Raw genomic sequence first — 230686 nt, 5'->3', positions numbered from 1 at the left:
TCAGAGAAGTAGAGGTCGGCGGCGTCCGTGTCATGGCACGGCAACATGCTCGCGGAAGCGTCCGCGGGGTTCAGGAAAGTGGTCAGAAGAGTAGTCATCGTCTCGCTGCTTCGAAGTCCGTCGGGAGGGACGTGCCCGTAAGGGGCGGGGGTGCGGCGGCGGTGCCGCACCGGCAGCGAGGGAAGGCCTCGTCAGCTCAGGCTGGACACCGCGGGGGCATTGCCCCGTTCGCGCTGCAGAAGGGAGGGCGCGCCTGTGGGGCGCTGGCCTTCTCCTGCGAGATTCCAAGTGCTGAACATTGAGGCCACCCCCTTTCGTAAGCGCGCGTCCCGGTGTCCCGGACCACGACGTGGACGATTGACGTTGATGACTCTACACGTCCCTACGGAAGTGCAAAAGTATTTTTGACCTGCGGTTTCAGCTCTTCCCGTGCTGACCGCCGAGTAGCTCGAGCAGCTCCGCACCAAAGCTTGCGACCTTGCCGGGGCCGATGCCCGGAACCTCGAGCAGCTCCTGCTCGGTGCGAGGGCCGCGTTCAGCGACAGCTTCGAGGGCGGCGTCGGTGAGGATCGCGTAGGGCGGGGCGCCGCGGCGGCGGGCCTCGTCGCGGCGCCAGCTGCGCAGGGCGGCGAGGAGCCCTTCCCCAGCGGGCGAAGGACAGCCATCATGCCGGCCGCGGCGCTGCTCCTTCGGGGTGACGAGGCCCTGCCCGCACACCCGGCACTCCGCGAAGACTGTGGCGGTGCGACGTCCGGTGCGGCGCGCCTCGGCGCCGGCGCCGGATCTGGGTGCATCAGGGTGCTCGAGTGCGCCGTCGAGGAATCGTGAGGCCCTGCGCGAGCCTCGAGCCCCGGGGGTGCGTGCGGAGGACCAGCTCACCGTGAGCAGGTCCCGTGCACGGGTGAGCGCGACGTAGAACAGCCGCCGCTCCTCCTCGACCTCGGCGGGGGTCTTCGCCATCGAGATGGGGAGCAGCCCGTCGCTGGCCCCGACCACGAACACCACCGGCCATTCCAGGCCCTTGGCGGCGTGCACGGACGCCAGGGTCACGCCATCGACGACAGGTGCCGCCTGCGACTCCGCCCGTTCTTCGAGCTCCCTCACCACGTCCGCCATGGTCGCGCCGGGACGGGTGGTGACGGTGTCCGTGAGGCCCACCAGGGCGTTCAGCGAGTCCCAGCGTTCCCGGACGGCGCCGGTGGTCTCCGGCGCCCTGCGGCGACCATCCCTGCTGGGAGAGCACGTCGCGCACAGCACGCGCCGGGTCGATCTGGTCGACGCGGGTGGCGGCGCGCAGGGAGACCATCGCGCGGCGCACCTCCTGGCGTTCGAAGAAGCGGTCCCCTCCGCGCACCAGATACCCGATGCCGCGGTAGGTCAGCGCCTGCTCGAAGGCCTCGGACTGGCTGTTGGTGCGGAACAGGATCGCGATGTCCGATGCGGGCCGGCCCTCCGCGACCAGGGCGTCGATGCGCTCGGCGATGCCGTCGGCCTCGGCGGGGTCGTCTGGGAAGGATTCGACGGGGGCGGCGGCCCGGTCTCGCGCTGGGAGATAAGGGTGAGGCGCGAGTCCCGGGTGCGGCCCTGAGCACCGTCCAGGACGGTGTTGGCCAGCCTCACGATCTCGGGGGTGGAGCGGTAGTTCCGTTCGAGGCGAATGGTGCGGGCGCGCTTGAACTCCTTGCGGAAGTCGAGCAGGTAGGAGGCTCGGGCGCCGGCGAAGGTGTAGATGGTCTGGGCAGCGTCGCCGACGACGCAGAGGTCGTCCGAGGTGCCCAGCCACAGCCGCAGCAGGGCGTGCTGGAGCGCGGAGACGTCCTGGTACTCGTCGACGACGAAGTGCTTGTACTGGCCGCGCACCTCGCGGGCGACGTCGGCCCGCTCGGTGAGGAAGCCGACCAGGTGCAGCAGCACGTCCTCGAAGTCGATCACGCCGCGCTCCTTCTTCACCTCCTCATACTGGGTGAGGATGCGCGAGATGGAGCGGGCGTCGAAGCCCGCCACTCCCGGCCGCCGGGTCTGCTGGGCGGCCTCCGGATAGGACTCAGGGGTGAGCATCGAGACCCGCGACCACTCGACCTCGGCGACGATGTCCCGCAGCGCGGCGCGATCCACGCTCAGGTGCAGGCGCTGACAGGCCTCGCCGACGCCGGCGAACTTGTTCGGCAGCAGATCGGGCATCGCGCCTCCCACCACGCGCGGCCAGAAATGGCGCAGCTGCCGCAGGGCGGCGGAGTGGAAGGTGCGGGCCTGCACCGCGGGCACGCCGAGATCCCGCAGCCGCGAGCGCATCTCGGCGGCGGCCTTCGCGGTGAAGGTCACGGCGAGCACGTGGCGCGGGTTCAGCTGCCCGGTGGCGACGCCGTAGGCGATGCGGTGGGTGATCGCACGCGTTTTGCCCGTGCCGGCGCCGGCGAGCACGCAGATCGGGCTGCCGAAGCTGCTGGCCACCTCGCGTTGCTCGGGATCGAGCGCTGCGAGCAGGGCCTCTGCATCGGTGGGTGCGGAGGCGGCGGCCTCGGCTGCGGGATCAGTGGAGTGAGCGGTCATCACTGTTCATCCTGCCAGGACGGTGTGACGTCCCGCAGGGTGCTGTGGACGGCGGGTGCCTCACACCTCAACACTCCGCCCCCGCCTCCTCACCGCTCGGCGGAGCGCCCGTACCAGTCGTCGATGAGCGCACGGCCCATCGAGGCTGCTCCGGGCAGCTCGATCTCTTCCGCCTCGAGAGCGGCGCCGAGCTCCTCACGGGTGAACCAGCGCGCTTCGGCGATCTCCTCGTCCTGGAGGGTGAGCTCATCCGCTCCAGGTGCCCAGGCCCGGTATCCGAGCATGAGCGAGCGGGGGAAGGGCCAGGGCTGGCTGCCCACGTACTCGACCTCTTCCACGGTGATGCCGACCTCCTCGCCGACCTCACGCGCCACCGCGTTCTCGAGGCTCTCCCCGGTTCCACGAACCCGGCCAGCACCGAGTGGAACCCGGCGGGGAAGTGGGCGTTGCGGGCCAGCAGCAGCCGGTCCTTCCCATCGCGCACCGCCATGATCACCGCGGCATCGGTGCGGGGGAACTGCTCGATGCCGTCCTCGGGGCAGCGCAGCACCCAGCCCGCCATCTCCGCCTCCAGCACCGCTCCGCACTGGGGGCAGTGGCGCATCGACCGGTGCCAGAAGCCCATCGCGACGGCCGCGGCCGCGAGGTCGGCGTCGCGCTCGTGCAGGCGATCGGCGACCCGCCGCAGATCCCGCAGATCCCGCCCGGGATCGTCGAGCTCGGCGCTCGGCTCGGGCACCTCGACCGCCAGCACCCGGTACCCCTCGCGCCTGCCCAGCAGCACCAGCGGCTGCAGGGTCCCGCCGCGCGGATCCTCCGTCTCCAGCACGGCGTGCAGGGTGCCGTCCTCGTCCTCGCGCAGGGCGACCGCTCCTGCTCTGCTGACCAGGTAGCGGGCATCGTCCCCCGGGGCGAGGATCCCCTCGTCGCCGCGCAGCAGGGCGTCACGGTCGGAGCCGAGGAGAGTCAGAGGGGTGCTGAGGTGGGGACCACGGAGTTTCGCCATGCTCCGAGCCTACGTGGAGCGAGCCCCTCGGCCGGGTACGGTGGACGCGTGCATCGCAACTCCTATTCCCTGGCTGCCCTCGCCGCGGCGGCGGTCCCCGGGCTGATCCCGGTGAGGACCATGCCGATCGCCACCCCGTCGAGGATCTCGACGTCGCCGGCATCGTGAGCGAGGATGGCCGGCGGGTGATGGTCCTCTCCCCGCCACGACCGCCTCCGGGATCCGTCTCGAGCGTGATCTCAAGGTGGCTGATGCTCTCGCAGGCACCCCGCTGCGCAGCGTGATCCCGCCGGTGCTCGGGTTCGTGAAGCTCTCCGAGGGCGGGCGCTGCGCGGTCACCGAGGCCCCCGCCGGCAGCCCGCTGATGCTGGACGCGCTGAACGGGAGCGCAGATCTCGCCCGGTCGCTGGGCCAGGCGCTGGCGCGCATCCACACCGTCCCCCGTTATGCCGCCGAGGCGGCCGGGGTCGAGTCCTTCACCCCGAGGTGCTGCACGCCGAGCATCGTGCACGGATCGACACGGCCAAGGCGGGCGGGCATCTCCCGGCCGCCGTCGCCCAGCGCTGGGACGCGCTGCTCGACGACGCGGAGCTGTGGGACTTCACGCCCCAGTTCGTGCACGGCGACCTCTCGGAGGAGAGCCTGTTCATGTCCGGCCACCGGGTCAGCGCGCTGCGTGACTGGTCATCGTCGAAGGTCGCTGATCCCGCTTCGGACCTGGCCTGGCTGATCTCCTCGCTGGACCCGGAGCAGTTCGATGAGCTCTACGGCGCGTACCGCGAGGAGCTGCCCACCTCGACACATCCCCGGCTGATGGAGCGTGCCCAGGCGCTGGGCGAGTTCGCGGTCGCCGAGTGGCTCGCCCACGGCCTGGCGACCCAGGATGAGGAGATCGTCGCCGACGCCCGCGGGATGATCGCCGATCTCGATGCAGACCTCGCCCAGCTCGCCCGCGACGAGGCCGAACGGGCCTACGAGGAGATGAACCCCCGCGAGGACGGCTGAGTCCCTGCCGGTCTCACTCCCCGAGAGCATCTGCGCGATCTTCTCGCGTGAGGGGTGACGGCGCACCTCGTGGGTGACCCCGTCGGCCACGAAGTGGAAGGCGGTGCGGATCCGCGCGAGTGGCAGCCCTGTCAGCTCGTGCCAGGCCAGGCGGTAGAGCGAGAGCTGGAGCGCGCGTTCGCGCAGCTGGGCGGGGCGCGGGACCCGGCCGGTCTTCCAGTCCACGATCATCACGCCCTGGGTGCCGTCAGTCCCCTCGGGGTCGGCGAAGACGGCGTCGATGATGCCCCGCACCGCGATCTCCCCGATCCGGGTGTGGACCGGCTGCTCGACGGCGAGCGGTGAACGGTCAGCCCATTCAGACGCCGTGAAGGCATCTCGCAGGCTCCGATCGTCGGCCCCCGGGCCCTCCTCCTGATCCTCCGCGTCCTCCAGGTCCAGGAGGTCCTCGAGGTCCAGCAGCGTCGCGCTGTCGTAGCGGGACTCGAGCCAGGCGTGGAATGCGGTGCCCCGGGCGGCGGCCGGTGAGGGGCGGCGCGGCAGCGGGCGCAGGAGATCGATCGCAGCGGCCTGGGGGTCCTTGGCCTGGTGCACCACCTGGGATGCGGAGAGCCTGGGCGGTGAGTGGACGAGCGGCGGGGCCGCCTGCTGCTCGAGGTCGGCCACGGCTCTGCGCACCAGCTCGGCGAGCTGCGGATCGGCGGGCTCCTCGCCCTCCTGCTCTGCGGCTGCGGCGAGGAGAGCGGCGGCGCGAGCGCGGGTCTGCTCCTGCTCCCCGGGGGCCGGTGGCCACTGCGCCTGGGGCCGTTCGCTCTCCAGGGGTTGCGCTCCGGGACGTCCTGCACGGTGCGGAAACGTTCGGGCACCAGGTCCCCCACCTCGGTGAGGTACCGCGAGCGGGGGCGGGCGGAGCTCAGCCCGCTGCGCCAGGCGGCGGAGGTGAGCAGCAGGCGCCGCCGTGCGCGCGTCACCGCGACGTACATCAGTCGGCGGTCCTCCCGCAGCGACTCCTCGCCCTGTGCGAAGCGGAAGTCCTCGATCAGGCCTTCGGCGTCGACCTGGGTGTCGGCCTCGGCCCAGGCGAGCTCCGGGAGGGTGTCCGCATCGCCGCGGAGCGCGGTGGGCACGGAGGCGGAGGCGAGCTTGCCCAGCCAGCCATCCCCGGGCACCCGCACCCGGCCCGCCTCATCGGTCTTCGCCCGCCGCAGGTCGTAGGAGGGGACGGTGCCCTCGGTGAGACCGGCGACCGCGACCAGATCCCATTCCAGGCCCTTGGCCGAGTGCATGGTGACGATGGTGACCGCAGCCGGGTCGTGGGCGGTCTCGGGGGCGGCGGTGACGGCGAGCCCGGCCTCCTCGTCCTCGCTGATCTCGAGCAGGTCCAGGTATGCGCCGAGCCCGCCGCGGCGGGCGGTGCGGTCGAAGGAGGCGGCGTGGTCGCGGAAGGCCTCGAGATCGGCCAGTGCGCGGGAGCCGGGCTCGGACTCCAGCAGTGTGAGGTCGACGTCGAGCAGCCGTGTCGCGGCGGTCACGAGATCGGGCAGCGGCAGCGGCAGCAGGCGGCGCATCTCGCGCAGGATCTGCTGGATCTGGAGCAGTCTGTCCCGGCCGACGGCGGACAGCGATCGGCCGGAGGGGTCGGTCCAGTCCGCGGGTGGGAGATCGTCGACCGCATCCACCAGGGAGACGGACTCCGCTTCGTCCTGGCCGCCCGGTGCCTCGCCCTGGCGGCGCAGCCGGGAGCCCATCCGGTCTCGCCAGCGGCCGAGCACTGCGAGGTCCCGGGCACCGATCCGGAAGCGGGGACCGGTCAGCAGACGCATCAGTGCGTCTCCGCGCCCGGGGTCGTGGGCGCATTCCAGCACCGCTCGGACATCAGCGACCTCGGGACGGTGCAGGAGCCCGCCCAGTCCCACCACCTCGGCCGTGAGCCCCTGCTGTTCGAGACCCTCCACCAGTGCGGGGATCTGCCGGCGGGCGCGCACCAGCACCGCGGCGGAGGCGGGAGGCTCGTCCTCGGCGCCTTCGGCGCGCCGGTCCAGGATCCAGCGGCCGATCGCCTGGGCCTCGGCACGCTCATCGGCTGCCTCGACGATCTCGCAGGCTCCTTCCCCTGCCCCGGGCCTGGCGTGCAGCTCGGGGATGGTCAGGCCCGCATCGGCGTGGCGCAGCGGGGCGGCCAGTCGGTTCGCGACCGCGAGGACCGCTTCATCATTGCGCCAGGAGGTGGACAGGCTGCATTCCAGGACAGGCTGCTCGCGGGTGGCGAAGGATGCCGCGAACCCGGCCAGGGAGGCGGCCGAGGCGCCGCGCCAGCCGTAGATCGCCTGCTGTGGATCGCCGACGGCGCACGCGGCATGGCCGGGCCCGAAGAGGTCCGTGAGCATCTGCAGCTGCGCCACGGAGGTGTCCTGGAACTCGTCGAGCAGGACCACCTTGTGCATCCGGCGGGCCAGGGCGCCCGCGGCCGGCACCTCCGAGGCCACTCGGGCGGCGAGAGAGACCTGATCCGCGAAGTCGAGGGCGGAGGCCTCGGTGCGGATCTGCGCGAACTGCTCCAGCAACGGGATCAGCGCCAGCCGCGATTCGAGGGCCCCGAGCACGGAGGCCACGGCCTTCGGCGTGGTGCGGCGACGTCCCTCGACCTGCAGCAGGGATTCCGGAGAGGTGGGCGTGGATCTGCTGCAGGTGCGCGGTGAGCTGCGCGGGCGTGGCCAGGTGGTCGGCGAGCGAGGAGGTCAGCGAGAGCAGCGCGGCGGTGAGAGTCGCCGGGGAGGCCTCGAGGTCCAGGGAGTCGTCCCATCCCTCGATGATCTCGTGGGCGAGCTGCCAGGAGGCGGAGGTGGACATCATCGTCAGCTCGGGATCGATGCCGACGGCGAGCGCGTGCTCGCGCACCAGGTCGAGGGCGAAGCCGTTGTAGGTGTGGACGACGGGTCGCTGACCCACCAGGTCATCACCGCCGCGCTCGAGCCCGGCGGGCAGCGGGAGCCCCTCGGCGCGCAGCGCTCCGGCGAGGAGGCCAGGCGTGCGGAGATCCGCTCGGCGAGCTCGTGCGCCGCCTTGCGGGTGAAGGTCAGGCCCAGCACCTGCCGGGGCTCGACGATCCCGTTGGCGATCAGCCACACCACGCGCGAGGCCATGGTCTCGGTCTTGCCGGAGCCTGCCCCGGCGACCACCAGCATCGGCGCGAGCGGCGCCTCGATGACGCGGGTCTGTTCGGTGGTGGGCGGGGGCTGCTCGAGCAAGGCCGCGAGATGCGCGGCGGAATGGAGGTGGCGATCGGCGGGCTGGGGCGTGGTCACAGCTGCTCTCCTTCGGGCTGCAGAGGGCAGCTGCTGCGCACGGCGCAATGGGTGCAATGGGTGTTCACGCGAGCTGTGACCTGGTCACCGGCCACGTCGCGGGAGACCTGCTGGACGAGGTCGTCGAACCAGCCAGGGTCCTCGGCGCGCGGCAGGGCGGTCTGGGTGCGCACGGCGGCCTTCTTCCCGCCGGTGCCGACGTAGACCAGCTGGGCGCCGTTGAGGCGTTCCGGGGCATCTTCGCCGAGCACCTCTGCGAGGGCCCCCTCGCGCACGGCGGCCTGGTAGGCGGCCAGCTGCAGGTCCTCCTCGGCCTTGGCCGCCGTCTTCGCCGCGCGGCCGGATTTGAGATCAACCACCCGCAGACCGGTCGTATCCCCCTCGATGCGGTCGATGCTGCCGCGCAGCTGCACCCGGCCGAGCTCCACCTCGAAGGGCGCCTCGATCGCGAGCGGTTCTCCCGCGGTGCGCAGGTGCTCGGCGAGGAGGCGAGCGGCGTCCTCCGCGCGACGCACCCGGCGACGGCCGGACCAGGTCTCGGTCCCGGGCACGGTGCGCAGCAGGGTGTGCAGCTCGTCGAGCAGATCCGTCCCTTCTTCGGGGCCGCGGGGATGGACCTGGGCGAGATGGTGGAGGGCGGTGCCGATCAGCTGGGCCGGTCCGCCGGAGCGGGTGCCACCGGCGCGCTCCATCAGCCAGGACTGCGGGCAGTCCACGGCCCGCTCGAGGGCCGAGGGGGACAGCTGGATCGGTGCCCCGTCCTCGTGGAGCGGCTCCGTGGAGCTCGGTTCCTGGTGGTACCAGCGCCTGGGATCGGTGCCGGGGGCCCCGGCACGGCCGAGCGCCGTGAGGGCGAGAGCGGCGTCGCGCACGTCCTCCGGACCCTCCTCCTGCAGCCGGCGGCGCAGGGCTGCGACCAGGCGGCGCGCGTCGGGCGCGGGCCCGGGGTCGCGACGCAGGATCTCGGCGTCGATCCACGGATCTGCGACCAGCACCTCGAGGGCGTCGAAGAGCGCGGAGGGCTCGTTCTGATCATCCTCCACCGCGGTGACCAGCACCCGGGAGCGAGCGCGGGCGAGAGCGCTGACGGCCAGGCGCAGCTCGTCGGCGACCACCTGTTCTCTCTGCATCGCGCGCAGCGCCTCGGGCTCCACCGGGAACTCGGCACCGCGGCGAGCCCCGGCCCACAGCGACAGCTCCGCGGCGCCGAAGAGGGTCGAACGCAGGCGCAGATCCGGCCAGGCGCCCTCCTGCAGGCGCGCGAGCACCACGGTGTCGCGATGCTCCCCGGCGAGCTGGGCGGGGGTCAGCACGGCGATGCGGCCACGGGCAGCGGCGGCCGGGGCGAGGGTGTCCTCGACCACGGCCTGACCTCGGACCTGCTCGATGAGGTCCTCCGCGCCGGCGCCGGGGCGGCGGTCGGTGAGCCGCTCGGCGGCGGCGAACAGCTCGAGCAGGGCGTCGAGCCGGGAGGAGGCGAGGCGTGAGCGCGCCCCGTCGACATCCCCGACGTCGCCGAGTGCTGCGCGCCGCCATCCGCCGGCGAGGCCGGCGGCGTCCCAGGCGTGCCACAGCACCTGCTGGGCGTCGGTCTCCCGGTGCTGGCGCACCGCGCGGATCATCTCCCGGAGGCGATGCACGGGGGCGGCGGCGCGATCCCTGGCCTCGGGCGCCGGCAGCCCCGGCACCTCGGCATCGACCAGGGCCCGGGCGAGCAGCTGCTCGCTGGTGGTCTCGCTGTCCGGCTCGGCGGCACGGTGCGCGGCCAGCAGCAGGCGCCGGATGCGGCGCAGGCGGAGCGTGTCGGCGTCACCGAAGGGACCGCGCAGCAGGTCACCGGCCACCCTCGCCTCGAGCGGCGACTCCTCGGGGGCGAGGCCGATCTCGAGGATGGTCATCAGGTCAGCGACCGCGGGGACCTCGCGCAGCGGCTGGGGACGGCGCGGCGCACGCACCGGCAGGCCGGTGCGGGAGAGCAGATCGGCGACGTCGGCCACGGCCGCCCCGGAGCGGCACACCACCGCCATCTCGTCGTAGGGGATGTCCTCGCGATGGTGGAGGTCCCGCAGCGCGGAGCCGATCAGGCGCGCCTCGTCCAACGGGTCACGCGCCCGCAGCGCGACCAGTCCTCCGCGCTCGATGCTGCGCGGGCGCCTCGACCGCGCTGGAGCGCCCGCCAGCGGGAGCCTGCCCCGCAGCGCGTCGACCGCGGCGGTCAGCCCCGCCCCCTGTGCATGCGTGCCCTCCAACACGATCTCGCTCAGCGGCCGGGAGAGCACCTCCCGCAGGCGGTCGCCGGAATCCGGGAGAGCTCCGCGGAAGGTGTCCACCGCGGCGTCCGGGCAGCTGCATATCAGCACCTTCGCCCCGGCCGAGGCGAGGGCTGCGACCAGGTCGATACCGGCGGCGGTGAGGTCCTGGGCGTCGTCGACCACGACCGCGCGGAAGGGCAGCGGGGTCAGCGGATCCGCGAGCAGCCTTGAGGCGCGGCGCACGAGCGCGCCGGAGTCGAGGCGGGGGCCGGCATCGAGTGCGGCAGAGGCCTCGAGGTCGAGCACGCCGAGGTAGTCCCGCAGCAGGGCGGCGGCATCCTGCCAGGCCGGCCGACCCCGTCGGCGCCCGAGGGCGTCGAGCTCGGTGGGGGTCAGACCGAGCTCGGTCGCCCGGGTGATGAGGTCTCGCAGCTCGGTGCGGAACCCGGGCAGGGTGCGGGCCCCCGGATCGACATCCAGGTGCCAGGTCTCGCGCATCGCGATCAGCTCGGCCAGCAGTGCGTCCTGCTCGGCGCCGGTGACCAGGGTCGGCTCGCCCTGCCCTCGGCGGAGCGCCTCGGCGCGGATGATCGCGTGACCGAGGGCCGGCGGGGTCATCGCGCGGGCCTGACCCTCGCCGTGCACGGCGAGCGCATCGCGCAGCCGGCCGGCAGAGGTGCGCCGGGGCGCCAGCAGCAGGGCCCCCTCGCCGCTCAGCTCGGCCGCGGCCAGCGCGAGGGCGGTGCGCCCGGTGCCCGGGCCGCCGTGCACGAGGACGTCGCCCCCGCCCAGGAAGATCTCCATCGCGCGCCGCTGCTCCGGATCCAGCGCCTGCTCCTCGAGGACAGCGGGCAGGGCCGCCAGATCGGGTCCGAGCAGTCGGATCCCCTCACCCGTGATCCTGCCCGTCCGTCGCATGCCCCCATTCCACCTCACCGGCCTGACAGACGTCCTCGCCGTCGCGGCGCCGGGACGGCGGTAGAGTGGCCGGGATCACGAGGAACCGGAAAGATTCCCCCGCGGTGCTCTCCTCCCGCTGTCGTCCTATTCGGAGGCTCACGCCATGACCACGTCCCCCACGGCCAGGATGCCGCGCGCAGCGGCGGCGCACCCAGCTGCTCGAACTCGCCACGCGAGTGTTCACCGACAAGGGGTTCCAGTCCACCTCGATGGATGACATCGCCGCTGCGGCCGGTGTCACCAAGCCCGTCCTCTATCAGCACTTCGACTCCAAAGAGTCGCTGTACGTCGAGGTGCTCGACATCATCGCGGAATCGATGCTCGCCGAGGTGCGGGCCCTGGGCGATCACGAGGGCGACACCACCTCCCGTGTCCGCAGCGGTCTGCATCGCTTCTACCAGTTCGTGGCGCTGGACAACTCGCTGCGTCTGTTCACCGGCCACGAGGTGATCTCGGAGGCCGTCCAGGAGCGCGTCGGCGAGGTGCTGGACCGGCTGGCCATCGAGCTGGCGGGGTGCTGACCGCCTCCCGGCAGGTCAGCACCGAGCAGTCCCGGGCGCTGGGGCGGGCGTTCATCGCCGTCACCCAGACCACGGCGCAGCTGCTGCACGGTGCGGCGGACGAGGCCGAGCGCGAGTCGACCCTCGACACGATGACCACCACGATGGTGCACGGGCTGACGGGTTTCGCGCCGTTGGAGAACCCGCGGATCTCCGGTGTTGTGCTCGGGGCGGACACCGAGCCCTCGTCCTCCGCTGACGCGTAGACTTCCAGCGGCACAGCAACGAGCGTTCCCGCCCTCCGGGCGGACGGAAGGACAGGTCATGGAGATCCGTATCGGCATCCAGCACTCCCCTCGCGAGATCGTGATCGAGTCCGAGGAGAAGTCCGACGTCCTGCTCGAGCGGCTCAGCAGCGCCATCGCCGACGGCTCCCCGGTCACCCTCGTGGACGACAAGGGCCGCACCGTGCTGATCCCGGGCGCGAAGGTCGCCTATGCCGAGGTCTCCACCGAGGAGCCCCGCCGCGTCGGCTTCCTCGGCTGATCTCCTATGACCCCTGGCGAGGTCGAGCCCCCACCCGGACTGACCCGGTCGAGGACGACTCGACCGGTCCCGAGCCCGACACGGAGGCGGCTGCCGCCTCCCCGTCCGGCGCAGGCGGCTGCGGCAGCGACGTGCACGCCTGCTGCACGTCACCACCACGGCGGTGGTGGCGGTGCTGGGCGCGATCCTCGGTCTGCTGCTCGTCCCCGCCACCAAGGTCGAGGTCGGGCCCCTGACCGCGAGCGTGCATCTTCGGCCCTCGTTCTCCTCGGAGACCGTGCTCCTGCTGCCTCCTGTGGGCGAGGTGGCGTTCGATTCGCACATCGCCCCGGTGCGGATCGAGGCCAGGGTGAAGGGGGTGGACGTCGAGAAGGCGGAGGCCCTCTTCTACGCCGATTCGGGTTTCGCCGAGCTCCAGCAGACCGCTCCGGAGGCGATCACCGCCGCCGCAGCCAAGAACGCTGCGTTGAACGCACTGTTCGCGGCCGCGGGAGCCGGGCTCGCCGTCGGCCTCACCTTCCGCCGTGTGCGGCGCGCGCTGGCCGCCGGTGGCAGCGCGGTCGCCGTGGTCGGCGCGTCGGTGGGCGCGACCTCGCTGACGTTCTCCCCGAGTCGCTCAACCAGCCGAAGTTCGAAGGGCTGCTCTCCCAGGCCGCCTACATCGCCGACCTCGGTCACGGCACGGTGATCGACTACCAGAGCTATCGCGACACCCTCGCCGAGTTCGTGGGGCAGGTCTCGGCGCTGTACATCGCTGCGGATTCGCTGCCGGTGGGTCTGAACCAGGAGAACCTGATCACCGTCCTGCACGTCTCGGACATCCACGACAATCCGCAGGCCTACGACGTCATCGATCAGCTGCATTCGCAGTTCGCGATCGACGTGGTCATCGACACCGGCGACATCGTCTCCTGGGGCACGCCGCTGGAGAACGAGCTGCTGCGCACGATCGGCTCCCTCGATGTCCCGTACGTCTACATCAGCGGCAACCATGACGGCGCCGCAGCCGCTGCGATGATCGACGCGCAGCCGAACGCGACCGTGGTCGACAACGAGGTGGTCGAGGTGGCCGGGCTGCGCATCGCCGGCATCGGGGACCCGCGCTTCGCGGCCGACGACGACTCCGATGCGGGTGGCTGGCGCGAGGGCGACGAGGCCGTGATCGCCAGCACCTTCCAGCTCGGCGACACGATCCAGGAGTACGACGGGGAGCATCCCGAGGCCCCTGTGGACCTCGCCCTGCTCCATGATCCGACCAAGCCCGAGGGTCTGCTGGGGCGTGTGCCGATGGTGCTGTCCGGGCACATGCACACCTCGAACGTCGAGCTGGACCGCGAGGATTCCGGCACGGACTGGTTGACCGTGGGGTCGACCGGTGGCGCGCTCGCCTCGGGCGGGGTCTCCCCGGTGCTGCAGGGCGATGATCCTCTCGAGCTGACGGCTCGGATGCTGTACTTCGATCAGGACACCCGCCGCCTGGTGGCCTATGACGACATCGTCATGGGCGGGCTGGGACTGGTCTCTGTCTCCATCCAGCGTTCCCAGATGCCGGAGGAGGTCCCGGAGCTCGAGGTGCCCGAGGGCGCCGAGACCCCGGAGGGCACGGTCCCGCCGGAGCAGGAGGTCGAGCCGGGTGAAGGCCTTCCCGACGAGGACCGCGTCACCCCGACCGATCCGGTCAGCCCCCTGCCCGAGCCCAGTGATGGTGGACAGGGTTGAGCACATCGGCGGGCTGATCGAGGGGTAGGCACGGTCATGGGGGCTACGATGGCCGTGCATATCCATGATCAGAGAGTTGAACGGTGCCTGAAACAATCCCGCACACCGATGAGGCCGTGTCGGCCTCCCCGCCGTCGAGCAGAGCTCCGGCACCTCCGCACAGCCCGAGCCGGAGCAGACCTTCGCTGACTTCGACGTCCGTACGGACATCGTCGAGGCGCTGGCTGCGAAGGGCATCACCACCCCTTCCCGATCCAGTCCCTGACCCTGCCTGTCGCCTTGCGCGGCCGCGACATCATCGGCCAGGCCAAGACCGGCACCGGCAAGACGCTCGGCTTCGGCATCCCGCTGCTGCAGAACGCAGTGGCACCGGCGAGCCCAACCCGAAGAACCGTCAGATCGGGAAGCCGCAGGCCCTCGTGGTGCTGCCCACCCGTGAGCTCGCGGTGCAGGTCGCCAAGGATCTGGAGACAGCCTCGGCGAAGCGTCCGATCCGGATCCTCACCGTCTACGGCGGCCGCGCCTACGAGCCGCAGATCGAGGCGCTCGAGAAGGGCGTCGAGGTCGTGGTCGGCACCCCGGTCGCCTGATCGACCTGATGCGCCAGAAGTACCTGGATCTGTCCCACGTGCGCAACGCGGTGCTCGACGAGGCGGACGAGATGCTCGATCTCGGCTTCCTCGAGGACATCGAGAAGCTGCTGCAGGCAGTGCCGGGCGATCGGCAGACGATGCTGTTCTCCGCCACCATGCCCGGCCCGATCATGGCACTGGCTCGCCGGTTCATGAAGCAGCCCACGCACATCCGTGCACAGGATCCGGGCGACGAAGCCCGCACCAAGGCGGACATCAAGCAGGTCGTCTACCGGGCGCACCAGCTCGACAAGATCGAGGTGATGGCCCGCATCCTGCAGGCCCGCGGCCGCGGTCTGACGATCATCTTCATGCGCACCAAGCGCCAGGCGGACCGGGTCGCCGGCGATCTCGCCGATCGCGGCTTCGCGGCTGCGCCGCTGCACGGCGACCTCGGCCAGGGTGCCCGCGAGCAGGCGCTGCGTGCCTTCCGCAACGGCAAGATCGACGTGCTGGTCGCGACCGACGTCGCCGCCCGCGGCATCGACGTCACCGACGTCACCCATGTCGTGAACTGGAACTGCCCGGACGACGACAAGACCTACCTCCACCGCACCGGACGCACCGGCCGCGCGGGCAAGAAGGGCACCGCGGTCACGTTCGTGGACTGGGAGGACCTGGCACGCTGGGCCCTCATCGCCCGTCAGCTGGGCCTGGAGTCCACCGAGGCCGAGGAGACGTACTCCACCTCGGAGCACCTGTTCGCCCAGCTCGACATCCCCGCCGAGGCGAAGGGCACGCTCCCCAAGGGCGCACGCACGCGTGAGGGCCTGGAGGCAGAGGAGCTCGAGGACCTCGGCGGCCCTGATTCCTCCGCACGCGGCTCGCGCAGCGGGCGTGACAGCGGCCGTGGTCGCGAGGGCGGACGCAGTCGTGAAGGCGGCCGTGGTGGCGAGGGCGGCCGCAGTCGTGAAAGCGGCCGCGAGGGCGGTCGTGGTGGCCGCAGCGGCGGCCGCGCCCGGAGTGACGAGGGCCGGGGCCGCAGCACCTCTGCGGACAGCGGAGAGCGCCAGCAGAGCACCGACGCGGCGGCGACCACTGACGCACCGGTGAGCTCCGTGCCCGCAGCAGAGCGTCCGCGCCGTTCCCGCTCGCGCACCCGCCGGGTCAACGGCGAGGTGGTCGCCGAGGCCCCGGTCGCCGAGTCCCGCGGCTCAGAGGCCGCAGAGTCCGCCTCCGGCGAGGGCGAGGGCCGTACGCGTCGTCGCCGCTCCCGCGGTGGTCGCGGTCGCTCCGGCGGCGGCCAGAGCTCGGGCCCGCAGGAGGGCTGAGACCCTCAGCATCACGGCGGCCCATGACCACGACGGTCCTGGGCCGCCGTTCTGCGTCAGGGGCGGATGACCCGGGTGCCGCTGGTGGCCCGCGCCTCGATCTCCTCGAGGACCTCGGGGGCGGTGAGGTTCTCCCCCAGCCGGTTGGGTTTGCCCGTCCCGTGGAAGTCGCTGCCGCCGGTGATCAGCAGATCGTGCCGTCGGGCGAACTCCCGCAGCCGGGCGGTCTCGGTGTCGTCGTGCTCGCGATGGTCGACCTCGATGCCGTCCAGGCCAGCCTCGACCATCGCCTCGAGCAGGCCGAGCGGGAGATCGTCGTCCCGCGTCACCGAGCCGGGGTGGGCGATGATCGAGACCCCTCCCGCCTCCCGGATCGCGCGGACCGCGTCCAGCGGCGACGGAGCGTAGTAGGGCACGTAGTAGGGGCCGGAGGGCTTCAGCACCTCGGTGAAGGCGGCGGAGCGGTCCGGCACCACCCCGGCGACCACCAGCGCATCGGCGATGTGGGGGCGGCCGAGCACGGTGGTGTCCCCGGCCACCTGCGCCGTGACGTCCTCCCAGCTGATCGGATGGTCCGCCGAGATCAGCTCCACCATCCGCTGTGCCCGCTCGACCCTCGAGGCGCGGGCGCTGGCCATCTCGGCCGCCAGCTCGGAGTGCTCGGAGGGATCCACCAGGAGCGCGAGGATGTGCACGCTGCGGCTGTCGTCCTCGCCCGAGACCTCGATGCCCGGCACCGCGGCGACCCCGCTGTCGGCGACTGCCTGCGGCAGCTCGGGCCAGCCGGCCACGGTGTCGTGGTCGGTCAGGGCGAGCACGTCCAGACCCGCCGTGCGTGCCTGGGCGAACAGCTCCTCGACACTCGTGGTCCCATCGGACCACGAGGTGTGGGAGTGCAGGTCGATGCGCTGCGTGCTTCCGGAGTCGGACCTCTCACTCATACGACCAGGGTAGACCGCAACGTGAGAACATCGTGGTGTGAACACCGAGAACGTCAACACCACCGAGAGCACCGACCACAGCGAACGGATGAAGGAGCTCGCCTCGCGCGGCGACTCCCGCTCGCAGCGCCCCAGCAACGAGGCCTTCCGCGAGTTCATCTCCTCCGGCTGGGACGAGACCGTCCCCGATGCCGCGCGCCTCGACTCGGCAGATTTCACCCCACCCCGCCGCGACGCGCTGGTGCGGCGCCTGCCCGCCACCCGGCTGGTGCTGCCCGCCGGAGTGCTGAAGGTGCGCTCGAACGACACCGACTACCCGTTCCGCCCCGATACCGCCTTCGCGTACTACTCAGGGCTGGGCACCGATGAGGAGCCCGACAGCGTGCTCGTGGTCGAGCCGACCGCGGAGGATCCGCAGACTGCGCAGGCGACGTACTTCTTCCGTCCCCGTGCCGGGTTCGACACCAGCGAGTTCTACGCTGACGCCCGCTACGGCGAGATGTGGGTGGGCCGCCGCCCCACCCTCACCGAGGCCTCCCAGCGCCTCGGCATCGAGGTGCGGCACATCGACGAGCTGCGCGACCATCTCGCCAAGGACGTCGGCGCCCAGCTGTCGCTGAGCGTGATGCCCAGCACCGATGCGGCCGTCGAGGCGATGGTCGAGGAGATCCGTGCCCAGAACGGTCTGCCCGGCGGGGACGAGGCGGCGGCGGAGAATGCCGCCCTCAAGGAGGCTGCCAGCGAGCAGCGTCTGATCAAGGACGAGTACGAGGTCGGGCAGATGCGGGAGGCCGTCGATGCCACCATCCGCGGCTTCGAGGACGTCATCCGCCACCTGCCGCGGGCCGTGGGTCATCCCCGCGGGGAGCGCGTCATCGAGGGAGTGTTCGCGGCGGCCGCCCGCGCAGATGGCAACGGGGTCGGGTACGACACCATCGCCGCCGCCGGCGATCACGCCTGCACCCTGCACTGGATCCGCAACGACGGCGTGGTGCGGGGCGACGAGCTGGTCCTGATCGATGCCGGTGTCGAGGTCGATTCCCTCTACACCGCCGATGTCACGCGCACCCTGCCGGTCTCGGGCACCTTCTCCCCGTCCAGCGCAAGGTCTACGAGGCCGTGCTCGAAGCGGCGGACGCCGCCTTCGCGGTGGCGCGCCCCGGTCTGCGCTTCCGCGAGCTGCACGCCGCGGCGATGGAGGTCCTCGCGCACACGCTCGCGGAGTGGGGCCTGCTCCCCGGCACCGCCGAGGAGTCCCTCTCCCCGAGGGCCAGTGGCACCGGCGCTGGATGCCGCACGGCACCAGCCACCATCTCGGGATGGACGTCCACGACTGCGCCCAGGCCCGCCGCGAGATGTACCTCGACGCCGAGCTGGAGCCGGGGATGGTCTTCACCATCGAGCCGGGGCTGTACTTCAAGGAGAACGATCTCCTGGTGCCCGAGGAGCTGCGGGGCATCGGGGTGCGCATCGAGGATGACGTGCTGGTGACCGCCGACGGCGTCGAGAACCTCTCGGCCGCCGCCCTCGCCGTGCGGACGACATCGAGCGCTGGATCGCCGGGCTCCGCCAGTGAGCACCACCGCGTCTCCGCGCTTCTACGCGGCCCGGCTCGCCGGCACCAGCGTCTTCGATCCGATCGGGGACGTGGTGGCGACGGTCCGCGACGTGGTGGTGGTGCCGCAGACGCGCACGAGCGCGCGGGCCGTGGGCCTCGTGGTCGAGGTGTCGGTGAAGCGGCGGGTGTTCCTGCCCATCACCCGGGTCACCGCGATCTCCGCCGGCCAGGTGATCTCCACCGGGGTGCTCAACGTGCGGCGCTTCGAGAAGCGCACCGGCGAGCTGCTGGTGATCGGCGACCTGCTGGACCGTGCGGTGACGCTGAACGACGGCTCGGGTGAGGCGACCGTGCTCGACATCGCCCTGGATCAGAACCGGCACCGCGACTGGGACGTCTCGCGGCTCCACCTGCGCAGGCGCCCCAAGGGCAGCTCGCTCAGCCGGCTGGTCTCCCGAGGTCAGACGCTCACCGTCGAGCTGAGCGAGGTCTCGGGCCTCTACGGGTCCCAGGCGGAGCAGTCCGCGCATCTGCTGGCCGCCTCCTACCAGGACCTCAACCCGGCCGACCTCGCAGAGATCCTCCAGGAGCTCGAGCCCAAGCGGCGCATCGAGCTGGCCGGCGAGCTGGCCGATGAGCGCCTCGCCGACGTGCTCGAGGAGCTGCCCGAGGACGTCCGCGTCGAGGTGGTCACCGGGATGGACGCCAAGCGCGCCGCGGACGTGCTGGATGCGATGGACCCCGACGACGCCGCCGACCTGGTCCAGGAGCTGCCGGAGTCGGTCGCCTCCCATCTGCTGAGCCTGATGGAGCCGGAGGAGGCCGAGGACGTCCGTCGTCTGCTCGCCTACGACGAGTACACCGCCGGCGGCATGATGACCACCGAGCCTCTGATCGTGGCGCCGGAGACCACGGTCGCGCACTGCCTGGCGATGATCAGCCGCGAGGCGGTGCACGCGGCGCTCGCCTCGACGGTGCACGTGTGCCGCTCCCCGCTCGAGACCCCCACCGGGAAGCTGCTGGGCATCGTCCATTTCCAGCAGCTGCTGCGAGAGCGTCCGGACCGTGCCGTCGGCGAGATCATCGACCCGGACCGGGTAGCCGTCGAGCCCACCGTCTCGCTGTCCGTCGTGACGCGCGAGATGGCCACCTACAACCTGGTCTCGATCCCGGTGATCGATGAGGAAGGCCGGCTGCTGGGCGCGGTCACCGTTGATGACGTGCTCGACCATGTCCTGCCCGATGACTGGCGCGAGCAGGACGAGCCCCCGCCCACCACCGGCCAGATCGACCTCTCCCAGATCGCTCGGGCCACGGCCCGAAGCGCCGAGGATGACGCTGCCGCGGATCGTATGAAGGGGGTGTGAGCATGGCTGAGCGCAATCCCGCCCCGCTCGACGATCCGGCACCGCGCCGACGGCCGCTGCTGCGCAATCCCTTCCGCGGGGATGCCTTCGGACGTGGTGCGGAGGGGTTCGCCCGAATGATGGGCACCCCGGCGTTCCTGGTCGGCATGACCATCTTCTGCGCCGTATGGCTGACCTGGAACTCGATCATGCCGGAGTCGGCACAGTTCGATCCCCGTGCCCTGAACTTCACCCTGTTGACGCTGATCCTCTCGCTGCAGGCCTCCTACGCCGCTCCCCTGCTGCTGCTCGCGCAGAACCGGCAGGACGACCGCGACCGCGTGCAGGTCGAGCAGGACCGTCAGTCCAACGACCGCAACCACGCCACCACCGACTACATCACGCGGGAGATCGCCTCACTGCGGCTCGCCCTGAACGACGTCGCGACCCGCGACTTCGTGCGCGGAGAGCTGCGCGACCTCCTCGAGGATCTCGAGGGTCCCCCGCACCCGCCCCCTCCGCCGATGACCTGCGCACGATCCTCCGTGAGGAGGTCGAAGCCGCGCTGGACCGGCGCGAGACAGGCGACGGCACCAACTCGTCGAAGGAGCAGCACACCCAGTGAGCACATCCGAGCAGCACTCCCCGAGCAGACCGGAGGCGACGATCGCGTCGCCCAGATCCATGAGGCGCTGAACGGGGTGATGGATCCCGAGATCCATCGCCCGATCACAGAGCTGGGCATGGTCGATTCCGTGACGATCGATGCGGACGGCACGGCGAAGGTCCACGTGCTGGTGACGATCGAAGGCTGCCCGATGCGGGATCGCATCGAGCGCGACACCGCCGAGGCGACCGCGACCGTCCCCGGGCTCGCCCGGGTCGAGGTGTCCACCAGCGCGATGACCGAGGAGCAGCGCACCACGCTCACCACGCGACTGCGGCAGGGACGTCGCCAGATCCCCTTCAACCAGCCGGGCTCCCTGACCCGCATCTTCGCGATCTCCTCCGGCAAGGGCGGGGTCGGCAAGTCCACCGTGACCGCGAATCTCGCCGCAGCGATGGCGGCCGACGGGCTGCGCGTCGGGGTGATCGACGCCGACATCCACGGCTTCTCGATGCCCGGGATGTTCGGGATCTCCGATCAGCCCACGAAGGTCGCGGACCTGCTGATGCCCCCGGAGGCCCACGGCGTGGCGGTGATGAGCATCGGCATGTTCGTGCCCGAGGGGCAGGCCGTCGTCTGGCGCGGTCCGAAGATGCACCGGGCCATCGAGCAGTTCGCCTCGGACGTGTTCTGGGGCGACCTCGACGTGCTCCTGCTGGATCTCCCGCCCGGCACCGGGGACGTGGCGATCTCTGTGGCGCAGCTGCTGCCCAGTGCGCAGATGGTCGTGGTGACCACCCCGCAGCAGTCGGCCTCCACCGTGGCCGAGCGGGTGGGTTCGCTGTCCACCTCGACGGATCAGGAGATCGCCGGGGTGGTCGAGAACATGTCCGGGCTGACCCTGCCCGACGGCACCGTGATGGACGTGTTCGGCAGCGGAGGCGGAGACCGCGTCGCCGCGACGCTCGCCCGGGCCGTGGGCCACGACGTGCCGGTTCTGGGACGGGTGGGGCTGGACCCCGCACTGCGCGAGGGCGCGGATGAGGGGCTGCCGCTGGTGCTCTCCGACCCGGACTCGCCGACGTCGATGGCGCTCAAGGGCGTGGCCCGTGCGCTCGTGCGCAAGCCTCGAGGACTGGGTGGGATGAAGCTGCCGCTGTCGGTCGCCTGACCCTGCCGGCGGGGGCGCGCCGGGCTCGACTCAGGTGGCTTCGTCGTCGAATGGGGCCCGCTTGGGCCCGTCGTCCTTCTTCGACTTGGAGCCCGCCTTCGAGCCCTTCTTGGCGGCCACGCCTGCGGCGGCGGCCCCGCCGGCGGCGATGGACAGCGAGTCCTTGCTGGGCAGCAGCTCGGACGGATCGGTGTCGCCCCAGGCTTCGCGGATGATCCGACGGGGATCGTACTGGCGCGGGTCGTACTTCTTGAGGTCCTCGATGGCGATGCCCATCTCGTCCTCGACCGTGGTGCGGGAGTCCTCGACCCAACGCCGGGCCTGACGCACCCACTGGATCAGCTGGCGGGTGACGTCGGGGAGCCGCTGAGGCCCGACGAACACCAGGAACACGATGAGCAGGACGACGATCTCCCACCCGCCGAGGCCGATGAATCCGGTGCCGCCCATTGTCCACCTGTATGTGTCGAAGTTCGCTGATGCAGTGCCATTATTGCATCGCGAGCCGCTCTGGGCTCACAGGAGCGACGGCTGTCGTAGGATCGGCCAGGTCTCACGGGCGAAGGGAGAGGATGCGCTGATGTCGTCGGGAAAGGTGGCCAGCTGGGCCCATGGTGAGGAGTTCGTCGACGAGACGACCCTCTTCTCCGACGACGGCGTCCTCGCGCGCGCCAGGGAACGCGGCAACGAGCTCGGTGCCACGCCGGTGCTCCCGGGTGCCGGGGCGCTGATGCGGGTGCTCGCCGCCGCTGTGCACGCGCGCTCCGCGGTCGAGATCGGCACCGGCAGCGGTGTCGGCTCGCTCTATCTGCTCTCCGGGATGCACCCGGACGGCGTGCTCACCACGATCGACCTCGAGCTCGAGAACCAGCGCGCGGCCCGAGAGGCCTTCGCCGAGGCGGGCATCCGCTCCCCCGGGTGCGGACCATCGCCGGGCGTCCCCGCGACGTGGTCGGGCGCCTCACCGACCATGCCTACGATCTCGTCAGCTTCCCCGCCCATGCCCCGCATGCGCTGGATCTGCTCGAGCACGCCCGCCGCCTGCTCCGCCCGGGCGGAGTGCTGGTGATCCCCCACGCCCTGTATCACGACCGGGTCGCCGATCCGACGGCGCGGGATGCGACCACCCAGGCGGTGCGGGCGCTGCTGAGGGCAATCAGCGAGTCCGAGGACCTGGTCGCCGTGCTCACCGGCAGCGGCGACGGGGTGCTGGCAGCGGTGCTGCGCACCTGAGCCCCGCAGGTGCGGGCTGAAGCGTCCCAGGACGACCTCGGCCCCGCACCGAGCGGTGCGGGGCCGAGGTTCGGGGCGTTGAGTGCTACTCGATGACGCCCTCGAGGGCGTCCCGCAGCTCCACGGCTTCCGACGCGGCGATCTCGACGACCAGCCGGCCGCCCCCTCGAGCGGGACGCGCATGATGATGCTGCGTCCCTCCTTCACGACTTCGAGCGGACCGTCCCCGGTGCGCGGCTTCATAGCAGCCATCGCGTGCCTCCTTGGTGTGTCACTTCCCTTGCGTGGCCCCCGGACGGGGCCTCGGGAAATGCGCGTACGGTGGCCATTATCTCAGGTCTTGGGACCTTTTCGCACGCCGAGCCCGATGAGGCCTCGCCGGGAGGTCGATCCCGTCCCCGATCCGGCCCCTCGCGACCCCCACCATGAGCACTGCGACCAGCACTGCGACCAGCAGCAGGAGCAGCACGATCGGACCGACTGTGGTCATAGTCCGCGCTCCGCCTGTTGCGCGGCGGCCTCCCTCTCAGCGGCCTCGCGCAGCACCTCGAGCGCCTCCTCGGGAGTGTCCACCACCCGCATCAGGTCGACGTCCAGCGGGTTGATCATCCCGCCTTCCACCACTGCGGTGCGCAGCCAGTCCAGCAGGCCCTGCCAGTAGGCGCGCCCCACCAGGACCACGGGGAACAGATCGATCTTGTGGGTCTGCATCAGGCACAGCGCCTCGAACAGCTCGTCGAAGGTGCCGAAGCCGCCCGGCATCACCACGTAACCGCTGGAGTACTTCACGAACATCGTCTTGCGGACGAAGAAGTACCGGAAATCGACACCGAGGTCGACGTAGTCGTTCAGGCCCGTCTCGTACGGCAGCTCGATGCCCAGTCCCACCGAGACGCCGCCGGCCTCCTTCGCACCGCGGTTTCCGGCCTCCATGATGCCGGGGCCGCCACCGGTGATGACCGCGTAGCCCAGCTCGACGATGCCCTTGGCGATCTCGACCGTGGACTGGTAGTGGGGATCGTCCTCGTCCAGTCGGGCAGAGCCGAAGATGGAGATGGCGGGGCCGAGCTCGGCGAGCGCGCCGAACCCTTCGACGAACTCGGACTGGATCCGCATCACCCGCCACGGATCGGAATGCACCCACTGGCCGGAGCCGTCCTCCTCCAGGAGACGCTGGTCGGTGGTGCGGTCCGGGCGCTGGGAGCCGCTCAGCGTGATCGGTCCCTTGCGGTGGTGCTGTCGTTCCTCTGGGGTCATGGAACGAGCGTAGCGGTCAGGCGGCGAGGAATCGGCGCAGTCCCGCCAGAGCGGCCTCGAGGTCCGCGAGCGGCACGTGCTCGTCGTCGGTGTGGGCGAGCAGCGGGTCGCCGGGGCCGAAGTTCACCGCGGGGGTGCCCAGCGCGGAGAAGCGTGCCACGTCGGTCCATCCCTGCTTGGCGGCGAGCGGCACGTCCTGCCCGAGCGCGGCGAGGAAACCACGGGCAGCGTCGTTGTCCAGCCCCGGCAGCGCACCGCCGGCGGCATCGGTCACCTCGATCTCCAGGTCCAGCCCGGCGAGGACTTCCCGGACGTGCGCTTCGGCCTGCTCGAGGGAGGTGTCCGGAGCGAAGCGGTAGTTCAGCACGGCGCTGACCCGATCGGGGATCACGTTGCCGGCAATGCCGCCGCAGATCGAGACCGCGTTGAGGCACTCGCGGTACTCGAGCCCGTCGATCACCGCGCGGCGCGCCTCATAGGCGGCCAGTCGCTCCAGGACGGGTGCGAGGTGATGGATGGCGTTGTCACCCACCCAGTCGCGGGCAGAGTGCGCGGCGATGCCGCGGGCGGTGACCTCGAGCTTCATGGTGCCCTTGCAGCCCCCTTCGACCCCCGCCGAGGTGGGCTCGCCGAGGATCGCGAAGTCCGCCTCGAGGTACTCGGGGTGCTCGTCGGCGATCCGCGTGAGAGCGTTGTCCGCCGCGGCGACCTCCTCGTGGTCGTAGAAGATCCAGGTGAGGTCCGACGGCGCGGAATCGGCTTCGACGGCGAGCTTGAGGAACACCGCCACTCCGCCCTTCATGTCGCAGGTTCCCCGGCCCACGAGCTCCTCGCGGCCGTCTCGGGTGCGACGGGTGGAGGGCAGGTTGTCCGCCAGCGGCACGGTGTCCAGGTGCCCGGCCAGAAGCACCCGCTGGGGCAGCCCGCGGTGGGTGCGGGCGATGACGGTGTCCCTGTCGCGCAGCACCTCCAGGTGCGGGGCATGCTCGCGCAGCGCCGCCTCGACGGCGTCCGCGAGCGCCTTCTCGTTGCCGGAGACGGATTCGATGTCCACGATCGCGGCGGTGAGGTCGGCGATGTCGGAGCGGGGGTCGAGGACGGGTGCTGCCTGGTTGCTCATGGGCGTCATCGTGGCACGTCGTCGGCGAGCGCTCCCCCGACCCTGGCCAGGCGCAGCGCGACCGCCTCGGCGTGGCGCAGCAGCTGCGCCCCGGTGCCGGGCTCGGCGGTGATCGAGGAGCCCGGCTGGGCGGTGCTCACCGGCACCCCCACCATGAGCCTGCGCTCGTACACCGTGCCGTCCACGCCGATCGGCGCGTAGAGGCCGTCCACCGCGATCGAGCCGGTGAGCATCCGGCGCCTGGTGCCGCGTGAGGCCCAGGAGTCTTTCTGGACCTCTCCGCGTTCGCGCCAGGCACCGAGCAGGGCGCTGCGGTAGGCAGGCAGGTCCACCGGCGGCAGATGCGCCTCGAGCACCCCGTCGCACATCGTCACCGTCCCCTCCGCTCCGTGGACGGCGTAGCGGCCGGCCCCCTCGTCGATGTCCAGGTGCATGCGCGGACCGGTGAACTCCAACAGCCCCGCCTCCTCGAGGGCGAGCACCTGACGGGCTCGCAGAACGGGCGGGCCCGAGGCCCAGGAGGCGAAGGCGTTGCGCAGGTGGCCGTCGATGTCCTGCCGCACGGAATCGGTGGTGTAGGCACCGAGGTCGGTGAGACGGTTGACCTGGATGCGCAACGCGATCAGCACCCGGTAGATCAGCACCCAGGCGGGATCGGGCTCGGAGGCGGCGCGCAGTGCCTGCCGCAGGACGTCCCGGGTGCGCCGGTGCGGCTCGGTTCCCATTCCCGGCGCGGCGGCACCGCGGCGTCCGAAGGGGAACAGCAGGTCGATCAGCGCCGCATCGTTCGCCAGCGCGTGATGTCCCGCCTCGTCCAGGGCACGGCGCAGCTCTGCCAGCAGCAGCGGCATCACCTCGCGCTCATGATCGACGCCGGGCGGACGCACGGCCAGCTCGAGCACGCGCTCCCCGGTGAGCACCTGCGGGATCCAGGGCTCGGGCATCTGCGCGCCGAGATCGGGCTTGGGACGGTAGACCATGCCGGAGCGGGAACCGACCACCAGGCGCGGCTCGCCACCCCCGGGGAGGTAGCGCAGGCCCGAGGGAGCGGAGTCATCGGGCTCGAAGCGGCCGCCGGCGACATCCGTGAGCATGCCGATGGCGTCATAGAAGTTCAACCCCATGCCCTGGACGGCGACAGCCTCCCTCCCCAGCAGGGAGGCGTAGTCCACCTCGAGCGGGTTCGCGGGGCCGATATGGACCAGGCCGTGGTGCTCGGCGGCGTCGGCCAGCTGCTGCGAGCGGGGGCTGAGCGCGGTGGGCAGGTGCCCGAGCGCGAGCGCCACCGCATCGGCGCGCAGCACCCGCCCGTCGGACAGCCGCACCCGCTGGGGGCCGTCGGCCGGGCCGGTCACGTCGACTGCTTCGGCGGCGTGCTCGACGATGCGCAGGCGGGCGGGGTCGGCGTCGGCGTGCGCCGTGGCCAGCACGTGGGCGAGGTAGCGGCCATGGGCCGCGCGCGAGGCGAAGTCGGTGGGTGCCACGCCCTCCGCGGCGAGATGGTCCGCGAGGGTCTCGGCGCGCTGGGCGGGCAGCACGGCGTGGCAGGACTCATCGGGGTACATCGTGGTCTGGCAGGTGGTGGTGTTCATCAGCAGCACTTCGGACTGGTCATGGCTCCAGATCGCACCGCCGCGCCCCACCTGGGGGTCGACCAGGTGCACCGTGAGCCCGCCCTGCCAGTGCGGACCGTTCGACGCGGCGACCAGGCGTTCGACGATGGCGGTCCCCCGCGCCCCGCACCGATGACGGCGAGGGTGCGGACGGGATCGGTGGCTGCGGTCATCCCTCAAGTATGGCGCGGGGATCCATCGCCTCTGCACGATCTCGCGCTGTGGCGTCCCCCGCGGCGGCGTCCATCTGGGAGCATGTCGCCATGTCGACTCCTGCACCGCCGCCGAGACATCTGCCGCCCAGCGGGCCGGCGACGCCCACGGGCTTTCTTGGGGGTCGTCAGGCGGCCCGGCTCCGCGCTGCGGTGAACGCCGACCTGCTGCCTGAGGAGCGGGCTTCGGCCGACGCCCTGGTGATGACGGCCTGGCTCACCGCTGCGCAGCGAGCGCAGTACGCGCCGTCCCTGCGCGCCGGCCACCACGCCGAGGAGTTCGTCCAGCGCCTGGCCGATGAGCGTCGCGTGGTGCTCGAGGAGGGCGCCGATCCGGTGGCCGACGAGCTCGAGTCCGCTGCGGAGGCCGAGCAGCGGGCGCGTCAGCTTCCGCTGCGGATCGTCGAAGGGCTGCTGCTCGTCGTCGCAGCGGGCTGCGTGGTGCCGATCGTGCTGCAAGGCGTGCGCGAGGGAGGCCCTTCCGCGGATCTCGCGCAGCAGGCCATGCCGTGGGGCATCGCGGTGCTGCTCGTCGCCATCGCGGCAGCGGTGGTGGGTTCCGTGGCGACCCGTCGCCGGGACCGCCATCTGCTGAACTGGGCGGTCTCGCGGCCCGGTCAGCTCGGCCGTGGCCTGCCGCTGCGTCGGCCGTTGCAGGGCGTATCGGCCGGCCCCGCAGTGCTGCAGTCGCTCGGGCCAGCGCTGCTGGTGGGCGCCGGGGTGCTCGCGATCGTGGCCGGGGCGGCGCTGCTGCTGATCACCCTGATGCTCGGGAACAACTCCGAGAACGGGGCGCTCGCCCCGTGGCTGCTGGGAGGCGGGGCCGCCGCGCTCGTGGTCTCGGTGCTCGCCGTGTATGTGCGCTCCCGCCGCCTGCTGCGGGTGACCCGCCGGGCACGGGCTGCCGCGTGGATCGGGCCGACGGCGGTGCAGGAGGAGCCACGCACGATCTGAGAGTCGTGGCCTGGCGGTGCGCGGAGTGCGACGTCCGCGGCTTCATCCCTCGTCGGGGCGGTCGTCCTCTGCTGCCAGGCCCTGCTCTCGGGCGTAGCTCTCCCACCGGGCGGCGACCGGGATCCGGCGCAGGTCCGGCCCCAGCAGTGCGATCAGTGCGCCCATCAGCGTGATGGCTGCGAACAGCAGCATCGTCGGCAGGGGCCCGACCAGTTCCAGGCCCCATCCGGCAAGCACGGGCCCCAGCGGCATCAGCCCCATCGAGACCAGACCCAGCAGCGCGCCGAGGCGCCCCTGCATCGCCACCGGGGTGATGTGCATGAAGAATCCCTGGGTCGCAGCGTTCAACGGTGCCAGGCCGAGCCCCATCAGGGCGTAGGCCGCGGCGATCCACAGCATCCCGGGTGCGAAGGGGATGAACGCTCCGGCCGCGGCCATCAGCAGCAGCGGCGCGATGGCGACCGCTCCGGTGGGAGCCCGGTCCACCAGGCGCGGCGCGGCGATCGCACCGGCCAGGATCGATGCTGCGAGCACAGTGTTCAGCAGGCCGATCCGCGCCGCGGGGACGCCCTCGGAGGCGAGGTTCAGGATCACTGCGAGGATCAGACCGTTGACGCCGAGGTTCACGGTGATCGCAACCCCCATCAGCTGCAGCCGGATGCGCTGGGAGAGAGTCCAGGCGAGAGCCTCCCGCAGATCGTCCCGCACCCGGGTGGGCGGCGCGCCCTCGAGGTGGGGCCGATACCTGCCGCGCATCGAGAGGGTGGCGAGCACGGAACCGGCGTTGCCCAGCAGCTGCGCCAGCGGCGGGAAGAGGATCGAGATCCCCAGCAGCGCCCCGCCCAACGGCCCAGACCCCATCTCGACTGCGGCCTCGCGGCCCTCGTTGATCGCGAAGGCCCTCGGCAGCAGTGCGGGAGGCACGATCTGTTTGAGCATGGCATTGGACGCCGTACCGAGCAGGGCTCCGCGCAGCCGGTCAACGAAAGCCAGGACGGCGAGCGCGACCAGACTCCCCCAACCCGCGGCGAGGACCGCGATGAGCACGGTCTGCACCAGCATCCCGGTCACTCCCGCGAACAGTCGTAGCCGGCGCCGCTCGCACCTGTCGGCGAGCAGCCCGCCCGGGATCATCCCGGCTAGCGATCCCAGCCCCTGCACCAGGCCCACCAGCCCGGTAGCGCCGAGCGAGCCGGTGACCATGAAGGTGATCAGCGGGAAGGCGAACATCCCGATCCCGGTGCCGATGTCGAGGCAGAGATCACCGATGAGCCAGCGGCGGTATTCGGGCAGCGAGCGGAGCGTCGGCGGTGCGGCGAGATCAGCGGTCGTCATGGGCACACAGTAGTCCCGCACGTTATCTTGCGCAATAATTCTTGCGCACCAAATGTCGCCCGTTGCGGCCGATCTTCGTAGACTCTCGCCATGAGCAGCACCGAGGACAGCAACGGGTCACAGAGATCGACCGATCGGCATGCGAGCCGCGAGCAGCTGCGGGCCCTCGCCCACCCGCTGCGGCTCGACCTCATGGACCACATCGGCCGGCGAGGCACCGCGCGCGCCGCGGACCTCGCGGCCGATCTCGGCATCCCAGCCAACTCCGTGAGCTACCACCTGCGAATCCTCGCCCGCGGAGGCGTGATCGTGGACGCACCGGAAGCAGCGCGCGACCGCCGGGACCGGGTCTGGAAGCTCGGGCAGGGAACCTTCGGCGACATCAGCGCCGGCTCGGTCAACGATCCGCGCGAGCGCGATCCCGAGTATCGCGCCGCGAGCGGGGCGATGTCGATCGCGGTCCTCGACTGGATGCGCTCAGCATGGGCGGCGGAGATCGCCCGCAGCACCGCAGCGGGGACGGAGCCCGAGGAAGGGCTCGGCCAGCTAGTCGCGACAACGATGCGGCTCTCGACGCAGCAGGCGCAGGAGATGAACCGGCGGATCGGAGAGATCATCAGCGAGTACAACCGCCTGAACCGGGACGAGGACCTCGCCTTCGCTCCCGAGGATCCCGATTTGCCTCAGAAGGCTCATGCTCTGCGCGTGCTCTGGGCCGTCGTGGGCGAGCAGGGCCTCGAGCCCGACGGCGCAGAGGGCGCTGCTGTCAGCGCCCGCGAACAGAGCTGACCGAACTGCGGGCACCCCTCAGCACCGATGTGCGGTTCGCCCCGCCCGGCGGGCAGGACGAGCGTTCCCCCGCACTTGCTTCGTAGACTCGCCCCATGACTACGACGGCGACGGACTCCCCGGCACCCACGCCTGGGGGATCGGCCTCAGCACCGTCGCCGCCGACGGATCGACCCTCGATGCCTGGTACCCCGCCCCGCAGCTGGGTGAGGCGCCGTCGGCTCCCGAGAGCCACCCATTGCATGCCCAGCTGAGCTCCGCCGCGCGCGCCGACGAGGTGCGCGGCACCAGCCAGGAGGTCGTGGTGCGCGCGATCGATCTGGCCGCCGCCGCCGGCCGACGCCGCTGATGCCTACCTGCGCCTGCACCTGCTCTCCCACCGCCTGGTCCAGCCCAACGCCCAGAACCTCGAGGGCCTGTTCGACACGCTCACCAACGTGGTGTGGACCTCCGAGGGTCCCTGCGCCGTGGCGGGATTCGAGGAGACCCGCCTGCGCCTGATCTCCGCGGGGCGCGCCCCCACCGTGCTCAGCGTCGACAAGTTCCCTCGCATGGTCGACTACGTGATGCCCAGCGGCGTCCGCATCGGCGATGCGGACCGGGTGCGCCTGGGCGCACATCTGGCCGACGGCACCACCGTGATGCATGAGGGCTTCGTGAACTTCAACGCCGGCACTCTGGGCACCTCGATGGTCGAGGGTCGCATCTCCCAGGGCGTCACCGTGGGCGACGGCTCCGATATCGGCGGCGGCGCCTCCACCATGGGCACCCTCTCCGGCGGCGGCGCCGAGCGCGTGAGCATCGGCCGCCGCTCCCTGCTGGGTGCCGAGTCCGGCGTGGGCATCGCGCTCGGCGACGACTGCGTGGTCGAGGCGGGGCTGTACATCACCGCGGGCACCAAGGTGAAAGTCATCGGAGAGCCGAGCGCAGTGCCCGACGTGGCCCACGTGGTCAAGGCCCGTGACCTCTCCGGTGTGCCGAACCTGCTGTTCCGTCGCGATTCGCTGACCGGGGCGGTGCAGGCGGTGGCCCGGGAGGGCCAGACCGTCGAGCTCAACGCCGCTCTGCACTCGAACTGACGCAGGCACAGGGAGGATCCGAGATGGCGGCACGTGCTGGCCGGAACACGCAGGGACGATCCCGTTCCCTCGCCCGCCATCTCGCAGTCCCCCTGATCATGGTGCTGCTGTTCACGGGGATCGCGGGCGGCAGCTATGTGGCGCTGCAACGCTACGGCTCCCCCGCCCATGAGGGCACCTGCGTGGCCTCTGGGCTCGGCACCAGTCACCGCTACAGCACCGACAGGGTCGCCAACGCGGCGCTGATCAGCGCGACCGCGGTGGACCGCGGCATGCCGCCCCGCGCGGCATCGATCGCGCTCGCGACCGCCTATCAGGAGTCGCAGCTGCAGAACATCGACTACGGGGACAGGGACTCGCTGGGCCTGTTCCAGCAGCGTCCCTCGCAGGACTGGGGCACCGAGGCGGAGATCATGGATCCGGTCTACTCCACCAACGCCTTCTACGACGTGCTGGAGGCGATCCCCGACTATCAGAGCGCGGACATCAACGACGTCGCGCAGGAGGTCCAGCGCTCCGGTCATCCCGAGGCCTACCGCGATCACGAGACCGAGGGGCGGCTGTACGCCTCGGCGCTGACGGGGCAGAGCGGCGCGAACCTGGTGTGCACCCTGGGCGCCGTCGGCTCCACCGTCTCTCCCGAGCAGCTCCGCAGCGAGCTGGCGCGCCAGTTCCCGCGCGCCACCGAGTCCGGGCGACTCACCTCGAGCCTCTCCTCCGCCTCGGGCTCTGCACCGCAGCTGCCCGCCGATGCGGGAGCGACCGCGCTGGTGATCGACACCGGAGGCGATGAGACGCTCGGCTGGGCGCTCGCGAACTGGGCCGTCGCCCGCGCGGCAGACGATGGCGTGGTGCAGGTGTCCTATCAGGGACGCGTCTGGGACCGTTCGCTGCGCGGCGAGGAGTCCGAGCGCTGGGGCGAGGCCGACGGCGGCGCGGCGGACCGCGTGGTGGTGCTGGTCAGCGGGCGGTGACCCGCTGGCCCAGTCCCGTCCAGAACCCCCGTGACAAGCGAGGCAGGGCGCCCAGGATGCTCCTGAACGCCCTGCCTCGTCGAGTCTCTGCTCAGCCGCGCTTGTCGATATCGGCCTTCAGCTCGGCCAGACGCAGCTCGCTGGTGCCGGTGCGATCCTCCATCGCCTTGTAGGAGCGCTGGGCGTGACCGGTGTAGATCTGACGCGGGCGACCGATCTTGGTCTCCGGGTCGTGGATCATCTCCTGCCACTGGGCGATCCATCCGGGCAGGCGGCCGATCGCGAACAGGACGGTGAACATCTCCGTCGGGAAGCCGATCGCCTTGTAGATCAGGCCGGTGTAGAAGTCGACGTTCGGGTAGAGCTTGCGCTCGACGAAGTAGTCGTCCTGGAGGGCGATCTCCTCGAGCTTCATCGCCAGCTCGAGCTTCTCGTCGTTGACGCCGAGGCGCTCGAGGACGTCGTCGGCGATCTTCTTGACGAGGCGGGCGCGGGGATCGTAGTTCTTGTACACCCGGTGGCCGAAGCCCATCAGGCGGATCCCGTCCTCCTTGCGCTTGACCTTCTCCATGAAGTCGCGCGGATCGATGTTCTCGGCCTGGATCTGGTCGAGCATCTCCATCACGGCCGCGTTGGCCCCGCCGTGGGCGGGCCCGGAGAGCGCGCCGATGCCGGCGGAGACCGAGGTGAACAGGTTCGCCTGCGCGGAGCCCACCAGGCGGACCGCGGAGGTCGAGCAGTTCTGCTCGTGGTCGGCGTGGAGGATGAGCAGCTGCTCCATGGCCCGCACGATCACCGGATCGGCGATGTAGTCCTCGACTGGGAACCCGAAGGTCAGGCGCAAGAAGTTCTCGATCAGCGAGAGCCGGTTGTCCGGGTACAGCAGCGCGTGGCCCTGGGCGATGCGGTGGGCGTAGGCGGCCATCGTCGGCAGCTTCGCCAGCAGGCGCACCGAGGAGATCCGCACCTGCTCCTCATCGAAGGGGTCCAGGGAGTCCTGGTAGAAGGTTGACAGGCCTGAGACGCCGGCCTGCAGCACCGCCATCGGGTGGGCGTCGCGGGGGTAGCCGTCGAAGAGGTGCTTGAAGCGCTCGTCGAGCAGGGTGCGGCGCTCGACCTGTGCCTCGAAGTTGTCGAGCTGGCCCTTCGTGGGGAGCTCGCCGTTGACCAGGAGGTACGCGACCTCGAGGTAGGTGGACTTCTCGGCGAGCTGCTCGATGGGGTACCCGCGGTAGCGCAGGATGCCCTCGTCACCGTCGATGTAGGTGATCGAGGACTTGGCGTTCGCGGTGTTCATGAAGCCGGGGTCGTAGGTGACGTCACCGGTCTCCTTGCGCAGGGGTCCGATCGCGATGCCGGAGTTGCCCTCCACCGCGGGGACGTGGGCGAGGTCGAGAGACTTCTCCCCCAGGGTCAGCTGAGCAGAGGTCGTCGAGTGATCCATGGGCTCTCCGTTGTGCGTGGTCGGATCGGCAGCGGCGCGGGGCACCGGGGTTCAGAGGCGCTCGAGGCGCCGGGCGGCGGAGGCGATGCGCTCATCGGTCGCAGTGAGTGCGACCCGCACGAAAGTCCCGCCACCGACACCATAGAACATCCCGGGAGCCACCAGCACGCCGCTCTCTGCGAGGCGTTCGACACTGGTCATCGCGTCCTCGCCGAAGGTGGTCCAGAGATACAGGCCAGCCTGGGAACCGTGGATCGTCCCGCCCGCGGCGACCAGTGCCGGCTCGAGCAGCTCGCGTCGAGCGCGATAGATCTCACGCTGCGCGGCGGCAGGGGCCAGATCGTCGCCGAGCGCTGCGGTCATCGCTGCCTGGAGCGGTCCGGGAAGCATCATCCCGGCCTGCTTGCGCACAGCCGTCAGTTCGCCGACGAGCGACGGGTCGCCGGCCACGAAGGCCGCCCGGTAGCCGGCGAGGTTGGACTGCTTGGACAGCGAGTACACGCACAGCAGGCCCTCGAGGGAGCCGCCGTTGACGCGCGGGTCGAGGACGGAGGGGGCTTCGTCCACGGTCCAGGGAAGCAATGCGTAGCACTCGTCGGAGGCGACGATGATCCCGCGTTCGCGCGCCCAGCCCACGATCGCGGCCAGCTGCTCGACGTCCAGCACCTCACCGGTGGGGTTCGAGGGCGAGTTCAGCCACAGCAGGCGGATCCGATCGAGGGCGGAGGGGTCCGGCAGCGCGGCGTCGCCGTGGGCGGCCAGCGCCACCATGTCCAGCGGCATCGACTCCGCGCCGACGAAGCGGGCGCCCATGTCGTAGGTCGGGTAGGCGATGTGCGGGAACGCGACGGCCTCCCCGGCCCGATGCCGAGCTGGAAGGGAAGGTGCGCCACCAGCTCCTTGGAGCCGACGGTCGGCAGCACGCCGTCGACCCCGAGCGAGTCCGGAGCGCCTCGATGACGGCGCACGAAGTCCACGAGCGCCTCGCGCAGTGCGGGGGTGCCGATCGTGGTCGGATAGCCGGGGCTGTCCGCGGCGGCGGCGAGTGCCTCCTGCACGGAGCGTGGGGTGGGATCCACGGGCGTACCCACGGAGAGGTCTGCGATGCCGTCTGGGTGAGCGGCGGCACGCTGCTTCGCGGGGATGAGCGCGTCCCAGGGGAACTCGGGCAGGCGCTGGGCGAGCCCTCGGCGGGAGGCGACGGGGACGGCCACAGCTCAGCCCAGGGGTTGGGCTGCGCGGGCAGCGCCTCGATGATCGGGTGGTCCTTGTCGATCACGCCCATCTTCGCCGCACCGCCCGGGGCACCGAGGTCATCGAAGAACTCGACGTTGGCCTTGTAGTACTCGGCCCACACATCCGGGGTGTCGTCCTCGTAGTAGATGGCCTCGACGGGGCAGACGGGCTCGCAGGCTCCGCAGTCCACGCACTCGTCGGGCTGGATGTACAGCATCCGGTTGCCCTCGTAGATGCAGTCCACAGGGCACTCGTCGACGCAGGCTCGGTCCTTGACGTCGACACAGGGCAGGGCGATGACGTACGTCATGAGCGGCTTCCTTCCGTCGGAGACGGGCCCATCATCTCATCCCGCCTGCGTCGTGAACTGCGCGGCAGGGCGCGGAGCGACGGAGGTGACGGGATGCACAGACCGCGCGGGCGCCGCGCCCAGGAGGGGTGGATAGCCTCGGGTGATGGCTGAGCACGATGGTGACCGGGTCCGCGCCGGCTGGGCGCCCTTCCTCCTCGAAGGTCGCAGGGTGGTGCTGCGTTACGCAATCGATCGCGAGTCCGCCCCGCACGGGGAATCGATGTCCGATGCGCTGGGGACGATCTTCGGCACCGATGAGACCGCGGTGCGGGTGATGACGCGGCGCGGTGAGGTGAGCGTGCCGCGGGCGCTCGTCATCGCGGCGAAAGAGGTTCCTCCGCCGCCGGTGCGTCGGCGGGGGCCCGCCGCGCCCTGATGATGTAGTCGGCCCCTGAGACCACCTGCAGCACCACCCCGACCCAGAACAGCACCTGCGCCGCAGGGACCAGCGAGGGCACCCAGGCCGCGGCCGCGACCAGCAGGAACACGGAACTCATCAGCACGAAGGTGCGAATCTTGCCGAGCCAGGAGACCGAGATCCGGCCGCCCAGCGCCGCCTGGGTGGCGAGTGCGACCATCGCCACGTCGACGGCCAGGATGATCGCCAGCGCAGCCCAGGGCAGCAGGTCCGCGACCGCCAGGGAGAGCACGATCGCCACGAGCCCCACCCGGTCGGCGATCGGATCGATGATCGCACCGGTCCGGCTGGTCTGGTCCAGCGCACGGGCCAGCATCCCGTCGACCCAGTCGGTCGAAGCCCACACCAGCAGCAGCACCACGGCGAGCGTGTCGGGGCCGTCCAGGAGCAGCAGGCACACCGGCGCCAGGAGCACGAAGCGCACCAGGGTGACGAGGTTGGGGATCGTCGCCCAGTCCGGACGGTTCGCGGCTGTCATCGGCTCAGCGCGCCCGGGCGCGGCGCCGACGCGCCACGGTGAGCAGGCCGACGACGAGGAAGGGGATCAGCAGCCCGACACCCTGCACGATCCAGCCCGAGTACTGGGGCACCGTGCCCAGCATCGCGGGCATCATCACCCCACCGCCGACGCTCTCGCCGAGGAAGGGCATCGCCAGCACGGGCCAGAGGCAGCCGACCACCAGCAGCGGGAACCTCGTCCCGGTCGCAGCCCACAGGAAGACACAGGTGACCGCCTGGAACGCCGCGCCGAACAGCAGCCCTGCAGGAATATCGAGCCCGAGCACTGCGAGCTCAAGCCGGTGGGTGGTGACCAGCAGCAGCACCGAGATGATCGTGAGCACGATCGCCATCGCGGCCTGGGCGAGCCGGGCCGCGAGGGAGTCGGTGTCGACCCTGCGGGCCGACCCCGTCGCGCGCTGCTGCGTGGTCACCGACTCACTTACCCGACTTGGCCTTCGAGGTGGCCCGGCGGCGCTCGTTGGCGTCCAGGACGACCTTGCGGATGCGGATGACCTCAGGGGTGACCTCGACGCACTCGTCCTCCGCCGAGAACTCGAGGGACTCCTCGAGGGTCAGGCGGCGCGGCGGCACCAGGTTCTCGAAGGAGTCCGACGATGCGGCGCGCATGTTCGTCAGCTTCTTCTCCTTGGTGATGTTCACGTCCATGTCCTCGTTGCGGGAGTTCTCCCCACGATCTGACCGGCGTACACCTCGGAGGTGGGCTCGACGAAGAAGGAGCCTCGCTCCTGGAGGTTGATCATCGCGAACGGGGTCACGGCCCCGGCGCGGTCGGCGACCAGGGAGCCGGTGGAACGGAACACGATCTCGCCCATCCACGGCTCGTGGCCGTCGGAGTAGGAGGAGGCGATGCCGTTGCCGCGGGTCTCGGTCATGAACCGGGTGCGGAAGCCGATCAGGCCGCGGGCGGGCACCACGAACTCCATGCGCACCCAGCCGGAGCCGTGGTTGCTCATGGTCTCCATGCGGCCCTTGCGGGACGCCATCAGCTGGGTGACGGTGCCGAGGTACTCCTCGGGGACGTCGATGCTCATCCGCTCGACGGGCTCGTGGATCTTGCCGTCGATCTCGCGGGTGAGCACCTTGGGCTTGCCGACGGTCAGCTCGAAGCCCTCACGGCGCATCTGCTCGACCAGGATCGACAGCGCCAGCTCGCCGCGGCCCTGCACCTCCCAGGCGTCGGGACGCTCGGTGGGCAGCACCTTCAGCGACACGTTGCCGACCAGCTCGGACTCCAGACGGTCCTTGACCTGGCGGGCGGTGAGCTTGTGGCCCTTGCCGTTCTTGCCGGCCAGCGGGGAGGTGTTGATGCCGATGGTCATCGAGATCGCCGGGTCGTCGATGGCGATCAGCGGCAGTGGGCGGGGGTCCGTGGCGTCGGCGAGGGTCTCACCGATCATGATCTCGGGGATCCCGGCGACGGCGACGATGTCGCCGGGCAGCGCGGCCCGGGTCATCGGCTCACGGGTGAGGCCCTTGGTCTCCAGCAGCTCGGTGATCTTGACCTGCTTGGTGGTGCCGTCCTGAGTGCACCAGGCGACGTGCTGGCCCTTGCTGAGCTCGCCGTTCTTGATCCGCAGCAGCGCGAGGCGGCCCAGGAACGGGGAGGCGTCGAGGTTGGTGACGTGCGCCTGCAGCGGCACCTCATCGTCGTAGACAGGGGCCGGGATCGACTCGAGGATGGTCTTGAACAGCGCCTCGACGTCCTCCTCCTCGGGGAGGGTGCCGTCGGCGGGCTGAGTGGTGGTGGCTCGCCCGGCCTTGCCGGAGGCGTAGACGACCGGCACGTCGAGCACGGCGTCCAGGTCGATGTCGTCCATCTCCTCGGAGAGATCCGAGGCCAGGCCCAGCAGCAGGTCGGTGGCCTCGCCGACGACCGCCTCGATACGGGCGTCGGGACGATCCACCTTGTTGACCACGAGGATCACCGGAAGCTTCGCGGCGAGCGCCTTGCGCAGCACGAAGCGGGTCTGCGGGAGCGGGCCCTCGGAGGAGTCCACCAGCAGCACGACGCCGTCGACCATCGACAGGCCGCGCTCGACCTCTCCGCCGAAGTCGGCGTGGCCGGGGTGTCGATGACGTTGATGGTGATGCCGTCCGGCTCCCCGATCGCGGCGGCCGAGGGGCCGACGTACCGGATCGCCGTGTTCTTGGCGAGGATGGTGATGCCCTTCTCGCGCTCCAGCTCACCCGAGTCCATCGCCCGATCGCCATGGTTGTCGCGGTCGCCGAAGGCACCGCCCTGCGTGAGCATGGCGTCCACCAGGGTGGTCTTGCCATGATCGACGTGGGCGACGATGGCGACGTTTCGCAGATCGGTGCGGTGCTGGATGGTCATACGCAGGTGCTCGTTTCAGGTTGCGCGGCGGGCGGGGACCGAGCAGCGCCCGGTCGCACAGCGAGTGCGACCCGCTCCAGGGCCCAGACGAGTCTATCCGCCAGCGGCCCGCCTGCCACCGGGTCGAAGGTGAGACCTTCGACGCGCTGCGGCGCGAAACACTCGCGGCCCCTGTCGTCCTCTCGATGTCGGCTCAGACGTGTTCGGCACTCGCGAACGGATCGATCGGCTCGTCGTCCTCCGGTCCGGCGTCGTATCCGTGGGGCTGGTCCTCATCCGTCAGGCCTTCGGGCGCCGTGATGTCGATGGTCTCCGAACCTGCGAGAGGGATGGAGCCGCCGGGGATCGCGGCGAGCAGGCGCTTGGTGTAGTCCTGCTGCGGGGAGTGGAACACCTCGTCGGTGGTGCCCTGCTCGACGACCTTCCCCTTCTCCATGACCAATGTGTTGTCCGCGATCTGGCGGACCACGGCGAGGTCGTGGCTGATGAAGAGGTAGGACAGCCCCAGCTCCGCCTGCAGATCGTTGAGCAGCTCGAGCACCTGGGCCTGGACCAGCACGTCGAGTGCGGAGACGGCCTCGTCGCAGATCACGACCTCGGGGTCCAGCGCGAGGGCGCGGGCGATGGCCACGCGCTGGCGCTGCCCGCCCGAGAGCTCGTTGGGGTAGCGGCGCATCATGGCCGAGGGCAGTGCGACCTTGTCGAGCAGGTCGCAGACCCTCGCCTCCCGACTCTTCGCGTCACCGATGCCGTGCAGGCGCAGAGGCTCCTCGATCGTGCGGTAGATCGAGTACATCGGGTCCAGCGTGCCGTAGGGGTTCTGGAAGATCGGCTGCACCTTGCGGCGCAGGGTCTTCAGCTCGCGTCCCTTGTAGGTGGTGACGTCCTTGCCCTTGAACAGCACCCGGCCCTCAGTGGGCTCGAGGAGCTTGAGCACCATCTGGGCGACGGTCGACTTGCCCGACCCGGATTCCCCACGATCGCCGTGGTGGTGCCGCGTGCGATCTGGAAGGAGACGTCGTCCACCGCGAGGAACGGGGTGGAGCGCCACGGGACCTTGCTGCGAATCGGGAAGGACTTGGTGAGCTTCTGCACCTGGATCACGGCGCCGGGGTCGACCTCCCCGTAGCCGAGCTCCGGGCTGATGGCGGACGTCGCGGGTGCATCGGCGGCGGTGTGCGCAGCCTCCTGCGCCTGCTCGCGGATCTCGGCGCGCTGCGTCCCGGAGACCAGTCGCCGGGAGGCGAGTGAGGGGCCGCGCCGATGAGGCGCTTGGTGTACGGGTGCTGCGGGTTCTGCAGCAGCTGGAGCGCGGGCCCGGATTCGACGACCCTCCCCTTGTACATGACCACCAGATGCTGCGCCCGCTCGGCGGCGAGGCCGAGGTCGTGAGTGATCAGCAGCACCGCGACCCCGAGCTCCTCGGTGAGGGTGTCGAGATGGTCGAGGATCTGCTGCTGGACGGTGACGTCGAGGGCACTGGTGGGTTCGTCGGCGACCAGCAGCTTCGGCCGCGCGGCGAGACCCATCGCGATCAGGGCCCGCTGCTTCATGCCGCCGGAGAACTCGTGCGGGTACTGCTGCGCACGGCGCTCGGCGTCGCCGAGCCCTGCCTCCTCGAGCAGTTGGACGGTGCGGGTCTTGGCCGCGGAACCCTTGGCGACTCCGTTGGCCTGGAGCGTCTCCTGGATCTGGGAGCCCACCCGCCACATGGGGTTGAGGTTGCTCATCGGATCCTGCGGAACGAGTCCCACCTGGTCGCCGCGCAGTACCCGGATCTCCTTCTCGGGGAGGTGGGTGATCTCGCGGCCTTCGAAGAGGATCTGCCCACCGGTGATCGTCCCGTTCTTGGCCAGCAGGTGGGCGATCGCCATCGCGGTCGTCGACTTGCCGGAGCCGGATTCGCCGACGATCGCGACGGTCTCGCCGGGGTACACCTCGAGGCTGGCGCTGCGCACGCCCTTCACCGGCCCGTTCGAGGTGGTGAAGGTGATCTCGAGGTCGCGGATCTCCAGCAGCGGCTGGTCGCGGTTCGCGGGGGCGCCTGCGGAGCCGGGGGTCACAGAGGTGGTGGTCATCGCTTCCTCGCCTTCGGGTCCAGGGCGTCGCGCACGGCGTCGCCGAGCATGATGAAGCTCAGCACGGTCACCGCAAGCGCCACGGACGGGTAGAACAGCATCGACGGCTGCGTGCGCAGCGCGTCCCGAGCGGCGGAGATGTCGCCGCCCCAGGAGACCGCGTTCGCCGGCAGGCCCACGCCGAGGAACGACAGCGTCGCCTCGGCGACGATGAACACGCCCAGGTTCACGGTCGCGGTGACGATCACCGGCGCGATCGCGTTGGGGATCACGTGCCGCAACAGCACGGAGGGGCTCGAGGCGCCCAGCGCGATGGAGGAGGTGACGTAGTCCTGGCTCTTGGTCGAGATCACTGCGCCGCGCATGATGCGGGCGACGTTGGTCCAGCCGAACACGCTCAGCACGGCGATCACGGTCCACAGGCTCATCTCGCCCAGGCGGGTCGCCACGACGATCGCGCCGAGGACCAGGGGGACCGCGAAGAAGACGTCGGTGATGCGCGAGAGGACCTCGTCGAACCAGCCGCCGACGTAGCCGGCGAGCGCGCCGATCATCCCGCCGATCAGGGTCGAGCCGAGCATCGCGAAGAACCCGATGATCACCGAGGTGCGGGCACCCCAGAAGGTGCGGGCCATGATGTCGTACCCCTGGCGCGAGGTGCCGAAGGGATGCTCGGACCCCGGGGGCTGGTTCGCGATCGAGAGGTTCCCGTAGCGAGGATCCTGCGAGGTGAATACCTGCGGGAAGGCGGCGACGAACAGCACGAACAGGATCAGCAGCGCGGAGATGACGAAGACGGGGTTGCGCACCAGGCTGTGCCCGGCCTCTGCCCACAGGGAGCGGGGCGTGGAGGTCGTGTCGGCCGCGTCGACCGCCTGCAGCGGGGTCTCGTCCAGCGGTGCGACCCAGTGCTCCGACCGGGGGCGGCGGGTGGGGAGGGCGTCACTTGGCATAGCGGATCCTCGGGTCGAGCAGGCCGTAGAGCAGGTCCACGACGAGGTTGGAGAGCAGGAAGATGATCACCAGCAGCGTCACCAGGGACACGATCATCGGAGCCTCGCCGCTGGTGATCGAGCTGAACAGCAGCGTGCCGATGCCGGGGATGTTGAAGACGCGCTCGGTGACGATCGCGCCGCCCATCAGGGCGCCGAGGTCGGCGCCGATGAAGGTGACCACGGGGATCAGGGAGTTGCGCAGGATGTGCCTGCTCACCACTCCCCCGCGCGTGAGGCCCTTGGCGGTCGCGGTGCGCACGTGGTCGGCGGTCGCGGTCTCGGCGATCGAGGTGCGGGTCAGGCGCAGCACGTAGGCGAAGGAGACGCCGCCGAGCACGAAGCCGGGCAGCAACAGGTTCACCCAGGACGGGTCGCGGCCCACGTTGATCGGGGAGATGCCGAGCTGCAGACCGAACACGAACTGGGCCAGGAAGCCGAGCACAAAGGTCGGCGTGGCGATCAGCAGCAGGGAGAGCATCAGCAGCGTGGTGTCGATCAGCTTCCCCTTGCGGAGACCGGAGATCACGCCGGCGATGATCCCGAAGATCGATTCGACCACGACCGCGATGATCGCGAGCCTCATGGTGGTGGGGAACGCCGCGGCGATCTGGTCCCAGATCGGCCGCCCGTTGAATCCGACGCCGAGGTCGAAGGTGAGCACGCTCTTGAGGTAGAGCAACCACTGGACGAGGACATGCTGGTCCAGGTTGTACTGCTCGCGCAGCTGCTGCTCGACGGCCGGGGAGATCGGCTTGTCGCCGGCCAGGGCGAGGATCGGGTCACCCGAGGTGTAGAACGCCATCAGGTAGACGATCAGGGTGGCGCCGAGGAAGACGGGGATCATCTGCAGCAGTCGCCGCCCGATGTACCAGATCACGTCGATCCCTTTCGGTATGTGGATGGGCCCGCCAGGCCTGCGGGACGGCCCGGCGGTGCCGGGCGTGCGACAGCGGGAACCGGACGGAGCCGGTTCCCGCTGTCGCCGAGGGGGTCAGCCGATCACTTGGTGATCTGGTGGTACAGCGGCACGGTGTCCCAGCCGTACTCCACGTCGGAGACGAGGGTGGAGAAGCCGCCGATGGTGTTCTGGTACCAGAGCGGAAGGACGGGCAGGTCGCGGATGAGCAGCGCCTCCGCCTCCTGCCACAGGGCGATCGCCTCGTCCTCGGACTCGGCCGCGAGGCCGTCGGCGAGCAGCTGGTCGAACTCGGGGTTCTTGTAGTCGCCGTCGTTTGAGCCCTTGCCGTCCGCCGCGGCGGAGCCGTAGAGCGGGCCCAGGAAGTTGTAGGCCGAGGGGTAGTCGGCCTGCCAACCCGAGCGCCAGGTGCCCATCAGCTCGCGCTTGCGGATCTGCTCGCGCATCTCGCCGAAGGCCGGGAACGGGGTGGGCTTCGCCTCGATGCCGAGCACGTTGGTCAGCGAGTTGCAGACAGCCTCGACCCAGTCCGAGTGCGGGCCGTCGGCGTTGTAGGCGAGAGTCAGGGGACCCTCGAAGGGCTTGATCGCCTCGGCCTCCTCCCACAGCTTCTTCGCCTCGGCCTCGTCGAACTCGAGCACCTCCGCGCCGGGGAGGTCGGTCGCGCCACCGCCGGGGATCACCGGGGAGACGAAATCGGTGGCCGGGGTGCGGGTGCCGAAGAAGAGGTTGTCGCAGATCGACTGGCGATCGATCGCCCGGGAGAGCGCCTGGCGGCGCAGCGGACCGGCCTCGCCCTCGAAGTTCGGGTCGTACCCCGGCAGCGTGATCGACTGGAACACGGCGCCGGGTGCGTTGACGGCCCGGTCGCCGAGGTCGTCCTCGAAGGTGGCCAGTGCCGAGCCAGGGAGCTGATCGACCACGTCGACGTTGTCCGACTGCAGATCGAGGTACATCGTCTCCGGGTCCTGGTACACCGTGAAGGTGATCCCGGCGTTCTGCGGGGCGCGCGGGCCGTCGTAGGACTCGTTGGGCACGAGCACTAGCGACTGGTCGTGCGTCCAGGACTCGAGCTTGTACGGGCCGTTGGCCAGCGGGGCCTCGCCGTAGGCGTCGATGTCGTCGAAGGCGGTCGGCGGCAGGGGCATGTAGGCGGAGTAGCCCAGGCGGGTCGGGAAGTCCGACTGCGCGGAGACCAGACGCGCGGTGAAGGTGGTGTCGTCCACGACCTCCAGGCCGGAGAGCGTGGCGTCGGCGGCGACGCCCTCGGCCGAGAGCTCGTCATAGCCCTCGAAGGGCTCGAAGAAGTACTGGCCGAGCTGGGCGTTGGCAGCGTTGGCGCCGAAGCTCCAGGCGTTGACGAAGTCCTGCGCGGTGATCGGGGTGGAGCCGTCGGAGTAGGTCAGGCCCTCACGGATCTTGATGGTCCAGTTCTGGTTGTCCTCGGACTCGATGGACTCCGCGAGATCGTTCTCGGCGGTGCCGTCCGCCGTGTAGTAGACCAGCCCGGCGAAGAGCATCACGATGATGCGACCGCCGCCGACCTCGCCGGTGTTGGTGGGGATCAGCGGGTTCTCGGGCTCGGTGGTGTTCGCGAAGATCGGCTCTCCGGTGCCACCGCCGTCACCACCGTTGCCGGCGCCGCCGCCGTCATCGCCGCCGCCGCAGGCCGCAAGGGTGAGCGGCACCGCCGGCAGCGGTGCCCAGCATCATTGATCGACGTGAGAAGGCCATGGAGACTCCTGGGATGACTCGGGTTCGTGAGCCGCACGATCATTGTGCGGCACCGATCCAGTGTGCACCCTTAAAAGTCAACTGCAATCCACCTGGTGGTAACGCTTAGGTCTCGGCGGGGTTCCGTCGCACGTCACCGGGCAGAGGGAACTGACTGGACGACTCCCCTTGTCCCGTCCCGCAGTGTTCAATGGCTGTATGACTGCTCCTTCTTCACCCTCCGCCCCCATCGACCCGACCTCCACCGACGCCTGGGCCGAGCTCGAGGCTCACAACCTCGCCCTCGACGGTTCCCTGCGTGAGTGGTTCGACGCCGATCCGCAGCGTGCGGAGCGCTTCACGCACACCGCGGCCGATCTGCACGTCGATCTGTCCAAGAACCTGATCACGCCCGAAACCTCGGAGCTGCTGCTGCGGCTGGCACGCGAGGTGGGTGTCGAGGAGCGGCGCGACGCGATGTTCGCCGGTGCCCACATCAACACCACCGAGGACCGCGCCGTGCTCCACACCGCGCTGCGCCGCCCGGCGGGCTCCTCCCCTTCCCTCGTGGTGGATGGCCAGAACATCGATGAGGACGTGCGAGGCACGCTGCACCGCGTCTACGACTTCGCGGACAAGGTCCGCTCCGGTGAGTGGACCGGCGTGACCGGCAAGCGGATCCAGACCGTGCTGAACATCGGCATCGGCGGCAGCGATCTCGGGCCGGTGATGGTCTACGAGGCGCTGAAGCCCCTGGCCCAGGACGGTCTCGAGGCCCGCTTCATCTCCAACATCGACCCCACCGACGCCTACGCCACCACGAAGGATCTCGATCCCGAGACCACCCTGGTGATCGTCGCGTCGAAGACCTTCACCACGCAGGAGACCCTCACCAACGCCCGCCTGGTGCGGCAGTGGCTGCTGGGCGCCCTGCGGGAGAACGCGGGCCTCACCGCAGAGCAGGAGAAGGAGGCCGTAGCCAAGCACTTCGTCGCCGTCTCCACGGCGCTGGACAAGGTCGAGGCCTTCGGCATCGATCCCGACAACGCCTTCGGGTTCTGGGACTGGGTGGGCGGCCGCTACTCGGTGGACTCCGCGATCGGTACGGTGCTGGCGACCGTGCTGGGGCCGGACGCCTTCGAGGAGCTGCTGGATGGCTTCCACGCGATGGATGAGCACTTCCGCACCGCCCCGGCGGCCCAGAACGTGCCGCTGCTGATGGGCATGCTGAACATCTGGAACGTGAACTTCCTGGAGGCGGAGACGCACGCGGTGCTCCCCTACTCCCAGTACCTGCACCGCTTCCCCGCCTACCTCCAGCAGCTCACGATGGAGTCCAACGGCAAGGCCGTGCGCTGGGACGGCTCGCTCGCCACCACCGAGACCGGCGAGGTCTTCTGGGGTGAGCCCGGCACCAACGGCCAGCACGCCTTCTACCAGCTGATCCATCAGGGCACCCGAGTGGTCCCGGCGGACTTCATCGCCTTCGCGACCCCGAACCACGCGCTCAAGGACGGCGAGCAGGACGTCCACGAGCTGTTCCTGGCGAACTTCTTCGCCCAGACCAAGGCGCTCGCCTTCGGCAAGAGCGCCGACGAGGTCCGCGCCGAGGGCACCGAGGGCCCGTTGGTCGCGGCCCGGGAGTTCTCCGGCGACCGCCCCACCACCTCGATCATGGCCCCGCAGCTGACCCCGTCGGTGCTGGGCCAGCTGATCGCGCTGTATGAGCACATCACCTTCGTGCAGGGTGTGGTGTGGGGGATCAACTCCTTCGACCAGTGGGGGTGGAGCTCGGCAAGCAGCTCGCGAAGGATCTCGCCGGCGCCGTCGCCGGCGATGAGGCCGCGATCGCGGGCGAGGACTCCTCGACCGAGGGCCTGATCCGCTACTACCTCGCCCACCGCGAGCGCTGAGCCGCCGCGAGCGCGCACAGCACTTGAAGGAGGGCGGTCCCGTACGGGGCCGCCCTCCTTCATGTCGCGTTCTCGATCAGGCCAGGTAGTCCACCTCGCGGGTCTCCTTGCCGACCAGCAGCGCCACCAGCGTGATGATCGCGGCAAGGGTGAGATAGCCGCCCACCAGCCACAGCGACCCGTCCATCGTCTGCCACAGGGCGATCATCACGTACGGAGCGGGGGCCGCCCCGATCACCGAGGCCATGTTGTAGCTGACGGCACTGCCGGTGTAGCGCACATCGGCGCGGAACATCTCGGGCAGGAACGCGGCCATCGGCCCGAAGGTGAGGCCCATCAGCGTGAAGCCGAGGATCAGCGCGGCCATCACACCGACGGTCCCGCCCTGCATCAGAGGCTCCAGGGCGAATCCGAAGGCCCCGATCGCGACGGTGACAGCCAGCAGCAGCTTCCGACGTCCCAATCGATCCGCGAGCGGCCCGGAGACCAGTGTGAAGACGCCGAAGAAGACGACGCCGATGATCAGCATGGTCAGGAACTGCGGGCGGTCGTAGCCGAGCCCGGGCGCGAATCCTGCCGCGTCGAAGGGCTTGCCGGCGGCCTCGGCCGCGGCGCGAGCCGTCTCCTCATTCGCGGCAGTGGTGCCAACGACCATGAGGAACGCGGTCATCAGGTAGAACAGCACGTAGGTCGCGACCATCGCGATGGTCGCCAGGATCAGAGGCTTCCAAGCGGTGCGGAACACGCGTGCGATCGGGATGGAGGCGACACGCTCCTCGTCGATCACCTTCTGGAACGCAGGGCTCTCCATGAGCTTCAGCCGCACCCACAGGCCGACGACCACCAGGAAAGCAGAGAGCAGGAAGGGCAGTCGCCAGCCCCAGGACATGAACTGCTCATCGGTCAGCTGCAGGCTGAGCACCACGAACAGCAGGTTCGAGAGGATGAAGCCGATCGGAGCGCCGAGCTGCGGGAAGGTACCGAAGAGGGCCCGCTTGCCCGGTGGGGCGTTCTCCGTGGCCAGCAGCGCCGCGCCGGACCACTCGCCGCCCAGTCCCACGCCCTGACAGAACCGCAGCAGCACCAGGATCGCGGGGGCGATGATGGTGAAGCCGGGTGTCGACGCGGTGGGCAGGACCCCGATGAGGAAGGTCGCGATGCCCATCACCAGCAGGCTCGCCACGAGGGTGTTCTTGCGTCCGATCCTGTCGCCGAAGTGCCCGAAGAGCAGCGATCCCAGGGGTCGCGCGACGAACGCGACGCCGAAGACGGCGAAAGAGCTCAGCAGCTGGTTCGCCGGGGTCTGCGTGGGGAAGAACAGGGCCGGGAAGACCAACGAGGCGGCCGTTGCGTACGCGTAGAAGTCGAAGAACTCGATCGTGGTGCCGACCATCGACGCGGTGATGACGCGGGCGGGGGTGTTGGCGGGCGCGCCGGCGGGCGCGGAGCCAGGAACCGGGGCGTCGGGAGGAGAGGGGTGCTGCACGGTGTTCACGACGGGCGACCCTAGACCCCGAGTTCCGCCATTCGGACCCTGCGGTCGCATCTTGAGACGGCAAATGGGCGCGACGCTGGCGATCCTCCGCTTTCCAGAGCGCCATCCCGCCCCGGCAAGAGGTCACAACTGGATATCCGGTCCCGGGACGACCGGGCGGGGCAGTCCATTCGATGCGAGGATGCCCTCGGCATGCCTGTACTCAATGAGGGGAACCCATGGAACTGCTGATACCCACCGTGGTGGTGGTCGCGGCGCTCGCGGTCGTCATCCTGATCGGACTGATCGTCCTGATGCGCAGCTACCGCATCGCGGCGCCGAACGAAGCGCTGATCATCACCGGCCGCAACGCGAAGACCAGCCCCACCGGTGACATCGACCTCGAGTCCGGCAGCGCCCGGGTCATCATTGGGGGCCGAGCGATCGTGCGTCCGATCTTCGACCGCGCCTTCGTGCTGAGCCTGAGCTCGCGCCAGATCCCGGTCGAGGTCGAGGGTTACTCGATGAACGGCATCTTCCTGCGGCTGCGTGGGGTGGCGCAGGTCAAGGTCGGCGGCAACATCGACGACGTCCGCAAGGCCTCTCAGCGATTCCTCGACCAGCAGCAGCAGATCGATCACTACACGCAGGAGATCCTCTCGGGCACCCTGCGCGCGGTGGTGGGCACACTGAGCGTCGAGCAGATCATCCGCGACCGTGCGTCGTTCGCGAGCCAGGTGCAGGCCGAGGCCGAGCACTCGATGAACAACCAGGGTCTCGTGATCGACACCTTCCAGATCTCCGCCATCGAGGACGACGGCTCCTACCTGCGGGACTGGGGACGCCCCGAGGCGGCACTGGTGGCCAAGCGCGCCGCGATCGCCGAGTCCGATGCGAACCGTGAATCCACGCAGGCCAGCAACCTCAACCTCCAGCAGGAGGCGGAGTCCAAGCAGACCTTCGATCTCCGCAATGCGGAGATCAAGGAGGAGACGGATGCTCGGGAGGCCATCGCCGATGCCTCCGGCCCCCTGGCCCGTGCCGCCCAGCAGCAGCGGATCATCGAGCAGGAAGAGCTCATCGCGGTCCGCAACAACGACCTGCGCGAGAAGCAGCTGGTCGCCGAGGTCCACAAGCCGGCCGAGGCGAAGCGCTACGCCGAGCAGCAGGATGCGGATTCCAAGAAGTACACGCACATCGCCGAGTCGGAAGCTCAGCTGACCGACGAGCGCAACCGTGCCGAGTCCCGCAAGGTCACCGCGGACGCCGAGGCCCACGCCATCGAAGCCCGTGGTCGGGCCGAGGCCGAGGTCGAGCTGCAGCGCCGCTCGAAGGACGCCGAGGCGGTCCGTCTCGAGGGTCAGGCCGAGGCCGACCCTGCGTGCCAAGGGTGAAGCCGAAGCGGCGGCGATCCTCGCCAAGGGCGACGCCGAGGCGGAGACCACCCGTGCCCGTGCCGAGGCGTACAAGCAGTTCAACGACGCCGCGGTGCTCGCCCAGGTGCTCGAGGTCCTGCCCGAGGTCGCCGGCGAGCTGGCCGCCCCGTACTCGAACATCTCCAACCTCTCGGTGTTCTCCACCGATGGCGAGGCGAAGATCGGCCAGAACATCTCGGTGGGTCTGGCCCAGGTGCTCGACATGGTCAAGTCCACCACCGGTGTGGACTTCCAGGACACGCTCCAGCGCGCTGCCGACGGCGGCCGCGAGGTGCGCGCCCAGGCGGAGCAGGCGGACAGTGCATCGCGCCCGTCCCCGTCCCCGTCCGACGATGCCGCGGACGAGGCTGCCGACGACGCCTGAGTCTTCGCAGCCGCATTCCTCGAGCGCCCCGGTGCCTCCTCACGGAGGGGCCGGGGCGCTCTGCTGCGCAAGCCATGGCTCATCGGCGCTCCCAGACAGCACGTTCACGTCCCGAGCAGAGAAACTGCTCCTGCGAGCTCCCTCCGGCTCTAGAGTGGACAGTGCCCCTGCCTGTGCCCTGCTCCCGTGCTCGATGAGAGAAGAGAACCCTCCCCCATGAAGATCGGAATCCTGACCTCCGGCGGCGACTGCCCCGGTCTCAACGCGGTCATCCGCGGCGCGGTGATCAAGGGCGACAAGCTCTTCGAGGACGAATTCATCGGTTTCAAGGACGGATGGCGGGGCGTCATCGACGATGACTGGATGACGCTGCCGCGCCGACGGGTCCGCGGCATCGGCCGGATCGGCGGCACCATCCTGGGCACGTCCCGCTCGAACCCCTTCGCCGACGGTGAGGACGGCGCACAGATCGTGCGCCGTCATCTGGACGAGAACGACATGGACGCGATCATCGCGATCGGCGGGGACGGCACCCTGTTCACTGCGAATCGGCTCTCCGAGGCGGGAATCCCGGTGGTCGGCGTGCCGAAGACGGTGGACAACGACCTCGACGCCACCGACTACACCTTCGGATTCAACACCGCGGTGGAGATCGCGACCGAGGCACTGGACCGTCTGCGCATGACCGGGGACTCCCATCACCGCTGCATGGTGGCCGAGGTGATGGGCCGCAGCGTGGGCTGGATCGCCCTGCACTCCGGAATGGCGGCGGGTGCCCATGTGATCTGCCTGCCGGAGTTCCCGCTGACCATCGGGGAGATCTGCCAGTACGTGAAGTCCGCCTTCGACCGCGGCCGCGCCCCGCTTGTCGTGGTGGCCGAGGGCTTCGTGCCCTCCGATGCGCCGGAGGGGTTCATGGATTACGACCTGGACGAGTTCGGCCGGCCCCGGTTCGGCGGCGTGGCCCAGGTGCTCGCGCCGCTGATCGAGGAGCGGCTGGGCATCGAGTCGCGGGCGACGGTGCTGGGCCATATCCAGCGCGGCGGGGAGCCGACCGGTTACGACCGGGTGCTGGCCACTCGGCTCGGCACCGCGGCGGTGGATCTGGTCCATGAGGGCCGCTTCGGGCACATGGTCGCCCTCCGCGGCACCGAAATCGTGGACGTGCCGCTGACCGAGGCCATCGACAGCGTCAAGCGGGTGCCGGAGTCACGCTGGCGCGAGGCTGAGGTGTTGTTCGGCTGACTGCATCTCGGCGTGCATCTAGCTCACCGAGGCTGCCGGACCTTCGCACGATGACGATCCGCATTGCGTCGCTCATCAGGGCAGCGCCGGGAGGGTCGCACCGATGTCGCCGAGCAGGGCCTTGGCGTAGGAGGCGTGCACGGATTCCTCATCCGAGGGGTGGTACATGCCGGCACGCACGTCACGGGAGAGGCGCTCGAGCTCGCTGCGTCGGAAGTACTGGGCGCCTCCGCTGGCGCGCAGCACCTGGTCCACGGCGGAGATCGCCGTTTCGGTGGCACGGGACTTCACGCCGGAGAAGTGCAGGAACCAGCGAGGGCCGTGATCGGTTAGGCCGGTGCCCTGCTCTCCCGTGCCCAAGGCGTCGAGATCGGCCATGATCTTCTCGATCTGGAGGATGATGCCGTCGACGGCGATCGCCGCGTTCGCCAGGCGCCAGCGGATGTCCGGATCGTCGGCGTGGACGATGCCCTTGGTGGCGTTGCGGCGGGTGGTGGCGTTCCGGGTGCCGACGGCGATCGCGCGCTCGGCGATGCCGGTGTACACCGAGGCGATCAGCAGCTCGAAAGCCCCGAAGATCCCCATCACGAAGGCGTCCGGGTTGGGGCCGACGGGTGTGCTGGTCAGCACGCGGTCTGCGGCGACCGGCGCCGAGTGCAGCTTGGTGGTGCGGGACTGGGAGGGGCGCATGCCGTGGGTGTCCCAGTCATCGAGCACCTCGATGGCTTCGGTGCGCTCGAGCACCCCGAACAGCAGGCGGGGATCCGCCTCGCTCGCCTCGGCGACACGGCCGTGCGCCACCAGGCGGTCCCAGACGGGGGCCAGGGAGGTGAAGATCTTGGTGCCGGTGAGCTGGAAGCCACCGTCGGGCTGCTCGTCGGCACGGGTGGAGGAGTCGAAGAGCATCGCGTCGTTGCCGGCCTCGGAGATCCCGAAGGCGAACAGCTGGTCCGCGGCGGCGTCCTCGAGGATGGTGCGCACGCTGTCCATGCCGAGACGGTGGGCGTGCAGTGCGGCGCCGGTGACCACGAGGTGCATGTTCATCGACAGCGCCGTGGCGGGCGCGGCCTGGGCGAGCCGGCGCTGGATCCGTGTGGCCTCGAGCAGGGAGCGCCGAGCCCGCCGAGCTCGGTGGGCACCAGCAGCCGCAGGTACCCGCGCTCGCGCAGATCGGCGAGATCAGCCTCAGGGAAGGTGTTCTCCCTGTCATGGATCACCGCGCGTTCGCGGAAGGTGTCCAGCAGGGAGTCGGGAAGCAGGTTCTCGGAGATGGTGCTCATGGGGCAACGCTAGTCCAGCCCGCCCTCCGCAGTCCTCACCGGTTGTTCAGCGGACGCTCCGAACGAGGGTCGCGACCACCGGTCGGTGGTCCGAGGACCCTCTCGACCCCACTGCCATCGCGGTCACCGTGAGCGGCCCGCGGGTCCAGAGCGAGTCGATCCGGCGGATCGGGAAGCGCGCGGGATGCGTGGCGCCTCGTGCAGGTCGCAGGCGGGCCAGGGCCGCGCTGAGCATCTGGCGCAGCGGCGACCTGCGGGCTTCCCCAACCGACGATGACGCTGCGTCCATGGCCTCGCGCCAGCCCGTCGCCGCGAGCGCGGCCAGCTCCGGAGCGGAGGGTTCTGCGTTCATGTCCCCCATCAGCAGCGCCGGTCCCGTGAGGTCCTGGGAGAGCCGGACGATGCCCTGCACCTGTGCGGTGCGGTGCGCGGGATCGGAGTTGTCGAGGTGCGTCACCAGCACGTCGAGCTCCTCCCCGGCCGGGCTGCGCACCCGCGCGTGGAGCACGCCGCGCGGCTCCCGCAGCGGCTCACGGCCGGGGTGAGCGGGCAGCAGGTGCAGGGTGTGGGCGAGGATCTCGTGCCGAGTCAGCAGCGCGAGTCCGTAACGGCGCCGCGGAGCCCCGTCCCGCACCGGCGGGAGATCGAGCGCGGCGCCGAAGCACACCTGCATCCCCAGCAGCTCGGCGAGCCGGGAGGGCTGGTCCGCATGACCGGAGCGGGGCCCGAACCCGTCATCGACCTCCTGCAGGCCGATCACGTCGGCTCCGAGTGCGGCGATCTCCTGCGCCGTGCGGGCGAGGTCGACCCGGCCATCGGGCCCGAGCCCGTGGCGGATGTTGAAGGTCGCGACCCGCCACGTGGTCATCGGTTCACTGCAGGCAGCTCGGGCCCAGCAGCGCCTTCAAGGACGCGTACAGGGCAGCGGAGGGGTTCACCGAGAGCCGCTTGTCCAGCTGCATCAGGGTGGTGCGCCCGGGCTCCTGCAGGCGCAGCCGCACCTCGCTGGCCCCGGGGTTGTCCTCCAGCACCCCGCGCAGGTCGCTGACCACCCGTTCGGTGGCGCGCATCGCGGGCAGGGCGATGGTGACGGGGCCGTCGGCCCCGCCCCCGGTCTCGGGGACGGTCATCTCCATCACGCGCAGCTCCGGCATGCCCTTGGAGGTGTCCACCCGGCCCTTCATCGAGACGATGAGATCCTCGGCGAGCTCTCCGGCGACGGTCATGTAGGTCGAGGGGAACATCAGGCAGTCGATCGAGCCCTCGAGGTCCTCGACGGTGACGATCGCCCACATGTCGCCCTTCTTCGTGGTCTTCCGCTGCAGGCTCGTGATCAGGCCGGCGATGGTCACCATGGCGCCGTCCTCGACGGCGCCGTCATCGGCGAGGGCGCTGATCGAGGTCGAGGAGTTCTGGGAGATGACGTGCTCGAGCCCGTAGAGAGGATGGTCGGAGACGTACAGGCCCAGCATGTTCCGCTCGAAGGCGAGCTTCTCCTTGCGGTCCCACTCCGGCAGATCGGGGATGACGATGGTCGCGGCAGAGCCGGACGCCATCTCGCCGTCTCCCCACCGCCGCCGAACACGTCGGCGAACAGGTCGTACTGACCCTGAGCCTCCTTGCGCTTCAGATCCACGACGGAGTCGACCGCGTCCTCGTGGATCAGCACCAGGGAGCGCCGGTTCGCGCCCAGCTCGTCGAAGGCGCCGCCCTTGATCAGGGACTCGATGGTGCGCTTGTTGCACACCGACAGCGGGACCTTGTCGAGGAAGTCGGTGAAGGAGGTGAAGGCGCCCTTCTCCTCGCGGGTCTTGATGATCTCCTCGACCACGTGGGCGCCGACGTTGCGGATCGCCGAGAGCCCGAAACGGATGTCCTCGCCGACGGCGGAGAAGTACAGATCGGATTCGTTCACATCCGGGGGCAGCACCGTGATGCCGCGGTGACGGCAGTCCCCCAGGTACAGGCCCAGCCGGTCGCGATTCTCCTGCGTGGAGGTCAGCAGCGCGGCCATGTACTCGGTGGGATGGTTCGCCTTGAGGTAACCGGTCCAGTACGAGACCACCCCGTAGGCCGCGGAGTGGGACTTGTTGAAGGCGTAGTCCGCGAACGGCATCAAGGTCTCCCACAGCGCCGTCACCGCGGCGGTGGAGTAGCCGTTCTCCTTCATTCCGGCCTCGAAGGAGGCGAACTGCTTGTCCAGCTCCGACTTCTTCTTCTTGCCCATGGCGCGGCGGAGGATGTCGGCCTGACCGAGGCTGTACCCGGCGACCTTCTGGGCCGTCTGCATGACCTGCTCCTGGTAGACGAGCACGCCATAGGTCTCGTCGAGGATCTCGGCCAGCGGCTCCTCGAGCTCCGGGTGGATCGGGGTGATCTCCTGGAGCCCGTTCTTGCGCAGCGCATAGTTGGTGTGCGACCCCATGCCCATCGGGCCCGGTCGATACAGCGCCGAGACGGCGGTGATGTCTCCGAACTGGTCAGGCTTCATCTGCCGCAGCAGGGTGCGCATGCCCGAGCCGTCCAGCTGGAACACACCCAGCGTGTCACCCTTCTGCAGCAGCTCGTAGGTCTTCTTGTCATCGAACGGCAGGGTCTCGAGGTCCGGCGGCGTCTTGCCGTTGCGCTCCATGTTCGCCACCGCGTCGGAGAGCACGGTGAGGTTGCGCAGCCCGAGGAAGTCCATCTTCAGCAGGCCGAGGGTCTCGAGCGTGGGGTACTCGAACTGGGTGATGATCTGGCCGTCCGAGGGGCGGCGCATCATCGGCACGATGTCGATCAGCGGGTGGCTGGACATGATCACCGCGCAGGCGTGCACGCCCCAGCCGCGGGTCAGGCCCTCGACGCCCTTGGCGATCTCGACGACCTTCTGGACGTCGGGGTCCTCATCGTGCAGCCGGCGGAACTCGCCCGCTTCTGCGTAGCGCTTGTCCTCGGGGTCGAAGATGCCGTTGACCGAGATGTCCTTGCCCATGACGGTGGGCGGGAGAGTCTTGGTGAGCTTGTCCCCCATCGCGAAGGGGTAGTCGAGCACGCGGGCGGCGTCCTTGAGGGAGTTCTTCGTCTTCATCACGCCGTAGGTGATGACCTGTGCGATGCGGTCGTCGCCGTACTTGCGCTCGACGTACTCGATGACCTCGCCGCGGCGGCGATCATCGAAGTCGACGTCGAAGTCCGGCATGGAGACGCGGTCCGGGTTGAGGAACCGCTCGAACAGCAGGCCGTGCTCGATCGGGTCGAGATCGGTGATGCGCAGGGCGTAGGCGACCATCGAGCCGGCACCGGAGCCACGGCCCGGCCCCACCCGGATCCCCTGCTCCTTGGCCCACTTGATGTAGTCCGAGACCACCAGGAAGTAGCCGGGGAAGCCCATCTGGAGGATCACGGAGACCTCGTAGTCGGCGCGCTGCTGCACGTCCTCGGGGATCCCTGCGGGGTAGCGGTACTCCAAACCCCGCTGGATCTCCTTGATGAACCAGGACTCCTCATCCTCCCCGGGCGGGGTGGGGAAGTGCGGCATGTAGTTCGCACCCTCGTCGGTGGTGCGGAACTCGACCTCGCACATCTCGGCGATGGTCAGGGTGTTGTCGCAGGCTTCGGGGAACTCGCGGAACAGCTCACGCATCTGCCGCGCGGACTTCAGGAAGTAGCCGGAGCCGCCGAACTTGAAGCGGTCGGGATCATTCAGCCGGGACCCGGAGTTGATGCACAGAAGGACGTCCTGGATCTGCGCATCCGCCTCGGTGACGTAGTGGAGGTCGTTGGTGGCCACCAGCGGGGCCGACCGACTTGCTGACCTCGATCAGGTCCTTGGAGACTCGCTTCTCGATGTCGAGGCCGTGGTCCATCAGCTCGATGAAGTAGCTGTCCTTGCCGAACATGTCCTGGAACTCGCCGGCGGCCTTGACGGCCTCGTCGAACTGTCCCAGCCGCAGCCGGGTCTGGACCTCGCCGGAGGGGCAGCCGGAGGTCGCGATCAGTCCATCGGAGTACTTCGAGAGGATCTCGCGGTCCATGCGCGGCCACTTGCCCATCTGGCCTTCGAGGACGCGGAGGAGGCGAGCCGGAAGAGGTTGTGCATGCCGGCCGTCGACTTCGACAGCAGGGTCATGTGCGTGTAGGCGCCGCGTGCGGAGACATCGTCTCCGGCGAGCTGCTGCTCCTTGGTCCCCCACTGCACGCGGGTGCGGTCGTGGCGGCTGGTCCCCGGGGTCACGTACGCCTCGACGCCGATGATCGGCTTGACGCCGGCATCCGTCGCGGCCTTGTAGAACTCGTAGGCGCCGAACAGATAGCCGTGGTCGGTGATCGCGACGGCCTTCTGGTTCTGACGGACGGTCTCGTCGACCAGTTTGTCGATCTTCGCGGCCCCGTCCAGCAGGGAGTAGTCGGTGTGCACATGCAGATGCACGAAGTCATCGGAGTCCGCAGAAGCCATGCCCTCCAGGGTAGCCGCGCGGACCGACCGATGAGGCCCGGCGCAGGGGTCGGAGAGGTCACCCCGCCAGGACCGGCGTGTCGCCCCGCGATGACCGCGGCGGCGCCCGGCGCGGGATGGCTCAGCTCCCGGCGCCGTCCCCTTCGGCCTGCTGCTCGCGGTGGGTGTCGGCGAGCAGGGAGTTCATGTAGTCATGGACGTCCTCGTAGCTGAGGGAGCGCTCGTCGCGCCGCGGCGGGATGCCGCCGACGAACGCGCCGCCGTGCCAGGCCATCGAGTCGTCGGGCAGGCTCGGGTCGTCGTCCCGCCACAGATCGATCGGGATCGCGTGGGCAGCGAGGTCGCGGGCGATCTCCTCGGCCTGGGCCGGGCTGCCGGAGCGTTGCAGCACGGAGACCAGCAGCGACTGCGCCGCCCACGCCACGGCATCGTCCCGGGAGTCCTCCCCGGATCCACCGACTCCTGGACCAGGGCGATGTAGCTCGCGGCGAGCTCATCGGCACCGTCCTCGAAGTGGTCCTTGGCCACGCGCAGCGCCACCCGCGGCACCAGGTCACGGGCGTCCCAGAGCACAGCCGCCCCGACCAGCGCCATGCCCACCCCGGTCGGGAAATCCGGATCCAGGGCGATCGCGGAGGAGGGCGGCCTGCCGGCACGGTGGTCATCGTCCGCCGCGAGGAACGCCTGCACCGCCTCGGCGACGGCCGCCCGGGCCTTCTCATCATCGCGCAGCGCCACCTCGGCCTGCGCGGGATCGATGCCCAGCCGGTGCGCGACCCGGACGAAGGGGAAGTCGGGCCTGGACAGCGCCGCATCGCGGGAGGGGCTCAGCGCCCCGGAAACCTGCTCATCGTTCATGTCTCGACGCTACCGCCTGCGAGCGCGTGCTCGTGCACTCGGCTCAGGGCGCGCGCAGGGCATCCAGTGCGTCCTGCAGATCCGCCGGGTACTGCGAGGTGTAGGTGACCTCGCGCCCGGTCGCAGGGTGGAGGAAGCTCAGCTCCATCGCGTGCAGCCACTGGCGGATCAGCCCCACGCGCTGGGCGAGGGTCGGATCCGCACCGTAGAGCGGATCGCCCACCAGCGGGTGCTGCAGGGCTGCCATGTGCACCCGGATCTGGTGGGTGCGGCCGGTCTCCAGTCCCACCTTCAGCAGGGTCGCCCCGCGCAGCGCCTCGAGCGTCTCGTAGTGGGTCACCGAGTGCTTGCCGTCCTCGCGCACCGCGAACTTGTAGTCGTGCTGCGGGGAGCGGCCGATGGCGGCTTCGATGGTGCCGGCCGGCTGGTCCGGGGTCCCCTGGCAGACGGCATGGTAGATCTTCCCGACCTCGCGGGCGCGGAAGGCGTCCTTCAGCGTGGTGTACGCGCGTTCGGTGCGGGCGACCACCATCACTCCGCTGGTGCCCACATCCAGCCTGCTCACGATGCCCTGTCGCTCCGGGTCGCCGGTGGTGCGGATGCTCACGCCGGCCGCGGCGAGGTGCCCCAGCACGGTGGGCCCGGACCAGCCGGCGCTGGGATGCGCGGCCACGCCCACGGGCTTGTCGATCACCACGATGTCATCGTCCTGGTGGATCAGGCTCATGCCGTCGGCGATCTGAGGCTGCACCGCCACGGCCGGCTTCTCATCGGGCAGCTCGACGTGCACCATCGCCCCCGGCTCGAGCCGGGTGGAGCGTGCCGGGGCCTGCCCGTCGACCAGGACGAGGCCGTCCATCACGAGCTCCGCCGCGCGGGTGCGGGAGAGGCCCAGCATTCGCGAGATCCCCACATCGACCCGCTCTCCGGCGAGCCCGTCGGGGACCATGAGGGTCCGGGAGGCGCTCATGACGTCTTCTCCTGCGAGGCCTCGCCCGCTTCTTCGGAAGGGGCGGGCTCGTCGTGCGCCGGATCGGAGGCGACGCCGAACAGGCCGAGGGCGACGATCATGATCGCGCCACCCACCACGCCCATGTCGGCGATGTTGAACACGGGCCAGTTCGGCAGCTCGAGAAAGTCGACGACTGCGCCGCGGAACGGTCCGGGTTCGCGCAGCAGCCGGTCATGGATGTTGCCGAGCGCGCCGCCCATGATGAGACCGAGCGCCACGGTGTACCAGGGCGAGCGCACTGCCTTGACCGCGAAGACGATGACACCGGCCACGATGGCGAGCTGGAGGCAGGTGACCACCGGGGTGATCTCGGCGCCCATCCCCAGGCGGCACCGCTGTTGTACAGCAGCGTCAGCTGGAGGATCTCACCGATGAATGGCTGGGGCTCGAGCAGAGGGAGAGAGGCCACGGCCCAGTTCTTCGTGATCTGGTCGGCCACGGCGATGACCGCACCGATCGCCGCGATGATGCTGAGGACCGTTCGACGGCTCAGACGGCGGCGAGCGCCGGACCCCGGGGCCCGGCGCTCGCCGACTCGGACGGGTCGTTGTTCACAGACCGAAGTTCGCCTGCTTGTCCTGCGTCTCGCTGGTGTCGAGCTCGCTGAGCTGGTTCTCCAGGTAGTTGCGCAGACGGTTGCGGTAGTCCCGCTCGAAGTTGCGCAGGCCGTCGATGGTCTTGTCGAGCTCGGCCTTCTTGGTCTCGAGATCGGCGAGGGTGACGCGGGACTTCTCCTCGGCGTCGCCGACGATCCGCTGGTGCTCGTCCTTGGCCTCGGTGATGAGGCGGTCGCGCTCGTCCTCACCGTTCTTGACGTACTCGTCGTGCAGACGGTTCGCCAGGGCGATGATGCCGGCGGCGGACTGGTCGGGGCTCTCAGAGACCGGTGCGGCCGCCGGAGCGGGCTGCTCGACGACCTCGTCCTCGACGACGGCCTGCGGCGCGGTGGCGTCGTCCTGGGCCTCGTCTTCAGCGGCGACCGGAGCGGAGTCGATGATCGCGTCGTTCTCACCGGTCGCGGAGACATCGGCGGTCGCAGCCGCGGCGGGGGCGCGGGTCTCGAGCTCGGCGATGCGGTTGTGCGCCTCCTCGAGCTCCGTCTTCAGGCGCTCGTTCTCGGAGATGAGCTCCTTGAGACGCGGCTCGACATCGTTATCGAGGAAGTTGTCCACCTCGTCCATGTCGTAGCCCTCGGAGAACCGGACAGGGGTGAACCTCTGATTCTGCAGGTCTTCGGGCATCAGAGCCATGGGTCACCTTTTCTTAGTGCGGGAGTCGAATGCGCGCCGGGGCGCGTTGGCGTCAAGCCTAGCGGATGGTGCGGAGGTTCCCGAACCGGGAGGTCCTCACATCGCCAGGCCTCCGAGCACGCTCAGCAGGATCCACCCGAGGACGAGCAGGATCATCAGGCTCAGGTCGAGGGCGACGGCGCCGATGCGCAGCGGAGGGATGAGGCGCCTGAGCGCCAGCACAGGCGGGTCGGTCAGCGTGTAGACGACCTCGAACAGCACCAGCACCAGGCCTGAGGGCCGGTACTCCCGTGCGTAGGACTGGATCCACTCGAGCACCAGGCGCGAGATGAGCAGGAGGAGGTACAACAGCACTGCGAGGTACAGCACCCCTGCGACGATCTGCACTAGAGAGCTCAGCTCTGGTTGTAGAAGCTGCCCTCGTCGGCAGAGGTGTCTCCGTCGACCTGGACGAACTCCGGCGAGAGCAGGAACACCTTGGAGGTGACACGCTCGATGGTGCCGCGGAGGCCGAAGACCAGGCCGGCCGAGAAGTCGACCATGCGCTTGGCGTCGCCGTCCTGCATGTCGGAGAGGTTCATGATGACGGGGACCCCGTCACGGAACGACTCGCCGATCGCCTTGGCATCGTTGTAGGACCGCGGATGGATCGTGGTGATGCGGTGCATCGACTCCTCCACTGCCGGGGCCATGGCCACCACGTTCGAATGCTGACGGATCGGGGTCACCTGGGCCTCCCGTTCGGGTGCGGGCTCGGGGCCCCGCTCGGTGCGGCGGGACGGAGCGGCGGCCTCGTCGTGGCTGAGCCGCTCGTCCTCGTAGTACTCGTCGTCGACCTCGTTGGCGAGGCCGAGTGCGACCATGGCATTGCGCCAGGTTCCCATCGCAGATCTCCCAGTCTGTTGTTCACGCTGACCTGGACTCCGGGGAAGCACGGGGAGTGCGCGGGAGCCCTTACCCACCGAAACTACCGCAGGGATTTCCCCGGCCCCGGGAGGCGCCCGGCGTGTCGTGAGCGTGTCGCGAGCACGGCGGACAGCGCCTGAGCCTCATCGCTCCCTCTGCGGAGGCGGCTCAGGCCCGGCGGAGCACGCCGGCGAAGCGGCCGGTGCGCGCCTGGCGGCGGTAGGAGTAGAAGCGCTCATCCTCGAGGGTGCAGGGATGGTCGGTCTCGAGGGCGGAGCGCGGGATGCCCGCTGCGCCGAGGATCTCGATCGCGCCGGCACGCAGGTCGAGGGCCGGGGTGCCCCAGGAGGTCTCCGCCCACGTGGTGGGAAGCTGCTGCGCCGCTTCCGCCCGCATCGGCTCCGGGACCTCGTAGCAGGCGCCGCAGATGGAGGGCCCGATGCTCGCGGTGAGATCCGCGGGACGGGCGCCCAGCTGCGTCATCGCCTCGATGGTGCGTTCGAGTACTCCTGCCAGCAGTCCCGCGCGGCCGGCATGGGCGGCCGCGATCGTGCCGCTGACGGGATCGCTCAGCAGCACCGGCAGGCAATCGGCGACCATGATCGCGAGCGCCACGTCGCCGCGGTCGGTCACCAGGGCGTCAGCGGAGACCACCGGCGCCGGGCCCGCGGCTGGCAGCACATGGACATCGGTGGAGTGGGTCTGATCGACGAAGACCACGGGCACGCCGAGCTCCGCGTCCAGCAGCTCCCGGTTGCGTACGACGGCCCGCTCGTCATCGCCGACATGCTGGGCGAGGTTCAGCCCGGCATGCTCCCCGGCGCTCACCCCACCCTCACGGCCCGTGAAAGGGCACGGGCCCCGCGAAGTCGCGAGGCCCGTGCAGGAAGTGACGAGGTCACTTGAGGAACGACGGCAGATCGAGGTCGTCATCGTCCGACGGCGGCTCCTCGATGTGCGGCGGGCGCGCCGGCTCACGCTCAGGGGCACGCGGAGCGGGCTGCGGGGAGACCCGATCATGCTGTGCGTGCTGGCCCTCCTCGGAGTCGGCCGCGTCGAGCACCTCGGTCTCGGGCTCGGTCTCGCTCGGGCGCGACGGCGAGAACGCCTGCTGGGGCAGACCCCAGGCACCGGGAGTCGCAGAGCCGGCTCCCGCTGCCGCACTGCCAGCGCCGTGGGAGGCGCGCTGCTCCTGGGCGGGGGACGCGGTGCCGCGGCGCGGGGCTGCTCGGAGCGGGGGTGCTCGGAACGTGCCTCGGGGCGGTGCTGCGGGGTGACGTCCTGTCGGGTCACGGGACCGCCGCCCTCGAAGCCGGCTGCGATGACGGTCACGCGGACCTCGTCGCCCAGGGCGTCATCGATGACGGAGCCGAAGATGATGTTCGCATCCGGGTGAGCGGCCTCCTGGACCAGGCGTGCCGCCTCCGAGACCTCGTACAGGCCGAGGTCGCTGCCGCCCTGGATGGAGAGCAGAACGCCGTAGGCGCCGTCGATCGAGGCCTCGAGCAGCGGACTGGAGACCGCGAGCTCCGCCGCCTGGAGGGCGCGGTCCTCGCCCCGCGCGGAGCCGATGCCCATGAGGGCGCTCCCGGCTCCCTGCATGACGGATTTGACGTCCGCGAAGTCGAGGTTGATCAAGCCCGGCGTGGTGATCAGATCGGTGATGCCCTGGACACCGTTGAGCAGGACCTGGTCCGCGCTCTTGAAGGCGTCGAGCATGGAGACCTGCTTGTCCGCGATGGACAGCAGTCGATCGTTGGGGATCACGATGAGGGTGTCGACCTCGGCCTGCAGGGAGGCGATGCCGGACTCCGCCTGGGTGGAGCGGCGGCGGCCCTCGAAGGTGAAGGGGCGGGTGACCACGCCGATGGTCAGCGCGCCGAGGCTGCGGGCGATCTTGGCGACGACGGGAGCGCCGCCGGTGCCGGTGCCGCCGCCCTCGCCGGCGGTCACGAAGACCATGTCGGCCCCGCGGAGGACCTCTTCGATCTCCTCGGCGTGGTCCTCGGCGGCACGCTTGCCGACCTCGGGATCGGCGCCGGCGCCGAGACCACGGGTGATCTCCTTGCCGACGTCGAGCTTGACGTCCGCATCGGACATGAGGAGTGCCTGTGCGTCGGTGTTGATCGCGATGAATTCGACGCCCTTGAGGCCGGACTCGATCATGCGGTTGACGGCGTTGACACCTCCGCCGCCGACGCCGACGACCTTGATGACTGCGAGTGAGATCTGCGTTCCGGCCACGTGTTGGTCCTTGCTCTTGTCGTTCATCCGAGGAGTGGGCCTGCGTCGCACCTGGTCGTGGACTTCCGAAACCCTCGACCTCGAGTTGAGGTTCGGACTTCGGGGCGCTTCTCCTTTCCCTTGACGCTATGGACGCAGGCACCTGCACGCAAACACCGCGTGCGCGTGTCGGCCCTCGAGCGCGGGCGAGATCACCGTTCGGGCCCGATCAGCTCTCAGCGGGTGACCGGGGCGACTGGGGAGGAGACGTCGATGACGGTCCCGGGCTGGCCCACCAGCGCCTGCACCACTTCGGCTTTGAGCTCCGCATCGCGCGCATCGCCCCAGACGACCTGCTTGGTGCCGCCGTCCTCGAGGGCGAGCACCACCGTCACGTCGCTCGCGCTGGAGGCCGTGACCTCCTGGACCGCTCCACGCAGCGGTTCGGGCATCGCTGCGAGGACATCGGCCATCGCCTCGGCGGCACCCTCCGGATCCGCGGAGCCTCCCGCGACCGCCAGCGGCACCAGCGAAGCCCCCTCCCCTGCGGCAGCCGGGAGCTCCTGCCCTTCGGCACCGATCACCGCGGTGGCGCCATCGGTCTTCGTGAGCAGGGCGATCGGTGCGGTCTCGGTGACGCTGATGCGCACGCCGTCCGGCCATGATCGTTCGACCTCGACAGAGTCGATGCCCGGCACCTCGGCGACATCCGCGGCGATCTCTCCCGTGGGCAGGAGCAGCACGCTTCCCGAGGCGTGCGCGGAAGCCGCCGCGCGCACCTCCTCCTGCTCGACGTATCCGGTGCCCTCGACGTCGATCTGCTGCACCTGGAGCGCGGGCAGGAAGATCGCGGTGACACACACTGCCGCGAGCACGAGCACCGTCACTGCCGCACCGGCCATGATCGCGCGTCGGCGACGGCGCCAGGGGCGACCCGCCACCAGCTCACGGAAGCGTTCAGCGGCCTGCACCACCCGTCCCTCGCCCTGCGACACCTGCGGCTTCGTCGCGGCGGGGGCGAGCTCCGCGGAGGGCTGGGGCCGGCCCACGGCCCGCGAACGTCCGGCCGGCGGCGCGGCAGGTGAGGGCGGGGAGAGCGCGGAGCGTGCCGAGGGCGCAGAGGGAGCGGTTCGCGCGGTGCCGGCCGACCCCGGCGAGCCGGGACGGCGCGGGGAGCTGCTGCTCGACCGTGCCCGGCGCGCATCGGGCTCCTGGGTCGCAGGAGCGGACGGCGCCCGGCGGGGCGCCGGGGAGAGGGCCGGTCGTCGCGTGCTCTGCCGCGGCTTCGGCGCGTTGGGACGGCGTGCCATCAGCCGCGGGCTCCGTGCTGATCCAGCGCCGCCATCAGCGCGGGGGTCATCTCGACGATGTCGCCGGCGCCGAGCATGAGCAGCAGGTCGCCGGGACGAGCATGGGCGGTGATGAGCTCGCCGAGCTGCTCGCCGTCAACCAGGGAGTGACCGTGTCGGTCGCGAGAGAGGTGATGGTGCGGGCATCGACCGTGGGGTCGGGGTCCTCGCGCGCGGCGTAGACGGGGAGCACCCAGGCCCGGTCCGCGACGTCGAGGGCGGCGGCGAAGTCGCCGGCGAAGTCGCGGGTGCGGGAGAACAGGTGGGGCTGGAGGACGACGAGCACTCGGCCCTGCTGCGCCTGTGTCTGCACGATGCCGCGGGCTGCGGCGATCGTCGCGGCGACCTCGCGGGGGTGGTGGGCGTAGTCATCCACCACCGTCACTCCCCGACGGTGCCGGCGACGTCGAAGCGCCGTGAGGCACCGGTGAACCCGGCCAGTCCCCGTGCGAGCTGCTCGGGGGCGGAGGAGGGCGAGGCAGCTGCGGCAGCGGCCAGAGCGCCCAGGGCGTTCAGCACGTTGTGATGGCCGGTCACGGACAGGGCGACGGCGAGCGGTCCCTGCGGGGTGTCCACCTCGATCTCGGCGCCGCGGGGACCGCTGCGCTCCGCGCGCAGCCGCCACTGGGCGTCGTCATCGGCCCCGTAGAGCACGACGGTCCGACCTGCGGCCGCGGCGCGCTCCCCGAGTGCTCGGGCGCCCGGGTCATCGGCGCACACCACCAGCGTGCCGTCCGGCGTGATCTGCGTGGTGAGGGCATCGAAGGCGGCGGTGAGGGTCGCAGCGTCGCCGTGGAAGTCGAGGTGGTCGGGCTCGAGGTTCGTCACCACGAGGGCGCGCGGCGCGAACGCGAGGAAGGAGCCGTCGGACTCGTCGGCCTCGACCACAGCGAGCTCCTCGGCGATCCCCGCGGCCGCCGGGTCCGCGCCGAGACCGGCGTTGCGGCCGAGATCGGGAACGGCCGCGCCGAGCGCCCAGGCGGGGTCGTGGCCTGCGCCGCGCAGCGCGGTCACGGCCATACCGGTGGTGGTGGTCTTGCCATGGGTGCCGGCGACGGCCAGCAGTGCGCGCCCGGCGAGCAGGCCGGCCAGCGCCGCAGCGCGATGGATCACCGGGATCCCCGGCGGCGCGCTGCGATGACCTCGGGGTTGTCAGCCCGCACCGCGGTGGAGACGATCACCAGGTCGAGGTCCTCGGCCAGCGAAGCGGCGTCGAACCCGATGCCGATGCGAGCCCCGGCCTCGCGCAGCGGCGCGATGAACTGGCCGTCCTGGGAGTCGGACCCGGAGACGGCGAGCCCGGCCTCGAGCGCGAGCCGGGCGACAGCGCTCATCCCGGCGCCGCCGATGCGGACCACGTGCACCAAGCGGACGCTCCGGTCCATCGGCCAGTCGGGCTGGGTGATGACGTCCCCGGGGCGCAGGATCGTGCGCGGCGTCGCCTGCGCGACCGGACCGTTCTCGGGGAAGTCATGAGGTCACCGTAGTCCGCTCGGCGGGACGCCCGGGTCAGGCTCGGCGTGCGACGCCGGTCACCACGTCGGCCATCACCTCGGCCGCGTCGGTGATGCCGAAGGCACGCGCGGCGTCGGCCATCGCGGTCAGCCTCGATCGGTCGCGCAGCAGCGGGAGCACCTGGGAGCGCAGATGCGCGGCATCGAGGTCGGCGTCGGCGACCATCAGCGCACCGCCCGCCGCGACCACCTCCTGGCCGTTCAACGCCTGCTCCCCGTTGCCGATCGGCAGCGGGACCAGCACCGCCGGGAGGCCGACGGCGGTGAGCTCGCAGACGGTCCCCGCACCGGAGCGGGTCAGGGCGAGATCCGCGGCGGCGTAGGCGTCCTCCATGGCGCTGACGTACTCCACGACCCGGTAGCCATCTCGCTCCGGGAGGCCCTCCGACTTGCCGCGGCCGGTGACGTGCAGGATCTGCACTCCGGCCTCGAGGAAGGACTCGGCGGCCTCCGCCACGGCCGTGTTCAGCCGCAGAGCACCGAGGGAGCCACCGGTGGCCAGCAGCACCGGGCGGGCGAGGTCCAGACCGAACCCGCGCAGGGCCTCGTCCCGGTGGGCGGCGCGGTCCAGGTGGGCGATCTCTTCGCGCATCGGCATGCCGATGCGGCGGGCGCGGGGCAGGCTCGAGCCGTCGAAGGCGGTGAGCACAGCGGCAGCGCGACGGGCGCCGAGCCGGTTCGCCAGGCCCGGTCTGCGGTTCGCCTCGTGGACCACCAGCGGGCGGCGCAGCGAGGCGGCCGCGAGATATGCGGGCGGGCACACGTAGCCGCCGAATCCCGCGACCACGTCGATCTGCCGCTCCTTCAGCAGGTTGCGGACCTGGCGGAGGGAGCCGCCGAACCGGCCCGGGAAGCGGAGGGCGGCACCGTTCGGGCGGCGCGGGAACGGCACCTTCTCGATCGTGACCAGCTCATAGCCGGCCGCCGGGACCAGATCGGCCTCGAGGCCCTCCTGGGTCCCGAGCACGAGCACCTCGGCCTCGGGGCTGCGGCGGGTGATCTGTGCGGCGGTGGCCAGCAGCGGGGACACGTGCCCGGCGCTGCCGCCACCGGCGAGCAGGATGCGGGGTGCGGTCGTGGTGGGCATCAGGACCTTCTGGAGGAGGGTGCGGAGCCGCGGCCCGAGCGACGGGAGCGGGTGGACGAGGAACGGGCGCCCGAGCGCTTCACCGCCCGCTCGGAGGGCTTCGGCGAGAGCTTCGACGTGCTCGGCTTCCCGCTCTTCGCACGCTTCGTGCCCTTCTTCTTCGGGGCGGACGAGGCGCGGGCCGCTGCGGTGTCCTTGGCGGCACCGCTCTCGCGCGGAGCGGGCAGCACCCCGATCGAGCGGCGCACCGAGCTCAGCCGGGCTCCGATCGCCTCGGCGGCACCTGGTTCACGGCGTGCGAAGGAGATCAGCAGCCCAAGAGCCGTCATCGAGGCCAGCAGTGCGGAGCCACCGGAGGAGATGAAGGGCAGCGGGACGCCGATGACGGGCAGCAGCCCGGTGACGACCATCATGTTCACGAAGGCCTGGCCGAGCAGCCAGGCGCTGATGCCGGCAACGGTGATCTGCATGAAGTGGTCGTCGAGGCGCGTGATCATGCGGAGCATGATCAGGGCGAGGGCGGTGAACAGCAGCAGCACCCCGAGGGTGCCGATCAGGCCGAGCTCCTCACCGATGATCGCGAAGATGTAGTCGTCCTCGGCGGCGGGCAGGCGGCCCCACTTCTGGCGGGACTGACCGAGGCCGACGCCCCACCAGCCGCCCTCCGCGAGGCCCATCAGGCCCTGCTCCGACTGGAGGCAGGAGTCGCCCGGGCAGGTGCCGTGGATCCAGTTGTTGATGCGGGCCATGCGGTTGCCGCTGGTGATGGTCAGCACCAGGACGCCGACGAGGCCGAGCCCGCCGGCGGCGATGAACCACCGGCGCGGGACCCCGCGACCCACACCGCACCGGCGACGAGCATGCCCATCACGAGCACGGTCCCGAGGTCCTTGCCCCACATCACCAGTCCGAGGGCCACGCCGGCGCCCGGGGCCAGAGGGATGAACAGGTGGAAGGGCTTGGTCAGCAGGGGCCGCTTCGTCGCGAGCAGGGCGCCCAGCCATACCGCGAGCGCGAGCTTGAGGAACTCCGAGGGCTGCAGGCGCTGGGAGCCGATCTGGATCCAGTTGCGGTTGCCGTACACCTCGACGCCGAGGCCGGGCACGTGCACCAGGCACTGCAGGGCCAGACCCACGGCGAACAGGACCCAGGCGGCGCGCCGGTAGAAGCCGGGCGGCAGCAGTGCGGCGGTCACCAGCGCCACCACCCCCATCACCGCGAAGGTGCCCTGCCGGATGAAGCCGTCGAAGCCGGAGGCGCCGCGGGAGATGTTGCCCACCGAGCTGGAGGACAGCACCATCACCAGGCCGACGCTGACGAGCAGGGCGCCGACGATGATGAGTCCGTAGAAGTCGAGCGCCGGGGACCTCAGCCAGTTGCCGAGACCATCACGCACACGGCCGCCGATGTTGCCGAGCGGCTGGTCCTCGTCGGGGCGCACGACGCCGGTGGAGCGGCGGGAGTCCTTGCGGGGCTCCCGTCGGGTGTCCTCCAGCGTCATGAGCGCTCTCCTGGCAGTCGGGTCACAGCCTCGGCGAACAGATCCCCCGCTCCGCGTAGTCACGGAACTGGTCGATGGACGCGGCCGCGGGAGCCAGCAGCACCACATCCCCCGACCTGGCGAGGGCGCGGGCCGCCTGCACCGCGTCTTCCATCAGCCGGGAGCGTCCGGCGACGTCGCCAGTGTCGCCCGGATCGATGCGCCGGACGGGGACGTCGGGCGCGTGTCGTGATAGTGCGCCCGTGAACGGCTCGGCGTCCGTCCCCAGCAGCACCACCCCGGCAAGCCGGTCCCGTGCTGCGGCGATCAGTGGATCCAGGTCGGCGCCCTTGGTGTCCCCGCCGGCGATCCAGACCACCCGCTCGGCCGAGCGGAGGGAGGCCGCAGCGGCGGCGGGATTGGTCGCCTTGGTGTCGTCGACGAAGTCGATGCCGTCGACGGTCGCCAGGTGCTGGGCACGATGGCCGCCCATCCGGTAGGCGCGCAGCCCGTCCCGCACCGCATGGGCCTCGACCCCATGGGCGCGGGCGAGCGCCGCGGCGGCCAACGCGTCGAGCACCAGGTGCGGGCCGGCACCCTGCGGCCCCAGATGCGCGAGGTCCTCGAGGGTGGCGAGCTCCGCGGCGGCGTTGCGCCTCTCGGGATGGAACGCCCTGTCCACCAGGACTCCGTCGATCACCCCGAGCTCGGAGAGTCCGGGAGGCCCCAGCGTGAGGCCGACGGCGCGGGCGCCCTCGACCACGTCCGCCTCCTCGACCAGGCGGCGGGTGGTCTCGTCGGCGACGCTGTAGACACAGGCGGTGCGCACGCCCTGGTAGATGCGAGCCTTCGCCGCGACATAGGGCTCAGCGCCTCCGTGCCAGTCGAGGTGGTCGGCGCTCACGTTGAGCACCACGGCGGCGTCGCAGTCCAGGTGCTCGGTCCAATGCAGTTGGAAGCTGGACAGCTCGAGGGCGAGCACCTCGAAGCCCTCGGGGTCCAGCGCCGCTTCGATCACCGGCAGGCCGACGTTCCCGCAGGCGACGGCGCGGAGGCCGGCGTGCTGGAGGATCGATTCGAGCATGGTGACGGTGGTGGTCTTGCCGTTCGTCCCGGTGATGCCGAGCCAGGCCGGGCCGTCCGCCGGCTGCATCCGGCGGGCCAGTTCGATCTCGCTCCAGACGGGGATCCCGGCGGCTGCGGCGGCGAGCAGCAGCGGCTGATCCGGGCGCCATCCCGGGGAGGTGACGACCAGGTCGATCTCGCGGTCCTCGGGCAGGTTGCGGGTGTGCTCGGTGCCGAGGCGGAACTCCACCCCGAGCACCTCGAGGATCTGGGCGCGCTCCCTGATCTCGGGAGTGTCCGTCCCATCGACCACGAGCACCCGGGCGCCGCGCTGCATGGTCTGGTCCGCGATGGCGAAGCCGGAGATGCCGAAGCCGGTGACCAGGATCCGCAGACCGCTGACGTCCAGGCCCGGCCACGCCCGCTCCTGGACGGGGAGCACAGGCTGCTCGGTCGTCATGAGGTGAGCCTCGGCAGGGCGTCGAGGTAGAAGATTCCCAGTCCGATGCCGGCCAGGATCCCGGCCACGATCCAGAAGCGCACCACGATGGTGACCTCGTTCCACCCCTTGAGCTCGAAGTGATGCTGGAGCGGGGCCATCCGGAAGACGCGCTTCCCCGTGGCCTTGAAGCTGGTGACCTGGATGATCACGGACAGCGAGATGATCACGAACAGGCCGCCGATGATGGCGCCGACGATCTCGGTGCGGGAGACGATCGTCATGCCGGCGATGGCGCCGCCCAGGGCGAGCGACCCGGTGTCGCCCATGAAGATCTTCGCGGGTGAGGTGTTCCACCACAGGAACCCGACCAGGGCGCCGATGACCGCGGCGCACAGCACTGCCGTGTCCAGGGGATCGCGGCGTCGTAGCAGTGCACCACTCCCCGGCGTCGAGGTCGATGTTGCACACCTGGCGCCACTGCCAGAAGCTGATGATGAGGTACGCGGCGGTGAAGATGATGGTCGCGCCGCTGGCGAGGCCGTCGAGCCCGTCGGTGAGGTTCACGCCGTTGGACCACGCCGCGACCAGGAAGTTCGCCCAGATGGCGAAGAGGATGAAGCCGACGATGGTGCCCATGAAGGCGAGGTCCAGCCAGGGGACGTCACGCACGAAGGAGATATGGGTCGAGGCCGGGGTCTTGCCGTTCTCGTCCGGGAACAGCAGCGCGAGCACGGCGAAGGCGGTGGCGACCACGAACTGCCCCAGCAGCTTGTAGCGGGGGCGCAGGCCCGTGCTGTCCTGCTGGGAGATCTTCAGGTAGTCGTCGAGGAAGCCCACCACCCCGAGACCCACCATGAGGAACAGCACCAGCAGCACGGAGACGCTGGGGCTGGTCCACAGCACCAGGTGGGTGAAGAAGTACGCGACCAGGACCGACAGGATGATCGCGACGCCGCCCATGGTCGGGGTGCCACGCTTGGTGGCGTGCGTGGTCGGGCCGTCGTCGCGCACGAACTGGCCGTAGCCGCGTCGCTGGAGGACCTTGATGAACAGCGGCGTGCCCAGGATCGACAAGAGGAGCGCAACGGCGCCGGAGATGATGATCGCGATCACTGGTCGTCTCCGTTCTGCGTCGTCCCGTCGAGTCCGCCGCGCCGTGCCAGGTGCTCGACCAAGGGTCCTGCGATGCGTCGCAGGCCCGCGTCGCGGGAGGACTTCAGCAGCACGGCGTCCCCGGGCTGCACCGTACGTTCTAGCACAGCGAGCGCCTCCTCGACGGTGTCGAGGTATTCGGACTCCCCACCGAAGCTGCCCTCGAGGCACGCCCCGTGGTGGATCGGCGCCGCACCGTCTCCGACCGAGTACAGCTGACCGATGTTCAGGCGCACCGCGAGGCGGCCGATCTCGTCGTGCAGGCGCACGCTGTCCGGCCCCAGCTCCAGCATCTCGCCGATCACGGCGATGGTGCGGTGCGTGCGGCCGAGATGGGCGAGGGTCTTGAGCGCCTGCCGCATCGAGTCCGGGTTGGCGTTGTAGGCGTCGTCGATGACGAGGACCCCGCCGGCCTCGAGCGCCTGCATGCGCTGCGCAGAGGCGAGGGTCGCGCCCTCGAGGGCCGCCGCGGCGCCTGCCGGATCGACCCCGGCGGCGAGGGCGGCCGTCAGCGCCGCGAGCACGTTCGCCGCCTGATGCTCGCCGAGCAGGGAGGGGTGGACCCCGAAGCGTCCGGGGGCGACCGGCTCACCGCGCAGCGTGGTCAGGCCCTCGGGGACGACCAGGTCGAAGCGGACGCGTGCCCGCTCGTCGAGGGTGAGATCCGCACCGCGGACGTCGCCGTCGGTGAAGCCCCAGGAGGTGACCGGGGCGGGTGAGCGCTGTGCCATGGCGGCGACGAGCCGGTCCTCGGCGTGGAGGATGGCGCGCCCCTCCGGAGCGAGCGCCTCGACCAGTTCGCCCTTGGCCTGGGCGATCGCGTCGATGCTGCCGAACTCGCCGATGTGGGCGGAGCCGACGTTGAGCACGACGGAGATGTCGGGGCGGGCGATCGTGGTCAGCGCAGCGATGTGGCCGATGCCGCGCGCACCCATCTCGAGCACCAGGTAGCGGGTCTCGGCGCTGATGCGCAGCACGGTCAGCGGCAGGCCCAGCTCGTTGTTGAAGCTCCCGGCGGGTGCGACGGTGGGGCCGTGCGCGCCGAGGATCGTGCCCAGCAGGTCCTTGGTGCCGGTCTTGCCCGCGCTTCCGGTGATCGCGAGGACCACCAGCTCGGCGTTCTCCCGGCGGGCCCTGCCCAGCTGCTCGCGGGCGAGGACGGACAGCGCTCGCTGCACGTCGTCGACCTGCACCGCGGGGACCCCGCGGTCCTCGGTGACCAGAGTGATCGCCGCACCGGAGGTCTGCGCGGCGGCGAGGAAGTCATGGCCGTCGACGCTCTCTCCGAGGAAGGCGGCGAAGAGATCACCGGGGCCGACCTCGCGGGAGTCGATCTGCGCGGTCCCGGTGACGAGCTCGTCGCCGGTCGCGCCTCCCACGAGTGCGCCGTCCGTGAGAGCGGCGATCTCCCGTGCCGTGATCTGGAGCATGCTTCAGCGTCCTTCGTCCGTGTGGTCGGCGTCGGTGCCCGTTCGCGCCGTCGGCGCACCTCGGAGTGCATCCCGCAACCGGAGGCGGTCATCGAACGGCTGGACGATACCGCCGATCTGCTGTCCGGTCTCGGCTCCCTTGCCCGCAACGAGGATGGTGTCGGACACGTCGGCCAAGGAAGCCGCCAGCGCGATCGCCTCTCCCCGGCCTCCCACGTCATGGACCTGGGCTTTCGTGTCTTCCGGGATGCCTGCGAGCACCTGTTCGCGGATCGAGGCGGGGTCCTCGGTCCGGGGGTTGTCGTCCGTGACGATGACCACGTCCGCGAGACGCGCGGCGACCTCTCCCATATGTGGCCGCTTGGTGCGGTCGCGGTCTCCCCGGCCCCCATCACCACCAGCAGGCGCCCGGTTCCCGGGATCGCTCGCAGAGTGTCGAGGGCCTGTTCGAGCGCGTCCGGGGTGTGCGAGTAGTCGACCACGCCGCGGCGGGGCGCATGTGCCACGGGCTCCATCCGTCCGGGGACGGTGCCGGCCTCGCCGAGGGCGCGGGCCACGTCCGGACCGGAGTGTCCGAGGGCCCCCAGCAGCAGTTCGGCGGCGAGTGTGTTGGCGACGTAATGCCTGCCCGGCAGGGCCGCGTACAGGGTGCGGGGCCCCTCGGGCCCGTCGACGGTGAAGACGGAGCCGTAGTCGGCGGGCCGGATGTCGCGGGCACGGTGGTCCGCGTCCACGCCCGGGCGGGTCGCGTAGGTGATCACCGGGATCTCGGCCTCACGGGCCAGGCGGCGCCCCCACTCGTCATCGACGCAGACGATCCCGCGTCGGGCATGGGCCGGGTGAAGAGGGTCCGCTTGGCCTCGTAGTAGGCCTCCATCGTGCCGTGGAAGTCGAGGTGGTCCTGAGTGAGGTTGGTGAAGCAGACGACGTCGAAGACGACCTCGTCCGCCCGATGCAGCACGAGGGCGTGGCTGGAGACCTCCATCGAGACCACCGCCACCTCGTCCTCGACCATCCGGGCGAGCAGCCCGTGCAGCTCGGGCGCCTCGGGAGTGGTGCGGACGGTCCCGATCGCGTGCTCCGCGCCCTGGCCGTCCCGGTATCCGGTGCCGCTGGTGCCGACGGAGCCGGCGGCGACGCCGAGGGCGTGCAGGGTGCGGGTGATGACGGTGGTGATCGAGGTCTTGCCGTTCGTGCCGGTCACGCCCAGCATGGCCAGCTTCGTGGCAGGGAGGCCGTGGACCAGGGCCGCAGCGGTCGCCGTGGCCGTGCGTGGATCGTCCACCTCGAGCACCGCCAGGCCCTCGGCCTCGCAGCGGGCACGGCCGGCGGGATCGGTGAGCGCCATCGCGGCGCCCTGACGTGCGGCCTGGGCGGCGAACTGTGCGCCGTGGGCGTTGGCTCCCGGCAGCGCGCACCAGAGATCCCCGGGCTCCACCGCACGGGAGTCGAGGGTGACGCCGTGCAGCGTGAGCTCGGAGTCGGGCACCGGTGCTCCGAGAGCACGGGCGAGATCCGCCGCCGTCGCGCCCTGGGGGTGACGCGGACGGGCAGGTTCGGGCACAGGCTCGAGGAGCTGGGTCATCTGGGGGCTCACCACTCGTTCTCGAGTTCCCGACCGGGCTCTCCGGTCGGGGCGATGCCCTGGTTCTGCAGGGCGAAGGTCGTCAGCTCGGAGAAGGCGGGGCCGGCCGACCTGCTGCCGGAGATGAAGGTGTTCAGGCCGAAGAGGAACACGCCGACCACGATCTCCGGATCGTCCGCGGGGGCGAAGCCGATGAAGGAGGCCGTGTAGGTGCCGTCCCCGACCTGAGCGGTGCCGGACTTGCCGGCGACCGCATAGCCGGTGACGCTCGCCGAGGAGTTGCCGTCCTCGACCGAGTTGTCCATCAGCTGCAGCATGGTCTCGGCGGTCCCGCTGGAGACCACGCGTGTGCTCTCGGGCTCACCGAGGGAGCGCACGGAACCGTCGGCCTGGCGGGTGCCGGCGATCAGAGAGGGCTGGACCCGCACCCCGTCGTTGGCGAAGGTCCCCACCGCGGAGACCATCTGCAGGGCGTTCACGCTGTACCCCTGACCGAAGGAGGTGGTGTAGCGGGTGCGACCGGTCCAGTCCGCCGCCGGATGGACCAGGCCCGAGGATTCACCGGGCAGCTCCACACCCGTCCGCTCGCCGAGGCCGAAGGCCTTGAGGTAGTCGTGGCGGACCTCCGGGGCGAGGGTCTCGGAGATCTGCACCGTGCCCACGTTCGAGCTGTTCTTCAGCACTCCGGCGAGGGTCAGCTGCTGATCGGGGTGGTAGCGCGAATCCTTGACCCGGTGGCCGTCGAACCACATCTCGTACGGGATCTCATACTCCGTCTCGGGGGTGACGGTGCCCTCCTCGAGCGCCGCCGCCAGAGTGAAAAGCTTGCCCGTCGAGCCCGGCTCGAACACGCTGGAGATCGAGCGATTGCCGCGGTCCTGCTCCTCTGCGGCGCCCGGATCGTTGGGGTCATAGCTGGGGTACTCCGCGAGCGAGAGGACCTCGCCGGTCTTCGCGTTGTAGACCACGGCGCTGCCGCCGGCGGCGCCCAGCTGTTCGACGGCTCCCGCGACGATCTGCTGCGACTTCCACTGGAGGTCGCGGTCGATGGTGAGCACGACGTCGCTGCCGTCCACTGCAGCGGTGGTCTCCTGCTTCCCGGTGGGGATGATCTGTCCCTGCGCACCGCGCTCGTAGGTGGTCTTGCCGTCCGTGCCGCGCAGCTCCTCGTCGAAGGAGAGCTCGGTGCCGGCCAGGGCGGTGCCATCGTCGCCGACGAAGCCGAGGATGTTGCCGCCCACGGAGCCGGCCGGGTAGATGCGCTCGGCCACCGGGTCCGAGCCGATGCCCGGGATCTTCAGCGCCATCGCGGCGTCCCGCACCTCGGGCTCGACGTTCTTGCGCAGGTAGGAGAAGCCCGCGTCACCGGTGAGCGCCTCCTCGGTCTTCGAGACGGACCAGCCGAGCACCGGGGCGAGGTCAGCGGCGGCGGCCTCGATGCCTGTGACCTCAGCAGTCTTCGAGTTCGCGAGATAGCCGTCGACCTGCTGCTGATTGACCCAGAGGTCGTATCGCTGCACGGAGCTGGCCAGTGCCGTCCCGTTGCGGTCGGTGATCTCTCCGCGCAGAGCGGGGATGGTGCGGGTGACGGTGCGCTGGGCGACCGCCTCCTCAGCGCGGGCGCTGGCGTCGAGACCCTGCACCCACACCAGGCGGCCGGACAGGGCGAGGACGCCGATCATGATCAGGCAGATGAGCAGCCGGTGCCGATGGGAGGGCTCCCCCAGCCGGGACTGCGGGATCCTTGCACGCACGCACCGCCGGTTCGGGGAGAAGGAGAACCGCCCGCGGAGCGGGTGGTCGTCTTCCTGCCGTTCCTTCGCGGTGAGGTCATCCTCAGTCCCCTTCGTTGCCCATGCCGTGGTAGGCGGTGGGCTGGTCATAGATCTGAGCCGGGGGCACCGCGACATCGGCGGGCACCTCCGCGAGCTCCGGATTACTCTCAGTCTGCGCCGTCGGGGACGTCTCTCCGATGATCTGGCCCGTGTCGAGGTCGATATATGCCGGATCCGTGACCGGGACCATCCCGATCTCGCGCGCCTGGCGTTCGAGCTCCTGGGGTGTGCCGAGGCGTTCGTTGGCCTCGGCGAGCGCCTGGCCCTCCTCGGTGAGCCGCTGGGACTGGCCCTGCAGCCGGGTGATCTCGTAACTCGCGTCGGACATCTGGATGTTCAGGTAGAGCAGCGCGGAGAGGGTCGCGGCGACGATGAGCGTGCACAGCATCGTGAACGGCATCGAGCTGCCGGCGGCCTTCGGCGCGGCGACGACGGTGAGCCGCGGGCGTGCGGCGGAGTGACTGGCCCCGCGGACAGGGCGGATCGCGGGCGCATGAACGGCGGTGGTGCTTGCCATCTCAGTGTGCTCTCTCAGCGTCTCGGGTACGGGTCAGGGCTCGCAGGCGGACCGAGGCCGCCCGGGAGTTGGTGCCTCGCTCGGTGTCGTCGGCCTGGAGGGCGCCGCGCACGAGCGGGGTGAAGGACGGCCGGTGCTCCTCCAGCTCGACCGGCAGGCCGGGCGGAGCGGTCGAGCGGGTGCGGCGGGTGAACGCCGTCTTGACCAGTCGGTCCTCGCCGGAGTGGTAGGACTCCACCACGATCCGGCCGCCGACGTGGAGGCAGTCGAGCGCGGACTCGATGGCGGAGGCGAGGATCTCGAGCTCCTCGTTGACGGCGATCCGCAGAGCCTGGAAGGTGCGCTTGGCGGGGTGCCCGCCGCTCGCCTTGGACGCGGCCGGGATCGCGCGCGCTCGAGCAGTTCGACCAGCTCGCCGCTGCGGGTCAGAGGTGCGGTCTCACGCTGCTCGACGATCCTGCGGGCGATCCGCTTGGCGAATCGCTCGTCCCCGAGGTCCCGCAGGAGACGGGCGATCTCCGCCTCGGAGAGGTCTCGCAGGAGATCCGCGGCGGTGGGGCCGTCGGAGGAGGTGTCCATGCGCATGTCCAACGGCGCATCGACCGCGTACGAGAAGCCACGGTCAGCGGTGTCGATCTGGAAGCTGGACAGCCCCAGGTCCATCATCACGCCGTGCGCTCCGGGCAGCCCGAGCTCCTCGAGCACCTCGGGGATCTCGTCGTAGGTGGCGTGCACCAGGGTGGCCCGCTCGCCCACGCCGGCGCGATCGAGCCGCTCACGGGCGAGCTCGAGCGCCTGGGGATCGCGGTCGATGCCGACGAGGTGCGCGTGCGGCGCCGCCTGGAGGACGGCGGTGGCGTGGCCTCCCATGCCGAGCGTCGCGTCGACGTGGATCGCGCCCGGCTCCTGCAGCGCGGGTGCGAGCAGCTCGACGGAGGTGTCGAGGAGGACAGGGACGTGCCGCTGTTCTGCCGGCCGGTCGCTGTGCGTCTGGTCCATGTCACCCCTCCCCTGGGTTCTTGCTGTGGTGATGTGTGCGGCGGTCCGGGTCTTTCGACCCCGCCCGACTCCGCGGCTTCTCCGCGGTGCCGTCCTGCCAGATTCCTCGTCGTTCCCGACCCGCCGCCGGGGAAGTTGCATCGGGGCGGGAACGACGAGAGGTCTCACAGGACGGAAGCGTTCCGTGTCGGGCTCAGAACAGGCCGGGGATCACCTCCTCGGAGGTTTCGGCGAAGCCTTCCTCCTTCTGCTCGAGGTAGGTCTCCCATGCCGGGAGCGACCAGATCTCGAGCCGATCCAATGCGCCGATGACGGCGCACTCCCGATCCAGGTCTGCGTAGTTGCGCAGATGGCCCGGGATGGTGATGCGGCCCTGCTTGTCCGGAATGACGTCCTCCGCGCCGGAGAGCAGCACTCGCAGGTAATCGCGGGTGCGCTTGTCGGTGGTGGGCGCCCGACGGGCCTCCTCGAGCTTCTGGCGGAACTCCATGAGCGGGTACACGGCGATGCAGTGCTCCTGTCCACGAGTCATGACCAGTCCCGAGGCGAGCTCGTCACGGAACTTCGCAGGAAAGATCAGGCGTCCCTTGTCGTCGAGCTTGGGCGTGAAGGTGCCGAGGAACATCCACGCCCTCCTTCACTCACCGAACCTCACGTTCTGGAACCCATCTCCTCCCTACGCGCTCCACTTTACCCCACTAGTCCCCACCAGATGCCCCATATGCGCGAGATCTCTTGAAGACACCTCGAGAACCTGCAGGTCAGGAAGGTGGGGCGGGGTGGGGGGAATTTTCCGCCCGGAGCGTCGGAAGCGTCTTCTGCGGAGTGGGAGCAGCGAGAGCCTCCCTCGCCGCACAGAGCGAACGCGCAGGCCAGAGCGTCGAGGGGCGTGGAGAGAGCGACAGTGGGTCACGGTGGAGGGCCGGGGAGGGCTGCGGTGGAGCGATGTGGGGAATGAAGTGGGTCATGCGGTGGGAAGGCACGTCGAGGGCGCATCCGCGCAGCCCTCGCCCCGGTGCGACCGAGCGGTCACCGCGTCACCTCCGCGCGGCGCACCGCCCCCGAACACGACGATGCCCCGGCTCATCAGAGCCGGGGCATCGGTGTACGTGTGCGCAGTGGCACCGCGCGCTGAGGCGGAAGGAGGTCAGAGGCGGGGGTCGTCGCCCGCGCGCTTCTCCCAGCGCTCTTCCATCTTGCGCATGAAGTTGCCGTCCCCGCCGGAGGAGGCCGGGCCGGAACCGCCGCCCCCGCCACCCGGGGAGTCCTCTCCGTCAGCGGGGCCGCTGGGCGCGGTGACCGCGTAGACCGCGCCGGCCAGCATGCCGATGAAGGCGATCACGCCGAGCCATACGGCAGGGAGGCTGACCGCGAGGACCAGCACTCCGAGGCCGACGACCACGGCTCCCAGCCCGATGAGGATCCGACGGCCATTGCCGTTGCGGCGCGGCGGCGCCTTCGGTGCGAAAGCTCGCGCGAGACGTGGATCGTCAGCGAAGAGCTGACGCTCCATCTCGTCGAGCATCTTCTGCTCGTGTTCAGACAGCGGCATGGTCCCGCTCCTTGTCCCCGTCCTCTCGCGCCGGTCGGCGCCCCGTCCACCGCGCGAGAACTCTTGGCCCTCGTCGGCGATTAACCCAGTTTAGAGCGTGTTCCTGGGTAATGGGAACACTCCGGGCATCGCATCACAGAACCGCCCCGTGACAGGCGCTCACGAACGGCGCGGATCGACCCCTCCGACACCCTCCCCATCGGGCTCCCGCGTGGTGCGCTGGGCCCCGTCGGGCGATGATCCGAGGGTCGAGCCGCGCCCGAGGCTGCGGGCACCGAACTTCTCCACCGCCTGGTCCATCGCGGCTTCGAGGTCGTGCCATCCGGCCGACCGGGCGGTCAGCTCCGACTGCCGAGGGAGGCCGGTGGCCGTTTCCAGATGCGTCGCCCGCACGCCGGCCAGACGGATCCGACGCATGGTGTCCCGCTCTCGCTCCCAGAGGGTGACCACCTGCTCGCGGAGCCTCTCGCCGCTGGCCGTCGGCAGGTCGAAGGTCGACGAGCGGGTGATCGTGGTGCCGTCCGGGGCGCGGAGCTTGAGCACCACCGTCCGGGCCGCGAACCCTCCTCGCCGCAGCTGGCGGGCGACGTCATCGGCCATCACGGTGATGCGCCGACGCACCTCGTCACCGTCAGTGAGGTCCTCGTCCCAGGTGCGCTCGGTGCCCAGCGAGCGGTCCTGGTGCGCTGCCCGAGACCCGTGCGGTCGGTGCCGGCGGCGAGGGCGGCGACCTCGGGCGCCCGTGGGCCCAGCGCGCGGGTGAGCGTGGTCGGCGGAATGTCCCGGAGCTGGCCGATCGTGCGCACCCCGATCCGTTCGAGTGCGGCCTGCGCCTTCGGGCCCACCCCTGAGATCGCGGCGACCGGCAGCGGGGCGAGGAACTCGGCCGTGCGTGCGGCTGGGACGATGAGCATCCCGTCGGGCTTCGCCTGCGCGGAGGCGATCTTCGCGACAGCGCGGGAGACCGAGCCACCGACCGAGCTGGGCAGCCCGAGCTCCTCCCGGATCCGCCGGCGGAGCAGATCCGCGATCTCCCCGGCTCACCGAACAGGCGCCGGGCCCCGCGCACATCGAGGAAGGCCTCGTCGACGCTGATCTGCTCGAAGTCCGCGACGACGGTGCCCAGCAGGTCCATCACCTGGGAAGAGACCCTGCGGTACTGGTCGATCCTGGGCGGGACGATCACCAGATCGGGAGCCAGTCTGCGAGCCGTGGCCATCGGCATCGCGGAGCGGATGCCGCGGGTGCGGGCGGGGTAGCTGGCCGCCGCCACCACGCCCCTTGCCCCGGCGCCGCCGACCACGACGGGGAGCCCCTGCAGGCGCGGGTCGTCACGCACCTCGACGGAGGCGAAGAAGGCGTCCATGTCCAGGTGCAGGATCCCGGGGATCTCCTCGCGAGGCTCCCCCTCGACATGCACGCCCATCGGCACCTCCCTCGTGAACGCACTGTACCCGGGCGCCGCCGCGCCCCACGGTCGCCTTCACCCGGTCGCTGCGGGGTGTGTGACATGCGCGGGAAGATCCTCGAGCAGGCGCTGGGAGATCTGCGTGAGGTGCGCCGCGGTCTCCTCGAGGTGCTGCTCCAGCAGCGCCGGCTCCGGGAGGGCGGATCCGTCACGGTCCAGCCGCATCCGTTCCGCCACGAGCGGCGCGAGCATCCCCGCGCGTTCGGCGTCCTCGCCTCCCAGGCGCTCCAGCGCCGTCCAGACGTTCAGCGGCAGCGCACGGCGACGTTCACGGTTCGCGCGGGCCACCAGCACACCGGCACCGCGCAGGGCGGCGCGGTGCACGAGCTCGAAGGCCTCGCGAGGATCGACCAGGCGCAGCTCGCTCCCCTGCTGCCAGAGATCACGGGCCCGCTCGAGGTCCGCCTGATCCTGGTCGAGCCGGGCAAGGCGCAGTCGAAGAGAGCGCGCATCGACGCCGAGCGTCGCGGCTCCACGGCGGGATGTCATCGGTGTCATCGGGCTCCTCCTCCTGCGGCGCGGCGGACGCTTCTTGTGCTGTCCTCGTATCGAGCACGCTAGGGGAGGGTGTGACGGGCGACGCCCCACCTGCCCCGCTGTGGACCGAAGAGACCTGGGGAGGAACGGCAAGCGGATCTCCTAGAGTGGGGCGATGGCCCGCCGCGACCGCGAGCGACGACCTGCCTTCGCGCAGCTCGGTCCGCTCGACACCCCGATCCCCATCTCCACCGGCACCGCCCGGTTGACCCTCGAGAACGACGGCTCCGTGCTGCTCGATGTCAACGGAGTGCCCTCCTCGCACCTCCATCCGGACCCCGAGCACCTGGTGTTCGAGTACATGCGGTGGATGCTGCTGGTGATCGACCGGCACCTCGAGGCCGGCGACGAGGACGGCGACGGCGCGACGGCGGTCCAGCTCGCGCACCTCGGCGGAGGGGGCTGCTCGCTGCCCCGGGCGATCTCCGCCCGGTATCCGCGCTCACGGCAGATCGTGGTGGAGATCGATGAGCTGCTCGCCCAGCAGGTGCGCACCTGGTTCGATCTTCCCCGCTCCCCTCAGCTGAGAGTGCGGACCGAAGATGCCCTCAGTGCGCTCGGCTCCTGGCGCGAGAGCCGCTTCGACGTGCTGGTGCGAGATGTCTTCGCCGGCGCGGTGACACCGCAGGAGCTCACCACCGTCGCAGCCGCCGAGCACGCCGACAGGGTGCTGCGGGACGGCGGCCTCTACCTGGCCAACTGCGCGGCCCCGCCCGGCGCTGGCCTGATGGCGGACGAGGTCGCGACCCTGTCCGCGGTCTTCCCCCACGTCGGCGTCATCGCCGAGCCCGCTCACCTGTCGGGCAAGCGCCGTGGGAACTGCGTCCTGCTCGCCTCTCGCCGGCCGCCGCCCGAGATGATCGACCGTGATCTGCGTTCCGATGCGGTGTCAGTGCGCCTGGCCCGCCCCGCGCAGGTCGAGGCTCTCGCCCGCGCCGGGCGCGTGCTGGGCCGCTGACCCCTCCGACGACGACGGACCGGGCAGGAGCGCGATGCTCCTGCCCGGTCCGTGAGATTCGCGGGGGTGCCGTCGATCAGACCGGGCGGACCTGCTCAGCCTGCGGGCCCTTGTCTCCCTGAGTAACTTCGAACTCCACGCGCTGGCCCTCATCGAGGGCGCGGTAGCCATCCATGTCGATCTTGCTGTGATGTACGAAGACGTCTGCGCCGCCTCCGTCGATCTCGATGAATCCGAAGCCCTTTTCGGCGTTGAACCACTTGACCGAGCCCTGTGCCATACCTGTCACCTTCTGTGTCGTCCTTCATCGATCGCACGACGCGATCGCGGTGCCGCGTGAAGCCGTCCCCCGCCGAGGCGGGTGGCGCATTGTGCGTTCCGTACTGCTGTGCCGAGGCACCGTCGTAGGACTGTCCTGCTGGACCTGCATCACCGCAACGCGACCATTCTGTCACGATCGTGGCCGGGTTCACACGCACTGGGCCCTGGCTCGGTCACGAAGACGTAACGAACTCGGAGGTTGCAGGCCGCGTGGCCGCGCTGGCGGCCCATTGCCCACCGCACGCGCCCGCCCCCGCTCAGCGCGGGAAGGGATCGTCCGGTGACTCGCCGTCGTGATCGGCGAGGAAGCGTTCGAAGTGCTCGCCGATCTCGTCAGCCGTCGGGAGGTCCATCGTGGTCGCGAGCGGCGACTGATCCGCCTCGCTCATCGCGTCGTACTGCTCCTCGAGCGCGCTGACGATCTGGCGCACCTCCCCGTTCTGGGCGAGGGTGCCCTGGAGGGCGACGGTCGCGGCATCGGTGAGGTCGCCGAGATGGACGAGCGGCAGGTCGAGATCCGCCGCTTCGCTGACGCGGCGCAGCAGAGCCAGAGCACCGGCCGGGAAGTCCGTGCGGGTGAGGTAGTGCGGGATCTGGGCTGCATAGCCCATCGCTGGATGATCGGCCCGCCCGAGACGGTGTTCGAGGAGCGCGCTGAAGGAGGCCGGGATGATCAGCTCGGCGGCGCCCTCCTCCCCGAGCTGCGGGGCGGTGCCCGGGGCGGGGGTGGGGCGGGTGTTCGGCCTGCCCAGCAGGGCGGGATCGTTCGCATGGGCGAAGAGGCCGATGGGACGGGTGTGAGGCACCGCCATGGGCACCGCCTGCATGCCCACCACTCGCTCGACGTCGAAGTACTCGACGAGGTCGATCACCGCCTCCGTCAGCCGGCGCCACTGCAGATCCGGTTCCGGCCCATCGAGGAAGAGGAAGGGACGGTCACGCTCGTCGTACATCAGCGACAGCGTCAGCTCGGGGAGCTCCACGTCCACATACGAGGTTCCGTCGAAGGTCGCCTGCGGACGGGCGCCGCGATAGTCGATCAGCTCATCGGTGTCGAAGGAGACCAGTCGCAGATGACGCAGCTCGTCGCGGAGATAGGTCGCCGCGATCCGGCAGGCGTTGCCGGCATCGACCATCCCGGGCAGTGCGTGGACGAGGGTGAGACCTGTTCGCGGAACAGCCTCGAGCACCTCGACGGATTCGAACCGGTAGAGATCACGGGGGTCGCGCATCGCGGTCTCCTCCCTCGCGGCCGTCTGGATATCGGTGACCTGATGGCACGCGCACCCAGGCCCGTCCACCATAATGGACCACCGTGCTTCGCCGCCCCGGGGTCCGCCCGGAATCGGCGCAGCGTGAGGACGAACTCGGTGAGAGGCAGGGCCGTGGAGGACGCTGAGGGACAGATCGCCCGGGAGATCGCGCGCGAGCAGACGTACGCGGACCGGCTCTATACGAGGCTCGATGAGCTGATCATCCAGGTCGAGCGGAACCTCGACCAGATCCAGGCCTCGCAACACGCCTCGACCCACCAGAACCGGTCCGAGCGGGACTCGTTCATGGCACTGTACGAGGACCGTCTGGCGCTGCTGCGCTCCGTGGCGCGCAGCGTGGTGTTCGGACGCCTGGACATGGATGACGGCGCACGCCACTACATCGGCCGCATCGGGCTCTTCACGCCCAAGCGAGAGCAGCTGCTGGTGGACTGGCGAGCCCCGGCCGCCGCCGCGTTCTACCGCGCCACCAGCGCGGAGCGGCTCGAGGTGCGGCTGCGGCGGCACCTGATCAACCGCGGACGCACGGTCATCGGGCTCGAGGACGACGTGCTGGACCAGGCTGTGCTCGAGGATCCCGGCCACGATGTCCTGCTGCAGGGCGAGGGCGCGCTGCTGGCCGCGGTCTCCGGGAAGCGCACCGGCCGGATGGGCGACATCGTCGCGACCATCCAGGGCGAGCAGGACCGCATCATCCGTTCCGAGAACCGCGGGGTGATGGTGGTCCAGGGCGGCCCCGGCACCGGAAAGACCGCTGTCGCGCTGCATCGCGCGGCGTACCTGCTCTACACGCATCGCCGCCGACTCGAGCACACCGGCGTGCTCATCATGGCGCCGACCACCGGGTTCCTGCGCTACATCGAGCGCGTGCTGCCGGGCCTCGGGGAATCGGGAGTCGTGATGCTCACCCCGGGCGAGCTGTTCCCCGGCGTCGAGACCTTCATCCACGACGAGGACGAGGTCGCCCGCGTCAAGGGCGACTCCGCCATGGCCACGCTGATCTCGCGCGCCGTCAAGCAGCGCCAGATCATCCCGCGCCAGGACATCAGGCTGCGCATCGATGGCACGCCCGTCACGCTCTCACGCGAGATGATCAGTGCCGCCCGGCGCGAGGCGCGCGCCAGCCACAAGCCCCACAACGCCGCTCGCGCGGTCTTCGTGCGGTCCGCGATGGACCGGCTGGTGGAGAAGTACGAGAAGTCGTTGCGCGCTCAGGGCCACACCGTGATCCCCGAGGATCGACCGGACCTGCTCGCCGATCTTCGCAACGATCCGGAGGTCAAGCGCCAGCTGAATCTGGCCTGGCTCCCCTACACCCCGCAGGGATTCCTGAAGATCCTCTTCTCGCGCCCGGATCGTCTGCGGGAGGCCGCGCCCCGCTCACTCGCGGACCGGGTCGAGCTGCTCGCACGCCCCAAGGACTCCCCCTGGACGGTCGAGGACGTGCCGCTGCTCGACGAGGTCGCGGAGCTGCTCGGTGAGGACGCGGCGCCGGCCGAGGCGAAGGCCCGCGACGACGCGGAGCGGCGCCGGGCCGACGTCGAGTACGCCCGCGAGGTCATCGAGAACGTCGACACCTCGGGGATCATCCGGGCCGAGGACCTGGCCGACCAGGTCGGCCACATCCGCGACGGACGCACGCTCGCCGAGCGCGCCTCTTCCGAGCGCAGCTGGACCTACGGCCATGTCGTGGTCGACGAGGCCCAGGAGCACTCCCCATGAGCTGGCGTGCGCTCATGCGGCGCGCGCCCACCAAGTCGTTCACCGTGGTCGGAGATGTCGCCCAGACCTCTTCCGCAGGCGGCACGGATTCATGGGCCGCAGCGCTCTCGCCATACATCCAGGACCGCTTGCAGGTCGAGCACCTCACGGTCAACTACCGCACCCCGAGCCGCATCATGGACCGGGCCGTCTCGATGGCGCAGGCGCACAGCCTGCCCGTGACCCCGGTCAGCTCCGTGCGCGAGGGCGAGCGGGATCCGATGATCGAGCACGCCGAACCCTCCGAGCTCACCCAGCGCACCGCCGAGGCAGTGGCGGCCGTGCACGAGGAGCGACTGGGGCGCCTGGCCGTCATCGTCGCCGCTGAGCGCGTCGGCGCTATCGCAGCGGCGCTGCGCGCACATGGCGGTCTGCCCGCGGTGGGCGTGGGATCGGCCGGTGTGGACGACGAGATCGCCGTGATGACGGCGCAGGACGCGAAGGGCCTCGAGTTCGACGCGGTCGTGATCGTGGAGCCCGCGGAGCTGATCGATGCGCACGGGGCCGGCGATCTCTATGTGGCGATGAGCCGCTCGACGCAGCACCTCGGCGTGGTCCACGCCCGAGATCTCCCTGCCGGCATCGCGGACTGAGACAGGCGGCTCCCGTGCCCCGGGAATGAGGATCGGCGGCCGTGGCTTCCCTCCACGACCGCCGATCTGGTGTGCACTGCGTGAGTGCACGAGGGACATCTTATGCACAGGATCCGATGCCCTCGCACCAGATCCACAAAATCTGCAGAAATGACGCGCCCGGGAAGCTCCGCGCCCCGCTCGGGCCGGTCGCTCAGGCGGGGCTCGTGTCCCCTGCCTGGGCACCCTCGAGGCCCTCGCTGCGCAGTCGGGCGATCGCGGCTTCGAAGTCCACGAGCGAGTTGAAGTCCTGGTACACGCTGGCGAAGCGCAGATATGCCACGACGTCGAGCTCCTGCAGCGGCTGCAGGATCGACAGGCCCACCTGATGAGCATCGATCTCCGCGAGTCCGCTCGAGCGGATGTTCTCCTCGACCCGCTGCGCGAGCATCGCCAGCTCGTCGTCGCTGACCGGGCGCCCCTGACAGGCCTTGCGAACGCCGGAGATCACCTTTGCGCGGCTGAACGGCTCGCTGACCCCGGACCTCTTCAGAACCGACAGCGAGGCGGTCTCCGAGGTGGAGAAGCGTCTCGAGCAGTTGGGGCACTGGCGGCGCCGACGGATCGTCGCACCGTCATCGGACGTGCGCGAGTCCACGACGCGCGAATCGGAGTGTCGACAGAACGGACAGTGCATCCGCACAGGGTACCGGCACCCGGCCCGTTCAGCGGGCCGGATCCTCCAGGACGGGCAGTTCGATCACCTGGCCGGCCGTCACCCGCCCGGTGGGCAGGTAGTTGAGGCTGCGCACCTCGGCGACGAACTCCTGTTCGCTCACGCCTTCCGGGGCGAGCTCCTCCGCGTAGCCCCACAGCGTGTCCCCGGCTTCGACGGTGACCGTGACGGGGCCCTCGGAGTCCGAGACGGCGAGCGCGGACGGGAGGTCCAGCGTCAGCAGCACGGCGGCGGCGACGAGCAGGCCGAGGAAGAAGGCGAGGGCGGCGAGGAGCAGTCGCCCTCGACGGGTCGGCTCGAGTCGAACGCGCGCTCGAGCTGCACCCTCGCCCCGCTGCTCACGCTGCTGGGGGAAGGGAAGGACCGTGGCGGTACCGATACGCATATCCGAACTCCTGTTCGATCGAATGTATGTGCGACTGTAGCCCGACGATCCGACGACACGCAAGAGGAAGATCGAACATATGTTTGGCTTCTGCCTCGTGCCGTCCTACGCTGGGCCATAGGACAACGGAACCGCGAGGGTCCGACAATCGACGCCAGGAGGCCTCACGATGACGCCGAGCACCCCCAAGCCGATCCGGGCTCGCGGCGACGCTCCCACCGATGAGCTCACCGAGGCGCTGACGCGTCGGCAGCGGCTGATCCTGGAGACGATCAACGCTGCGATCGCCACGCACGGCTACCCGCCGACCATGCGCGAGATCGGCGATGCGGTGGGGCTGACCTCCTCCTCATCGGTCGCCCATCAGCTCCAGGCGCTCGAGCGCAAGGGATTCCTGCGACGCGATCCCAAACGCCCGCGGGCGATGGAGGTCGTGATGCCCGGTGTCGATGACACCCCCAGCGCCGCCCCCGAGCCGGAGCTCAGCCCGAACTCCGTGACGGTGCCGCTGGTGGGCCGGATCGCCGCCGGCGTCCCGATCACCGCCGAGGAGCAGATCGAGGACGTCTTCACGCTCCCCCAGCGCCTGGTGGGCGACGGAGACCTCTTCCTGCTCCAGGTGGTCGGCGATTCGATGATCGACGCCGCCATCTGCGACGGCGACTGGGTGGTGGTGCGATCGCAGAGCACCGCGGAGAAGGGCGAGATCGTCGCTGCGATGATCGACGGCGAAGCCACCGTGAAGACTTTCGTCCAGCGTGACGACCATGTCTGGCTGATGCCCCACAACCCGGCCTTCGCACCGATCCTCGGCGATCACGCCGAGATCCTCGGGAAGGTCGTGGCGGTGCTGCGCTCCGTCTGACCGCGCTCAGCAGCCCATCAGGCGCTCGCAGAACGCTCGGCGGCGCGCCAGCACCAGCTCATCGTCCAGTCCTCGGACCGGCAGATCAGTCCTCGGCGAGGCGGCGCAGCGCTCCCAGCGCAACCTCGGGATCCGAGGTCGTCCACAGCGGGGGCATGGACTCCCGCAGGAACCCCCGTAGCGCGCCGTCGACAGCCGCGGATCCAGCATCGCGACCATCCCGCGATCTGCCGTCGAACGGATCAGGCGCCCGGCGCCCTGCGCCAGCAGCAGCGCCGCATGCTGCGCAGAGATCGACATGAAGCCGTTGCCCCCGCGCTGTCCGATGCGCTCCTGGCGCGCCGCGGTGAGGGGATCATCCGGCCGCGGGAACGGGATGCGATCGATGGTGACCAGTCGCAGCGAGCGGCCCGGGACGTCGACGCCCTGCCACAGGGTGAGCGTGCCGAAGAGGCTGGCGTCCTCCTCCTCGCGGAAGGTCCTCACCAGGTTCGCCATCGAGTCCTCGCCCTGCACCGCGATCGTCAGGTCGAGCCGGGCCCGCACATGCTCCGCCGCGATCTCGGCACCGCGCCGTGAGGAGAACAGGCACAGCGCTCCTCCCCGGACGCTTCCACGAGCTCGGTGAGATGGTCGAGCATGGGCAGCGAGGGCCCGTCCCGCCCGGGCTGCGGGAGATGCTGCGCGGTGTAGAGGATGCCCTGGCGCCGGTACTCGAAGGGGCTGCCCACATCGAGGCCCGCCCAGGCGCTCGCGTTCTGCAGGGGCGGCAGCTCGTCCTCTCCCACCCGATCGCGGCGGGCCAGGCCCACTTCCCCGGCCGCCGGTTCGAAGCGGCCCCCGAGGGCGAGGGTCGCGGAGGTGAGCACCGCGGTGCGCTCCTCGAGGATGGCCCCTCGCATCGCCCCGGCGACGCTGAGCGGCGCCACCTGGATGCTCGAGCGGCCGGTGGCCTGGGAATGCGAGACCGAGACCACGTCATCGTCACCGGGGGCGGCCAGGCGCTCGCAGACGTCGATGATCTCCTGGAGGTTCGCACGGACCGTCTTGCGGGCGCCGGCAGAGGTGTCATCCCCCGCATCTTTCGCGTCGGAGTGGGCGGTGCGCGCCTCGACGCGAAGCTGGGTGACCGCGTCGGCGAGCCGCTCGGGCAGCTCCCCGATCACCCGGCCGTCCGGAGCGAGATCGAGGGATTCGCGCAGCTCCTCGGAAGCGTCATCGAGAGCGGTCGCGGCCACGCCGAGGCCGCGCAGGTCGCGGACGGTGCCGCGGAGCATGCCGGGGTTCAGCACATCGGTCACCGCGCTCGTCACCCGGGTGGAGAGATCGTGCGCCTCGTCGAAGACGACCACATCGTGATCGGGGATGATGCCGTGGTTGTCGAAGGCGTCGATCGCGAGCAGCGCATGGTTGGTGACCACGATGTCGACCTCGCGCGCGAGCTCCCGGCTGCGCTCGGCGAAGCAGTCCTCCACCATCGGGCAGCTGCTGCCGATGCACTGGGTGCCGGTGACCGAGACCTGGCGCCAGGCGCGGTCCGAGACGGCATCCTCCAGGGAGTCCCGGTCACCGCTGTCGGTCTCCTCGGCCCATTCGCGCAGGCGCCGCACCTGGGTGCCGAGCCGCTCGCTGCCGCGTCCGGAGGGATCCGCGGAGGCCTCTGCGAACAGCGCCCCGGAGTCGATGTCCACGGGGTAGCCGCCGGCGACCTTGTGCTTGCACAGGTAGTTCGCCCGTCCCTTGAGCAGCGCGAAAGTGGGGGTGCGCGGCAGATGGGGTGCGAGCGCCTCGACCAGCCGCGGCAGGTCCTTGCGGACGATCTGGGTCTGCAGGGCGATGGTTGCGGTGGACACCACCACCGGGCGCCCGCTGACCAGCGCGTGACGCAGAGCGGGCACCAGGTATGCGAGGGACTTGCCGGTGCCGGTGCCGGCCTGCACCAGCAGGTGGCGGCCTCCGGACATGGCGAGGTCGACGGCTTCCGCCATGGTCTGCTGGCCTTGGCGGGGCGAACCGCCGATCGCCGACACCGCGGCGTCCATCAGCGTGGACAGGGGGATGTCCCCTGCCGTGGGCGCGGCAGGGTGATCGGTCGGGGCGGTCATCCGGCCAGGGTATCCGGGTGCTGCGCGCAGGCCGCTCAGGCTCCCGCCGACAGGCCGTTCAGTTCTGCGGCGAGCGCCTCATCCACGCGGGCGTGGAGCCGGGTGCCCTCCATCAGGTGCTCCTCGGCGAGCACCTCCCCGTGGTGTGGACACGGGAGATGAGGTCGCCGCGCGAATACGGCACCACCAGGTCCACCTCGACGGCGGGGCGAGGCAGCCGCTCGGCGATCAGCTCTCGCAGCTCCTCGAACCCCATCCCGGTGCGTGCGGAGACGACGACGCTGTCCCCGACCTGGCTGCGCAGGCGCGCGATGGTCTCCGGTTCGGCGATGTCCGCCTTGTTGAGGACCACGATCTCGGGCACGTCGAATCCTCGAGCTCGCCGAGCACGGTGCGCACTGCGGCGATCTGGCCCTCCGGATCGGGGTGTGAGGCATCGACCACGTGCAGCAGGAGATCTGAATCGCCGACCTCTTCGAGTGTCGAGCGGAACGCTTCGACCAGCTGGGTGGGCAGGTGGCGCACGAAGCCGACCGTGTCCGCGTAGGTGAACTCACGGCCGTCCGGGGTGCTCGAACGCCGGACCGTCGGATCCAGCGTCGCGAACAGGGCGTTCTCGACCAGCACACCGGCACCGGTGAGCCGGTTCAGCAACGAGGACTTGCCGGCGTTGGTGTACCCGGCGATCGCGACGGCGGGGATCCGGTGGCGCCTGCGGTCGGCGCGCTGGGCGTCGCGGCCCGGCGCCATCGCCTTGATCTCGCGGCGCAGCTTGGCCATGCGGTCGCGGATGCGCCGGCGGTCCAGCTCGATCTTCGTCTCACCGGGGCCGCGCGAGCCCATGCCGGCTCCCGCTCCGCCCACCTGGCCACCGGCCTGGCGGGACATCGACTCGCCCCAGCCGCGCAGGCGCGGCAGCAGGTATTCGAGTTGGGCGAGCTCGACCTGGGCCTTGCCCTCCCGGGATTGGGCGTGCTGGGCGAAGATGTCCAGGATCAGAGCGGTGCGGTCGATGACCTTCACCTTGACGACGTCCTCGAGCGCACGGCGCTGGCCCGGTCCGAGCTCGCCGTCGGTGATCACGGTGTCGGCGCCTTTGGCGGCGACCAGGTCGGCGAGCTCCGCAGCCTTGCCCTTGCCCAGGAACGTGGCGGGGTCGGGATGCGCACGCCGCTGCAGGATGCCGTCGAGCACCTCGGAGCCGGCGGTCTCGGCGAGCGCGGCCAGCTCGCGCAGGCTGACCTCCGCTTCCTCGGCGTTGCCCGAGGTGTAGAGGCCGGCGAGGACCACGCGTTCGAGCCGCAGCTGGCGGTACTCGACCTCGGTGACGTCCTCGAGCTCGGTGGAGAGGCCCGCGACCCGGCGCAGTGCCTGGCGGTCGGCGAGGTCGTACTGCTCACCGTCGGTCTCGGAGTCATAGGTGACCGCGGAGACGGAGGCATCGCCGCGCGAGAGGATCCGTTCGGTCAGCGGGTCACGGCGCGGGGGCTCGCTGTGGGGAGAGGCCTCGGGGTCGCCTGCACCGTTCGAGTGGTCCGCGGCCCCGGCTCCTCCCGTGCGTTCCCCGTCGACGTCGTGGTCGGATTCGGGTTCGGGATGGAAAGCGATGGGCACGGTCGGGGCACTCCTTCGGTCGGGGGATGCTGCTCGTCCCAGAGTCCCACGTCCTCCCTCCGTGGTCGAGTGATTTTGCGCAGGGCGGAGCCGGAACGCCCGGGACGAGCTCTTCGAAGGCACGCGGCCGCCGCGCTCCGTATCCTGCTGGGGTGGACGAGCACTACTTCACCCCCTCCCCTGCGACCGATGACCGGCGCTTCCCGCTCCAGGTGCGCCTGGCGGGCCGCGATCTCGATCTGGTCTCCAGCGCGTCTGTCTTCAGCGGCCACGGCCTCGACAAGGCGACCGCGGTGCTGCTGGCCCGGCTCGACGAGATCACGCCGCCGCCACCGGGAGCGACGATCGTGGACCTCGGCTGCGGTTGGGGGCCGATCACGCTGACCGCGGCGCTGCTGCACCCGGACGCGCAGATCTGGGCGGTGGACGTCAGCGAGCGCGCCCGTGAGCTGACTGCGGAGAACGCCCGACGAGCGGGTCTGACCAACGTCCACGTGATCTCGCCCGAACAGGTGCCGGAGGGCTTCGCCCCGGATGCGATCTGGTCGAACCCTCCGATCCGGATCGGGAAGCAGGCCCTGCACGCCCTGTTGCTGGAGTGGACGGCACGGCTCGCCCCGCAGGGCACTGCAGCCCTGGTGGTGGGAAAGAATCTGGGGGCCGATCCGCTGGCTCGCTGGCTCGATGAGCAGCTGCCTCAGCGGGAGGTCGCGAAGGTCGCGAGCGCGAAGGGCTTCCGGGTGCTCGAGGTGGGCCCCCCGCCTGCTGAGGCCGCGGGCCGCCGCCGGGGCCTGTGGCCGCCCGTCAGATCAGCATGGTCCCGTCGGCCACCAGCTGTGCGGGCCCGGTGAGTGTGACCTCCCCTTCCGCGGTCCACCCGACCACAAGGCTCCCGCCGGGCACGTCGACGCTCCATGGCCGGCGCGAGTCGTCACCTGCACGGTGCGCGGCCGCGACCGCGACCGCCGCCACCCCGGTCCCGCAGGAGCGGGTCTCCCCACTCCGCGCTCATGCACCCGCATCGCCACGTGCCGTGGCCCGCGTACGCTGACCAGCTCGATGTTCGCGCCCTGGCGGGGTTCGGGGTCCAAGGCGGGTCGGCGGGTCAGGTCGAGCTCGTCGAGCACGGTCCCCTCAGGGAGGAACGCAACGGCGTGCGGGTTGCCCATGTCGATATCGGTCACCTCGAGGCGGTGACCGGCGATCTCGACATGACGCTGCCCGTGCTCGCTGCGGGAGGTCCCCATCCCCACCCGCACGCGCTCCACGGCGCCCCTGGTGTAGCGGGGCGCTGGAGGATCTCCACGGTCCTCGCTCCGGCGCGGGTGAGGATCTCGAAGCGGTCCTCGGTGACGTGGCCAGCGCGCTGCAGGTGCGCCGCCAGCACCCTCACGCCGTTGCCGCACATCTCGGCGATCGAGCCGTCGGCGTTGCGATAGTCCATGAACCATTCGGGGGCGTCGGCCGGAGCCTGGACCCCGGCATCGCGAGAGCGGACGGCGCGGATCACCCCGTCACCGCCGATGCCTGCCCTGCGGTCGGCGAGCGCAGCCACGGTCACGGCGTCCAGGGCCAGGGCACCGCCGGGGTCGTCCAGCAGCACGAAGTCGTTCTGGGTCCCGTGACCCTTGGTGAAGTCGATGCGCCCGCTCATGCTCCGAGCCTACGACCAGTCGCTCTACTGCATCGTGAAGCGCGTCCCGATCCGCGCCAGGGCGTGCTCGATCAGCTCGTCCCCAGCGGCCGCATCGAGCCACTGCACCCGTTGATCGCGTCGGAACCAGGTGTCCTGCTTGCGCACCAGGCGCCGGGTGCCCACGATCGTCGCCTCGATCGCTTGCTCGCAGCTCATCGTGCCGTCGAGAACAGCGAGCCCCTGCTCGTACCCGATCGCCCGCCGAGCCGTGAGCCCCCGGTCGAGTCCCTGCTCGCGCAGGCCGCGGATCTCCTCGAGCAGTCCCTGATCGACCATCCGATGCACCCTCAGGGCGATGCGCTCGTGCAGCTGCGGACGCTCCAGACGCAGACCCAGCTGCACGGTGTGGGGATCGAGGTGGATCGGCTTGGGCAGGAACGCGGCGAACGGCCGCCCGGTGAGCTCCCCGACCTCGAGCGCCCTGACGATCCGCCGGGTGTCGTGCACCCCGATGGTGCGTGCGGCCCCGGGATCCGTGGCTGCGAGCTCGTGGTGGAGCGCCTCAGGCCCCTCATGGACGGCGCGCTCCTCCAGGCGGGAGCGGACGGCCGGATCCGTGGGCGGGAAATCGATGTCGTCCAGTGCGGCGCGGACGTACAGCCCGGAGCCTCCCACCAGGATCGGCACCCTGCCGCGTTCCCGGATCGCGGTGATCACCGCGCGCGACTGCCGTTGGTACGCGGAGACGCTCGCCTCGTCGGTGATGTCCAGGACGTCGAGCAGATGATGCGGGATACCGCGCTGCTCATCCTGCGTCACCTTCGCGGTGCCGATGTCCATCCCGCGGTACAGCTGCAGCGCATCGGCGTTGATGACCTCGCCGTCGAGCCGTTCGGCGAGCGTGACCGCAAGGTCGGACTTGCCGGTGGCGGTGGCACCGACGACCGCGATCAGAGGTGCGTGGGGAAGCTCCTCAGCGGTCCCGGTGCGGGCGGCAGGCGAATCCATGCACGCACTGTATCGGCGCAATCGGACGAGGGTCAGCGGGATCACGACCCTGTGACGGACCCTTCCCTGATGGAAGGAGTAGGGTGATCCGCGATCCGATACCTCGGATCGCCCTGATCCCTACGTCGAACGCTCGAGGTTGGAAGTGACTGCACCGAACGAGTCCCCTGTTCAAACGAACACGGACTCTACTGATGGTCTGGCTCCCCTGTCCCTGTCGCGGGTCGAGGAGAGCCTCACCCGTCATGGCTACGCCTTCGTCGAGGACGATGAGCACCCGGATATCGTGCGTGCTCGCTTCGACGACTACCGCTTTCAGTTCATGATCTCAGGGGACGAGCACGGCGTGCTGCAAACCCGTGGCCGCTGGAGCCACTCTGTGGACGTCTCCCGCAAGGTCGAGATGGTCAAGCTCTGCAATGAGTGGAACATGAACCGGATCTGGCCCAAGGTGTACGTGCGCCGCGAGTCCGAAGGCCTGCTCGGCCTGTATGGCGAGCTCGCCGCGGACTTCCGCGCCGGTGCGCTGGATGCCCAGATCGACAATGCGATCAAGTGCGGGCTGAGCACCGTGATCGCGTTCTTCCACAGCCTCGAGGAGCGGCTCGGCCCCGAGCTCGACGACCTCGACATCTGATCGCAGCCGGGCTCATCCCCGGCGACGACGAAGGCCGGCACCCCTGAGGGCGCCGGCCTTCCTCGTCCCGTCGAGGCTCAGGGGCGTCGCAGCCCCGGCATCCCGAGGGTGACCGGGCCGCTCGGGGCACCGCCGCCGGTGCCGCACGAGCTCCCGGCGTCCACACCCAGCACACCCGCCTCCCAGGCGTCCCCGAGCGGGTGCGCCGCACGGAGAACCGGTCGGTGCTCGGGCCCGCAGCGTCTTCGACCTGCAGTGCGCTGTCCGCGACCAGGTAGAACGGGGCGGCGTGCGTGACGGTCGCGGTCACCAGGTCCCCGGGACGGGGGCGCTCCGCCTCTGGGAGCCCCTGCGGGAGGGAGAAGTGGACCAGCCGATGGTCGCGGGCGCGGCCGGAGAGGCGCTGGGTCTGCCCTTCACGGCTCCCCTCCCCTCAGCCACCAGGATCTCGACGGCGTGCCCCTCGAGCTTCCGGTTCTCCTCGTGGGAGATGCGGTCCTGGAGCGCGGTCAGTCGTTCGAAGCGCTCCTGCACGATCTCTTTCGGGATCTGATCCTCCATGGTCGCCGCGGGGGTCCCGGGGCGGATGGAGTACTGGAAGGTGAAGGCGCTCGAGAAGCGGGACGCCTCGACCACCTCGAGGGTGCGCTCGAAATCGGCCTCGGTCTCCCCGGGGAAGCCGACGATGATGTCCGTGGTGATCGCTGCCTCGGGGATCTGTGCCCTGACCTTGTCGAGGATGCCGAGGAACTTCTTGGAGCGGTAGGAGCGCTTCATCCGGCGCAGCACATCGTCCGACCCCGACTGCAGCGGCATGTGCAGCTGGGGCATCACGTTGGCCGTCTGCGCCATCGCGTCGATGACGTCGTCGGTGAACATCGCCGGGTGCGGGGAGGTGAATCGCACCCGTTCGAGCCCCTCGATCTCCCCGCAGGCATGCAACAGCTTGGCGAAGGCGCCGCGGTCCCCGAATTCGACGCCGTAGGAGTTCACGTTCTGCCCCAGCAGGGTCACCTCGAGGGCACCGGAGTCCACCACATCGCGCACCTCGGCCAGGACGTCACCGGGCCGGCGGTCCTTCTCCTTTCCACGCAGCGACGGGACGATGCAGAACGTGCAGGTGTTGTTGCAGCCCACCGAGATCGAGACCCAGGCCGCGTACGAGGACTCGCGCCGGGTGGGCAGGGTCGAGGGGAACACCTCGAGCGATTCGAGGATCTCGACCTGTGCCTCGGCGTTGTGCCGGGCCCGGTCCAGCAGCACCGGCAGCGAGCCGATGTTGTGGGTGCCGAAGACGACATCGACCCAGGGGGCACGCTCGACGATGGCTGCCCGGTCCTTCTGGGCGAGGCAGCCGCCGACCGCGATCTGCATCCCGGGGTTCGCGTCCTTGCCGGGGCGCAGCGAGCCCAGGGTCCCGTACAGCTTCTTGTCGGCGTTCTCCCGCACCGCGCAGGTGTTGAACACGACGATGTCGACCTCGCCGTGACGAGGATCGGCTCCCTCCGCCGCCGGCACGTACCCGGACTCCTCGAGCATGCCGGTCAGGCGCTCGGAGTCGTGGACGTTCATCTGGCAGCCGAACGTCCGCACCTGGTAGGTGGCTCGGCGGCGAGGAGCCTCCTGGGTCTCAGCAGGGTGCGGGTCGGTGATCGAGGTGGAGGAGCTCAAGGACATAGTGGCTCCAGGATACGGCGCACGCGGTACCGGCCCGGCCGCGGTGGCTCGGTCAGTCCGCCGTGTGCTGGGCCGCGTCGCGCAGCTCCCCGGAGATCACGCGGATCGCGAGGTCACCCGGATAGCCCTTGCGGGTGAGCAGGGCATCGAGGCGGCGGGAGAGACGACGACGGTGGGCGCCGTCCCGCTCGGTGCGCAGCTGTTCGCGGTCTCTGTGTGCGATCCGGGAGCGAACCAGGTCGCGGCATCGTTGCTCCTCATCGCTGCCGTCTCCCTGGTCTGAGGCCAGGGCGGCCTCGATCAGCCGGGCAGCCACCCGCTTCTTCTCGAGCTCTCGGCGCAGCGCCTCGTCCCCGAGGGCGCGCAGGGAGCGGCGCTGCTGGACCCAGTCGTGTGCGAAGGCCGCATCGTCGATCAGGCCGGCACGATCGATACGGGCCATCACTTCATGGGCGACTGCCCCGGGGACCTCGCGCTGAGTGAGTCGCTCGCGCATCTCCCCGGCCGTCCTCCGGCGCGTGGACAGCAGGCGCATCAGGTAGCGGCACTCGCGGACCACGGCCTTCTCATGCTCGGCCTGTTCGGGGCCCGGAGCTGTGCTGGGGCGTTCCAGGATCTCCTGGGTTCGGGCTTCGAGCCGTGCCCGAGCTCGCGAGGGAGGCGCCTGGTGGACGGCGGCGGCGCCGGCGACCGAGTGGTCGTCGGCGCCGCCGTCTGTGTGCTGTGATGCCATCGATCAGATCGTGGCGGGGACGTCCTCGTCGAGGAACTCGTCCTCGTCGAGGGGTGCCTCGGCCGCCGGCGCCTCGGGCTCGTTGGCGTACTTGCCCACCCCGAGGGTGCGGAGGATCTTCTCCTCGATCTCCGCGGCCAGGTCCGGGTTGTCCTTGAGGAACTGGCGCGAGTTCTCCTTGCCCTGACCCAGCTGATCACCCTCATAGGTGAACCAGGCTCCGGACTTGCGGACCGCGCCATGCTCGACACCGAGGTCGAGCAGACCGCCCTCACGGGAGATGCCCTCGCCGTAGAGGATGTCGAACTCCGCCTGCTTGAAGGGCGGGGCCATCTTGTTCTTGACAACCTTGACCCGGGTGCGGTTGCCGACGGAGTCGGTGCCGGTCTTGAGGGTCTCGATGCGCCGGATGTCCATGCGCACAGAGGCGTAGAACTTGAGCGCCTTGCCGCCGGTGGTGGTCTCGGGGCTGCCGAAGAACACGCCGATCTTCTCGCGCAGCTGGTTGATGAAGATGGCGGTGGTGCCCGAAGCGGACAGCGCGCCGGTGAGCTTGCGCAGCGCCTGCGACATGAGGCGGGCCTGCAGACCGACGTGGGAGTCGCCCATCTCGCCCTCGATCTCGGCCTTCGGCACCAGGGCGGCGACGGAGTCGATGACCACGACGTCCAGCGCGCCGGAGCGGATCAGCATGTCGGTGATCTCCAGTGCCTGCTCGCCGGTATCCGGCTGGGAGACCAGCAGGGCGTCGGTGTCGACGCCGAGCTTCTTCGCGTACTCGGGATCCATCGCATGCTCGGCGTCGATGAAGGCGGCGATACCGCCGTTGCGCTGCGCATTGGCCACCGCGTGAAGAGCGAGGGTCGTCTTGCCGGAGGACTCCGGCCCGTAGATCTCGACGATGCGGCCGCGGGGCAGGCCTCCGATGCCGAGCGCTGCATCCAGCGCGACCGAGCCGGTGGGGATGACCTCGACCGGCGGGCGGGTGTCGTCGCCCAGACGCATGATCGAACCCTTGCCGAACTGGCGGTCGATCTGCGCGAGGGCGTTGTCGAGCGAGGAGCTGCGGTTCTTATCGGTCGACTTCGTGACCGGGGGCTTGGACGCTTTCGGTGCAGCCATGTGATTGTTCCTTCCTGAGGGCCGGGAGTACCGACGCGGTGACCAGTGCGGCCACACTAGGCGCCGGCCCCGACATTCCGCCGCCGCCCCGCTCCCCTGTGGATCAAGGGGTTCTGGGGAGGAGAGGTCGGTACGTGGGGATGGTGCTGGGAGGACCGTCGCGACACACAATACCGAACAGATGTTCGAACGCGAACTTGATCGCGAGCGTGTCGCGATGTGTCATGCGTGGCGCCCGGGAGAACTCGGGATGCGGCCCTGCGGGGTCAGCGGTGCCTCTGCACGGGAGGTATCTCCCAGCGCGCGGAGTCCGGGACATCCATCGCATCGCACAGCGCGGTCCACACCGAACGCACAGGGACCCCGTGCTCGAGAGCCTGCTCGGCGGTCATGCCGCCGATCTCCTCGAGCACGAGGTCCTGCGCATACGTGTGGGAGAGAGCGGGGCCGAACACGTGGTCAGCCAGCTCCCTGAACTCGCTGCGCCGCACCTCAGCGAGCGCCGACCAGCGGCTTCGCGTCGTCGGCGAGGCCCTCGGGGACCGTGTCCGGGATCGTGACCTGCTCGGCGATCGCGATCCGATCGGACACCTCTCGCAGGACGAAGGACAGCGGCAGGCCCAGAGCGTCGGTCACCGAGACCAGCAGCTCGCTGGAGGCCTCCTTCTGGCCGCGCTCGATCTCGCTGAGGTAGCCCAGCGACACGCGGGCGTCGGAGGAAACCTGCCGCAGCGTGCGGCCCTGGGAGCGTCGCGCGTCGCGCAGCACCTCTCCCAGCTCCTGGCGGAACAGGATCATGGACCTGCCTCCTCTCCTCTGGCTATGGGTGAACTGATGGTGCACCTCGGGAATGCGGTACGTCGATGTCATCACGAACGGTTCAACGCCGCTCCCCGTCAAAGTGTTCCCCAGAGTGTAGTGCGCCACCCCGTACGTCCACTGGACCGTGTGCATGTCGGGACGGTGGGGAGGAGAGGACCGCACCGGCCGGATGAGCTGGGAGGACGTCTAGTCCGCGAGCGCCTCGCCGAGCAAGGAGAGCGCAGCATCGACGGTGAGGGAGCGGATCTGGGCTCTGCCGCCGCTGAGACGGAGTTCACGGGTCAGCGCCTCCCCGCCCCGCCGGGCCAGGGCCAGGTGCACGGTGCCCTCGGGAACACCGCGCTCATCGGGCCCGGGGCCGGCGACCCCGGTCGTGGCCACGACCAGGTCAGCGTCGTACAGGGACAGCGCTCCCTCTGCCATCGCCGCCGCCACCTCGGCGGTGACCGCCCCGGTCGCTGCGAGCAGCTCGGCGTCGACACCGAGCACGCGGGTCTTCGCCTCATAGGAGTAGCAGGCCGCTCCCCGGCGACCACCGCGCTCGCACCCGGCACGTCCACCAGGCGGGCCACCACCGCCCCGCCGGTCAGCGACTCGGCGGTCGCGATGCGCCATCCGCGCGTCGCTGCCCGGGCGATGAGGGTCGCCGGGTCGACCGGATGGTCGGAAGGAGCTGACTTTCCGGCCACGCCGCTCATGCGCCGCCAGCCAGGGCCTCACGCCGCAGCCGCAGGCCGTCCTTGACGTTGACCAGGCCGGACCACACCGTCAGCACGACGGCCAGGCCCACGAGCGCCAGTCCGATCCAGCGCGCCGGCTCCCACCACAGCTCGAAGGGGATCAGGCAGAAGGTGATGGCGATGGTCTGGACCATCGTCTTCGCCTTGCCCGCCATGTTCGCCGGGAGCGCGCCGTACTTCAGGATCGTGAAGCGCATCAGCGTGATGCCGAACTCGCGCACCAGGATCAGGATGGTCATCCACCACGGCACGTAGTCCCACACCGACAGCATGACCAGTGCGGCACCCGTCATCGCCTTGTCGGCGATGGGATCCATGATCTTGCCGAAGTCGGTGATCAGGTTGCGGCTGCGAGCCAGGTATCCGTCCAGGAAGTCCGTGAACATCGCGAGCACGAACACCCCGGCCACCAGCAGCCGGCCGGGAGCCGTGTCCGGGTACAGGATCGCCAGCACCACCAGCAGCGGGACCATCGCGCACCTCACCATGGTGAGGATGTTGGCGATGTTCCAGAGCGGGACCTCGTCGGTGCGCGGTGTGGTCATCGGGGCTCCTGGGCTGTGGGACGGGTCCGCATCGGTGATGGGGACGTGAATGGGGTGAGGGCGAGCGGGGTGAGGTCGCTCAACGGCCGGTGAGGCTCCAGGCGTCCTGGCCCTGCTCGTCGTCTCCGTCGTCGTAGTAGTCGACCGCCGGTTCCGAGCCGTCGTCGGACAGCGGGTCGCTCGCGTAGCGGTCGTCGTCGCCGTGGCTTCCCGCCACCTGCTCCGGCTCACCCTCCTCGAGGTCGACGGCCTGATCGGCACCGTAGGGCTCATCGCCCTCCCCGCCCGGCACGTCCTCGCCGCGGATGCGGGCGATCGCCGTGCCCAGCTCGTCCGGATGGATGAGCACATCGCGCGCCTTCGACCCCTCGGAGGGGCCGACGATCTCGCGGGACTCGAGCAGGTCCATCAGGCGACCGGCCTTGGCGAAGCCCACACGCAGCTTGCGCTGCAGCATCGAGGTGGAGCCGAACTGGGTCGTGACCACGAGCTCCGTCGCCTGCAGCAGCACGTCGAGATCGTCGCCGATGTCGTCGTCGATCTGCTTCTTGACCGCGACGACGGTGACGTCTTCGCGGTAGTTGGGCTTCATCTGCGTCTTGACGTGGTCGACGACCTTGTGGATCTCCGACTCGTTGACCCAGGCTCCCTGCACACGCATCGGCTTGGCCTTGCCCATCGGATGGAACAGGGCGTCGCCCTGGCCGATCAGCTTCTCCGCTCCCACGGAGTCCAGGATGACCCGCGAGTCCTGGAGCGAGGAGGTCGCGAAGGCGAGGCGGCTGGGCACGTTGGCCTTGATGATGCCGGTGACCACATCGACCGACGGGCGCTGCGTCGCCAGGATCAGGTGGATGCCCGCCGCGCGCGCGAGCTGGGTGATGCGCTGGATCGAAGCTTCGACATCGCGCGGAGCGACCATCATGAGGTCGGCGAGCTCGTCGACCACGACCAGCAGGTAGGGGTACGGCGCCAGTCGGCGCTCGCTGCCCGCGGGCAGCGTGACCTCTCCGGCTCGCACGGCCTTGTTGAAGTCGTCGAGATGCTTGAACCCGAAGGCCGCGAGATCGTCGTAGCGGGCATCCATCTCCTTCACCACCCACTCCAGGGCCTCTGCGGCCTTCTTGGGGTTGGTGATGATGGGGGTGATCAGGTGCGGGATCCCCTCGTAGATGGTGAGCTCGACCCGCTTGGGATCGACCAGCACCATCCGCACCTCCTCCGGTGTGGAGCGCATCAGGATCGAGGTGATCATCGAGTTCACGAAGCTCGACTTGCCGGCGCCGGTCGCACCCGCGACCAGCAGGTGGGGCATCTTGGCGAGGTTCGCCACGACGTAGCCACCCTCGACGTCCTTGCCCACGCCCATCACCAGCGGATGCTCGTTGCGGCGGGCCACCGAGCTGCGCAGCACGTCGCCGAGGGCGACGGTCTCGCGGTCGGTGTTGGGGATCTCGATGCCGATGGCCTTCTTGCCGGGGATCGGCGAGAGGATGCGCACGTCGGCGCTCGCCACGGCGTAGGAGATGTTCTTGTCCAGGGCCGTGACCTTCTCGACCTTGGTGCCCGGGGCGAGCTCGACCTCGTAGCGGGTGACCGTCGGCCCGCGGGAGAAGCCGACCACCTCGGCATTGACGTTGAACTGGTCGAAGACCTCACCGAGGGCGGCGACGACTGCATCATTCGCCTCGGAGCGAGTCTTGTGGGGCGGGCCCTCCATCAGGAAGCCGGACTCCGGCAGCGTGTAGACGATGTCCCCGGCGAGCTCGAGCTGCTCGCCGGCGCGGGGAAGATCTCCCATCGGCGGCGGGACCAGCTCCGCCTTCTCCTCGGGCTTCTCCGCCGGCTTCGCTGTCGCAGCGGGCTTCGTCGCAGCGGGCCTCGGCGCGGCGCTCCTCGCAGCGGCGGTGGGCATCTGTGCGGTCGGTTTCGGGGCAGCGGCCTCCGTGCCGGGGAAGGTCTTCGCGCGGTGGTTCTCGTCCTCGACCACGTCGTAGACGTCCGCAGCAGCATTCGACGCAGCGCGGCGTGAAGAGGAGCGACGACTCTTCTTGGAAGCCGCCGTCGTCGCCTCTTCATCGACGCCCTGCTCGAAGGCCTCGTCGCCCTGATAGCCGAACTTCTCGTGGTCGCGTTCTGCGGCCTCCGCCTTCTCGCGGCGGCTGAGGCGGCGGGGCCGGCCCGCCGCCTGCGCCTCGGTCGCCTGATCGTGCACCGCGGGATCCGCCCGACGCGGGCGCAGCCCGAAGGCGACGCGCTCCTCGTCCTCCTCCTCGCTGCGGCCGACGGCGACGTCGTAGACATCGCGCAGGCGAGAGGGGATCGACTCCACCGGGGTCGCGGTGAGGACCAGGATCCCGAAGGCGATCAGGACCGCATGGATCACGATCACCGCCACCGGCGGCAGCAGGGCCTCGAGCGGTGCGGCGGCGAGGTAGCCGAGCACGCCTCCGCCACGGGCCAGGGCATCGATGCCGTCCGCCGGCGCGGGCAGACGTGCCGAGACCGAGGCGATCGCGGAGATCGCGGTGAGCAGGATGGCGATCCCGATCACGATGCGAGTGTTGGCACGCACCTGATCCGGGCGGCGGAACATCCGCATCGCCCAGCCGGCGGCCAGCAGCGGGATCACCATCGAGGAGATCCCGAAGGTGCCGGCCACGACGGTGTGCACGGCCCCGAACACCGGGCCCGAGGACTGCCACCACTCGACGACGGCGACCAGGGTCGCGATGAAAAGGAGGAACAGCGCATAGCCGTCTCGCCGCTGCTCGGGGGCGACCTCCCAGCGCTGCACGCCGATGGAGCGGATCAGTCCGCCGACCATTCGAGCGATCGCGAGATAGCCGGAGCGCACTGCGCGCACCGGCAGAGGGAGCGTCGAGGGGTCGTTCGCCCCGGAACCGGTGGTGCGCGATGTGCCGGCAGCAGCGGCCCGGGAGGAGCCTTTCGACGCACGTGCGGGGGAAGACGTACGTGTCGCCATGGCCCCGATGCTACATTCCGGAGCGCTCCTCACCCGGGAAGCGGGGCGTCCGGCCTCGTCACACCCGGTGTCAGGACTCGATGACGAGGGGGATGATCATCGGGCGGCGGCGCAGGCGCTGGCCGACGTAGCGGCCCACGACCCGCCGCATGACCTGCTGCAGCTGGTGGGTGTCGCGGCGGTCGGCCTGTTCCGCGATCGCGTTCGCGAGGGCGCTGACGAGCTCGGGGCGGATCTTCTCGAACACCGCGGTGTCCTCGGCCACGCCTCGGGCATGGATCTCGGGACCGGCGATCAGAGCGCCTGTCTCCGAGCTCACGACCGCGAACAGGGAGATGAACCCCTCGTCCCCGAGGATGCGCCGGTCCTTGAGATCGGACTCGGAGATCTGGCCGACGCTGGAGCCGTCGACGTACACATACTCGCTGGGTACCGCCCCGACGACGGTCGCGATCCCGTCCTGGAGATCGACCACGTGCCCGTCCCGGGCCAGGACGATCCGCTCCCGAGGCACTCCCGTGGCCTCGGCGAGCTTGCCGTTGGCGATCAGGTGGCGCACCTCGCCGTGGATCGGCATGACGTTCCGCGGACGGACGATGTTGTAGCAGTACAGCAGTTCGCCGGCGCTCGCGTGCCCGGAGGTGTGGACCTCGGCGTTGCCCTTGTGGACCACCTCGGCCCCCAGCGCCATCAGGCCGTTGACCACCCCGTAGACAGCATTCTCGTTGCCCGGGATCAGCGAGGAGGCGAGGATGACCACGTCACCGGGGCCCACGCTGACGCGGTGGTCCCGGTTCGCGATCCGTCCGAGCGCCGCCATCGGCTCGCCCTGGCTGCCGGTGCACATGAGCACCACCTGGTCGTCGGGAAGGCTGTCGATCTGCTTGACGTCGATCACGGTGTCCGCCGGGACGTCGAGGTAGCCCAGCTCGGAGGCGATCCCCATGTTGCGCACCATGGAGCGGCCCACGAAGGCGACCTTGCGGCCGTGCGCGGCAGCGGAGTCGAGCACCTGCTGGACGCGATGCACGTGGCTGGCGAAGGAGGCCACCACGATCTTCTGCGTCGCACGGGCGAAGATCGAGTCCAGGGCAGGCCCGATCTCCTGCTCGCCGACGGTGAAGCCCGGCACCTCGGCGTTGGTCGAGTCGGTCATGAACAGGTCCACGCCCGCCTCGCCGAGCCGGGCGAAGGCGCGCAGGTCGGTGATCCTGCCGTCCAGCGGGAGCTGGTCCATCTTGAAGTCGCCGGTGTGGAGGACGGTGCCGGCGGCGGTGGTGACGTGCACCGCCAAGGCATCCGGGATGGAGTGGTTCACGGCCACGAACTCGCAGTCGAAGGGGCCGAAGCTCTGCTGCTGGCCCTCCGCCACCACGGTGGTGACCGGCCTGATGCGGTGCTCCTTCAGCTTCGCCTCGAGGAAGGCGAGCGTGAGCTGGCTGCCCACCAGCGGGATGTCGGGTCGGCGGCGCAGCAGATAGGGCACGGCACCGATGTGGTCCTCGTGCCCGTGGGTGAGCACGATCGCCTCCACGTCGTCGAGACGGTCGGCGATGATGTCGAAGTCCGGCAGGATCAGGTCGACCCCGGGCTGGGACTCCTCGGGGAACATCACACCGCAGTCGATGATCAGCAGCCGACCCTCGAACTCCAGGACCGTCATGTTCCGGCCGACGTCGCCCAGCCCTCCGAGCGGGATCACCCGGAGGGTGCCGGGCTCGAGCGCAGGCGGCTGGCCTGGACGCTGGGAGAAGTCAGTGGACATCGGCACCTCCGCGCCTGCTCAGAGGAGCCCGGCAGCATCCAGCGCGGTCTGGAGCATGCGCAGCTGGTCGGTGTCCGCGGGGACGTGGGGGCCCGCGCATCGCTGCATGGGGCAGCACGCCCTGCAGGTGGAGTGCGGCCTTGGCGGCTACGGCGCCGGGCATGTGGTTCATGATGGCCTCGACCACCGGCACCAGCCGGTGGTGCGCCTCGCGAGCGGCGACGAGATCGGAGCGGTCGACGGCCTCGATCATCTCCTTCTCGAGCTCACCGGCGACCTGGCCCACCACGGACACGATCCCGGACGCGCCGATGCACAGCCAGGGGAGGTTCAGTCCGTCCTCGCCGGAGTAGTAGACCAGGTCCGTCTGCGCCATGATCCGTGAGGCCTGCTGCAGATCTGCCTTGGCGTCCTTGACCGCGAGGATCCGCGGGTTCTCGCCCAGGCGCATGAGCGTCTCGTAGGCGAGGGGGATGGCGCTGCGCCCGGGGATGTCGTAGAGCATGACCGGCAGGTCGGTGGAGTCGGCGATCGCGGTGGTGTGTGCGATGACCCCGGCCTGGCTCGGCTTGGAGTAGTACGGGGTCACGACCAGCAGGCCGTCGAGGCCGAGCTTGGCATGCTCGCGCGCGAGGTCGATCGAGTGGGCGGTGTCGTAGGTGCCCACCCCGGCGACCACCTTGATCTCGGGCCCGACGGCGTCCCGCACCGCTCGGGCGAGCTCGAGCTTCTCCACGTCGGTGAGGGTGGGAGCCTCCCCGGTGGTGCCGGAGACGATGATCGTGTCGTTGCCGTGCTGCGTCACATGGACGGCCAGCTTCTGGGCGGCGTCGAAGTCCACCTTGTGGCCGTCCTCGGTGAGCGGGGTGACCATCGCGGTCCCCACCGCGCCGAAAGGCCGCGCGGGGCGCGAGTCGGTGCTGGTCATGATCTCCTCCCGAAAATGCTCTGGTGCCCGGAGCCTAGACCAGGCTGGACGCTGCTCACCGCTGTGACGCGGGGCCGAGATCCGCGAGGATCGCGAGCGGGGTGCGCTGACGCCCCTGACCCAGCGGATTGTCCGCGAACGTCGCCTCGAGGTGCTCGTGTGGGGGGTCGCCACATCGGAGCCCAGGATGTTACGCCCGATGTCGTTGGCGTCCATCACGACGGTGCCGACGAAGCTGTCGCGCAGAGCGGCGGGGATGTCGGCGCCGCGGATCGCTGCGGAGATCCGGGCGGAGACGCCGTCCGGATCCTTCGGAGGCAGCTTCGCGGAGACGTTCGAGGGGAAGGCCGAGTACGGGGTCGGACCGTCGATCGCCCGCACGTTCGCGCCGACGACCTCGTAGAACAGACCCCTGCGGCCGACCACCTTCCCGGCGGCGCCGGCGGCCGACGCCATCAGCACGCGGGGCAGACCGACCTCGCGGATCGCCAGTTCCATCGTCGTCGGGTCCCCCAGGCCGATCCCGGCCGGGGTGCGGCTGACGAAGCGGCTGAGCACCTTCGCCGAGCGCCGCGGCTTGACCTCCCAGGTGAACCAGGAGCGTCCCTGCGCGATCGCGATGATCTTCTCGCTGATGACGAAGTACCAGGGCGCGCCGGCAGGCACGGCATCGGCGGGCAGGTCCGCGGCGAACCGCTCGACGCGTTCGCGCACCAGTGCCTCGATGTCGTCACCTCGGCCCACCAGCTCGGTCTGCAACGGCAGACGGCGCCAGGTGCGTCCGTCGGCCTCGGAGACCAGATCCAACTCCTTGCCCGGGTTCGCGACGTAGTCGCTCTTGGGCGGAGTCTCCTCCTCGGCGGCGGGCGCGGAAGCTGCGGCAGGTGCCGGGGCCTCGGCGGGCTGGTGCTCCGTGCCGCCGAGCGCCTGTGCAGCGCCGTCGGCGTCGTCGAAGAAGGTGCGCATCCACAGCTCGACGTTCAGCAGCCGCCAGAACATCAGCGTGCCGTGGTTCTCGGGGTGCGCGATGTAGTCGTCGAACAGCGCCAGCACGCTGGGCGCGTCGAAGAACGGGCGCGAGGCGAAGGAATCCGAGGCGAAGATCTCCCGCAGCTGCGGGGCGATCGCACGGAACCACTCCCCCTCCGGGGTGGTGAAGCCGATCTTGTTGCGGCGCTTGGAGATCACGTCGGGCAGGATCCCGTCCATGGACTCGCGCAGGATCCGCTTGTTCCAGCCGTCATGGATGATCGCGGACTCGTCGAGGGAGAACAGGAACTTCAGCAGCTCCTTGTCGACGAAGGGCACACGGCCCTCGATGCTGAAGCGCATCGTGTTCTTGTCCTCGTAGCGCAGCAGGGAGGGCAGCGAGGAACGGAAGGTGTCCTCGAGCAGGCGCTCCTTGATGTCGTCCTGGACGGAGGTGAGCTTCTCGGCGCTGTGCTCGGACACGAAGCCCGAGTTCAGCAGCGCCTCCACCGGGACGGACGTGCGGCCGGAGAACCTGGTGCGTGCGAGCTTGCGCAGGATGTCGCGGGAGCCGATGACCTCGCTCGCGAGCTCCTTGAACCGCTTCTGGCGGCGCAGCTGGCGCAGGTAGACGTAGAAGTACGGGTTGTAGCCGGCCATCATCTCGTCAGCGCCCTGGCCGTCCAGCAGCACGGTGACGTGCTGGCTGGCCTCGCGCATCACGACGTACTGCGCATACGGGCCGGTCGAGATGATCGGCTCCTCCTGGGTGCGCACGAAGTCGTGCAGGTCCTCGAGGAACGCATCGGGCTGGGGAGTGATCTTGTGGGCCGTGATCTGGCCGCGGTAGTCGTCCAGCAGCGCGTCGACGTAGCGCTCCTCATCGTTCGAGGAGTTCGGGAAGACGGCCGAGAAGGTGTTCTGGCGGCTTCCGACGGCGCTGTAGCGCTCATCCTCGGGCTGCTCACGCAGCTGGCGCGCGATCACGGCGGCGACCGCGGAGGAGTCCAGTCCGCCGGAGAGCGAGGTGCCGACCGGGACCTCGGACTGCAGACGCAGCCGCACCGACTCCTGGAAGCGCTCGCGGTATTCGTCGACGACCTGCTGGTCGTAGGGACGGCTGGGCTGAGCGGCGATCTCCCGCAGCTCGTCCTGGAGGCGGGTGAAGGGCGTGACCTCCGTGCCATCGGCTCGGATCTCGAGCACCTCACCGGCCATCAGCCGTCGCACGCCCGCGAAGAAGGTCTGCGAGTCGTCGTCCTGGATGCGGAACTTCAGGTAGCGGTAGACGGCGCGGTGATCCGGCGCGGCCTCGAACACGCGGGCGGCCAGCAGCGAGCGGATCTCGGAGCCGAACAGGACCTTCGGGGCGTCACCGGTGGCGGAGGCCGGGTCGACCCAGTAATAGAGCGGCTTGATACCGAAGTGGTCGCGGGCGATGGTGACGGTGCCGGTGTGCGCGTCGTGGATCGCGAAGGCGAACATGCCGTTGAAGCGGTCGTAGGCGGCGGTGCCCCATTCCGCATGGGCCTCGAGCAGGACCTCGGTGTCGGAGTCCGTGCGGAAGGTGTGCCCGAGCTCCTCGAGCTCCGCCCGCAGCTCGAGGTAGTTGTAGGTCTCACCGTTATAGATGATCGTGTAGCGGCCGTCCGCCGTGGTCATCGGCTGTGCGCCGTGCTCACGGTCGATGATGGCCAGCCGGCGATGGGCCAGACCGATCTGGTCGTCGAGGAAGAGACCCTCGCCGTCGGGACCGCGATGGGCCAGAGCGCTGCTCATGCGGCGGGCGATGCCCTCGGTGTCAGCACCGAATCCGTAGGTACCGGCGATTCCGCACATGGGGTGAGTCCTTTCGAGGGGGACGACTGCCGTCCACGATCGGTCGTTCCGTCAGGAGGAGCGGGACGCGGGCGACGTCCCCGACCGTTCCGCACGCACGCACGGACGGACCGGGTTCGGCCGTGCGAGCTTATCAACGCCTGCCGCGCACTCCATGGCAGACGCGGCGTGATTCTCAGCTGCCGCGGCGTGACAGCACCAGCTCAGTGCCGTCGACCCGCACCTCGAGGTCGTCCAACGATGTGACCAGCGCGTCTGCCAGCGGCGCGAGGTCACCGGCCGGGGTGGTGCTGGTCACGGCTATGGTGCTCGCACCCGCTGCCGCGCCGGAGCGCAGACCTCCGAGGGAGTCCTCGATCACGATGCAGGCGGTGGGATCCGCACCGATCCGCTCCGCGCCGAGCAGGTAGGGCTCGGGGTCCGGTTTGCCGCGAGTGACCTGATCGGCCGTGACCAGCCCGTCAGGAGTGGCCAGGCCGGTGCGTGCCCACCGGGCCTCGAACAGCGGCCGAGTGCAGGAGGTGACGATGGTCCAGGTCTGGCGGCCGAGCTCCTCGGCGGCGGCGTCGAGCTCCCGCAGCATCCGCTCGGTGCCCGGCAGCACGACGATGCCGTCCACGTCCTCGATCTCGAGCTCCTCGACCCGGCGGTGCGCGGCGTCGAGCTGCGCCTCGCCGAGCTCCGGCAGGAGCTCGCCGAGGACCTGTCTCGCCGGTTTGCCGTGCTGCTCGGCACCGAACTCGAGGTCCGTGCCCAGCTCCCTCAGGAGCTGGTTCCAGGAGCGCTCGACGGCGGGCCCGGAGTCGATGAGGGTGCCGTCCATGTCCAGCAGCAGGCCGGCGGCACGCAGAGGCAGTGCGTGCGCGGGGGCGGAAGTGGGGTCCGAAGGCGCGGTCATGGTCCTAGATTCTCATATCCCGAACGGACGCCAGAACAGCGTCCGTGCAGGTGATCGTAGAGTGTCCCGCATCATGACCAGTACTTCACCGCTCGCCGCACAACCGGATCCCTCCGCCGTCGGGCGCCTGGGCACGATCCGTCGCACCGGCCTGTCGATCGGCGTCGCCACCGGGCTGTACGGGATCTCCTTTGGGGCTCTCGCCACGGCCTCGGGGCTGGACGTCTGGCAGGCGATGGTGCTCTCGGCGGTGATGTTCACCGGCGGGAGCCAGTTCGCCTTCATCGGTGTCGTCGGCGGGGGCGGCTCGGCGATCGGCGCGGCGCTGGCCGCAGTGCTGCTGGGCATCCGCAACACGCTGTACGGCCTCGTCCTGGCGCCGTCCCTGCCCCGCACCGGTGTGCGCGGCATCGCCCGCGCGCATCTGACGATCGACGAATCTGCGGCGCTCGCGGCCTCCGGCACCACCACCGAGGAGAAGCGCGCCGGGTTCTGGGCGGCCGGCGTCTGGGTCTACGTCTTCTGGAACCTGTTCTCGCTGCTGGGCGCCCTGGCGGGGCAGTACGTGGCCGATCCCAGCGCCTGGGGGCTGGATGCAGCGGCTGCGGCGGCCTTCATCGCGCTGCTGTGGCCGCGGCTGCGTAGCAGGGATGCCGTCGCGATCGCGGTGGCCGCCGCGGTCGTCGCCCTCGTGACCACTCCCATGCTGCCGGCGGGCCTGCCGGTGCTCGCTGCGGCGGCGGTCGCCGTCGTGGCGGGACTGCTCCCCTCCTCGGGGCGCCGTGCGGGAGGGCCCCCGACCCGGATCATCTCGAAGGAGGTCCCCCGATGAGCATCCTGTGGATCGCGGTGATCGCCGCGTCAGTGCTCTCCTTCGCCCAGAAATGGGTGGGCTATCAGGCGCCGCAGGACGTGCTGGAACGTCCCCGGATCGCACGGATCACCACCGTGCTGCCGATCGCGCTCCTGGGTGCGCTCGTGGCCACGCAGACCGCCACCAGCGGCGCGGAGATCGTGCTCGACGCTCGGCTCGCGAGCCTGGGCGCAGCCGTGGTGCTGCTGTGCCTGCGCGCTCCGTTCCTGGTGGTCGTCATCGGTGCGGCGGTCGTCGCGGCGGGCCTGCGGGCTCTGGGCTGGGCCTGAGCCCTTCCGCGCTCTGCGCAGCGCGTCCCGGCTCAGGGTCGGAAGGCGTCGATCGCCCTCCGGATCGCCATCCGGGCGCCCTTGCGGTCGCGCATCGCGTCATAGGCCAGGGCGAGCCGGAACCAGGCACGCCAGTCCTCCTGTGCTCCCTGCTCGATCGCGCGGCGGGCGGCTTCGAACTCCTCGCGTGCGTCTCCCGCGATCGCGTCGGCAGGTGGCGTGTACTCGCGGCTGAGCTTCCCGGCGGAGAGGCCGAACAGCACCTCCCGCCAGGTCACCCACACGGTCAACAGCAGCAGGATCAGCACTCCGAGCGCGAGGCCGTAGCCCACAGCGCTTCCAGCGCGGAAGAAGCCCCAGGCGATCCAGCCCAGGCCCCAGGCGTACGCCGCGGTGATCAGCACCAGCAGGATGACGAAGATCTTGTCGCGCATGCTCAGCCGAGGTCCATGTAGCCGTCCAGGCCCACGGTGAGACCCGGGTGCGCTGCGACCTCGCGCACGCCCAGCAGCACCCCGGGCATGAAGCTGACGCGGTCGAAGGAGTCGTGGCGCAGCACGAACTGCTCCCCCACCCCGCCGAACTGGACGACCTCGTGGGCGACCAGCCCGCGCTGGCGCACGGCATGGACGTGGATCCCGTCGATCACGGCCCCGCGCGCTCCCTCCGGATCCTTCTCGGTCGCGTCCGGCACCTCGCCGAGTCCGGCGGCGGCCCGGCCCCGGGCGATCGCGGCCGCGGTGTGGCGTGCGGTGCCGGAGGGGGCGTCGAGCTTGTTCTCGTGGTGCATCTCGATGATTTCGGCGCTGTCGTAGTAGCGCGCGGCGATCTCCGCGAAGCGCATCGCGAGCACCGCACCGATCGCGAAGTTCGGCGCGATCAGCACGCCCACGCCCTCGGCCCGGGAGAGCTGGGAGCGCAGCTCCTCGAGAGCGTCGTCGGTCCATCCGGTGGTGCCGACGACTGCGTGGATCCCGTGGTCGACCAGCCAGCGCACGTTGTCCGCGGTGGCCGAGGGGACGGTGAGGTCGATCGCGATCTCGGCGCCCGCTTCGATGAGCGCGGAGAGGTCGTCACCGCGGCCGAGATGGGCGACGAGCTCGAGATCCGCGGCGTCCTCGACGGCCCGGCAGGCGGCGGTGCCCATCCGTCCGGAGGCGCCGAGCACGGCGACCCGGCGAGGGTTCTTCGGGGACGGGGACGGGGATGCGGTCATGGGGCTGCTCCTGTGCGGGGGCGGAGGTGATGGGGTGCGCGAGTTCGGGATCGTGTCTCTCAGCTCTCCGGGCCGACCTCCACCCGGGTGCTGAAGCCGCCGGAGAGCCGTGCGGCGAGATCACGCACATCGTCGACCCCGATCCGTCCGATCCGCTCGAGCGTCTCATCGACGCTGGTGTACCTGCCGTGGACCAGCTCGATCGTGCCCAGGCGGCCCATGCGGGAGCTGGTGTCCTCGAGGCCGAGCGCGAAGGAGCCGGTGATCTGCCCCTTGGCCCGGGCGAGCTCCTGCTCGTCGATCCCGGAGGTGCCCATCCGGGTGAGCTCCTCGGCCAGCAGCTCGACCACCTGGGCGGTGCGGGTGGGGCGGCAGGCGGCGTAGAGCCCGAACAGCCCGGCATCCCGGTATCCCGCGCTGAAGGAGTACACCGAGTAGGCGAGGCCGCGCTGCTCGCGGATGTTCTGGAACAGGCGTGAGGACATCCCTCCTCCGAGCACCGACATCAGCACCGACAGTGCGTGGCGGTCCTCGCTGAGCGCGGTCAGGCCGCGACCGCCGAGGTAGATGTGGTTCTGCTCGGCGGGACGCTGCAGCCGGTGGGGCACGAGGCCGGAGACTTCAGCGGACCCCTCCGCCGCGCCCCCGGCGGCGCCCCGGTGCGCAGTCGACGGGAGGGGGCCGCGCCGTCCTCGAGCGTCCAGCCGCCCCGACGCAGCCCGGCCTGCAGGAGCCCGGCCAGCTCGTCGTGGTCGATGTCGCCCACAGCGGTGACCACGAGGTTGTCGGGTCGGTAGTGCTCGGTGAAGTGGTCGCGCACGTTTTCGATGCTCAGCGCGGAGACGGTCTCGACGGTCCCGCCGACAGGGCGGCCGAGAGGAGTGTCCGGTCCGAGCACGTCGGCAAGGAAGGTCTCGTAGCCGACGTCGTTGGGATCGTCCTCCGCCATCGCGAGCTCCTCGAGGATGACCTCGCGCTCGGTGGCCAGGGCATCCTGCTCGAGGAGGGACGCAGTGATCATGTCGGTGAGCACGTCCACGGCCATCGGGATGTCCGCCGAACGGACCCGTCCGTAGTAGAGGGTGTGCTCTTTCGCGGTGAGGGCGTTGGAGTCCCCGCCCACCTCGTCGAAGGCGGTGGCGATGTCCATCGCGCTGCGGCGGCGGGTGCCCTTGAACAGCAGGTGCTCGAGCACGTGAGTGGAGCCGGCGTGGGCCGGGGTCTCGTCCCGGGAGCCGACGGGCAGCCACAGCCCGATGGTCGCGCTGCGCACGCTGCGGTCCGTCTGGGTCAGCAGCCGCACCCCCGCCGGGCAGGATGCTGCGGCGCACCCCGGTGGCGGAGTCGAGCAGCACGTCGGAGGCGGGATCGTCATAGGAGAGGTCGAGAGGCATCGGTCGATTGTTCCACGGAGCGGCACGTTGCCCCGCGAGACCTCCCTCACCTCCCCTTCGCCGGGAGGGTGAGCTGAATCGAGAGCGTCCGGGTCGGCCGAGCGCGCACGTCCGGCCAAGGACAGCTCGTTCCTTGTGGACAGCCGGCGCGTGAAGCGCACGGCCCGGCACACGGCAGGTGCCGAGGACGACGCGAGGGCGGCACCCCGGGTGGGGTGCCGCCCTCGAGCAGGTGCTCAGCGGGTGAGCGGCCGGATCACTCCGCGGAGGTCTCCTCGTCCGGGGCGGCGTCGGTGGACTCCGCCTCGTCCTCGATCACGCCGAGCGAGATCTTGCCGCGGGCATCGATCTCGCGGATCTCGACCTCGATCTTCTGGCCGACCTTGGCGACGTCCTCGACGTTGTCGACACGCTTGCCGTCGTTCAGCTTGCGCAGCTGGGTGACGTGCAGCAGGCCGTCCTTGCCCGGGGTCAGCGAGACGAACGCACCGAAATCGACCACGCGCACGACGGTGCCGAGGTAGCGCTCACCGATCTCGGGGACCATCGGGTTGGCGATGGCGTTGACCGCAGCACGCGCAGCCTCGGCCGAGGGGCCGTCGGTGGCGCCGATGTAGACGGTGCCGTCGTCCTCGATGGTGATGTCCGCACCGGTGTCGTCCTGGATCTTGTTGATCATCGCGCCCTTCGGGCCGATGACAGCACCGATCTTGTCGACGGGGACGGTGACCGCGAGGACGCGCGGAGCGTAGGGGCTCATCTCATCGGGGGTGTCGATGGCCTCGTCCAGCACCGCGAGGATCGCCAGACGCGCCTCATGGGCCTGCGACAGCGCGCCGGTGAGCACGGAGGTCGGCAGGCCGTCCAGCTTCGTGTCGAGCTGGATGGCGGTGATGAACTCCGTAGTGCCGGCCACCTTGAAGTCCATGTCGCCGAAGGCATCCTCGGCGCCGAGGATGTCGGTGAGCGCCGCGTAACGGGTCTCTCCGTCCACGACGTCGGAGATCAGGCCCATGGCGATGCCTGCGACGGCGGCGCGCAGCGGCACGCCGGCGTTCAACAGCGACAGCGTCGAGGCGCAGACCGAGCCCATGGAGGTCGAGCCGTTGGAGCCGAGGGCCTCGGAGACCTGACGGATCGCGTACGGGAACTCCTCACGCGTGGGCAGGACGGGGACCAGGGCACGCTCCGCGAGCATGCCGTGGCCGACCTCGCGGCGCTTCGGCGAGCCGACGCGACCGGTCTCGCCGGTGGAGTACGGCGGGAAGTTGTAGTGGTGGACGTAGCGCTTGTGCTTGACCGGCCCGAGCGAGTCGATCTGCTGCTCCATCTTCAGCATGTTCAGCGTGGAGACACCCATGATCTGGGTCTCGCCGCGCTGGAAGAGTGCCGAGCCGTGCACACGCGGGAGCACCTCGACCTCGGCGGAGAGCGCACGGATGTCCCGCAGCCCACGGCCGTCAATGCGGACACCATCGGTGAGGACCTTCTTGCGCACGAGCTGCTTGGTCAGCGCACGGAACGCACCGGAGACCTCCTTCTCGCGACCCTCGAGCTGCTTGCCCTCTGCGGCGAGCTCCTCGACGACCTCACCGAGCAGCTGCTCGGTGCGCTCCTCGCGCTCGGTCTTCGCGGCGATGGACATGACCTCGGCGAGACGCTCGTTCGCGGCGGCCTCGACGATGCCGTACGCGTCGTCCTGGTAGTCCAGGAACAGCGGGAACTCGCGCACCGGCTTCGCGGCGGTGGCGGCCAGCTCCTGCTGGGCGACGCAGAGGCTGCGGATGAAGACCTTGGCGGCCTCGATCCCCTCGGCGACGACGGACTCGGTGGGGGCGATCGCACCCTGCTCCTTGATGAGCGTCCAGGCGTTGTCGGTGGCCTCGGCCTCGACCATCATGATCGCGACGTCGTCCTCGACGATGCGGCCGGCGACGACCATCGAGAAGACGGCCTCGTCCAGCTGCGAGAAGGTCGGGAAGGCGACCCACTGGCCGCCACCCTCGGCGTTCGGCATGAGCGCGATGCGCACCGCGCCGATCGGGCCCGAGAAGGGAAGACCGGAGATCTGGGTCGACGCGGAGGCACCGTTGATGCCGACGACGTCATAGGCGTCGTCGGGGCCGTTGGCCATGATGGTGAGGACGACCTGGACCTCGTTGCGCAGGCCCTTGACGAATGCGGGGCGCAGCGGGCGGTCGGTGAGGCGCGCGGCGAGGATCGCGTCGGTGCCGGGACGACCCTCACGACGGAAGAACGAGCCGGGGATGCGACCCGCGGCGTACATGCGCTCCTCGACGTCGATGGTCAGCGGGAAGAAGTCGAAGTGGTCCTTCGGCTTGTTCGACACTGCGGTCGCCGAGAAGACCATCGTGTCGTCGTCGAGGTAGACGGCGACGGCGCCGGCGGCCCTGCTGAGCGAGGCGGCCGGTCTCGAAGCGGATCTCGCGACGACCGTAGGAGCCGTTGTCGATGACAGCGGTGGTGGCGGTGATTTCAGGGCCTTCCATGGCCATGGGTATCTCCTCTGGTGGGGGTTGCCCTGCCGGTGCGGCCTTCGTCAGTCACATGCGGTGCGCGGGAGGGCCCGGGTGAGCCATGCTCCAGCGGTCCGCAGGTCACTGCCGAGGACCGAACCTGATCGGGGCGGGGTGCTGTGGATGCCCGCAGCTGCGGGCAGATGAAACCGCCGCCCGCCCGAAGGGGCGAGCGGCGGAGAGGATCAGCGGCGGATGCCGAGGCGCTGGATCAGCGCACGGTATCGCGTGATGTCGGAGGCCTGCAGGTACTTCATCAGGCGCTTGCGCTGACCGACCAGCAGCATCAGGCCGCGGCGCGAGTGGTGATCGTGCTTGTGGGTCTTCAGGTGCTCGGTCAGGTACGTGATGCGGTGCGTCAGGAGCGCGGCCTGGACCTCGGGCGAACCGGTGTCGCCCTCGCTGGTCGCGTACTCCGTGATGATCGCCTGCTTGGTGGCGGTATCGAAGGCCATATGGTTCTCCTCTGGTCGCTGCGCGGCGCCGCAGGGCCTTGTGCCCTGGGCTCTCTGGACGAGCGCTCCTCAGGCGCACCTACCCGTGGGGAGGGTGCTGGGCTGTGGGTGCGGATCGCTCTCCGCGGCCGAATTCACGGCTCGAGCAGGATATCAGCCGTCAGTTGCGGGAGGGGAGTGCTCCGCAGCGAGAGTGTGGCGGGTCACCTCGACGTCCCTGCCCATCTGCTCGACGAGCGCGGCCGCGGAGTCGAACTTGAGGGTGGGACGCTGGAAGTCGACGAATTCGAGCCGCACGGTGTCGCCGTAGAGGTCGAGATCATGAGCGCCATGCACGTAGGCCTCGACCGTGCGCTGCGCGGCGCCGTCGGGCTCGAAGGTCGGGTTGGTGCCGATGGAGATGGTGGCAGGCGCCCCGGCCAGGGGGCGGGTCCCGAGGTGGGCGGGAGCCTGTTCGGTCACCGTGAGGTAGCCGGCATAGACGCCGTCCGCCGGGATCAGCCCTGCGGGCGCAGGCCCGAGGTTGGCCGTCGGGAAGCCGAGCTCCCTGCCGCGCCGGAACCCGTGATGGACCACGTCGGTGACCGTGTGCAGCCTCCCGAGCGCAGCGTTCGCCGAGCGCACCTCCCCTCGAGCAGATCGCTGCGGATGCCGGAGGACGAGATGCGGCCGCTGCCCGCCCCCTGCGGGCCAAGGTCCGCGACCGTCACGACCTCGAAGCCGTACCGCTCCCCAGCTCGCGCATGGTGCCGATGTCCCCCGAATTCGCGCGGCCGAACAGGGCGTCCTCCCCCAGCACCGCGCACTTCATCCCCAGCCCGTCGACCAGGAAGATCCGTACGAAGTCCTCAGGCGAGTGCTGTGCGAAGTCGAGCGTGAACTCGAGGTCGAGCACACCGTGCATACCGGCCAGCAGCAGGAGGCGATCCCGGTCCTCATGGCCGGTCAGCAGCGGCGTCCGCGCCGGCTGCCCCATCACATGCCGGGGTGGGGCCAGAAGGTGAGCGCGACTGGGGCGAGCGAACGGGACTCTGCATGGTGTCGCAGCTGGTCCAGCACGAAACGGTGACCACGGTGAACACCGTCGTAGTTGCCGATCGACACCGCGGTCGCGCCGAGGTCGGCGGGCACCTCCTCGACGGAGTGCCAGATGGGGACGCGGGTCACGGGGCGGTCATGTCCTTCCGGGGCCGGGTGTGCACTGACACCCTCGAGCAGGGACGCCGGAGAACGGCGCAGCGGCGAGGAACGCCGGTGCACACTGTAGCGCCCGCAGCAGGGGCCCCAGCGGCCACCTTGTTCACACCATGCGGCCCGCAACTGTCAGGAACCGCGCCTGATCGCTCGGTAAGATACCGAGCTGTGACGAAGAACGGCCTCCTGCCCCCGCGAGAAGGGCGCCTCCCTCCGTTATTCTGAGGTCCGAGGCGGTACCGGGGACGGACCCCTGTGCACTTCCGCGCCGATGCGCGGGAGCAGTCACGACGGCCGCCGAGAACGGATCTGGATCCATGACGAACGTGACCGATACGGCCGCGCTGGGCGGCCCGTCGCGACCCACCGGCCGCAACGGCCGCCGGCGAGCCGTCCTCACACTGGTGGCCATCGTCGCTGTGATCGCCGTGGTCCTGACCGGCGGTGCACTGGCGTACGCCAAGCAGTTCGAGGGCCGCGCACTGCCGGGCACCACCGTGCTCGGACAGGATGTCGCCGGCAAGACTCCGGAGGAGATCTCCGCGCTGGTCGCCGAGCGCGGCGAATCGGTGTCCGTCGCGGTGACCGCCGGTGAGCAGGAGCTCGAGGTGCCGCTGGCAGATATCGGCGTGACCGTCGATGCCTCCGCCACCGCGCAGGCCGCCGTCTCCCGCGATGACTCCTTCACCGGGGTGCTCTCCTCGACCTGGTCGGGCGAGCATGCCGTGGAGCCGGTCGTCACCGTCGACGATGCCGCAGTCATGGAGTTCGCGAAGGGCCTCGTGCCCGAAGAGATGACCTCCCCGGTCGACGCCTCGGTCAGCTTCGACGAGGACGAGCAGACCTGGAACGCCGTCCCGGGCCGCCACGGCCTCGGCATGGACCCGCAGACACTTGTGGACGCGATCAACCAGAACGCTCCGGCGCTGAAGGATTTCGAGGTCGAGCAGCCGCTCGAGGAGATCGCCCCTCCATCACCACCGAGGAGGCCGAGCAGACCGTCGGTGCGATCGCCTCCCTGCTCGAGCAGCCGATGTCGATCGCCGGCGCCGACGGGAAGACCCATGACGTCTCCGCGGAGCGCCGCAACGGTTGGATCTCCGTGGAGCCCGACGAGGACGGCCAGGCCCTGACGATCGCCGTCGACGAGGACGCCGTGCGCGAGTGGGTCTCGGCCCGCGCCGACAGCGATGCGGTCGAGGTGGAGGACGGCATCGAGCAGGTGGGCGAGGACGGCGAGGTCGTCAAGGTCCTCACCGAGAAGAAGGCCGGCCTGGAGATCACGAACACCGACGCAGTGGCCGATGAGCTCATCGCCGCGATGAAGGGCACCACTCCCCTCGAGGCCGCCTTCGACTCGAAGAAGATCGAGCCCGAGGTCGAGCAGGTCGAGGCCCCGAAGGACGAGGAGGAGGCGGGCGACGAGGAGTCGACCACGCCGTCCAACCCGACCGGTGAGAAGTGGATCGACGTGGACCTCACCAACAAGACCGTGACCGCCTACGTGGGCGATACCCCCGTGTGGGGCCCGCGCAAGATGGTCGACGGCAAGCCCGGCAACGAGACCGTCACCGGCACCTACGACATCTACCTGCGCTACGACCGCCAGGACATGACGAACGCGAACAACTACCCCGAGGGCCACGAGAAGTACTACTACAACCCCGACGTCCCCTGGGTGCAGTACTTCCACCGCGGCTATGGCTTCCACGGTGCGCCGTGGCGCTCGTCCTTCGGCTTCTCCGGCTCCCATGGCTGCATCAACATGCCGGTCTCGGATGCCAAGTGGCTGTACGACTGGGCGAGCATCGGCACCAAGACCGTGGTCCACTACTGACCCGGGCCTGCCCACAGCAGCCAGAAGGGCCCTTCCCGATCAGTTCGGGAAGGGCCCTTCTGCTGTGCGGGGTGATGTGCGGGGCGTCTTCAGCAGCGGGCGTCCACCGGCACCACCAGGACCGGACGCCAGCGGTCTCCCTCGCGCTCCAGGATCGCGACCAGATGGCCGGCATCGTCGAGAGCAGCGATCGGGCGTTCCTCCCCCGCGACACCGATGAGCCCGAGGTCGCCTCCCTCTGCGGGCCTCGGCTGCATCCCGTCGGTGTCGATGCGCTGACCGTTCCCGAGCGCGGCAGCCTGCACGTCGTCGACGACCACGCTGCTGAGCACCTGGCGGGCGATCTGGCCGAGCCCGTACAGCGGGAGCGGGACGTCATCGCCTTCACCCCGAGCGGGGACGTGCACGGAGTCCGCGACGGCGAAGGGGCCCACGGCGGTGCGGCGCAGCGCGGTGAGGTGACCTCCGACCTCGAGCGCAGAGCCGAGATCGCGGGCCAGCGCCCGCACGTAGGTGCCCGAGGAGCAGTCGATCACCGCATCCAGGTCGAGGTGCTCCGTGTCCTGTCGGCGCGCGGTGACCTCGAAGCGTGAGATCAGGACGGGGCGGGCCGCCAGCTGGACGTCCTCCCCGGCGCGGGCTCGGGCGTAGGCGCGCTTGCCGTCGATCTTGATGGCGCTGACCGTGGAGGGCACCTGCTCGATGTCTCCTCGCAGGGCGTGCAGCTGCTGCTCGATCTGCGCGTCGGTGATCCCGGTGGCGTCGGCCTGCTCGCCGAGCGCCTCCCCTTCGCGGTCGTCGGTGGTGGTGGCGCGTCCCAGCCGGATCGTCGCGTGGTACGTCTTCCCGAGCCCCACCAGGTAGGTGAGCAGGCGCGTGCCCTGCCCCACGCCGAGGACCAGCAGCCCGGTCGCCATCGGATCGAGCGTGCCCGCGTGCCCGACCTTCTTCGTGCTCAGCAGCCAGCGCACCCGGGCGACCACGTCATGGCTGGTCCGTTCGGACGCCTTGTCGACGAACAGGATGCCGTGCGGGCCGGAGCTGTGCGGGCCGGAGCTCACGCCTGCTCGCGGCCGGTCTCGACGTCGTCGAGCTCCTCACCGTCGCGGTCATCACCGTCGAGGTCCTCGGCGGCAACTTCGTCTTCGTCCTCGCGGGGCTTTCGGTACGGGTCCGCGTCACCGGCGTAGCTCGCACCCTCCTTGACCTTCTCGAGGTCGGCGTCGCGGCCACGGGCCTCACTGAGCAGGTCCTCGATGACGCGGGCGTTCTCGGGGACCGCGTCGGCGATGAACTCGAGGGTCGGGGTCAGGCGGATCCCGGTCTGGCGGCCCACCTCGCGGCGGAGCATTCCGGTCGCGCTGGCCAGCGCGGCACCGGTGCCCTCGCGCTCCTCGTCGGAGCCGAAGACGGTGTAGAAGAGAGTGGCGTGCTGGAGGTCTCCGGTGACCCGCACATCGGTGATCGTCACGAAGCCGAGCCGCGGGTCCTTGACGCGCGTGTCGAGCATGGTGGCGACGATGACCTTGATGCGGTCGGCGAGCTTGAGAGCACGGGGATTGTCGTTCATGGGATGAGGTTCTCCTGGTCTGTGGCGAGCCCGACGGGCGTCTCGAGAGGGGGATGATCGAAGGGCGTCAGGGGGCGGCCTCGACTGCCAGAGCGAAATGCCCCGCGGCCCGCGCGGTGACGCGGTGGGCCGACGGGGCACGCAGGGGGAGGGGCACCTCGATCATCGTGGTCTCCTCCCCCGCGGGTGACGGCCGGGCCCTGGTGGGTGCCCGGCCGTCCCTGCCTCAGATGCGGGGCTTCTCCCGCATCTCATAGGTGGTGATGTGGTCCTCGAGCTGGAGGTCGTTGTAGGACCCCAGGTTGATACCGCACTCGTATCCGTCGCGGACCTCGGTGACATCGTCCTTGAACCGGCGCAGGCCGGCCACTTCGATGTTCTCGGCGACGACCACTCCACCGCGCGTGATGCGAGCCTTCGCACCGCGCTTGATGATGCCGCTGCGCACGATCGAACCGGCGATGTTGCCGAACTTGGAGGAGCGGAAGATCTCGCGGATCTCTGCCGAGCCGAGCTCGACCTCCTCGTACTCCGGCTTGAGCATGCCCTTGAGAGCCTGCTCGACCTCGTCGATGGCGTTGTAGATCACGCTGTAGTACTTGATCTCCACGCCCCTCGCGGTCGGCGTAGTCAGCGTTCAGGCCCTCGGCCCGCACGTTGTAGCCGATGATGACCGCGTTCGAGGCGACAGCGAGGTTGATGTTGTTCATCGTGATCGCGCCGACGCCGCGATCGATGATGCGCAGGTCCACGCCGTCACCGATCTCGATGCCCAGCAGCGACTCCTCGAGAGCCTCCACGGCACCGGCCGCGTCACCCTTGAGGATGAGGTTGAGGGTCTCGACCTTGCCATCAGCCATGTGCTGGTTGATGTCCTCGAGGCTGATCCGCTTGCGGACCTTCGAGAGCGACGCGGCACGCTTGGCGGCCTCGCGCTTCTCGGCGATCTGGCGGGCGGTGCGCTCGTCCTGGGCGACCAGGAAGGAGTCACCGGCGCCGGGCACCGAGGTCAGACCGAGCACCTGGACCGGTCGCGACGGACCAGCCTCTTCCACGCTGACACCGTTCTCATCGAGCATCGCTCGCACACGACCATGGCCGCTGCCGCAGACGATCGCGTCGCCGACACGCAGGGTGCCCTGCTCGACCAGGACCGTGGCGACCGGGCCGCGGCCCTTGTCGAGGTTGGCCTCGATCGATACGCCGCGTGCGTCCTTGTCCGGGTTCGCGGTGAGCTCGAGCGCGGCATCGGCGGTCAGCAGGACCGCCTCCAGCAGCGCCTCGATGTTGAGGTTCTCGCGGGCGGAGACGTCGACGAACATGGTCTCGCCGCCGTACTCCTCGGCGATCAGGTTGTACTCGGTCAGCTGCTGGCGGATCTTCTCCGGGTTGGCCTCCGGCTTGTCCACCTTGTTGACCGCGACCACGATCGGCACGTCCGCCGCCTGGGCGTGGTTGAGCGCCTCGATGGTCTGCGGCATCACGCCGTCATCCGCCGCGACCACCAGGATCGCGATGTCGGTGACCTTCGCACCACGGGCACGCATGGCGGTGAACGCCTCGTGGCCCGGGGTGTCGATGAACGTCATGGCGCGGTCGGCGCCGTCGTGCTCGACCTCGACCTGGTAGGCACCGATGTGCTGGGTGATGCCACCGGCCTCGCCCGCGCCGACGGTCGACTTCCGGATGGTGTCCAGCAGTCGGGTCTTGCCGTGGTCGACGTGGCCCATGACGGTGACGACCGGGGACGCGGTGCACGGTCCGCGGAGCCCTCCCCGTCGAGCTCGGCATCGAGATCGATGTCGAACTGTCCGAGCAGCTCGCGTTCCTCGTCCTCCGGGGAGACGATCTCGATCTTGTAGCCCAGCTCGGTGCCGAGCAGATCGAAGGTCTCCTCGTCGAGGGACTGGGTGGCCGTGGCCATCTCGCCCATCGCGAACAGCACAGTGATCAGCGATGCCGGGTTGACATCGATGAGGTCGGCGAAGTCGGAGAGCGATGCTCCGCGACGCAGGCGGATCGGGGTGTTCCCGTCACCGCGCGGAATCGAGACGCCGCCCGGTGCGGGCGCCGACATCTGCTCGAATTCTGCGCGCTTCGCACGCTTCGACTTGCGCGAGCGGGCGGGCTTGCCGCCACGACCGAAGGCACCCTGGGTGCTGCCGCGACCGCCGCGACCGCGGGGACCGCCGCCGGGACGGGCGGGGCCGCCTGCACCGGGGCCGCCGCCACCGGGGCCGGGACGACCGCCACGACCACGACCGGGGCCGCCGCCCTGGTTGGCGTCGGCGAGGCCGCCGGAGGAGTGCTGTCGCATGATGCCGGGGTGGGCATGCCGGGACGGCCGCCACCACCCGGACGCGGTGCGGCACTGCCCGGGCGGGGAGCCCCACCCTCACGTGCCGGACGCGCACCGGTCTGTCCTGCCTGGTCGGCGCCGGGACGCGGCGGGCGCTGACCCGGACGGGGCATGCCCTGTGCGCTGGCGAAGGGGTTGTTCCCGGGACGGGGACCGCCCGGACGCGGGCCTCCCTCGCGCGGCGGGCGACCGCCACCGGGTGCCGGCTTGCGGGCACCGGGACGGGGCATGCCCTGCGCGCTGGCGAAGGGGTTGTTCCCGGGGCGTGCGTTGCCGGGGCGGGGCGCGGGACGCTCACCACCGGGCTTCGGTGCGGGAGACGGAGCGGGCTTCTGCGCGCCGGGCTTCGGTGCGGGGGCCGGGGCCTCCGCATCGGGCGTCGGGGCCGGAGCCTCTTCGGCCGGCGTCGGCGCCGGAGCGGGCGCCTCAGCGGCCGGCTTCGGGGCCTCTGCCTCGGCAGACTCGGCGGGCTTCTGGGCTGCGGGCTTGGCGCCCGGCTTGGGTGCAGCAGCACCGCCCGGCTTGGGCGCACCGGGCTTCTTGGGGGAAGCGCCGGCATCGCTCTTCGCTGCGGGGGCGTCATCCGCCTTCTTGGCGGGCAGCTCCTCACGCAGACGGCGGGCTACCGGTGCTTCGATGGTCGAGGAGGCCGAGCGAACGAATTCGCCCATGTCCTGCAGCTTCTGCAGAACTGCCTTGCTGGGGTGTCCGAGCTCCTTGGCGAGCTCGTGGACGCGGACCTTAGCCACATTTCTCCTGTCTCGGTCCGGCCGACAAGAGGGCGCGGACCATTAGTTCCTGAGGGTGCTCATTTGCGAGTACTCATCGGATGTCCATGGGTTCTTCTACCTGTTCCACGTACGGGCGGGTTCGAAGTTCTCGAGGTCCCGGGCGAGGTGCCCGGTGTCGACGGCGCCGCGGAAAGACCGGGCGAAGCCGCCTCGCCGCAGGGCGAGGTCGAGACAAGCTGCATCGGGGTGGAGCCATGCCCCGCGGCCGGAGGCCGACCCGGAGGGGTCGGCACGGACACGTGGAGCGGAGCCCTCGGGAGCGGACTCCCGGACCAGACGCACCAGCTGCTCGCGCGGGGCGACCTGACGGCAGCCGACGCACGTGCGCTCGGGGATATGAGGGGCAGGGTGAGTGTGCACGCCGTGACCTCCGTTCCGAGCACGTCCGCTCGGGCAGGTGCTCGATCGACGGACGATCTGCGGCACCTCTCGGCGAACAGCCTCCCCAGTGTAGCGGACCGGCACCGCCGCGACCTCAGCGGGGAGGCGTGCGACACACCTCAGGCGTCGGCGGGCGGTTCCGGCGCGCTGTCAGGGCGGATGTCGATCTTCCACCCGGTGAGCTTGGCGGCCAGGCGGGCGTTCTGCCCGTCCTTCCCGATCGCGAGCGAGAGCTGCGTCTCGGGGACCACGGCGCGCACCGCCCTGCCCACCTCGTCGATCACGGTGACGCTCGAGACCTTCGCGGGCGAGAGCGCATTGGCGACGTAGCGTGCGGGATCCTCATCGAAATCGACGATGTCGATCTTCTCCCCGCCGAGCTCGTTCATCACCGCCCGTACCCGGGCGCCCATCGGACCGATGCAGGAGCCCTTGGGGTTGACGTCGGGCACGGTGGCGTACACGGCCATCTTGGTGCGGTGCCCTGCCTCGCGGGCCAGGCCTGCGATCTCGACGGTGCCGTCGGCGACCTCCGGGACCTCGAGGGCGAAGAGGCGACGCACCAGGTTCGGGTGCGAGCGCGAGAGCGTGATCTGGGGTCCCTTGGGGCCGCGGCGCGCCTCCGTGACGTACGCGCGCAGGCGGCGGCCGTGGGAGTAGTCCTCCCCGGCACCCGCTCATGCGGGGGCAGCACGGCCTCGACCTCGCCGAGGTCCACCAGCACCATGCGGGGGTCGCGGCCCTGCTGGATGATCCCGGAGACGATGTCGTCGGCGCGATCGGCGTACTCGCCAAGCACCGCCTCGTCCTCGAGATCGCGGATCCGCTGGAAGATCACCTGGCGGGCGGTGGAGGCGGCTACCCGGCCGAAGTTCTCGGGGGTGTCGTCCCACTCCTCGGCGACGGAGCCGTCGGAGGCCCGTTCCCGGGCGATGACCGCGACCTCGCCGGTGCTCTCGTCGATCAGCACTTCCGAGTCACGGACCGGATGATCGGTGTGGAGGTAGGCGGCGTGGAGCGCTGAGCGGATCGCGTCCAGCAGCACGGGCAGGCTGATCTCGCGTTCGCGCTCAAGTGCCCGCAGGGCACCCATGTCGATGTCCATCTCAGCTCTCCTTCGTTGCGGCGGTGTGGTCCGCGTCGGTGGACCCGGCATCAGCGAGCAGCTGTGCGAGATCGGCGGGCGGGTCGAACTCGATCTCGACGTGTGCGGTGGCGACGTCCGCGAGCGGGATCTGCAGACGTTCGCTCGTCCCCTCGACCAGCTTCAGCGGTCGCCCGCGGTCGTCGCGGCCGGGCTCCTGGCGCAGGATCAGCTGCTCGCCGTCGACCGTGAGGAGGCGGGCGCGGTAGGCGGTGCCGTCGGCGGTGGTCAGGGCTAGCAGCCGTCCCCGGGAGCGGCGGAAGTGCCGCGGGTCTGCGAGGGTGCGATCGGCACCTGGGGTGGTCACCTCGAGCAGGACGGGAGCGCTGCCCAGCAGCGTGTCATCGGCGTCGACCATCTCGGAGAGTTCGCGCGAGGCTGCGGCGACGGTGTCGAGATCGGCGCTGCCCAGCTGATCCTCGGGGAGGTCCACGATCAGCCGGACCTGGGGGTGCCGCCGCTGCGGATCTCGATGTCCTCGAGGACGAGCCCGTGGGCGTCCAGCACCCGGGTGGCCGCGTCCCGCAGGATGGTCTGGTCGTCGAGTGCGCTCATGGCCGCTCGTCTCCTCCTGCTATGGGGTTCTGTGTTGCCCGGGGCGTTCCCCGGAGCAGTATCACCAGGATAGTGTCCGCGCACCGCCCGCGTGCTCCCCAGGGCCCTCGATGCGAGAATCCTCCTTGTGTCCCTCCTCGCTCCCTCTCCCGCCACCGCTGCCACCGTCCCCCGTCGCCGGGTGCTGCGAGCCGCCGTCGGGGCCCTGGCGGTGCTGGCCACGGCGGGCTGCGGCAGAGTCGCCCTGGGTGGGCCTGAGCCGTACACCCCGCCCCCGCCCGGGATCGATGATCTCTTCCGCGTGGACCTGATCACCCTCGTGGAGCGGACGCTGGCTGGCACCGAGCAGGTGGTCCAGAGCAGGGATCCGGCTGCTGGGGAGCTGGCCGTCTCGACGGCCCTGACCACGCTCAGCACAGCGCTGCCCGTCCAGCGCACCGCGCTGCTGACAGGAGCCCAGCGCGAGAAGGAGATCGAGGCGGCGGAGGATCCGGCCCCCGGGCAGACAGCACCCCTCCCGGCCGCCGACGCCCCGAACGATCTCGCCGGTCTCCTCGGAGCGCTGGTGGAGCTGCGGGATCTGGCGACCTCCGGGGCACGTCAGGTCTCCGGCTCGCTGGCTCGCCCGGTGGTCGCGATCGCGGCGCACACCGCCTGGATCGCGCGGCGGCTCGAGTCTGCCGCCGGTCTCAGCGAGGTCACCGCCCCGGCGACGGCCGAGGAGATCGTGCCCACGCGAGAGGTGCCCGACACGGATCCGCCCTCGATCGGTGCCGAGGCGGACTACTTCACCACCGTCGAGAAGGCGCAGCAGGAGGAGTGGTACGCGGGCTACCTCCACGAGGTGCTCGCATCACGGGCTGAGGACGACGCTCGCGAAGCCCATCTGGGACAGGTCGAGGTGCATCGCGCCCGGGCCGAGGCGCTGGGACGCTTCGCCGAGGAGGACGGCGCCCTGGTGGTGCCGCGGCAGGCGGTCTACGCCATCCCGGGCGGGACGCTCGACGCACAGCTCGCGGGGCAGCTGCCGACCCTGCTGGCGCAGGGTCTGCTGATCGACCACATCGCCCTGACCGGTGCGGCGCCCTTCGAGCGGCGTGCGCTGCCGATCGCGGCCGCTCTCGCCGAGGCGGAGAGGCTGGCCGCGCTCGTGGACCGGATGGATCCGCTGCCGAGCCTGCAGGTGGAGGACCCTGCCGCCGACGGCTGACGGCAGGTGCGCCGCGGAGCCTCAGGCTCCGCGGACCTCCGCCACCACCGCGTCGACGACCTCCTGGGGAGCGACCTCACGGACCTCGCCGCTCGCCCGATCGCGCACCTCGACCACACCCGTCGCCAGGCCTCTGCCGACCACCACGGATGTGGGCATGCCCAGTATCTCCGCATCCTTGAACTTCACTCCCGGGGACACCTTGGGCCGGTCGTCGAAGAGCACCTCGAGACCGCGCGCCTCGAGCTCGGCCGCGATGCGCTCGGCCTCCTCGAAGATCTCCTGCCCCTTGCCCGTGGCCATGATGTGCACATCCGCCGGGGCGAGCTGACGCGGCCAGACCAAGCCCTTCTCATCGTGGTACAGCTCGGCGACGGCCGCCACGGCGCGGGTGACGCCGATGCCGTAGGAGCCCATGGTCACCACGACCGCCTTGCCGTTCTCGTCCAGCACCTTCAGGTCCAGCGCTTCGGCGTACTTGCGGCCCAGCTGGAAGATGTGCCCCATCTCCATGCCGCGGGTCAGGCGCAGCGGGCCGGAGCCGTCGGGCGCGGGATCGCCGTCGCGCACCTCTGCGGCCTCGATGGTGCCGTCGGCGGTGAAGTCCCGACCGAAGACGAGGTCGTAGACGTGCTTGTCCTTCTCGCCGGCGCCGGCGACCCATGAGGTGCCGGGCACCACGCGCGGATCGACCAGGTAGCGGATCTCGGAAGCAGAGTCCAGCCCCAGCCCCTCAGGGCCGATGTAGCCCTTCTTCAACACCGGGTGCTTCTCGAAGTCCGCGTCGGTGAACGGGGTCGCGAGCGCCGGGGCGACGGCGGTCTCGAGCCGCTTCGGATCGACTTCGCGGTCGCCGGGGATGGCGATCACCAGCGGCTCGGTGGAGCCGTCGGGGAAGGTCAGCAGGTAGACGAGGTGCTTGAGCATCTCGTAGCGGGTCCACTCCCCGTCTCGGAGATCGGGCCCTTCCCGGGGAAGGCCTGGTTCGAGAACTCGGCGAGCTTCGCGATGGTCGACGCGCCCGGTGTGTCCTCGATGTGCATCGCCGGCAGTGCGGCGATCATCGCGTCGTCCAGCGCGGCCGGTGCCACAGTGGTGACCGCTTCGACGTTCGCCGCATAGCCGCCCTCGGAGACCACGAAGGTGTCCTCGCCCACGGGGGTGGGGTGCAGGAACTCTTCGGAGCGGGAGCCACCCATGGCGCCGGCATCGGCATGGCAGATCACTGTCGGCAGCCCGAGCCGTTCGAAGGTGCGCTGATAGGCGCCGCGCTGATTCTCGTAAGAGGCGTCCAGTCCCGCATCGTCGATGTCGAAGGAGTAGGCGTCCTTCATGACGAACTCGCGGGTGCGCAGCAGCCCGGCGCGCGGACGTGCCTCGTCGCGGAACTTCGTCTGGATCTGGTACAGCATGGTGGGCAGGTCCTTGTACGAGGAATACAGGTCCTTCACCGTGAGCGTGAACATCTCCTCGTGGGTGGGCGCGAGCAGGTAGTCGTCCTGCTTGCGGTCCTGCAGCCGGAACAGGGTGGGGCCGTATTCGTCCCACCGCCCGGTGCGTTCGTAGGGCTCACGGGCCTGCAGCGCCGAGAACAGCACCTCCTGGCCGCCAATCGCTTCCTGCTCCTCGCGCACGATCTGTTCGACCTTGCGCAGCACCTTCAGCCCGAGCGGCAGCCAGGTGTAGACCCCGGCCGCGCCGCGACGGATGTAGCCTGCGCGCACCAGCAGCTTGTGGCTCGCGACCTCGGCGTCGGCCGGGTCCTCCCGCAGGGTGCGGACGAAGGACGTGGACAGACGGATCATGGGGCAGGCCTTTCACACAGGGCGGTTCGGTGCGGGGCCACCGGTGGCTCGCGCAGGCCCATCGTAACGGGCGCCGACCGTCCTTCGGCTCCCGCTGCAGCCGCCGACGGAGCGCCGGTACCCTCGAGGGATGCCCAGCTCCTCGTCCCGTCGGCAGGTCCTGAGCGGCGCCGGAGCGCTCGCCGCGCTGGGCGCGGTCGGCGCCGGCGGCCTCACCGCGCACCGCTCGCTGCGCCCGGCCATCGATCCCCGCACCGAGATCCCCCTGTGGTCACAGACAGTGGTCTACGACGCGAACGGCCAACGCAGCCTTGTCGGCGCACGCGCCGGGGGCCGCGTCCCGGCCGAGAATCCGCGCCTGAGCGAGGACCATCCCGTCTCCTCCCCGGCCCGGACACGCGCGGAGGAGTTCTGGGCGGGCACCGCCGACTGGCGCGCCGCCCTCGCCGCCGCGCCTGGCGTCGACGAGGAGCTGACGGGCCTGGCCGAGTCCGCTCTGCGGGACCTCTGGGTGCTCTCCGACCAGCTGCCAGCCCCCGTCGCGGGCTGGAGCAGCTCCTGGCGATACATCTGGCCGCGCGATGTCGCCTTCTGCGCGGTGGCGCTCGCCCGAGTGGGGCACCTCGACCCTGCCGTCTCCGCCCTTCGCCATCTGCAGGCCCTGCAGGACAGCGATGGCTGGTTCGAGGCCCGCTACGACCCCGGGACCGGCCTGTCGCCCGACGGCCGGGACCGCCAGTTCGACGGGACCGGGCTGCTGTTGTGGGCCGCCGCCGAGGTGGCTGACGCCGCCGGCCCCGACGTCCGTGAGGGCGTGATCGAGGGGCTGGACGCGATGATCATGACCTCGCTCAGCGCCCTGCACACCGGCACCCGAGGCGGTGCCGGGCTGCCGCCGGTCTCCCCGACTACTGGGAGGTGCGCGAGCGGTCGGTGACCCTCGGGATCATGGCCGCCACCCTGACGGGACTGCGCGCCGGGGCGCGGCTGACCGGGGAGCGCAGCGCACGTGACGCCGCGGAGACCTTCGCCGAGCTGCTGGATGGCACCTTCGGCCGGACCGGTCACCAGCGGTACCGCAACGGCGGTGGCCCCGATTCCGCTCTTGCCTTCTTCGACGCCACCGGCTGCCACGACGTGGCCCCTCCTGAGCAGCTGCTGTCGTTGCGCTCGAGCCTCGCCCGGCCCGGGGGCGGGATCGCGCCGGGCGCCTCCTGGCGCGAGGACGGCGTCAGCTGGACCCCGTCGACCAGCCTGCTGGGCCTGGGCCTCGCCCGTGCCGGGGAGCGCGAGGCAGCTTCAGAGATCCTGCAGTGGCTCGCCGCCCATCGCACCGAGGCCGGGTCGCTGCCCGAGAAGGTGCTGTTCGACGGCCGCCCGGCGGAGGTGGCGCCGCTCGCCCTGGACGGCGGCGAACGTGCTGCTGACGCTCGATGAGCTCGCCCGCGGCTGACCGGCCCGGTCCCGCGCCTGTGGCATCGCTCAGTCGAGCGCGGCCAGGAGCTCCTGCACGGCTTGCGCCGGAGTGGTCTCGCTGAGGTCGAGGATCACCGCATCGGGCGGGGCAGGCAGCTGCGGCTTCTCGAGCAGCTCGGACAGGATGCCCGGGTCCACGAGCTTGGAGCGCTCGGCCCGGCCGGGCGCGGCGACTCGCTCCAGCAGTGCCTCACGGGACGCGGTCAGCCATACCGGGATGAACCGTGCGCCACGGCGCTCGGCGAGAGCACGCAGGCGCTCCACATGCTCCGCGTTCTCGGGGCTGTCCGGGAGCCAGAAGGTGAAGACATGACTGAGCGAGGCTGGGGCGGCGATCGTGGCCTCGTGGACCACGTCGCGCACGCGGTCGCGCAGCGCGTCGGTCTGCTCGAGGGTCACCTCGGGGTCGCGTCCCAGCCCTATTGGGAGGAACACGGCGTTGTTGACCAGGTGGTTGTCGACGACGATCGCACCGGTGCGGCGCTCGAGCTCGCGGGCGAGGGTCAGCTTGCCGACGGCGGGCGCACCCTGCAGGAGGTAGAGGCGGGAGTCATCGAGGGCGGGCGTCACGATCATCGCCGGAGTGTATCTGCCGAGGCCAGCCCCCTGCGGGTTGCGTCACGCTGGGGCAACCGGCAACAGCCCACCGATGAACCACTTCTGGCCCCGATCTGGTTCGCCAGCGGGCTGTTGACGCTCTGCGGCACCGGTGGCAGGGCGGGGGCGGCACACGCGGCGGCGGCCCGCTTCAGAACAGGATCGTGGTCAGCTCCCCAACCTGCCGGAAGCCGGAGGCCGCATAGGCGCGCCGAGCAGGCTCGTTGAAATCATTGACATACAGGGTGACCTGCGGGGCGTGGTCACGGCACACCTGACGCACCAGCTCCGTCATCCCGGCCCGGCCGAGGCCCCGCCCCCGTTGGTCGGGCCGCACCCAGACGCCGTGGATCTGTGCGACCGGCCCGAACAGCGCACCGACGTCGGCTTTGAACAGCACCTCGCCGTCTTCGATGAGGACGTAGGTGCGCCGGTCCCGGATCAGCTCGGCGATCCGCCTGCGGTAGGAGCGCCCGCCGTCGCCCAGCAGCGGGTCCACCCCCACCTCTTCGCGGAACATCGCCACAGCGGCGGGGAACACCGCGTCCTCCTCGCCCGGCACTGCGGGCCGCAGACCGACCGCGTCGCCCCGGGGCGAGGCGCTCGGCGCGTCGGCGAGCAGCAGCGGCTGGCTCCAGCGGTATTCGCGCACATCCATTCCCCAGGTCGCTGCCAGATGCTCCCAGAGCTGCTGCACCGCTGCACGGTCGCCGACCACGGAGCTCGCCCGTCGGCCGCGCCCCGCCATGCGGCGGCCGAAATCGTCCAGCGCGCGCTCGGTCGCCGACATCGGCGAGAGGTTCACTCCATGCCACAGCAGGCCCTCGGGCTGCAGCTCCTCACCGGCGAACGAGAACTCCTGGGACAGCGCGGCCGAGCGCGCCGACTCCCGCAGCCGTGCACCGGCCAGTGCGTTGGTGATCGGGTCGGAGAGCGCGAGGGCGAGCGCGGCGTCGAGGCCGCCGGGGCGGACTGCTCGGACCCGCCCGCCGCGCCGGAACATGAGGGTCAGCCCACGGAGATGGAGGGAGCACCGGTGGAGGAGGCGTCCTCATCCATCTCGGCGGCGATGCGGTTCGCCTCGGCCAGCAGGGTCGGCACGATATCCGCCTCCGGGACGGTCTTGATGACCTTGCCCTTGACGAAGATCTGGCCCTTGCCGTTGCCGGAGGCGACGCCGAGATCGGCTTCGCGAGCCTCGCCCGGGCCGTTGACGACGCAGCCCATCACGGCCACGCGCAGCGGGACTTCGAGGTGCTTGAGCCCCTCGGTGACCTCGTCCGCCAGCTTGTAGACGTCCACCTGAGCTCGGCCGCAGGAGGGGCAGGAGACGATGTCGAGCTTGCGCGGCTTGAGGTTCAGCGACTGCAGGATCTGGTTGCCGACCTTGACCTCTTCGACCGGCGGGGCGGACAGCGAGACGCGGATGGTGTCGCCGATGCCCTCGCCCAGCAGGATCCCGAAGGCGACGGAGGACTTGATGGTGCCCTGGAAGGCAGGGCCGGCCTCGGTGACGCCCAGGTGCAGCGGCCAGTCGCCCTCTGCGGACAGCTGGCGGTACGCATCGACCATGATCACCGGGTCGTTGTGCTTCACGGAGATGCCGAAGTCGTGGAAGCCGTGCTCCTCGAACAGGGAGGCCTCCCACTTCGCGGACGCCACCAGCGCCTCGGGGTCACCCGGTCACCGGTCATCATGCGCGGGTCGATGCTGCCGGCGTTGACGCCGATGCGCAGCGCGGTGCCGTGATCGTTCGCGGCCTTGGCGATGTCCTTGACCTGATCGTCGAAACGACGGATGTTGCCGGGGTTCACACGCACCCCGGCGCAGCCCGCCTCGATCGCGGCGAAGACGTACTTGGGCTGGAAGTGGATGTCGGCGATCACCGGGATCGGGGACTTCGCGGCGATCGCCACGAGCGCGTCGGCGTCCTCCTGGCGCGGGCAGGCCACGCGCACGATGTCGCAGCCCGCAGCGGTGAGCTCCGCGATCTGCTGGAGAGTCGCGTTGATGTCGTGGGTGGGGGTGGTGGTCATCGACTGCACCGTGATCGGTGCGTCACCGCCCACGTGGATGTTGCCGAGCTTGACCTTGCGGGTCTTCCGCCGGGGGCGAGCACCGGCGGCGGCTGCTTGACGGACGGGATACCGAGGCTCACAGAAGTCACCCCTCCATTATGGACTCGCGAGCACCGGCGCGCGAGGCGAGGTGCGACACCTCCACCGCTCCTGCACGTGTGCCGTGGCTCAGAGCACCATCCGGGGATCTCAGGGGAACAGGCTGATCGGCCTGACGATGTCGGCGTACAGCAGCAGCAGCGTCATCAGGATGAAGACGATCGCGACCGCATTGGTGAGCGGGAGCATCCGGGACATGTCGACAGGGCCGGGATCCGGCCTGCCGCGAAGCCGTGCGAGGAACCGTCGCACGCCTTCGAGCAGCGCCCCGGCCAAATGACCGCCGTCCAGCGGCAGCAGCGGCACCAGGTTGAACACGAACAGCGCCATGTTCAGGGAGGCGAGCATCGAGATCATGGTGCCGGTCTTCTCGCGCAGCTCGAAGCCCGGCTGGTCGGCGGAGGCGACCTCACCGGCCAGACGGGACACGCCGACGACGCCGAGCGGGCCGTTGGGATCGCGTTCGGCATCGCCGAAGGCCGCCTGACCCACCTCGTACAGACGCACCGGCAGGGTGACCACGAGCCTCCCGGTCTGGGTGACCGCGGACCAGGCCATCTCCGGCACCATCGCCGGCGACTGCGGCACCAGGTCCGGGGTGCCGGAGACGCCGAGGAAGCCGACCTGCTCGGTCACGAGATTCCCGTCGGCGTCCAGCACTGCGGCACCGTCCTCGTCGAGCACTGGACGGGCATCGACGATCATCGTCGCCTCGAGCCGGAGGACCTCGCCGTTCCGCTCGACGACCACCTCGACCGTGCGGTCCTCCGCCGCCCGCACCGCGGTGGTGACATCGGACCAGCGATCGATCCGCTGGCCGTCGATCTCCTGCAGGACGTCACCGGGGCGGATGCCGGCGGCGAGGGCGGGCGCCGCCGGGCGTCCCTCGCAGGAGACGTCCGCGGGGGCATCCGCCGCGACCACGCATTCGGAGACGGACTGCACGGTCGGGGTCACCGCCGGCAGGCCGATGCCGCTGACCAGCACCACCATCAGCACCACGGAGATGAGGAGGTTCATCAGCGGCCCCCGAGCATCACCACCAGCTTCTTGGGCACCGACAGCGCGACAAAGGTGCGATGCGCGTCCTCCGGTCCGTACTGGGAGGACTCGTACTGCTTCGCCTCCTCGGACAGCTCGGTCATCTGCTGCAGCAGCCCGGTGGAGTCCTCACGGATGGTGCCCTCGGGCTCCCCCTTGTGCGGCGGGTACATCCCGATCATGCGGATGTAGCCGCCCAGCGGGATCGCCTTGACCCCGTACTCCGTCTCGCCCCGGGTGCGGGAGAAGACAGTGGGTCCGAAGCCGACCATGTACTGGGTGACGCGGACCCCGAACAGCTTCGCGGGCACCAGGTGGCCCACCTCGTGCAGGGCGATCGAGACGGCGAGTCCGACGGCGATGATCAGGACGCCGAGCAGGAACAGCAGCACGGTCAGCGAGCCCGGCCGGTGATCAGCGCGCGGGCGGTCACGCGCGCCCAGTCCTCCACCGCCAGCAGGCCCTCGACCCCGTCGACCCGCTGCGCGCGGGGTCTGCGCGGATCCTCGAGCACCTCCCGGATCAGAGCGGTGATGCCGAGGAAGCTCAGGGAGCCGGTGAAGAACGCCTCGACGGCCTCCTCGTTGACGGCGTTGTAGACGGCCATCGCGCCGCCGCCTTCCCGGTGCGCGGCGCGGGCAAGGGTGATCGCGTCGAAGGTGTCCTCGTCGACCGGTTCGAAGGTCCAGGACTGCGCGGTGGAGAAATCCAGGGCCGCGGCGAGGCCGGGCAGCTTCTCAGGATGGGCGAGGGCCCAGCCGATGGCGTGGCGCATGTCCGGCGGGCTCGCCTGGGCGATCGTGGAGCCGTCCACCAGGGTGACCATCGAATGCACGATCGACTGCGGATGGACGACCACCTGGACCCGATCCTCGGGCAGGTCGAACTGGAAGCAGGCCTCGATGACCTCGAGGGCCTTGTTGACGAGGGTCGCCGAGTTGGTGGTGATCACCCGGCCCATCGACCACGTGGGATGGGCGAGCGCCTGCTCGGGGGTGACCTGCGAAAGCTCCTCACGGCTGCGACCACGGAAGGGGCCGCCGGAGGCGGTGACCACCAGGTGGTCGATCTGCTCGTGCTCCCCCTGCCAGCGCCTGCGCGATCGCGGTGTGCTCGGAGTCCACAGGCAGGATCTGCCCGGGAGCTGCCGCTTCGGTGACCAGGTGGCCGCCGACGACCAGTGATTCCTTGTTCGCCAGGGCGAGCCGTGCCCCGGAGTCGAGGACGGCGAGGGTGGGCAGCAGGCCGACGGAGCCGGTGATGGCGTTGAGCACCACGTCCCCGGACCGAGGGATCCTGCGAGCTCGACGACCGCGTCGGCGCCGGCCCCGATCTGCGGGGCGGGGATCCCGGCCTCGGCACAGGCCTGCTGCACCGCGTCCATGACGGTCTCGGCACGGGAGGCGTCGGAGATCACCAGCTGCGCCGGCCGGTGGGCGAGGACCTGCTCGGCCACGAGCTCGGGCCGCGTACCACCGACGGCGAGGCCGTGGACCCGGGCGATGTGCGGATACCGGGTGAGGACGTCGAGCGCCTGGGTGCCGATCGATCCGGTGGAGCCCAACAGGATCAGCCTGCGGGTGGGGGTGCCGGTCACGGCACGGAGGCCATCACGTCCGCGACATGGTCGAGGTAGACGTCGACGACGGCCTCGCGGTATCCCTCGGAGCCGCGGCGGCGCCGAAGGCGGCCCGTCGCACGTCATCGACGCTCATCGGGTGGCCATCGGTGAAGTAGGCGACGAGCTGGTCGCACAGGGCATCGACATCCGCCTTGTCATAGGCGGGCTCCCCTGCGCGGCCGGGGCGAAGCGATCCCCTGCGGGGCGCTCGAGACGCTCCTTGAGCACCTCGGCGCGCTCGGTGAGCTGCCCGATCCAGGTGTCCTCGCCGTGTTGGGCGATCGCATCATCCCGCGCCTGCAGGGCGAAGGCGTCCGAGAGCCGGTCGAGGGCCTCGTCGACGACACGCATGTCGTATCCGCCGCGCTCGGTGGCGAAGCTGGCCGCCGTGATGTCGGCGCCGCTGAAGGCGGGATCCCGCCCCTCGTAGGCGGAGCGGGCGCGGGAGAGGAACTCGTCGACCTCGCGCATGTCGTATCCGACGCTGAAGCGAGAGACACGCTCGAACGATGTGCTCACCAGTAGGTCCTTCCTCGGTGCTGTCGGGGTCCCACTGTAGCGGCGTGGGAAGGGTGGGACGGGGAGGCGTGCGGGGCGTCGATCCCGCGCGTCGGGCTCAGCGGCCGGCGCCGAACAGCCGGCCCAGGAGGCCTGGCCGCCGCTCCGCAGCATGGACCGCAGATGCGGACGCTCTCTCGCCCTTCGCCGCGCGGCGTTCCGCGGCCCGCTGCTGCTTCGCCAGCACACGTGCCTCCTTGGAGAGGTCGGCGCCGGTGTAGTCCCGCTCAGGGTCGTACGGGAACGTCTCGGGCGAAGTGAACAGCGGGAGCAGCACTGCGTCGAGGAAGCGGTCGACGTCTTCCATGTCGTACCCCTCGCGGAACCTGGTGGGGCTGAAACGGTGCTGCTGCACGGTCTCGGCCGTGGCCGAGCCGTCGCCCGAGAGCAGGGCACGTTCGCAGCGGTCGATGAAGTCATCGACCTCCTGCATGTCGTAGCCCTCGCCGAAGCGGACGGGCATGAATCTGATCTGCACGGGGAGTCCTCAGTCGGTGGCCGCTGCGATGGCCTCGACGCGCGCCACGCGCGCCTCGCGATCCGCGCGGTGGTCGTCGGATTCGATGACCTCCGCCGCGAGCTGCCCGCAGGCGCCGTCGATGTCCGAGCCGCGGGTGTCGCGGATGGTCGCGGAGATCCCGTTGTCCCGCAGGATCTCCACGAAGCGCTTTTCGACCATCGGGTCGGAGGCGGTCCACTTCGAGCCCTTGACCGGGTTCAGGGGGATCGGGTTGACGTGCACCCAGTGGGCGCCGCCCTTGGCGATCAGGCGATCGGCGAGCAGCTGGGCGCGGTGGGCCTGGTCGTTGATGTCACGGATCAGCGCGTACTCGATGCTGACTCTGCGGCCGGTGGTCTTGAAGTACTCCCATGCGGCGTCGAGGATGTCGGCCACGTCGAAGCGGGTGTTGATCGGCACCAACTCGTTGCGCAGCTCGTCATCCGGTGCGTGCAGGGAGACGGCGAGGGTGACGGGGATCTTCTCGGCGGTCAGCTTGCGCACCGCCGGGGCCAGGCCGACGGTGGAGACCGTGATGTGACGGGCACCCATCCCGAAGCCTTCGGGAGCGGGAGAGTTCAGCCGCCGGCAGACCGTCGCCACCGGGCGGTAGTTCGCCAGTGGCTCGCCCATCCCCATGAACACGATGTTGTTGACGCGCCCGGTCCCGCCCGGCAGCTCGCCACGGGCCAGCATCCGGTTGGCGATGCGCACCTGCTCGAGGATCTCCGCAGCCGAGAGGTTGCGGGTCAGGCCCATCTGGCCGGTGGCGCAGAAGGGGCAGTTCATGCCGCAGCCGGCCTCGGAGGAGATGCACAGCGTGTTGCGGTCGCTGTAGCGCATCAGCACCGACTCGACCATCGGCCCGTCGAACAGCTGCCACAGGAACTTCTGGGTCGCGCCGTTATCCGCGGACTGCCGCGAGACCTGGGTCAGCAGCGGTGGGAAGAAGTGGTCCACGAGTTCCTGGCGACGGTCCTTGGGCAGGTCCGTGAGGTCATCGGGATCAGTGGTGAAGTGCTCGAAGTAGTGCACGGACAGCTGCTTGGCTCGGAAGCCGGGCAGGCCCATCTCCTCGACGGCCGCGATCCGCTCCGCGAGCGTGAGATCGGCCAGGTGCGCGGGCGGCTTGCCGCGACGCGTGGGGCGCAGCTGGAGCTGGCCCGGGGCCAGAGCCACCTTCTGGCCGGGGACCGCCTCACGGGAGAGGTCGGGTTTCCGGGACAGGGCGACGGGCGCGGGGCCCCCGTGGATCCGGTGGGCTTCTCAGGGCAGTTCATGGCAGCAGTACCTCCAGCATGACGTAGGTGGTGGGGGCGGCGAGAAGGATCGAGTCGACCCTGTCCAGCACTCCCCGTGGCCGGGCAGCAGGTGCCCCATGTCCTTGATGCCGAGATCCCGCTTCAGCAGGGACTGGGCGAGGTCTCCGCAGGTGGAGACCACCACCAGCACGGCACCGATGATGAGTCCGGTCCATACCGGCAGATCCAGGGCGAGGGTTCCCACGGCGGTGACCGCGGCGGTGCCCAGCAGCAGGGAACCGATGAACCCTTCCCAGCTCTTCTTCGGGCTGATCCTCGGCGCCATGGGGTGCTTGCCGAACAGCACCCCGGCGATATACCCGCCGATGTCGTTTCCGACGGGCCCCAGGATGGCCAGCAGCACCAGCATCTCGCCCTGCTCGCGGGCGAACAGCAGCAGCAGGAAGCAGCCCAGGAAAGGCACCCAGGCCAGGGCGAACACTCCCCGGCGACATCGCGCAGCGCACTCAGGCCCATGGATTCGCTGACTCGCCACAGGATCAGCACGCACACGGCGGCCGCGGTCGCGACCAGCAGGCCCTCGGTGCCGAACACGACGGTGGAGACCACCATCCCGATCACGCCCACCAGCAGCGGGACCGCCGGCAGCCGCAGCCCGCCCTGTGCGAGGGCGCGGGTCAGCTCGAGGACGGCGAGGACCATGGCGATGGCGGCCACCACGGGGAAAGCCTGCGGCACCACGAACACGGCGATGATCAGCACGGCTCCGAGGCCGACCCCGACCCCGATCGCTGCGGGCAGGTTACGTCCTGGACCGCGTCGTTTCGCACGCTCCTGCACGGGCGCGTCGACGACCGCCTCGTCCGAGGGCGAGGCGGTCGTCGCGGTCAGTGCCGCCGGGTCAGTGCTCAATGGGGTCCGTCCACCGGTCCTGTGGTCGAGGTCCTCGGCTCAGACGGTCTCGAGCTCGGTCTCCTTGAGGCCGAGTGCCTCATCGATCTGCTCGATGTACTTCTTGGTGACGGACTCGAGCTCCTTCTCAGCGCGGTTGCCCTCGTCCTCGCCGATCTCCTTGTCCTTGACCAGCTTCTCGATGGCCTTCTTGGCGTTGCCGCGGGAGCCGCGCACGGCCACCTTGCCGTCCTCCGCCTTGTTGCGAGCGAGCTTGACGTACTCCTTGCGCCGCTCCTCGGTGAGGGCCGGAAGCACCACGCGCAGGTTGTCACCGTTGTTGGTGGGGTTCACGCCGAGGTCCGAGTCGCGCAGGGCGCTCTCGACACCGCTCATGGCGGACTTGTCATACGGGGTGACGACGACGGTGCGGGCCTCCGGGAACTGGAGCGAGGCCAGCTGGTTCAGCGGGGTCGGCGCGCCGTAGTACTCGACGGTGATGCCCTGGAACATCGCGGCGTTCGCGCGGCCGGTGCGGATCGAGGTGAACTCGTCCTTGGTGACCTCCACGGACTTCTTCATCTTGGCCTCGGCGTCCTTCAGGATGCTCGGAGTGTCGTCGCTCACGGGGGTGCTCCTCGTTACTCGGTGGGTGTTCGTGGTCCATTGTCTCGCACCGTCAAGCGCGAGCAGGAGGGCGGGGTACGGGCTCCTGGCGTGTCGGCGGACGGCGGCGCCGCAGGTGCGCCGACCGACGCGGCATCACTCGGTGACGACGGTGCCGATCCGTTCGCCGCGCATGGCGCGCGTGATGTTGCCGGGGGCATCGAGGCCGAAGACCATCATCTGCTGGGCGTTGTCCATGCAGAGGCTGAATGCGGTGGAGTCCACGACCTTCAGTCCGCGCTGCAGGGCGTCGTTGTAGGTGACGTGGGCGAGCTTCTGCGCGTCAGGGTTCGTGCGGGGATCGGAATCGTAGACCCCGTCGACCCCGTTCTTCGCCATCAGCACCTCTTCGCAGCCGATCTCCAGCGCGCGCTGGACGGCGACGGTGTCGGTGGAGAAGTACGGCATCCCGGCGCCCGCACCGAAGATGACCACGCGCCCCTTCTGGAGGTGGCGCACGGCGCGCAGGGGGATGTACGGCTCGGCGACCTGACCCATCTCGATGGCGGTCTGCACGCGGGTGGAGACCCCGCGCTGCTCGAGGAAGTCCTGCAGGGCGAGGCAGTTCATGACCGTGCCGAGCATGCCCATGTAATCGGCGCGACGACGATCCATGCCGCGCTGGGAGAGCTCCGCTCCCCGGAAGAAGTTGCCTCCGCCCACGACGATGGCGCACTCGACGCCCTGTGCGACCCCCTCTGCGATCTCGCCGGCGATCCGGGAGACGACATCGGGGTCGACGCCGACGGCGCCTCCTCCGAAGGCCTCGCCCGAGAGCTTCAGGAGGACTCGACGTCCGTCCTCTCTCTGGGGGAGAACGGGTATCGGTGACGTGAACGTCTGGGTCATGTCGGTCCTTCCGCGCTGGGTCCTCGGTGATGATACCGGCGCGGCCCCGCACCGATGGTGCGAGGCCGCGGGGCGGTGGCCACGCTCACGCGCGGCCGGCGGGAGCCGTGCCCGTGAGGGCCGGCTCCCGGAGGCGTCAGTTGCCGACGCGGAAGCGGACGAAGCCGGTGACGGTGCCGCCGACCTCCTCCACGACCTTGCCGACGGACTTCTTCGGGTCCTTGGCGAAGGCCTGGTCCAGGAGGCAGTTCTCCTTGAAGAAGCCGTTGAGGCGGCCCTCGACGATCTTGGAGATCGCCTGCTCGGGCTTGCCCTCGTTCTTCGCGGTCTCCTCGGCGATGCGACGCTCGTCGGCGACCTGATCCGCGGGCACCTCATCACGCGACAGGTAGGCGGGGGTGAACGCGGCGATGTGCATCGCGATGTCGCGTGCGACCTCGGCGCCAGCCTTGTCGGTGGCCACCAGCACGCCGACCTGCGGGGGCAGGTCCTTGTTGGTGCGGTGGAGGTACTCGGTGACGGCCTCGCCGGAGACGCGGCCGATGCGACGCACCAGGATCTTCTCACCCATGGTGGCGCCGGCGTCGGTGAGCGCCTCGCCGAACGGGGTCGCGGCGAGCTCTTCGGGCTCGCTCGCGCCGGACTCGACGGCTGCGGCCACGGCCTCGTCGCCCAGGGCGACGAACTTGTCGTTCTTGGCCACGAAGTCGGTCTCGGAGTTGAGCTCGACCAGGGTGCCGGTCTGGCCGCCCTCGCTGTCGCGGATGTCGACGGCGATGAGGCCCTCGGAGGCGGTGCGGCCCTCGCGCTTGGCGATGCCCTTGAGGCCCTTGACGCGGATCAGCTCCACGGCCTTGGCCTTGTCACCGTTCGCCTCGTCGAGCGCCTTCTTGACGTCGAGCATGCCCGCGCCGGTCGACTCGCGGATCTCCTTGATGTCTGCTGCCGTGTAGTTGGCCATGTTCCTCTTCCTTGTGGGAGCTGCTACGGGAGGGGCGGGAGGCGGTGTGCGCCTCCCGTGGAGAGGCCCGGGAACGACGCTGTCGTTCCCGGGCCCGTGGGTCACTCGGCGGCGGGGGCCTCGGAGGACTTCTCCTCGGTGACCTCTGCGGCGGGGGTCTCCTCAGCCGGGGCCTCCTCAGCGGGGGCCTCGGCTGCCGGGGCCTCCTCCGCTGCCGGGGTCTCCTCGGCGGCGGCGACGGACTCCTCAGCGGGGGCGTCCTGCTGCTGGACCTCGGACTGCTTGAGCAGCTCCTGCTCCCACTCGGCCAGCGGCTCGACGGCGGAGACGTTCTTCTCGCCGCCGGTGGACTTCGCGTGACGCTCCTGCAGACCGGCTGCGACGGCATCCGCGATGACACGGGTCAGCAGGGTGACAGAGCGGATCGCGTCATCGTTGCCCGGGATCGGGTAGGTGATCTCATCGGGATCGCAGTTGGTGTCCAGGATCGCGACGACGGGGATGTTGAGCTTCTGCGCCTCATTGACGGCCAGGTGCTCCTTGTTGGTGTCCACGACCCACAGGGCCGAGGGCGCCTTGCCCATGTCGCGGATGCCGCCGAGGGTCTTCTCCAGCTTGTCCTTCTCGCGGCGCATCATCAGCAGCTCCTTCTTGGTGCGGCCGGAACCGGCCACATCCTCGAAGTCGATCTGCTCGAGCTCCTTGAGGCGGTTCACGCGCGCGGAGACCGTCTGCAGGTTGGTGAGCATGCCGCCCAGCCAACGCTGGTTCACGAAGGGCATGCCCACGCGGGTGGCCTGCTCCTGGACGGACTCCTGCGCCTGCTTCTTGGTGCCGACGAACAGGATGGTGCCGCCGTGGGCGACGGTCTGCTTGACGAAGTCGTACGCCTTGTCGATGTACGTCAGGGTCTGCATCAGGTCGACGATGTAGATGCCGTTGCGCTCAGTGAAGATGAAGCGACGGACCTTCGGGTTCCAGCGACGGGTCTGGTGTCCGAAATGAACGCCGCTGTCCAGCAGCTGGCGCATGGTGACGACTGCCATGATGGTGTCCTCTTGTTTCTCCGGCCCTGGGCTCACACGGCTCGCCTGTAGGCGTCCGCAGTCATCGCGCAGGACCTGCTTTCTCGGTTGTTCCCCCGCCACCGGGTGGTGTGGGGCCTGGTGCCCGGGTGCCGGCCGCCCCGGAGCGTCCCTCGCACGAGGTGCGGGAACCGCCGAGGACCGTTGGCCGGCGAGCCCTGGTGGGCACGCGAAGTCATCCGGACGGACCGGATGCTGAAGAAAGTCTATCCGACGCCGCAACCTGCCCGAGCGCGTCGTGCGTCACCTCGAGGGGACGTCGGCGCTGAGCGCGCGGCGCGGCGCGGCGACCGTTCCTCCACAGCTGCTCCTCGTCCACCGCCGGGTCTCATCGCCGGCGGCGCTGCCTCGCAGCGGCCAGTATGCCGCCCATGAGCCCGTTCCCCACCTCGACATCCACGACGACGTCCCCTGGCGCGGTGTCCGCCCCGCCGACGGTGCCCGCTGCGCGCAGGAGGGCCTGGCTGCTCCTGGCCCTCATATGCCTGCTGATGCTCTCCTCGATCCCTGGCCCCGCGAGGGCCGAGGCTCCGCGGTGGCAGTGGCCGCTCGCTCCGCCCCATCAGGTGCTCGCGCCGTTCGAGGCACCTGCCCACCGCTACGGCCCCGGGCACCGCGGGGTCGATCTCGGGGTCCCCGCCGGGCAGGTCGAGGTGCGCGCGGTCGAGGCCGGCACCGTGCGGTTCAGCGGGATGGTGGCGGGTCGCGGGGTGGTCTCGGTGGCCCATGCGGACGGGCTGATCTCCACCTACGAGCCGGTGCACGGCAGTCTGGAGAGGGGTGCTGCGGTGGAGGCCGGCACAGTGCTCGGCAGGGTGGAGGACGGGGCGGAGCTCTCTCACTGCCCGGAGGTGGCGTGCCTGCACCTGGGTGCCAGGCGTGGGGAGGACTACCTGGATCCGATGCTTCTGCTGGGCGTTCGGCGCCCGAGCGTGCTGCTGCCCTGGGCCGGGGGTCCCATGGGCGGTGACGGGGTCACGGCGTCCACCGGTGCGGGCCGCTCCGGCGTGGATCATCGCGAGGAAGCGCACGAGGCCCCGAGCAGCGAGGCGGGCCAGGCTGAGGCGAGGTCGCCGCGGTCGCAGGCGAGAGTCCTCCACCCGGCCGCTGCGCGCCGCGCCACAGTGGACTGAGCTCTCGGCCCGGCCCTCGCTAGCGGCCGCGTGCGGTGTCCGTCGGGCCCGTTCACGGGCCCGGGGAGAGGCGGGGGCTCAGGCGCGGGGGTGTGCCTGGTCGATCGTCCGACGCAGCCTGTCCGCGCTGACATGGGTGTAGATCTGGGTGGTCGCGAGGGAGGAGTGGCCCAGGAAGTCCTGCACGCTGCGGAGATCCGCCCCGCCTTCCACGAGGTGAGTGGCGGCGCTGTGGCGAAGGGTGTGCGGGGAGACATGGCGGGAGATGCCCGCATCGGCGGCATGTCGGTCCACCAGGGTGCGCACCGCCCGGTCACCGAGACGCCCCCGCGAGCGCCCAGAAACAGCGCGGCCCCGGCGCCTGCTTGCGAGCTCGCGCGCTCGAGCAGCACCGGCCGTCCGTCTCTTTCCCAGCGCTGGACGGCCTCGAGCGCGGGGATGCCGACCGGGACGATCCGCTCCTTGTCGCCTTTGCCTCGGACCCGGACGGTGCCCCGGCCATGGTCGATCCCCGAGCGGTCGAGGGCGACCAGCTCGGAGACCCGAAGTCCGGAGGAGTAGAGCAGTTCGAGCACCGCGGCGTCCCGGAGCTGCACTGCACGGTCCACGGGGTCCGAGGAGTCGGCGGGCCCCCGTCGCTCTCTCGCAGTGCGGGGGATGCTCCGATGGGCCCATGCCGTCGAGCAGCGCCTCGGCCTGGTCTCCGGTGAGCACGGTGGGCAGGTGACGGCCTCGCCGCGGTGCCCGCAGCCGGCCTCCGACGTCATGCGGGATGCGTCCGGTGGCCGCGAGCCAAGTGGTGAAGGTGCGCGCCGCGGCCGCGGAGCGTGCCAGGGTGCTCGCGCTGACACCGGATTCGGCGCGTTCGGCCAGCCACGAGCGCAGCGCGGCGACGTCGAGCTCCTCCCAGGCGATGCGCTCGGACTCCCGCAGATGCGCGATCAGCCCGGTCGCTTCCCGCCGATAGGCACGCACGGTGTGCTCCGAGCGGCCTCGTTCGAGGCGGAGGTGCGCGACGAAGTCCTCGATGACGGTGTCGTCATCGTGCTCGTGGTGGTTCGACCGGGTGCTCACGACCCCAGTCTCCTGCATCCGTGCTGTGGGCCGGCGCGTCAGGAGGACGGTGCGGCGCGTCGCACCCGCTGAGATGTCCGCTCCACGAGGCCCAGCAGCCCCAGTCGAGCCAGGGCGGAGTCGACCTCGTCCGCAGTGAATCCGATCTCGTCCGCGAGGCGTGCAGGGGTGATGGTGGAGCGTGGGGGCACCGCATCGAGAACCCTTCTGTCCGAGGGGCGGAGCAGATCCAGCTCGTCCTGCACCGCCCAGCTCCCCTCCCCCGCGGCCGGGCCTCCCGGGAGCAGGTCCAGCAGATCGGCTGGCTCAGTGATCAGGACTGCGCCGCGTTCCCTGATCAGCCGGTGACAGCCGGCGCTGGCGGCAGAGGTGACCGGCCCGGGGACAGCACCGACCGGTCGCGAGAGCTGGTCGGCGAGCCGTGCGGTCGACAGCGCGCCGGAGCGCCAGGAGGCCTCGACCACGATCGAGGCCTGCGACAGCGCGGCGATCAACCGATTTCGAGCCAGGAAGCGCCACCGGGTGGGGGCGGTGCCGGGTGGTGTTTCGCTGAGCAGCAGATGACGCTCTCTGATCCGTTCCAGCAGCTCGGTGTTGCCTCGCGGATAGAGACGGTCCAGTCCTCCTGCGAGGACGGCGATCGTCGCTCCCGCGTCCGTGGCGAGAGCTCCACGGTGAGCAGCGGCATCGATCCCGTAAGCACCTCCGGAGACCACGGTGCCGCCGCTCGCCGCGAAGGCCGCCGCGAGCGAGCTGGCGGTGTCCTCCCCGTACGGGGTGGAAGCCCGAGAACCGACGAGGGCGGCGCTGCGACCGCTGACGAGCTGATCGAGACGTCCCGGGCCCTGCACCCAGAGGCAGTGCGGGCGGGACTCCTGGAGATCGTCCAGTGCTCGGGGCCATTCGCTGTCCAGCGGGGTGATGATGCGCAGGCCGCGGCGTTCTGCATCCGCGAGCGCCTCGTCGAGACCGTGCGGCGTGAGCCGGGCCCGCCACCGGGCGAGCGCCCGGGCGGCGCGAGCTGGCGGATTCCCTGCTCCGGGATCGGAGGCCTGCGTGGGGAGCTGCCCTCCGAGAGCTCGCAGAAGGTCGGGTCCGCTGCCGTGACGGGCGAGTTCGAGGGCGTCGACCGGCCCGAGCACGGCGCAGGCGAGCATGGCGACCGCATCGGAGGGTTCGGCGATCAGGGACCAGGTGATCCGGGCGTGGCGTTCGCGCGTGGACTCCCACGCCGCGGCGGCTTCCTCGGAGGGCCCTTCGGAAGTGGTGGGGAAGCTCATCGTGGTTCTCCTTCGCGCAGGGTGAGGGCTTGTCCGATGTGTTCGGCGCCGGGTCGGTCGGTTCCATCGAGGTCGGCGAGGGTCCAGGCCAGCCGCAATACACGGTCGTGCCCACGCAGGGTGAGCCGTCCCTGCGCCACGGCATGGTCCAGCAGCCGGCGCTCGGAGGGCTCCGGGGAGAACTCCTGTCGCAGCAGCGAGCCGGGCAGATGCGCGTTCGTGCTCCAGGGCCGTCCCTCGAAGCGTTCGCGCTGGCGTGTGCGGGCTCTGCTCACCCGTTCGGCGATCACGGCACTGGATTCCGCGCCGTCTCCCTCGACGCGTCGGACGTCGACCGGGCCGACGCCGACCCTCATGTCGACCCGGTCCAGCACCGGCCCCGAGAGCCGCGAGCGGTAACGGCGCCGCTGCAGCGCCGTGCAGCTGCAGTCCTTGCCCAGGCCCCACGCTTTCCCGCAGGGGCAGGGATTGGCGGCCAGGATCAACTGGAACCGTGCCGGGTAGCGGGTGACCCCACGGGCCCGATGGAGGGTGATGTCCCCCGTCTCGAGGGGCTCGCGCAGTGCCTCCAGCACTCGGGACGGGAATTCGGGGGCCTCGTCGAGGAAGAGCACCCCGGCATGAGCTCGGGAGATCGCGCCGGGCAGAGCGAGGCCCGCCCCTCCCCCGACCACAGCGGCGGTCGAGGCGGTGTGGTGGGGGTTCTCGAACGGCGGGATGCGCAGCAGGCCGGCGCTGGCGTCGAAACGACCGGCCAGCGAGTGGACCGCGGAGACGGCCAGGGAGTCGTCGTTCTCCAGCGGGGAAGAATGCCGGGCAGACGCGAGGCGATCATGGTCTTGCCAGCTCCCGGAGGGCCGATCAGGAGGAGGTGATGCGCTCCCGCCGCGGCGACCTCGGCGGCGCGGCGAGCCTGGGCCTGGCCGATGACATCGGCGAAATCTGTGCGGTGCTCCCCGCTGCCGGTGCAGGGCCCTGGCGGAGCGGGGCCGCCGGCCCCATCACGGTGCAGAACGGGACATCGGCGCCGTAGCGGTGCAGCACGGCGGCGAGGTGTGCGGCGCCGTCGATCTCGAGCCCGTCGACGAGCCGCGCCTCCGGCAGGTTTTCCTCGGGGACGATGGCGCGCACTATGCCGTGCTCCCGTGCGGCAAGCAGGGCGGGCAGCACCCCGGGTATCGGGTGCACCCGTCCGTCGAGCCCCAGCTCCCCAGCAGCACGGTGTCCGTGGGCACGGCGGTCCCCAGGTCACCCTGGGCTGCGATGACGGCCACGGCGATCGCGAGGTCGAAGCCGGAGCCGTGCTTGGGGCGCCATGCCGGGGTCATGTTGACGGTGATGCGGCGAGGTGCCAGTCGGGTCCCGCTGCGGGCTGCCGCAGCGCGCACCCGCTCGCGGGCCTGGAGGGTGGAGGAGTCCGGGAGTCCCACCAGGCTGAAGGCCGGCAGGCCCGGGGACACGTCCGCCTCGACCTCTACCAGGATGCCGTCGAGCCCGGCGAGGCTGATGGAGAGCGTGCGGGCGTGTCCCATCAGGACACCGCCTCGAGATGCTCGAGGGAGAAGGTGCCGTCGAGGTGGGCGTGCACGGCCACGACATCGATCCGCACATCACGATGCGGGGTCGAGTGCTCCATGAGGTATTCGCCGGCCAGGCGGCGCAGACGTCGGAGCTTGTTGGGGGTGACGGCCGCCTGGGGAACCCCGGTGACGAAGGAGCGCCGAGTCTTGACCTCGACGAAGACGAGCGTGGTGTGGGCGAGCGCCACGATGTCGAGCTCTCCCTGGCGCAGTCGCAGGTTCCGCTCCACGATCTGCCATCCGCAGGCCTCCAGATGCGCTGCGGCGAGATCCTCCCCGACCGGCCGAGCTCGAGAGTCGACATGTCCCGCACCCGTCGCGGTGCGGGAACGGCGGTAGGACCGGCCTCCGGCGGTCTGGCGGCGGCGCCCAGGGCCCGGGACGGCCCCGGTTCGGAGACATCCTCCGATGTGTGGGGGCGGGAGCGCCGGGAGGCGGGGCGCCCGGCGGAGGGCTCGGGATGGGTGGCGAGACTGTTCATGCCGGCCAGCGTGGCCGGAAGTCACCGGAGGCGGAACCGGCACCCCGTTTCTGGGGACGGCGAGGGGCTGTGGAGGAGCGGTGCGCCGGCCGCTCGGCTCAAGGCAGCGAGATGTCCTGCTTGTTGAGCTCCTCGATGTTGACGTCCTTGAACGTCACCACCCGGACCGAGCGCACGAAGCGGTTCGAGCGGTAGATGTCCCAGACCCAGACGTCGGCCAGGCGCAGCTCGTAGAACACCTCGCCGCCACCGGAACGGACCTGCAGGTCCACCTGGTTGGCGAGATAGAAGCGGCGCTCGGTCTCGACCACGTAGGTGAACAGGCTGGCCACGTCGCGATACTCGCGGAACAGCTGCAGCTCGAGGTCGGACTCGTAGTTCTCGAGGTCCTGGGCGCTCACCGACGCTCCTTCCCATCCTGCGGGTACCAATGGTCGTCCCACAGTACGCCAGCGGCGGCGGGCATCGACGTCGCGACCGCCGCCTGCGTGGGCCGATTCTCCGGGACAGCCGCCGACGGCACCGGCAGGGCGACGGCCGGAACCGGGACCGGGATCGGCGCAGCGACAGGCGCAGGGACAGGGACGACTCCGGGAATGGCGGAGCCGAGGCGCCAGCTGCGGCGGTGGTGCTCGTGGGCGCCGAGCCTGTCGATCGCTTCCCGGTGTGCGGCGGAGCCATACCCCTTGTTGGAGGCCCAGCAGTACTCCGGTGCCATGGCGTCGAGCTCGACCATCCGTGCGTCGCGCGCGACCTTGGCCAGGATGCTCGCCGCTGCCACACTCGCGCAGTCACGGTCGGCGGAGACTCTCAGCTCTACCATCGGCGCCGGGCGGTCCGCCGTGGCGAGGGCTCCGGAGAGGACGTCCACATCACCGTCGAGCAGGATCGCGTCGATCTCGAGCGCAAGGCTCTCCAGTGCGCGCAGAGCGGCGCGGGTCAGTGCGGGCATGATGCCGACCTCGTCGATCTCGGCGGGGCTCGCCCAGCCGACCGATGCTCCGGCAGCGCTTGCGCGGATCGGCTCCACAAGGGCCTCGCGACGCCGTGCGGTGAGCTTCTTGGAGTCCCTCACGCCATCGGGAAGCAGCGGGGGCAGACCGTCGATGATCTCTATCGCGCAGGCACCGACCGCGACCGGGCCGGCGAGAGCGCCGCGGCCGACCTCGTCGATGCCCACGACGATGCGCCGTCCGGGCCCTCGGCGTGCGGCCAGCGCGAGCTCGAGTTCAAGAGTGGGGGCAGGGGTGCTCACGGCTCGTCCACGTCCGCGAAGGTCTCGCGACCGTCGTTCAGCCTCTCCCAGCTGCTGGCGGGCCAGAAGATGACCTCGGCGCGGCCGGTGATGTCGGACTCGTCGACGAAGCCACCTTCGCCCCTTGTCTCGTGCCAGGCGGAGTCCGCGGAGGCGTGTCGGTTGTCCCCCATCACCCACACCTTGCCGTCGGGGACGGTGACGTCGAAGGCGACCTGGCAGGCGGAGGTCTGCGGGTTGATGTACGGCTCGTCGAGCGCGGTGCCGTTGACCTCCAGCACTCCGCCCTCCTCCTCGCAGGCGACGCGGTCCCCAGGCAGGCCGATCAGGCGCTTGACCAGGTGGTCCTGGGAAGGATCCGGGGCCAGCCCCACCATGCTGAGCAGCATCATCACCCGCACCCTGGGGGTGGGGTTCTCGGTGGCGTCCCCGGGGATCCAGTCGTCGGGATCCTCGAAGACGATGATGTCGCCGCGTTGGGTGTCGAACACCCCGGGGCTGAGCTTGGAGACCAGGATCTTGTCGTTCTCGAGCAGCGTCGGGTTCATCGAGGCCGAGGGGATGTAGAACGGCTGGATCAAGAACGTTTTGACCAGCACTGCGATGACCAGTGCGACCGCCATGGTGATCAGCGTGTCGAGCCACAGCGGCATCCGCTGGCGGCGGTGGGTGCTCTCCCTGTCCCGCGCTGCGCCGGAGCGGTCCTCACCGGCTGCGGGGTCCGCAGATTCGGACACAGCAGGACGGGGGTCATCGGGCGCGTTCATCGCGGTGATCCTATCGGCAGATGCTGGACGTCACGGCGTGCTCCGACGCGACAGTGGCCACACGATGGTGTCCACCTCCCCCACCACGCGGTCGACGGGGATCATCCCCCGCCCGGCGCGCCGAGCAGGTGGCGCGAGTCGGTGGAGTCGGCGCGGTTGTCTCCGAGGACGAATACGCGCCCTTCGGGGACCTTCAGGTCGAATTCGATCTCGCTGGGGACGGTGCCCTCGGGGAGATAGGGCTCCACCAGAGAGGTGTCGTTCACGGTGATCGCGCCCTCTGCGTCGCAGCAGGCCACGCTGTCCCCGCCCACCGCTATGACACGTTTGAGCCAGTAGCGGTCGCCCTCGGCGGCGGAGGGCGCGAAGTATCCGCGGCCGTCGAGGACGACGATGTCCCCGCGCTGCGCCGTGCCGCGCTGGGAGCGGTCGGCCAGGACCACGTCGCCGGGTTCGAAGGCCGGCGCCATCGAGGCGGAGGGGATATGGAAAGGCTGGACGACGAAGTGTCGCACCAGCCCCGCCGTGATCAGCACCAGCACGACGCAGACGGCGGCGGCCACCACCGGGTGGGGCCGCCGCCTTCTGCGCGCGCTATGGCGTGACATTCCTGGGATCAGGAGTGGTCGCGCTTCTCCTTGATGCGGGCCTTCTTGCCCGTGAGGTTGCGCAGGTAGTACAGCTTCGCGCGGCGCACGTCGCCGCGGGTGACGACCTCGATCTTGTCGACGGTCGGGGCGTGGACGGGGAACACACGCTCCACACCGACGCCGAAGGAGATCTTGCGGACGCGGAACGTCTCGCCCACGCCGTGGCCCTGACGGCCGATGACGTAGCCCTGGAAGATCTGGATACGAGAGCGGTTGCCCTCGATGACCTTCACGTGCACCTTGACGTTGTCGCCGGCGCGGAAGGCGGGGACGTCCTCGCGCAGCGAGGCCTTGTCGAGCTCATCGAGCTTCTGCATGTTTCTTCTCCAGCCTCCGCCTCAGGTCGGACAGCTTCGTTCGTGGGGCTCCCGGTTGCTCGGGAGGCCCGCCATGAACTGTCGATCCGGCGAGGAGCGGACTCCCCGTACCGGTGTGCTGGGCCTCTGGCGGCGACTCCCATCGCCACGGACCTGCCCGACCGCTGATCGCGCCCTCCCCTGAGGCAGAGGGACGCGCGGTGTGCACAAGGGGTCATTCTGCCAGGGCGCTGCCTCTCACGGCAAGCCCCTGCCCCGCTGTCTCCGCTGGTCACAGCAGTCGCTGCTGTCGCCTGCGTCACGCGGCGGGGATCAGCGGGACGCGTCGGCCCCGCCGAGCAGGTCCGGGCGTCGCTCACCGGTGCGCTGCACCGACTGCTCCCGGCGCCAGGCCGCGATCCTCCCGTGGTCCCCGGAGAGCAGGATCGACGGTGCCTCCCGCATGACACCGGCGGGGTCGGTCCAGCTCGCGGGCCGGGTGTAGAGGGGGTATTCGAGCAGGCCCTCGGAGTGGGACTCCTCGACGAGGGACTCGGCGTTGCCGACCACACCGGGCACCAGGCGCACCACGGCTTCGGTGATGGCGAGCACCGCCACCTCTCCCCCGTTGAGCACATAGTCACCGAGGGAGGCGAGGGCGACCTCGCAGCCGATGTCGGCGAGGTGCTCGTAGACCCGCTCGTCGATCCCTTCGTACCGCCCGCAGGCGAAGATGATCCACTCGCACTGCGACCATTCCTGCGCGGTGGCCTGGGCGAAGGGGGTCCCTGCAGGGTTGGGGAAGACGATCAGCGGCTCGACGTCCGCGCCAAGGGCCTGCTGACCCTCCTTCCGCACCCCGGCGAAGGCCTCCGCCCATGGCTCGGGCTTCATGACCATTCCGGCGCCGCCGCCCAGCGGGGTGTCGTCCACGGTGCGGTGGCGGTCGTGGGTCCAGCTGCGCAGGTCATGGACCTGCAGATCGACCAGACCGTCACGGCGTGCCTTGCCGATGAGGGACAGATCGAGCGGTGCGAGGTACTCGGGGAAGATCGTGATGACGTCGATGCGCATCGAGGAGTCAGCCCTTCCTATGCGCGGAGGTCTCGGGATCGGGTCCCTGCTCGTCCTCCGGCAACTCGTCGAAGAGGCCGCCGGGCGGGTTCGCGGTGACAATGCCAGCCTCGAGATCGACCTCGGGCACGAGCTCCTCGACCAGGGGCAGCTGGACGCGCCGACGGTCCGGGGTGCGCACCACCAGCAGGTCCTGTGCGGGGTAGTGCTCCACTCCGTGCACGGTCCCGAGCTCGCGACCGTCGACGTGGCGCACGGCCAGGCCCTTGAGCTGGCTCGGGTACCAGGCGTCGGGGTCCTCGTCGGCCTCCTCCTCCGCGTCCACGGCGATCAGCAGATCGGCGCCCCTCAGCGACTCGACGTCGGTGCGATCGTGGACCTCCTCGAACGTCACGTACCAGCGGTCCTGCTGGCGCCGGGTGCGCCCCACGGTGAGGGTGCGCGGGCGCCCATCGGCCTCGACCTCGAAGGTCGTGCCGATCTGCAGTCGCTCCTCGGGCTGGTCGGTGCGCAGAATCAGTGCGACCTCTCCGCGCAGGCCGTGCGCCTTGCCGATGGTCGCGACGATGACGTCGAGTGTGCTCATGAGCGTCCTTCATGGTCCGTGCCGCCCTCGCGGGCGGCGTTCGCGCCGACGACGGCGCTGTTGTCCATCTCCCCGGGTTCGGGTGAGGAGTACCCGGCCGCGCCGCAGGCGGTGCCGAGCTCGGCCAGTGGTGCTTCCAGGCCGTCCGACCAGGCGTCACCCTCCAGGGCCTCCTGGAAAGGTGCGCGGACCTGTTCGAGGGCGGCGCCCACTGCATCATCGTCCACCGCCGCGATCTGAGCGGCGAGCAGCTCTGCGGTGGACTGCACCTCGCCCATGCGGTCGCCGGGGACCTCACGTGGTGCGAGACCGACCAGTTTGAACATGTTCGAGGTCAGGACGTTCGCATTGGCGAAGTGGGTGAGCGTCCCGGGCGTGTCGAACACCTCGGCGCAGACGAGGGCCGCCGGCTTGGCCCCGTCCTCCCCCCCGCGGTGACGGCCCAGCTCGCGGCCGTGGACACCTCGGCGCAGCTGCCGGCGACGTCCTTCCATGCTGCACGGAAGGCTTCGCGGTCCCCCGTCGGTTCCCAGTTCGGGCTGCGTGCGGAACCATTCGGACAGCACTCCGGCGGCGTCCTTCGCGGGTGCGGGGGCACCCTCGAAGGCCGCATCGATGTCGTCTCCCGCCATCTCGTAGAAGAACGGGTCCGACGGGCCTGCCTGCGGGGCCGTTCCCGCGCGGTCCAGGACCGTGCGCGAGAGCGGGTCGGTGTAGTCCGGGTCGCCCCAGAAGGTGGTGCATGCCGCGCCGAGCGCCGGATCCGTCTCGATGCTCGCCGACGTGGTGCCAGCACCCGTGGCTTCGGCACCGGTGGGCGTCTGCTCGGCACCGTCCCCCGCGCCGGCACAGCCGGCCAGCAGCAGGGTCAGCCCCAGCGCTGCGGTCCCTGCACGCACAGCCTCAGCACATGGCCGATGCAGCCGTGAATGCCAGAAGCGGCGCTGCCCGGACCTCTCGGTCCTTCCGGCAGCACCGCTCCTTGAAGTGGTTCGAGGCACCTCAGCGCCGGTCGACATCGACGATGTCGACCCGCACGTCGTCGTCCGACAGTGCCGCGGTGACCGTGCGCAGGGCACGGGCGGTGCGGCCGGACCGGCCGATGACTCGGCCCAGATCGGCGGCGCCGACCCTGACCTCGAGCAGCGGTCCGCGACGCGTGGACTTCTCGGTCACGGCCACGGCGTCGGGATCATCGACGATGCCGCGGACGAGATGGTCGAGGGCTTCGGCGCGGGCGCTCATCTCAGGCCTCGTCGGTCGCAGCGGCGTCGGCGTCCTCGGTGGTCTCGCCCTCGGCCGGCGCCTCCTCGGAGCCCGGTGCGACCTCGGCCGCCTCGGTCTCCTCCGAAGCCTTGGCCTTCTTGGCACCCTCGCGGGACTCGGCGGCGGCCTTGTCGGCAGCAGCGATGAGCTCCTCGGCGGACTTCTTCGCGTCAGCGGTCTTGATCGACCCTTCGGCGTCGCCCTCACCCTTGAACTTCGCCCAGTCGCCGGTGATCTTCAGGAGCGCGGCAACCTGCTCGCTCGGCTGCGCGCCGACGCTGAGCCAGTACTGCGCACGCTCGGACTCGACCTCGATGACCGAGGGGTCCTCGGTCGGGTGGTACTTGCCGATCTCCTCGATCACGGCGCCGTCGCGCTTCTTGCGCGAGTCGGCGACGACGATGCGGTAGAACGGTGCACGGATCTTGCCCATGCGCTTCAGACGGATCTTGACAGCCACGTGGGTGGACTCTCCTTCAGGGATGTTCGGGTGAGTCCCGCCGCAGCCTGTGGGGTCATGCGGGCGCTGACGGTCCTCGGGGTGTCGTGCACGAACGGGTAGAGGGCCGGTCCGCGCACATACAGGGCACGAGTATGCCAGGGAACCGGGCGGTCGCACCACCCGGGGCCGTGTGCACCGGGGCACACGCGGCGCCGGGAGCGACTCGTCCTGCTCGGTGTGCCGGTTCGCCCGAGCGGTCGCGCGGCTCGCCCGGACCGCCACGCTGGGTGTCGCTCGGCCTGCCACACCAAGAAAAGTACCGCTCAGCTGGAACCTTTCTTCACGCGGGCCCGGGAAGCCCGGGCCACGCCGAAAGAAGTACCGCTCAGCTGGAACCTTTCTTCTCGCCTCGCGGAGCGCGACGGCGCCGATCACGCGTCCCCCACGTGGGCAGGGCTCTCAGGCGACGATCCGACCGTTCAGCACGACGTGGTTCCGCTCGCGCAGGGCACGGTGGTCCGAGCGCGGGTCCCGGGGCACGACCAGCAGATCAGCAGGGGCGCCGTCCTCGAGACCGGGCGCGCCGAGGAAGCGGCGGGAAGCCCAGGTCGCCGCGTCGAGGATCGTGGTGGCACCCAGTCCCGCCCGGGCGAGCTCGTCCAGCTCGTCGTGGATGATGCCGTGGCCGAGCACTCCCCGGCGTCGGTGCCCACCAGCAGCTGGACCCCGGCATCATGGGCGTCGCGGGTGCGGTCGTACCGACTGGCGCGCAGACGACGCATATGCGCGGCGTAATCCGGGAACTTCTCCTCCCCTGGCGCGCGTAGCTCTCGAACTTCCCGATGTTGACCAGGGTGGTGACCACGGGAACCCCGGCCTCGGCGGTGCGGGTGATCGTCTCGTCGGCGAGTCCGGTGGCGTGCTCGAGGCAGTCGAATCCGGCGTCGAGCGCGAGCGGCAGCGTGGATTCATCGAAGGTGTGAGTGGTGATGCGTGCGCCCGCGCGGTGGGCGGCGTAGGCGGCGGCACGGAAATCCTCGGCCTCCCAGCAGGGGCTGAGGTCCCCGACCCCGCGGTCGATCCAGTCCCCCACCAGCTTCACCCAGCCGTCCCCGCGCCCGGCCTCCCGGCTGACGGCCGCAGGGAGATCCTCGGGCTCGACCTCGTCGGCGTATCCGCGCAGATAGCGGCGGGTGCGGGCGAGGTGGCGGCCGCAGCGGATCAGACGGGGCAGATCGGATTGTTGCTGCAGCGGCGTGGTGTCGATGATCGACCCGGCGTCGCGGATCAGCAGCACACCGGTGTCCCGGTCCGTCAGCGCCTGCTGCCGGGCGGTCTCCAACGTGGTGCCCCCTCCTCCGTCCCCGATGCCGAGGTGGCAGTGCAAGTCCGCGAGGCCCGGGGCCACGTATCCGTCGATCTCCTGGATCTCGGTGCCCGCCGGCAGCTCGGGGCGCACGTGACGGATCCGCCCGCCGACCACCCAGGCCTCGCGGAGCTCTAGTTCGGGTCCGAGCAGGATGGGGCCACGGAGGTGCAGGACAGGGGCAGGACCGGCCGCGGTGCTCATGATCCCGAGGGTAGCGTCCGACGGGGGCGCTGCAGTCGGGTTCAGAGCGCGGCCCGGCGCCGCTGCAGCGCGTCGTCCAACCTGGCGAAGAAGGCTCGCGGCCGGCGGTGGTCCGCGATCGTGGCCCGCACGACCTTCCAGCCGGCTTCGTGGAGAACGTCGGTCTTGTTGAGGTCCTTCTGCCAGATCCTGCGATCCTTCCGGTGGTCCTCGCTGTCGTACTCGATGGCGATCCTCTCGCCCGGGTAGGCGAGGTCGATGTGGAACTCGATCCCGGTCGCCTCTTCGAGGACCGGGACGTTCAGCGCGGGCTCCGGGTACCCGTGCCGGAGCATCTGCAGACGCAGCCTCGTCTCCATCGGCGACCAGGAGCGTTCCCGGACGTACGGCAGCGCCGCGCGCAGGGCTGGTGCCCCGCGCCCACGCAGCTCCCCGACGATCCCCTCCATCTCGGCGCGGCGGACCCGGAGTCTCGCCCCGAACCGATCGGCCGCCAGGGCATCCAGCGCCACGACGAGCTCCACTTGCGAGAGCCGTACGGCGATGTCCTGCAGGGCCCTCAGCGGATGGGACATGACCAGACCGGCTGACGTGACCTCAGGCTGCGGCACGGCCTGATGCACGACGACGAGCGATCCCGCGGTCGGGCTCGTGCCGTCCGGTCCCCTGCAGTGGATCGCCGAGCTGCCTTCGTAGGTGAGTTCCCGGGGAAGGGGGATGCCGATGAGCTCGGCTGCGGTCTGGTGGCTGAGCACTGCTCCCGGCCTGATGTCCCTCAGGAAGAACGTGGCCAGCGACTGCAGTGTGAGCGCGGCGTCGGCGCGGGCCCACCATCCGGGGAACACCCGACGCATGGCATCGGAGGCCAAATCACGACGATGCATCCCGCCCCCGAGCAGACGGGCACGGCTGTACAGGACATTCGTGTCCAGGTCACGGGGTCGGAGCGACATGCCCGGAGGGTACTGAGCGACGGATCCCCGGGCGGAGGTTGCCGGCCGATGTGGAGAAGGCACCGCTGGGGAGGAACCGTGGGACGAGGACGGATTCGCTCAGGCGAGATCAGCCGCGAGCGATGACCGCGCAGCCTCCTCGCGACGATGAGAAAGGTGCCGGATGGGTGGAACCTTTCGAGCCATGACCGCTCGAGGCATGAGGCGCGCGGCTCGAGGTAACACCGCTCGAGACTCGAGGACGAGGCGCGCGGCCCGATCCGGCCCACGACCACGACCACGACCCGGACCACGACCCGGAAAGTACCGGGAGAGTGGAACCTTTCGGGGCGCCGCGGAGGGTCGACCCACTGAGGCCCGGTCACCGCGAGAAAGGTGCCGGAGGGGTGGAACCTTTCAGCACGTGGCCGGGTGGCGGGTGCCGGGTGATCCCGTCCCGGGCGCCACGTGGCCGAGCAGCACGCGGCCGGGTGGTCACGGCGAGAAAGCCGGAGGGGTGGAACCTTTCAGCACGTGGCGGGCGGTCCCGTCCGGGCGCCACGTGGCCGGGGGCCGGGGGCCGGGTGGTCCGGTCCAGGCGGTACGTGCCCGGGTCCCGGGCGGCACGCGGCCGCCCGGGCGCGTCCAGGCGGTACGTGCCCGGGTCCCGGGCGGCACGCGGCCGCCCGGGCGAGGCTCACCTGCCGCCGAGGAGCTTCTGCATCTCCGGCGGGAGCTGGCTGGGGTCGAAGTCCGACAGGTCCGGCTGATCGGCCTGCTGGGCCCCGCCGCCGAAGGCGGAGCCGCCCCGTGCCGCCGCCCGCTGCCGCCTTCTTCGCCGCCTCGGCCTGCTCGCGCGCGGCCTTCGCAGGGTTCTTCGACTTGGACTTCTTCAGCTGCTTCTGCGGAGCCTGCTTGCCGCGGGACTTCTTGCCCATCCCCATGCCGGGACCGCCGGGCATACCGGGCATGCCACCGCCGGCCATGCCCTTGCCCATCGTCTTCATCATCTGCTGGGCCTGCTTGAACCGCTCGAGCAGCTGGTTGATCTGCTGGACCGTGGTGCCGGAGCCCAGCGCGATGCGGTTGCGGCGCGAGCCGTTGATGACCTTGGGGTTGTTGCGCTCCTCAGGCGTCATCGAGCGGATGATCGCCTCGACCTTGCCGATCTCGGACTCGTCGAAGTTCTCGAGCGCCTCGCGGTACTGCCCCATGTTCGGCAGCATGCCGAGCATCTTCTTGATGCTGCCCATGTTCTTGAGCTGCTGCATCTGGGACAGGAAGTCATCGAGCGTGAAGTCCTCGCCGGAGGCGAGCTTCGCGGCGGCCTTCTCGGCCTCCTCCTGGTCGAAGGCCTTCTCCGCCTGCTCGATCAGGGTGAGCACATCACCCATGTCGAGGATGCGGTTGGCCATGCGATCGGGGTGGAAGCGCTCGAACTCGTCGAGGCTCTCGCCGGTGGAGGCGAACAGGATGGGTCGCTGGGTGACGCCGGTGATCGAGAGCGCCGCACCGCCGCGGGCGTCGCCATCGAGCTTGGAGAGGACCACGCCGGTGAAGCCGACGCCGTCACGGAACGCCTCGGCGACGCGGGCGGCGTCCTGGCCGATCATCGCGTCGACCACGAACAGGGTCTCGTCGGGGTTGACGGCATCGCGGATGTTCCGCGCCTGCTCCATCATCTCCTCGTCGATGCCGAGACGGCCGGCTGTATCGACGATGACCACATCGTGCTGCTGGAACTGCGCGGTGGAGACGCCGTTCATCGCGACCAGCACCGGGTCGCCCACGCCGTTGCCCGGTTCGGGAGCGAACACCGGCACTCCGGCCCGCTCGCCGACGACCTGAAGCTGGGTCACGGCGTTGGGGCGCTGCAGATCCGCCGCGACCAGCAACGGGGTGTGCCCCTCGGACTTCATCCACTTCGCGAGCTTGCCGGCCAGGGTGGTCTTGCCGGCGCCCTGGAGGCCGGCGAGCATGATGACGGTGGGCGGGTTCTTGGCGAAGTGGAGCTCGCCGGTGGCTCCGCCGAGCACCTCGACGAGCTCGTCGTTGACGATCTTGACGACCTGCTGGGCAGGGTTGAGGGCCTTCGAGACCTCTTCGCCGAGCGCACGCTCGCGAACCCGGCCGGTGAACTCGCGCACGACGGAGACGGCGACGTCGGCGTCGAGCAGGGCTCGGCGGATCTCGCGGATCGTCTTGTCGACGTCCGCCTCGGACAGGCGGCCGTGGCCGCGAAGTCCCTTCAGCGACGCTGTGATGCGATCAGAGAGGTTGTTGAACACGAAGCGCTTCCCCTTGGTCGGTCGGACTGCACCAGTGTAGAGGCTGGGCCGCGCACTCCCGAGCCCGCCCCCGGCGCACGGTGAGCTAACCTGCACCGATGGCACGCGGGGACGTCGGGACGGCGCACGGGATCACACTGCAGCAGCTGCGCTACTTCGTCGAGGTCGCCGCGGAGGGGTCGATCACCGCGGCGGCGGACCTGCTCCAGGTGTCCCAGCCGACGATGTCCGCGGCGATGAAGGACCTCGAACGCCGGGTGGGGCGCGTCCTGCTGCGCCGCTCCGTGCGCGGCGCGGCCCTCACCGAGGACGGTATCGAGTTCCTCGGCTACGCCCGTCAGGTGGTCGAGCAGGCCGAGCTGCTCGAGCACCGCTATCTGGGACGCCCACCGGCCCGCCGCCTGCTGGCGGTCTCCGCGCAGCACTACTCCTTCGTGGTCGAGGCGTTCGTGCGGATGGTGAAGGCCTCGAAGGTGGCGGAGTATGCGTTCACGCTGCGCGAGACCCGCACCGCGGAGATCATCGAGGACGTGCGGACGCTGCGCAGCGAGCTCGGCGTCCTCTACCGCAGCGACTTCAACCGCAAGGTCATCGACAAGCTGCTGCGCGACTCCGAGCTCGTCTTCACGCCGCTGTTCCTGGCGAGCCCGCACATCTTCGTCGCCCGCACGAACCCGCTGGCCTCGCGCCGACGGGTCACCCTCGAAGACCTCGAGGGCCTGCCCCGGCTCACCTTCGACCAGGGGACCGACAACTCCTTCTACTTCGCTGAGGAGATCCTCTCCACGCGCTCGGCCGCGCAGGACATCCGGGTCAGCGATCGGGCCACGATCTTCAACCTGATGATCGGGCTGGACGGCTACACGATCTCCACCGGCATCGTCTCCGACGACCTGGACCCGTCCATCGTGGCCGTGCCGCTCGAGGTGGACGAGCGCATCGAGATCGGCTGGATCGGGCATGCCTCCGCGCCGCTGACCGGTCAGGCGGAGCGGTTCGTCGCCGAGATGCGCGAGGTGGTCTCGAGCTTCGGCGTCGAGCCACTGTCGTAGCGGCTGCTCCACCGCCGCCGGAGCCCCTGCGATCGGGGCCGTCCCCGCCATGACGACCGCCCCGACGTCAGGACCGATCCGCCACCATAGGCAGCACCTATGAAGAGCCCCTAAGTGTCGTAATGGATCTATGGCGGGTGGTCCCGCGTACGCTCGCCCCACCACGACGACCGGGGGCATGATGACGACCGACTTCTCCTTCAGCATCCGCACGACCCGCTTCGACGAGGACTACGTCCCCTCGAGCGGCTCGCGGATCACCACGAACTTCGCCAACCTCGCCCGCGGGGAGCATCGCCGCGAGAACCTCCGCCGCGCCCTGCGCATGATCGACAAGCGCGCGAACGAGCTCGCGGGCGGCGGGGACCGCTACGCCGTGGAGCTCGACATCGTCTCGGCGGACCTGCACCTGGGCGAAGGAGCGGAACCCGCCGACGGCGGTGCGGGGCTCCCGCTGATCGAGATGCTCGACGTGCGGATCCTGGACCGCGAGACCGGCGAGCACCTGCCGGGGATCACCGGGAACAACTTCTCCTCCTACGTGCGGGACCACGACTTCAGCGTGCGCCTGCCCGCCCATCAGCAGGCCGCGGACAACGCGGGATCCGGCGGCGGCGTGCCGGAGGACTTCGGCGTGCTGCACGGCAGGCTCTTCCGCCGTTTCCTCTCCTCGGACGCCTATCGCGAGCGCTTCGCCGGCCCGCCCGTGGTCTGCATCAGCGTCTCCACCAGCCGGACCTATCGCCGCATCGGCGCGCCGCATCCGGTGCTCGGCGACGAGTACGAGGCCGACGGCTCCTCCCTCACCGATCTCTACTTCGCCCGGATGGGGCTGCAGGTGCGGTGCTTCAAGCCCTGCGGCGCCGTCGCCCCGCTGGCGTTCTACTTCGAGGGCGATCTGCTCGCCGATCACTCCGACCTGGCGCTCATCGGCACGATCGCCACGATGGAGACCTTCCAGCGGATCTATCGCCCCGAGATCTACAACGCCCGCGAGAGCGCCGGGGAGGTGTACCGGCCGAGCCTGGGCAGCACCGACCACGCGGACACGGGGATCGTGTACGACCGCGAGGAACGCAGCCGTCTCGGTATGACCCAGGGCAGGTTCATCCAGGAGCGGCTGATCGCGCCGCACCAGGAGCACCTCGAGCAGTGGCTGGCCGAGGAGGTCGTCCGATGAGCACCCTCCTTCCTACCTCGATCGTCGGCAGCCTCCCCAAGCCCTCGTGGCTCTCCGAGCCCGAGACGCTCTGGTCCCCCTGGCGCCTCGAGGTCGCGGAGCTGGACGAGGGCAGGCGCGATGCGCTGCACCTCGCCGCGTCCGAGCAGACCGTCGCCGGCCTCGACGTGATCAGCGACGGGGAGCAGACCCGCCAGCACTTCGTCACCACCTTCATCGAGCATCTCAGCGGCGTCGACTTCGCACGTCGCGAGACCGTACGCATCCGCGACCGCTACGACGCGAGCGTCCCGACGGTCGTCGGGCCCGTGCGCCGTGAACGACCCGTCTTCGTCGACGACGCGGCCTCCCTCCGCACGCGGACGGACAAGCCCCTCAAGTGGGCGCTGCCCGGCCCGATGACCATGATCGACACGCTGTACGACGCGCACTACGGCAGCCGGGAGGAGCTCGCCCGCGAGTTCGCGGCCCTCCTCAACCAGGAGGCGCGGGAGCTGGAGGCGGCGGGCGTGGACATCATCCAGTTCGACGAGCCCGCCTTCAACGTCTTCTTCGACGACGTCCGCGACTGGGGCGTGGAGGTCCTCGAGCGAGCGGCCGAGGGGCTGCGCGCCGAGACCGTCGTGCACATCTGCTACGGCTACGGCATCAAGGCCAACACCGACTGGAAGGCGAGCCTGGGCACGGAGTGGCGCCAGTACGAGGAGACCTTCCCGCTGCTGCGGGACTCGGTGATCGACACGGTCTCCCTCGAGAGCCGCGGCTCGCACGTCCCGATGGAGCTCGTCGAGCTGCTGCGCGGCAAGAAGGTGATGCTCGGCGCGATCGACGTCGCCGACCCGCGGGTCGAGACCCCCGAGGAGGTCGCCGACACCCTCCGCCGGGCCCTCGCCTTCGTGGACGCGGACCGGCTCTGCCCGAGCACGAACTGCGGCATGGCGCCGCTGTCCCGCACCGTCGCGCAGGGCAAGATGCGGGCGCTCGCCGCGGGGACGGCGCTGCTGCGCGTCGAGCTCGCGGGGAGCTGAGCACGCGCCGCCGCGGGGCGGGCGGAGGGGACCCGGCCCGGCGAAGGATGCCCACCCCGCGCCGCGCCTGAGCCTGCGCGGCGGCCGAGCCTGCGCGGCGACGCCGAGCCGGCCGGCTCAGCTCGAGGCGGCGTCCATCAGGGCGGCGACGATCCGGCCGACGGTCGGCGCGTCCAGGGCGCGGCCGTGCTGATCGGTCAGGTACAGCACGTTTACCGCGCGCCGGCCGAGGGTCATAACGTGGGCGCTGCGCACCTGCAGCAGCCCGTGGACGGTGATCGTCTCGGCGACGTCGGCCAGGAGGCTGGGACGGTTTCGGGCGTTGACCTGCACGACGCTCGCCTCGCGCGAGGCGCCGGGCAGGAGCGTCACCACCGGGGCGTCCTCGGTGGTCCGCAGCGGCGGGGCCGGCGGGAGCTCGAGCACCCGGGCATCGGCCCGGTCCCGGTGCGCCAGCTCCCGGTCCAGAGCCGAGCGCATCACGGAGGGGTGCGGGAGGTCGGCCTGGGTGCCGGTGACCCACCAGGTGTTCGCGGCGATCCCGTCCTGGGTGCTGACCACGGCGCTGTGCACGTCCAGGCGCAGCCGCACCAGCACCCGCGCCATCGCCGCGAAAACCCCGGCGCCGTCGGGGGCGCCGAGGCAGAGCTGCGCGATCGGCTCGTCGTCCAGCGGGGCGGGGTAGATGACCTGGGCGCTGTCGCTGCGGCGCACCGCGGCGAGCACCGCCTCCTGGGCGGAGCGCTGCGGGGCCAGCCGGGTGCGGGGCGCGGTCTCGGTGCCGCGCAGCGCGTCGCGCCCGAGGTCGGTGAGGTGGTCGACGAGGTCGGCGCGCCAGGTGGACCAGGCCGAGGGGCCGGCGGCGATCGCGTCGGCCTCGGTCAGGGCCCGCAGCAGCTCGAGGGTGTCGAGGTCCTCGTCCACCGCTCGCAGCAGCTCCCGCAGGGTCGAGGGGTCGGCGAGGTCACGGCCGGTCGCGAGGCCCACCAAGGTCAGGTGCTCGCGCACGAGGGTCGCGATGGTGCGGGCATCGGCCCTGTCGAAGCCGAGGTGCCGGGCCGCGGTCTCGGCGAGCGGCGCGCCCTCGGCGGCGTGGTCCCGCGCCCCGGGGCGCTTGCCGAGGTCGTGCAGCAGGGCGGTGACCAGGAGCAGGTCGGGTCGGCTGACGCGGGACAGGAAGCGCTGCGCCTCGAGCACGGTCTCGATCTGGTGGCGGTCCACGGTGAAGCGGTGCACGGCCGAGCGCTGGGGCCGGTTGCGGATCACGGTCCAGCCCGGCACCCAGCGGGAGAACACGCCCTTGACGTCAAGGGCCTCATAGGCGTCGGCGAGGTGCTCCCCGGCGAGGGCGTCGACGAGCACGTCGCGCTGGGCGGGCAGCAAGGGCGCCACGGGCTCCTGCGCCATGCGGGCTAGGGTCGCCTCGGCCAGCGGGAGCCCCGTGGTCGCGGCGTGCCGCACCGCGGCCACGTCCCGCAGCAGGTCCCGGGAGGACGGGTCGACGGACACCTCCCCGGCCTGCACGATCACGCCGTGCCCGAGGCGCTCGAGGGCGGGGCGTCGCGCGGTGCCGACGCCACGGGTGGCGCTGCCGCCGGGAGCGATCGCGGCCTCCGCGGCGCGCACCGCGCGGTGCAGCTCCCAGGTCACGGCCCGGGCGGCGTCGGCGAGGACGGCGTGGTGGTCATCGGCGGTGGAGTGCCCGGTCAGCGCCGCGACCGCGTCCTGGTCGGCGCGGCCCAGACGCGTGCCCGAGGCGCCGGTGACGGCCTGCAGCGCGTCGCGCGCGTCCCGCAGGGTGCGCGAGGCGGCGTCGACGACCTCGTGGTCGTGGTCGGCCAGCCAGCTCTCGGCGAGCGCCCGGATCACGGTGATGTCGCGCAGCCCGCCGCGGTCGGACTTGAGGTTCGGCTCGGTGGCGTGGGCGAGGGAGCCGTAGCGCCGGTCGCGGCCCCTGGCGAGGTCGACGACCTCCCCGACCCGTCGGCGCGCCTCGCGCCGCCATCGGGCGCGGACCCGGGCGGCGGTGTCCTCGACGAGCTGCGCGTCCCCCGCGATGTGCCGCAGGTCCAGCAGCGCGATCGCGGTGCGCAGGTCGGTGGCGGCGACCTGCTCGCACTCCTCGGGGCTGCGCACCGAGTGGTCCAGGGAGGTGCCGGAGTCCCAGATCGGGTACCACAGCGCTCCGGCGAGCGCGGCGGCTTGCTCGGAGCCCACCCGGGCAGGGTCCACGAGCAGCACCAGGTCGAGGTCGCTGGCGGGCGAGGGAGCGGCGGCCCAGGGAGCCGATCGCGGCGAGCGCCGCGCCGCCGTCCCCGGGCACGGCCTCGCCGGCCCGCTCCCACAGGGTGCGCAGCCAGTCGTCGACGAGGTCGGACTGGGCGAGCCTGCGGGAGGGGCCGGCGGAGGGGTCCGCGAAGCCCTCGTGGAGCACCTGGGTGATCCGGCGGGAGGAGAGCTCCTCAGAGGGCATCCGCCCCCGTTCCCCGGTGCGCACACGCACCACGGTGCCGACCTCGGTGGTCCAGATCTTGCCGTCGCCGATCCGCCCGGTGCGGGAGGCGGCGAGCACCAGGTCGATGATCGCCTTCTCATCGTCCTCGAGGGCGAGCACCTCGAGCTTGAGCTTCGGGATGGTGTCGATCGTGTACTCGGCACCGCGATAGACCTCGGTGTGACCGCCCTGGCGGCCGTACCCGGCGACCTCGGTGACGGTGACGCCGGTGACGCCGTACTCGCGCAGCGAGTCCATCGCCGTCTGCAGGGCGTGGGGCTGGATGATCGCGGTGACGAGCTTCATCGGGTCTCTCCTGTGGCGACGGGCTGGGCGCTCTCTTCGGAGGCGGAGGCGGGATCCTGCGGGACGGCGGGGGTGTCCTGATCCCGGGGCCCGGGCGCAGCGGGTGCCGGGTTGCGGGGCTCGGAGCCGGAACGGTCCAGGGTGATGGCGCCGTGCCCGCCCGGCGTGGTGCGCTCCCGTCGGATGGCGAGGGTGCCGCCCAGATCGTATCCGGACTCGGCATGGTGGGTGATGTCGATGCCCGCCCGCTCGTCGGCTTCGTCGATCCTCCAGCCCATCGTGTACTTGAGCACGAGGGCGATCGCGAGGGTCAGCACGGCGGAGATCAGCATCGCGGCGACGGCGATGAGGATCTGGACCAGCAGCAGGCCGATCCCCCGCCCAGCAGCAGACCGCCGTCGGCCGCCAGGAAGCCGATGCCGATGGTGCCTACCAGACCGCCCACGAGGTGGACCCCGACCACATCGAGGGAGTCGTCGATGCCGAAGCGGTACTTCAGGCCGACGGCGAGGGCGCAGGCGAGGCCGGCGGCCAGGCCCAGCAGGATCGAGGTGAGCGGGGTGAGCGCGTCCGCGGCCGGGGTGATCGCCACCAGGCCGGCGACGACCCCCGAGGCCATGCCCAGCGAGGTGACGTGCCGGTCGCGGATCCGCTCCACGAGGGCCCAGCCGAGCATCGCGCCGGCCGTGGCGACGGTGGTGTTCACCCAGGCCAGACCCGCGGTGGCATCGGCCGTGCCGGCGGAGCCGCCGTTGAAGCCGAACCATCCGAACCACAGCAGCGCCGCGCCGAGCATCACCAGCGGCAGGTTGTGCGGCTTCATCGGCTCCTTGCCGAAGCCCCTGCGGGCACCGACGACGAGCGCGAGCACGAGACCGGCGACACCGGCGTTGATATGGACCACGGTGCCGCCGGCGAAGTCGACCGGCTCGGCGATCGCGGCGAAGGGGCCGTCACCGCTGAGCAGCCCGCCGCCCCAGACCATGTGGGCAATGGGTGCGTAGACCACGAGCACCCACAGGGCGGCGAAGACCAGCCAGGTCCCGAGCTTGACGCGGTCCGCGATGGCACCGGAGATCAGGGCCGTGGAGATGATCGCGAAGGTCATCTGGAACCCGGCGGCGACCAGGAACGGCACGCCGGACTCGGCCAGGAGCGACTGTTCGTCGGTGCCGGCCAGGCCCAGGAACTCCAGCGGGCTGCCGAACAGCCCGCCGACGTCGGTGCCGAAGGCGATCGAGTAGCCGGCGACGGTCCAGGCGATCGCGACGACCGCGATAGCGCTGAAGGACATCAGCATCATGTTCAGCACGGTGCGGGCGCGCACCATGCCTCCGTAGAAGAGGGACAGGCCGGGGGTCATCAGCAGCACGAGCGCCGCGCTGGTGAGGATCCAGGCAGTCGCCCCCGTGTCGAGGGTGAAGTCCATGTCGGCTCCAGTCAGAGAAGGGGCCGGCCCGTGACCGCAGGGAAGCGCTCCGGGTCCGTACGACCTGGCAGGTCGTGACCCACATCGTGGGCGCGGCGCCCCTCCTCACCTAGGCCGCGAGGGCCCCGTGACCATTCCGTGACCGAGATGATCGTTCCTCGGGACGCAGGCGGAGACCGGGCAGGACGTGCAGAGGCGGCGCACCGCTGCTCGGTGCGCCGCCTCGACGTGCTGGCGGGTTCTCAGCCCTCGAGCAGGGCGTCGACGAAGCCGTAGGGGTCGAAGGGGGTGAGGTCGTCCACTCCCTCGCCGAGCCCCACCATCTTCACCGGGACACCGAGCTCGCGCTGCACGTTGACGATGATGCCGCCCTTGGCGGTGCCGTCGAGCTTGGTGAGCACGATGCCGGTGATGTTCACGGCCTCGGAGAACACGCGAGCCTGCTGCATGCCGTTCTGGCCGGTCGTGGCGTCGATGACCAGGAGCACCTCGGCGACCTGGTCGCCGTGCAGGCCCTTCTCGGCGACGCGCCGCACCTTGCCGAGCTCGTCCATCAGGCCCTTCTTGTTCTGCAGGCGGCCGGCGGTGTCGATGATGACCACATCCACCTCCTGCGCGATGCCCGTCTTGACGGCGTCGAAGGCGACAGCGGCGGGATCGGCACCGTCGCGGTCCGAGCGCACGGTGTCCACGCCCACGCGGGAGCCCCAGGTGGTGAGCTGGTCGGCGGCTGCGGCTCGGAAGGTGTCGGCGGCGCCGAGCACGACGGTGCGTTCGGCGGCGACCAGGACCCGGGCGAGCTTGCCGACGGTGGTGGTCTTGCCGGTCCCGTTGACTCCCACCATGAGCATCACCGAGGGGACCTCGACACCATCGGGCGCCTCACGGCGAGTGGCCGCCAGGCGACGGTCCAGATCCGGGTTCACCAGTGCCACGAGCTCCTCACGGAGGGCCTCGCGCACGGCCTCGGCGTCGTCGGTGCCCAGCACCTTGATGCGGCGGCGGAGGTTCTCGAGCATCTCGTCGGTGGCGTCCGGACCGAGGTCCGCCATCAGCAGCGTCTCCTCGATCTCGTCCCAGGTGTCCTCGTCCACGCCGCCGCTGCGGGTGAGCAGGGTGAGGATGCCGCGGCCGAGGGCACCGGAGCGGGAAAGACGTTCGCGCAGCCGCACCATGCGGTCGGCGGGGGCCTCGGGGGTGTCGAGGAGCGAATCGGGCGCGGTGTCCGCCACGTCCGCGGCGGTGCCCTCCACCGGCGCGGTCGAGGGCTCCGCAGGGGTTCTGCTGCAGTGGGCGCCGGCGCGGCGGGCTCGTCGGCCGGGCGCTTCTCGACGAGGGAGATCTCCGGGGCGTTCTCCTGGTCGAAGGGGACATCAGCACCGGCCGCGTCCGCAGGCGCAGCCGGTGCCTCGGCCTCAGCCTCGAGCTCGGACAGCTCGGTGCCGGTCTCCCTGGCGCCGGTCGGGTCAGCTGCCGCCTCCCCGAGGGGGCATCCTGCGGAGCGGTCTTCGGGGCCGGTGCAGAGAGGGTGTCGGCCCAGGTCGGTGCGGCCGGACGGTCCTTGACCGCGGTGGACGAGCGCGGGCTCGCCGAGGCGCTGTCGTCGGCACCGCTGTCGCTGGTGGTGTCGTCCGGGGACTGCTTGCGTCCACGGCTGCGGACGTACGCCCAGGCGCCGGCGCCGAGGACGAGCACGCCACCACCGCCACCGGCGATCAGTGCGAGTAGGGCATCGGGATCCACGGGTCACCTCCGAGTTCGGGGAAGCCGACGAAGCGGCGAGGACAGCAGCCAGTCTAGGCGGCATGCGAAGGGGCCCCTGGACGTGGCCCCTCCAGCAGCGTGCGGTCAGCGGCGGGTGCGGGAGGTGTGGCGGGGATCGGCGTCTTCGCGGTCGGCGCGCTGCTCGTCCGCGGCGCCCTTCAGATGCGGCAGCGCCACCGCGATCATGATCCCCGCGGCGATCAGCACGGCGAGGGCCAGGAACACGATGACGATGAACGGCAGATCCATGTCCGTCATTGTGCACCTCGCGGCGGGGGCTGCGCGGGACCGCAGGGTGCGGCGCGCCTCACCCCGCCGCGGAGGTGTGATCAGCTGAGTGCGTGGGGCCGGGACGCTCCTATGGTTCGTCAAGCGGGTAGGGGTGCGTTCTCGAGAAGTCGGAAGAGGTCGCGGGCGATGTATCGCTTCAGGCACCGCTTGATCTCTCTGGGGTCTTGCCCTCGGTTATCCGTCGGTCGGTGTAGTCCTTGGTCCTTTGGTCATAGCGTTGGCGTGAGAGCACGATCGTGTGTAGGGCACGGTTGAGCTGCCGATCCCCGTACCTGTTCAGCCGGTATCTGGTGGTGACCTTGCCGCTATTGGCCGGCAACGGGGCGACGCCCGCGAGCATCGCGAACGCGGCCTCGTCACGCACCCGGCCCGGGTGGGACCACGCGCACAACACCGTCGCCGCCACGATCGGCCCGACGCCTTTCTCGGCGAGCAGATCGGCACGCCAGGACCGCACGATCGCTCTGATCTGTTTCTCGTGCTCGCCGGCCTCGGCCTGCAACGCGCGGGCGCGGCGAGCCAGGTCACGCAGCACCCGCGCAGTGGTGGCGGTCTCCACGTCCCACGTGGTCTGGATGCGGAAGCGGGCCGCGATCTCGACCATCTCCGGCAGCTTCCGGTCGCGCAGCTTGGCACGCAGCCGCTCGGGAGCGGCGATCGTGAGGCTGAACAGCTGGCGTTGGGCGACCGTCGCGGCATCGACTGCCGAGCGACGCGCGGCCAGCAACACCGACAGAGCCTGCCTCTCCTTACCGGTGCGCGGGGTTCCGTGATGCGGGCGTGCCATCGCTTCACGGGCGGCGCGAACCGCGTCCAGCGGATCGGACTTCGCGCCATTGCGGCGCTTGGCCCGCTGGGGGCGGTCGAGCTCGAAGACGACCTCTTCCTCGCGCTCCAGCAGGTGGGTCAGGCCGGCGCCGTGGCCACCGGTACCCTCGATCGCCCACACCCGCAGGGGTGAGTGTTCCTCTGCCACTTCTAGCAGTTCCTGGTAGCCGGGCGGGGTGGTGGGCACCGTGATCTCGGCGAGTACTCCACCAGTAGCGGTCTCGACGATCGCGGCGGTATGGGTATCGACGTGGGTGTCGACCCCGATGACGATCTCTGCGATATCAGTCAGACTGGTCATGCGTTCCTCCTAGCTCCGGAGCGGACGAAACGGGTCCGGTCCGGGAGGAGTCACGGCAGGACTGTGACGGGGCACGCGGGCGCGGCTACGCCCGCGGTCAAGCTCCTGATCAGGCCAGTCAGCTCCGACCGGGCCGGGTCCGACGACACCGAGCGGACAAGTCCGCGCGAAGGCACGAAGCCAGTCAGACCACGGGTCACGTACGGTGCCGTCGAACACACCCCATCAGCACGAGGCCGATAACGCCATCCTCACAGTCAGCCCAGCTCGGGGAACCAGATCGCGATCTCGCGCGCGGAGGACTCCTCGGAGTCCGAGCCGTGGACGAGGTTCTGGATGACAGGCAGGTCCCACTCGCGGGCGAGGTCGCCGCGGATGGTGCCGGGTGCGGCCTCGGTGGGGTTGGTCGAGCCGGCCAGGGAGCGGAACCCGGGGATCACGCCCTCCCCTCGGCGACGATGGCCACCAGCGGTGCGGCGCCCATGTAGTCGACGAGACCGGGGTAGAAGGGCTTGCCCTCGTGCTCGGCGTAATGTGCGGCGAGCTCCTCGGCGGTGGCGGTGCGCTGGGCGAGGGCGAGGATGCTGTAGCCCTTGGCCTCGATGCGGCGGATGATCTCCCCGCGCAGGCCGCGCTGGACGGCGTCGGGCTTGAGCAGGACAAGTGTGCGCTGTGCGGTCATGGCACCAGGGTACCCACGAGTACTGGCTTTCTTCGCGCCACGCCCCTCCCCGCTCTGCCCGGCCTCAGCCGGCCTGGTCGCCGCCTTCGCCGCGGGCGGCCCACACCTCGGCATCGACCGCGTCCTTCTCGCCGTCCAGCTGGTGACCTTTGAAGATGCCATAGGCGTACAGCGCCCCGAATCCGAGGCCCACCACCCACATCGCGGTGACCTGGACGCCGAGCAGGATGACGGGCAGCTGCAGCACCAGGCCCAGCCAGTACGGCCAGGCACCGCGCTTGAGCACTCCCGTGCACAGCACCAGGGCGAGCACGGTCAGCAGCCCCCAGGTCCAGGTGAGGGCCCTGTCGCCCGGAGCCAGCTGATGCGCGACGAGGACGGCGAAGAACACCACGAACGCCTCGATCACGAGGATCGTGGCGGAGATCATCCGCTGGGCGCCGTGGGGGCGGGTCGAGGGGGTGAGATCCAGGGCCATGGTCAGTCCTCCTCCGGGATGCCCAGCAGGTCTCGCACCTCGGCGACGATCGTCACCGAACCGGCGACGACCACACCCCCGAACTGGTCGCCGTCCATCTCGGCGAGGTCCACCGCGGCCTGGATCGCATCGGGCAGGCTCCCCTGCTCGAAGACGCGGTCCTCGTTGTCGAAGATGTCGCGTGCGAGATCCGCGAGCCGGTCCGCGGGCAATGCGCGCGGGGAGCTCGATTGGGAGATGACCACTGCGTCCAGCAGCGGTTCGAGCACCTCGAGGATCCCTTCGGCGTCCTTCTCCTGCAGGATGCCGACGAGGCCGACGGTGCGGGTGAAGCGGAAGTTCTCCCGCACGGTCTCGACCAGGGTGAGCGCGCCGGCAGGGTTGTGCGCGGCGTCCAGCAGGACCGTCGGGGCCTGTCGCACCACCTCGGCGCGGCCCGGCGAGGTGACGCTCGACAGCGACGCGCCCAGCAGCTCCCCGTCCAGGACGGTTCCGCCGTCTCCGAGCAGCGCTTCCGCCGCGGCGACCGCGAGCAGGGCGTTGCGAGCCTGGTGCTCACCGAGCAGCGAGAGGAACAGATCCTCGTAGCGGCCTGCGATGCCCTGGAGCGTCAGCATCTGACCACCGACCCCCGGGGTGCGGGAGAGCACGCCGATCTGCTGGTCCTCGACGGCTGCCTCCGCGCGCCGAGCTCCGAGATCCGTTCACGCAGCACGTCGGCGGCATCCTGGTACGGCTGGGAGGCGATGACGGCGGTGGCCCGAGCGGTGAGGATGCCGGCCTTCTCCCCGCGATCTCGGCGATGGTCTCGCCGAGGTACTCCTGGTGGTCCAGGGAGATCGGGGTGATCACCGTGACGTCCGGGTCGACCACGCCGGAGGCGTCCCAGGTGCCGCCGAGCCCCGTCTCCACCACGGCGACGTCCACCGGGGCGGAGGCGAAGGCCTGGAAGGACATCGCGGTGAGGTATTCGAAGTAGGTCAGGGGCGGCCCGCCGGCGGCCTCGGATTCGGCGTCGACGATCTGCGCGAACGGCTCGACGTCACGGTAGGCCTGGAGGAAGCCCTCCTCGTCGATCGATTCCCCATCGATCGCGATCCGCTCGACCGGCGAGCGCAGGTGCGGGCTGGTGGTGCGTCCGGTGCGCAGCCCCGCCTCACGCAGGATCCGTTCGAGGATCCGGGCGGTGTGGTCTTGCCGTTGGTGCCGGCGATGCGGATCGAGCGGTACGAGTTCTGCGGGTCCCCCATCAGCTCCATCACGCGCTTGATGCGGCTGAGGTCCGGCTCGATCTGGTTCTCCGGAGCGCGTTCGAGCAGCGCCGCATAGACCTCGCGTAGCGCGGGCGACATGGTCGGGCGGGGCGACCCCGGGCGGGGAGATTTCTGCACAGCGGCTCCTGCGGGGCGACGGGTGAGGGGGCGTCGTTCAGTGTACGAGGCAGGGCTGGGACCGTTCCTCCCCACAGGGCACCGGTCCACAGCAAGAGTGCTGCCCGTCACCGGCATGCGGCCCCACTCATAGCCTCAGCGCCAGAAACCGGCGGCCGACGGGGTTGCGCCGGAGAGGAGGAGGGGTGCGATGACCCGGGTGATCGCGACCGTGGAACAGGCGGCGCAGTGGGTGCGCCGGCAAAAGGTTCCGGAGGCGTCCTGGAACCCGGTGTATCGGGCGTTGGCCGGCGATGCACCATCGGCTCCTGACTTCCCAGACGCGGCCAGCCTCGACCTCGTCCGGAGGCAGCTCACCGCCCCCGCCCTGCTGGTCGTGGCGGTGGAGGACGGGCAGCAGACGCGTCGTCTGCGGATCGGCCTGGATCCCGCCGCGGTCCCCGTCGAGCAGGCTGACGCGGCACAGTCCTCGCAATGGTCCGAGATCACCGTGCAGGAGGTGCCCGGGAGGATCATCCGGCTGCTCGCGGAGGCCGAGGTGGAGCTGGCTCCGGCGCAGCTGAGCATCGAGCGCAGCACGGATGCTCTTCGCCTCACCTCCGCACAGAGCCGCACGGCCTGCGCCGCTCTCACCCGGGGTCTCCCTCCCCAGGAGGTGTTCGCCGCGATCCCGGATCTCGACGACGCCCTGCGCGATGCGCTGACCGCGACAGCCCAGCGCATCTCCCTCTCCCTGACCCTCCACGATCCGAGCAGGCGCGCGATAGAACGGCCGGTGACCTGGTCCCGGCTCTGGGTGACTGGACGGAACGGCCTGTACCGCCTGGACCAGCCCTCGAACCCCTCACTGGCCGTCCATCCGGTGGGCGGCGGCGACGTGCTCGGCACCCTCCTCCCGATCCTCGAACAGGGTCTGCGATTCGCCGGTGCCTGCGCACCCTCGGGCGGTGTGCGATGAACTCCTTCTGGGGGATGGACACCGCGCAGCTGCGCGGGCACGCCGAGCGTCTGCGCACGGCCTCCGGCGAGGTCGAGGACCTCACCGCTCGCCTGGGGGCCATGGTGCAGGGGACGCCGTGGACGGGTTCCGATGCGGAGGCCTTCCGAGCTCGGTGGACGGAGCTCGCCGCGAGTCAGTTGGAAGAGGTGTGCGGCGAGCTCCTGGCCCTGGGCGGTGACGTACTCGACGAGGCGGACCAGCAGGACGTCGCCTCGCGCGCGGACGGAGCCTCCGCCGACCCGGACGTCTCGGCGATCCGACCCGCGGAGGCCTCGGAGACCAGCGTCGGGTACCTCCAGGAGGACCATCCCTGGATCCCGAACTGGCTCGAGAATCCGATCGAAGACGCCGCCTCGGGCCTGGCCGGCATGGTCTCGGACGGGATCGGCCGGAGCTTCACCACCGGGATGGGCGTCCTTGAGGGCGGACTGGACCGGCTCGGGGTGAACATGGACGGGTTCGCGCAGTTCCAGCGGGACGCCGGCCACTTCGGCGAGATCCTCGAGGACTGGGCCACCGGTGAGCGGGTGCCGACGATCGCCGAGGTCAGCGCCGCTGGCCTGCTGGCCCTGGGATCCGCTGGCGTCGGCTTCCATGAGGCCGCCACCGGCCACGACAGCCCGTTCCTGGATGACCGCCCCGGTGGCATCGTCGAGTCGGTGACCACCGACTCGACTCCGGCACAGAGTCCTCGGACCTTGCAGGACCTGGTCATGCAGAACGATGCGCTGCGCATCGACAACCCCGGCGGCCCGCTCGAGAACGGGCAGATCGGTGTTCAGGAGGTGCGCAGCGTCGACGGTGCGGACCCGGCGTTCATCATCCAGGTCCCGCCCACCGAAGGCGCGAGCCCCACCGATGTCCCCGGCGCCTACGGCGAGCAGGGGAGCTCGCGCGACTGGGGCTCGAATATACGTATGGTCGCCGGCCAGCATCCAGCCGCGATGGATGATGTCCGTGCTGCGTTGGACGCCGCCGGGGTGCCGCCGGGGGCGGAGGTGATGATCGTCGGCCACTCCCAAGGCGGCATCGTCGCGAACCATCTCTCCGCCGACCCCACCTTCAACAGCGCCTCCGGGGAGCCGGGCACCTACAACGTGACCCACACCTTCTCGGTGGGCTCACCGGTGCAGACGGTCATCCCGTCACAGCTCTCGACGCAGTCGGTGAACGTGAACCACGAGAACACGATCGGGCCCGGTGGGAGCAGCGGGGACCTGATCGCGGCGCTCGACCTGAACGGGGTGCAGATCGACGGCGGCATCCTGGGGGCGCCGAACCGGCATGAGGTCTCGCTGCCGGGCTACCCCGTTCCCTCGCTCCACCCCGTCACCGTCCTCGAGTCGAACCACGATTCGACGAGCCCCGACGGTGGTGCCGACGGTGGGTACTCAGGCAGCGTGGGTCGAGCCACGGCCACCGATCCCACGCTCGCCGCGCTGCAGGAGGACCTCACGGGAATGTATCTCGGGGACGGGACCTACGTCGCCCAGACCCAGGTCGTCACGGTGGGCCGCGGTGAGCTGTGAGCACCGCGCGTTCAGCTCAGGCCGTACTTCTCGTAGAAGGACTCGGCCGTCACCCGGTCGCGCCGCGGGTTCTCCCCGGAACGTCCGGCTCGAGGTCCAGCGGGGTCAGATCATCCCCGTCTCCGAGGACCGCGGTGATCCCTCCGACCCTGAGGCTGCGAGCCTCCGGATCGTCGAGCTCTGCATGGATGACCGTCACCACGTCCCGCATCACTTCGTCGAAGATCGCGAGTCCGCTGGCGCGATCCTCCGCATCCAGCGTGACGGTGCCGTGCAGGAGGCGCTCGAAGTTCGCACCATCGGCCAGCTCGAGCTCCGCCCCGGAGACTCCCTCGACCCCGGCCGCGGCCTCTTCGGCTGCGGCGAGAACATCGCCGCGCCCGATCCCGCACCCGCTCAGCAACGTGGCCGCCGCCGCAGCGACTCCGCCCAGAAGCCCGCGTCTGTTCACCATGCTCATCCCCTCGTCTGAAGGCTCACCCCAGAGCATGTCATGCACGGTGCCCGGTCAACCGAACATCCGCGGAGCCGGGGAGCCGGGATGAGGGGCCCCGGGAAGGAGCCGTCGAGACCCGCCGGCGGGGTCTCGGAGCCCCCGGAAGCCGGCGAACCCGAGAGATACCGTGGTGCTCCGCGGGCGACACCGAGAGGATCGATGCACATGAACCGCCGGATTGCACTGACTGGAGGCGCCATGGGCCTGTTTTCGATGCTCACCGGATGCAGCCTGTTCCGCACCGGGAAGCAGTCTGTCGCGGACGCCATCGAGGGCGCACCGGAAGTCACCGGCGCAGACATCAGCTTCGGGCCCGGAGGCGGGCTGGGAACTCAGATCTCCGGAAGCATCACTCTCGACGTCTCCGCGGACGAGCTGCACGACGCCTTCGACGACGCCTGGGGTCGCGGAGTCGAGGTCCTCTACCGTGTGTATGACGGGAAGAGGGGAGTCCTGGTGGCGGATGTCGTCGGCAAGAATCTCGAGGAGGTCACGGTCTCCTCGAGAGATCTGGTCGAACTCGGCGCGTCTAAACACCCCACCCTGGGCCACTTCTACGACCACTACGGGATCGGCTGATCCCGGTCGCGGGCCCCGTCCTCAGGAGCCCGCGCCCGTCCACTGCGTCAGACCTTCGCGACGGACACCGTGACGGTGCCGCCGGAGACCTTCTCCGTCGCTTCGTGCGCACCCTCGGCCGGAGCCGCGGGGGCCGCGAGCTCGACGGCGAGCACCTCGGCAGAGACCAGGTCGCGATGTACCGAGACGGCGGCGACGACGCTCTCGTCGCCATCGACGGTCAGCCGGATCCGGTCGGAGACCTCCAGGCCCGCTCCACGTCGGGCCGCCTGGATCGCGCGCACCACGTCACGGGCCACGCCCTCGGCCTCGAGCTCGGCGGTGACGCGGGTGTCGAGCGCGACGAAGTCCCCGCCTCGCAGCACGCCGACCGCGCGTCCCTCCATCGCGGACGACTCCCCGCCACCAGATCCAGCGTGTACTCGCCTTCGACCAGGTCGATGCCGCCGGAGGTGACCACGCCGTTCTCGTCGACCGACCAGTCGCCGGACTTGGAGCCCTTGATGACCGTCTGCACCTGCTTGCCCAGGCGCGGGCCGGCGGCGCGGGCATTGACGCTGAGCCGCTGCTCGACGCCCATCCCCTGCGCCTCCTCGCTCGCGACGTCCAGCAGGCGCACGGCCTTGAGGTTGAGCTCGTCGGAGATGATCCCCGAGAACGCCTCGAGCGAGCTCGGGGCGTGGTGGACCACGGTGAGCTCCGCGAGGGGCAGGCGGGCCCGCAGCTGTTCCTTCTTGCGCAGGGAGTTGCCCACGCTCGCGATCGCGCGCACATCGTCCATCTGTGCCACCAGCTCGGCATCACGGGGAACAGGTCCGCATCGGGCCAGTCGGTCAGGTGCACGGAGCGGCCACCGGTGAGCTGCTTCCAGATCTCCTCGGTGACCATGGGCAGCAGCGGAGCGGCCACCTGGCACAGGGTCTCCAGGCAGGTGGAGAGCACGTCGATCGCCTGCTCGTCGCCCTCCCAGAAGCGGTCGCGGGAGCGGCGCACGTACCAGTTGGTGAGCATGTCCAGGTAGTCCTGGATCAGCTCGGCGGAGTCGGCGATCGACAGCGCGGTCATCGCCTCCTTCACCTCGCGCACCAGGTCCCCGGTGCGGGCGAGCAGGTAGCGGTCCATCACATCGGTGGACTCGTAGCGGGCCTTCCCGCGATAGCCGACGGGATTCCCTGCGGTGTCCTTCTCCCCTGCGGCATTGGCGTACAGCCCCAGGAAGTACCAGACGTTCCACAGCGGGAGCACCACGTGGCGGGTGGCGTCGCGGATCTTCGGCTCGTCGACCACGAGGTTCCCGCCGCGCAGGATCGGCGAGCTCATCAGGAACCAGCGCATCGCGTCGGCCCCGTACTTGTCGAACATCTCGCGCACGTCGGGGTAGTTGCGCAGCGACTTCGACATCTTCTGCCCGTCCTCGCCGAGCACGATGCCGTGGCAGATCACCGAGGTGAAGGCGGGCCGGTCGAACAGCGCGGTGGAGAGCACGTGCATGACGTAGAACCAGCCGCGGGTCTGCCCGATGTATTCGACGATGAAGTCCGCGGGGTTATGGGACTCGAACCGCTCGGTGTTCTCGAAGGGGTAGTGCATCTGCGCGAACGGCATCGAGCCGGAATCGAACCAGACGTCGAAGATCTCCTCGACGCGGCGCATGGTGGACTTCCCGGTCGGGTCGTCGGGGTTCGGGCGGGTGAGCTCATCGATGTACGGGCGGTGCAGGTCGACCTCGCCGTGCTCGTTGCGCGGCAGGGTGCCGAAAGCTTCCTCGATCTCTGCGAGGGAGCCGTAGACGTCGATCCGGGGTGGTTCGGGTCGTCGCTCTTCCAGATCGGCAGGGGGTGCCCCAGTAGCGGTTGCGGGAGATCGCCCAGTCGCGGGCGCCCTCGAGCCAGCGGCCGAACTGGCCGTGCTTGACGTTGCCGGGCACCCAGTCGATCTGCTCGTTGAGCTCAAGCATGCGCTCGCGCTGGTCGGCGACCTTCACGTACCAGGAGGAGACGGCCTTGTAGATCAGCGGGTTCCGGCAGCGCCAGCAGTGCGGGTAGGAGTGCACGTAGCTGGCCTCACGCAGCAGGCGCCCGGCGCTCTGGAGGTTGCGGATGATCGGGCGGTTCGCCTCGAACACCTGCACCCCGGCGATCTCGTCCAGCTGCGTGCCGGCGAAGTAGTCCAGGAACTGCGCGCCCTCGTCCACCGAGACGATCACAGGGATGCCGTACTCGGCGTTGACCTGCTGGTCGATCTCGCCGTAGGCGGTGGCCTGGTGGACCACGCCGGTGCCGTCATCGGTGGAGACGTAGTCCGCGACGGTGACGATCCAGGCGTTCTCGGTGCCCCACTTGGCGCGGTCCTCGGAGTAGACCGTCCACAGCGGCTGGTAGGCGACATGCTCGAGCTCGGCGCCGGCGAAGACGCGCTGCTCGCAGGCGGCGAGCGCTTCCTCGGCGCTCTCGTAGCCGAGCTCCTTGGCGTAGGAGCCCACGAGCGCCTTCGCCATCAGGTAGCGGCCCTCGCCCGCGGAGGTGCCGTCGGCGGCGCCGAGCGGGCCGGCCGGCAGCACCGCGTACTCGAGCTCAGGGCCGACGGCGAGGGAGAAGTTGGTGGGCAGGGTCCAGGGGGTGGTGGTCCAGGCCAGTGCCTTCACACCGTCCAGGCCCAGCTGCTCGGCCTTCTCGCCGGAGAACGGGAAGGTGACCGTCACCGTCTGGTCCTGCCGTTCCTGGTAGACGTCGTCATCCATGCGCAGCTCGTGCGCGGACAGCGGTGTCTGGTCCTTCCAGCAGTAGGGCAGAACGTAGTACCCCTCGTACGCGCGGCCCTTGTCGTACAGGGTCTTGAAGGCCCACAGCACCGACTCCATGAAGGTGACGTCGAGGGTCTTGTAGTCGTTCTCGAAGTCGACCCAGCGGGCCTGGCGGGTGACGTAGTCCTCCCACTCCTTGGTGTACTTCAGCACCGAGGCGCGGGCGGCGTTGTTGAACTCCTGGACGCCCATCTCCTCGATCTCGCGCTTCTCGGTCATGCCGAGCTCCCGCATCGCCTCGAGCTCGGCGGGCAGGCCGTGGGTGTCCCAGCCGAAGCGGCGGTCCACCTTGTTGCCGCACATGGTGCGGAAGCGCGGGACGACGTCCTTGACGAAGCCGGTCAGCAGATGGCCGTAGTGGGGCAGGCCGTTGGCGAAGGGAGGGCCGTCGTAGAAGACGAACTCCTCGGCCCCTTCACGCTGCGCGATCGAGGCGCGGAAGGTGTCGTCGGTGCGCCAGAACTCCTGGATCGCGTTCTCGAGCGAGGGCAGGTTCGGCGAGGAGACGAGCGGATCTCCGGTGACCGGGTAGACCATGGGACGGACCTCCGAGGAAGAACAGGGGACGGCAGCTGGGACATCATGCTGTCCGAGGACGCTTCCGACCCGGGGGTCGGCGGCGCGGTACCACCTCGGTTGACGCCCCTCGCGCCGACGAATGCCGTGCGGGGGCCTCCCCTTGTTCCTCAGCTGTGACGGGCTGGTCCCGGCGGGTTCTACTGGGCCCGCGCCCGGGGACGGGCGGTGGGCGGTTCTTCCCGCGGCTCTCCGGTGATGGCCGGGTCGATGCCGATGGCGGTCAGTGTACGCCGCCGGTCGCCGGCGGTCACGTGCCCGCCCGGGGAAGAGACGCGAGGAACAGGTGCCGGTCGCGCACTGTTCCGAGCGCACATCGCCGCCGGATCACAGCACTCCTGCGCCATGCTCCCAGCCCGTGCCCAGCTGCACGCGGTGCGATGGGGTCTCCGCGGCGCAGCGGTCGTCGCCGGATCGAGGAGGTACCGAGATGGATGACGAGACCGGTCCTCGGCGCGCACGCGTCGGGGCCTCCGCGATGGGAGCGGCAGCCCTGCTGGTGCTCAGCTTCGGCCCTTCCGCCCTCGCGCTGAGCCCCTCCAGCAGTCCTGCCCCGGCGCCGGTCCCCCGAGTCGTCACCTCCGCCCCCACGCTCGGCACCGCCGCGGGTACGGCGATCCGTGATGCCGGCAGCGAGGACGATCAGGGGCAGGCGCAACGGGGCTGAGCGACGGCGCCTGCCCGGGGACAGCGATCTGACGAGGCGAGGCTCACCTCGTCGCACCCGTGCTGACGTGGAAGACTGATAGCTCCACGTTTTCGTCCCGTGCCCTGGGGCGGTCGATGCAGAAGGAGCGAGGATGTCGCTGTTCGGAGAGCCCTTCACCGCGAAGTGCCTGAAGTCGGGGATCACGCTCGAGGTCGGCGAGGGTCAATCCCTCCTCCAGGCGCTGCTCGATGCCGACATCTCGATGGACTACTCCTGCGAGGGCGGCGTGTGCGGCACCTGCGTGGTGCCGCTCGTCTCCGGCGAGGTCGAGCACATGGACGAGTTCCTCATGGACGACGAGAAGGAAGACCAGATCATCACCTGCGTCTCCCGCGGCGAAGGCGATATCGAGATCGACGTCTGAGGGACAGCCCTCACAGACGCGGACCGGCGACCGCCCAGGCGACCCCCACCAGCGTCATCAGCGCCGCGGCGCTCCCGATAGCGAGCGGCAGCGCAAGGCTCGGCCCCGCGACCAGCAGGATCAGCATTCCCAGCGCCGCGATGGTCAGCAGCAGAGCGAAGAGCAGAGGCCGGCCGACGGCGGGCTTCGCCCCGCGCCATCGGTGCTCGATCCGCTCGGGGTGCATCGTCGCCATGAGGTGCCCTCCGCCCTGGTGATCGTGGGGGCGCCGCCCTGCAGCAACGGTGCGGCGCCTCTTCATGGAGAGATCCTCTCCCGGCCGGGGAGCCGCCCACATCAGGCGGAGGGAGGAGATCGCCCTCCACCTTTGGTCGTACATCGAGCCCGGGGCGGGATCTGCTCAGGGGCGCGGCGGCGGGATCTCCTCCTCGGCGGCGGGCTCCGACTCGGCATGGTCGCGCCGCGCGTCCTGGAGGGCGAGCTGCGCGAACAGGCCACCGTGGGCGACGAGCTCCTCGTAGGTGCCGCGTTCGACGATGCGGCCAGCCTGCATCACGATGATCTGATCAGCCTGGCGGATGGTCGAGAGACGGTGCGCGATCGAGACGGTCGTGCGTCCCCGGGCGGCGGCGTCGAGCGCGCCGGACATCGCCCGCTCGGTGGCCACGTCCAGCGCGGAGGTCGCCTCGTCCAGCAGGAGCACGGGCGGGTCCCGCAGGATGGTGCGGGCCAGCGCCAGGCGTTGCTTCTCCCCGCCGGAGAACCGATAACCGCGCTCCCCCACCACCGTTCCGTACCCCTCGGGCAGAGATCCGATGTGGTCATGGATCTGCGCGATCCGGCAGGCCTGCACGAGCTCCTCATCGCTCGCGTCGGGCCGGGCGAAGCGCAGGTTGTCCGCGATGCTCGCATGCAGCAGATAGGTCTCCTGGGTGACCACACCGATGCTCGCGGCGAGGGATTCCATCGTGATCTCGCGCAGATCGTGGCCGTCCAGGGTGATCGCGCCGGAGGTGGGCTCGTAGAGCCGCGCCATCAGGTAGCCGGTGCTGGTCTTGCCCGAGCCCGTCGCTCCCACCAGCGCTGTGTGCTTCCCGGCCGGGACCACCAGGTCCAGCCCGTGCAGGGCCGGCCCCTCAGCGCCCGGATAGGTGAAGGTGACGCCTTCGAAGCGGATCTCGCCCCGCACCGCTGCCGGGTCGAGCGCCACAGCGTCCGGGGCGTCCTGGATCAGGATCGGCGCATCGAGGTACTCGAAGACCCTCGCGAACAGGGCCAGGGAGCTGTTGACCTGGTTCGCGACTCGCAGCAGGCCGTTGATCTGGGGGAAGAGACTGGATTGCAGGGCGATGAAGGCGACCAGGGTGCCGATGGTGACGCCCTGGCCCTCGGGGTCGCCGAACAGCAGATGGCCGCCGAGCAGATAGGTCAGCGCAGGGAACAGGGCCATCAAGGTGGTGAACACGGCCATCTGCCAGCGCCCGGCCATCTCGGAACGGACCTCGAGATCCGCCAGTTCGCGGGAGCTGGTGGAGAAGGCCTGGCTGAGCGCCTGCGTGCGCCCCATGGTGACGCCGAGCAGGATCCCGGAGACGGACAGGGACTCCTGGATGCCTGCGGAGAGGTCCGCGGCCTTCTCCTGACGGGTGCGGACGATCTCGCGCCGACGCCGGCCCACGCGCCGGTTCATCCACACCGCGAAGGGCAGAGCGATGAGGGAGAACAATGTCAGCCGCCAGTCGAGCGCGACCATCGCCACCAGCGCCATCAGCACGCCCGCCCCGGCGGAGACGATCTGGGTCATCACCGAGGTGACCACTGCCTGCATCGAGCCGATGTCGGAGAAGATGCGGGATTGGATCTCGCCGGTGCGGGTGCGGGTGAAGAATCCCAGACCCATGCGCTGCAGGTGCGAGAACACCGAGACCCGCAGGTCGTGCATCACGGACTGGCCCACCCGGGTGGAGAGCATCGACTGGGTGACCCCGAGGGCGCTCGAGACGACGGTGACCGCGATCAGTCCGCCGACGGCCCAGCCGAGCACGTCGGCGCGCTGCTCGGGCAGGGCGACGTCCACGATCTCCCGGATGAGGAACGGGGAGACCACCCCGGCCGCGGCACCGACCACGATCAATGCCAGCACTCCGGCGAGGGTCGCTCGGTAGGGGCGGAAGAGCATGAGCACCCGGCGCAGGTCGGGTCGCTGCCCGGGTGCGAGCTTGAGGTCGTCGCGCATCCGGCCGCCTCCGCCGCCCATGCCGCCCCCGCCCATGTGGGCCATCAGATCCCCTGGTGGCGGGCGACATGGTGGGCGGCTGCCTGGGCGAGGGGACGGACCGTCACGAGGTCGAGGTTCACGTGGTGGGGCGCGTTCAGAGCGTAGGAGATGACGTCGGCGCAGTCCTCGGCGGTGAGCGGCTGCTCGACCCCGTCGTAGACGGCGTCGGCCGCGCCCTGGTCGCCGAGGCGCACCAGGGAGAACTCTTCGGTGTGGACCATTCCGGGGGCGATCTCGATGACTCGGATCCGCTCCCCGTTCAGTTCGAGCCGCAGAGCGCGGGCGAGCATGTGCTCGCCCGCCTTGGCGGCGTTGTAGCCGGAACCTCCGGGGTAGGGCTCATGTGCTGCGACAGAGGTGACGAACAGCAGGTCCCCGCGTCCGCTCGCGCGCAGCGCGGGCAGCAGCGCGCGGGTGACGCGCACCGTGCCGAGCACGTTGATGTCGTACATGCGCTGCCACTTCTCGAGGTCCGCCTCCGCCGCGGTCTCGACGCCGAGCGCCCCGCCGGCCACGTGCACCACGGCGTTGAGCCCGGGGCCGAACAGCTCCTGCGCTCGGGAGACGAGCCGGTCCACGGAGTCGTCGGAGGTGATGTCGACGGCGAGCACCTCGCAGCCGGTCTCCGCGGCGAGCTCCTCGAGGCGGTCCTCGCGGCGGGCGACGGCGAGGACGTGCCAGCCCTCGTCGACCAGACGACGGGCGGTGGCGCGGCCGATCCCGGAGGAGGCGCCGGTGACGACGGCGGTGAGGCGGGCGGAGGTGTTCGAAGCGTTTGCAGTGGTCATGGCCTCAGCGTACGCGGGAGCGGGCTGCCGGACCGGCGGGTGCCGGCGCTCGTCACCAGCCGATCTCGAGGCAGCCGTGGTGGTCGGTGGGCTCGGTCTGGATGGTCGCGTGCGCGATCCCGTGGTGATCACGCAGCAGTGCCTGCGCGGCATCGAGCACACCGTGCGGATCGGCGCCCGGCTCGACCATCAGGTGCACGGTGGCGACCTCCATGCCCGAGGTGAGGGTCCACAGGTGGAGGTCGTGGGCATCGGCGACACCGTCGATCGCGGCCAGGGCACGGTGGATCTCCTCCGGGTCGATACCGGCGGGCGCGGCCTGGCCGAGCACGGTGAGCACCTCTCTGGCCAGCAGCACGGCGCGCACAGCGATGAACGCGCCCACGGCCAGCGCCACCACGGTGTCGATCACCGTGGCGCCCGTGGCCCGGATCAGCACCGCGGCGAGGATCACCCCGACCGAGCCGAGGGTGTCCGCGAGCACCTCGAGATAGGCGCCCTTGATGTTGAGGCTCTCCTCGGCGCCTCCGCGCAGCATCAGCAGCACCACGAGGTTCACGGCCAGGCCCAGCACGCCGACCATCAGCATCGGGCCGGTGTCCACGGAGGTCTCGACGCCCAGGCGTCGGATCCCGCTGATCCCGACCGCAGTCGCGACCCCGAGCATGATCAGCACGGCCAGCAGCGCCGCGAACACCTCCAGGCGGTAGTTGCCGAAGGTGCGCCGGCCGTCCCTCGAGGGGCGCGCGGCCAGCACGGTCGCGGCCAGCGCGGCGGAGAGGGTGACGACGTCGGCGGCCATGTGCCCGGCGTCGGAGAGCAGCGCCAGAGAGCCGGACAGCAGGCCGGCCACCAGCTCGACCACGAAGAATCCGCCGATCAGCACCACCGCGACCAGCAGCCGCCAGCGGTGTGCAGCGCCCGCATGGCCTGCGACGGCGCCGTGGGAGTGGCTCATGCTCCCGCCTGCTCGACAGTGCCCGCAGCGGCGTCGGAGGCGGCTCCCGTGGCCCCGACACCCCGCTCAGGGTGCTCGAGAGCGCTGTGCTCGGTATGGCTGAGGGCGAGGTCCAGCAGCATCCGCACGTGCGGGTCGTCGAGCCGGTAGAAAGCCCGCCTCCCCTCCCTGCGCACGGCCACGATGCGGTGGGCGCGCAGCAGCTGCAGGGCGTGGTGGAGACGCCGGAGTCCGACTGCCCGGTGGCTCTGGACAGCTCGCCGACGCTCACCTCCCCCTCCCGCAGGGCCAGCAGCAGGCGCAGGCGGCTGGGGTCTCCGAGGAGGGAGAAGACGTCGGCGAGGTCCTCCACCGCACGGTCCCCGGGGATCTGTTCGCGAAGCTCGGCGGTCGACGTCTGGCCGACCACCTCGATGCTTGAACGTCTGCTCATATGTTCATGATGGCATGCTTCGGTCGGGCTCACCAGAGCTTGGCCCGTGATCCGTGTCCCGGCACGGCCGACTCGTGGCACTGCCGGGCATCGCTCCCTCGACCTGCACCGATGCGCCCTGTTCAGAGCAGATGGCGACCGGCTACCGTGGGGCGCACCTGTATCCCGCACGTCCCTGAGGAGGATCATGGCCCGCTCGTACGCCACCGTCGGACAGATGCTGACCTACGCCGTGGATCGCTCCTCCCTCTCACCGGACCTGCAGGGCCCCGCACGCGTCGAGGTGATCCTGCGGAACATGCTCGAGTTCGTGCTGATGTCACCGCGCAGCCGAGATGCGTTCCTGCGCACGGTCGCCCGCACCGAGCACACCACCGGCAGCATCGCCGCCGCCCCGAGGCTGCGCCGCACCTCCCCCGATCTGATGGCTGAGCTGCTGCCCCGCACGAAGGACTCCGACGACGGTGCGCGCCTCGGGATCGTCCTGCGCGTCGGCGGCCCGTTCGGCACCAAGCAGCTGCGGGAGATGCGCACCGTCCTCGGCACCTCGCCCCACCATCTGCTGCTCGCGATCGCCCGGCACACCGACCGCGCGGAGCTCGACGGAGAGGTGCCCGAGGGGGTCGTGGCCACCAGCTGGGCACGGGTGGGCCGCCGCATGCCGAAGGCTGACCCGGGGCACGCCCACCTGTGGGAGACCCTCGGGGAGATCGGCGAGAACGCCGGGCGGCCGGTGGTCCAGTTCCCCGTGGATTCCAAGAAGCTCCTCACCAAGACCTCCACCGCCCGGGAGTTCCGCGCGCATCTGGACGTGATGCACCACGCGAGCCGCGCGCTGTTCGGCATCAGCCCGCACTTCTCGACCCGCCGGGGGCAGACGGGCGCGCACCTGCAGGCCGGCGTCGGCCGACAGCGCACGGGACTCGAGTTCGGGGAGGTGGAGCACGGCACCCCGGTGCATTTCTTGCGCACCGGCGAGGAACCGGTCCCGCTCGGGATCGGCCGCCTGGACGGGGACGAGGAACGCGAGGCGGCACGAGAACGTCTGGCGATGCTCTCCCGCCGCACGGCGTGGCGGACCGAGGCAGGAGCCCCTCCCCCGCCCGGGGAGCTGATCGGAGCCCCGGCCGCCCCTGAGCTGGAGGGCGCACGCCTGCTGCTGTGGGCCGTGTTCAACCCGATGCTGCTGCGTGACCGCGGCTTCGACCCCGCGCCCTCGCGCCGCCAGCCCGCCCTCACGTCCACCACGATGGGGCTGCGCCTGCTGCATCGCGGGGACTCTCCGGCACCGAGTACCGGCTGTGGGTGGGCGGCGACCGCGAGTGGAAGAACCTGATCCCCGGGTCACCCGCGAAGAGACCGCGCAGCGTCCGTCCGAGACCTACGCGATCGCCCCGCGCAAGAGCCAGTCCACCGCGGACTTCGTGTGGGAGGTGCACCGCGCGCTGCGCTCGCTCACCATCGGGTGAGCGGTCACCGCCGACACCGCACCGCCGGGACTGCGGGACAATGGCGAGCATGGACGAGCGCAGCGACAGCACGGTGTTGAACGGGCAGTACAAGGTGCGGGGCGGCAAGCTGGTCTCGGTGGACGTCACAGTCGCCGAGGGCAGGATCGCCACCGCTCACGTGTTCGGGGACTTCTTCCTCGAGCCGGACGACGCCCTCGAGGACCTCAATGCCGCTCTGGAGGGCATGCCCACCGAGGCGACCGCCGCCGAGCTCAGGGCGGCGCTGACCGCGCGGCTCGACGCTCGGCCGGATCCGGTGCAGATGATCGGCTTCGATGTGGAGGCGGTCGCGATCGCGGTGCGCCGCGCGCTCGGGCATGCGACGAGCTGGGACGACCTCACTTTCGAGGTGATCGCACCGGTGGTGCTGCCCCCAGTCATGCACGTGGCGCTCGATGAGGTGCTGCCGCTGGAGGTCCTCGCCGGCCGGCGCGGCCCCCACTTCCGGATCTGGGACTGGGATTCCGCGCTGGTGGTGATCGGCTCCTACCAGTCGCTGCGCAACGAGATCGACGCCGAAGGCGCCGCGAAGCACGACATCGGGGTGGTGCGGCGCATCACCGGCGGCGGCGCGATGTTCATGGAGCAGGGCAACTGCATCACCTACTCGCTGGTGGTGCCCACCTCCCTGGTGGAGGGGCTGAGCTTCGAGCAGGCCTACGCCTACCTCGACGACTGGGTGATGGGAGCGCTCGCGGAGATCGGGGTGAAGGCCCACTACGTGCCGCTGAACGACATCGCCTCCGAGCAGGGGAAGATCGGCGGCGCCGCCCCAGCGCCGATTCGCCGGCGGTGTGCTGCTGCACCACGTGACGATGAGCTACGACATCGATGCCGAGAAGATGGGCGATGTGCTGCGGATCGGTCGCGAGAAGCTCTCCGACAAGGGCACTCGCAGCGCGAACAAGCGCGTGGATCCCATCCGCTCGCAGACGGGTCTCGCCCGTGATCAGATCATCGAGGGCTTCCTGGACTTCTTCCGGGCCCGCTACGACACGGTCACCTCGACCTACACCGAGGACGAGCTCTCGCGAGCTCGGGACCTGGTGGAGACGAAGTTCGGCACCGAGGAGTGGACCTCACGGGTGCCGTGAGGCTGTGCCGGGCGCTGCGCTGAGCCCGAGTGCGGCGTGGTCGCCGCGGTACACCCCGGTGCGCAGTTCGAGGACGTACGCCTCGGCCTCCGGCATCCCGAGGGCGAGGGTCGCCTCGATCTCGGCCTCGACGTCGTAGGGGACGCGCACGAACTGGATCCCGAACGGGGCATCGGCCCGCCTCTGGGATCACCTTCGAGGATGACGTAGGAGGGCGTCGGGTCATCCAGCTGGTTGCCGACGCTGCCGACGTTCGCCAGCATCCCCTCCCGCCCGGAGCGCAGGAAGGGGTCATGGATGTCGCCGTAGATGACGACGTCCGCTGCGCGCCCGCCGCCGGTGAAGGGGGTCGGCGCGAACATCATGGCGAACTGCTCCTCGCTGTGCTCCCTGTGCACCCGGGTGAACTCGTCGATGGGAGAGGCGTGCATCAGGCGCAGCAGCCGGCCGGAGAGGTGCAGGTCCAGGCTTCCCGGCAGCTGACGGAGCCAGGCCCTGTCGTCTGCGGACAGCTCTGCGCGCCACCAGTCCTGCGCCGCTGACCGGGGCTCCCCCTCGCCGGCGATGAACACCTCCCAGTTGCCGCGCACCGTCGCCGCGCAGCGCTCGCGGGTCAGCGCGGTGCAGGCCGCGCCGCGCGGGCCCTTGCCGACGACGTCGCCGAGGTTGAACACGCGGGTGATGCCGCGAGCGGCGATATCGGCGAGCACGGCCCGGTAGGCGGTGAGGTTGCCGTGCACGTCGGAGATCAGGGCGATGCGCTCGAGAGCCATGCCCCCACGGTACGTCCGGGACGCCGCTGCGACCCTGTGGCACGCGAGGGCGCTCACACTGCTGACGCCTGCGTTGCACTGGGGCACAGACCTGGAACAATGACCTCATGACCGATACCGCACCGCGCCCTGGCTCCACGATCCCCGACCGCCCCTCCCTCGAGGGCCTGGAGGAGAAGTGGGACGGCGTATGGAGCGAGCAGCAGCTCTACGCCTTCGATCCGGACACCACCCGTGACCAGGTCTTCAGCATCGACACCCCGCCGCCCACGGCATCCGGCTCGCTGCACATCGGCCATGTCTTCGGCTATTCGCAGGCGGACATGATCGCGCGCTACCAGCGCATGCGCGGCAAGAACCTGTTCTACCCGCTGGGCTGGGACGACAACGGCCTGCCCACCGAGCGCCGGGTGCAGAACTACTTCGGCGTGCGCTGCGACCCGTCCCTGCCCTACGACCCGGACTTCACGCCCCCGCAGGAGGGCGGCGACAACAAGTCCTCTAAGGCCGCGAACCAGCTGCCCGTCTCACGGCGCAACTTCATCGAGCTGTGCGAGCGGCTCACGGAGATCGACGAGAAGTCCTTCGAGGACGTCTTCCGCACCCTGGGCCTCTCGGTGGACTGGAACTACAGCTACCAGACGATCAACGCCCACTCCCGCGCGACCTCGCAGCGGGCCTTCCTCGAGAACCTCGAGGCCGGTCAGGCGTACCAGTCCGAGGCCCCCACCATGTGGGACGTCACCTACCGCACCGCGGTGGCCCAGGCCGAGCAGGAGGACCGCGACCGCGACGGGGCCTACCACCGCCTCGGCTTCACCAGGACTGACGGCTCCGGCGAGAAGGTCGTCATCGCGACCACCCGTCCCGAGCTGCTGCCGGCCTGTGTGGCGCTGGTGGCCCACCTGACGACGAGCGCTACCAGGGCCTGTTCGGCTCCACCGTGACCTCTCCCCTGTTCGGGGTCGAGGTGCCTGTGCTCGCGCACTCCCTCGCCCAGCCCGACAAGGGCGCAGGCATCGCCATGATCTGCACCTTCGGCGACTCCAACGATGTGACCTGGTGGCGTGAGCTCGAGCTGCCCACTAGGTCCGTGATCGGCCGTGACGGCCGGTTCCTCGCCGAGGCGCCGTGGATCTCCACCCCGGAAGGCCAGGAGCGCTACTCCGAGCTGGCCGGCCTGACGGTGTTCAGCGCCCAGAAGCGCGTGGTCGAGATGGCGACCGAGTCCGGGGACCTCACCGGCGAGATCGAGAAGATCTCCCACCCGGTGAAGTTCTACGAGAACGGCGACAAGCCGCTCGAGTTCGTCACGTCCCGCCAGTGGTACCTCACCAACGGCGGCCGCGATCAGTCCGAGGGCGGTCTGCGCGATGCGCTCATCGAGCGCGGCCGCGAGAGCTGACCTGGCACCCGGCGTACATGGAGTCCCGCTACCGCAACTGGGTGGAGGGCCTGGCCGGTGACTGGCTGATCTCCCGCCAGCGCTTCTTCGGCGTCCCGTTCCCGATCTGGTACGCGGTGGGCGCCGACGGCGAGACCGACTACGACACCGTGCTCACCCCGCCCGTCGAGTCCCTCCCGATCGACCCCACGATCGATGTGCCGGCCGGGTACACCGAGGAGCAGCGCAATCAGCCGGGCGGTTTCGTCGCCGATCCCGACATCCTCGACACCTGGGCCACGTCCTCGCTGACCCCGCAGCTCGCAGGCGGCTGGAACTCCGGCGCGGAGGCCGACGGGCTCTTCGAGAAGGTCTACCCGATGGATGTGCGCCCCCAGGGCCACGACATCATCCGCACCTGGCTGTTCTCCACCATCGTGCGCTCCCACCTGCAGCAGGATTCGCTGCCGTGGAAGCATGCCTCGATCAACGGCTGGATCCTGGACCCGGACCGCAAGAAGATGTCCAAGTCCAAGGGCAACGTGGTCACCCCCATCGGGCTGCTGCAGCAGCACGGCTCCGATGGCGTGCGCTACTGGGCCGGCCGGGCCCGTCAGGGTGTGGACACCGCGTTCGATGAGGGGCAGATGAAGATCGGTCGCCGTCTGGCGATCAAGATCCTCAACGCCTCGAAGTTCGCCCTCGGGTTCGGTGAGGCGCCTGCGGATCCCTCCGGGCGTCTGGCTGCGGATCCGTCGGTGGTCACCGACCCGCTGGACCGTGCCCTGCTCGCGCAGCTGGCCACGGTGGTGGAGCAGGCGACCGCGGCCCACGACGACATGGACTACGCCCGGGCCCTCGAGGTCATCGAGCCGTTCTTCTGGGCGTTCTGCGATGACTACATCGAGCTGGCCAAGGAGCGCGCCCACGGCAACTCCCCCGCCGGGGAGGCCGGCGCCGCCTCGGCCCGCGCCTCGCTCGCGATCACGCTCGAGGTGCTGCTGCGCCTGTTCGCCCCCGTGGTCGTGTTCGCGACCGAGGAGGTCTGGTCGTGGTGGCGCGGCGGCAGCGTGCACACCCAGCCCTGGCCCGAGGCGGGCCCGCTGAAGGAGGCCGCAGCCGGTCAAGATGCGGCGCTGGTGGACTCCGTGGCACAGGCCGCGATCACGCTGCGGCGCATCAAGTCCGACGCGAAGGTCTCGCAGAAGACCCCCATCCTGTCCGTCACGGTGGTGGCACCGCCGGCCGCTCTCGCACATCTCGAGGCCGCCTCCGCGGACCTCACGGCCCTGGGCCGGATCGAGAAGCTCGAGCTGGTGGTCGGCGAGGGCGAGGAGATCCTCACCCGCGACGTCGAGCTCGGCGAGCCGCCGGTCAAGCAGCCGCGGAACCAGGGCTGACCCCACGCAGGCTGAGCCCACGCCGGCTCAGTCTGCGCAGGCCCGATCAGCGCCGGAGCTGAGAAGCCGGCGCGGCGAAAGGAAACCCAATGGGCTTCGCCACCGTCCGGGCAGGAACCAGCTCCGGACTCATGTGGGCCGGTGCCGCGATCGTCGCCGTCGGTGTCTTCACGGCGCTGTTCGCCGTGGCCCTGATCCTCCGGGGTGAGGTGCTGGGTGCCGTGCTCGTGGTGCTGCTCGGACTGCTGGTGATCGGGGCCGGGGCCGCCCTGTTCCTGCTCGCCCGCCGGGCCTGCGCACGTCTGGATGCCCGCGGGGTCACTTGGTCCACGATGCTCGGAGCTCGCGGCTTCGTGCCCTGGGAGGAGGTCCACCAGGTGGTGGTCCCAGGGATGCACGAGCCCGGCGACTCGGTGCTGCTGTGGCTCCGGGACGGCTCCATGGTGCCGATCTCGCCGCTGCGGAAGACGCAGAGCGCCGGGGACAGCACCGGCCCTCATCCGTGGTAAGTACGGGCCGGTGCCGCAGTGATCAGGGCGCATCAGCAGTGGCTTGCGCAGAACCCCGAGTCCGGGCGCTGAGCCCACCCGGCCGGAGCGGTCGCGCTGAGCCAGAGGGCGAGATTCCCACCCACCACGAAGCCGAACTCGGCGGTGGATATGGTTCCGATGGCCCAGCACCGGGACACTAGTGTGGCCAGGCCCGTGCCCTCTCACGTCGGAGAACCCTCTTGAGCATCACCATCCGCAGCGTCGCCGCCAAGGTGAACTACGCCGTCGGACCCTTCGTCATCCTTATCGGGATCGCGGCCGGCATCACGGCGATCATCCTGACGTGGGTCCTGGAGAGTGCCGGCTTCCTCATGCTGTTCCTCCCCTCGCTGCTGGCGATCGGCGCGGGCGTGTTCATCCTCTGGGCCGTACAGCGCTCTGGGCTGCGGATCGACGCTCAGGGCTTCAGCTGGTGCGGGGCGCTCAAGGCTCCGCAGTCATTGCGCTGGGAGCAGGTCCACCAGCTGCTGCCTCCCCGCCCGGCAGCCCCGGACCGTCGTGATCGCCCAGCTGCGTGACGGCCGGCAGGTCGAGGTCAGGGCGGTCTGGGAATCCCCGACCTCCTCGCTGCTGACCCCGATCGATCACAGCAAGGCGCAGAACGCTCTGCTCGGCGCTCATCAGAACTGGCTCGCCGCGCAGCGCTGAGGCAGGGCGGGAGACGGCCCGGCACATGGTGCTCCGCCCGGTTCAATGCACAGCTCAGCGCATGACCTCGCGGTGGCCGGGATCCGGGCGGCGAGTCCAGCCGCGGCTGTCGAGATGCTCGAGCAGCGGGATCGCGACTCGGCGAGTGGTCGCGAGCGCCTGCCGGGCCTCGCTCGTGGTGAAGGGCTGCGGCAGCGCGGCGAGCACGCGCATCGCCAGCGCGGGCGCCGCGGGCAGCAGGATCACCTCGTCCGGCAGGCGCAGCAGCCGTCCCTGCGCGGCTGCTGCCGCGAGCTCTCTCGGCCCGAGTCCCAGCGCGGCGAGATCGTCGGCCTCCGGCGCGGCGAAGGGTGATCGGGCGAGTCGCTCCTCGAGCGTGCGGACGCCGGTCTCGGCGGCGCCGAGATCCTGGCCCGAGTCCGCATCGCGCACCCGACCCTCGTGCTGGGTGAGTCCGGCAGCGGCCACGACCAGGTCGAGCAGCGCTTCGTCGGGCAGCGCGAGTGCATCGATCGCGGCTTTGCGCGGCAGCCCGGCGGTGAGCGGATCGGCTCGACGGTGCTGGGCGACGAGCGTGCCGAGCTGCTGCGTCCAGCCCTCCCTCGCCTCCGAATCCACCAGCCAGTCGCCGTGTCGGTGCACCGTCTCCGGCAGCGGGGTCGGCAACGTCATCCCGTAGCGGAGGAGGAGGGAGGCACGCACCGCGCCGCGGCGCCGCACCTCGACGGCGAGGTCGCCGCCGAGCGGCATCTGCTCGAGCACGACGCGTCGCCGCGCGCCGTCACCGCGCCGCTCGAGGGAGGGCGGGTCGAGATCGAGCACCTGCACGCCGTTGCGCACCGAGTGGCTGCCGCTGCTGCGCAGCACCAGGTCGTCCCCGAGCTGGAGCGGGAGCGGGCGGTCCAGGGTGAGGCGTGCGTGGTCGGGACCCAGCGGGCGCACGCGCACCCCGACCGCGGCGGTGCCGATGTGGGCCACCAGCTGCTGCGGGGCATCCTCGAGGAACGCCCCGGTGCTGCGGCGCACGTCCAGGAGATGCACGAGCTCCCAGGCGTCCGGGGTGAGCAGCACGTCGCCGCGACCGATCTCCTCAGTACTCACTCCGCGCAGATTCACCGCGGCACGGCTGACCGGCCCGAGCTGCTCGAGCGATCCGCCCCGGCTCTGGAGGCCGCGCACCACGACCTCTGCGCTGCGATCAGCGCTGCACAGTGCGAGGCGGTCCTCGCGGCGCAGGATGCCGCCGGTGAGGGTGCCGGTGACCACGGTGCCTGCCCCGGAGATCGAGAAGGCGCGGTCCACCCACAGGCGCACGCGCTGATCGGTCGCCGGTGCACGGGCGTTGCGGGTGACGGTGTCGAGCAGGTCCCGCAGCTCGTCCAGGCCCTGGCCGGTGACTGCGGAGACGCCGACGGCGGGCGCACCGGCGAGACCTGTCCGCGCCAGTTCCGTGCGGGCCTCGGCGATGACCTGCTCGACCCGGTCGGGGGCGAGGTCCGCGCGGGTGACGACGATGAGGCCCTGGTCGATGCCGAGTGCCGCGATCGCGTCGCGGTGGTCGGAGGACTGCGCCTGCCAGCCCTCATCCGCCGCGATCACGAAGCACACGATCGGGGCGGGGCCGAGGCCGGCGAGCATGTTGCCGAGGAACCGCTCGTGACCGGGGACGTCGACGAAGGACACCTCGCGGCCCGAGGGCAGCGCGGTCCAGGCGAAGCCGAGATCGATGGTCAGCCCGCGCTGCTTCTCCTCGTCGAGCCGATCCGGCTCGATCCCGGTGAGAGCTCGGATGAGGGTTGATTTGCCGTGGTCGACATGGCCGGCGGTGGCGATGACCTGCATCATCGAGAATTCTGCTGCAGGCGTTCGCGGGCCGCGGTCACCGCCCGGACGAGACGCTCATCCTCGGCAACGGGCACGCAGCGCAGATCCAGCAGGCAGTCACCGTCCCGCACGGTGGCGACGACCGCCGGCTCGCCGGTGCGCAGCGGGGCCGCGAGCTCGGGCTCGAGGGCGAGCGCCCAGCCGGGCAGCGGGACCTCGGCTCCTCCCCCGCCACCGACCCGGCCTTCGTGGGCGATCACGCGCCCGCCGATCTGTCCGGCGAGGCTCTCGGTGCGCTCACGCAGCGTGACCGAGTCCTGGCGCAGCGCCTCGAGCACCGGGGAAGGGGCCCGGTGAGGGTCGCCTCGAGCGCGGCGAGGGTGAGCTTGTCCGCGCGCACGGCCCGGGCCAGGGGGTGCCGGGCGAGGCGCGCGATGACCTCGGCGTCGCCCAGCAGGATCCCGGCCTGCGGGCCGCCGAGCAGCTTGTCGCCGGAGGCGATGACCAGATCCGCGCCGTCGCGCAGGGCGGTGGCGGCGTCGGGTTCGTCCGGCAGCTGTGGCTCGGGGGCGAGCAGGCCGCTGCCGAGATCCGCAATCAGCGGGATTCCGGCCTCCCGGCAGGGGCCGGCGAGCTCGCGCAGGGCCACCTCGGAGGTGAAGCCGATGACGCGGTAGTTGCTGGTGTGGATGCGCAGCACGCAGCCGGTCCCGGGGCCGATCGCTCCTGTGTAGTCGGCGAGGTGAGTGCGGTTGGTCGTGCCGACCTCGCGGAGGCGCGCGCCGGTCGAGGTGATGAGGTCCGGCAGGCGGAAGCCGGCACCGATCTCGATCATCTCCCCTCGGCTGAGCACCACCTCTCCGGTCCCGGCCAGTGCTGTGACGGCCAGCAGCAGGGCGGCCGCCCCGTTGTTCACGACCAGCGCGTCCTCGGCCTCGGGGCAGGCGGCCAGCAGCGCCGCCCGCGCCCCGGCGCCGCGGCGGGAGCGGGCCCCGGAGCCGAGGTCGAACTCGACGTCGGTGTACCCGGCGGCATCCTGCAGCGCTGTGCGCGCGGCCGCAGACAGCGGCGCCCGGCCGAGGTTGGTGTGGACGATGACCGGTCGCGTTCAGGACCGGGCGCAGGGACGCGGCGGGACGATCGCCGAGGGCGGCGAGGATCTGCTCCTGCACCTGTTCGGGGTGATCTCTCCCGCCCGGGCGCGGTCCTGGACCGCGCGCACGATGCCCACCACCACGCGTTCGCTCATCGTCGCCGCTGCGGCTGCGATGTCGGGATGGGCCAGCAGCTGGTCGGTGCGCGGGATCCGACGGCGCGGGTCCGTGCTCTCCTCGCCGGGCTGCGGGGGCACGGGCACGGGACCTCCAGGGGCCGACGGGGCGGTGCCGCCCGCGGGGGCGGCGAATGCATGGCGGAGGCGGACGGGAATCGAACCCGCCAGACCGAGATGCTCGGTCTCACCGGTTTTGAAGACCGGGGCGCCCACCAGGACACGTACGCCTCCGCGGCCCAAACTATCACCGCCGGACCTGGGACGACTCCCTCACCGAACCCGGACAGGCCAGTAGGCTCGGCCCATGAGCGACTCCCCGATCCGTCCTGTGGCCCAGCCCGCGATCCGACTGACCACCATGGCGCACGGCGGCGGCTGCGCCTCGAAGATCCCGCCGGGCGAGCTCGAGGAGGTCGTCTCCACCCTCGCCGGTCAGCAGTACGAGCAGGTGATCGTCGGCCTGGAGGACGGTGATGACGCCGCGGCGGTGCGGATCGGCGAGAACGGGCAGATCGCCGTGCTCTCGACCGCTGATTTCTTCACCCCCGTGGTGGACGACGCCTTCGACTGGGGGCGCATCGCCGCCGCCAACGCCCTCTCGGACATCTACGCGATGGGCGGCGACCCGGTGGTGGCGATCAATCTGGTGGGTTGGCCCCGCTCGGTGCTCCCCTACGAGCTGCTGCAGGAGGTGCTCGCCGGCGGCCTCGCCATCGCGAAGGAGGCTGGTGTTCCGGTGATCGGCGGGCATTCTGTCGATGACCCGGAGCCGAAGTACGGCATGGCCGTCACCGGCACCGCGCATCCGGACCGCCTGCTGCGTAACGACGCCGCCGAGGCGGGACTGCCGATCACCCTCACCAAGCCGCTCGGGGTGGGCCTGCTGAACAATCGTCACAAGTCCACCGGCGAGGTCTCCAGCGCCGCCATCGAGACGATGACGCAGCTGAACCGCGATGCCTCGAAGGCCGCTCTTGCCGCAGGGGCGAAGGCGGCGACCGACGTCACCGGCTTCGGTCTGCTGGGGCACCTGTTCAAGATGGGCCGCGCCTCCGGGGTGGGCATGGTGATCGACCGGGCTGCGGTGCCGCTGGTGGAGGGCGCCGCCGAGGCGCTGCGCGACGGATACGTCTCCGGTGGGACGCGGCGGAACCTCGACTGGGTGCGCGAGGACGTGCGCGCGGGCGCCGGCATCGGCGAGGAGGATCTGCTGCTGCTCGCCGACGCCCAGACCTCAGGCGGTCTGCTGGTGATCGGTGAGGTCCCCGGCTACCCGATCATCGGAGAGACCGTCGAGGGGTCCGGCATCGACGTGCGCTGACCTTCCCTCTGCGGGGGCTCAGCCGGAGGTGCTGATCGAGTCGTCGGTGATGCCGGAAGCACGGCGCGCCGCCAGGCGCGCCTTCTGCGGCTCGATGACGCGGCGGGGGTCCTTGACCGACTCGAGCCCGGCATGGAGCACCCCGAAGCGGGTCAGCGCCGAGGAGGTCAGCAGGGCGGCCCCGCTCGCCGCGGCGATCCACCGGTTGCGGCCGCCCAGCACGGTGCCGATGCCACCGGCGATCGCGAGACGCTCGGCCCACTTCAGCATGGTCCCGGGCCGCCCGGTCTCGAGCGGCTCGGCCTCCAGCGGGTGCATCGACTCCTTCATGCGGTTCATGGAGACGACATCCCCGACCACCCCGGCGGTGGCCAGCAGACGCGCCGGCCCGGTCTCCGCGACGGGGCTGGTGACCATCGCCGCGCCGCCTGCGGCGAGGCTCGCCGAGGAGACGAAGAGGTACGAGAGGTGGCCGCGGCCGGCCTCCCAGGTGGGCACCACGGAGTTGCCCAGCAGCGCGCCCGTGTACGAGGCCAGCACCGGAGCGAGGGCCACCTGCGCGAGTGCGGCGGGGACTTCCGCAGCGCCCAGCAGAGGGCGCAGCACGCCGAGCGGGAGCCGCTGCCCCGTCATGCGGTCCACCTCGAGCGCGCCGAGGACGCCGGAGAAGCTGGCGAACCCGCCGACGATCCAGGTGCCCAGGCTCATCGGGGAGGTCACCTTGACGGTGCGCATCATGTTCAAGAAGCGCTCCGGGCGTCCCAGATCCTCGATCAGGGCGAGGGTGCCCAGCCCCACCGTGCCCAGCGCGGTCAGGCGAGCATTGCGCCGCAGCACCGGGCGATCGGTGCACTGCGCCCCGAAGGCCAGCATCCCCGAGCCGGCGGCGACCCCGCCCAGGAAGAGGTAGATCGCGATCGGCCCCTTCCACGGCGGGGCCTTCACGACGGGCCGGCCGTAGTAGGAGTCGAACTCGTCGGAGCGGGTGAACTCGACGTCCTCGACGACGGCGCCCTCGCGGGAGCCGTCTCCCATGCCGACCTCGTTCAGGCTGCGTCGCCGGCGGCCCCCGCCCCGGCGGCGTCGGCGCGGCGGCTGCGGCGGACGGTCCGCGTCGAAATCGGTGATGCTCATCGGCGTGATCCCAGGAAGGAGAGGGCGACGGCGGCGATCATGCCCGCGGCGGCGATCCCCGCGGTGGCGTAGGTCTGCGGCAGCGACTTGGTGGGCACCTGCGGGTCCGGCGGGAGGCCGTAGACCTCGGGCTCGTCCAGCAGCAGGAACACCGATCCGGTGCCGCCCACGCCGTCCTTCGGGTTCGCGCCGTAGAGGCGTGCCTCGGTCATGCCGCGCTCATGGAGATCGGTGACCCGCTGCTGCGCCTCTGCGGTCAGGTCGGGGTGATCACCGAACTTGATCGACTGGGTGGGGCAGGTCGCGGAGCAGGCGGGCTCCTGCCCGTCGACCATCTTGTCGTAGCACAGCGTGCACTTGCTGGCCGTGCCCATGCGTTCGACCTTGTCCTCGCGGTGCGCGAACGGTGAGATGGTCCCGTCGTCCCGGCGCTCGATGACACCGAAGGGACAGGCGCTCACACAGGTGCCGCAGCCGTTGCAGACGTCCTCCTGCACCACCACGGAACCGAACTCGGAGCGGAAGATCGCACCGGTCGGGCAGACGTCGAGGCAGCCGGCATTGGTGCAGTGCTTGCAGACGTCCGAGGACATCAGCCAGCGGAACTCGGGGGTGTCCGGTGGGGTGAGGTCCGAGGAGGAGAGGTCACCGGCGGGCAGCGCGCCGCGGGTGCCCGAGGACTTCGGGCCGATCCCGGGCATGCCGAGGCTGACCAGCTTGCGGCCCGATTCGCGAGCCTCCTCGATGCGCTCCTGGCTCTGCTCGATGAACGCGACGTGGCGCCAGGTGTTGGCCCCGAGCTCGCCGGTGTTGTCGTAGCTCGAGCCGAGGATCTCCAGGTTGCCGTCGATGGGGTTGCGGTTCCACTCCTTGCACGCCACCTCGCAGGCCTTGCAGCCGATGCAGATCGAGGTGTCGGTGAAGAAGCCCTTGCGCTCGTGCTCGTGCTCCCAGCCGGCATCCGCGGCGGGTCCCTCAGGTCCTGAGAGCAGGCTCATCGATCCTTCATCTCCTTCATCGAGCGTTCTCCGCTGGGCACCGCGCTGGCCTCCTCCGGACCTCGCACCTCGTGCGGGACGGAACCATCGGCCGGACCGGCACCCGGGGCGCCCGCGGCACCGTCCACCGCCGGATCCTCCGACATGATCAGCCCGGCACGGCGACGGTAGGACTCCACCAGCTCCCCGCGCTCCGGGCCCCGGGGCCGGCGCCCTGGAATGAGGGTGCAGGAGTTGTTCTTGCTGTTCTGGATCTGGGTGTTGGCGTCGAGGTTCATCCCGATGAGGTCGTTGGCGCCGTCACCGCGGACGATCGCTTCGGTGCCCTGCCCCCAGTGGAACGGGAGCCCGATCTGGTGGACGACCTGATCGCCCACCTGCAGGGGCTTCATCCGTTCAGTGATCAGGACCTTCGCCTCGATCGCGCTGCGCGCCGAGATGATCGTCGCCCAGCCGTAGGGCTCCAGGCCCACTTCTGCGGCGAGCTCCGGAGAGACCTCGCAGTACATCTCGGGCTGCAGCTCCGCGAGATAGGGCAGGAAGCGGCTCATGCCGCCGGCCGTGTGATGCTCGGTGATCCGGTAGGTGGTGAACACGTACGGGTAGACCTCGCCGCCTGCGCCCATCGCTCCAGGCGAGCTGAGGTTGTCCTCGTCCTGGAACGTGACCCTGGTGGGGTTGGACTGCTGCGCGTACAGCGGGTTGCGGATGTTCGACTCCGGCGACTCGTAGTGCGTCGGAATCGGGCCGTCGACCATCCCGGTGGGAGCGAACAGCCAGCCGCGACCGTCGGACTGCATGGTGAACGCATCCGTGCCGGACAGCGCCGCGACGCCGCCCTGGCTCGGGTCGCCAGGATCGTCCGGGCGCTTCGTGAGGGGGAAGTCGGGGATGTCATGACCGGTCCAGCTGCCGGCCTCCTCGTCCCACCACACGAGCTTCTTCCGCTCGCTCCACGGGCGGCCCTGGGGGTCGGCCGAGGCTCGGTTGTAGAGGATCCGACGATTCGCCGGCCAGGCCCAACCCCATTCGGCGGCGGTCTCGTCCTGGTCCTGTCCCGGCCGGCGGCGCCGTGCCTGGTTGACGCCGTCCGCATAGACCCCGGTGTAGATCCAGCAGCCGCCGAGGGTGGAGCCATCACCCTTCATCTCGCCGAAGGAGGCGAGCGGCTGCCCGGCCTTCTCCCCGCTGAGATGACGGCCGTTGATCTCCGCCAGCACCGCCTCGGCGTCCGGCTCGCCGTGCTCGTTGACCGGGTAATCCCAGGTGAGCTCGAGGATCGCCCGGTCACGGGGGTCGGTCGAGTCCTTGAGCTTCTCCCGGATGCGGCAGCCCAGCTCGTACATGAACTGCAGGTCGCTGCGGGCGTCGCCCGGTGGCTCGACCGCCTGGTCGCGCCACTGCACCATGCGCTGGGTCTGGGTGAAGGAGCCCGCCTTCTCCGTGTGGTTCGCAGCCGGCAGGAAGAACATCTCGGTGGCGATCTGCTCCGGGGTGAGCTCCCCGGATTCGATCTCCGGGCCGTCCCGCCACCAGGTGGCGGACTCGATCATGTAGAAGTCCCGCACCACCATCCATTCCAGGTGCGACATGCCCAGGCGCTGGAGCCGGCCGTTCGCGGAGCCGACAGCCGGGTTCTGGCCGAAGAGGAAGAATCCGTCGACCCCGCCCTCGAGCATCCGCATCGTGGTCTGGTACGTGCCGTGCGCGCCGGTCAGCTTCGGCAGGTGGTGGTAGCCCCAGTCGTTCTCGGCGGTCGCGTGCTCGCCCCACCACGCCTTGAGCAGGTTGACGGTGTAGATGTCCGCGTCCGCCCAGAAGCCCTTCTGCTCCTTCTTCCCGATGGCGCGGGTGAACTCCGCGAAGTCGTCCTGGCCCACCTTCGGCATCGGCAGGTAGCCGGGAAGGATGTGGTAGAGCGTGGGGATATCGGTCGAGCCCTGGATCGTGGCGTGCCCGCGCAGCGCCATGATGCCTCCGCCCGGGCGCCCCATATTGCCCATGAGCAGCTGCAGGATGCCGGAGGTCCGGATCATCTGCGCTCCGCCCTGGTGCTGGGTCCAGCCCAGTGCGTAGGCGAACATCGTGGTCTTCTCTCGCCCCGAGTTCTCCGCGATCGAGGTCGCGAGGTGCTCGAAATCCTCCGGGGAGATGCCGCAGGTGTCCTGGACCATCTGGGGCGTGTAGCGCGCATAGTGGCGCTTCAGCAGCTGGAACACGGTGCGCGGGTGCTGGAGGGTCTCGTCCCGCTCCGGCATGCCGCGCGCGATGCTGTCCTCGTCCCCGGCATAGGCCCAGGCGCTGTTGTCGTACGTCCCGCTGTCGGCGTGGTAGCCGGAGAACAGGCCGTCGAGGTCCTCGGGGTCGGCGTACTGCTCGGAGATGATCGTCGAGGCGTTGGTGTAGGCCTGGACGTACTCCTTGAAGTACAGCTCGTTGTCGAGCACATGCCGGATCACGCCGCCGAGCAGCACGATGTCGGTGCCGGCACGGATCGGGATGTGCCGATCAGCATTCGCAGAGGTGCGGGTGAAGCGAGGATCCACATGGATCACCCGTGCGCCGCGCTTCTTCGCCTCGATCACCCATTGGAAGGCGACCGGATGGGCCTCTGCCATGTTCGAGCCCTCGATGACTATGAGGTCCGCATTGGCGAAGTCCTGGACGGACTGCGTGGCACCGCCACGACCGAACGAGGCTCCCAGACCGGGAACCGTGGCGGAGTGTCATATGCGGGCCTGGTTCTCCATCTGGATGGCACCCGCGGCCGTGAAGAACTTCTTGATCAGATAGTTCTCTTCATTGTCGATGGTCGCGCCGCCGAGGCTGGCGATGCCCATCGTGCGCTTGAGGGGCCGGCCCTGGTCGTCCTCGTCCTCCCAGTGCTTGCGGCGGGAGGCGATGAAGCGATCAGCGATCATGTCCATCGCTGTGTCGAGCTCGAGGTCCTCCCACTCGGTGGCGTACGGGCGGCGGTAGCGCACCTTCGTCTGTCGCAGGTAGGAGTTCGCGAGCTGCTGGCTGGCCGCGCCCTTGGGGCACAGGCGGCCGCGGGACACCGGAGAATCCGGGTTCCCCTCGATCTGGATGACCTTGCCGTCCTTGTGGAAGACCCGTTGCCCGCAGCCGACTGCGCAGTACGGGCAGATGCTGTCCGCTACGCCATCGGCCGAGCCGGTGCGAGGGGCGGTGTCCCGGGTCCTCGCCGAGGTGACCGAGGTGCCGCGGCCCGTCGGATCCGCCCCACGGAGCTGCCGGACCACCGGCCAGTCGAGGAACGTGATGCGAGCCATGCCGGCCATGCTATCAACCTGGTGCAGAGAACCGGAGGGTGCGGGCTCAGATCTCGGTCGGGCCCTGATCGCGGATCCGCTCGTGGTGGCGGATCACCTCGGTGACGATGAAGCGCATGAAGGCTTCGGCGAAGGTGGGGTCCAGGCCTGCCTGGTCCGCGAGGTCTCGCAGGCGAGCGACCTGCTCGCGTTCACGGGACGGGTCAGCGGGAGGCAGCCCGTGCTCAGCCTTGAGCACGCCCACCCTCTGGGTGTGGGAGAAGCGTTCGGCCAGCAGATGCACGAGCGCGGCATCGATGTTGTCGATGCTCCGCCGCTCCTCCAGCAGCAGTTCCCGGGCGTGGGCCACCGCGGGGTCCACGTCGCCGGGGATCGAGTCCGGACCCGTCATGCCGTGCGCTCCTGGCGGGGGCGTCCGCTCTCGTGGTCCGCGTCCTTGCCGGTCAGCATCAGCGGGGCTCGCGCCTGGGTGACGACGCCCTCGGTGATGACGACCTTGACCACGTCATCCCGCGAGGGGACCTCGAACATCACCGGCTGGAGGGACTCCTCGAGGATCGCGCGCAGGCCGCGCGCTCCCGTCTGGCGCTCGATCGCCTTGTCGGCGATCGCTTCCAGAGCGCTGCGCTCGAAGTCGAGCTCGACGCCGTCCAGTGCGAACATCTTCTGGAACTGCTTGACCAGCGCGTTGCGGGGCTCGGTCAGGATCGTGATCAGCGCGTCGCGATCGAGGTTCGTCACGCTCGTGATCACCGGCAGGCGGCCGATGAACTCGGGGATCAGCCCGAACTTCAGCAGGTCGTCAGGCAGCAGCTTGGTGTAGATCTCCTCCTGCTCGAGCGCGGTGTGGAGGTGGGAGCCGAAGCCGATGCCGCGCTTGCCGATGCGCGAGCCGATGATGTCCTCGATGCCGGCGAAGGCGCCGGCCACGATGAACAGGACGTTCGTGGTGTCGATCTGGATGAATTCTTGGTGGGGGTGCTTGCGCCCGCCCTGCGGCGGCACCGCGGCGACCGTGCCCTCGAGGATCTTCAGCAACGCCTGCTGGACTCCCTCGCCGGAGACGTCGCGGGTGATCGACGGGTTCTCGGACTTGCGGCCGATCTTGTCGATCTCGTCGATGTAGATGATGCCGCGCTCGGCCTTCTTGACGTCATAGTCAGCGGCCTGCAGCAGCTTGAGCAGGATGTTCTCGACATCCTCGCCGACGTACCCGGCTTCGGTGAGCGCCGTGGCGTCGGCCATCGCGAAGGGGACGTCGAGCATCCGGGCGAGGGTCTGGGCGAGGTAGGTCTTGCCGCAACCGGTGGGGCCCACCAGCATCACGTTGGACTTGGCGACCTCGATGCGGTCCTGCTCGCCGTCCGAGTCCTCGGCGAGGCTCGCGGCGGCACTCTTGGCCGGGGTCGCGGACTCCTCGGCGTCCTGGGCGCGCACCCGCTTGTAGTGGTTGTAGACCGCGACCGCGAGCGCGCGCTTGGCGGGCTCCTGGCCGACGACGTACTCCTCGAGGAAGTCGAAGATCTCCTTCGGTGCCGGCAGCGGCTTCTCATCCTGGGACGCGGGCTGCGCGGCTTGGATCTCCTCGGCGATGATCTCGTTGCACAGCTCGATGCACTCTTCGCAGATGTACACACCGGGGCCGGAGATCAGGCGTTCGACCTGCTTCTGCGATTTCCCGCAGAAGGAGCACTTGAACACGTCGGACCCATCGCTCGTACGCGCCATGTCCGTGTCCTTTCATCAGGCCGTCAGCGGTTCTTCCACATATCCGACGGGTCGCGGCTCGGGGCCCGCGGACGCTCACCACGGTACCGCGCACACGGTCCTGACGCGGTGGGCGACGCGCCCCGGGATGCCGAGCGGGTGCATGCCGTCGGCCCCTGACCGCGCTGGTGAGCGCTCAGGGGCCGACGGTCATGCCTTCAGTGCAGTCCGAGCCGCGGGGCGGGCCCGGGACAGCGCGCGATCACTTGGGGAGCTGCGCCCGGGGCACCTTGCGTGACTCGAGCACCTGGTCGACCAGGCCGTAGTCCAGCGCCGACTTCGCAGTGAGGATCTTGTCGCGCTCGATGTCAGTGCTGACCTGCTCCTTCGTGCGGCCGGAGTGGAAGGCCAGGGTCTCCTCGAGCCACTCGCGCATGCGCATGATCTCGTTGGCCTGGATCTCGAGGTCGGAGGCCTGGCCGCCGCCCTGGCCGCCCATCGCCGGCTGGTGGATCATGATGCGGGCGTTGGGCAGCGCGAGCCGCTTGCCCGGAGCTCCCGCCGCCAGCAGCACCGCGGCGGCCGAAGCCGCCTGACCGAGGCACACGGTCGTGACCTCCGGCTTGACGTACTGCATGGTGTCGTAGATCGCGGTCAGCGCCGTGAACGAGCCGCCGGGGCTGTTGATGTACAGCGTGATGTCGCGGTCAGGATCCTGGGACTCCAGGACCAGGAGCTGCGCCATGACATCGTCGGCCGAGGCGTCATCCACCTGGACTCCGAGGAAGATGATCCGATCCTCGAAGAGCTTGGTGTACGGATCCTGCCGCTTCATGCCATAGGCGGTGCGCTCCTCGTACTGAGGAAGGATGTAGCGCGATGTGGGAAGCGGGGCCATCTGGCCGGCCTGGGCGGTGGGCAGCGCGCCGATGGCGCGGGGATCGAAGGTCACGGGGTCTCCTCGTGTCAAGGGTGTCGTTGGGTGCCGGGGCGCGATCAGTCGGTGCCGCCGCCGCCGGTGACGTCGCGCGCTCCGGTGACGATCTTGTCGATGAAGCCGTACTCGAGGGCCTCTTCCGCCGTGAACCACTTGTCCCGATCGGAGTCGGCGGTGATCTGCTCGACGCTCTTGTCCGTCTGCTCGGCGATCAGCTCGGCGAGCGTGCGCTTCATCGACAGGATGAGGTCGGCCTGGATCTTGATGTCGGTGGCGGTGCCCCCGAGCCCACCGAGGGGCTGGTGCATCAGCACGCGCGTGTGCGGGGTCGCGAACCGCTTGCCCTTGGTGCCGGAGGACAGCAGGAACTGCCCCATGGACGCCGCCATGCCCATCGCCACCGTGACCACGTCAGGCTGGATGTACTTCATGGTGTCGTAGATGGCCATGCCGGCGGTGATCGAACCGCCGGGGCTGTTGATGTAGAGGTAGATGTCCTTCTCGGGGTCCTCGGCGGCGAGGAGGAGCATCTTGGCGCAGATCGCGTTGGCGTTCTCGTCGCGCACCTCGGAGCCGAGCCAGACGATGCGCTCGCGCAGGAGGCGCTGGTAGACGTTGTCGTCCAGCCCCATCGGGGTGTCGCCGGCCGCGTTGCGGGGCGGGGAGGTCTGAGTGCTCTGCGAGGTCACGCGGGTCACGGTGTCTCCTTGATAGCGGAAATCGTCGATGTCACGACTCTAGGCGCTGGGTGGCGGCCGCGCGGGCCCTGTTCGCCGCAGGCGCACTGCGGACGCGCCCCGGCCCCCACAGCAGGACCGTCGCAGCGATTCGCAGACCCCGTCGCCGACGAGACCCCGGCGAACCCTCGACGAGCCCCGACGAGATGTGGTCCACCCCTCGGCGCTTGGTCAAGTCGTGGCGAGTTCGGGTCACGTCCACAGACACCTCTGTAAATAACGTGCCAAATCAACGGTCAGGCTCTGCCAAGCACCCTGACTTCAGCCCCTTCCCGCTCCTACTGTGGCTTCATCGCCCCGAACATGGTGGCCCCCACAGCCTGCAGTACACCCCGGCTCTCGGCCGGGACCGGAAGGAACGAACCGCTCATCATGGCTCAGAACAACACTCACCGCCTCGCCGGCCGCGCCCAGCTCCCGACCCACCACGCCCAGCGGGCCGCCCGTGGTCTCGGCGGAGCAGCAGTCCTCGGCACCGTGGTCCTCGGCTCGGCCTTCGTCGGCGGTTCCGCACAGGCCGCCCCCGCTGCCCCCACCGCTCCTGCCGCCCCGGCTGCGCAGGCCGCCCCCGCCGCTCCCACTGCGGCAGCCCCCTCGGCTGCCCTGGACTCCACGCAGAAGCTCCGCTGGGGCTCGCGCAGCGGTGCCGTGCAGGACCTGCAGACCGCCCTCAACGATCACGGTGCGAACCTGGCCGTCGACGGTGTGTTCGGCAAGCGCACGAACGCCGCAGTGAAGGACTACCAGGCATCCCAGGGCCTCCTGGTCGATGGTGTCGTCGGCCCGGACACCCGCGGCGCGCTCAACGGCGGCGGCGGTGTCGCCACCGGCGGTGCTTCGGCACCCTCCGCATCCTCCTCGAGCTCGAGCACCAGCTCGATCGTGGACACCGCCCGCTCGGCTCTCGGCACCCCCTACAGCTGGGGCGGCTCCTCGCTCAGTGGCTTGGACTGCTCCGGCCTGGTGAACTTCGCCTACCAGGCCGCCGGGATCGACCTCCCGCGCTCCTCCAGCCAGATCGCCAACGGCGGCACCCGGATCTCGCAGTCCCAGGCCCAGCCGGGCGACATCGTGGCGTGGCCCGGCCACGTCGCGATCTACGCCGGCAACGGCCAGGTCATCGATGCCTCCGGCTCCAAGCAGCGCGTCGTCGAGCGCGGCATCTGGGGCAACCCCAGCTTCGTGTCCTACCGCTGATCATCACGCATCACGATGGCCCGTCCCCTGCTCGGGGGCGGGCCATCGTCGTCCGTGCGGTCGTGCTCACGCTCCGGGCGCGTCGCGCGGATCTGCCGGCCGCCGCGGGCGATAGATCCGCCCCAGTCCGGGTTCGCCTCCTGGTATCGGACCGACCATCTCCCACGCGAGGGTCCGTCCGCCCGGGACCTCGAAGACGCGCGTCCCCTCCCCCAGCATGACCGGGGCGCTGAACATCCACAGCTCGTCGATGAGGTCGTGCTCGAGGGCCTGACGGGCGATGTCCGCGCTGATGATCTGCACATCCCGGCCACCGGCGGCCTCTCGTGCTCGCTGCACCGCCTGGACCACGTCCAGGTCCAGCGCAGTGACGGTGGGGTCGTCCTCGAGCTCCCACGGGCGATGGGTCAGCACGAACTCGCTGCCGTGCCAGGCTCCTCCGTACGCCTCCGCCGTGAGCTGCTCCCGCTCATCGGCCTGGGCTCGTGCGGCGTCGTAGCCTCGACGCCCCGAGATGATGGCGCCGACGGCGGCGGCGAGGCTTGCGATGACCGACTCGTCCAGCCGGGGACAGTCCTCGAGCCAGGACATGTCGTGTCCAGGGCCGGTGAGGAAGCCGTCGAGGGAGGCGGTGAAGCTCCAGGTGACCTTTCCCGGTCCGCTCGGCTGCGTCATCGGGCGCCTCCTCGAGGCTCAGGGCCGGGGGCTCGGGTGTGCCCGGGACGCCGAGTCTTCCACCGACGACGGCGGGCCGCCACCCCGAAGGGTGACGGCCCGCCGTCATGCTGCGCCCTCGAGAGGGCGGAGGGTCACTTGCTCTCGGACGCCTCGTCGGACTCGGCCTTCTTGGCCGCAGTCTTCTTGGCCGGAGCCTTCTTCGCCTTGGGCTTCTCCTCGGCGGCGTCGGTCTCCTCGGCGGCAGCAGCCTTCTTCGCCGGAGCCTTCTTGGCCGGGGCCTTCTTGGCCTTCGGCTTCTCCTCGGCGGCGTCGGTCTCCTCGTCGGACTCGGCCTTCTTGGCCGGAGCCTTCTTCGCCTTCGCCTTCGGCTTCTCCTCCGCGTCAGCCTTCTCGGCGTCGTCGTCGCCCTCGGCCTCCAGGCCCAGGTCGAGGACGTCGCCGGCGGCGTTCTTCACGGTGACGTCCGCGAGGACGACCTCGAGCGCCTTGGAACGCTGGACCTCGCCGAAGATCTGCTCGAGCTGGCCCGACTGGGCGAGCATCTGCAGCAGCTGGTTGGACTCGATGCCGTACTGGGTCGAGAGCTGGGTCATGTAGTTCATGAGATCGCTCTGATCGACGTTCACCTCGCGGGTGCCGTTGATCTCGTCCAGCAGGAACTGGGCTCGGACGGCCTTCTCGGTCTCCTCGCGGATCTCCTCGCCGTGCGGGTCGCCGGCCTCCTTGCCCTCGTTCTCGAGGTGGGAGAGGATCTCGTCCTCGACCAGCTGCTGGGGCACCGGGATCTCGAGCTCCTCGAGGAGCTTCTCGAGGAGGGCGTTGCGGCCAGGGCCACGCGGTTGCCCTCGGCGTCGGCCGCGGCCTGCTTCTTCAGGTCGTCCTTGAGCTCATCGATGGTGTCGAACTCGGAGGCCATCTCGGCGAACTCATCGTCGGCCTCGGGCAGCTCGCGCACCTTGACGGACTGCGCGGTGACCTTGACCTGTGCTTCCTCACCGGCACGGTCGCCGCCGGCCAGCTTGGAGGCGAAGGTGGTGGTCTCCTCGGCGGAGAGGCCGATGAGCGCCTCGTCGAGGCCCTCGAGCATGTTGCCCTCACCGATCTGGTAGGACACGCCCTCGACGGACTCGATCTCCTCGTCGTCGATCGTCGCGACCATGTCGAGGGACACGAAATCGCGATCCTGTGCGGGGCGGTCGACGCCCACCAGGGTGCCGAAGCGCTCGCGCAGCTCGTCCAGGCGGACCTCGACGGCATCCTCGTCGACGCTGGGCTCCTCGATCTCGACCTCGTAGGTCGAGAAGTCGGGCAGCTCGATCTCGGGGCGGACATCCTGCTCGACGGTGAAGAGGAGGCTTCCATCCTCGGAACCATCCAGGCCGGGCACCTCGGTGATCTCCACCTCGGGGCGGCCGACGGGCTTGATCTCCGCCTCAGCAGCAGCCTGCTGGTAGAAGTCGGGCAGGGCGTCGTTGACGGCCTCCTGCATGATCGCGGGGCGACCGAAGCGCTGCTCGACGAGCTTGGAGGGGACCTTGCCCTTGCGGAAGCCGGGGATCTGCACCTGATCGGCGATCTTCTTGGTGGCGGTCTCGACGGCGGGCTTGAGCTCGTCGAAGGGCACCTCGACGGTGAGCTTCACCCGGGTGGGGCTGAGCTTCTCGGACTCGGTCTTCACTGGTCAGGTCTCCCTGTAGATGGACAGTAGGTGGACGTTTCTGATGACGCCCCGGAGCTCGCACGACGGCGACCCGGCGACGGAGTCGGGGTGACAGGATTTGAACCTGCGACTTCCCGCTCCCAAAGCGGGTGCTCTACCAAGCTGAGCTACACCCCGGAGGGCAACCTAGGGAATATTACCCGTTCCTCCTGCGCCGTGCCCCGATCGGGCCGGGGCCCTGTGAGCAGATGCATGTCGCCTCCGCCACTGCCGATGTGCTCTCACGCCGCTGATCTGGTTCAATGGGACCGCAACGCGGGCGTAGCTCAATGGTAGAGCCTCAGTCTTCCAAACTGATTACGCGGGTTCGATTCCCGTCGCCCGCTCCATGTCCTGAGTCGCGTCATCGTTTACGAACGGTGACGCGACTCAGGCTTTTTCGCGCGGGTTCGCTTTCTGACCGGTCACGGCCTGGAGGGTCCCTTCCAGGGCGCCTTCGTGCAGGGCTCGCAGCTCCGCGCTGGTGCGGCGGGGCCTCCTGCGCGGGAATCTCCGCACCGTCCTGTCCGGATCCCGCTGGCGTCCCAGGCTGCCGAGGAGTTCACTGGGGGCATGAAGACGCTCACGGACGATCAGCGCTATGCGGCGATCTCCGCACGCGATGCCCGCTTCGACGGGGTCTTCTTCACCTGCGTGCGCTCCACGGGCATCTTCTGCCTGCCCTCCTGCCCCTCCCGCACTCCGCGCCGTGATCGGGTGGAGTTCGCCCCCAGCGCGGCGGCCGCCGTCGAACGCGGGTACCGGGCCTGCAAGCGCTGCGGCCCGCTCGCCCCTCCGGGCACCGCCGCCGACGATGCCGCCGGGTCGCTCTGCGCCCGCGCGCTCGAGCTGATCGGAGCCGGCGCACTGGATGCCGGCCCCGAGGGCAGGGCCCATGTGGCGGACCTCGCCGAGCGGCTGCACGTCACCGAGCGCACCCTGCACCGGACGCTGGTGGCCCGCACCGGTTCGGGCGCGGTCGCACATGCCCGGATGTTCCGCGCCCGGCGCGCCCACGACCTGCTGACCTCGACCGCGTGGTCGATCGCGGATATCGCGGCCTCAGCCGGTTTCGGCAGCGAGCGCCAGCTGCACGAGACGGTCCGCCGGATCTACGGGAGCGCGCCGACGGCGATCCGAGAGCGCACCGCCTCCGCTCGCGCTTCCCGCCTCTCGAGCGAAGAGGCTCCTCGCGCGGGCTCCGGCGACGTCGCAGTGGTACACGCGCAGCTGGCGGTGCGGCGCCCCTTCCACGGTGCGGGCCTCGCCCGCTGGTTCGCAGGGCGCGCGATCCCCGGGGTGGAGCAGGTCGAGGATCTGCGCTGGAGCCGCGCCGTGCAGCTCCCCCATGCTCCGGCTGTGCTGGAGGTCGATCTCGGTGCCACGGACGGCCCGCTGCCGTTCACCGCACGGCTCGGGGATCTGCGGGACGTCGCCGCCGCCGTCAGCCTCGCCCGCAGGATGCTGGACCTGGACGCGGACCCCGTCGGCATCGATGCCGGTCTACGCAGCGCCATGCCGGTCCTCGCCCCTCTCCTCGACGCCCGCCCCGGGACCCGGGTCCCCGGGACGCCGAGCCTCGACGAAGCCCTGCTGTGGGCCCTCGTGGGGCAGCAGATCAGCACCGCTCGTGCCCGGACCCTGCTCACCGAGGCCACCGACCTCGCCGGGGTCGCTCTGCCCGAGGCGCTGCGCACCGAGCACGTCCATCGCCTCCCGGTGTCCCCTGCTGTCGCCGGAGCCCGTGCCGAGGAGTGGTTCCGCGGCCCCGGCGCTCGTCGGCTCGCGTTGAGCGCGGTCCTGGCCGATCCGCCGGACCCGCACCTCCCGCTGCCCGAGCTGCGCACGCAGCTGCTGGCCAGGCGCGGGATCGGCCCGTGGACGGCCGACTACGCTCTGCTGCGCGGCGCGCGGGCGATCGATGTGGCCCCGGCGCGGGACGTGGCGCTGCTCGCCGCCGCCCGCGACCTCGGGATCGCCGAGGACTTCCCGACCCTGGAGAGTGCGCTCGAGGTCGCCTCTCCGTGGCGCAGCTATGCGGTGATGCACCTGTGGCATCACCGCGGCTCGCTCCCCTCAGATCGTCGCACTCTCCGGAAGGACCGCTCATGACCACTGCTCCCCTCGGGAACGCTCGATCGCACCGCACCGTCGAGACGCGCCTGGGCAGTTATTTGCTGGCCGCCGAGGAGGCGGGTCTCGTCGGCATCTGGCGGCAGGGCCAGCTGCGCTTCCCGACCGCTGAGCGGATGGGCAGCCCGGCTGCGGGCGCCCACGCCGTCCTCGACACGGCCGAGCGGCAGCTGCACGAGTACCTCGCCGCGGAGCGTGAGGATTTCGAGCTGCCGCTGGCTCCCGTCGGCACCGACTTCCAGCGTGCCGTCTGGGCGGAGCTGTCCTCGATCCCGCGCGGCAGCACCACCACCTACGGCGCGATCGCTCGCGCGCTGGGACGCCCCCGCGCGGCGCAGGCCGTCGGCGCCGCCGTCGGATCGAACCCGCTGTCGATCGTGGTGCCCTGCCACAGGGTCGTGGGCAGCAGCGGGGCGATGACCGGATACGCAGGCGGGATAGAGACCAAACAGGCACTGCTGCTCCTCGAGGGTGCCCTGCTCGCGTGACACCATGGACCGATGACCGCGTCCGCTCCGTCCGAGCCCACCCGACAGCCGTTCCGCTTCCCCGTCGCCGCACGCTACGCGGGGATGGAGTCCTCCCCGCTGAAGGACATCTTCTCCCTCGCCGCGCGCGAGGACGTCGTCTCCTTCGCCGGCGGCATCCCGGACCCCACGCTGTTCGCCCTCGAGGACGTGGCCGCCTGCTACCGCTGGGTGCTCGAGAACCAGGGCCACCGTGCCCTCCAGTACGGGGTCAGCGAGGGCGAGCTCGAGCTACGTGAGCAGGCCTCGCGCCGGCTCTCGCAGGAGCTTCCCACCGACGCCTCCCAGATCCGGGTCACCTCCGGTTCCCAGGAGGGGCTGTTCGTCGTCGCCCAGGCCCTGCTCGAGCCCGGGGACGTGGTGCTGGTCGAGTCGCCCACCTACCTCGCGGCCGTGCAGGCCTTCTCCGTCCACGGCGCCCGCATGATCGGGGTCGAGACCGATGACGACGGGGTGGTCCCCGAGGCACTCGCGGAGGCGATCCGCACCCACCACCCGCGGATGGTCTACCTCATCCCCAGCTTCCAGAACCCCACCGGACGCACCATGCCGGTGGCGCGCCGCCAGGCGGTCGCCGAGGTGCTGCAGCGCACCGACGTCCCGCTCATCGAGGACGATCCCTACGGCGCGCTGAGCTTCACCGGCAGCACCTGGGCGCCGATCGCCTCGCTGCCCGGGATGAGCGGGCGCACGATCCTGCTGAACTCGATGAGCAAGCTGATGAGCCCGGGGGTGCGGATCGGCTGGATGCGCGCCGAGGGCCCGATCCTGGACACGCTCGCCGTGGCCAAGGCCGCGATCTCGATGCAGTCCTCGGTGGTGGATCAGCTGACCGTGGCCCGTTACCTCGAGACCGCGGACCTCGACGGCCACGTGGCGCGGGTCAGCGCTGTCTACCGCGAGCGCCGCGATGCGATGGCCCGGGCGATCACGCCGGTGCTGCCGGAGGGCGCGCATCTCACGCGCCCCGACGGCGGGATGTTCCTGTGGGCGGCGCTCGGCGAGGGCTACGACGCACAGGTGATGCTCGCCGAGGCCGTCGAGGCCGGGGTCGCATATCTGCCGGGATGGTCCTTCTTCGCAGATGATCCGGATCGCTCGACGATGCGCCTGAGCTTCGTCACCCACTCCCCCGCGGTGATCGAGGACGCGATCGGGCGCCTGGGAGAGGTGATCGCCCGCCACGGTCGGCGCTGATCAGCTCGAAGCGGGGGCGGGTCGCTGCCAGCGCAGCGTCACCCGGAAGCCCTCGCGCCGTCGGATCACCGCACCCGGCAGATCCGCCCGGGCCTGCGCGCGCAGCAACGCCATGGTGGTGCTCGCGTCCCTGACGGGCATCGGCACAGGGTCCGGCAGCTCCGCACGGCGCACCGGGCGTGGGTGCTTGACCAGTCCGATCAGCGGGTTGGACAGGGTATTGATGAGGTCCCACAGGTGGTCGGGCAAGCTCGTCGGCCGCACCAGGGCGACCACGAGCAGGTGCCCTCCGGGCTGCAGCAGGGCGCGTGCCTGGGAGAGTGCCCGCTCGAGGTCCTGGTGGTGCAGCGAGGCGACCATGATCACCGCGTCGTAGGCGCTGGCTGCTTCGGGCAGCGCAGCATGCTCGGCGAGGGTGCGGCGGTGCACCCGTGCCCCGGGCAGGCCCTCCACCAAGGCCGCGGCGGCGCGGGCCATGCCGGGGTCGGGGTCGATGCCCTCGACCTGCTGAGCCCGTGCGGCCAGCTGGGCGAGCAGCGCGCCGCGTCCGCAACCCACGTCGAGCATCCGGGTGGGGCAGTCCGGCAGCGAGCGCAGGATCCAGCGGTGGAAGTGGGCGTTGTGATCCCAGGGATGTCGCGCGTTCCACCGCTCCAGCCCCCGGCCGACGGCGCGGATCAGCGGGTTCGGGGTGGTGCGGAGGTTCCAGGTCTCGTGCATCGGCTCATCATCGCAGGGCTCGCAGCCGTGACCGGGTCATCAGCGCCATGCGCCGAGCAGCGCCCCGGCCCCCAGGAGCATCGCACCGGTGCCCAGCGGCAGCAGGAGCGCGAGGGCGGCACCCGCGAGCAGGGCGAGCAGCAGCCCGTCGGCCTGCCAGAGCAGCACGGGGATGACGGAGAGGTCTCCCTGCGGGGTGGGCATCGGTGTCATCAGGGACAGCGGCATCGGCCCCTTGGCGGCGTCCCGTGCCCGGGCTGCGACCAGCACCACGGCGAGCAGTGCGGGCAGCAGCGCCGCCCCGGGCTCGGCCACCTCTCCGGCGAGCAGCAGCCCGGCACCGCTGCCGACGGCAGCGACGACGCCCAGCAACGCGGCGGGTGCCGGTGTGTGCAGGAGCACCTGCAGGCCCGCTGTCTGTCCCAGCAGAGCCGGCGCCCCAAGGGTGTGGATCCCATGGCGGATGCCGTCCACCAGCGCGCTGCTCGCACCCCACAGCACCGCACTGCCCACCAGCACGCAGACCCATGCCAGGGGTCCGCTGAGCTGGGTCGAGGTGGCGAGCAGCGCCGCGGAGGCGAGGCCTGCGAGCACCCCCGTCGTCAGGCGCTCGGGGCTGCGCAGCCACGCCACCGCATCACGGCGGGCATAGAGCAGCACGAGGGGACGCCGCCCGATGGCGGGCAGTCGGCGGCCGGTCGAAGGCGGGGCCCGGAACTCGCCCGATGCCCCCGCCAGATCACCGGTGGTCGCCAGGGTCCCAGCGGACTCCCAGCGCGCGGCCTGCTCGCGCAGCACGACGCCCCGCAGCCGGCCCAGCAGCCCCACGCTCCCGACGGTGGTGAGCAGCCCTCCTCCCACCAGGCCCAGCGCCCAGGGCAGCGGTGAGGCCGCTCCCACGGGGTACGCACCCCCGAGGCCGACGCCGACGGGCGCCGCGGCCGCTGCCGCTGCGGCGGTCAGCAGCATTCCGGTGCACAGCAGTCGTGCACGCACCGGGCGCAGCAGCTGGCCGACCAGCCAGGCCGCGCCTATCAGCAGCCCCGCACCGCCCGCAGCGACGGTGAACAGCACCGCCGCGCTCACCTCAGCGCGTCCGTCGAACAGCAGCGTCGACCCCACGAGCGCGGCGAGCACCATGAGACCGAACACGGGCACCAGCAGCGCGCGGGCGAAAGGGCGGCGCAGCACATCGCGCCGGCGCAGGCCGCTCGACGCCAGCGTGGTCACGAAGAACGGGGCCATCAGCGCTGGCCCCCGCACGGCGCCGACCAGGACTGCGAGCGCGCCCGCAGCGAGGGTCGCGGCCGCGACCACCTGCGGAGCTCGGGAGGCACCCAGCACCGGAAGCACATCAGGACGGGAGAGGAGCTGGCCGGCGCTGTTCAGGGCGGGGACGCCGAGCACCAGCACGCTCAGCGCCGCCACGTACACGAGGTAGAGCAGGTCGGTGCGGCTGCGGGCGGTGGAGCGGCTCGCCCAGACCTCCCGGACCGCGGAGAGGTCGCTCATGCGGCAGGTTCGAGGGCGAGGTTGGCATCAGCGAGCTCCTCGCGCAGACGGGAGCTGTGAGTGGCCAGCGCCACGGCGGCACCTGCCTCGGCCCGGCGCCGGATCGTAGCGCTCACCAGGCCCAGCCGGTGCGCATCGAGTCTCTGCTCGGGCTCGTCCAGCAGCAGCACCTGCGCGGGCCTCGCGAAGGTCAGGGCGAGGGAGACCAGCTGGCTCTGGCCGCTCGAGAGCTCGTGGGGGAAACGGGCGCCGAGCTGTTCGATCTCCAGTTCTTCGAGCAGCTCCTCAGCCTGCACGGCGGCCGCCGCGGCTGGTGTGCCCCAGGTGGCGGCGATGAACTGGAGATGCTCGGCGACGGTGAGGTCCCTCGCCGTCTGCGGGGGCCCGATGAGGGCGGCGAGCGCGGCGCGGAAGGCGCGGTCACGCTCATCCGGGGCGCGGCCGAGGACACGGACGGTGCCGGCGGTGGGTTCGAGGAGGCCGGCGAGCACCCGCAGCAGCGTGGTCTTACCTGCGCCGTTGGCGCCTGTCAGTGCCAGGATCTCGCCTGCTCGCACGGCTCCGGTGGCCTCGAGCAGGAGCACGTTGCCGTCCCGCACCACGCCGATGCCCTCGAAGCGGACCCGCTCGCGCTCGTGGGACAGGGATGCTGCGTCGGGAGCCATGCGTCCATGGAACCGCATCGTGACCCTCCGCGCCCTCCGACTTCCGTCTCGACCCTGCTCGCCGCAGCGCACCGCAGCGCGCCGGCGCACCACAGCGCACCGCTGCATGGTGTGACACAGGCGGAGACGTCACCCTCTAGATATACTGTCAGATCCGTGAGAGCATATAGGGGCGCCGTCGTAGGTGCCGCCACCCTGTTCCTGCAGGTCGAGCGGCGCTCGAGCCTCTCCGACACCCTCGTGTTCCGGGCCCTGTCCGGGCCTCCACGATGCCGGATGAGGCCGCCTCGACCCCACCAGGGCCGCGGTACCGCCGGTGCGCAGGTCCATAGAGGAGGAACCCCTTGTCCGTAGCCGCAGCGTCAGCCGTCACCGCCGCCTCGAACGTCGGAGAAGTGCTCACCCATCCCGTCCACGGGCCGGTCCGCATCGTCTCCACTTCCACCCGCACTGTCCGGGGTGAAGAGCGCGAGTACGTCGACCTGGTGGTCATCGGGGACGAGATGCGCATCTCCGTGCCGACCGGTGGCAGGGACATCGTCGGCCTGCGCCCGCTGCTGGTCGAGAAGGAGATCGTCACGATGATGAAGCAGCTCGGCGAGCCCATCGAGCCGCCGGAGAAGAAGGCGTCCTGGGCGCACCGCATCAAGTCGCTCCAGATGCAGCTGCAGACCGGTCGCCTCACCGACCGCATCGAGGTCATCCGCAACATCGTGCGCGACTCGGGCGGCGTCCCCTCGAGCCTGGCGGAGCGCAACCTGCTGAAGCAGGCCATCGACCCGCTGGCCTCCGAGATCGCGATCGCTCGTTCGATTCCGCGCGATGAGGCTCAGGTTCTCCTCCAGAGCACCGCCGAGAACGCGCTCCAGCCCGCAGCCGCCTGATCCTGCGCCGGCCCGCCGGCCGCGCCGCGACATCACTGCCTCGCCTCACTTCCTCCGGGTGCTCCCGGAGGGTGTGACGCGGGGCAGTGTTCGTGTCAGCCACACCCCGCCTGCGACGCAGATGACCCCTGTGGCCGCGCCGGCCACCGCCACCGGTGCGACCAGCGTGATGCCGGTGACGACCAGGGGCGCCGCCAGCCGCCCCGCGCCCAGCATGGTGTTCCACCAGGCGAGGTAGGTGGTGCGGCCGTGCACCGGGGAGACGTCGATGCCGAGCGTCATCACGATCCCCGAGCCCAGCCCGTTGCCCACGCCGATCAGCAGGCTCGGGACCAGCAGCGCCACCAGGGCGAGCGTGGGCCCTCCGCCGTCGAACACGGTGCCGAGCAGTGCCAGCAGCAGGAATCCGGCGCCCATCAGCAGCGCGCAGGGCACTGCGACCGCGGCTCGGCCGTAGCGGTCCATGAGTGTGCCTGCGGGCAGCACCAGCAGGATCTCGAGAGCCGCGCTGACGCCGAAGACGATCGAGATCCACATCGGGTCCAGCCCCAGCGAGTCACCGAGCAGCGGCACGATCACGGGCCGGTTCACCCGCGCCATCATCACCGGGGCGATGCCGATCCCCACCGCGGCCATGCGGCGCAGCACCGCACGGTCCAGCCGGGTCCGCGCCTGGGTGCGAGGCCGTCGCTCGCCGCGCGGCCGGGTGGGCACCGGGCCCGCCTCCCCGGCGGCAGGAACAGCGCGATCATCACCGTGCCCGCCGCGGCGGAGACGGCGAACAGCAGGAACACCCAGGCCATCGAGCCCAGTGCGATCACCACCGCGCCGAGCAGCGGCCCGATCACCTCGCCCAGCCGGATCACTCCTCCGAAGAGGGTCATGCCGCGGGCCCGCATCGTCGGCGGCAGGGCGGTGCCGAGGTAGGACTGGCGGCCCAGCTGCCAGACCTGCGTGCTCGCCGCCATCACCAGCAGCAGCCCGATCAGCATCAGGCGATGGGTGAGGTCCCCTCCCCCGCCGAGCGCGGGGCTGATCATCACGTAAGCGGCCAGGTTCGAGACCACCAGCAGCACACCCGTGATCACCAGTGCGCTGCGGGCCCCGATCCGGGAGATCAGCCGGCCAGCGGGGATCGGACCGAGGAACGAGGCGAGCCCGAAGATCATCGAGAGCGCGGCGGCCTGCGGAATGCTGAACCCCAGGTCGCGGGCGAGCAGCGGGATCACCGGCATCAGCGCGGCCAGGCCGATGAACTCCAACAGGCTGGGGGCGTAGACCGAGGGGGTCAGCGAGCGCAGCACCTGCGCCGGGGTGCGCGGGTCCCTCGACGGGGAGCGCGGCGCAGGGGTGGTCACCGCCTGAGTCTGTCACCGGATCGTGAGCCTGGGCAAAGACATCCGGTCGGCGGACGCCGCGCCCGTCGGCTCCCCCGCGGCCAGGCTCAGCGACCCGGGCTCAGCGACCCAGGTGCTTGCGAGCCGTCTCCGCCTCGCCGCGTCGGGCGATCGTCTCGTCGACCCCGGCCGCAATGGCCTCCGCCGCCCAGCGCACCGACCAGGCGCGCAGGTATCCAGCCGCCTCCGCGCCCTCCCGCCACTGCGGGGTGGGGGTCGGGACCGTCGTCAGGCAGCTCCCGCGCCAGCCGTCGGTGTGCGCGGCGAGGGCGAGCAGCGCTATCTCCCATCCGATGGCGAGCGCCCCGGGCCCGGTCCGCTCGAAATCCTCGGCGTCGACCAGGACTGTGTGGCGCAGGCGCAGCAGCGTGGTGCCGTCGTCCTCGGGGTCGAGCTGGATCAGCAGCGGATCCTCCGCGCCGCCCTGTGCCCAGGACAGCGATATGCGGTGGGGCTCCTCGATCTCGAGGATGCTTCCGCTCGCGCCGTCGGGGGCGTCGAAGCGCCCGCCCTCGTGGAGCTCCCCGGTGACCGGGCCGAACCATCGGGCGAGTTCATCGGGCCGCGTCAGCAGGGCCCACAGCTGGGCCGGGGCGCGCTCGACGTTCGTGGTCAGGGTGAGCGCCGCGCGCACCTGGCGGTGCCCGTCGGAGCTGGTGTGCTCATGGATCTCGAGCCCGCGTCGCACCGCGTCGACCACGGATGGCGACTCCGTGACAGTCATCTTCTCCTCGGAAGTGTCTCAGCCGCTCCGCACCGGCGCGCGAGCGCGGGTACGGACCCTCGCAGGGTAGCCCACGGCCCCGTACTCGTGCCACGCGGGCGGCGACGCAGCCGCAGGCGAACCCCGTCCGACGACTGTTCGAGGCGAGAGTCCACGCACGCTCCAGCCCTCGCCGTAGCATGGCCGACGTGACTGCTGCGCGAATCTTCCGACCGGCCGACTTCACGGCACATCTCTTCGATCTCGACGGGGTCATCACCCCGACGGCCGAGGTGCACATGCGCGCCTGGGCAGACATGTTCAGCCAGTTCCTCGCCTCCCGGGACATCGCGGAGCCCTACACCGACGCGGACTACTTCGCCCACGTCGACGGACGCCCCCGCTACGACGGCGTGCGCGCCTTCCTCGCCTCCCGCGGCATCCTCCTGGAGGAGGGCGAGGACTCGGACCCCGGCGAGCAGGTCCCCGGAGCGGAGACCGTGCGCGGGCTCGGCAACCGCAAGAACGACCTCGTCCTCTCGCTGCTGCGCTCCGAGGGTGTCGCCCCCTACCCGGGCACGGTCGCCTATCTCGACTCGCTGCCCTCCGATGCGCGGCTCGCGATCGTCTCCTCCTCCCGCAATGCGGAGGAGGTGCTTCGCGGAGCCGGTCTGTTCGACCGCTTCGAACACATCGTCGACGGGAACGTCGCGGTTCGCGAAGGGCTGCCCGGCAAGCCCGCCCCCGACACCTACCTGCACGGCGCCCGGCTGCTCGGCGTGGATCCCGCGGCGACGGTGGTCTACGAGGACGCCGTCTCCGGGGTGCTCTCCGGTGCCGCCGGGGATTTCGGCGCCGTGATCGGGGTGGACCGCGGTGCCGGAGCCGCCGAGCTGGCCGCGGCCGGTGCCACCCATGTCGTCGCCGACCTCGAGGAGATCGCATGAGCCGCCTGCGCTCGGTGCCCGCCGACCCCGTCGACCGCGCCTACCTGCCCCTGGATGAGTGGCGGCTGGTCGAATCCCGCCCGCACCAGGACCTGGGGCTGACGGAGACCCTCTTCGCGACCGCCAACGGTTACCTGGGCATGCGGGGCACTCCCGAGGAGGGCCGGGACGCGGAGATCCACGGCACCTTCCTCAACGGGTTCCACGAGACCTGGCAGATCAACCACGCTGAATCGGCCTTCGGGTTCGCACGCACCGGTCAGACCATGATCTCGGTGCCCGATTCCTCGGTGCTCAAACTGTATGTAGACGACGAGCCGCTGCTGCTGTCGATCGCCGATCTCGAGGAGTACGAGCGCTGGATCGACTTCCGTGAGGGCGTGCTGCACCGCGAGCTGATCTGGCGCACCCCGGCCGGGAAGCGCGTCAAGGTCAGCAGCTCCCGCATGGTCTCCTTCGCTCAGCGCCATCTCGCGCTGATGACGCTGAGAGTGGAGATGCTCGAGGGCTCCGCTCCGATCGCCATCTCCTCCCAGATCATCAACCGCCAGGATTTCCGCGACGACTACGGCAAGGGCGTCGAGGGCGGTCCGATCACGGACAAGGCCGATCCGCGCCGCACCACGGACTTCACCCACCGCGTGCTGGAACCGCTGCAGGACTGGCACAGCGACCGCCGGATGCTGCTGGGATATCGGGTCGCCAATTCGGGGATGACCCTGGCCGTCGGAGCGGACCACGCGGTGGAGTCCGATGCCGAGGTCGAGCAGCTGGTGGACACCAGCGCGGACTTCGGCCGCCAGGTGGTGCGCGCGCATCTGGAGGAGGGGCAGTCGCTGACCGTGCGGAAATCGGTCACGTACCACTCCTCGCGCTCGGTGCCCCATCGTGAGCTGTTCGACCGTTGCCGCCGCACCCTGGACCGAGTGCGCGCAGGAGGGTTCGAGGCACAGTTCGCCGAGCAGCGCGCGTACCTCGCTGATTTCTGGGCGAGCTCGGACGTGCAGCTGCCCGGGCAGCCCGCGGAGCAGCAGGCCACCCGGTGGTGCCTGTTCCAGCTCGCGCAGGCCGCAGCGCGCTCGGACCAGTGGGGAATCCCCGCCAAGGGCGTCACCGGCTCGGGATACGAGGGGCACTACTTCTGGGACAGCGAGATCTACGTGGTCCCGTTCCTGACCTTCACCCAGCCGCGCTGGGCCCGCAACGCGCTGCGCTTCCGCACGAATCTGCTGCCGAAGGCCAGGGAGCGGGCACGGGAGCTGAACCAGCGCGGGGCGCTGTTCCCCTGGCGCACCATCAACGGCGACGAGGCCTCGGCGTACTACGCCGCCGGCACCGCGCAGTACCACATCGACGCCGACGTGGCCTATGCCTTCGCCCAGTACGTCGACGTCACCGGGGATCTCGATTTCCAGCACCGCGACGGGGTCCACGTGCTCGTGGAGACGGCACGGATGTGGGCGGATCTCGGCTTCTGGCGCCTGACCGCCGACGGCAGCGCGAGCTTCCACATCAACGGCGTGACCGGTCCCGACGAGTACACCACCGTGGTCAACAACAACATGTTCACCAACGTGATGGCCCGCTACAACCTGCGCCGGGCGGCGCGCGCGGTGCGCGAGCTGCATGAGGCGGACGAGACCGAGTACCAGGCGATGCTCGTCGAGCTCGACCTCGACGAGCTCGAGCTCGAGCAGTGGGACGCGTGCGCGGACGGCATGCATGTGGCCAAGGACGAGTCGCTCGGGATCCACCTGCAGGAGGACCGCTTCCTCGAACGGGAGGTGTGGGACCTCTCGAGCACCCCAGCCGAGGCGTTCCCGCTGCTGCTGAACTACCACCCGCTGGTGATCTACCGCTTCCAGGTGCTCAAGCAGGCGGACGTGGTGCTGGCGCTGTTCCTGCGCGGCAGCGAGTTCACCGCCGAGGAGAAGCGCGCGGACTTCGAGTACTACGACCCGATCACCACCGGGGACTCATCGCTGTCCGCCGTGGTGCAGTCGATCATGGCCGCAGAGGTCGGGCATCAGCAGGCCGCTCTGGACTACTTCCGGGCCGGTCTCTTCGTGGACCTCGGAAACCTCCACGGCAACACCTCGGACGGCGTGCACATCGCCTCCGCGGGCGGGGTCTGGAACGCCCTGGTGCACGGCTTCGGCGGCATGCGGCACGACGATGGCCTGATCTCCTTCGATCCCCGCCTCCCGGACGGCTGGCCGGAGCTCTCGTTCCCGCTCACCCTCCGCGGCTCCCGCTTCCGGGTCCGTCTGGTGCGCGAGGAGATCTCCTTCACCCTCGAGACCGGCGACGAGGTCGAGATCACGGTGCGCGGCGAGACCGTCACGGTCGGCCCGGACGGAGTCACCGTCCCGCTCGCCGACCAGGGGCCGCTGCTCGACGATGCGGTGCTGGCCAGGCCGGTCGGCCTGGGCGATGAACGCGCCGACGGGTCGATCATGACGTCCCATGTGCCCAAGGATCCCGAGGATCCCTGGGAGTACCCGGTCGCGAGCGATCCGGACGACATCATCGACGAGAGCTGACGGGCGCGGTGCCGTGCGGGGCCCCGGGTCACCTGGTGGAATAGGCTCCATCCGCGCCCGTCCCGGGCGCCCCGCCCCTGAGACCGGAGCAGCAGCACGGTGACCGCACCCCGCCCTCGTCGGACGAAGCCGGTGGTCGAGCTTTCCCGACCTCGGCTGAGCGTCCCGCATGTCCTGAACAGGGTGCGGATGCGCCTGCTGGACATCCAGGTGTGGGACGTGGCGGGGACCATGACGTTCTACCTGCTGCTCTCGCTGTTCCCGGGCGCGGTCGCGGTGGTCTCGATGATGTCGCTGATCGGTATCGAGGCGGAGACCCTCACGGCGCTGTCCGGGATGATCACCGAGATCTTCCCGACGCTGGATCCGCGCCCCTACCTCAGTGCGATCCAGGCGGTGTCCTCCACCAGCGGCGGCCTGCTCGGGCTGCTGCTGGGCACCGCCGGCTCGCTGCTGTCCGCCTCGAACGGCGTCGCGGCCTTCCACCGCGCCCTGCACCGGGTCTATGACACCCGCGAGGGCCGTCCATTCCTCTGGTTCCGCACGATCGTGTTCGGGGAGACGGTGCTGATCGTCTCCGTGGTGCTGCTGGCGATCGGCATGCTCATCGTCGGCGGCGAGGCCTCCCAGCGCATGGGCGAGTTCATCGGCATCCCCCGCATCGCCTTCGCGGCCTGGAACCTCGTGAAATGGCCGGTCCTGCTGGTCATCCTGATCATCGGGGTGTCCCTGGCCTACTACATGTTCCCGAACGTCCGCCTGCCGCGCTACCGACTGATGACGCTCGGCTCCACCCTCAGCGTGCTGGTGCTGTTCGGCACCGCCCTGCTGGCCGGGCAGCTGATGGTCTACGCCACGCGCTTCGCGGAGATCCTCACAGCTCTCAACGGCCTGATCGCGATCCCCTGCTGCTGATGTGGATCGCGAACATCGTGGTGATCTTCGGCGCGGCCCTCGACGCCGAGTTCCTGCGCGCACGCCAGATCGCCAGCGGCCTCGACGCCTGGCACCACATCGAGCTCGAGCCCCACGCGACCCACACCCTCGACTTCCTCGCCGCCGATGCCTCCCACGCCGAGGAGCTCGGCCGCGTCGTCGCCGAGGCGGCCCGCAGCGGGCAGCCCCTGCACCGGCCGCGCAGCCCGTGGATCGTCGACGCACGCAATCCGCTGGCCGTAAATCCGCCCGCGCGCCACCGCATCACCAGCGCGCCCCTCCCGCCCTCCGAGGGCGAGCCCACCGACACCCCGAGCACAGGAGACCGCTCCGCATGACCGTCCGCCCGATCACCATCGTCGGCCACCGCGCCCTCTCCCAGCGCACCCGTCGCGTCCGGGAGGTCACCCCCGAGCTGCGCACCCTGGTGGCCGACATGTTCGAGACCAACGACGCGGCCGACGGTGCCGGCCTCGCCGCACCGCAGGTCGGCTCGCGCTGGCGCCTGTTCATCTACGCCTGTGCCGACGCGGAAGGCATCGTCCGGCGCGGGGTGGTCATCAATCCCGTGCTGGAGCGCTTCGGCGGGATCGAGCTGGACGAGGAGACCATCGAGGGCTGCCTCTCCGTGCCCGGCGAGGGCTTCCCCACCGCCCGGCACCGCGGGGCCCGCGTCACCGGCACCGATCTAGACGGGGATGAGGTCGTGGTCGAGGACGAAGGCGGGGTGCTCGCCCGTGCTCTGCAGCACGAGGTCGACCACCTCGACGGCGCCCTCTACCTCGATCGCCTCACCCCCGCCCGCAAGCGCGAGGCGCTGGACGCGGTGAGGGATCGCGGCTGGCGGGCTGGCGGCATCCTCACCTGGGACCCCCGCGAGCTCGACGCCGCCGACGTGTGAGCGACGTGCTGTGAGGAACGAACGGCAGGAGCACACACAGAAAGCAGAGTCTGAGGCCTGCGGACCTGAGCACCGTCACCGCTGTCACATCGGCCCTCCGCGCGGTGCCGCCGCCCAGCCGGGCTCGCTATCCTGGTGGTATGGAACGCCCGTGCCTCTCCCGTCGTCGTGCCCTCCTGCTTCCCGCCGCTGCGGCCGGGGTCGGAGGCCTCGCGGCCTGCGCGCCCGAGGACGAGGGCTTCGGCACCGCCGCGCCGCTGCGCGCGGACGAGGGCGCGATCTCTCTCGATGAGGTGCCCGAGAACGCCAGCACGCTGGTGAACTTCGGTGGCCAGCAGCCGTTCGTGCTGCTGGTGCGCGGCGAGGGCGAGGACCTCACCGGCTATTCCGGGTACTGCACCCACAATGGCTGCGCCCTGCGTCAGGAGGAGACGGAGCTGGACTGCCCCTGCCACGGCTCCCGCTTCGACGCATCGAACGGGGAGGTGCTGGTGGGCCCCGCCACCACCCATCTGCCCGAGATCGCCGTGGTGATCGAGGACGGTCTCGTACGCCGTGAGCAGTGATCCGGCGATGACCTCGGATCCGCAGCCCACCGCGGTGGCCGACGCCGACGCCTCGGGCGCCGGGGAGAGCAGCGCCGAGGAGGCGAAGACGCACCGTGACGTGGTCTCCTTCGTCCGGCGCGGGGAACGCCTCACCCAGGGCCGCCAGAATGCCTGGGACCGCCTCTCCCCTCGCTACGTGATCGATCCCCCACGGGGTGAGCGCGACACCCTCCCCGCGGACGGCGAGCAGCTGGACCCGGTGGAGGTGTTCGGTCGGCGCGCGGAGCTCGTGGTCGAGGTGGGCAGCGGCACGGGAGAGAACATCGTCGCCGCCGCCCTCGCCCATCCCGAGCGTGATCACCTGGGCGTGGAGGTCTACCTGCCCGGGCTCGCGCAGACCCTCAGCCGCGTCGAGCGGTCCGGCAGCCCCGAGAACCTCCGCATGCTCCCCTGGATGCGCAGCGTGCCCTGCCTGCGATGCTGGCCGAAGGATCGATCGACCAGCTGTGGGTGTACTTCGCCGACCCCTGGCCCAAGCAGCGCCACCACAAGCGTCGGCTCATCAATCCTCCGTTCCTGGACGCCGTGCTGCCCCTGCTGGCCGACGGCGCGGCGTTCCGTCTGGCCACCGACTGGGCGCAGTACGCCCATCACATGCGTCAGCAGCTCGATGCACGCCCGGAGCTCGCCCTCCTGCACCCCGAGGGGACGGCCCCCGAGGGGACCTCCTCGGATGCGATCCCGCAGAACATGCCGAGCAGCGGCTGGGCCCCACGATTCGAGGGTCGTGTGAAGACCGGCTTCGAGAACAAGGGACGTGCCGCGGGACGCCTAATATGGGATCTCGCGTACATCCGGGTGCCTCGGCCCCCGGCATCGGACGGCGCCTCGGATCTCGGGACGCGGCCGACACCGTGACCGCTCCGGCGGCACCGTCTGAGAGGGACACCGAATGAACCAGCATGACGACGTCGACCTGCCCGGCGACTGGGAGGACGACGACCACCCCCGCGATGACCGTCGGCGCGGCCGCCGTGCCGCGCTGATCGCCCTCGGGCTCGTCGCCGTGCTGGTGCTCGGCGTGGGCCTGGTGGTCGGCAACTACCTCAACGGCCTCAAGAACTCCTATGAGAAGCGCACCGTCGTGGAGATCACCCGAGGGGCCTCCGACGGAGACCGTCCCGAGGCGATCGACGGCGCCGGCCGCAACTTCCTGCTGCTGGGCTCGGACAAGCGCTCCGAGGAGGACGCCGCCTCCGAAGGGGTGAGCGGCCAGCGCTCTGACGTGATGATGCTGGTGCACGTCTCCGAGGACAACCAGAGCGTGTACATCACCTCCTTCCCGCGTGACCTCTACGTGGACATCCCCGGATACGGCAAGGACCGCATCAACGCCGCACTCGCCTTCGGCGGTGTGGGCCTGGCAGTCGCCACGGTCGAGGACTACGTCGGCGTCCCCATCGACCACGTCGCGCTCATCGACTTCGACGGCATCGAGGGCCTGGTCGACACCCTCGGCGGCGGCGTCGACGTGAAGATCCCGCTCACCTTCGAGGCGGGCGGTCATCAGTTCACCGAAGGCGTCCAGAACCTGGACGGCGAGCAGGCGCTGACCTTCGTGCGGCAGCGCAAGCAGTTCGCCGACGGCGACTTCCAGCGCAACCGCAACCAGCAGGCCGTGCTCAAGGGCATCGCCGACAAGCTGATCAGCGCCGAGACGCTCAGCGATCCTCGCAAGCTCGCCGACACAATCGACTCGGTCTCGCCGTTCCTCACCACGGATGACGGGCTGGGTGCGAGCTCCATGGTCGAGCTGGGCCTGTCCCTGCGGTCGGTCCGCAGCGGAGACCTGCACTTCCTCTCGGTCCCCCACGCCGGACCGACCACGACCAGCGGCGGTGCGAGCGTCGTCGCCACCGATGAGGAGAGCATGGACGTTCTGCGAGAGGCTCTGCGCACGGATGACATGGGAACCTACTACGCTCAGCACGCAGGGACCTTCTGATCTCCTGAGCATCTCGCACGTACAGCAGCACCCGACCATTCGACGCTGGAGGAAACCGTGGCCAATCCGATCGTGAGCATCGTCGTCCCCGTGGCAGGACTCGTTGCGGCCGCCGCCGGCAACAAGGCCGCCGCCGCCGGCTGGGGTGCACTGTTCGGTGAGGACGCCCCCACCGTCAAGTCCCAGAAGTCTGCGAAGAAGGACGTCGCGAAGCAGCGCAAGCAGGCCAAGAAGGATGGTCTGTCCAAGGCCGAGATCGAAGCGATCAAGGACCCGGAGGATGATCAGCCGATCTGGAAGCTCCTGCTGTGGGCCACGGTCTCCGGAGTCCTCCTGCAGGGACTGCGGGTGGCTGCCAAGCGCGGTGCGAAGACCGGTGCCGAGCGCCTCACCTCGCGCCGCCCGCGCCCCAATCGCGGCTGACCTCTCTCCCCCCCGAGACGACGAAGGGCGCCCCGCGATCTGCTGCGGGGCGCCCTTCGTCGTGTGTGCGGGGCTCAGAACTCCTGGACGTCCACGCCCTCGCTGAGGGTGTCGAGCGAATCGCCGGTCACCAGGAAGCCGATGCGACGCACCAGGGAGACCGCGTGGTCGCCGATGCGCTCGTAGAACCTGATCAGCAGCGTCAGGTCGATCACCTCGGCATTGGTGTACGTGCTCTCGTCGCTGGCGGAGATCTGACGCGAGATCTCCAGCATCAGAGCGTCGAGCTCGTCATCCCGCTTCTCCACCTGTGCCCCGAGCGCCAGGTCACGGGTCGCGATGACCTCGCCAGCACCCTTGAGCGCGATCAGGCCCAGATCGGACATCCGCTGGATCTGCTCACGATGCTGTGCCGGCACGGCCGGATCCGGATGAGCCCGGCGGGCGGTCAGCGCGACGTGCGCGGCCAGGTCACCCATGCGCTCCAGCGAGGAGCTCATGCGCAGGGTGGCGACCAGCAGTCGCAGATCGGTGGCCACCGGGGACTGCCGCGCAAGCAGCTCGACGGCCTTCGCATCGAGCTCCAACTGCCGGGCATCGATGTGGGGATCGGCGGTGACGACCCGCTCCGCCAGGGCGAGATCACCCTCGAGCAGAGCACGGGTCGCGTCCTCGAGGGCCGTCCCGACCAGCTCGGACATGTCGATCAGGTCGTCGACGATGTGCCGCAGGTCGCTCTGGTACGCCTCGCGCATGGTTACTACTCCTCTGTCTGAAGGGAACTTCGCGACCGATTGTCGCAATACCAGGTGAACTCATCACGGCGATCGGTGAACGTGAAGCGTAGTCCGCATGAACTCCTGACCTCATTGTCGGGCCTGGCGGTGGGGAAGGGCCAGGCGGGAGCGGCCTGGGGCCTAGGCTGTACGGGTGCCCCTGTCTGCGCTCCTCGTGCTCGCCGGCGCGATCGGTCTGGTGATCGGCGTCAGTGCGACGCTGGCCCTCGCCCATCCGCGACGTCGTCGACCCACGACCGCGGAGGCGCCGGGCCAGGCCGTTCCCGCGGCCGCCGCCGAGGTGCTCGCGATACTCTCCTCCGCCTATGTCGTGCTCGATGCGAGCGGCGACGTCCTGCGCGCCTCTCCGCTGGCCTATTCGTACGGCATCGTGCGCGCCGCCGACGACGACTACCCGCGCCTGGCGAGCAGCGAGCTGATGACGCTGGTCGCCGATGTGGGCCGCAACGGCGGTTTCCGCGACGAGCGGCTCGGCCTCCGCCGTGCCGCGCAGGGCGACTCCGACGCCGTGATCGATGTGCGCATCGGAGCGCTCGGAGAGCACGGGACGCTGCTGCTGGCCGACGACCTCACCCGGGCGGTGCGCGTCGAGGAGACCCGGCGCGACTTCGTGGCCAATGTGTCCCACGAGCTGAAGACTCCCGTCGGCGCGATCACGCTGCTGGCCGAGACCATGGAGGACGCCGCCGAGGACCCGGATGCTGTCCTCCGTTTCGCCGAACGGATGCAGGCGGAGTCTCGGCGCCTGTCGCACCTGGTCAAGGAGATCATCGAGCTCTCCCGCGTCCAGGGCGGCTCTGCGCTGCCCGACGCCGAACCGGTCGAGATCGACGAGATCGTCGAGGAGGCCGTGAGCCTGAACCGGAACTTCGCCCTCGGCTCGACGATCGAGGTCAGCGTCGGCGGTACAGAGGGTCTGCAGGTGTTCGGCTCCGCCTCGATGCTCACCACGGCGCTGTCCAACCTGATCTCCAACGCGATCTCGTACTCCGATCCGCGCACGCGGGTCGGCGTGTCCGTGCGCCGTGACGGCGGCATGGTCGAGATCTCCGTCAAGGATCAGGGCATCGGCATCTCCAAGGAGGACCTCGAGCGGGTCTTCGAACGGTTCTTCCGGGTCGACCGGGCCCGTTCACGCTCCACCGGCGGCTCCGGACTGGGCTTGGCGATCGTCAAGCACATCGCAAGCGACCACGGTGGCGAGGTGACCGCCTGGTCGATGCCCTCGCAGGGCTCGACGTTCACGCTCCGGCTGCCGGAGATGGGCAGCACCGGGACGATCACCGTCGGTGCCCGCTCGTCGGAGGACGCCGACCCCCACCATTCTTCACTCACCATCGCGACCGATCACGGGTCGGGGAAGGGACAATGACATGACGCGCATTCTGATCGTGGAGGACGAGGAGTCCTTCTCGGATCCCCTCTCGTACTCGCTGCGCAAGGAGGGATACGAGGTGGCCGTCGCGGACACCGGCACCGACGGCCTGCGGATCTTCACCGCCCATGGGGCCGATCTGGTGCTGCTGGACCTCATGCTCCCCGGCATGAGCGGCACGGAGGTGTGCCGGGAGATCCGGCGCACCTCGACGGTGCCGGTCATCATGCTCACCGCGAAGGACGACGAGTTCGACAAGGTGCTGGGCCTCGAGCTGGGGGCCGACGACTACGTCACCAAGCCCTACTCCTCCCGCGAGCTGCTGGCCCGCATCAAGGCCGTGCTGCGCCGACGGGGCCAGGACGCCGCCGAGTCCGAGGAGGACAGCACCCTGACCGCGGGGGCATCATGATGGACGTCGAACGTCACGTGGTGGAGGTCCACGGCACCGAGGTCGCACTCCCGCTCAAGGAGTTCGAGCTGCTGGAGATGCTGCTGCGCAACGTGGACCGCGTCCTCACGCGCGGTCAGCTCATCGACCGGGTGTGGGGCGCGAACTACGTGGGCGACACCAAGACACTCGATGTGCACGTCAAGCGTCTGCGCGCGAAGATCGAGGACGACCCCCGCAACCCCGTGCACCTGGTCACCGTTCGCGGCCTGGGATACAAGTTCGAATCCGGGAGCTGAGCCGCTCCGAGCGCTCCATGCAGAACGCCCCGCAGCTCAGGCTGCGGGGCGTTCTGCGTGCTGACGGGAGCGGCGGGGCTCAGCCCTCGGCCAGTTCCTCGAGCTCGTAGTGGCTGAGGCTGGTCTCGAGCGTCGGCAGGGAGATGGTGGTGGTCTCGCCGCCGGCGCTGACATCGAGATCCAGGACCGTGCCGGGGACCACGTTGACCGCACCGACCTGGACCAGCTGCTGATCATCGCCCGGGCCGATCTGGACGGTGCCCTGGGCGGGCACCTGGATCTGGGCCGAGAAGATCGAGGCATCCTCGGCGATGCCCTCGATCTCGACGGTGATCTCCTCATCGGAGTAGTTCACGACCGTCGAGGTGAACACGGGGGTGCCGTCCTCGCCGAGGACGAGCACGGCGTTGCGCACACCGGCGAAGAGGGCGCCGTCCTGCTCGATGTTGGCGTTGGTGCCGTCACCGGCCTGGTAGAAATCGTGCGTCTGCACCGGGCTGAGATACGTGCAGCCGGAGGCCGCGAGCGCCAAGCCCAGGGCGGCGGCGGAGAGCACGAGACGGCGGGGACGGCGCACGGAGGACTCCTCTTCGGTGCCGCGGAGCGGCGGGACGTTCTGGGGACAGCCCTGACAGGTTACCCCACCACGGTCCTCCCACGGCCCCCACGACGCGAGGCGTGACCAGGT

At 70.4% G+C, this 230686-nt stretch carries 170 protein-coding genes, 3 tRNA genes and 57 pseudogenes (1 of these 230 cut by a window edge); 68 read left to right on the top strand and 162 right to left on the bottom strand.

Going from position 1 to position 230686, the window contains the following annotated elements; translation table 11 throughout:
* The 4 genes and pseudogenes from H3H54_RS18775 to H3H54_RS06875 form a co-directional block, all read right to left on the bottom strand.
* Window positions 1–47 (bottom strand): annotated as a pseudogene (locus tag H3H54_RS18775) (WhiB family transcriptional regulator); its annotated part reaches 55 nt to the left of the window's first position; the annotation flags it as partial.
* 370 nt (window positions 48–417) lie between these two features.
* Window positions 418–2550: pseudogene (locus tag H3H54_RS06885) on the bottom strand (ATP-dependent DNA helicase UvrD2).
* An 89-nt stretch (window positions 2551–2639) separates the two neighbouring features.
* A complete protein-coding gene (locus H3H54_RS19525) occupies window positions 2640–2924 on the bottom strand; it encodes an NUDIX domain-containing protein (RefSeq protein ID WP_395963738.1) in 285 nt (94 codons plus the stop codon).
* Window positions 2925–3109: 185 nt separating this feature from the next.
* Window positions 3110–3556, bottom strand: a pseudogene (locus tag H3H54_RS06875) (NUDIX-like domain-containing protein); the annotation flags it as partial.
* 306 nt (window positions 3557–3862) lie between these two features.
* Here H3H54_RS06875 and H3H54_RS06870 point away from each other — a divergent pair.
* Window positions 3863–4333 (top strand): annotated as a pseudogene (locus tag H3H54_RS06870) (phosphotransferase); the annotation flags it as partial.
* Here H3H54_RS06870 and H3H54_RS06865 read toward each other — a convergent pair.
* The 4 genes and pseudogenes from H3H54_RS06865 to H3H54_RS06850 all read right to left on the bottom strand — a co-directional run bounded on the left by H3H54_RS06865 (window position 4241) and on the right by H3H54_RS06850 (window position 11036).
* Window positions 4241–5155, bottom strand: coding sequence for a PD-(D/E)XK nuclease family protein (locus H3H54_RS06865; protein ID WP_262426421.1), 915 nt, complete (start codon window positions 5153–5155; stop codon window positions 4241–4243). The pseudogene H3H54_RS06870 and the gene H3H54_RS06865 sit on opposite strands and share 93 nt — an antisense overlap.
* Window positions 5156–5556: 401 nt before the next feature.
* Window positions 5557–7164, bottom strand: a pseudogene (locus tag H3H54_RS06860) (ATP-dependent helicase); the annotation flags it as partial.
* Between the two features lie 252 nt (window positions 7165–7416).
* The gene (locus H3H54_RS06855; protein ID WP_262426028.1) at window positions 7417–7866 is read right to left on the bottom strand and encodes a UvrD-helicase domain-containing protein; all 450 of its coding nucleotides are present in this window, start codon (window positions 7864–7866) and stop codon (window positions 7417–7419) included.
* A complete protein-coding gene (locus tag H3H54_RS06850; protein ID WP_262426027.1) occupies window positions 7863–11036 on the bottom strand; it encodes a UrvD/REP family ATP-dependent DNA helicase in 3174 nt (1057 codons plus the stop codon). Before H3H54_RS06850 ends, H3H54_RS06855 begins: the two co-directional genes overlap by 4 nt.
* 218 nt (window positions 11037–11254) lie before the next feature.
* Between H3H54_RS06850 and H3H54_RS06845 the strand changes: the two genes are divergently transcribed.
* The 6 genes and pseudogenes from H3H54_RS06845 to H3H54_RS06820 all read left to right on the top strand — a co-directional run bounded on the left by H3H54_RS06845 (window position 11255) and on the right by H3H54_RS06820 (window position 15746).
* Entirely contained in the window at window positions 11255–11599 is a 345-nt protein-coding gene (locus H3H54_RS06845) for a TetR/AcrR family transcriptional regulator (RefSeq protein ID WP_262426026.1), read from the top strand.
* Entirely contained in the window at window positions 11593–11844 is a 252-nt protein-coding gene (locus H3H54_RS06840) for a hypothetical protein (protein ID WP_262426025.1), read from the top strand. The genes H3H54_RS06845 and H3H54_RS06840 overlap by 7 nt, the downstream gene beginning before the upstream one ends.
* A 58-nt stretch (window positions 11845–11902) precedes the next feature.
* Window positions 11903–12124 (top strand): DUF3107 domain-containing protein, encoded by a 222-nt coding sequence (locus tag H3H54_RS06835; RefSeq protein WP_262426024.1) that lies wholly within the window; start codon window positions 11903–11905, stop codon window positions 12122–12124.
* 163 nt (window positions 12125–12287) lie between these two features.
* Entirely contained in the window at window positions 12288–12812 is a 525-nt protein-coding gene (locus H3H54_RS06830; protein WP_262426023.1) for a hypothetical protein, read from the top strand.
* Window positions 12809–13843: a metallophosphoesterase gene (locus H3H54_RS06825; RefSeq protein ID WP_262426022.1), complete on the top strand. Its 1035-nt coding sequence runs from the start codon at window positions 12809–12811 to the stop codon at window positions 13841–13843. The genes H3H54_RS06830 and H3H54_RS06825 overlap by 4 nt, the downstream gene beginning before the upstream one ends.
* Window positions 13844–13959: 116 nt before the next feature.
* Window positions 13960–15746, top strand: a pseudogene (locus H3H54_RS06820) (DEAD/DEAH box helicase).
* Window positions 15747–15802: 56 nt separating this feature from the next.
* Here the strand turns inward: H3H54_RS06820 and H3H54_RS06815 are convergent.
* Window positions 15803–16687, bottom strand: coding sequence for a PHP domain-containing protein (locus H3H54_RS06815; protein ID WP_262426420.1), 885 nt, complete (start codon window positions 16685–16687; stop codon window positions 15803–15805).
* Between the two features lie 37 nt (window positions 16688–16724).
* On the opposite strand from H3H54_RS06815, the pseudogene H3H54_RS06810 reads away from it, so the two are divergent.
* The 4 genes and pseudogenes from H3H54_RS06810 (at window position 16725) to H3H54_RS06795 (ending at window position 21369) form a co-directional block, all read left to right on the top strand.
* Window positions 16725–18263: pseudogene (locus tag H3H54_RS06810) on the top strand (aminopeptidase P family protein).
* Complete coding sequence (locus H3H54_RS06805; protein WP_262426021.1) at window positions 18260–19612, top strand: magnesium transporter MgtE N-terminal domain-containing protein; 1353 nt, start codon at window positions 18260–18262, stop codon at window positions 19610–19612. The pseudogene H3H54_RS06810 and the gene H3H54_RS06805 overlap by 4 nt, the downstream one beginning before the upstream one ends.
* Before the next feature lie 2 nt (window positions 19613–19614).
* Window positions 19615–19986, top strand: a pseudogene (locus tag H3H54_RS18770) (DUF1003 domain-containing protein); the annotation flags it as partial.
* A gap of 234 nt (window positions 19987–20220) precedes the next feature.
* Complete coding sequence (locus H3H54_RS06795) at window positions 20221–21369, top strand: Mrp/NBP35 family ATP-binding protein (RefSeq protein ID WP_262426419.1); 1149 nt, start codon at window positions 20221–20223, stop codon at window positions 21367–21369.
* A gap of 30 nt (window positions 21370–21399) precedes the next feature.
* Here H3H54_RS06795 and H3H54_RS06790 read toward each other — a convergent pair whose 3' ends face one another.
* Window positions 21400–21819: a twin-arginine translocase TatA/TatE family subunit gene (locus tag H3H54_RS06790; protein WP_262426020.1), complete on the bottom strand. Its 420-nt coding sequence runs from the start codon at window positions 21817–21819 to the stop codon at window positions 21400–21402.
* A gap of 130 nt (window positions 21820–21949) precedes the next feature.
* On the opposite strand from H3H54_RS06790, the pseudogene H3H54_RS06785 reads away from it, so the two are divergent.
* Window positions 21950–22602 (top strand): annotated as a pseudogene (locus H3H54_RS06785) (O-methyltransferase).
* A gap of 85 nt (window positions 22603–22687) precedes the next feature.
* On the opposite strand, the pseudogene H3H54_RS06780 reads toward H3H54_RS06785, so the two are convergent.
* The 4 genes and pseudogenes from H3H54_RS06780 to H3H54_RS06765 form a co-directional block, all read right to left on the bottom strand.
* Window positions 22688–22854, bottom strand: a pseudogene (locus H3H54_RS06780) (DUF3117 domain-containing protein).
* Window positions 22855–23088: 234 nt separating this feature from the next.
* A complete protein-coding gene (locus H3H54_RS06775; protein ID WP_262426019.1) occupies window positions 23089–23859 on the bottom strand; it encodes a TIGR00730 family Rossman fold protein in 771 nt (256 codons plus the stop codon).
* A 16-nt stretch (window positions 23860–23875) separates the two neighbouring features.
* Window positions 23876–24979 carry a succinyl-diaminopimelate desuccinylase gene (gene dapE, locus H3H54_RS06770; protein WP_262426018.1) on the bottom strand — a complete coding sequence of 368 codons (1104 nt, stop codon included), beginning with the start codon at window positions 24977–24979 and terminating at the stop codon, window positions 23876–23878.
* Between the two features lie 5 nt (window positions 24980–24984).
* Entirely contained in the window at window positions 24985–26802 is a 1818-nt protein-coding gene (locus tag H3H54_RS06765) for an FAD/NAD(P)-binding protein (RefSeq protein ID WP_262426017.1), read from the bottom strand.
* Between the two features lie 155 nt (window positions 26803–26957).
* On the opposite strand from H3H54_RS06765, the gene H3H54_RS06760 reads away from it, so the two are divergent.
* A complete protein-coding gene (locus H3H54_RS06760; protein WP_262426016.1) occupies window positions 26958–27758 on the top strand; it encodes a hypothetical protein in 801 nt (266 codons plus the stop codon).
* Between the two features lie 42 nt (window positions 27759–27800).
* Here H3H54_RS06760 and H3H54_RS06755 read toward each other — a convergent pair whose 3' ends face one another.
* Window positions 27801–29093 (bottom strand): MFS transporter, encoded by a 1293-nt coding sequence (locus H3H54_RS06755; RefSeq protein ID WP_262426015.1) that lies wholly within the window; start codon window positions 29091–29093, stop codon window positions 27801–27803.
* Between the two features lie 90 nt (window positions 29094–29183).
* On the opposite strand from H3H54_RS06755, the gene H3H54_RS06750 reads away from it, so the two are divergent.
* The 3 genes and pseudogenes from H3H54_RS06750 to H3H54_RS06740 all read left to right on the top strand — a co-directional run bounded on the left by H3H54_RS06750 (window position 29184) and on the right by H3H54_RS06740 (window position 31935).
* Window positions 29184–29882: a helix-turn-helix domain-containing protein gene (locus tag H3H54_RS06750; protein WP_262426014.1), complete on the top strand. Its 699-nt coding sequence runs from the start codon at window positions 29184–29186 to the stop codon at window positions 29880–29882.
* A gap of 139 nt (window positions 29883–30021) precedes the next feature.
* Window positions 30022–30961: pseudogene (gene dapD, locus H3H54_RS06745) on the top strand (2,3,4,5-tetrahydropyridine-2,6-dicarboxylate N-succinyltransferase).
* Between the two features lie 23 nt (window positions 30962–30984).
* Complete coding sequence (locus H3H54_RS06740; protein WP_262426013.1) at window positions 30985–31935, top strand: hypothetical protein; 951 nt, start codon at window positions 30985–30987, stop codon at window positions 31933–31935.
* A 91-nt stretch (window positions 31936–32026) separates the two neighbouring features.
* Here H3H54_RS06740 and H3H54_RS06735 read toward each other — a convergent pair whose 3' ends face one another.
* From H3H54_RS06735 to fdxA, 3 genes and pseudogenes are all read right to left on the bottom strand, one after another.
* The gene (locus tag H3H54_RS06735) at window positions 32027–33379 is read right to left on the bottom strand and encodes a citrate synthase (RefSeq protein WP_262426012.1); all 1353 of its coding nucleotides are present in this window, start codon (window positions 33377–33379) and stop codon (window positions 32027–32029) included.
* A gap of 51 nt (window positions 33380–33430) precedes the next feature.
* Window positions 33431–34593, bottom strand: a pseudogene (gene dapC / locus H3H54_RS06730) (succinyldiaminopimelate transaminase).
* Window positions 34594–34613: 20 nt separating this feature from the next.
* A pseudogene (gene fdxA / locus H3H54_RS06725) lies at window positions 34614–34925 on the bottom strand (ferredoxin); the annotation flags it as partial.
* A 145-nt stretch (window positions 34926–35070) separates the two neighbouring features.
* Between fdxA and H3H54_RS06720 the strand changes: the two are divergent.
* Window positions 35071–35343 carry an acetyltransferase gene (locus tag H3H54_RS06720; protein WP_262426011.1) on the top strand — a complete coding sequence of 91 codons (273 nt, stop codon included), beginning with the start codon at window positions 35071–35073 and terminating at the stop codon, window positions 35341–35343.
* Here the strand turns inward: H3H54_RS06720 and H3H54_RS06715 are convergent.
* The 7 genes and pseudogenes from H3H54_RS06715 to H3H54_RS06685 all read right to left on the bottom strand — a co-directional run bounded on the left by H3H54_RS06715 (window position 35282) and on the right by H3H54_RS06685 (window position 43919).
* Complete coding sequence (locus tag H3H54_RS06715) at window positions 35282–35863, bottom strand: CDP-alcohol phosphatidyltransferase family protein (RefSeq protein ID WP_262426010.1); 582 nt, start codon at window positions 35861–35863, stop codon at window positions 35282–35284. The two genes, H3H54_RS06720 and H3H54_RS06715, sit on opposite strands and share 62 nt — an antisense overlap.
* 4 nt (window positions 35864–35867) lie before the next feature.
* Window positions 35868–36317 (bottom strand): hypothetical protein, encoded by a 450-nt coding sequence (locus tag H3H54_RS06710; RefSeq protein WP_262426009.1) that lies wholly within the window; start codon window positions 36315–36317, stop codon window positions 35868–35870.
* Window positions 36318–36321: 4 nt separating this feature from the next.
* Window positions 36322–38242 (bottom strand): annotated as a pseudogene (gene typA / locus H3H54_RS06705) (translational GTPase TypA).
* Window positions 38243–38435: 193 nt separating this feature from the next.
* Window positions 38436–40320: pseudogene (locus H3H54_RS06700) on the bottom strand (dipeptide ABC transporter ATP-binding protein).
* A complete protein-coding gene (locus H3H54_RS06695; protein WP_262426008.1) occupies window positions 40317–41273 on the bottom strand; it encodes an ABC transporter permease in 957 nt (318 codons plus the stop codon). The pseudogene H3H54_RS06700 and the gene H3H54_RS06695 overlap by 4 nt, the downstream one beginning before the upstream one ends.
* The gene (locus H3H54_RS06690; protein ID WP_262426007.1) at window positions 41263–42192 is read right to left on the bottom strand and encodes an ABC transporter permease; all 930 of its coding nucleotides are present in this window, start codon (window positions 42190–42192) and stop codon (window positions 41263–41265) included. Before H3H54_RS06690 ends, H3H54_RS06695 begins: the two co-directional genes overlap by 11 nt.
* Window positions 42193–42314: 122 nt before the next feature.
* Window positions 42315–43919, bottom strand: coding sequence for an ABC transporter substrate-binding protein (locus H3H54_RS06685; protein WP_262426006.1), 1605 nt, complete (start codon window positions 43917–43919; stop codon window positions 42315–42317).
* A gap of 244 nt (window positions 43920–44163) precedes the next feature.
* On the opposite strand from H3H54_RS06685, the pseudogene pgi reads away from it, so the two are divergent.
* Window positions 44164–45857: pseudogene (gene pgi, locus H3H54_RS06680) on the top strand (glucose-6-phosphate isomerase).
* Between the two features lie 76 nt (window positions 45858–45933).
* On the opposite strand, the gene H3H54_RS06675 reads toward pgi, so the two are convergent.
* The gene (locus H3H54_RS06675; protein WP_395963525.1) at window positions 45934–47352 is read right to left on the bottom strand and encodes an MFS transporter; all 1419 of its coding nucleotides are present in this window, start codon (window positions 47350–47352) and stop codon (window positions 45934–45936) included.
* A gap of 218 nt (window positions 47353–47570) precedes the next feature.
* Between H3H54_RS06675 and H3H54_RS06670 the strand changes: the two genes are divergently transcribed.
* The 3 genes from H3H54_RS06670 (at window position 47571) to H3H54_RS06660 (ending at window position 50376) form a co-directional block, all read left to right on the top strand.
* The gene (locus tag H3H54_RS06670) at window positions 47571–48725 is read left to right on the top strand and encodes a flotillin family protein (protein WP_262426005.1); all 1155 of its coding nucleotides are present in this window, start codon (window positions 47571–47573) and stop codon (window positions 48723–48725) included.
* Window positions 48622–49131 carry a flotillin domain-containing protein gene (locus H3H54_RS06665; protein ID WP_262426004.1) on the top strand — a complete coding sequence of 170 codons (510 nt, stop codon included), beginning with the start codon at window positions 48622–48624 and terminating at the stop codon, window positions 49129–49131. Before H3H54_RS06670 ends, H3H54_RS06665 begins: the two co-directional genes overlap by 104 nt.
* 216 nt (window positions 49132–49347) lie before the next feature.
* On the top strand, window positions 49348–50376 hold the full coding sequence (locus H3H54_RS06660) for an ATP-dependent 6-phosphofructokinase (protein ID WP_262426003.1): 1029 nt from the start codon (window positions 49348–49350) through the stop codon (window positions 50374–50376).
* Between the two features lie 75 nt (window positions 50377–50451).
* On the opposite strand, the pseudogene H3H54_RS06655 reads toward H3H54_RS06660, so the two are convergent.
* The 31 genes and pseudogenes from H3H54_RS06655 to H3H54_RS06500 all read right to left on the bottom strand — a co-directional run bounded on the left by H3H54_RS06655 (window position 50452) and on the right by H3H54_RS06500 (window position 80316).
* Window positions 50452–51656 (bottom strand): annotated as a pseudogene (locus tag H3H54_RS06655) (acyl-CoA dehydrogenase family protein).
* A 46-nt stretch (window positions 51657–51702) separates the two neighbouring features.
* Window positions 51703–52524, bottom strand: coding sequence for an endonuclease/exonuclease/phosphatase family protein (locus tag H3H54_RS06650; RefSeq protein WP_262426002.1), 822 nt, complete (start codon window positions 52522–52524; stop codon window positions 51703–51705).
* A 4-nt stretch (window positions 52525–52528) separates the two neighbouring features.
* Window positions 52529–56094 (bottom strand): annotated as a pseudogene (gene dnaE, locus H3H54_RS06645) (DNA polymerase III subunit alpha).
* Window positions 56095–56277: 183 nt separating this feature from the next.
* Window positions 56278–56952 (bottom strand): hypothetical protein, encoded by a 675-nt coding sequence (locus H3H54_RS06640; RefSeq protein WP_262426001.1) that lies wholly within the window; start codon window positions 56950–56952, stop codon window positions 56278–56280.
* A gap of 43 nt (window positions 56953–56995) precedes the next feature.
* The gene (locus H3H54_RS06635) at window positions 56996–57922 is read right to left on the bottom strand and encodes an RluA family pseudouridine synthase (protein ID WP_262426000.1); all 927 of its coding nucleotides are present in this window, start codon (window positions 57920–57922) and stop codon (window positions 56996–56998) included.
* Window positions 57919–58284, bottom strand: coding sequence for a signal peptidase II (locus H3H54_RS06630; protein ID WP_262425999.1), 366 nt, complete (start codon window positions 58282–58284; stop codon window positions 57919–57921). Before H3H54_RS06630 ends, H3H54_RS06635 begins: the two co-directional genes overlap by 4 nt.
* Window positions 58285–58515: 231 nt before the next feature.
* Complete coding sequence (locus H3H54_RS06625; RefSeq protein ID WP_262425998.1) at window positions 58516–59214, bottom strand: DivIVA domain-containing protein; 699 nt, start codon at window positions 59212–59214, stop codon at window positions 58516–58518.
* Window positions 59215–59310: 96 nt separating this feature from the next.
* Window positions 59311–59601, bottom strand: a complete 291-nt coding sequence (locus tag H3H54_RS06620; RefSeq protein WP_262425997.1) for a YggT family protein — start codon at window positions 59599–59601, stop codon at window positions 59311–59313.
* A gap of 8 nt (window positions 59602–59609) precedes the next feature.
* Window positions 59610–60098, bottom strand: coding sequence for a cell division protein SepF (locus H3H54_RS06615; RefSeq protein WP_262425996.1), 489 nt, complete (start codon window positions 60096–60098; stop codon window positions 59610–59612).
* A gap of 190 nt (window positions 60099–60288) precedes the next feature.
* Window positions 60289–61053, bottom strand: a complete 765-nt coding sequence (gene pgeF / locus H3H54_RS06610; RefSeq protein ID WP_262426417.1) for a peptidoglycan editing factor PgeF — start codon at window positions 61051–61053, stop codon at window positions 60289–60291.
* A 351-nt stretch (window positions 61054–61404) separates the two neighbouring features.
* Window positions 61405–62391 (bottom strand): annotated as a pseudogene (gene ftsZ, locus H3H54_RS06605) (cell division protein FtsZ); the annotation flags it as partial.
* 188 nt (window positions 62392–62579) lie between these two features.
* Window positions 62580–63392: a cell division protein FtsQ/DivIB gene (locus tag H3H54_RS06600; protein ID WP_262425995.1), complete on the bottom strand. Its 813-nt coding sequence runs from the start codon at window positions 63390–63392 to the stop codon at window positions 62580–62582.
* A 307-nt stretch (window positions 63393–63699) separates the two neighbouring features.
* Entirely contained in the window at window positions 63700–64077 is a 378-nt protein-coding gene (locus tag H3H54_RS06595; RefSeq protein ID WP_262425994.1) for a glutamate ligase domain-containing protein, read from the bottom strand.
* Complete coding sequence (locus H3H54_RS06590; RefSeq protein ID WP_262425993.1) at window positions 64074–64805, bottom strand: Mur ligase family protein; 732 nt, start codon at window positions 64803–64805, stop codon at window positions 64074–64076. Before H3H54_RS06590 ends, H3H54_RS06595 begins: the two co-directional genes overlap by 4 nt.
* Complete coding sequence (locus tag H3H54_RS06585) at window positions 64802–65077, bottom strand: Mur ligase domain-containing protein (protein ID WP_262425992.1); 276 nt, start codon at window positions 65075–65077, stop codon at window positions 64802–64804. The genes H3H54_RS06590 and H3H54_RS06585 overlap by 4 nt, the downstream gene beginning before the upstream one ends.
* 124 nt (window positions 65078–65201) lie before the next feature.
* A complete protein-coding gene (gene murG / locus H3H54_RS06580; protein WP_262425991.1) occupies window positions 65202–66293 on the bottom strand; it encodes an undecaprenyldiphospho-muramoylpentapeptide beta-N-acetylglucosaminyltransferase in 1092 nt (363 codons plus the stop codon).
* Window positions 66293–67593: pseudogene (locus H3H54_RS19520) on the bottom strand (FtsW/RodA/SpoVE family cell cycle protein). The gene murG and the pseudogene H3H54_RS19520 overlap by 1 nt, the downstream one beginning before the upstream one ends.
* Window positions 67594–67790: 197 nt before the next feature.
* Window positions 67791–69298: pseudogene (murD, locus tag H3H54_RS06565) on the bottom strand (UDP-N-acetylmuramoyl-L-alanine--D-glutamate ligase).
* On the bottom strand, window positions 69295–69678 hold the full coding sequence (locus H3H54_RS06560) for a hypothetical protein (RefSeq protein WP_262426416.1): 384 nt from the start codon (window positions 69676–69678) through the stop codon (window positions 69295–69297). The pseudogene murD and the gene H3H54_RS06560 overlap by 4 nt, the downstream one beginning before the upstream one ends.
* Window positions 69679–69820: 142 nt before the next feature.
* Window positions 69821–70291, bottom strand: a pseudogene (locus tag H3H54_RS06555) (phospho-N-acetylmuramoyl-pentapeptide-transferase); the annotation flags it as partial.
* 98 nt (window positions 70292–70389) lie between these two features.
* A complete protein-coding gene (murF, locus tag H3H54_RS06550; RefSeq protein ID WP_262425988.1) occupies window positions 70390–71862 on the bottom strand; it encodes a UDP-N-acetylmuramoyl-tripeptide--D-alanyl-D-alanine ligase in 1473 nt (490 codons plus the stop codon).
* A 3-nt stretch (window positions 71863–71865) separates the two neighbouring features.
* Window positions 71866–72377 (bottom strand): annotated as a pseudogene (locus H3H54_RS06545) (glutamate ligase domain-containing protein).
* Between the two features lie 242 nt (window positions 72378–72619).
* A complete protein-coding gene (locus tag H3H54_RS06540) occupies window positions 72620–73447 on the bottom strand; it encodes a Mur ligase family protein (protein WP_262425987.1) in 828 nt (275 codons plus the stop codon).
* A gap of 8 nt (window positions 73448–73455) precedes the next feature.
* On the bottom strand, window positions 73456–75201 hold the full coding sequence (locus H3H54_RS06535) for a penicillin-binding protein 2 (RefSeq protein WP_262425986.1): 1746 nt from the start codon (window positions 75199–75201) through the stop codon (window positions 73456–73458).
* A gap of 82 nt (window positions 75202–75283) precedes the next feature.
* Window positions 75284–75799, bottom strand: coding sequence for a hypothetical protein (locus H3H54_RS06530; protein ID WP_262425985.1), 516 nt, complete (start codon window positions 75797–75799; stop codon window positions 75284–75286).
* A gap of 1 nt (window position 75800) precedes the next feature.
* A pseudogene (rsmH, locus tag H3H54_RS06525) lies at window positions 75801–76798 on the bottom strand (16S rRNA (cytosine(1402)-N(4))-methyltransferase RsmH).
* 193 nt (window positions 76799–76991) lie between these two features.
* Entirely contained in the window at window positions 76992–77423 is a 432-nt protein-coding gene (gene mraZ / locus H3H54_RS06520) for a division/cell wall cluster transcriptional repressor MraZ (RefSeq protein ID WP_262425984.1), read from the bottom strand.
* 522 nt (window positions 77424–77945) lie between these two features.
* Window positions 77946–78350: a DUF3040 domain-containing protein gene (locus H3H54_RS06515; RefSeq protein ID WP_262425983.1), complete on the bottom strand. Its 405-nt coding sequence runs from the start codon at window positions 78348–78350 to the stop codon at window positions 77946–77948.
* A 159-nt stretch (window positions 78351–78509) separates the two neighbouring features.
* Window positions 78510–78971: a hypothetical protein gene (locus tag H3H54_RS06510; RefSeq protein WP_262425982.1), complete on the bottom strand. Its 462-nt coding sequence runs from the start codon at window positions 78969–78971 to the stop codon at window positions 78510–78512.
* Window positions 78972–78981: 10 nt separating this feature from the next.
* The gene (locus H3H54_RS06505) at window positions 78982–79776 is read right to left on the bottom strand and encodes a hypothetical protein (protein WP_262425981.1); all 795 of its coding nucleotides are present in this window, start codon (window positions 79774–79776) and stop codon (window positions 78982–78984) included.
* A 57-nt stretch (window positions 79777–79833) separates the two neighbouring features.
* Complete coding sequence (locus H3H54_RS06500; RefSeq protein ID WP_262425980.1) at window positions 79834–80316, bottom strand: SAV_6107 family HEPN domain-containing protein; 483 nt, start codon at window positions 80314–80316, stop codon at window positions 79834–79836.
* Window positions 80317–80470: 154 nt separating this feature from the next.
* On the opposite strand from H3H54_RS06500, the gene H3H54_RS06495 reads away from it, so the two are divergent.
* On the top strand, window positions 80471–81313 hold the full coding sequence (locus H3H54_RS06495) for a spermidine synthase (protein WP_262425979.1): 843 nt from the start codon (window positions 80471–80473) through the stop codon (window positions 81311–81313).
* A gap of 76 nt (window positions 81314–81389) precedes the next feature.
* On the opposite strand, the gene H3H54_RS06490 is transcribed toward H3H54_RS06495, so the two are convergent.
* Both H3H54_RS06490 and H3H54_RS06485 read right to left on the bottom strand, forming a co-directional pair.
* Entirely contained in the window at window positions 81390–81593 is a 204-nt protein-coding gene (locus H3H54_RS06490; protein ID WP_193104230.1) for a cold-shock protein, read from the bottom strand.
* 298 nt (window positions 81594–81891) lie between these two features.
* Window positions 81892–82866 (bottom strand): proteasome assembly chaperone family protein, encoded by a 975-nt coding sequence (locus H3H54_RS06485; protein WP_262425978.1) that lies wholly within the window; start codon window positions 82864–82866, stop codon window positions 81892–81894.
* A 153-nt stretch (window positions 82867–83019) separates the two neighbouring features.
* Between H3H54_RS06485 and H3H54_RS06480 the strand changes: the two are divergent.
* A pseudogene (locus H3H54_RS06480) lies at window positions 83020–85262 on the top strand (HelD family protein).
* 193 nt (window positions 85263–85455) lie between these two features.
* Here the strand turns inward: H3H54_RS06480 and nrdR are convergent.
* Window positions 85456–85938: a transcriptional regulator NrdR gene (gene nrdR / locus H3H54_RS06475; protein WP_262425977.1), complete on the bottom strand. Its 483-nt coding sequence runs from the start codon at window positions 85936–85938 to the stop codon at window positions 85456–85458.
* Between the two features lie 28 nt (window positions 85939–85966).
* A complete protein-coding gene (locus tag H3H54_RS06470; protein ID WP_262425976.1) occupies window positions 85967–86362 on the bottom strand; it encodes a peptidoglycan-binding protein LysM in 396 nt (131 codons plus the stop codon).
* A 169-nt stretch (window positions 86363–86531) separates the two neighbouring features.
* Between H3H54_RS06470 and lexA the strand changes: the two genes are divergently transcribed.
* Window positions 86532–87227: a transcriptional repressor LexA gene (lexA, locus tag H3H54_RS06465; RefSeq protein WP_262425975.1), complete on the top strand. Its 696-nt coding sequence runs from the start codon at window positions 86532–86534 to the stop codon at window positions 87225–87227.
* 85 nt (window positions 87228–87312) lie between these two features.
* Here lexA and H3H54_RS06460 read toward each other — a convergent pair.
* Window positions 87313–89332, bottom strand: a pseudogene (locus tag H3H54_RS06460) (ATP-dependent DNA helicase).
* A gap of 35 nt (window positions 89333–89367) precedes the next feature.
* Window positions 89368–90946, bottom strand: a pseudogene (hflX, locus tag H3H54_RS06455) (GTPase HflX).
* Window positions 90947–91098: 152 nt separating this feature from the next.
* Between hflX and H3H54_RS06450 the strand changes: the two are divergent.
* On the top strand, window positions 91099–91797 hold the full coding sequence (locus tag H3H54_RS06450) for a class I SAM-dependent methyltransferase (protein ID WP_262425974.1): 699 nt from the start codon (window positions 91099–91101) through the stop codon (window positions 91795–91797).
* On the opposite strand, the gene H3H54_RS19515 is transcribed toward H3H54_RS06450, so the two are convergent.
* The 3 genes from H3H54_RS19515 to miaA all read right to left on the bottom strand — a co-directional run bounded on the left by H3H54_RS19515 (window position 91751) and on the right by miaA (window position 93590).
* Window positions 91751–91918 carry a hypothetical protein gene (locus tag H3H54_RS19515; protein ID WP_395963511.1) on the bottom strand — a complete coding sequence of 56 codons (168 nt, stop codon included), beginning with the start codon at window positions 91916–91918 and terminating at the stop codon, window positions 91751–91753. The genes H3H54_RS06450 and H3H54_RS19515 overlap by 47 nt on opposite strands.
* A gap of 208 nt (window positions 91919–92126) precedes the next feature.
* Complete coding sequence (locus H3H54_RS19510) at window positions 92127–92600, bottom strand: hypothetical protein (protein WP_395963509.1); 474 nt, start codon at window positions 92598–92600, stop codon at window positions 92127–92129.
* Window positions 92601–92624: 24 nt separating this feature from the next.
* The gene (miaA, locus tag H3H54_RS06440) at window positions 92625–93590 is read right to left on the bottom strand and encodes a tRNA (adenosine(37)-N6)-dimethylallyltransferase MiaA (protein ID WP_262425973.1); all 966 of its coding nucleotides are present in this window, start codon (window positions 93588–93590) and stop codon (window positions 92625–92627) included.
* Between the two features lie 145 nt (window positions 93591–93735).
* On the opposite strand from miaA, the gene H3H54_RS06435 reads away from it, so the two are divergent.
* Window positions 93736–94227, top strand: coding sequence for a YbjN domain-containing protein (locus tag H3H54_RS06435; protein ID WP_262425972.1), 492 nt, complete (start codon window positions 93736–93738; stop codon window positions 94225–94227).
* Window positions 94228–94304: 77 nt separating this feature from the next.
* On the opposite strand, the pseudogene miaB reads toward H3H54_RS06435, so the two are convergent.
* From miaB to H3H54_RS06375, 12 genes and pseudogenes are all read right to left on the bottom strand, one after another.
* Window positions 94305–95904, bottom strand: a pseudogene (gene miaB, locus H3H54_RS06430) (tRNA (N6-isopentenyl adenosine(37)-C2)-methylthiotransferase MiaB).
* 52 nt (window positions 95905–95956) lie between these two features.
* Window positions 95957–96637, bottom strand: a complete 681-nt coding sequence (locus tag H3H54_RS06425) for a regulatory protein RecX (RefSeq protein ID WP_262425971.1) — start codon at window positions 96635–96637, stop codon at window positions 95957–95959.
* Between the two features lie 3 nt (window positions 96638–96640).
* Window positions 96641–97759, bottom strand: a complete 1119-nt coding sequence (gene recA / locus H3H54_RS06420; protein WP_262425970.1) for a recombinase RecA — start codon at window positions 97757–97759, stop codon at window positions 96641–96643.
* A gap of 266 nt (window positions 97760–98025) precedes the next feature.
* Window positions 98026–98250, bottom strand: a complete 225-nt coding sequence (locus H3H54_RS06415) for a DUF3046 domain-containing protein (RefSeq protein ID WP_262425969.1) — start codon at window positions 98248–98250, stop codon at window positions 98026–98028.
* Between the two features lies 1 nt (window position 98251).
* The gene (locus tag H3H54_RS06410; protein ID WP_087484395.1) at window positions 98252–98557 is read right to left on the bottom strand and encodes a helix-turn-helix domain-containing protein; all 306 of its coding nucleotides are present in this window, start codon (window positions 98555–98557) and stop codon (window positions 98252–98254) included.
* A 210-nt stretch (window positions 98558–98767) separates the two neighbouring features.
* Window positions 98768–99279: pseudogene (locus H3H54_RS06405) on the bottom strand (CinA family protein).
* Complete coding sequence (gene pgsA / locus H3H54_RS06400; protein ID WP_262425968.1) at window positions 99276–99866, bottom strand: CDP-diacylglycerol--glycerol-3-phosphate 3-phosphatidyltransferase; 591 nt, start codon at window positions 99864–99866, stop codon at window positions 99276–99278. Before pgsA ends, H3H54_RS06405 begins: the two are co-directional and overlap by 4 nt.
* A 79-nt stretch (window positions 99867–99945) precedes the next feature.
* A complete protein-coding gene (locus H3H54_RS06395; RefSeq protein ID WP_262425967.1) occupies window positions 99946–102852 on the bottom strand; it encodes a DNA translocase FtsK in 2907 nt (968 codons plus the stop codon).
* A gap of 70 nt (window positions 102853–102922) precedes the next feature.
* Window positions 102923–104617 carry a ribonuclease J gene (locus H3H54_RS06390; RefSeq protein WP_262425966.1) on the bottom strand — a complete coding sequence of 565 codons (1695 nt, stop codon included), beginning with the start codon at window positions 104615–104617 and terminating at the stop codon, window positions 102923–102925.
* On the bottom strand, window positions 104607–105491 hold the full coding sequence (dapA, locus tag H3H54_RS06385) for a 4-hydroxy-tetrahydrodipicolinate synthase (RefSeq protein WP_316249203.1): 885 nt from the start codon (window positions 105489–105491) through the stop codon (window positions 104607–104609). Before dapA ends, H3H54_RS06390 begins: the two co-directional genes overlap by 11 nt.
* A 109-nt stretch (window positions 105492–105600) precedes the next feature.
* Window positions 105601–108353: pseudogene (gene asnB / locus H3H54_RS06380) on the bottom strand (asparagine synthase (glutamine-hydrolyzing)).
* A 175-nt stretch (window positions 108354–108528) separates the two neighbouring features.
* Window positions 108529–109251, bottom strand: a complete 723-nt coding sequence (locus H3H54_RS06375) for an HAD family phosphatase (RefSeq protein WP_262425965.1) — start codon at window positions 109249–109251, stop codon at window positions 108529–108531.
* Window positions 109252–109312: 61 nt separating this feature from the next.
* Between H3H54_RS06375 and H3H54_RS06370 the strand changes: the two genes are divergently transcribed.
* Complete coding sequence (locus tag H3H54_RS06370) at window positions 109313–110083, top strand: AzlC family ABC transporter permease (RefSeq protein WP_262425964.1); 771 nt, start codon at window positions 109313–109315, stop codon at window positions 110081–110083.
* The gene (locus H3H54_RS06365; RefSeq protein ID WP_262425963.1) at window positions 110080–110394 is read left to right on the top strand and encodes an AzlD domain-containing protein; all 315 of its coding nucleotides are present in this window, start codon (window positions 110080–110082) and stop codon (window positions 110392–110394) included. The genes H3H54_RS06370 and H3H54_RS06365 overlap by 4 nt, the downstream gene beginning before the upstream one ends.
* 32 nt (window positions 110395–110426) lie before the next feature.
* On the opposite strand, the gene H3H54_RS06360 is transcribed toward H3H54_RS06365, so the two are convergent.
* The 6 genes and pseudogenes from H3H54_RS06360 to H3H54_RS19500 all read right to left on the bottom strand — a co-directional run bounded on the left by H3H54_RS06360 (window position 110427) and on the right by H3H54_RS19500 (window position 117163).
* Entirely contained in the window at window positions 110427–110828 is a 402-nt protein-coding gene (locus H3H54_RS06360) for a hypothetical protein (RefSeq protein WP_262425962.1), read from the bottom strand.
* A gap of 2 nt (window positions 110829–110830) precedes the next feature.
* Window positions 110831–111610: a 4-hydroxy-tetrahydrodipicolinate reductase gene (dapB, locus tag H3H54_RS06355; protein WP_262425961.1), complete on the bottom strand. Its 780-nt coding sequence runs from the start codon at window positions 111608–111610 to the stop codon at window positions 110831–110833.
* 59 nt (window positions 111611–111669) lie between these two features.
* Window positions 111670–113004, bottom strand: a pseudogene (locus tag H3H54_RS19505) (M16 family metallopeptidase).
* A 256-nt stretch (window positions 113005–113260) separates the two neighbouring features.
* Window positions 113261–115514 (bottom strand): annotated as a pseudogene (locus H3H54_RS06345) (polyribonucleotide nucleotidyltransferase).
* Window positions 115515–115726: 212 nt separating this feature from the next.
* Window positions 115727–115996 (bottom strand): 30S ribosomal protein S15, encoded by a 270-nt coding sequence (gene rpsO, locus H3H54_RS06340; RefSeq protein WP_262425960.1) that lies wholly within the window; start codon window positions 115994–115996, stop codon window positions 115727–115729.
* Between the two features lie 153 nt (window positions 115997–116149).
* Window positions 116150–117163 (bottom strand): annotated as a pseudogene (locus H3H54_RS19500) (bifunctional riboflavin kinase/FAD synthetase).
* Window positions 117164–117507: 344 nt separating this feature from the next.
* Here H3H54_RS19500 and H3H54_RS06330 point away from each other — a divergent pair.
* A complete protein-coding gene (locus tag H3H54_RS06330; RefSeq protein WP_262425959.1) occupies window positions 117508–118323 on the top strand; it encodes a peptidoglycan binding domain-containing protein in 816 nt (271 codons plus the stop codon).
* Entirely contained in the window at window positions 118224–119027 is an 804-nt protein-coding gene (locus H3H54_RS06325) for a L,D-transpeptidase (RefSeq protein ID WP_262425958.1), read from the top strand. Before H3H54_RS06330 ends, H3H54_RS06325 begins: the two co-directional genes overlap by 100 nt.
* A gap of 89 nt (window positions 119028–119116) precedes the next feature.
* On the opposite strand, the gene truB is transcribed toward H3H54_RS06325, so the two are convergent.
* The 6 genes and pseudogenes from truB to H3H54_RS06295 all read right to left on the bottom strand — a co-directional run bounded on the left by truB (window position 119117) and on the right by H3H54_RS06295 (window position 125705).
* A complete protein-coding gene (truB, locus tag H3H54_RS06320) occupies window positions 119117–120088 on the bottom strand; it encodes a tRNA pseudouridine(55) synthase TruB (protein WP_262425957.1) in 972 nt (323 codons plus the stop codon).
* Entirely contained in the window at window positions 120085–120597 is a 513-nt protein-coding gene (rbfA, locus tag H3H54_RS06315; protein WP_262425956.1) for a 30S ribosome-binding factor RbfA, read from the bottom strand. The genes truB and rbfA overlap by 4 nt, the downstream gene beginning before the upstream one ends.
* A 226-nt stretch (window positions 120598–120823) precedes the next feature.
* Window positions 120824–123705, bottom strand: a pseudogene (infB, locus tag H3H54_RS06310) (translation initiation factor IF-2).
* A gap of 96 nt (window positions 123706–123801) precedes the next feature.
* Entirely contained in the window at window positions 123802–124107 is a 306-nt protein-coding gene (locus H3H54_RS06305; RefSeq protein ID WP_262425955.1) for a YlxR family protein, read from the bottom strand.
* A 140-nt stretch (window positions 124108–124247) separates the two neighbouring features.
* A pseudogene (gene nusA, locus H3H54_RS06300) lies at window positions 124248–125233 on the bottom strand (transcription termination factor NusA).
* 1 nt (window position 125234) lies between these two features.
* Window positions 125235–125705 carry a ribosome assembly cofactor RimP gene (locus H3H54_RS06295; RefSeq protein WP_262425954.1) on the bottom strand — a complete coding sequence of 157 codons (471 nt, stop codon included), beginning with the start codon at window positions 125703–125705 and terminating at the stop codon, window positions 125235–125237.
* A gap of 249 nt (window positions 125706–125954) precedes the next feature.
* On the opposite strand from H3H54_RS06295, the gene H3H54_RS06290 reads away from it, so the two are divergent.
* Window positions 125955–127037 (top strand): DUF4439 domain-containing protein, encoded by a 1083-nt coding sequence (locus tag H3H54_RS06290; RefSeq protein WP_262425953.1) that lies wholly within the window; start codon window positions 125955–125957, stop codon window positions 127035–127037.
* Between the two features lie 21 nt (window positions 127038–127058).
* Here H3H54_RS06290 and H3H54_RS06285 read toward each other — a convergent pair.
* Window positions 127059–128842, bottom strand: a pseudogene (locus H3H54_RS06285) (proline--tRNA ligase).
* Window positions 128843–128972: 130 nt separating this feature from the next.
* On the opposite strand from H3H54_RS06285, the gene H3H54_RS06280 reads away from it, so the two are divergent.
* Window positions 128973–129779 carry a hypothetical protein gene (locus tag H3H54_RS06280; protein WP_262425952.1) on the top strand — a complete coding sequence of 269 codons (807 nt, stop codon included), beginning with the start codon at window positions 128973–128975 and terminating at the stop codon, window positions 129777–129779.
* Between the two features lie 11 nt (window positions 129780–129790).
* Window positions 129791–130279, top strand: coding sequence for a hypothetical protein (locus tag H3H54_RS06275; protein WP_262425951.1), 489 nt, complete (start codon window positions 129791–129793; stop codon window positions 130277–130279).
* A 45-nt stretch (window positions 130280–130324) separates the two neighbouring features.
* Here the strand turns inward: H3H54_RS06275 and H3H54_RS06270 are convergent, their stop codons facing one another.
* From H3H54_RS06270 to rpsB, 13 genes and pseudogenes are all read right to left on the bottom strand, one after another.
* On the bottom strand, window positions 130325–130894 hold the full coding sequence (locus H3H54_RS06270) for an ATP-binding protein (RefSeq protein WP_262425950.1): 570 nt from the start codon (window positions 130892–130894) through the stop codon (window positions 130325–130327).
* 172 nt (window positions 130895–131066) lie between these two features.
* On the bottom strand, window positions 131067–131918 hold the full coding sequence (locus H3H54_RS06265; RefSeq protein ID WP_262425949.1) for a GNAT family N-acetyltransferase: 852 nt from the start codon (window positions 131916–131918) through the stop codon (window positions 131067–131069).
* Window positions 131919–131923: 5 nt separating this feature from the next.
* Window positions 131924–133082: pseudogene (gene ispG, locus H3H54_RS06260) on the bottom strand (flavodoxin-dependent (E)-4-hydroxy-3-methylbut-2-enyl-diphosphate synthase).
* A 100-nt stretch (window positions 133083–133182) separates the two neighbouring features.
* Window positions 133183–134525 (bottom strand): annotated as a pseudogene (locus H3H54_RS06255) (M50 family metallopeptidase).
* A gap of 2 nt (window positions 134526–134527) precedes the next feature.
* Window positions 134528–135730, bottom strand: a pseudogene (gene dxr, locus H3H54_RS06250) (1-deoxy-D-xylulose-5-phosphate reductoisomerase).
* Window positions 135731–135844: 114 nt separating this feature from the next.
* On the bottom strand, window positions 135845–136273 hold the full coding sequence (locus H3H54_RS06245; RefSeq protein ID WP_262425948.1) for a DivIVA domain-containing protein: 429 nt from the start codon (window positions 136271–136273) through the stop codon (window positions 135845–135847).
* A 97-nt stretch (window positions 136274–136370) separates the two neighbouring features.
* Complete coding sequence (locus H3H54_RS06240) at window positions 136371–136790, bottom strand: DivIVA domain-containing protein (protein WP_262425947.1); 420 nt, start codon at window positions 136788–136790, stop codon at window positions 136371–136373.
* 9 nt (window positions 136791–136799) lie between these two features.
* Window positions 136800–138038 (bottom strand): 23S rRNA (adenine(2503)-C(2))-methyltransferase RlmN, encoded by a 1239-nt coding sequence (gene rlmN / locus H3H54_RS06235; RefSeq protein WP_395963734.1) that lies wholly within the window; start codon window positions 138036–138038, stop codon window positions 136800–136802.
* 39 nt (window positions 138039–138077) lie between these two features.
* Window positions 138078–138554, bottom strand: coding sequence for a phosphatidate cytidylyltransferase (locus tag H3H54_RS06230; RefSeq protein WP_262425945.1), 477 nt, complete (start codon window positions 138552–138554; stop codon window positions 138078–138080).
* Window positions 138555–139024: 470 nt separating this feature from the next.
* A complete protein-coding gene (gene frr / locus H3H54_RS06225; protein WP_262425944.1) occupies window positions 139025–139591 on the bottom strand; it encodes a ribosome recycling factor in 567 nt (188 codons plus the stop codon).
* Window positions 139592–139726: 135 nt separating this feature from the next.
* Window positions 139727–140479 carry a UMP kinase gene (pyrH, locus tag H3H54_RS06220; RefSeq protein ID WP_262425943.1) on the bottom strand — a complete coding sequence of 251 codons (753 nt, stop codon included), beginning with the start codon at window positions 140477–140479 and terminating at the stop codon, window positions 139727–139729.
* Window positions 140480–140615: 136 nt separating this feature from the next.
* A complete protein-coding gene (gene tsf, locus H3H54_RS06215) occupies window positions 140616–141440 on the bottom strand; it encodes a translation elongation factor Ts (protein WP_262425942.1) in 825 nt (274 codons plus the stop codon).
* Between the two features lie 101 nt (window positions 141441–141541).
* Complete coding sequence (rpsB, locus tag H3H54_RS06210) at window positions 141542–142486, bottom strand: 30S ribosomal protein S2 (protein ID WP_262425941.1); 945 nt, start codon at window positions 142484–142486, stop codon at window positions 141542–141544.
* 458 nt (window positions 142487–142944) lie between these two features.
* On the opposite strand from rpsB, the gene H3H54_RS06205 reads away from it, so the two are divergent.
* Window positions 142945–143658, top strand: a complete 714-nt coding sequence (locus H3H54_RS06205) for a M23 family metallopeptidase (RefSeq protein WP_262425940.1) — start codon at window positions 142945–142947, stop codon at window positions 143656–143658.
* Between the two features lie 78 nt (window positions 143659–143736).
* Here H3H54_RS06205 and H3H54_RS19495 read toward each other — a convergent pair whose 3' ends face one another.
* From H3H54_RS19495 to ffh, 19 genes and pseudogenes are all read right to left on the bottom strand, one after another.
* Window positions 143737–143952, bottom strand: a complete 216-nt coding sequence (locus H3H54_RS19495; protein ID WP_395963732.1) for a tyrosine-type recombinase/integrase — start codon at window positions 143950–143952, stop codon at window positions 143737–143739.
* A gap of 137 nt (window positions 143953–144089) precedes the next feature.
* A pseudogene (locus tag H3H54_RS18740) lies at window positions 144090–144425 on the bottom strand (tyrosine-type recombinase/integrase); the annotation flags it as partial.
* Window positions 144426–144501: 76 nt separating this feature from the next.
* Window positions 144502–144750, bottom strand: a pseudogene (locus tag H3H54_RS18735) (site-specific integrase); the annotation flags it as partial.
* 20 nt (window positions 144751–144770) lie between these two features.
* Window positions 144771–146012: a DNA-processing protein DprA gene (gene dprA / locus H3H54_RS06195; protein ID WP_262425939.1), complete on the bottom strand. Its 1242-nt coding sequence runs from the start codon at window positions 146010–146012 to the stop codon at window positions 144771–144773.
* A pseudogene (locus H3H54_RS19490) lies at window positions 146009–147544 on the bottom strand (YifB family Mg chelatase-like AAA ATPase). The gene dprA and the pseudogene H3H54_RS19490 overlap by 4 nt, the downstream one beginning before the upstream one ends.
* The gene (locus tag H3H54_RS06185) at window positions 147544–147822 is read right to left on the bottom strand and encodes a YraN family protein (RefSeq protein ID WP_262425938.1); all 279 of its coding nucleotides are present in this window, start codon (window positions 147820–147822) and stop codon (window positions 147544–147546) included. The pseudogene H3H54_RS19490 and the gene H3H54_RS06185 overlap by 1 nt, the downstream one beginning before the upstream one ends.
* A gap of 349 nt (window positions 147823–148171) precedes the next feature.
* Window positions 148172–148474 (bottom strand): DUF2469 domain-containing protein, encoded by a 303-nt coding sequence (locus tag H3H54_RS06180; protein WP_262425937.1) that lies wholly within the window; start codon window positions 148472–148474, stop codon window positions 148172–148174.
* On the bottom strand, window positions 148471–149328 hold the full coding sequence (locus tag H3H54_RS06175) for a ribonuclease HII (RefSeq protein ID WP_262425936.1): 858 nt from the start codon (window positions 149326–149328) through the stop codon (window positions 148471–148473). The genes H3H54_RS06180 and H3H54_RS06175 overlap by 4 nt, the downstream gene beginning before the upstream one ends.
* Window positions 149325–150095, bottom strand: a complete 771-nt coding sequence (gene lepB, locus H3H54_RS06170) for a signal peptidase I (RefSeq protein ID WP_262425935.1) — start codon at window positions 150093–150095, stop codon at window positions 149325–149327. Before lepB (H3H54_RS06170) ends, H3H54_RS06175 begins: the two co-directional genes overlap by 4 nt.
* A gap of 101 nt (window positions 150096–150196) precedes the next feature.
* Window positions 150197–150658 carry a signal peptidase I gene (gene lepB / locus H3H54_RS06165; protein WP_316249149.1) on the bottom strand — a complete coding sequence of 154 codons (462 nt, stop codon included), beginning with the start codon at window positions 150656–150658 and terminating at the stop codon, window positions 150197–150199.
* A gap of 53 nt (window positions 150659–150711) precedes the next feature.
* Window positions 150712–151062, bottom strand: coding sequence for a 50S ribosomal protein L19 (rplS, locus tag H3H54_RS06160; protein WP_226849667.1), 351 nt, complete (start codon window positions 151060–151062; stop codon window positions 150712–150714).
* A 312-nt stretch (window positions 151063–151374) separates the two neighbouring features.
* Complete coding sequence (gene trmD / locus H3H54_RS06155; protein ID WP_262425934.1) at window positions 151375–152115, bottom strand: tRNA (guanosine(37)-N1)-methyltransferase TrmD; 741 nt, start codon at window positions 152113–152115, stop codon at window positions 151375–151377.
* A gap of 7 nt (window positions 152116–152122) precedes the next feature.
* A complete protein-coding gene (gene rimM, locus H3H54_RS06150) occupies window positions 152123–152701 on the bottom strand; it encodes a ribosome maturation factor RimM (RefSeq protein WP_262425933.1) in 579 nt (192 codons plus the stop codon).
* Window positions 152698–153600, bottom strand: a complete 903-nt coding sequence (locus H3H54_RS06145) for a hypothetical protein (RefSeq protein WP_262425932.1) — start codon at window positions 153598–153600, stop codon at window positions 152698–152700. The genes rimM and H3H54_RS06145 overlap by 4 nt, the downstream gene beginning before the upstream one ends.
* 103 nt (window positions 153601–153703) lie before the next feature.
* Window positions 153704–153946: an RNA-binding protein gene (locus H3H54_RS06140; RefSeq protein WP_262425931.1), complete on the bottom strand. Its 243-nt coding sequence runs from the start codon at window positions 153944–153946 to the stop codon at window positions 153704–153706.
* Between the two features lies 1 nt (window position 153947).
* A complete protein-coding gene (gene rpsP / locus H3H54_RS06135; protein ID WP_262425930.1) occupies window positions 153948–154427 on the bottom strand; it encodes a 30S ribosomal protein S16 in 480 nt (159 codons plus the stop codon).
* A 441-nt stretch (window positions 154428–154868) separates the two neighbouring features.
* Window positions 154869–155979, bottom strand: a pseudogene (locus tag H3H54_RS06130) (amidohydrolase family protein).
* Window positions 155980–156020: 41 nt separating this feature from the next.
* Complete coding sequence (locus tag H3H54_RS06125; RefSeq protein ID WP_262425929.1) at window positions 156021–156932, bottom strand: DUF559 domain-containing protein; 912 nt, start codon at window positions 156930–156932, stop codon at window positions 156021–156023.
* 676 nt (window positions 156933–157608) lie between these two features.
* A pseudogene (ffh, locus tag H3H54_RS06120) lies at window positions 157609–159199 on the bottom strand (signal recognition particle protein).
* A 98-nt stretch (window positions 159200–159297) separates the two neighbouring features.
* Here ffh and H3H54_RS06115 point away from each other — a divergent pair.
* The 3 genes from H3H54_RS06115 (at window position 159298) to H3H54_RS06105 (ending at window position 162459) form a co-directional block, all read left to right on the top strand.
* Window positions 159298–160251, top strand: coding sequence for a LysR family transcriptional regulator (locus H3H54_RS06115; protein ID WP_262425928.1), 954 nt, complete (start codon window positions 159298–159300; stop codon window positions 160249–160251).
* A 181-nt stretch (window positions 160252–160432) separates the two neighbouring features.
* On the top strand, window positions 160433–161431 hold the full coding sequence (locus H3H54_RS06110) for a DUF1852 domain-containing protein (RefSeq protein WP_262426415.1): 999 nt from the start codon (window positions 160433–160435) through the stop codon (window positions 161429–161431).
* Window positions 161428–162459 (top strand): methionine synthase, encoded by a 1032-nt coding sequence (locus H3H54_RS06105; RefSeq protein WP_262425927.1) that lies wholly within the window; start codon window positions 161428–161430, stop codon window positions 162457–162459. The genes H3H54_RS06110 and H3H54_RS06105 overlap by 4 nt, the downstream gene beginning before the upstream one ends.
* A gap of 117 nt (window positions 162460–162576) precedes the next feature.
* Here H3H54_RS06105 and H3H54_RS06100 read toward each other — a convergent pair whose 3' ends face one another.
* The 9 genes and pseudogenes from H3H54_RS06100 to H3H54_RS06060 form a co-directional block, all read right to left on the bottom strand.
* Entirely contained in the window at window positions 162577–164700 is a 2124-nt protein-coding gene (locus H3H54_RS06100) for an HD domain-containing protein (protein ID WP_262425926.1), read from the bottom strand.
* 235 nt (window positions 164701–164935) lie between these two features.
* A pseudogene (locus H3H54_RS06095) lies at window positions 164936–165259 on the bottom strand (P-II family nitrogen regulator); the annotation flags it as partial.
* Window positions 165256–166688, bottom strand: a pseudogene (locus tag H3H54_RS06090) (ammonium transporter). The pseudogenes H3H54_RS06090 and H3H54_RS06095, both read right to left, overlap by 4 nt.
* A gap of 242 nt (window positions 166689–166930) precedes the next feature.
* Window positions 166931–167941 carry a signal recognition particle-docking protein FtsY gene (gene ftsY / locus H3H54_RS06085; RefSeq protein WP_262425925.1) on the bottom strand — a complete coding sequence of 337 codons (1011 nt, stop codon included), beginning with the start codon at window positions 167939–167941 and terminating at the stop codon, window positions 166931–166933.
* Window positions 167942–168536: 595 nt separating this feature from the next.
* Window positions 168537–168701 (bottom strand): hypothetical protein, encoded by a 165-nt coding sequence (locus H3H54_RS06080; protein WP_262425924.1) that lies wholly within the window; start codon window positions 168699–168701, stop codon window positions 168537–168539.
* A 178-nt stretch (window positions 168702–168879) separates the two neighbouring features.
* Window positions 168880–169872 (bottom strand): IS110 family transposase, encoded by a 993-nt coding sequence (locus H3H54_RS06075; RefSeq protein ID WP_262425923.1) that lies wholly within the window; start codon window positions 169870–169872, stop codon window positions 168880–168882.
* A gap of 257 nt (window positions 169873–170129) precedes the next feature.
* Window positions 170130–170554 (bottom strand): annotated as a pseudogene (ndk, locus tag H3H54_RS06070) (nucleoside-diphosphate kinase).
* A gap of 64 nt (window positions 170555–170618) precedes the next feature.
* Entirely contained in the window at window positions 170619–171032 is a 414-nt protein-coding gene (locus tag H3H54_RS06065) for a DUF4233 domain-containing protein (RefSeq protein WP_262425922.1), read from the bottom strand.
* A gap of 2 nt (window positions 171033–171034) precedes the next feature.
* Window positions 171035–172384: pseudogene (locus H3H54_RS06060) on the bottom strand (bifunctional folylpolyglutamate synthase/dihydrofolate synthase).
* A 229-nt stretch (window positions 172385–172613) separates the two neighbouring features.
* Between H3H54_RS06060 and H3H54_RS06055 the strand changes: the two are divergent.
* Complete coding sequence (locus tag H3H54_RS06055; protein ID WP_262425921.1) at window positions 172614–173381, top strand: hypothetical protein; 768 nt, start codon at window positions 172614–172616, stop codon at window positions 173379–173381.
* Window positions 173378–174952 (top strand): WXG100 family type VII secretion target, encoded by a 1575-nt coding sequence (locus H3H54_RS06050; RefSeq protein ID WP_262425920.1) that lies wholly within the window; start codon window positions 173378–173380, stop codon window positions 174950–174952. The genes H3H54_RS06055 and H3H54_RS06050 overlap by 4 nt, the downstream gene beginning before the upstream one ends.
* A gap of 49 nt (window positions 174953–175001) precedes the next feature.
* Here the strand turns inward: H3H54_RS06050 and H3H54_RS06045 are convergent, their stop codons facing one another.
* Window positions 175002–175406 carry a hypothetical protein gene (locus tag H3H54_RS06045; RefSeq protein ID WP_262425919.1) on the bottom strand — a complete coding sequence of 135 codons (405 nt, stop codon included), beginning with the start codon at window positions 175404–175406 and terminating at the stop codon, window positions 175002–175004.
* 240 nt (window positions 175407–175646) lie between these two features.
* Here H3H54_RS06045 and H3H54_RS06040 point away from each other — a divergent pair, with 240 nt between their 5' ends.
* Window positions 175647–176027, top strand: coding sequence for a hypothetical protein (locus H3H54_RS06040; protein ID WP_262425918.1), 381 nt, complete (start codon window positions 175647–175649; stop codon window positions 176025–176027).
* A gap of 47 nt (window positions 176028–176074) precedes the next feature.
* Here the strand turns inward: H3H54_RS06040 and ileS are convergent.
* Window positions 176075–179367: pseudogene (gene ileS / locus H3H54_RS06035) on the bottom strand (isoleucine--tRNA ligase).
* A 469-nt stretch (window positions 179368–179836) separates the two neighbouring features.
* On the opposite strand from ileS, the gene H3H54_RS06030 reads away from it, so the two are divergent.
* Both H3H54_RS06030 and H3H54_RS06025 read left to right on the top strand, forming a co-directional pair.
* On the top strand, window positions 179837–180073 hold the full coding sequence (locus H3H54_RS06030; RefSeq protein ID WP_262425917.1) for a hypothetical protein: 237 nt from the start codon (window positions 179837–179839) through the stop codon (window positions 180071–180073).
* Window positions 180074–180206: 133 nt separating this feature from the next.
* On the top strand, window positions 180207–180479 hold the full coding sequence (locus H3H54_RS06025; RefSeq protein ID WP_262425916.1) for a 2Fe-2S iron-sulfur cluster binding domain-containing protein: 273 nt from the start codon (window positions 180207–180209) through the stop codon (window positions 180477–180479).
* A 10-nt stretch (window positions 180480–180489) separates the two neighbouring features.
* Here H3H54_RS06025 and H3H54_RS06020 read toward each other — a convergent pair whose 3' ends face one another.
* The 6 genes and pseudogenes from H3H54_RS06020 to H3H54_RS05995 all read right to left on the bottom strand — a co-directional run.
* Window positions 180490–180780 carry a hypothetical protein gene (locus tag H3H54_RS06020; RefSeq protein ID WP_262425915.1) on the bottom strand — a complete coding sequence of 97 codons (291 nt, stop codon included), beginning with the start codon at window positions 180778–180780 and terminating at the stop codon, window positions 180490–180492.
* 99 nt (window positions 180781–180879) lie between these two features.
* The gene (locus H3H54_RS06015; protein ID WP_262425914.1) at window positions 180880–182760 is read right to left on the bottom strand and encodes an ABC transporter ATP-binding protein; all 1881 of its coding nucleotides are present in this window, start codon (window positions 182758–182760) and stop codon (window positions 180880–180882) included.
* On the bottom strand, window positions 182760–183545 hold the full coding sequence (locus tag H3H54_RS06010; RefSeq protein WP_262425913.1) for an SDR family oxidoreductase: 786 nt from the start codon (window positions 183543–183545) through the stop codon (window positions 182760–182762). Before H3H54_RS06010 ends, H3H54_RS06015 begins: the two co-directional genes overlap by 1 nt.
* A 52-nt stretch (window positions 183546–183597) precedes the next feature.
* Window positions 183598–184503, bottom strand: a complete 906-nt coding sequence (locus H3H54_RS06005; protein ID WP_262425912.1) for a cation diffusion facilitator family transporter — start codon at window positions 184501–184503, stop codon at window positions 183598–183600.
* A complete protein-coding gene (locus H3H54_RS06000) occupies window positions 184500–184685 on the bottom strand; it encodes a hypothetical protein (RefSeq protein WP_262425911.1) in 186 nt (61 codons plus the stop codon). The genes H3H54_RS06005 and H3H54_RS06000 overlap by 4 nt, the downstream gene beginning before the upstream one ends.
* 80 nt (window positions 184686–184765) lie before the next feature.
* Window positions 184766–184936, bottom strand: a pseudogene (locus H3H54_RS05995) (hypothetical protein); the annotation flags it as partial.
* Window positions 184937–185123: 187 nt separating this feature from the next.
* On the opposite strand from H3H54_RS05995, the gene H3H54_RS05990 reads away from it, so the two are divergent.
* The 3 genes and pseudogenes from H3H54_RS05990 (at window position 185124) to H3H54_RS05980 (ending at window position 187541) form a co-directional block, all read left to right on the top strand.
* Window positions 185124–186272: a hypothetical protein gene (locus H3H54_RS05990; RefSeq protein ID WP_262425910.1), complete on the top strand. Its 1149-nt coding sequence runs from the start codon at window positions 185124–185126 to the stop codon at window positions 186270–186272.
* On the top strand, window positions 186259–186405 hold the full coding sequence (locus H3H54_RS05985) for a hypothetical protein (RefSeq protein ID WP_262425909.1): 147 nt from the start codon (window positions 186259–186261) through the stop codon (window positions 186403–186405). The genes H3H54_RS05990 and H3H54_RS05985 overlap by 14 nt, the downstream gene beginning before the upstream one ends.
* A gap of 76 nt (window positions 186406–186481) precedes the next feature.
* Window positions 186482–187541: pseudogene (locus H3H54_RS05980) on the top strand (lipoyl protein ligase domain-containing protein).
* Here the strand turns inward: H3H54_RS05980 and H3H54_RS05975 are convergent.
* Window positions 187457–188314, bottom strand: coding sequence for a metallophosphoesterase family protein (locus tag H3H54_RS05975; RefSeq protein WP_316249148.1), 858 nt, complete (start codon window positions 188312–188314; stop codon window positions 187457–187459). The pseudogene H3H54_RS05980 and the gene H3H54_RS05975 sit on opposite strands and share 85 nt — an antisense overlap.
* Window positions 188315–188421: 107 nt before the next feature.
* Between H3H54_RS05975 and valS the strand changes: the two are divergent.
* From valS to H3H54_RS05955, 4 genes and pseudogenes are all read left to right on the top strand, one after another.
* A pseudogene (valS, locus tag H3H54_RS05970) lies at window positions 188422–191098 on the top strand (valine--tRNA ligase).
* An 89-nt stretch (window positions 191099–191187) separates the two neighbouring features.
* Complete coding sequence (locus tag H3H54_RS05965) at window positions 191188–191607, top strand: hypothetical protein (protein WP_262425908.1); 420 nt, start codon at window positions 191188–191190, stop codon at window positions 191605–191607.
* A 221-nt stretch (window positions 191608–191828) separates the two neighbouring features.
* On the top strand, window positions 191829–192167 hold the full coding sequence (locus H3H54_RS05960) for a hypothetical protein (RefSeq protein WP_262425907.1): 339 nt from the start codon (window positions 191829–191831) through the stop codon (window positions 192165–192167).
* Window positions 192148–192297, top strand: a complete 150-nt coding sequence (locus H3H54_RS05955; RefSeq protein ID WP_262425906.1) for a hypothetical protein — start codon at window positions 192148–192150, stop codon at window positions 192295–192297. The genes H3H54_RS05960 and H3H54_RS05955 overlap by 20 nt, the downstream gene beginning before the upstream one ends.
* Window positions 192298–192351: 54 nt before the next feature.
* Here the strand turns inward: H3H54_RS05955 and selB are convergent, their stop codons facing one another.
* The 3 genes and pseudogenes from selB to H3H54_RS05940 form a co-directional block, all read right to left on the bottom strand.
* Window positions 192352–194139: a selenocysteine-specific translation elongation factor gene (gene selB / locus H3H54_RS05950; protein WP_262426414.1), complete on the bottom strand. Its 1788-nt coding sequence runs from the start codon at window positions 194137–194139 to the stop codon at window positions 192352–192354.
* Window positions 194139–195472: pseudogene (selA, locus tag H3H54_RS05945) on the bottom strand (L-seryl-tRNA(Sec) selenium transferase). The gene selB and the pseudogene selA overlap by 1 nt, the downstream one beginning before the upstream one ends.
* A 58-nt stretch (window positions 195473–195530) precedes the next feature.
* Window positions 195531–195625 (bottom strand) — tRNA-Sec (locus H3H54_RS05940).
* A gap of 73 nt (window positions 195626–195698) precedes the next feature.
* Between H3H54_RS05940 and selD the strand changes: the two genes are divergently transcribed.
* On the top strand, window positions 195699–196715 hold the full coding sequence (gene selD / locus H3H54_RS05935; protein WP_262425905.1) for a selenide, water dikinase SelD: 1017 nt from the start codon (window positions 195699–195701) through the stop codon (window positions 196713–196715).
* 18 nt (window positions 196716–196733) lie between these two features.
* Here the strand turns inward: selD and nrfD are convergent, their stop codons facing one another.
* The 7 genes from nrfD to H3H54_RS05900 all read right to left on the bottom strand — a co-directional run bounded on the left by nrfD (window position 196734) and on the right by H3H54_RS05900 (window position 205416).
* Window positions 196734–197849 (bottom strand): NrfD/PsrC family molybdoenzyme membrane anchor subunit, encoded by a 1116-nt coding sequence (gene nrfD / locus H3H54_RS05930; RefSeq protein ID WP_262425904.1) that lies wholly within the window; start codon window positions 197847–197849, stop codon window positions 196734–196736.
* Window positions 197846–198847 (bottom strand): 4Fe-4S dicluster domain-containing protein, encoded by a 1002-nt coding sequence (locus H3H54_RS05925; protein WP_262425903.1) that lies wholly within the window; start codon window positions 198845–198847, stop codon window positions 197846–197848. The genes nrfD and H3H54_RS05925 overlap by 4 nt, the downstream gene beginning before the upstream one ends.
* Window positions 198844–202140 carry a formate dehydrogenase-N subunit alpha gene (gene fdnG / locus H3H54_RS05920; RefSeq protein ID WP_262425902.1) on the bottom strand — a complete coding sequence of 1099 codons (3297 nt, stop codon included), beginning with the start codon at window positions 202138–202140 and terminating at the stop codon, window positions 198844–198846. The genes H3H54_RS05925 and fdnG overlap by 4 nt, the downstream gene beginning before the upstream one ends.
* A 46-nt stretch (window positions 202141–202186) precedes the next feature.
* Window positions 202187–202531 carry a chorismate mutase gene (locus H3H54_RS05915; RefSeq protein WP_262425901.1) on the bottom strand — a complete coding sequence of 115 codons (345 nt, stop codon included), beginning with the start codon at window positions 202529–202531 and terminating at the stop codon, window positions 202187–202189.
* A complete protein-coding gene (gene clpX, locus H3H54_RS05910) occupies window positions 202528–203868 on the bottom strand; it encodes an ATP-dependent Clp protease ATP-binding subunit ClpX (protein ID WP_262425900.1) in 1341 nt (446 codons plus the stop codon). Before clpX ends, H3H54_RS05915 begins: the two co-directional genes overlap by 4 nt.
* 241 nt (window positions 203869–204109) lie before the next feature.
* Window positions 204110–204745, bottom strand: coding sequence for an ATP-dependent Clp protease proteolytic subunit (locus H3H54_RS05905; protein WP_262426413.1), 636 nt, complete (start codon window positions 204743–204745; stop codon window positions 204110–204112).
* A 98-nt stretch (window positions 204746–204843) separates the two neighbouring features.
* Window positions 204844–205416, bottom strand: coding sequence for an ATP-dependent Clp protease proteolytic subunit (locus tag H3H54_RS05900; protein ID WP_262426412.1), 573 nt, complete (start codon window positions 205414–205416; stop codon window positions 204844–204846).
* Between the two features lie 477 nt (window positions 205417–205893).
* Here H3H54_RS05900 and H3H54_RS05895 point away from each other — a divergent pair, with 477 nt between their 5' ends.
* On the top strand, window positions 205894–206718 hold the full coding sequence (locus H3H54_RS05895; RefSeq protein WP_262425899.1) for a C40 family peptidase: 825 nt from the start codon (window positions 205894–205896) through the stop codon (window positions 206716–206718).
* A 66-nt stretch (window positions 206719–206784) separates the two neighbouring features.
* Here the strand turns inward: H3H54_RS05895 and H3H54_RS05890 are convergent, their stop codons facing one another.
* The 3 genes and pseudogenes from H3H54_RS05890 to H3H54_RS05880 all read right to left on the bottom strand — a co-directional run bounded on the left by H3H54_RS05890 (window position 206785) and on the right by H3H54_RS05880 (window position 209233).
* On the bottom strand, window positions 206785–207393 hold the full coding sequence (locus tag H3H54_RS05890) for a dihydrofolate reductase family protein (RefSeq protein ID WP_262425898.1): 609 nt from the start codon (window positions 207391–207393) through the stop codon (window positions 206785–206787).
* Window positions 207394–207527: 134 nt separating this feature from the next.
* Window positions 207528–209074, bottom strand: a pseudogene (gene tig / locus H3H54_RS19485) (trigger factor).
* A gap of 85 nt (window positions 209075–209159) precedes the next feature.
* A tRNA-Pro gene (locus H3H54_RS05880) sits at window positions 209160–209233 on the bottom strand.
* A gap of 138 nt (window positions 209234–209371) precedes the next feature.
* Between H3H54_RS05880 and H3H54_RS05875 the strand changes: the two genes are divergently transcribed.
* The 4 genes from H3H54_RS05875 (at window position 209372) to H3H54_RS05860 (ending at window position 212952) form a co-directional block, all read left to right on the top strand.
* Window positions 209372–209445: transfer RNA gene (locus H3H54_RS05875), tRNA-Gly, on the top strand.
* Window positions 209446–209668: 223 nt separating this feature from the next.
* Window positions 209669–211207 (top strand): Ada metal-binding domain-containing protein, encoded by a 1539-nt coding sequence (locus tag H3H54_RS05870; protein WP_262425897.1) that lies wholly within the window; start codon window positions 209669–209671, stop codon window positions 211205–211207.
* Window positions 211204–211716 carry a methylated-DNA--[protein]-cysteine S-methyltransferase gene (locus tag H3H54_RS05865; RefSeq protein WP_262425896.1) on the top strand — a complete coding sequence of 171 codons (513 nt, stop codon included), beginning with the start codon at window positions 211204–211206 and terminating at the stop codon, window positions 211714–211716. The genes H3H54_RS05870 and H3H54_RS05865 overlap by 4 nt, the downstream gene beginning before the upstream one ends.
* Window positions 211717–211728: 12 nt before the next feature.
* Window positions 211729–212952, top strand: coding sequence for a PLP-dependent aminotransferase family protein (locus H3H54_RS05860; RefSeq protein ID WP_262425895.1), 1224 nt, complete (start codon window positions 211729–211731; stop codon window positions 212950–212952).
* Here the strand turns inward: H3H54_RS05860 and H3H54_RS05855 are convergent, their stop codons facing one another.
* The 3 genes and pseudogenes from H3H54_RS05855 to H3H54_RS05845 all read right to left on the bottom strand — a co-directional run.
* Window positions 212953–213672 (bottom strand): bifunctional 2-polyprenyl-6-hydroxyphenol methylase/3-demethylubiquinol 3-O-methyltransferase UbiG, encoded by a 720-nt coding sequence (locus H3H54_RS05855; RefSeq protein ID WP_262425894.1) that lies wholly within the window; start codon window positions 213670–213672, stop codon window positions 212953–212955.
* A 39-nt stretch (window positions 213673–213711) separates the two neighbouring features.
* On the bottom strand, window positions 213712–215184 hold the full coding sequence (locus tag H3H54_RS05850) for a hypothetical protein (RefSeq protein ID WP_262425893.1): 1473 nt from the start codon (window positions 215182–215184) through the stop codon (window positions 213712–213714).
* Window positions 215181–215741, bottom strand: a pseudogene (locus H3H54_RS05845) (ATP-binding cassette domain-containing protein); the annotation flags it as partial. The pseudogene H3H54_RS05845 and the gene H3H54_RS05850, both read right to left, overlap by 4 nt.
* A gap of 452 nt (window positions 215742–216193) precedes the next feature.
* On the opposite strand from H3H54_RS05845, the gene H3H54_RS05840 reads away from it, so the two are divergent.
* A complete protein-coding gene (locus H3H54_RS05840) occupies window positions 216194–216733 on the top strand; it encodes a CarD family transcriptional regulator (RefSeq protein WP_262425891.1) in 540 nt (179 codons plus the stop codon).
* Between the two features lie 45 nt (window positions 216734–216778).
* On the opposite strand, the gene H3H54_RS05835 is transcribed toward H3H54_RS05840, so the two are convergent.
* From H3H54_RS05835 to H3H54_RS05825, 3 genes are all read right to left on the bottom strand, one after another.
* Window positions 216779–217381, bottom strand: coding sequence for an MFS transporter (locus tag H3H54_RS05835; protein ID WP_262425890.1), 603 nt, complete (start codon window positions 217379–217381; stop codon window positions 216779–216781).
* Complete coding sequence (locus H3H54_RS05830; RefSeq protein WP_262425889.1) at window positions 217336–218091, bottom strand: MFS transporter; 756 nt, start codon at window positions 218089–218091, stop codon at window positions 217336–217338. The genes H3H54_RS05835 and H3H54_RS05830 overlap by 46 nt, the downstream gene beginning before the upstream one ends.
* Before the next feature lie 100 nt (window positions 218092–218191).
* Window positions 218192–218854 carry an SRPBCC domain-containing protein gene (locus H3H54_RS05825; protein ID WP_262425888.1) on the bottom strand — a complete coding sequence of 221 codons (663 nt, stop codon included), beginning with the start codon at window positions 218852–218854 and terminating at the stop codon, window positions 218192–218194.
* A 179-nt stretch (window positions 218855–219033) separates the two neighbouring features.
* Here H3H54_RS05825 and H3H54_RS05820 point away from each other — a divergent pair, with 179 nt between their 5' ends.
* The 10 genes and pseudogenes from H3H54_RS05820 (at window position 219034) to H3H54_RS05775 (ending at window position 227136) form a co-directional block, all read left to right on the top strand.
* A complete protein-coding gene (locus H3H54_RS05820) occupies window positions 219034–219780 on the top strand; it encodes an HAD family phosphatase (RefSeq protein WP_262425887.1) in 747 nt (248 codons plus the stop codon).
* Window positions 219777–222323 (top strand): glycoside hydrolase family 65 protein, encoded by a 2547-nt coding sequence (locus H3H54_RS05815; RefSeq protein ID WP_262425886.1) that lies wholly within the window; start codon window positions 219777–219779, stop codon window positions 222321–222323. The genes H3H54_RS05820 and H3H54_RS05815 overlap by 4 nt, the downstream gene beginning before the upstream one ends.
* A gap of 132 nt (window positions 222324–222455) precedes the next feature.
* Complete coding sequence (locus tag H3H54_RS05810) at window positions 222456–223238, top strand: YihY/virulence factor BrkB family protein (protein ID WP_262425885.1); 783 nt, start codon at window positions 222456–222458, stop codon at window positions 223236–223238.
* Entirely contained in the window at window positions 223238–223597 is a 360-nt protein-coding gene (locus tag H3H54_RS05805; protein ID WP_262425884.1) for a hypothetical protein, read from the top strand. The genes H3H54_RS05810 and H3H54_RS05805 overlap by 1 nt, the downstream gene beginning before the upstream one ends.
* The gene (locus H3H54_RS05800) at window positions 223594–224160 is read left to right on the top strand and encodes a peptide deformylase (protein ID WP_262425883.1); all 567 of its coding nucleotides are present in this window, start codon (window positions 223594–223596) and stop codon (window positions 224158–224160) included. Before H3H54_RS05805 ends, H3H54_RS05800 begins: the two co-directional genes overlap by 4 nt.
* A gap of 140 nt (window positions 224161–224300) precedes the next feature.
* Window positions 224301–224726 carry a ubiquinol-cytochrome c reductase iron-sulfur subunit gene (locus H3H54_RS05795; RefSeq protein WP_262425882.1) on the top strand — a complete coding sequence of 142 codons (426 nt, stop codon included), beginning with the start codon at window positions 224301–224303 and terminating at the stop codon, window positions 224724–224726.
* A 7-nt stretch (window positions 224727–224733) separates the two neighbouring features.
* Window positions 224734–225096 (top strand): annotated as a pseudogene (locus H3H54_RS05790) (tRNA (guanosine(46)-N7)-methyltransferase TrmB); the annotation flags it as partial.
* Between the two features lie 89 nt (window positions 225097–225185).
* Window positions 225186–225626 (top strand): tRNA (guanosine(46)-N(7))-methyltransferase TrmB, encoded by a 441-nt coding sequence (locus H3H54_RS05785; RefSeq protein WP_262425881.1) that lies wholly within the window; start codon window positions 225186–225188, stop codon window positions 225624–225626.
* A gap of 34 nt (window positions 225627–225660) precedes the next feature.
* Window positions 225661–226713: an LCP family protein gene (locus H3H54_RS05780; RefSeq protein WP_262425880.1), complete on the top strand. Its 1053-nt coding sequence runs from the start codon at window positions 225661–225663 to the stop codon at window positions 226711–226713.
* A 57-nt stretch (window positions 226714–226770) separates the two neighbouring features.
* Window positions 226771–227136: a DUF4235 domain-containing protein gene (locus H3H54_RS05775; RefSeq protein WP_262425879.1), complete on the top strand. Its 366-nt coding sequence runs from the start codon at window positions 226771–226773 to the stop codon at window positions 227134–227136.
* Between the two features lie 74 nt (window positions 227137–227210).
* On the opposite strand, the gene phoU is transcribed toward H3H54_RS05775, so the two are convergent.
* On the bottom strand, window positions 227211–227891 hold the full coding sequence (gene phoU / locus H3H54_RS05770; protein WP_262425878.1) for a phosphate signaling complex protein PhoU: 681 nt from the start codon (window positions 227889–227891) through the stop codon (window positions 227211–227213).
* A 175-nt stretch (window positions 227892–228066) separates the two neighbouring features.
* Between phoU and H3H54_RS05765 the strand changes: the two genes are divergently transcribed.
* Together H3H54_RS05765 and H3H54_RS05760 are read left to right on the top strand one after the other, a co-directional pair.
* Window positions 228067–229305, top strand: coding sequence for a cell wall metabolism sensor histidine kinase WalK (locus H3H54_RS05765; protein ID WP_262425877.1), 1239 nt, complete (start codon window positions 228067–228069; stop codon window positions 229303–229305).
* Window position 229306: 1 nt separating this feature from the next.
* Window positions 229307–229998, top strand: a pseudogene (locus H3H54_RS05760) (response regulator).
* A gap of 79 nt (window positions 229999–230077) precedes the next feature.
* Here H3H54_RS05760 and H3H54_RS05755 read toward each other — a convergent pair.
* Window positions 230078–230575: a hypothetical protein gene (locus H3H54_RS05755; protein WP_262425876.1), complete on the bottom strand. Its 498-nt coding sequence runs from the start codon at window positions 230573–230575 to the stop codon at window positions 230078–230080.
* Window positions 230576–230686: the final 111 nt, after the last annotated feature.

Source organism: Brachybacterium sp. Z12 (genome assembly GCF_014400405.1).
GTDB lineage: Bacteria > Actinomycetota > Actinomycetes > Actinomycetales > Dermabacteraceae > Brachybacterium.
This window is presented reverse-complemented; position numbering and strand designations above follow the sequence as displayed.

What these genes read in the sequence shown, in the direction of transcription:
- H3H54_RS06850 (WP_262426027.1), bottom strand. Translation starts at nt 11,036, where the DNA reads ATGCGACGGACGGGCAGGATCACGGGTGAGGGGATCCGACTGCTCGGA.
- H3H54_RS06835 (WP_262426024.1), top strand. Translation starts at nt 11,903, where the DNA reads ATGGAGATCCGTATCGGCATCCAGCACTCCCCTCGCGAGATCGTGATC.
- H3H54_RS06815 (WP_262426420.1), bottom strand. Translation starts at nt 16,687, where the DNA reads ATGAGTGAGAGGTCCGACTCCGGAAGCACGCAGCGCATCGACCTGCAC.
- H3H54_RS06790 (WP_262426020.1), bottom strand. Translation starts at nt 21,819, where the DNA reads ATGGGCGGCACCGGATTCATCGGCCTCGGCGGGTGGGAGATCGTCGTC.
- H3H54_RS06775 (WP_262426019.1), bottom strand. Translation starts at nt 23,859, where the DNA reads ATGACCCCAGAGGAACGACAGCACCACCGCAAGGGACCGATCACGCTG.
- dapE (WP_262426018.1), bottom strand. Translation starts at nt 24,979, where the DNA reads ATGAGCAACCAGGCAGCACCCGTCCTCGACCCCCGCTCCGACATCGCC.
- H3H54_RS06755 (WP_262426015.1), bottom strand. Translation starts at nt 29,093, where the DNA reads ATGACGACCGCTGATCTCGCCGCACCGCCGACGCTCCGCTCGCTGCCC.
- H3H54_RS06750 (WP_262426014.1), top strand. Translation starts at nt 29,184, where the DNA reads ATGAGCAGCACCGAGGACAGCAACGGGTCACAGAGATCGACCGATCGG.
- H3H54_RS06740 (WP_262426013.1), top strand. Translation starts at nt 30,985, where the DNA reads ATGGCGGCACGTGCTGGCCGGAACACGCAGGGACGATCCCGTTCCCTC.
- H3H54_RS06735 (WP_262426012.1), bottom strand. Translation starts at nt 33,379, where the DNA reads ATGGATCACTCGACGACCTCTGCTCAGCTGACCCTGGGGGAGAAGTCT.
- H3H54_RS06720 (WP_262426011.1), top strand. Translation starts at nt 35,071, where the DNA reads ATGGCTGAGCACGATGGTGACCGGGTCCGCGCCGGCTGGGCGCCCTTC.
- H3H54_RS06715 (WP_262426010.1), bottom strand. Translation starts at nt 35,863, where the DNA reads ATGACAGCCGCGAACCGTCCGGACTGGGCGACGATCCCCAACCTCGTC.
- H3H54_RS06695 (WP_262426008.1), bottom strand. Translation starts at nt 41,273, where the DNA reads ATGCCAAGTGACGCCCTCCCCACCCGCCGCCCCCGGTCGGAGCACTGG.
- H3H54_RS06670 (WP_262426005.1), top strand. Translation starts at nt 47,571, where the DNA reads ATGGAACTGCTGATACCCACCGTGGTGGTGGTCGCGGCGCTCGCGGTC.
- H3H54_RS06660 (WP_262426003.1), top strand. Translation starts at nt 49,348, where the DNA reads ATGAAGATCGGAATCCTGACCTCCGGCGGCGACTGCCCCGGTCTCAAC.
- H3H54_RS06650 (WP_262426002.1), bottom strand. Translation starts at nt 52,524, where the DNA reads ATGACCACGTGGCGGGTCGCGACCTTCAACATCCGCCACGGGCTCGGG.
- H3H54_RS06640 (WP_262426001.1), bottom strand. Translation starts at nt 56,952, where the DNA reads ATGAACGATGAGCAGGTTTCCGGGGCGCTGAGCCCCTCCCGCGATGCG.
- H3H54_RS06635 (WP_262426000.1), bottom strand. Translation starts at nt 57,922, where the DNA reads ATGAGCGCCTCCCGGACCCTCATGGTCCCCGACGGGCTCGCCGGAGAG.
- H3H54_RS06630 (WP_262425999.1), bottom strand. Translation starts at nt 58,284, where the DNA reads ATGGGCGCCGAGATCACCCCGGTGGTCACCTGCCTCCAGCTCGCCATC.
- H3H54_RS06625 (WP_262425998.1), bottom strand. Translation starts at nt 59,214, where the DNA reads ATGGCTCTGATGCCCGAAGACCTGCAGAATCAGAGGTTCACCCCTGTC.
- H3H54_RS06615 (WP_262425996.1), bottom strand. Translation starts at nt 60,098, where the DNA reads ATGGGAACCTGGCGCAATGCCATGGTCGCACTCGGCCTCGCCAACGAG.
- pgeF (WP_262426417.1), bottom strand. Translation starts at nt 61,053, where the DNA reads ATGACGACCTCGATCTGCCGTCGTTCCTCAAGTGACCTCGTCACTTCC.
- H3H54_RS06585 (WP_262425992.1), bottom strand. Translation starts at nt 65,077, where the DNA reads ATGGACCGGAGCGTCCGCTTGGTGCACGTGGTCCGCATCGGCGGCGCC.
- murG (WP_262425991.1), bottom strand. Translation starts at nt 66,293, where the DNA reads ATGCCCACCACGACCGCACCCCGCATCCTGCTCGCCGGTGGCGGCAGC.
- murF (WP_262425988.1), bottom strand. Translation starts at nt 71,862, where the DNA reads ATGCTCCAGATCACGGCACGGGAGATCGCCGCTCTCACGGACGGCGCA.
- H3H54_RS06540 (WP_262425987.1), bottom strand. Translation starts at nt 73,447, where the DNA reads ATGACCCAGCTCCTCGAGCCTGTGCCCGAACCTGCCCGTCCGCGTCAC.
- H3H54_RS06530 (WP_262425985.1), bottom strand. Translation starts at nt 75,799, where the DNA reads ATGGCAAGCACCACCGCCGTTCATGCGCCCGCGATCCGCCCTGTCCGC.
- mraZ (WP_262425984.1), bottom strand. Translation starts at nt 77,423, where the DNA reads ATGTTCCTCGGCACCTTCACGCCCAAGCTCGACGACAAGGGACGCCTG.
- H3H54_RS06515 (WP_262425983.1), bottom strand. Translation starts at nt 78,350, where the DNA reads ATGCCGCTGTCTGAACACGAGCAGAAGATGCTCGACGAGATGGAGCGT.
- H3H54_RS06505 (WP_262425981.1), bottom strand. Translation starts at nt 79,776, where the DNA reads ATGGGCGTGCATGTCGAGGGGGAGCCTCGCGAGGAGATCCCCGGGATC.
- H3H54_RS06500 (WP_262425980.1), bottom strand. Translation starts at nt 80,316, where the DNA reads ATGACACCGATGACATCCCGCCGTGGAGCCGCGACGCTCGGCGTCGAT.
- H3H54_RS06495 (WP_262425979.1), top strand. Translation starts at nt 80,471, where the DNA reads ATGGCCCGCCGCGACCGCGAGCGACGACCTGCCTTCGCGCAGCTCGGT.
- H3H54_RS06490 (WP_193104230.1), bottom strand. Translation starts at nt 81,593, where the DNA reads ATGGCACAGGGCTCGGTCAAGTGGTTCAACGCCGAAAAGGGCTTCGGA.
- H3H54_RS06485 (WP_262425978.1), bottom strand. Translation starts at nt 82,866, where the DNA reads ATGCGCGACCCCCGTGATCTCTACCGGTTCGAATCCGTCGAGGTGCTC.
- nrdR (WP_262425977.1), bottom strand. Translation starts at nt 85,938, where the DNA reads ATGCACTGTCCGTTCTGTCGACACTCCGATTCGCGCGTCGTGGACTCG.
- H3H54_RS06470 (WP_262425976.1), bottom strand. Translation starts at nt 86,362, where the DNA reads ATGCGTATCGGTACCGCCACGGTCCTTCCCTTCCCCCAGCAGCGTGAG.
- lexA (WP_262425975.1), top strand. Translation starts at nt 86,532, where the DNA reads ATGACGCCGAGCACCCCCAAGCCGATCCGGGCTCGCGGCGACGCTCCC.
- H3H54_RS19510 (WP_395963509.1), bottom strand. Translation starts at nt 92,600, where the DNA reads ATGAGCGGGCGCATCGACTTCACCAAGGGTCACGGGACCCAGAACGAC.
- miaA (WP_262425973.1), bottom strand. Translation starts at nt 93,590, where the DNA reads ATGGATTCGCCTGCCGCCCGCACCGGGACCGCTGAGGAGCTTCCCCAC.
- H3H54_RS06425 (WP_262425971.1), bottom strand. Translation starts at nt 96,637, where the DNA reads ATGGCATCACAGCACACAGACGGCGGCGCCGACGACCACTCGGTCGCC.
- recA (WP_262425970.1), bottom strand. Translation starts at nt 97,759, where the DNA reads ATGGCTGCACCGAAAGCGTCCAAGCCCCCGGTCACGAAGTCGACCGAT.
- H3H54_RS06410 (WP_087484395.1), bottom strand. Translation starts at nt 98,557, where the DNA reads ATGATCCTGTTCCGCCAGGAGCTGGGAGAGGTGCTGCGCGACGCGCGA.
- pgsA (WP_262425968.1), bottom strand. Translation starts at nt 99,866, where the DNA reads ATGACCACACCGCGCACCGACGAGGTCCCGCTCTGGAACATCGCCAAC.
- H3H54_RS06395 (WP_262425967.1), bottom strand. Translation starts at nt 102,852, where the DNA reads ATGGCGACACGTACGTCTTCCCCCGCACGTGCGTCGAAAGGCTCCTCC.
- H3H54_RS06390 (WP_262425966.1), bottom strand. Translation starts at nt 104,617, where the DNA reads ATGTCCACTGACTTCTCCCAGCGTCCAGGCCAGCCGCCTGCGCTCGAG.
- dapA (WP_316249203.1), bottom strand. Translation starts at nt 105,491, where the DNA reads ATGGTCACCCCGCTCACCGAGGACGGCCACAAGGTGGACTTCGACGCC.
- H3H54_RS06375 (WP_262425965.1), bottom strand. Translation starts at nt 109,251, where the DNA reads ATGACCGCGCCTTCGGACCCCACTTCCGCCCCCGCGCACGCACTGCCT.
- H3H54_RS06365 (WP_262425963.1), top strand. Translation starts at nt 110,080, where the DNA reads ATGAGCATCCTGTGGATCGCGGTGATCGCCGCGTCAGTGCTCTCCTTC.
- H3H54_RS06360 (WP_262425962.1), bottom strand. Translation starts at nt 110,828, where the DNA reads ATGCGCGACAAGATCTTCGTCATCCTGCTGGTGCTGATCACCGCGGCG.
- dapB (WP_262425961.1), bottom strand. Translation starts at nt 111,610, where the DNA reads ATGACCGCATCCCCGTCCCCGTCCCCGAAGAACCCTCGCCGGGTCGCC.
- rpsO (WP_262425960.1), bottom strand. Translation starts at nt 115,996, where the DNA reads ATGGCCTTCGATACCGCCACCAAGCAGGCGATCATCACGGAGTACGCG.
- H3H54_RS06330 (WP_262425959.1), top strand. Translation starts at nt 117,508, where the DNA reads ATGACGAACGTGACCGATACGGCCGCGCTGGGCGGCCCGTCGCGACCC.
- H3H54_RS06325 (WP_262425958.1), top strand. Translation starts at nt 118,224, where the DNA reads ATGTCGATCGCCGGCGCCGACGGGAAGACCCATGACGTCTCCGCGGAG.
- rbfA (WP_262425956.1), bottom strand. Translation starts at nt 120,597, where the DNA reads ATGAACGACAATCCCCGTGCTCTCAAGCTCGCCGACCGCATCAAGGTC.
- H3H54_RS06280 (WP_262425952.1), top strand. Translation starts at nt 128,973, where the DNA reads ATGCCCAGCTCCTCGTCCCGTCGGCAGGTCCTGAGCGGCGCCGGAGCG.
- H3H54_RS06275 (WP_262425951.1), top strand. Translation starts at nt 129,791, where the DNA reads ATGGCCGCCACCCTGACGGGACTGCGCGCCGGGGCGCGGCTGACCGGG.
- H3H54_RS06270 (WP_262425950.1), bottom strand. Translation starts at nt 130,894, where the DNA reads ATGATCGTGACGCCCGCCCTCGATGACTCCCGCCTCTACCTCCTGCAG.
- H3H54_RS06265 (WP_262425949.1), bottom strand. Translation starts at nt 131,918, where the DNA reads ATGTTCCGGCGCGGCGGGCGGGTCCGAGCAGTCCGCCCCGGCGGCCTC.
- pyrH (WP_262425943.1), bottom strand. Translation starts at nt 140,479, where the DNA reads ATGACCCAGACGTTCACGTCACCGATACCCGTTCTCCCCCAGAGAGAG.
- tsf (WP_262425942.1), bottom strand. Translation starts at nt 141,440, where the DNA reads ATGGCCAACTACACGGCAGCAGACATCAAGGAGATCCGCGAGTCGACC.
- rpsB (WP_262425941.1), bottom strand. Translation starts at nt 142,486, where the DNA reads ATGGCAGTCGTCACCATGCGCCAGCTGCTGGACAGCGGCGTTCATTTC.
- dprA (WP_262425939.1), bottom strand. Translation starts at nt 146,012, where the DNA reads ATGAGCTTCCCCACCACTTCCGAAGGGCCCTCCGAGGAAGCCGCCGCG.
- lepB (WP_262425935.1), bottom strand. Translation starts at nt 150,095, where the DNA reads ATGAACGCGCCCGATGACCCCCGTCCTGCTGTGTCCGAATCTGCGGAC.
- rplS (WP_226849667.1), bottom strand. Translation starts at nt 151,062, where the DNA reads ATGCAGAAGCTCGATGAGCTCGACAAGGCCTCGCTGCGCGAGGACGTC.
- trmD (WP_262425934.1), bottom strand. Translation starts at nt 152,115, where the DNA reads ATGCGCATCGACGTCATCACGATCTTCCCCGAGTACCTCGCACCGCTC.
- rimM (WP_262425933.1), bottom strand. Translation starts at nt 152,701, where the DNA reads ATGAGCACACTCGACGTCATCGTCGCGACCATCGGCAAGGCGCACGGC.
- H3H54_RS06140 (WP_262425931.1), bottom strand. Translation starts at nt 153,946, where the DNA reads ATGAGCGCCCGCGCCGAAGCCCTCGACCATCTCGTCCGCGGCATCGTC.
- H3H54_RS06125 (WP_262425929.1), bottom strand. Translation starts at nt 156,932, where the DNA reads ATGTCGCTCCGACCCCGTGACCTGGACACGAATGTCCTGTACAGCCGT.
- H3H54_RS06115 (WP_262425928.1), top strand. Translation starts at nt 159,298, where the DNA reads ATGGCACGCGGGGACGTCGGGACGGCGCACGGGATCACACTGCAGCAG.
- H3H54_RS06110 (WP_262426415.1), top strand. Translation starts at nt 160,433, where the DNA reads ATGACGACCGACTTCTCCTTCAGCATCCGCACGACCCGCTTCGACGAG.
- H3H54_RS06105 (WP_262425927.1), top strand. Translation starts at nt 161,428, where the DNA reads ATGAGCACCCTCCTTCCTACCTCGATCGTCGGCAGCCTCCCCAAGCCC.
- H3H54_RS06080 (WP_262425924.1), bottom strand. Translation starts at nt 168,701, where the DNA reads ATGGATCTGCCGTTCATCGTCATCGTGTTCCTGGCCCTCGCCGTGCTG.
- H3H54_RS06075 (WP_262425923.1), bottom strand. Translation starts at nt 169,872, where the DNA reads ATGACCAGTCTGACTGATATCGCAGAGATCGTCATCGGGGTCGACACC.
- H3H54_RS06065 (WP_262425922.1), bottom strand. Translation starts at nt 171,032, where the DNA reads ATGGCCCTGGATCTCACCCCCTCGACCCGCCCCCACGGCGCCCAGCGG.
- H3H54_RS06055 (WP_262425921.1), top strand. Translation starts at nt 172,614, where the DNA reads ATGACCCGGGTGATCGCGACCGTGGAACAGGCGGCGCAGTGGGTGCGC.
- H3H54_RS06050 (WP_262425920.1), top strand. Translation starts at nt 173,378, where the DNA reads ATGAACTCCTTCTGGGGGATGGACACCGCGCAGCTGCGCGGGCACGCC.
- H3H54_RS06045 (WP_262425919.1), bottom strand. Translation starts at nt 175,406, where the DNA reads ATGGTGAACAGACGCGGGCTTCTGGGCGGAGTCGCTGCGGCGGCGGCC.
- H3H54_RS06040 (WP_262425918.1), top strand. Translation starts at nt 175,647, where the DNA reads ATGGGCCTGTTTTCGATGCTCACCGGATGCAGCCTGTTCCGCACCGGG.
- H3H54_RS06030 (WP_262425917.1), top strand. Translation starts at nt 179,837, where the DNA reads ATGGATGACGAGACCGGTCCTCGGCGCGCACGCGTCGGGGCCTCCGCG.
- H3H54_RS06025 (WP_262425916.1), top strand. Translation starts at nt 180,207, where the DNA reads ATGTCGCTGTTCGGAGAGCCCTTCACCGCGAAGTGCCTGAAGTCGGGG.
- H3H54_RS06020 (WP_262425915.1), bottom strand. Translation starts at nt 180,780, where the DNA reads ATGAAGAGGCGCCGCACCGTTGCTGCAGGGCGGCGCCCCCACGATCAC.
- H3H54_RS06015 (WP_262425914.1), bottom strand. Translation starts at nt 182,760, where the DNA reads ATGGCCCACATGGGCGGGGGCGGCATGGGCGGCGGAGGCGGCCGGATG.
- H3H54_RS06010 (WP_262425913.1), bottom strand. Translation starts at nt 183,545, where the DNA reads ATGACCACTGCAAACGCTTCGAACACCTCCGCCCGCCTCACCGCCGTC.
- H3H54_RS06005 (WP_262425912.1), bottom strand. Translation starts at nt 184,503, where the DNA reads ATGAGCCACTCCCACGGCGCCGTCGCAGGCCATGCGGGCGCTGCACAC.
- H3H54_RS05990 (WP_262425910.1), top strand. Translation starts at nt 185,124, where the DNA reads ATGGCCCGCTCGTACGCCACCGTCGGACAGATGCTGACCTACGCCGTG.
- H3H54_RS05975 (WP_316249148.1), bottom strand. Translation starts at nt 188,314, where the DNA reads ATGGCTCTCGAGCGCATCGCCCTGATCTCCGACGTGCACGGCAACCTC.
- H3H54_RS05965 (WP_262425908.1), top strand. Translation starts at nt 191,188, where the DNA reads ATGGGCTTCGCCACCGTCCGGGCAGGAACCAGCTCCGGACTCATGTGG.
- selB (WP_262426414.1), bottom strand. Translation starts at nt 194,139, where the DNA reads ATGCAGGTCATCGCCACCGCCGGCCATGTCGACCACGGCAAATCAACC.
- selD (WP_262425905.1), top strand. Translation starts at nt 195,699, where the DNA reads ATGAGCGACTCCCCGATCCGTCCTGTGGCCCAGCCCGCGATCCGACTG.
- nrfD (WP_262425904.1), bottom strand. Translation starts at nt 197,849, where the DNA reads ATGAGCATCACCGATTTCGACGCGGACCGTCCGCCGCAGCCGCCGCGC.
- H3H54_RS05925 (WP_262425903.1), bottom strand. Translation starts at nt 198,847, where the DNA reads ATGAGCCTGCTCTCAGGACCTGAGGGACCCGCCGCGGATGCCGGCTGG.
- H3H54_RS05915 (WP_262425901.1), bottom strand. Translation starts at nt 202,531, where the DNA reads ATGACGGGTCCGGACTCGATCCCCGGCGACGTGGACCCCGCGGTGGCC.
- clpX (WP_262425900.1), bottom strand. Translation starts at nt 203,868, where the DNA reads ATGGCGCGTACGAGCGATGGGTCCGACGTGTTCAAGTGCTCCTTCTGC.
- H3H54_RS05905 (WP_262426413.1), bottom strand. Translation starts at nt 204,745, where the DNA reads ATGGCCCCGCTTCCCACATCGCGCTACATCCTTCCTCAGTACGAGGAG.
- H3H54_RS05900 (WP_262426412.1), bottom strand. Translation starts at nt 205,416, where the DNA reads ATGGGGCTGGACGACAACGTCTACCAGCGCCTCCTGCGCGAGCGCATC.
- H3H54_RS05895 (WP_262425899.1), top strand. Translation starts at nt 205,894, where the DNA reads ATGGCTCAGAACAACACTCACCGCCTCGCCGGCCGCGCCCAGCTCCCG.
- H3H54_RS05890 (WP_262425898.1), bottom strand. Translation starts at nt 207,393, where the DNA reads ATGACGCAGCCGAGCGGACCGGGAAAGGTCACCTGGAGCTTCACCGCC.
- H3H54_RS05870 (WP_262425897.1), top strand. Translation starts at nt 209,669, where the DNA reads ATGAAGACGCTCACGGACGATCAGCGCTATGCGGCGATCTCCGCACGC.
- H3H54_RS05865 (WP_262425896.1), top strand. Translation starts at nt 211,204, where the DNA reads ATGACCACTGCTCCCCTCGGGAACGCTCGATCGCACCGCACCGTCGAG.
- H3H54_RS05860 (WP_262425895.1), top strand. Translation starts at nt 211,729, where the DNA reads ATGACCGCGTCCGCTCCGTCCGAGCCCACCCGACAGCCGTTCCGCTTC.
- H3H54_RS05855 (WP_262425894.1), bottom strand. Translation starts at nt 213,672, where the DNA reads ATGCACGAGACCTGGAACCTCCGCACCACCCCGAACCCGCTGATCCGC.
- H3H54_RS05850 (WP_262425893.1), bottom strand. Translation starts at nt 215,184, where the DNA reads ATGAGCGACCTCTCCGCGGTCCGGGAGGTCTGGGCGAGCCGCTCCACC.
- H3H54_RS05825 (WP_262425888.1), bottom strand. Translation starts at nt 218,854, where the DNA reads ATGACTGTCACGGAGTCGCCATCCGTGGTCGACGCGGTGCGACGCGGG.
- H3H54_RS05820 (WP_262425887.1), top strand. Translation starts at nt 219,034, where the DNA reads ATGGCCGACGTGACTGCTGCGCGAATCTTCCGACCGGCCGACTTCACG.
- H3H54_RS05815 (WP_262425886.1), top strand. Translation starts at nt 219,777, where the DNA reads ATGAGCCGCCTGCGCTCGGTGCCCGCCGACCCCGTCGACCGCGCCTAC.
- H3H54_RS05805 (WP_262425884.1), top strand. Translation starts at nt 223,238, where the DNA reads ATGTGGATCGCGAACATCGTGGTGATCTTCGGCGCGGCCCTCGACGCC.
- H3H54_RS05800 (WP_262425883.1), top strand. Translation starts at nt 223,594, where the DNA reads ATGACCGTCCGCCCGATCACCATCGTCGGCCACCGCGCCCTCTCCCAG.
- H3H54_RS05795 (WP_262425882.1), top strand. Translation starts at nt 224,301, where the DNA reads ATGGAACGCCCGTGCCTCTCCCGTCGTCGTGCCCTCCTGCTTCCCGCC.
- H3H54_RS05785 (WP_262425881.1), top strand. Translation starts at nt 225,186, where the DNA reads ATGCTGGCCGAAGGATCGATCGACCAGCTGTGGGTGTACTTCGCCGAC.
- H3H54_RS05780 (WP_262425880.1), top strand. Translation starts at nt 225,661, where the DNA reads ATGAACCAGCATGACGACGTCGACCTGCCCGGCGACTGGGAGGACGAC.
- phoU (WP_262425878.1), bottom strand. Translation starts at nt 227,891, where the DNA reads ATGCGCGAGGCGTACCAGAGCGACCTGCGGCACATCGTCGACGACCTG.